Raw genomic sequence first — 230,686 nt, 5'->3', positions numbered from 1 at the left:
TAAATTTGATGTCGCAAGCACGATTTTCATCGCAAAACTCCTTGATTTTTGGGCGTATTTTACAAAAAAGTAGATTAAAATTTTTAAATTTAAATTAGTGTTAAAATGATAAACTTAGTCCTTTTAAAAACAAGGGAAAATTTATGTTAAAAAGCGTTTTGCCACTATCTTTTATCGTAGCTAGCAGATTTTTTGGGCTTTTCATAGTCCTGCCAGTTCTTAGCCTCTATGCGCTCAATTTAAGCGGCGCAAATGAGTTTTTAGTCGGGCTAATAGTAGGCGTCTATGCGATCTCACAGATGATATTTCAAGTGCCCTTCGGCGCTCTTTCAGACAAGATCGGCCGCAAAAAAGCCCTAACCATCGGCCTTTTGATCTTTGTGGCTGGCTCTATCGTCTGCGCGCTGGCAAGTGAAATTTACACGATGCTTTTTGGTAGATTTTTACAAGGCGTGGGAGCTGTGGGAGCTGTGGCAACAGCGATGATAAGCGACTTTGTGGCTGAAGAAAACCGCTCAAAAGCCATGGCGATAATGGGCGCTTTTATAGGGCTTAGCTTCACGCTTTCGATGGTGCTTGGACCGCTTCTTGCCAAGGACTACGGGCTTTCAAGCCTATTTTATCTAAGTGCCGCTCTTAGCTTGCTTTGCGTCGTGCTACTCTACACCGTCGTGCCAAAAGAGATAAAAGTGAGCGCAAAGGCCCAAAAGGTGCCATTTGGCAAGCTCTTTTTACAAAAAGACTACATGATCATAAATTTCACCTCTTTCATGCAAAAGATGCTCACAAGCATCGCATTTTTGGTGATCCCTATCGTTTTAGTAAAAGAGTATGGCTATGAGAGCAGCGAGCTTTACAAGGTCTATACGCTTGGCGCCGTGCTTGGCTTTTTGGCTATGGGGCTAGCTGGCGCGCTGGGCGATGGCAAGGGGCTTAGCAAGGTCATCTTGATAGCTGGCACATTGCTTTTTGCTCTAACCTACGCCATTTTTGCCTTTAGCTTTACGAAATTTATATTTGTGTTTGGCATCGCGATATTTTTTATAGGTTTCAACCTTCACGAGCCAATCATGCAATCAACCGCGACAAAATTTGTAAAGTCCTCACAAAAAGGCACCGCTCTTGGTATCTTTAACTCATTTGGCTACTTTGGAAGCTTCGTTGGGGGCGCGTTTGGCGGATACATCATGCACGCTTTTAGTTTTAAAGTGCTTGCCATCATCTGCGTGGTGCTTTGCGTGATCTGGCTTGTTTTGCTATTTAGCCTAAGCGATCCAAGAATTTTTAAAAATATCTACCTAAGCCCAGAAGCGAGCTTAAATTTAGAGCTTCTAAACAGCCAAAAAGGCGTGGTGGATTATTACAAAAATGAGAAAAATCAAGTGATCAAATTCGACTCTCGCCTAACAAGCGAGGCGGCCTTAAAAGAGAGCTTGAAGTTTTGATCTACGACGTCATCATCGTTGGTGCTGGCGCTAGCGGGCTCTTTTTAGGGGCAAATTTAAGGGGCAAAAAGGTTGCCATTTTAGAGAAAAACAGCAGCGCTGGCAAAAAGATCTTAGCAAGCGGTGGCGGCAGGTGCAACATCACAAACCGCTTTGTAAGCGCCAAAAACTACCTTGGCGAGCAAAAATTTATAGAGCAAATTTTAAAAGTACTAAGCCCTGATCAGGTTTTGAAATTTTTTAGTGAGCTTAAATTTAGTGAGCAAAAACAAAATCAATTTTTCTGCGATAGCGGTGCAAAGAGCGTTTTGAGCCTGCTTTTAAAAAGGCAAAATGCTGATATTTTTTATAACAAAGAGGTTCTTGGCACCAAAAAAATAGATGAAATTTTTGAAATTTCAACGAGAGATGAGAAATTTAGAGCTAGAAATTTGGTCATCGCAAGTGGCGGACTAAGCTACAAAGCCCTTGGCGCAAGCGATATTGGCTACAAGATAGCTAGCGAATTTGGCCTTGAGCTCTCAATGCCTGCCCCTGCTCTTGTTGGCTTTAGCGTGCAAAAAGATGAGTTTTGGTTTAAAGAGCTTAGCGGCGTTAGTCTAAGTGCGGATGTAGTGATAAATACCAAAATCGAGAGCCATAAATTTAGTGGCGATCTGCTTTTTACACATAGAGGAATAAGTGGTCCAGCGATACTAAACGCCTCACTTTTTTGGCAAAAGGGTCGAATTTGCATAAATTTTTTGCCTAAATTTAGTGAGAAAAATTTAATAAATGGCAAAAAGCAGCTTAGTTCAGTTTTGCCATTGCCAAAGAGATTTGTGCTGGAGTTTTTAAGAAATTTTGGTTTAAAAGATAGAGCTTATTATGAATTTAATGATGATGAAAAGAGTATCATAAAAAGGCTTTTTACTTATGAGTTTGCTCCAGCTGGGACATTTGGCTTTGAAAGGGCTGAAGTTACAAAAGGTGGTGTAAAAACAGAGTTTTTAGATGAAAATTTAGAGTGTAAAAGCGTAAAAGGGCTTTACTTTATAGGAGAGGTTTTAGATATCACTGGTATGCTTGGTGGATACAACTTGCATTTTGCCTTTGCAAGTGCTTTAAAGGTAGCTAGCGCTTTAAAAAATAGCTAATCAAATAGAAAAGTGAAATTTAGCTAGTGGCAGCCAAAACTGCCACTAAATTTACTATCTCTCGCTTAGATACTCTTGCAAGCTTTTTACTTCGAGTGCTTTGCCAGTTTGAACTGTGCTTAGCGACTTGGCAGCTGCGAGTGCTGCACGGATCGTTGTAAAATATGGAATTTTAAATCTAAGTACATTTTGGCGGATCTTTTTGCCATCATCCACGCTTGATTTTGTATCGCTTGTATTTATAACAAGTGCGATGTCGCCGTTTTTAAGCCTATCTTCGACGTTTGGTCTGCCCTCGCTTATCTTATATACAAACTCAGCCTCCACGCCAGCTTCGCTTAAAAGTGCAATATTTATAAATTCTGGCTCCTTTTCGAGACCAACAAAGTCTCTACCTAACGAATTCTAATACAAGCATATTAGTTGGCATATTTTGCTAGCAAATTTATCTAGAACAACAAATCGAATGCAGAATTTATTAAAGGTAAGGATTTGTTTAGATCAATAATCATATCAAAATAGTAGCAGACATTTTTGATATGAAACTAAAAATTCTTTTTAGTCCATCAAAACGTTTTGTAATAAGTTAAAACAAAAATTTATGAATAAATTTACGTTTAAAAGGTATCAGATTCAGGGGCTTTAATAAACTTTCACTATTGTGCTTCTTTGATAAAGCTGACAGCCTCATGTGGATTTGCAAATATATGCTCGCTAAATTGCCTTAAATCAGACTCTATACCATATCCGCATGTAAGGCCAACGCCCGTTATAAGAGCAGCTTTAGCAGCCTTTAGATCCATTATGGTATCGCCAACCATAAAGGCATTATCTTTTTCTTTGTCTAGTCTCTTTAAAGCTAAAATTATAGGTTCTGGATCTGGTTTTGGATTTACTACATCATCTCGTCCAACAACCGTTTTTATAAATTTCATAACGCCCAAATGCTCAAGTAAAATGATAGAAAATTTTGATGTCTTTGTCGTAACAACACCAACATCAGCAAGCGTGCTAGCTTCTTTTAAAGCATCCATAGCATGCGGTAAAAGCACAGTCTCATCTAAATAGATCTTCTCATAGCAAGCTTTATACTCTTTTACATATTCACCTATTAAATTCTTCTTCGCACCGAGTTTTTCAAACATTATTTCAAGCGGATATCCTACTAGAGATTTTAGTGCATCATGATCAGGCTCTTTCTTGTCGTGGGCTAAAAACGCCGCATCAAAACCTTTTAAAATAGCAGAAGTAGAGTCTATAAGTGTGCCATCTAAGTCAAAAAGTATAGTTTTTTTCATGATAATCTCCGCAGAAATAAAAAAGGGCTCAGCCGAAGCCAAGCCCTAAGGAAGTAATTTTAAATAATAAAATTATTTATTGAAAGTAGCTTCAACACGTCTGTTTTGAGCGCGACCTTCTTTAGTTTTATTTGTAGCGATTGGTTTAAGTTCGCCGTAACCAACTGTAGAAATTTTAGCTTTTTCTACGCCGTAACCAGCAAGAACCTCAGCCACTGCTTTTGCTCTTTTCTCAGATAGTTTTTGGTTGTAAGCTTCTGCACCTACGCTATCAGTGTGACCAGCAAGTACAACTTTATAATCTGGGTGTTCGCCCATAAAGTCAGCTACTTTTTTGATCTCAGCTGCATATTTTGGTCCAACTTTGTAGCTATCAAATGCGAAGTTAACATCTAGGTCTCTAAGAACGATAACTTTCTCGCATCCTCTTTCGTCAACAACTACACCAGCTGGAGTGTTAGGGCATTGATCGATATCATTTGGCACGCCGTCATTGTCATCATCAAGAACTGGGGCTGGAGCTGCTGCTGGAGCTGCTGCTGGAGCTGCTGCTACAACTGGAGCTGCTTTTGAATCAAGACCGATGCCAAAGCCTAGTGAATAGAATAGGTTGTGATCAGCGTGCTCAAATTTGATAGCATCTCTTGCCTCTGCTTTAAGAGCAAATCTATCAGTTACTTGGTATCTTAAACCAAGACCGTATTGACCAAAACCGCCATCTTCGTTTTTAACAAAAATAGCTGGAACATCTTCATAACCAGCACCGATTAAACCATATAGGCTAACTGGTCCAAAGTCAACGATATTTTTTACAAGGTTAGCGTGGTATCTAAGAGCTCTACCCTCTCTTACAACGTCACCTGTTCTCTCTTTTAGTTTTTGAGAGTAATCAACACCAAGCTCAACTTGATCAAAGAAGAAATCTTCAAGGTTTCTAGCCGCTCTAATACCAACAAAATTGTGGTCTTTTACACGTAGATTTCCTTCTGGATGAACACCACCGATAGTTGGAGTGATCTCATAGTTGTATGCTGCGTTAGACGCAAAAACCGCTGTTGCGGCAACCATAGCTAAAGCAATCTTTTTCATAATAGAATTCCTTTCAAATAGGGATTTTTAATGTTGACTATAATTTTACCTAAATAAAAATAAATCAACTTTAAATTATAACCAAATTCTTAATGTAAATCTGACAATTTACATAACCTAAATTTTGCAAAATACAAAAGCACTTGCAAAAAACCATTAACGTTTAGAGAATTGTGGGCTTCTTCTAGCCTTTCTTCTACCAAATTTCTTACGTTCAACAACACGAGAATCTCTAGTTAGCAAGCCTTTTGGTTTAAGCGCCGCTCTAAAATCAGCATCCATATCAGCTAAAGCACGTGAAATGCCGTGCCTTAAAGCTTCAGCCTGTGCTGAATAACCGCCACCTAAAGTTGTAGCTACTACGTCTATTAAACTCTCTTGTTTTGTTACTAAAAGTGGTTGAATAACTTTAAGCTTGATAGCCTCGTGACCGCCAAGCCAAGTGTTAAGATCCATACCATTTACTACGATTTTACCGCTTCCAGCTTTTATCCAAACCTTTGCTACGGCAGTTTTTCTTTTACCAGTTGCATAAACTTTTGCCATAATTATTTTCCTTCTTTTTTAGCTATTTGTGCCGTATGAGGATGCTCACTGCCAGCATAAACTTTTAGTTTTTTTATCATCTCTCTTCCAAGTTTTGTCTTTGGAAGCATACCACGAACAGCTAATTTAAATAGTTTTTCTGGCTTATTTGCTATCAAATCGCCAAATTTCTCGCTCTTTACGCTGCCAAAATATCCTGAGTGTCTGTGATAAAGTTTATCTTCAGCTTTGTTATTACCAGTAAATTCTACTTTAGAAGCATTTATGATGATAACATAGTCGCCACAATCTACGTTTGGCGTGAAGCATGGTTTGTTTTTGCCACGAAGTATAGTTGCTACCTCTGTTAGCAATCTACCAAAGCGCTTACCAGCTGCATCAACTACGATCCAGTCTCGCTTAACTTCGTTTGGCTTTGTTATTTTTGTCATTTTCTTACCTTTGCCAAGTTAATTTTTGAGTTGTGATTGTATTTAAACAATGCTTTGACAAATCTTAAATTAAGTAGCATTTAAACTTCAATATATGAAATTTTGCCTTCAAGTGCATAAAAAATGACGGCGATTATACTATGTTTTTCATAAAATTTAGCGAGCGCATCTTTATACTCTTTTACCTGCTTTTTGTTCTCTTCTATATTTTTGTCTGTCGTTTTATAATCAATCACGCAAATTTCACGCTCATTAAAGCAAAAAAGATCCATCTGTTTTAGCTCATTTTTCACTTTAAATGGCTGCTCTTTGTAAATTTCTTTACCCTTTATGCACTCTATAAATTTTGGCTCATTTATAAGCATTTTTGCCCTTTTATAGGCATCTTCAAGGACTTCAAGCGGCAAAAATTTATGAAATTTATTTAGCATCAAATTTTTAGCTTTTTCTAGTGAAATTTCATCAAATTTCTCGCTCATCTCAAGCAGATAGTGAAACGCCAGACCAAAATATATCGCACTTAAATTTTTACCACTCGTCTTTTGCTCTTTCGCCTCTACCTCTTGCCTCTCTATCCTTAAAATTTCAGGCAATTTCTCATCTTTTTTCGTCTCTTTTTGCTCGCTCTTGCTAGGCAAAATTTTGCCAAAGCTAAACTCTTTTAGATCAAGATAGTCGTTTGCTTCACTCTTGTCGCTTCTTGTGTAAAACGAGAAAAAGCTTGGGCTATTTCCGCTTGGGACGGCTTGTTTGATGATGATGAGCGACTTTGTTGCCCTTGTGAAAGCGACGTAAATTTTATTGATATTTTCTTGCTTTTCAAGCTCCTTCATCTGCTCCAAAACGCTTGCATAGTCGCTATCAAAATTTTCTCTACCTGAAATTTTACTCTTTACGATCCACTCGCCCTTTTCGCTGTATTCGGTTATGAAATTTGAGTCATCTCCCCTGCCCTTGCCCATCATGTCGCAAACTATGACGTGAGCGAACTCAAGCCCCTTTGACTTATGCACGGTCATCACTCTCACGCCGTCGCTACTTTTTGGGCTGATTTTAGAGCTAAAGTTTTCAAGGTTAAATATAAAATCACTTAAATTTTTATACCCCGCGCTTAGCTCAAAAAGCCTTAAAATATCAACATCAGCCATGCTTATGCCTAAATTTTTAGCTAGGTAAAATAGGCTATTTGTAGCACTCACTTCTGGCTTTATGCTTAGTTTTTTGACATTTGCATTTACTAGCGCTTTTACATTTTTTTCATAAATTTCTTCTTTAAATAGGCAAAATTTCGCATACTCGATGATAGCAGCGACAAGCGGCGTTCTTTTTAGCTCCAAAGTGCCTTCATTGACGCTTTTTATCCCTGCACTACTAAGCACTTCTGAGATGAGGCTAATGTCGCTATTTTTCCAGCAAAGCACAGTTATATCGCTTGCATTTACGCCAGCTTTTAAAAGCTCACTTGCTTGCGAAACGACCGCACCTGCGATATCTTCATCGCTTAGCACACGCAAGTAGCCGTAGTCATCTTTTTCTACTTCAAAATACGCACACTCGCCACTTACCTCATAGCTTAGCGTCTCATCTTTTTTAGCTGGCTCTTGTGGCTCAAAACTAAGCCCATATCTATGATAAATTTCTTCAAAAACGGCGTTATTAAATTTCACCAGAGCCTTTAAACTGCGGTAGTTGCTTGGTAAATTTTCTATATCTATCTGACTAAAATCATCTCCAAGCTTGTCAAAAAGCTCCTTTTTGCCACCCCTAAATTTATAGATACTCTGCTTCGTATCACCCACGTAAAAGAAGCTTCCAAGGCCGTTTTGTCCGTATCCAGAGACGATTTCAGCGATGAGCGGTAAGATGATCTCATACTGGATCACGTTTGTATCTTGAAACTCATCGACTAAGAGGTGATTTATCCTGCCATCAAGCCTAAAATAAAGCGCCTCTTTGTCTAAGCTTTGCACCAAAAGCTTAAAAACCAGCTTGTTTATATCAGCAAAGCTTAACGCATTTATCTCCTTGTTTAGCTCTAAATTTGACGTCTTATAAAGCTTTAATAGCTTGCTAAAGCCACTTAGCCTATACTTTTCGACCTCTAAAATGTAGTTTTTTGCTGCCTCTTTTAGCTCAAAAAAGAGCCTATCAAGCTCACTTGTGTAAATTTTGCTAAAAGAGCGGTAGTCTAGGCTTTCTCTAGCAAAAACCTTACTCTTAAATAGCTCAAATAAATTCTGCTCGCTAAATGTCTTTTTAGCTACATCGCTAGCGCCATTTTGCAAGGCTATATGCTCATTTATCGCCTTTTGCGCCGCCCTTACCTTGCTATCATCTGGATAGCTTGCGCCACTATCTTTTAGCTCGCCGCCAAAGCTCTCATAAAATTTCGCCAAAGTCTGCGAAAAGCTAGCCTCTTTTTGACTTGAAATGATCATCATTAAGGCTAGCTCGCTAAGAAGTTTTTTATCCTTGCTCGCCTCTTTTACAAATTTTTTCCACGCCAGATCTTGCAAGCTATCTTGCACGCTGTAATCAGGGCTAATGCCTAAATTTTGGCTAAATTTCTTCAAAATCCCAGAGAAAAACGCATCAAATGTATAAATTTTTAGCTCACTTTGCAAAAAGACGCCAAGGCGCTCATCTCGCCTTTTTATCGCCTCATCTTGGCTTAGTCCAAGCTCCTTGCAGACCTTGTCAAGCTCGCCCTTTTTCTCTTTTGTATGTAAATTTAAAAAAGTGGAGATTATCCTCTCTTTCATCTCGTTGGCCGCTTTTTTGGTGAAAGTTAGAGCGATTATCTCGTTTATATTTTCGCCGCGCAGCACCAAAGCGATGTAGCGAACGCTTAGAGCAAAGGTCTTGCCGCTTCCTGCACTAGCTTTTAACGCTAAATAATCCTTCATAACTCTCTCCTGCAAAGCAGCGCATAGTCGCAAAATTTGCAAGCACCGCTCTTTCTTTCAAAATTTATCTCGCTACCATTTATCTCTTTTAGCTTCTCTATCTCAGCCTCCAGATCGCTCACGCTTTTTTTAGATGAGAGTAGCTCAGGCTCGTTTTTTAGGGCATAGTAAGCACTTCGCACCTCTCCGCCGTAAAGTGCTTCATAAAAGGCAAGCTGGAGCGAATTTACATTTGCCTCGCCCGTTTTATAATCAAGTATAAGCATGTCGCCGTTTGCGCCAACGTCGATCCTATCGATAAATCCCTTTATCTGCACGCCACAAAACTCGCTTTGCACCTCTTTTTCGCACTCAAGCACCCTAAAACCAGCCCTTAAACGCTCGTTTTCATAAATTTCATACTCTTTAAATTTATGCGTCCAAATTTCAAACTCAAGTGGCGTAAGATTTTGCCTTGCTAGCATCTCTTTAAAAATGGCTAGATCAAAGGTGTTATTTTGCTTATAAAACTCACTCGTATAGTATTCAAAAAGTGCGCTATGAACGCTATTTCCTTGCTTTGTGCCAAGCTCACCAGCTATAGCTTTTGGCGCATCTATGTGAGCTATCTTTGTGTAGTAGTATTTTCTTGGGCAAGTTATATATAAATTTAGCGTTGAAAACGAGAGCGGTTTTGTGAAAAAATCATGCCTTAAAATGATCTCATCATCGCTTAAATTTAAGCTCGCCTCTCCTTTTAAAAATAGCTTTAAATAGGCCTCATCGCTAAATTTCTCATCCTTTATTGTTTTGAAATTTTTAAGAAATCTCGACTCAATATTTTCTTCATTTACAGTGCATGAGATCGCCACTTTTTTGGCGTTATTTATGAGGCTTTCGTAGTAAAATCTCTGCAAATTCTCACGCTCCACATAGCTTATAAGTCCAGCTTTTTGCCTCACTTTTGAGTTTAAAAACATCTCATTTGCGCTTCTAGCTGGGATAAAACTATCGTTAAAATCAACTATAATAACGCCATCAAATTTCATCCCACGGCTCTCTAGCATGCCCATGACGCTGATCTTTCCACCACCCACGTCGTCAATGCTTAGGCGCGCGATATTTAACAAGAAAATTTCACTTAGCTGCTTTAGGCTAAAGCTAAAATACCTGCATAAATTCTCCATCCTAAATAGCTCAAGTGCGAGCTTCTCTTCGCATCTTGGCTCATTTTCAAGCACCAAAAGCTCATCTATTAGCTCTTTAAATTTGCCAAATTCACACGCCTCAAAGTAGCCAGCCTTAAATTTCTCAAAAAGCTGCTCGCTAACGCCAAATTCGCTTAAAATAAATCCAAGCTCCTCGTAGCTCTCGCACTTACTTTGATCAAAAACTGGGCTTGCCTCTTCGTTGATCGCTCTTGTGATGTAGTAAAGCGCCTCATAAAATTTTGTATTCTTAAAGCTCTCGCCCATGGCGTAGTTGAAAATTTTAGCGCTATCATGAAGCCTTAAAATCTCGCTAAAGCCCTCATCTGGCAATATGACAGCGATATTTTCAGGCTTTATGCCCTCACGCACAAACTCGCTCACCTTTGCCATGACGTATGCGCACTGCAAGCTTCTTGTGGCGAAATTTCTCACTAAAACTGGCTCAAATTTTGTGATATTTTCTAAGCAAGTTAGCTCGTTTGTGTTTAAATTTAGCTCATATTTTTTATAGTTTTCAAAATCACTAATGGCTGAAATTTGCCTTATCTTATCTATTAGTTTTTTATTAAAAACGCTAGTTTGAAAGATAATTTTTAGCGTTGTTAGTTTTGAAATTTTCTCTAAAATTTCCCACTCAAACTCGCTTAAAATGCCATCAATGTGCAGTGAAATTTCACTAAAACTTTTTATGTAAGCTTCATTTATCGAGTAAATTTTTGGCAGGGTTATATCATCATAAAGATCCTCTTTATCAAGCAAGCTCTCATACTCTTTTAAAACCGCTTCAAGTATGCTTAAATGCTCCTCAAAATCAGCGTAAATGTCGTTAAATTTGATCTCAGCAATGCTCTTTTTGCTAATGGCTAGCTCTTTAAAAAACGAAAAAAGATAGTCGTTGTTTTTCAAAAACTCAAAAAACTCAGTTGGGATTTTAAGCACCGAGTTTGCCTCTTTGACGCTGGCACAGGCTCTGTTCATAAGCACCAAAGCGTAGGTGCTATCGCACTCAAAGCGGCCATTTACAAAAACGGCCTTTTTATAAAACTCTGCGATGCTTAGACTTTTTGGGATTAGCTCGTCACTAAAACCAGCGTTAAATTCCCTGATCTTACGCGAGTTTGTAAAGACGAAAAGTTGATTTAGATTGCGCATTTTTCTCTCTTAAATTTTTAAAAAATGATAGCCAAAAGCTGATAAAAGAGCGCTTTTTCTCACTTAAGCTAAGCTTTGAAAATTTTTCTAAATTCATTAAAAATTTAAGCCTTAAAGTGCTAGGGGATACAATTTCAAAAAGGAGCAAAAATGCATAAAGAGTTAAACAGATCTGGCTTTTACTACGGCTTTCCAATTTTGCTTGCCACCACAAAAGATCAAAAAGGGCGAGATGATACCGAGCACCCCCAGCGGCACGCGAATGCGGCTGATTTGCATGCCGTTTAGATGGCTCCAGCCGCCTAAATTTTCGCCTACGACCTCGGCAAAGCCCGCCACCTCGCGCACGCCCTTCGCCATAGCCTCGATGCGGGCATCCGTTAGTCGCAAACGATCAAGCAACACCAAGCTAAGGCCCGATTTCTCGCCGTTTGCAAGGTCTTTGGCGTTTGCCACTTTTATAGCCTATTTTTGCGCTAGCAGCTCGTCCGCCACGGCGTTTAAAATTTCAAATTTAGCCCTGCTATCAAGTCTCAAAAGCTCGCCGCAAACAGCCTTTGCACGCTTACATATATCTAAAATTTCATTCATTTTCGCTCCTTAATCTATAAAAACCGTGCGCAAGCGTCCCGCTCCCGCAAGCGCGGCACGGCAAATTTTAGAGATGCGTCTACTAAATTTACCTTTAAATTTGACTTGATTATAGCCAAATTCGCCCGAATTTTATGCGAGCGTAAAAATACGCTATAATCGCCAAAATTACGAAAAGGAAGCAAAATGGGCGGAATAAAAGAGTTTTTAAAACACGAAGCCAGCGGCGGGATTTTGCTGATGGTCGCTACGATCGCGGCGCTACTGTGTCAAAACACGTTTTTGAGCGATTTTTACAACGAATTTTTAAAGACCAAATTTACCGTAAGCTTCGGCGAATACGGACTAAGCAAACCCCTGATCTTGTGGGTGAACGACGGGTTGATGGCGGTATTTTTCTTTCTCATCGGACTCGAGCTAAAGCGCGAGGTGCTGGAGGGCGAGCTAAAAAATCCGTCGCAAATCGCGCTGCCAGCGATCGGCGCGGCAGGCGGCCTGATAGTGCCTGCGGTTATCTTCTATCTTTTTACGAAACACGACTCCTTCGCGCTTGGCGGCTGGGCGATACCGACGGCGACGGATATCGCGTTTGCTCTGGGGGTTTTGAGCCTACTCGGGCCTCGCGTACCGACTAGTTTAAAAATTTTCCTCATGACGCTAGCGATCGTCGACGACCTTTGTGCGATCGTGATTATCGCGCTATTTTACACGAGCGAGCTTAACGCCCAAATGCTTGCGGTCGCGAGCGTTTGTCTAGCCGCGCTTTTCGCACTAAACAGACTCGGCGTAAAGAGCAAGGCGGCCTATCTAATCGTAGGCGCGGTGATGTGGGTAGCAGTGCTAAAATCAGGCGTTCACGCCACGCTTGCGGGCGTCGTGGCGGCCTTTTTCATACCGCTTAGCTTTAAAGACGAGCCTGGCAAATCTATGCTAAAAAGTATCGAGCACGACCTGCACGGCTGGGTGGCGTTTGGCGTGCTGCCGATATTTGCCTTCGTAAACGCAGGCATCTCGTTGCGAGGCGTCGGACTGGACGAGATTTTGTCTCCGGTCGCGCTAGGCACGGCGCTGGGGCTTTTCATCGGCAAGCAAGTCGGGGTATTTTCTTTTAGCTTTTTAGCGATCAAATTTAAGCTATCCAAGCTGCCAGAAGGGTCAAATTTCATCCAGCTTTACGGCATCGCCGTGCTTTGCGGCGTAGGATTTACGATGAGCCTTTTCGTTAACGGCCTAGCCTACAACGACACGGACGCCTTTGCCTACACCGACAAGCTTGCTATCTTGCTAGGTTCGGTAGTTTCAGGCGCCGCGGGGTTTATATTGCTTAAATTTAGCGCCAAAAACTAAAGCGTGCGCATAAAAGAGTGCAAGATACAGATAGAAACGATCGTAGAAAAGTGCGAGATAAAAGAGTGATTTTGCATCGTTACTTGCAGGATAGTTGGCATCTTTGTGGATGAAAATTTGTTAAAAGATGAAAAGCTAGATACTAAAAAATACTCGCCTCTAATCTATAAATTTAAAGAGTATGTTACAACTGGCAAGCGTTTGGGCTTAAATTTTGGCTTTAAAGAGGTTTGAGTAAGCGTTTTGACTGGCTAGAAAGTAAAATTTTCAGGTAAATTTATTTGGTTTTGGCTAAAAGAGATTTTAGACGTAAATTTAACTTACTTTGTAGCGTTAAAATTAAATTTATAATATCTCGTATCTTGCTTGTCGCTTAGCCTTAAAAGTAGCTGCCACCTGCCCTCTTTTAGACCAACACTCTCGCTTACAAGCTCATTTTCTTGCCATGAGGCACTTAATGTTTTGTTATCTTTGTTTGTTTGTGGGCGGGTTAGTAAAATTTCATAGCTAAGGCTTGAAATTTCGCTATTTTTTGGCGTTAGAAGAAATTTAAATTTGCCCTGCAAGCCTTTAACATCTGGCTCAAATTTAAGGCCAAATTTCTCATCAAACCTAGCCTCGCTCTCTTTTATAAATGTGATGTTTTCATCGACGCTTTGATGACTTTGCATATAAGCGCTATCCATCTCGACTGGGTTGTTGATCGCAACAACGATGGTTGCGGCGCAAGCTAAAATGATAGCAACCATGCTAAGCACGATGCCATAAGGCCAAAAGCTCTTTTTAGCCATTTTTTACCTTTTTATAAAAGATGATGAGCACGAAAAATGCTATCAAGCCGTAGATGAAAATTCGTAAGAAATTTAAGGTCGTCTTGTTTGAGCTACCGATGCCGCTTTCTAGCTTTAAATTTAAGCTCTCAGCGATCTGCTCGGCGATATCAGCGTAGCCGTTTAAGATAGCGGCGTTATATACATCTTTGCCGTTTTTTGAAACCAAAATGGGGATAATGGTGCCTGATTCTGGATTTACACTTAGAATTTGCTCCTTGTTAAAGAGCTTTGAAGTGTTTGTATCGCTAAAAATTTCAACCTTTTGTTTATCTTTTATGAGCACTAAAAATACAAAAGGCGAGCTTAAATTTTGCTCTTTAAAAAGCGCGTCTAGCTCGCCATCTTTATATACGCCAACTACTAAATTTATGCCACTTTTTTGATAAAGCTCACTACCGATCTCGTTTAGTTTTTGGCTCACTTTTTGGCTTAAAATTCCATCATCATTGATAACAAAATTTGCACCCCAAGCCAAATTTTGCCACAGCAAAATGATAAAAATGAGTGCAAATTTCTTCAAGCTCAGCCTACAAATAGGTGATTTGGCGTAAGTACTGACCAGGCACAAATGGCGCCTGCGACGACTATTAGCAGGATAATGGCTTTTTCTATTATGCCTAGCATCGCTACTCCTTTACAATGACGTGTTTAGCGTTATCTACGCTCTTCATCTCGATGCTAGCTGCATCTTTTAGTGAGTAAGGTTTGGTTGCGACCTCTTTTTGCAAGCCGATGCCAACGTATGTAAGCACCGCTAGGATAGAGAGCAAAAGCACCACCGCTATTAAAAATCCGCTAATGCCGTTTAAGGCAAAGACATTTCTATTGTTATTTTCCATTATTCGCCCTTTGATAGCGATATGACGTACTCGCCAACTGCGCTTTGCTGGATCTCGTTTAGCCTGCCATCATTAAATTTAGGCATAGTGCCGATCGCTCCTTTTTTGCCACGATTTAGCACATCAGCCACAAAGCTAGCCGAGCCATATTTGCTAAGATCAACCGACATACCATCCATGCCCTTGCCATCTTCGCCGTGACACGCCGCACATGCAGCGTAAAGCTCTTTGCCAGTGGCTACTAAATTTTCATTTTTAGTGCTTTTTATCGCGCTTATCTCTTTAGCCACGTATGCTGCGATCGCCTTAGCGCCATCAGCGTCAGCTAAGCCTGCTGGCATCTCACCCATAGGGTAATCAAGCCCTTTTGAGCCATTTAGTATAGTCTCGACTATACCTTTTTCGCTGCCCCAAATTTGTAAATTTGCAGCCTTGCCGCCTATGCCATCGCCTGTGATGCCGTGACATGCCGAGCACTGCACAAGATATATGCTCTCGCCCATAGCGTGAAGCGTCTCTTTGCTTGGGTTTGCATACTCTTTTTCAAATTTGGCGTTTGCCTCTTTAACCTCTTTGTTATACTCGCCGATTTGTGAGTAAGAATTTAGTGGGTAGCCCAGCAAATAGTACCAGATCGCCCAAACTAGCGCTAGTAAAAAGACGACCGCCCAGCCAAGTGGGACAGGGTTTTTGTATTCTCCTATGCCGTCCCAGTTGTGCTCGCTAAGCTCAACGCTCTCATCTTTTTTAACCTTCATCTGCCCCACGTACCTACCAGCTACAACGATGGTAAGCACGATGATTAGAGCCGCTCCTATAAGAGCTAGTAAATTTACATTATCTTCTAAATTTAGCCATTGCATACGCTCTCCTTTGTAGCCTTACGCTCTAAAATTTCGCCACCGATCTCATCGTTAAGCGCTAGTTTTGAGTACTTTTCGTAGTTTCTTCTGCCAGTTTTTTCGCTCTTATAAAGATGAAAAAAATAAGCATACAAAGTGATCGCCAAAAATGCTGTCAAGAAAAAATAGCCATAAGCTTGAAACTCTCTAATGTTCTCCATCTCTCGCTCCTACTTTAGGCTATTTAGATAAGCAATCAGTGCTACGATCTGGCGAATTTCACCTTTTGCAAAAGCACTTTTTACCTGCTCATCTTTCATATTTTCAACGATAGCTGCAGCCTCAGCCTTGACATTAGCATTTGTCTGCTCTAGCGTGCCAAGAGCTGGCATATCTTTTTCATCATAAGGCGTGTTAAAGACCTTTTTAACCGTTAGCGCTTCAGCGTAAGCAGTCTCTATGTCAGCATTTTTCTTAAATAAAAATGGATATGCTGGCATGATCGAGCCTGGCACTACTGAGGCTGGATTTAGCATGTGATTTTCATGCCAGTCAGTCGTTCTATAGTTGCCCACACGCATAAGATCAGGTCCCGTTCTTTTTGAGCCCCAAAGGTGCGGACGATCATAAGCAAATTCGCCACTTAGTGAATACATGCCGTATCTATCAGTCTCGGCCTTAAACGGACGGATCATTTGTGAGTGGCAAGTGTTGCAGCCATTTTGCATATAGATGTTTTTGCCAGCTAGCTCTAAAACGGTGTAAGGCTTTGTGCCCTCAAGCGGCCTAGCTCTGTTTGCAAAGTCTGGCAAAATTTCAACTATACCAGCGTAAGCGATGACTATAAAGACGCAAACTGCAAAAAAGAATGGATTTTTTTCTAACCAAGCAAACATCACATCACCTCCGCGCTAGCTTTTGCCCCGCCGCCCATTGGCGAAGCGCTTTTTGGCTCTGCTAAGATAGCTTTAGCAGAAGTTGATTTGTAGATATTATAAGCAAACATCAAGAAGCCAACTAGATAAAGAAGTCCGCCAATAGCCCTTATATAGTAGTATGGGATAAGCACAACTACCGTATCTATAAACGAGTAGAGTAAATTTCCATAGCTATCAGTCGCTCTCCACATCATACCTTGTGTGATACCAGCGATCCACATAGATGCAAAGTATAAAACGATACCTGTTGTTTGTATCCAAAACTGAGCTTCCATTAGCGACTTTGAGTAAATTTCACGCTTAAACACGCGCGGTGTCATGTGATAAAGTGCTGCCATGATCATAAAGCCAACCCATCCAAGAGCGCCGTCGTGAACGTGTCCTGGTACCCAGTCAGTAAAGTGCGCTAGGGCATTTACAGACTTTATAGAAAGTATCGGGCCTTCAAGTGTCGAGAACATATAAAATGTCGAAGCTAGAACCATAAATTTAATAAGCGGACTCTCTCTAAGCTGCGCCCACTCGCCCTTCATCGTAAGAAGGATGTTTATCGCTGAACCCCATGAAGGCAGGATTAAAACGATAGAAAAGACCGAACCCATAGTCTGCATCCAATCAGGCGTAGCAGAGTATATGAGGTGGTGTCCGCCAGCCCAAAGGTAGATGAACATCAGACCCCAAAATGAAAATAGCGATAGTTTATATGAAAATATCGGCTGACCGCTCTCTTTTGGTAAGAAATAATAAATTTGAGCGATGATCGCCACTGTAAAAACGAATGCAACCGCGTTGTGGCCGTACCACCACTGAACCAAAGCATCGTTTGAACCAGCGTACATAGATACAGAGTGCAGCCATGAGCCATATCCGCTAACAAGTCTTGTTGGAACTTCCATGTTGTTAAATAGATATAGCATCGCAACGCCAAGAAATGTAGCGATGTAGTACCAAACTGAGATGTAAAGTGTCTTTTCGCGGCGGATACCGATGAGGCCAAATATACTAACGCCCCAAAGTACCCAAACAACAACCACTGCGATATCTAGTGGCCACTCAAGCTCAGCGTACTCCTTAGCTGTGCTCTCGCCCATAAAAAGCGTAACAACAGCCAAAATCATAACAAGCATATATAGCCAAAAGTGAAGCTTGCCGATAAACATCAAAAATGGCGACTCGCTCATCGAGACCTTTAAAACACGCTGTCCGATGTAGTACCAAGTGGCAAAGATGCCTGAGAGCATGAAGCCAAAAATGATGCCATTAGTATGAAGAGGACGCAACCTCCCAAACGCCGAATATTCGCCAGCTATGTAGTTAAGCTCTGGACAGGCCATTTGAAAAGCTATAACTACGCCAACAACCATACCTATGATACCAAAGAGTATCGTGGCAAACATGAATAGCTTTGCTACACTATAATCATAGTGCAGTAGCTGAGATGGTCGCATAAAATATCCTCCTAGTTAAATTTATATTAATGATTCGTTATTTTAGAGTATAAGGACTATAAAAAAACTTAATTAACATAAATTCTCATTAACTAAGAAAGTCTTCTATCTATTTTGTAACCAAGTCCTGGGACATTTTTTATAAAATTGTTGCCAACTTTATCTCTAACGCGCTTAACAAAGGTTCTAATAGCTGCTTCTGTAACGCTCTCGCCAACCCAAACGACGCTTTTGATCTCATCATGAAGCACGAGCGTACCAAGTCTTTTTATCAAAAGTGAGATAAATGCGAGCTCTTTTTTAGTAAGTGAAATTTCAACACCGTCTCTGATAAGTACGCGCTTAATTTTGTTAAAGCTATATCCGTTTGCAACTTGGATGATGTTTGCAGTTTCTATCTTGCTTTTTGCGACATTTTCTATCGTTTTTAAAAGATCATCTGCCATGATAGGTTTTATAAGATACTTATCAACGCCAACATCGATAGCCTTTAATAAAGTCTCTTTTTCGCTATGCGCACTTAGGACGATGACAGGTGTGTCTTTAGAAATTTCTTTGATATATCTTGTCATATCAAGTCCATCACTAATTGGCATAAATACATCTGTAATTACCATATTCGGGTTGTATTTTTTAAATTTTTTCAAACCTTCATCACCATTTTGAGCAGTAAAAACTTTTTCAAAATTGTCACTTAGCACATCGTGCATGATCTTTTTGCTGTCGCTATCGTCTTCGACAAGCAAAACCGTTAGGTTCTTTAAAATTTTATTCATCTATCTCTCCTTTGTGTGGTAACTTTATTAAAAAACAGGCTCCATTATCGCTGTTGCCCGCTGTTATTTCTGCATTAAATTGATCGATTATTTGCTTTGACATATAAAGTCCTAAGCCAGTGCCTTTGGCATCTTCTTTGGTAGTAAAATATGGCTTAAATATCTCATCTATCACATTTTTATCTATGCCACCACCGTTATCTTCTACGCTTAGGTAAGCAAATTTTTCATCGCTATCAATCTTTATTTTTATATTTTTATCTTCTATCTTTTGTAAATTTAGTGCGTCTTTTGCGTTATTTAGTAAATTTATGATGACTTGCATGAGCCTGTTTTTATGACCATAAATTTTTGAGTCCTCTAGCACCTCAAGCTCTATATGAATGCCCTCTTTTTTCATCACGCCTTTTACGATCTGTATCGATGCTCTAGCTGCGTCTGCTAGGCTAAATTCTTGAGAAAGAGTGTTTGGATTTAAAAACGAGCTAAACTCATCAGTAGTTTCTGACATATACTTTATGATCTGCATAGCCCTCTCATAAGAGCCGATAAATTCGTCATCTTCGCTGCGTGCTAGCTTTTTCATCTTATATAAAACTAAGCTTAGCTCATTTAGCGGCTGCTTCCACTGATGAGTTATATTTGCCATCATCTCGCCCATCATCGCAAGCTTAGCAATCCTCATGCCATCGCTACTTGATAGAAAATTTTCATCCAAATTTAAACTAGGCATTTGCTCTATATCCTAAAAATGATAGATAAAGTCCGTTTAAGATCATTATGCAAGCTGAGAGCTTAAACATGATCTCTTTAAATTTCTCTCTTAGTAAGCCAAAAACAAAGCTAGCTAGCAACATCGCTGGTAAGGTGCAAAGCCCGAAGATAAGCATTATCAGGGATGCGTCAGCCATATTTGCGCTTAAAACTCCAAGCGCTAAGAAATAATAGACCACGCCGCAAGGCAAAAGCCCATTTAAAAAGCCAAGTAGCAAGAAATTTGCCAAATTTCTCTTTTGCACGCTTGTTTTTGCCATTTTTACTATAAATTTAAGTGCTTTTTCGCTCTCTACAAATTTTAAAAGCTCGCCCCTAAAAAGCAGTGCGATGCCAATAAATGCGATCACTAGGCCAACTATGAAAAATATCACGCCTCTTGCTTGCACACCAAAACTAATGGCTGCTCCAAAAGCACCAAACAAAGCTCCCAAAGCCACATAAGCAAAAATTCTAGCTAGGTTATAAAGCGCGCTTAGCATTAAAATTTCACTCTTGCTTTTACCTTTAAAAAATAGAGCTTGCAGGCTCAAAAACCCGCTACACATGCCAATGCAATGACTAAAGCTGCTCAAAAGCGCAACTGAGATAATCATGTAAAGGCTTATGTTTTGCATATTATAAAATTTCTAAAAACTGCTTAAATATATATTTGCTCTCGTTAGGGCCGCTGCTTGCTTCTGGGTGATGTTGCACCGAGAAGATCGGATAGTCCTTGTATCTTACACCCTCGATCGTGTTGTCAAACAAATTTCTATGTGTCACAACCGCTACTTCAGCGATGCTCTCTGGTACGTTGTAGTTGTGATTTTGCGTTGTTATCTCGATAGCTTTTGTCTCTAAATTTAAGACTGGATGGTTTGCTCCATGCTGACCAAATTTAAGTTTATATGTCTCGTATCCAAAGGCATTTGAAAGCAGCTGATGTCCAAGGCAGATGCCAAATATAGGGATCCTAGCCTCTATCATCTTTTTGATCTCAGCGATTTCAGCCTTTAAATTCTTTGGCTCGCCTGGACCATTTGATAAAAATACCCCGTTTATCTCGCCATTTTTAAATTTATCTATCAAAACCTCAGCCTTCGTATCGTGTGGTACGACGATGACCTCAAGGCCAGTTTCGCATAGCTCATTTAGGATATTTCTCTTTACGCCAAAGTCAAAAACAGCTATCTTTTTGCCGATACTATTTAGCGGCTTATATGACTTTAAATTTCTATCCCAAGCGCCTTTTTTGTGCTCATATTCATCCATAGCGCTGACTGTTTTTACGTAGTTTATGTTTTCTATGCGTCCGCTGCTTTCAAGCCTGCGTTTTAGCTCGTCTTTGTCACTTATCTGCGTTGAGATATAGGCCATTAAAGCGCCTTCATCACGTAGCATCTTTGTTAAATATCTAGTATCAACGTCGTAAACGCCAAATTTGCCCTGCTCTTCGAAAAATTTACCCAAAGATTTTTGCGAGCGGTAGTTTGACGGGGTTTCGTTGTAGCTTCTCATTATGACGCCACTTGCGTGAATTCTAAGGCTCTCCATATCATCTTCATTTATGCCAACGATGCCGATCTCTGGCATAGTAAAGACGATAAACTGACCAGCATAGCTTGGATCGCTCATGATCTCTTCATAGCCAGTCATAGAGGTATTAAAAACGAGCTCGCCTGCGCACTCGCCGTGAGCACCAAAGGCTTTTGCCTCTAAAAAAACGCCGTTTTCAATGTAAATATAAGCTTTCATTAAAGCATTCCTCTTTTTTTAAGCTCATCTTGATACAAACGCTCGAAAATCAGGTCGTATTCATCAGTTCCAGGGATAAGTTTGCGTTTGTAGTTTTGCATCATCTCATAGACGCTATCTTCTATCTTCTCATAGCTTTTTAGATACTCATCTATCGAGCTATAAATGACATTTTTCACGCGGTTTTCTGATACGTTATACTCGACCAAATCGCTCTTCCAGATAGCTTCAAGTATCTTGTGAGCGACATTGCTAAATCTATCTTCATGAGTTAAAATGACGTCAAATTCGCCAGCAAGTTTCTTTTTAACGAGCCAAAACATATTTTTGCGGTCGATTTGCATAGTTTGCATCTCGTCCTCGTTTTTCTCTAAAAGCTCATTTACTCGCTCATCTAGCGCTCTTTCTTTTTGAACATCAGTAGTTAAAATTTCACTTGCTTTTGCTACGATGGGCTCGATACCTTTATTTAGCTTTACAAAACCACAGTTTAAAAGATCTATTGCTATTTTATGTGAGACATAAGGTACGTGTGGAAGTTTTATACGCATTTTAAACCTTTAAATTTTTATGCCATTGTAACTAAATAAAGGTAAAACTTTACTTTGAAATTTTAACGACTTTATCATTGTCACTTCTTAGAAAATAAATTTCTCTTCGTCCGTCATAAAGGACTTTGCCACTTGTTTTTTGATCACTTTGTAAATTTGAAGATAGATCCATCTCAAGTGGCTTACTCATGAAATAAGCCTCGCCCAAGCTTCGTCCAAAATCAGGATACCAACTGAGTGCGCAAAGCACGAGCAAAAGCAGATAAAAGGCTCTAAAAATTTTCCTAAATGGCGCGTAAAAGAAACAATATCCAAATATAAAAAACACAGGTAAAAGCCACAAAAAAGGCACATTATCCACAAAAATCACATTAAAATACTCGTTTATGCCATAAAATGAAAAGTAGTTATTGTAAATTCCAACAAATAGCGTAAAAATAGGAGCGAGAACAAATATAATGCCAGTAAAAAATGCATTGAAAATTTTCATAAGCTCTCCTTTTTCGTGGGATTATATTAAATTTTAGCTTTATTATTGCTCTAAATTTATTAACTAAGATATTTTAAACTCTAAAATGTCACATTTTTTCAAATAAAATAGAGTTAAAACGATAAATTTTAAATTAGTGTGACATTTTTTAGATAAAAAATAAGAGATTTTTTTGAAACTTTTAAGGTAAAAAAGAGAAATTTAAAATTTAGCCTTTGCCATAAAAGCAAAGACTAAAAGGGAGTTTTTAAGCTTTTTTCTTCATATCAAATTTATTAGCCATGAAGCCAACAAGACCAACAAAGAAAAGACCACCGCAGATGTTACCAAGTGTAACTGGAAGCAAGTTTTTGCTTAAGAAATTTGTCCAGTTGATGACATCTAGTTTATCAGCTGTAGTGTGAAGTAAAGCTGCTGCAGCGTTGATATCGCCACCGCTTGCTGCTATATAGTGGGCTTTAGAGATGATAGCTTCAGTGATGATGAACATATTTGCAACGCAGTGCTCCATTGAGCAAGCAACGAATGCGCCGATCATCCACATAATGGCAAAGAATTTACCAGATAGGTTGCTCTCGCTTGTCGCAGTCCAGATAGACATACAAACAAAGACGTTACAAAAGATACCACGAAGAAATAGCTCATGAAATGGTGCTGTGATCTTGCCAATAGCTGCTGGCACGAAGTGTTGCAAGATGTAGCCGTCATACTTTAGTGGCAAGCCAGAGTAGTAGTACATATAAGCGATCAATGCACCGCCAACGAAGTTAAATATCCAAACGATTACCCAGTAGCCTATGGTTTTGCCAAATGGTAATTTGCCATCATACGCACTAACACCACTTAAAATAGAGCTAGTAAATAGGTGACCGCCATAAAATACAACCATCATGAGGCCGCAGCTAAATGTGATACCACCGATGAAGTTTGAAAGACCGATAGACTGTTTTTCAGCCATACCAACTGTTGAGTGAGCCCAGAAAATATCACCCATTGCAATAGCAGCTCCAGCCATGATAGCAAGGAATATAATGCTTACAAGTGGCGTATGAGCTTTGTGCTCCATAGAACTTGAGACCGCTTGAGCGGTTTCTGCCGGATTTAACATCACGTCTCCTTTTTATTTGACCTTCTTTGATCTATAAGAAATAAAAGCAAAGAAGTAGTGCCAAAGATAGATATTTTAGCGTCAAAATTTAATGTTTAAAAATTAGTTTTACACTAAATTTCAAATCCAAAATGATCAATTTTATCTTTAGCAAACCCCAGATTAAATTTAGCTCTTACTAAATTTAACCAACTAAATTTTTATCAATCTCTACAATTCTTAAAAAGGCTTTTCTCGCACTTTTTTTAGCCTGCTCGCTTAGACCCTCTTCAAAATCAAGGACATTTTCAAGCAAGACACTAATGCCAAGAAAAAGCGTCTTTGGGCAAATTTTTCGCAAATAGCTTAAAAGCACTGGCGTTGGGAGGTTATGGGTTGAGTAGATGTAGTCTCTATCGTCACTTAGGTCAAAAAACTCTATCTTATCCTCATCAAAACCACTCATCGCATCGACTACTATCAAGATATCAGGTGCAAATTCTCTAATAGCTGAAAATTCATTCTCGGGCACATCTTGCCCAAAAAAGACCTTCCACTCTTTTAGCTCCTGCTCTACGATGCGGCCGACTTCATTGCCCACATCATCATCGCCACGCATAGGATTACCGATGCAAAGGATGGCCTTTTTCATCAAAAGTCCTTCCTAAGCACGATATAACCCTCTTTTAAATTTGCCAAAATTTCTTTAAGCTTACACTCACAAAGCTGTGGCAAGAGTCTAGCAATATGCTCAGCAAAAATTTCAACTTCAAAATACTTGCTTAAATTTCCGATCTTAAATTTCACATATTCGCCTGAGTTTTTGATCATCTCGTCAAATTCCTCATCGCTTAGCTCTAAGATCTTCTCGCTAAAATCAATCGTACCAACACCGTGTCCCACGCAAGTGGAGAAAATTTTTATCTCCTTTAGCTCGCGTGGAAGCTTCTCGTTGTCGTCCATATGCCTTTTTGTAAGCTTATAAACTTGAATCATCTTTTACTCCAAACCTCGCTATCAACATCGATCGCAAAATTTTTACCAGCTTTTGCGTATTTTAGATAGATGTCGTTATGCAAAAGTGCCATACACTCAGCATATCTAGGGTCATCTTCTTTTTTGATAGCTGCTACAACCGCTTCACGTGCAAGCTCTGGGTTGTGGATATCGCTTGAGGCTTTGATAGCGTCCATATATTTTTCAAATAGTGTTCTACCAAAGATATAGCTCATCAGCCTTTTACTTTCAGCTTGTAAGTCGCGTTCAAACAAGATATCACCCATTACTGACTTCTCAACTGGTGGAGGCGTAGTGCTGTCATTTTCATAGCTTTTTTTGTGCAATTTTTGATCGATGATACCAAGAGCCATACCAAGACCATAGATAACACTTGCTGGGTGTGGAGGACATCCTGGGATATAGACATCAACTGGGATTATCTTATCTATACCGCCCCAAACGCTGTAAGCATCGTGGAAAATTCCACCTGTGCTACCACAAGCGCCAAAAGCAACTACAATCTTAGGATCTGGAGCTGCCTCATAAGCACGAAGAAGTGGATAATACATCTGTCTTGTGACTGGTCCTGAGCAAAGCAAGATATCAGCATGTCTTGGGTTTGCTACAAGTTTAAAGCCAAAGCGCTCTGGATCCCACATCGGAGTGATAGCAGCGAAAATTTCGATCTCACAACCGTTGCAGCTTCCGCAGTCGATCCTATAAACGCTAAAGCTTCTTTTGATATTTTTTAAATGCTCTAGCTTTGCAGTTAGGTCATTTGCTGTTTTTATGTCCTCTGGGACTTGATATAGACTCATTTTATAGCCTCCTCAACGCCTTTTGTTAGCCTCTCAGCAGATTGGTTTTTCTTGCACTCTGGGCAGATAAAAAGGTACTCTTTTGCCTCTTCAAGTCTGCCTGGGAGTAAATTTGCTGTGCCAAGCTTTTCAAGAGTGAAATTTATAAGCCTTTTTGGTGTAAATGGCTTGCCGCAGCATTTGCAAGTTTGCATCTCAAGCTCGCCTCTTTGTATAAGAGCGCTCTTGTCAAATTTAACCGCAAGCTCAAAGCTATCGCTAAGTCTTACAGCTCCAGTTGGGCAAACCTCATCGCAGCGTCCGCAGAATATGCAGCGACCACAGTCAAACTGCCAAACAAGTCTTGTTTGCTCATCGTTCATCTTAAGCTCTATTGCGTTACTAGGGCAAGCGATACCGCAAGCTGCACAACCTATACAAAGATCGTATGTATAGTCTGGCTGACCGCGGAAATTCTCAGGCACAATATATGGCTCAAATGGATAGGCGTATGTCGCCTTTCCATATTTTTCTGTGATGTCAAATAACTTCATCATCTTAAATCCTTCTTACTAACCCCGCCATCTTGACAGAATTTTTTAAGGTCTTTTTCTGTTAAAATTTTACTTTTTTTAGTCCTTACATCAACCAAAGTAACACGCTCGGTGCATGAGTAGCAAGGGTCAAGTGAGCAAACGATAAGTGCAGCGTCACTTATGTTGTTTCCTCTAAATTGATACCTTAGGCTTGGCCAGTTGTTATATGTCGCAGCCCTACATCTCCAGCGATATACTTTTTGAGCGCTACCTTGCATGATCCAGTGGACGTTCTCACCACGTGGTGCTTCATCGTGACCAAGTGCGAAATTCTCAGGTTTGATCATAGTCACAGGATCGATCATGATCGGAGTTTGAGGCATCATCTCAAAGCATTGGCGGATGATGTGGATAGAGCTTTTTAGCTCTTTATATCTAACCATCTCACGAGCAAAAACGTCGCAACCATGTTCAACTGCTACTTCAAATTCTATCTGTTTGAAGAAGTCGTATGGGTGATCGTAGCGGTTATCACGTTTGAAGCCAGAGCCTCTCATATTTGGACCAACTGGGCTAAAGTCACGTGCTATTTGACGATCCAATATACCTACACCTTTCCAGCGTCCGATTTGGCGTTTATCTTCCAAAACTGCATCCCAAATTTCTGAAATTTGAATGTCAAGTTTGTTGATGATCTCTAAGCCTTTTTTGATCTCATGGTTTGTCATATCACGTCTTAAGCCGCCCATAACGACGTTGCCGTATGTTTTACGTCCGCCAGTTACAAGTTGAGCTAGCTCCATAGAGTACTCACGAACCCTAAAGATATGCATGAAAGCGTTGTAGTTACCAGTAACCTCACAAGCTAGACCTATATTTAAAAGGTGGCTGTGAAGACGCTCGATCTCAAGACAGATGACGCGTATAGCTTGAGCTCTTAGTGGGATTTCAAGCTTGATAGCTTTTTCTGCTGCTTCTATACACGCAATAGCGTGAGCATAACCACAAATTCCGCAAACACGCTCTGCAAGATAGCCCATTTGATCATAGTTCATTCTGTTTTCAGCTAGCTTCTCCATACCGCGGTGTTGATAGAACAAGCGATAATCAGCGTCGATTATCTCGTCGCCGTCACAGAAAAGTCTAAAGTGACCTGGCTCATCAGATGTAACGTGTAGTGGTCCAAGTGGCACATCAACTACTGCGTCGCCTGTTGGGAACAAAAACTCCGCATCAGGCTCATCTCTATGATCTACTGGATCAGGGCGGTAGCGGTAGTCCATAGCATCTTTTCTAAGTGGGTGAAGTCCGTCTGGCCAGTCATCACTTAAAACTAGACGTCTTTTATCAGGCAGACCCTCAGCTACTAGGCCAAACATATCATAAGCTTCTCTCTCATACCAAACACAAGCTGGCACAAGCGGAGTAACTGATGGGAATGTCGGATCGCTTCCTGGGATAAGAGTTTTAACTGTGATAAAGCACTTATCTTCAGCTGCAAAGTCATCCGCCTCAGTCATCTTGCTACCTTCCATTGAGATAGCATAGTAAAGCGCATAGCAGCCATTTATCTGACGCTCGTCGTTTGGTATCATAGTGCTTATAAAGCCACCGATATCATAATAAAGTGTCTTAACAGCTAGTGGAAGATCGTTTCTATCAACTAAAACTGTGATCTGATCGTCTGCTTGACGAGTTACTTCTAAAATTTTTACCTTTGTTTTTAGGATTTCAACAAATTTATCGCCTCTCATTTTAAAGCTCCCATCATTATATTAACACCGTTATTTACTAGCGTATAAAAGCTATCTACGTGCCATACGCCAAAGATTATGATAAGGGCACAGAGTGCTATAAGAGGCAAATTTTCAAACAAACTCATCTCTTTATTATGAACAACCACACCTTTTGGCTCGCCAAAGCTTGCCATGTTAAAGTGCGCAAAGTCAGCTATGAAAATAACTGCAAGTGCAATAGCAAATAGCGCAACTGCGATGTATTGACCACTTGTGATAGCTCCAACAAAGACGTTATATTCGCTAACAAATATAGCAAATGCTGGAACACCAACTAGTGAGCATACAGCTGCACCAAACATAATAGTTGTAATAGGTGCGATCTTAACCATGCCGCCCATCTTACTCATATCTTTGTGGCCGTAAATTCTTGCTATGTTACCTGTTGAGCAGAAAGCCAAAGCTTTTGTAAAGCTGTGAGCTAAGCAGTGGAATATCGCTGCAAATAGACCAAATTTACCGCCAACACCAAGTGCAAATGCGATAACACCCATGTGAACGATTGAGTGGTATGCAAACATTCTTTTTACGTTGTGTTGTCTTATTAGGAAAAATCCTGCTACAAAAAGTGTGATAGTTCCTGATACGATCATTACGCCTTCAACAAAGCTAAATCCAACTGCTTGAGCTGCGATAGCGTAGTATCTTAAAAGTGCAAGCATCGCACATTTTAAAAGTACACCTGATAGCAATGCTGAGATAGGTGCTGGACCTTCAGCGTGAACGTCTGGCAACCAAGTGTGAGTTGGAGCAAGACCAGCTTTTGTACCAAAACCAATTAGCGCAAACACAAAGATAAGTTTTGCTGCATCTGGATTTAGATTTTTAGCATTTTCCATTATGCTTGAAAACTGCATAGAAGCCTCGCCGTCTCCTAGTGTGCTATATGTAGCTGAGTATAGAAGAACGGTTGCATAAAGAGCAAATGCTAGACCGATTGAACAAAGAACGATGTATTTGTAACCACTCTCAGTTGATTTTTGATCTTTGTGGATAGCAACCAAAAACACAGAAGCTAGTGTTGTAGCCTCGATAGCTGCCCACATAAACGCAACGTTGTTGCAGATAACGCTTAAAGTCATTGTAAAGATAAATACATGGCTTAGTGCGTAGTATTTTTTAAGATCACTTAAGTGGATGTGTCCATCTTCAAGTTCCCATCTCATGTAATGGATAGAGTAGAAATTTACTATAAGTCCAGTTACGGCGATAAGCACCAAGAAAACACAGCCTAAGCTATCTAAGAATAAAAATTTATCAAAACTATAAAAAGTTCCGCCACTTAAAACTTTAAGAACATTGTTAAGTAAAGCCACTGATGTCGCAGCAGAAAACAAGACATGAAGTCCGCTAAGTACTGCATAGTTTTTAGGACTTAAAAACAAGATCAAAGCACCAAGGAGCGGTAAGATAAGTATTAAAGCTAAACTATCCATCTCTAACCCCTTAAATTTGAAGCTTTAGAAGTATCTAAGCTATCATAAGCTTTATAAAATCTAATCGCTAGAACGCTCATGATAATAACAGCAAATATCGCATCTGTTAAAATTCCAAGCTCAACTAGCTCATGTGAGTTGTAAGCCATTAGAGCAAGGCTTAGGTGGATACCGTTTTCAAACAAGCAGTAAGCTAGAATTTGTTTTATAAATGAGTTTCTTAGCATGAAGCCAAAAATTCCCATCATAAAGACTGTTCCAGCAGCGATTAACATAATCTCTTCTTTGATAAGAGAGAATTTTAAAAATATAGGGTGGATACTCATTGAAAGAGCTAGAGAAAATCCCATAGCAATAACAGGACTTACAAAAAATCCACCAACTGGCTCATCTTCGCTAACTACGCCAAGTTTTTTGATAAGCCAGAACAAAATTCCTGGCACGAAAAGAACTTTGGTAAAAAACGCAACGATCGCCCAAGTTTTTAGCTGCTCAGCGTTAAATTTCTCAGATAGCAAGAAAAATATACTAACTAAAAGTAGTGTCTCTATCGCATAAGCGATGATTGAGAGTTTTAAGCTTCTAAGACCAAAAACCGCAAGCGAAGTTACGATCATGCAAATGGCTAATATATCTAGTGTTTGCATCTCACGCTCCTACTACATAAAGTGTTAGTGCAACAAACGAGATAGCAAGTGCACCAAGAGCATTTTTGCGTAAAGATGAAGTCATTTTAAAGCGTGGTCCAAAGTTGTCTATAAATACAGCTGCGACGTAAAATACTCCAGTTTTTATCACAAAAACGATAATAGCTAAGAAAGGATTGCTAAAATTCCATGGCTCAAATATGCTTAGGAAAAGTCCGATCATAGCAAACTGTTTTAATATAAGTGATGCTTGAACTAAGCCAAGGTCGCTACCAGCATACTCACCAAGAACACCCTCTTGAAGCTCTTGTTCTGCTTCAGCTAAGTCAAATGGCTTTCTACCAGTCTCAACATACATACACCACAAAAATGCGATAGAAGCAACGGCAAAACTTGGAATTTGATATCCGATAACGCCAGTTCTTACCATCTCTTGGATCTCAACTAAATTTGATGTTTTAGCTGCAAGCATAACTACGATTAAGCACATAATCATAACTGGCTCAACATAAACACCAAGCATTTGCTCCCTGCCACCACCTGTTGCTGCAAATGGGTTGCCGCTATCCATTGAAGCTGCACCAAATACAAATCTAAGTAGCGCACCAAGATAGAGGATAACAAATATATCTGAGTAAGCTCCAAATACAGTGTCTTTGCTATAAGTGATAGGTATAGCAGCTAGCACTGCAGCTGAAGTTGCAAAAAGGAAAAATGGAGCCCATCTAAATACCCAGTGAGAGCACTCAGGGACGGTTCTTCCTCTTCTAAAAAGCTTTATAATGTCGCGATATGTTTGAAAGAAATCGCTACCTTGTTTTGATTGAAGTTTAGCTCTAAGTTTTCTTGCCATACCATCAAACAAAGGAGCTACCAAAACGATAACGACTACTTGAAATATCATTAAAAGTATAGTTTGCATTTTCGTCTCCTAAACTAAAAAGTAGCCCACAGCAAGTATGACACAAAGATATAGCAAGATATAAAGTGCATATACATTTGTATAACCACTTTGAACGATACCTAGCTTATCAGCAAATTTCACACACCATTTAATGACTGGCTCATAAAACATTCCCCACCAAATATCTTTTGGATGGTTGTGATACTCAACCGCGTCAAAATAATTTCTAGTAACTACTTTTTTATCAGCTCTAAATAGCCATTGCATAATTTTTCTAAGGTCGCCAGTGAATGGACCACCTGTCATTTGCATACGTGAGCTATATTTAAAGCCACAAGCCCAAGGATCAGTTTCGCGTGGTTTATCTCTGTTTGCTTTCATAACAGCAAGGATGATAAATGGCAAAATCATAGTTGCACATAGGACTAAAGCGATAAGTGGAGTTGAGATCATGCTGCCCATAGGTGAAGTTACATTTATAGCACCAAGGCTAGCTTTATAGTCGCTTATAGTGATAGAATTTACAGCTTGCATGATGTAATCAACTATGTAGTTTGCGCCAAGACCAAAGCCAACGCAGCCTATCATTAAGATGATCATACCAAGAACCATACCTATCGGACTCTCTTTAGCATTTTCCCAAATTTTTTGATCTCTTGGAGTACCTGCAAAGATAACAGCGTAAAGTTTAAGGTGCATACCAACCAAAACGCCTGTTAGCGCAAGAGCTACGACGCCAAGTGTAAATGCATATCTAACCAATGTTCCTTCTCCCATCGCACCTTGAAGCATACCTTGATATGTAAACCACTCTGAAACAAAGCCATTTACTGGAGGTAAAGCTGCGATACCCATGATACCTATAAACATACCAAGGCTTGTCCATGGCATTTTTTTAGCAAGACCACCAAGGATGTCCATATTTTGTGTATGAGTAGCGTGGATAACTGAACCAGCGCAAAGGAAAAGCAGACCTTTAAATATAGCGTGATTGACTACGTGGTAGCAACCTGCTAGAAAACCTACTGCTGCAAGTGTTAAATTTCCAGCTGCAACGCCGTAGATACCAGTACCAAGACCTAGCAAGATGATGCCTATGTTCTCAACTGAGTGGTAAGCAAGCAAAGCCTTAAAGTCGTGTTGGCAAAGAGCGTATAAAACACCAAATAGTGAGCTAGCTGCACCAAGAGCGAGTATTGTAAGACCAAAGTATGTGCTAAGTGGTAGATAAAGTGTAAATTTAACTAGAGTAAATAGAGCAACTTTAATCATAACGCCTGACATAAGGGCTGAAACATTTGATGGTGCTGCTGGGTGAGCTTGTGGAAGCCAAACGTGGAATGGCCACATACCAGCTTTACTACCAAAGCCGACCAAGAATAGTATAAATACAGCAGCAGAAGCGCCAAATGGCATCTTAACACCCATAAATGCGCTAAATTCAAAGCTTCCTGCATAGTAAGCTGTGATAAGCAATCCACAGGTTATACAAAATGCACCAATTTGTGCGATACCAAGATATACCATAACCGCTTTAAGTGTATTTTTACCGTCATTGACGATGATAAGAAATGATGATACAAGAGTCATAAGCTCCCATAAAACAACAAAGCAAAATACATTATCAGCGCTGATTACTAGAAGCATTGAAAGGATAAATGTGTTAAACAAACATGCAAACACACCAACATTTGCTTTTTTTATGTACTCTTCTGCATAGCTCATACCATAAACACTACTTGCAAATCCGATGAAAACAACGACAAAGCTGAAGAAATTTCCAAGTGGATTTAGCGCAAATTTTGGCGAATACAAAAAGCCATCCATAAGAGCAAAGCTATCACTTACTCCCATATTTGCAACGAAGTGACACATCGCATAAAAGCAGCTTATAGCACTTAGTCCAAAACCAACTTTAACAGCGGCTTTTGGAGCGCAGTAGAGCAAGATACTAACGACGGCACTTACAAGAAATAGCATATAAACCGTAGTCATCTTATGCTCCTTGTCCGTTTAAAATTTTAGTAGCAAATTTATTCGCTGCATCGTAGTCTATCCTCTTGCCAAGCTTATGTTTGCCCTCTTCTGGATCAACCATTATAAGAGCGCTTGTTGGGCATACATCAACGCAAGCTGGTCCATTTTCACGGCCAAAGCACATATCACATTTTACTGCGATGTTTTTTGCGCCTGATTGTGACTCTACTTCAAGATAGTATTTTGGCTCGACAGCGTAATTTACTGAAGGCATAAGCTCTGCACTTGAGCTTATCGCACCATAAGGGCAAGCGATCGTGCACATCTTGCAACCTATACAAATTTCCTCGTGAAGTTCGATGCAATTATCGTTAAATCGCAACGCTCCAGTTGGGCATACATTTGCGCAAGGGCCATCGTCGCATTGTCTGCACTGAGTCGGCATAACACCGCTAGCTTCTCTTAAGACGCTTAGCCTTGCACGTGATAGTTTGCCGCGTTCATAAGCACTTTTAAAACATGCAGCCATACAGGTCGCACATCCTATGCAGCGTTTAGAATCGGCAATCACAAATTTATGTTTTTTCATAAATTCCTCCTAAAAAACAAGGCAAGACCGCCCTGCTCACTAATAGAGTGATTGTTAATCACATGAATAGAGATAGTTAAATTTTTATTTAACATCTCAAACGCTCCTTCCTGAAATTTTTGAAACAATTCTATAACTTCTGGCGATTAAATTCCGTCAGCTATCTGACAAATTTTGTATTTTTGAAATTAAATTTTTATTTTATATTAGTTTAAGATATGCTATTAAACGGCGTTATTATCGTGTGATTAATCAAAAAAGATTAATATTTCATAACAGATAATTAGTAAAAAGAGTAAAATTATCTTAATTAAGTTTAAATTTAAAAATTAGTTTTTTAAGCTTGGGTTAATTAAATGAAACTGAAATTTAAAAATCTAAAATATAATCCAACTTTTAAATTTAAAAAGGTCATTGATGGAAATTTTTATAGTCATAGTTTTGTTTATCGCTTCAGTTTTTGCTTTTATGAAATTTGCCCCTGTTTTTGGTGGCACACCAGACGCCAAGAGCCAAAAGCTGATAGAGGCTTCGCCAAATTTTAATGGCAAAGTTTTTATAAATTTAGAGCCGACGATTGATATGGTAAAGAAAAATCCGCAAGCGTCTATGCTAAATTACGTCCCTCAAGCACTCTTTCCACCAAAAGACAAGCTACCAAAGCGCCCTTTGCCAAATTTAAAATTTGACGCAAACGCCCTCAAAAATGGCGAGTTTATCTGGCTTGGGCACGTTAGCCTCATCTGCAAGCTTGATGATAAGATCATCATCACAGACCCAGTTTTACACCGAGCATTCCCTCTCCCACTTGGCGGCAAGCCCTTTGCCTACGAGCACGCCATCACCGCTGGCGACTACCCAGAGGTGATCGACATCGCCCTCATCTCGCACGACCACTACGACCATCTTGACTATAAAACAATCCTTGAGCTAAAGGATAGGATAGCTAAATTTCTAGTGCCACTTGGCGTCAAGGCTCACCTTGTAAAATGGGGCGTGGATGAAGGCAAAATTTACGAGTTTGACTGGTTTAATGATCTAAAAATAGAAAATTTAAACTTCACTTTTTGCCCCTCAAGGCACTTTAGCGGGCGCACATTTAAAAGAAATACCACGCTTTGGGGTGGCTGGGCGGTTAAAGAGGACGGCTTTAGCTTTTATTTTAGCGGAGACGGCGGATATGGCAAGCATTTTAAGATGATAAATGAGAAATTTGGCGGCTTTGATCTAGTTTTTATAGAAAATGGCGCTTACAGCGATGGCTGGCCCTACGTGCATATGAAGCCAGAGGAGTCGGCGCAAGCGCTAAAAGATATTGGTGCAAGGCTTGGCGTGCCGGTACACTGGGGCAAGTTTGATCTTTCTTATCACGCCTGGAATGAGCCGATCAAGCGTTTTGAAAAGGCGGCGACAAAACTTGAGCTAAACTACGCAACGCCGATGATTGGAGAGGTTTTCAGCGTGCAAAATCCACCTAGAAAAAAGTGGTGGGATGAAATTTAGGAATAAAATTTGCTCTAAATTTTAAAATCCAAAAGGAAGTGCAGATGAAAATTTCTGAAAATTTATCAAATTTAAAAAATGCCATCGACAAGGCAGCAAAAAACGACCTTGATGCAAGCGCTACTGGAAGCTTTTTGCAAAATTTAGAAAAAGCCAACAAAGAGACGGAGAAGATCTACGAAAAGCTTGAAAAAGAGCTAAAGAGCGATGCGCAGATGTTTAAGCAGTTTGACTTCATGCAGATGATGACAAAGCTTCAATACGGCAACCTAAAATCAAGCGAGCGTGAAGAGCTGATAAACAAAATGAGCAAGATCGCCAAGGAAATTTAGCCATTTAGTGTGGCTTTACGGCGAGCTAAATTGGCTGTTTTGCGTAAATTTATGTGGTTTTTTGCTGAGTAAATTTGCCAAAAAATGTAAATTTACTCGCTTAGTGGCTGTTAATATCCTTGCGATTGTCACATCTTTTGCCAAATACCTGTTGCACACTGGGCGAGATAGCACATCGACATATCACATGCGCAAAATTCCAGCAAATTTTTCAAATGCTTTTAACCTCTAAATTTAAGCTAGTCAATCAATAAAAACAAATTTTAAAATTTCATGAACGAGCAATTTCGGCTCTAAAATTTGAGCTAAGCTGTAAGCGAAGCCAAATTTTAGTAGTCAACTCTTGCGAGTGAGTGGAATTTTAAAATTTGCAAAGATAGTTTGATTAAATTTGTAAAAGAATAAATTTAAAGATATACCTATTTATATATGTAAATTTACTTGAGAGAATTTAAGAGCCAAAAAGGCTCTTAAATTTTAGTGGAGTTCGCTCCAAACTTTGCGTTTCCAAAGCCAAGCAAAGATTCCTAAGATAAAGAAGTAGATCATCACGTAAATACCAGTGCTCTCACGCTCAGCCTTTTTGCTGTCACCTACTTTTTGGATGTAAGATACTATGTCGTCTTCAGCGGCTTTGTTTAAGCCAACTCTAGGCATCGCAGTGCCCGGAAGCATCTTTTGAGTATCGTTTATAAATTTATGCAAGTAGTCTGCACCTTTTGAGCGGATCATCATAGATAGATCAGGTGGGTTTGAGCCCATATAAGCTGCGAGGCTTACTTTATTGCCAAGAGTATATTTTTTAGCATACTTCATATCGTGGCATCTTTGACATGCGTCAGCAAAGACCTTTTCCTCAGTGATTTTGCTCTTTGCATCTGCGTCAGCTGATACTTTTTTAAGGTAAGCAACTATGTCAGCGATCTCAGCATTGATATCACCGCCAGCGCCCATAAATGCAGTCATAGGATATGGCTTCTCGTCGTTAAATTTATGAGATAGTTTTACGGCCATAGTTGGATTTTTGATAAGTGCAGCTAAAAATCTCTCGTCATAAATTTTACCAGCTGTGCTAATATCTGGTGGTACTACACCAAAGCTTTGGCTAGCTGTCTCAGCGTCCATACTAGCTGGCATGCCGGCTGCTTCTATGCCGTGACATCCTGTACATCCAGCTGCGCCAAATGTCTCAGCGCCTTTTGTAGCATCACCATTTGCAAGGTCGATCGAGTTTATATCAGCCCAAAAAGCTGTATAGTCATCAAGAATTTTTTGTGCTGTCTCGACATCTTTTGTAGCCGCTTCTATACTAGCTTTGTTACCACTAGCTTTAGCAACCTCAAGCGCCTCTTTTTTCTGCTCTAAAAAGTGCTTTGCGTAGTCAGTATCTTCTTTTGAGAAGTTGTACTCAGCATTTGCAGTGTGCGGATGAAGCTTTGTGTGAGCGTAAGGCTCGATGCCCCAGTATAAAATACCTGAAAGGATAACAACGATGGCAAAAATTTTAAGCTCTTTCATGATTAGCCCCTTTTTCTTTCAAGTATTGTAATAACTGGAAGTGCGATTATAAATAGCACTAAAAATAATAGTGACGCGTAAAATCCTATCCAGTCGTTGATGCCGCCTGTTGGGAGCTTGCCATATATAGATAATACGATAAGGTCTGCAACTAGCACCCAAAACCATACGAAAAATAGTGGTCTTTTGTGAGCTGGAGCTACAAGATCGCTTCTATCAAAAAGCGGTATAAGCATAAACGCAACGCCTGCAAAGGCAAATGCGATAAGTCCGATGTTATAAGCTGAAATTCCAGCTATATCAAAGAAGAAGCCACGTAAAATTTCATATTGCCACAAGAAGTACCACTCTGGGTAGATGTGTGGTGGAGTTTTTAGCGGATTTGCTGGCTCAAAATTGATAGGATCCATCGCAAAGTTGAAGTGATAGCAAACAAGATAGATGACAAAGATCATGAAAAATGATACATACATGAAGTCTTTTGCCAAAAATCCTGGCCAAAATGGTATAACTTTAGCTTTTGCTCTGTCACCGTGTAGATACTCTTGCGCCTCTACTTCAAAGTCGATATCTTCGCTTGTTAGGTTATTTACGTGAGGAACTCTTAATGAGTAGAAGTGGATAACCAAAACAACGATAGTTACAAGTGGTAGCAAGCAGACGTGAAGCATGAAAAATCTAGTAAGTGTTGAGTCGCCAACTGCGTAGTCACCCCTGATCCACTCAACCAAAGCATCGCCGATAACTGGCACACCACCAAAAAGCTGAGTGATAACAGTCGCCGCCCAGTAGCTCATCTGACCCCATGGGAGCATATAGCCACTAAATGCCTCTGCTGAAAAGCAGATAAATAGCACCATGCCGCTTACCCAAATAACCTCTCTGCCTCTTTTGTATGAGCCGTAGTAAAGTCCAGTAAGCAAGTGGATATACATGATAAGAAATATCGTAGAAGCTGAAACTGCGTGGATATGACGCCAAAGCCAGCCATACTCGACCTCTTGCATGATAGTGTAATTTACGCTGTCAAAGGCCAAATTTACATCTGGCTTGTAATACATCATAAGCAAATAGCCAGTGATGATCAAAAGCAAAAAAAGCGTCGTTAGGATAACGCCCATCGCCCAAAGGAAATTTATATTTTTTGGGATCCAGTATTCGCTAACTAGAACCTTCATAAGCTTTGTAAAAGCTAGGCGTTGGTCAAGCCAGTCAATAACGCCAGTTGATTTATGAGATAAAGACATCGCTAACCTCCTAAGCTTTAGCTACTAATTTTTCGTATTCTGGGCTTGTTTCGCCTAGAACTAGCTTGGTACCATCGATCTTAAACGGTGGGATGTCAAGCGGTCTTGGTGGAGGTCCGTATGTTTGCACGCCATCAACGTTAAATTCGCCGCCATGACAGGCACAGACAAACATTTGCTTGCTAGACTTGTACTCAGGGATACATCCTAGGTGTGTGCAAAGTCCGATAACTACGATATATCTCGCATCTCCAACGACTACATCTCTCTTGTCGTTTTTAGCCATATCTGGGCTTTTTTTGAGGATGAAAATAGGCTTTTTACGCCACTCAACCTGTCTCATCTCGCCATCTTTGATCGGGCTTAGATCAACAGTTGTAAAACCAGCAGCTTTTACGCTAGGGAGCGGATCCCAGGTCTTTTTCATGGCAACTAGTGACATCGCGCCACCAACAGCTGCCACGGCACCAAATGCAAGGCCGATAAAGCTTCGTCTTTCTTGCTTTACTGACATTAATTTCCTTTCTATAAATAAAATTTAAACGATTATACTCTCAAAAAATTAAAAAACTATAATCTCACAATATAGTTTGTAAAAATAAAGTGAATTTAAGCTTTTTTTATACTAAAATTTGAAATAAATTTATCTAAAAATGCCTGTATATCATGACTTTAAGCTTTTTATAAAAGAGAAATTTGATCTAATGTCTAAACGTTAAGATAAAAAAATTTTCTATTTTAGCATTTGTAAAATAGAAAATTTTAATAATAAAATTTATTAAACTTAAAAAATTATAAATAGCAACTATTAAAAATGAGAAGCTTTGTTTTCAATTTTAAATGCTAGTTAAACTTTAAAACCATAAAAGGCTTAAATTTAAGCCTTTTTCTCGCTCATCTTTATGTAGATATGCAAGATATCGATCGCTGCTGGCGTGATACCTGAAATTTCACTCGCCGCAAAGAGCGTTGGCGGGGCAAATTTCTCAAGCTTTTCAACCACTTCATTGCTAAGTCCGCTTATGCTTCTAAAGTCGAAATTTTCGGGGATTTTCACATCCATCATATCTTTCATTTTTTCTATCTGATTTTTTTGTTCGCTGATGTAGTGCTGATACTTGCACTCGGTTAAAATTTGATCCATACTCGCATCATCAAGTGTGGCAAATCTCTCATCAAGCTTTCTTAGTTTCTCAGCCGTGAAGCTCTTTCTAGCGACTATCTTTTGAAGGCTCACGTTTTGGCTGATCGGCTCTTCATCAAGACTTGCTAAAAGCTCTAAATTTGCCTTGCTTGGCGTGATCTGAGTCTCGTTTAAAAACTCTAACCCCTCTTTTAAATTTCTTCTTATATTTTCTATCTCATTAAAAGTCTCATCATCAATCAGCCCAAGCTCATGGCCATATCTGCCAAGCCTTAAAATGGCATTTTCCTCACGCAAAAGCAAGCGATACTCCGCCCTACTCGTAAACATCCTATATGGCTCTTTTGTCCCTTTTGTGACAAGATCATCTATTAAAACGCCGATATACGCCTCATCACGGCGCAAGATGAGCGGCTCTTTGTTATCCAGCGAAAGAGCTGCATTTATACCAGCCATTAGCCCCTGAGCGCCTGCCTCCTCGTATCCTGTCGTGCCATTTATCTGCCCAGCCAAGTATAGCCCTTTTACTTTTTTGGTCTCTAGGCTATGTTTTAGCTGCGTTGGCTCGACGTAGTCGTACTCGATGGCGTATCCATGCCTTACTATTTTGGCATTTTCAAAGCCCTTTACAGAGCGTAGCATCTGCACTTGCACCTCATAAGGTAGGCTCGTTGAAAAGCCGTTTATGTAGTACTCTGTCGCTTCAAGGGTCTGAGGCTCGATGAAAAGGTGGTGTCTGTCGCGGTCGCCAAAGCGGTTTATCTTATCCTCGATACTAGGACAATATCTTGGTCCTATGCCCTCGATCTGGCCTGTAAAAAGCGGTGCTTTGTCAAAATTTGAGCGTATTATCTCATGGGTGGTTTCGTTTGTATAGGCGATGTAGCATGGTAGCTGCGTTGGAGAGAAATTTTTAGTTCTAAAGCTAAATGCAACTGGTTTTGCATCGCCATCTTGCTTTTCTAAAATTTCAAAATTTATAGTTTTTGCGTCGATCCTTGGGCATGTTCCAGTCTTTAGCCTGCCTAAATTTAGCCCAAGCTCTCTTAGGCTAGAGCTTAGATCCTTTGCGCTTAGCTCGCCCACACGACCAGCTTCAAGTTTGTTAAATCCAACGTGGATTAGCCCGTTTAAAAATGTGCCAGTTGTAATTATCACTTTTTTTGCGTTATAGGTGTTATTTAGGTGGGTTTTAACGCCAGTTACTTCGCCATTTTCACTTAAAATTTCAGTGGCGATCTCTTGAGAAATTTCTAAATTTGGAGTGTTTAAAAGCAAATTTCTCATATAAACGCGGTATCTATCCATATCGATTTGAGCGCGGCTACCACGTACTGCTGAGCCTTTGCTCTCATTTAGCACGCGAAACTGGATACCAACAGCATCAGTCGTGAGCCCCATTTGACCGCCAAGTGCGTCTATCTCTTTTACAAGATGTCCCTTTGCAAGGCCGCCGATGGCTGGATTACAGCTTGCAGCGCCTATTTGCTCGGCTAAGATAGTGATCAGTAAAGTTTGTTTGCCCATTCTAGCAGCCGCAAGACTTGCCTCAATGCCAGCATGTCCGCCGCCAACGACGATGATTTCATAGTCCATGATAAATTTTTCCTTATTTTTGATAGGCGGATTTTATCAAAAAGCATATAAAATTTAAATTTTTTCAAAGAAATTTCACCACAAAATTTATGGCTAGAGTTTTTTATTAATGATATTTTAAATATTTTGCTGTTAGATTTACAAAATTTTAAATCCAAAAAGGCTTTATTCATGAGGAATTTACTAAAAGTCACTGGCTTTTTGCCATACCTTGCGATCGCATTTTTAAACGCAAGTGTCGATCTAGCGCACAAAATAACCATCCAAAACGTCCTTTTAAAGACCTACTCAGGCGATACGCTTTTTATCCTAACAGCCGTTATAAATGCGATGATCTTGCTTCCATTTATATTTTTATTTTCGCCTTCAAGCTTTATAAATGATAAATTTGCAAAGACAAAGGTTATTAGAATTTGCGCCGTCTTTGGCGTTGTTATCAGCGTTGCGGTGCTTATTAGCTACCTTTTGGGTGCCTTTGGCGTGGCATTTGCGCTCACGCTCATTTTGGCTGCTCAAAGTGCGATCTACTCGCCTGCAAAATACGGCATCATCAAAGCACTTGTCGGCACTGAGCGACTTGGCACAGCAAACGGCGTCATCCAAGCGCTTACCATCGTCGCAATACTCGCTAGCTCATTTTTGTTTTCATTTATATTTGAAAATTTATACATCCAAGGTGAAAACTCAGAAGAAATTTTAAAAAGCGTCTATCCTATCGGCATCTTTTTAGTCGTATTTAGCACACTTGAAGCATTTTTTGCCTACAAGCTGCCTTACATCAGCGACACAAACGAACAAAGCGGAGAATTTGAGCTTAAAAGATACATCAGCCTTAGCTACTTAAGAGAAAATTTAAAAGAGGTAAGATCAGATAAAAATATCTGGCTAAGCATCGCTGGTCTTAGCATATTTTGGGGCATCTCTCAGATCATCATCGCAGCCTTCCCAGCTCACTACAAAGCAGTTTTTAATGACGATAGCTCTCTAGCAGTGCAAGCCATCCTTGCAGTAAGCGCCATAGGCATAGCATTTGGCTCATACGTAGCTGGCTCTATGTCAAAGCTTCACATCGAGCTTGGCATCGTGCCGATGGGCGCTATTGGTATATTTTTCTCACTTTTATTTTTCGCATTTGGCTCAAGCATCGGCGTAGTGAGCCTTAGCTCATTTGCATTTGGCTTTTTTGGAGGCATATTTATAGTGCCGCTAAATGCGATGATCCAGTACTTTGCCCCGCAAAAGAGCACCGGCAAGATAATGGCGGCAAACAACTTCTTGCAAAACGTCTCAATGCTACTATTTCTAGCCATTGGCATAGGCTTAGTATATTTTGAAATTTCAACCACTGGGCTCTTTGTCTTTACAGCGCTTGTTTGCTTGCTCGGCAGTTTTTACGCCATTTTACAGCTTCCACATCTTTTCACAAGGCTACTTTTACTGCCATTTTTAAAGACAAAGTACCGCTTTTTCGTTGAAGGACTTCAAAATTTACCACAAAGTGGCGGCGCACTACTTCTTGGCAATCACATCAGCTGGATCGACTGGCTCGTGCTGCAAGCTGCAAGCCCAAGGGGCATAAGATTTGTCATGTATAGAACGATCTATAACAAATGGTATCTAAAGCAAATTTTTAAATTTTTTAAAGTGATCCCGATAGGCGCAGGAGCAAGCAAAGAGTCGATCGAGCTAGTTAGGGAGTGCCTAAAAAATGGCGAAGTGGTCGCACTTTTCCCAGAAGGGCACATCAGCTACAACGGCCAGATAAATGAGTTTCAAAAGGGTTTTGAGCTTATCATCAGAGATCTGGAAGAAATTTGCATCGTGCCGTTTTATCTTCGTGGCCTTTGGGGTTCGAGCTTTTCAAGAGCTAGTAAATTTTACAAAGACCTCACTTCTAAAAACGGCAGACGCGACATCATCGTCGCCTTTGGCAAACCGGTAACTACATTTATAAACGCTGCAAAGATGAAACAAAAGGTGCTTGAGCTTAGCTTTTCATCGTGGGAGAGCTTTATCTCAAGGCAAAAACCGCTAACAAGCGAGTGGCTAAACAACGCAAAAGAGAGTAAATTTAAAGAGTGCGTGAGCGACAGCACTGGGCTAAATTTAAGCAACTTGAAATTTATAACAGCTGTTTTAGTATTTATCAAAATTTTCAAGCGCGAGCTAAAAGATGAGAAAAATATAGGCATCTTATTGCCTAGCTCAAGCATCGCAGCCATCGTAAATATGGCGCTTCTTGCGATGGGCAAAGTGAGCGTAAATTTAAACTACACGCTAAATGAGACCTCGCTAAATCACGCTCTAAGAAAGGCAAATATAAACACGGTGATCACATCTAGCAAATTTCTTGAAAAGCTAGCACTTAAGGGCTTTGATCTAAAAGATGCGATGAGTGGCAGGGCAAAATTTGCAGAAGATCTCTCAGCTAGCGTCTCAAAGAAAGAGAAATTTTTAGCGCTTTTAACGGCATTTTTTGCTCCAACTTGGCTCATCAAACTTTGCTATTTTAAGCGTGTAAGCTTAGAAGATACGGCTACCATTTTATTTAGTAGCGGCAGCGAAGGCGAGCCAAAAGGCATCGAGCTAAGCCATAAAAATTTACTTGCAAACATCAAGCAAATAAGCGAACTTCTAAATTTCAAAAAAGATGACGTGATCTTAAACTCACTCCCAGTATTTCACTCATTTGGCCTAACAGTCACCACACTTATGCCACTTTGCGAGGGCATAAAAATGGTAAGCGTGCCTGACCCAACAGACGGAGCTACTATCGGCAAAATGGCTGCAAGACACAGCGCTAGCATCATCTTTGGCACCTCAACGTTTTTTAGGCTTTACACTAGAAACAAAAAGCTTCATCCGCTGATGTTTCAAAGTGCCAGAATGGTCGTAGCTGGGGCTGAAAAGCTAAAACCTGAGATAAAAGACGAGTTTAGGCTCAAATTTGGCATAGAAATTTATGAAGGATATGGCGCGACCGAAACGGCGCCAGTAGCTGCTGTAAATATGCCAAATATCCTAGAAAAAGAGAGCCTAAAAGAGCTTACATTTAATAGACCTGGCAGCGTTGGCATGCCTCTGCCTGGCACTATCATCAAGATAATCGACCCAGAGACGCTTGAAGAGCTAGAAACTGGCACCGACGGACTCATCGTTATCGGCGGCTCGCAGGTGATGAAGGGCTATCTAAATGACGAAGCCAAAACAAGCGACGTCATCACGCACATTGATGGCGTCAGATACTATAAAACCGGCGATAAAGGCCACATAGACGAAAACGGCTTTGTCTTTATCGTCGATAGATACTCAAGATTTGCTAAAATTGGCGGCGAGATGATAAGCCTTGGAAGCGTCGAAGAAGAGCTTGCAAAAGTGCTTGGGGGCGACGTTGTCTTTAGCAGCGCAAACGTGCCAGATAGCAAAAAGGGCGAAGCGATCGCACTTTTAGTAAAAAGCGGCACAGAGCCTGAAAATATCGAGCAAATTTTAAAAGAGAGCAACCTAGCTCCTATAATGATGCCAAGCTATATATTCATCGTTGATGATATACCAACGCTTGCAAGTGGCAAGGTTGATTTTAAGGGCGTTAAAGCTCTAGCAGTCTCACTTTTAGCGGAGTGAGGCGCCGCCCTTTTATTTTTGTGATAAAATAGCGCCAAAATATTACCTAGGTCGCAGTTGCGACTGACATTTGCATAAATCTTAAATTTATCTTTTTTTGCAAATTCCGTTATTGATTTTATTTTTTTCTATAAGGAGTTTTGTATGAAATTTTCTAGTGCTTTTAAATTTGGTGCGCTCTGCGTAGTTGGCTGTTTGCTCTCTTTAAATTCTGCCTCGGCAAATTCTTACGAGCAGATCAAAAAAGATGGCGTCATAAGGATAGCAACGGAAGGCGTTTATTCGCCATTTTCATTTCACAATGAAAAAGATGAGCTAATGGGCTATGACGTTGAGATAGCAAGAGCTGTGGCTAAAAAACTAGGCGTAAAGCCAAAATTTATCGAAGCTTCATGGGACGCGATGCTAGCAGCATTTGACGCTGGCAAGGCTGACGTGGTGTTTAATCAAGTAAGCATAACCGATGAGCGAAAGAAAAAGTATGACTACAGCGTGCCATATATGCTCTCTTACTCAGCCATCGTCGTGCATAAAGACAATAACGACATCAAAAGCTTTGCTGATCTAAAAGGAAAAAGAAGCGTGCATTCAGTAAATAGCATGTGGATACCAACCGTTGAAAAGTATGGCGCCAAGCTAGTTGTGGCCGATAGTTTGAGCGATCAGATAAATTTGATCATCACAAAAAGAGCAGATGATACGATAGATGATGCGGTGATGTTTTATGACTACATCAAACAACATCCAAATGCCCCTATAAAGATCATCGAAGCTGGTGATGAGCCTATGTATACGGCTGCGATTGTTAAAAAAGGTAACAAAGAGCTACTAAATAAGATAAATAATGCCCTAAATGAGCTTAGCAAAGAAGGAGTTTTAAGCGAAATTTCGCTTAAATACTTCGGCAAAGACATTTCTAAATAAGGAGAATCAATGAATTTTAAGCCCATTTTTGGCTTTATCGCAGGTGCTTTTTTAGCTTTAAATTTAAATGCTTCAACTATCAAAAAAGGCGAGCTTATAGTTGCAACTGAAGGTACTTACTCACCTTACTCATTTTATGACGAAAAGGGCGAGCTAGTAGGTTATGACGTAGATATCGCAAAAGCTGTAGCAAAGAAGCTAAATTTAAAGATAGAGTTCCTAACAGCCCCTTGGGATGCGATGCTTGCAGCATTTGACGCTGGCAAAGCGGACGTGGTGTTTAATCAAGTTAGCATAAACGAAGATAGAAAGAAAAAGTATGACATGAGCGTGCCTTATACCATGCCATATCCAGTAATAGTCGTGCATAAAGACAATAACGATATCAAAAGTTTTGCTGATCTAAAGGGCAAAAAAAGCGTGCACTCTGCAACTAGTAACTGGGCAGCGATAGCTGAGAAAAACGGCGCAACAGTGGTCGTGGCTGATGGCTTTAGCAAAGGCGTGGAGCTTATCATCTCAAAAAGAGCTGATGATACGATAAATGACAACGTCACATTTTTTGACTACATCAAACAACGCCCAAATGCACCGCTAAAGATCGCATACACTAGCAATGAGCCGATGCCAACAGCCGCACTTCTTAAAAAAGGTAACACCGAGCTACTAGAAGCGATAAACAAAGCGCTTAATGAGCTAAAAGCCGAGGGCAAGATAAGCGAAATTTCAATGAAATATTTTGGAAAAGATATTTCAAAATAAAGGATCAAAATGAAATTTACAAATTTATTAAAAGTAGTAGCAGTGCTTGCAATGGCTCTAAATTTGCAAGCAAAAACTATAAAAGATGGCGTGCTAACAGTAGCAACAGAAGGCACTTACGCTCCTTTTACATTTTATAATGACAAAAATGAGTTAGTGGGATACGACGTAGATATCGCAAGAGCAGTAGCGCAAAAGCTAAATTTAAAAGTTGAGTTTCTAACAGCTCCATGGGACGCGATGCTTGCAGCATTTGACGCTGGCAAAGCAGACGTGGTATTTAACCAAGTTAGTATAACTGATGAGAGAAAGAAAAAATATGCTTTTTCAGTGCCTTATACTGTGACATTTGGCGCTATCATCACTAGAAAAGATAATAACGATATAAAAAGTTTTGCTGATCTAAAAGGTAAAAAAGATGCCGACTCAGCGACTAGTAACTGGGCGAAAGTCGCTGTAAAATACGGTGCTGAACACGTCGTAACAGATAGTTTTGCTAAAAGCATGGAGCTTCTTATATCAAGACGTGTAGATGCTGTTGTAAGAGATAACATCGTGTTTTACGACTTTATAAAAGAGCGTCCAGACGCACCTGTGAAGATAGCTGCCTCACTTGACGAGAAAGACTACACAGCAGCAGCTGTCAAAAAAGACAACGCCGAACTTGCAGAGCAAATTTCAAATTCACTAAATGAACTTTCAAAAGAAGGAAAACTAGAAGCCATCTCAAAAAGCTACTTTGGCAAAGACGTCTCAAAATAAATTTATAAACCAACAAGGCAAAAATGGAAAATTTAGATAGAGTGATCGAGCTTGTTTCAAACTCGACGCTACCGATGATCATCGCACTTTTAAAAGTGACGATCCCACTTACTTTGCTCTCGTTTTCGCTAGGGCTTGTTATAGCCATTGTCACAGCAGTAGCAAGGCTTTCAAATATAAAAATTTTAAAATTTATATTTGCCACCTATGTTTGGATATTTCGTGGCACGCCGCTTCTTGTGCAGCTTTTTATTGTATTTTACGGACTTCCTAGCATCGGCGTCACGCTTGATACTTGGAGTGCGGCGACTATCGCATTTAGCCTAAACGTGGGCGCTTATGCGTCTGAGTCTGTAAGGGCTGCCATACTTTCTGTGCCAAAAGGTCAGTGGGAGGCAGCCACATCGCTTGGCATGACGCACTATCAAATTTTAAAGCGTATCATCGCGCCTCAAGCAGTGAGGATCTCACTCCCTCCGCTTTCAAACACATTTATAGGCCTTGTTAAAGACACTTCACTAGCAGCTTCTATAACGATGGTAGATATGTTTATGGTCGCTCAAAGGATCGCAGCAAGAACCTTTGAGCCACTCATCCTCTACATCCTAGCAGCACTCATCTATCTAGTGGTTTGCACACTTTTAACCTATCTTCAATCAAGGCTTGAAAAAGCTGTCTCAAGGTATGTCTAATGGCTATAAATTTTAAAAATATAAGCAAATCTTACGGCGATCATTTGGTACTAGATAACATAAACACAAGCTTTAAAGAGGGGCAAACGACCGTGATAGTTGGCTCATCTGGTTGTGGCAAATCAACGCTTCTTAGATGCATAAATTTACTTGAGATCCCACAAAGTGGCACTTTAGAGGTAGATGATAGGAGTGTAAATTTTAAAGAGAAGCTTAGCTCAAAAGAGCTTTTAGAAATTCGCAAAAAAACAGGCATGGTCTTTCAAAGCTTCAACCTCTTCCCGCACCTAACAGCGCTTCAAAATGTCACAGAAGCTCCGATCTACGTTCAAAAAAAGGATAAAAACGAGGCGATAAAAGAGGCAAAAGAGCTTTTAGCTAAGGTGGGGCTTAGCCACAAAGAAGATACCTATCCAAACAGGCTCTCAGGCGGACAAGCACAACGTGTAGCCATCGCTAGAGCACTAGCTGTAAATCCGTACTTTTTACTACTTGATGAGCCTACAAGTGCGCTAGATCCAGAGCTAGAGGCTGAAGTTTTAAAGGTCATCTTATCTCTTGCAAAAGAGAAAAAGTCTATGATCATCGTCACTCATAATATGAATTTTGCTAGAAAGATAGCTGATAGAATTTTGTTTTTGGATAAAGGAGTGATTGCGTTTGATGGCTTGGTAGATGAGTTTTTTAACAGCCAAAATGAGAGGATAAAAAGCTTCATCTCGGCTATGGATATATAAATTTAGCTAGAAGATCTAGCTAAATTAATTACGCAAAATATGGTTTTATCTGCTCGATCCAAGCTGAAATTCTACCCTCTGTCTTGTCACTTTGGTTATCAGCATCAAGCGCTAGACCTACAAATTTACCATTTCTTACGGCATCAGAGCCATCAAATGTATATCCATCAGTGCTAACCTCGCCCACTATCTTTGCGCCAGCTTTTACGACCTCGTCATAGAGCTTTGCCATGCCGTTACAGTACTCATCTGAGTAGCTCTCGCTATCGCCCATGCCAAAAACAGCGACCGTTTTACCGCTTAAATTTAACGCTTTAAAGTCAAACGCGTCCCAGTCATCTTGAAGATCACCGCTACCCCAAGTCGATGTGCCAAGGATGAGCTTATCAAAGCTATTTATCTTCGCTGCGTCCACGTCAGAGACGTTTAAAAGCTCGTTTTCAAGCCCCAAACCCTCGCTTATAAGTTTTGCTGCATCTTCGGTATTTCCCATGCTGCTTCCATAAACTATACCTATCATTTTTATCCTTTTTAAAAAATTTTACTAATAATCGTATAAGGCACGAGTTTTATGCACCCTCTTGCAAAGCAGTGTCTAACCTCAACGTGCCGCCTAAATTCCTCATTTCTAGGGCAGACGATATAGACCATCTCGCACTCGTGACCAAGCGCGCAAACGGCTGCATCGATGTCGTCGTTTAAATTTCTCATATCATCAAAGCTCACTTTTTTAAAGCTTGGCATGACGCTGAGTAAATTTTTGCCATCTTTTTTGACTGAGATCACACCGCCATTTAGCACGACCTCTTTGTCCTGATGGCGGAGGCGTATTTTATCATAAACAAACTGGCAAAACATCTGCGCTGCGTCAATGAAAAACTCAAATTCTCCGCTTCTATAAAGCATCTTTATCATCTTTGCAGCTGCCATCTTTGGCTCTTTTGCTAAAAATTTCAACACCTTAAAATCATTTTGCAAGTAAGCATTTATAACGACGTTTGAAGGTATGCAAAAGCTGTCAACTGGTTTGAAATTTAAAAATTTATCACGCAGTAAGAAATTTATCCTAGCCTCAAAAATGTCTTTGAAATTTAGAAATTTAGCGTAAGAAAGCGGGATCTTTAGCTCGCTTTCTACGCCAACATTATAAAGTGCGATGAAAATTTTCGCACGCGAAAGCTTGTCAAGCTTTGCAAAAATACTTGGAGTTATTTCGCCAATATCTGATAAAAACCCGAACTTCATCGATTATTCTTTGCATCCAAATTCCTTATCTAGGCCAAAGACCTTACAATACTCGCAAAATACGCAACTAACGCTTCTTTTTGCACAAACGATAGGGATATTTCTCTTTTTCGCTTGAGTTTTAATAGTCTTCATCGTGTTGTGGTTTAAAAAGCTAGTTAGCATCACCACGCACTCAGTATCTTGCGGGATCGGCTTGCGATTTACGCGGTTTTCATTTCTAGCATCCCAGTGCTCTATCTTCTCAGCTCCCAAATCATGCAAAACAGCCTTAATAGGCGTTATCTCATCTGCTCCGATAACTAAAACTGACATAACAAGCTCCTAAAATTTATTCGTTTTCTGATAACGATTATAAAAAAGCTTAGCTAAAATTATTCTTAGTTATGATATTTATTATCACTTATTTGTAGAAATTTGTAACGTTTTTGGTTTTTTAAAAAGGCTAAATTTAATTAGCCTTTTTAAATTTAACCGCTGCAACGAGAAAGATGACAAGTCCAGCCGTTGCAAAAAGGCTGCCAACATTGCCGATATTTTGCTCACCAAGATGAACTATCGTTTGATGTCCTATTAGCGCGCCAGCTCCTATGCCGATGTTATAAATGGCTGAATATATCGCCATCGCAGCGTCTGTGGCATTTGAGGCTAAATTTAGCACCTTGATCTGAAAGCTCATATTTATCCCAGCTATGCCAAGTCCCCAGATGAAGGCAAGCACAAGCATTAAGCTCTCATTTGTAGCGATGAAATTTAGCACAAGCAGGCAAGCTAAAATGATAGCTATTGAGGTAGCTGTAAAAGCATTTGGTATGAGCTTATAAAATTTAGAGAAAAGCACGCTTGCTACAATGCCAGCGACGCCAAACAAAAGCAAAAATATGGTGATAAATTTACCATCAAAGCCGCTTATATCTTTAGCAAACGGCTCGATGTAGCTATAGGTGCTAAAGTGCGCGCTGATAACGATAGCAGTTAGCAAAAATATCACCATCAAAAAGCCATTTCTTGCAAGCTCTGGCAAACTCTTTAGCGAGCCTGAGTTTTTGCTAGGCAAAAGTGGCAAAATTTTATATAGCCAAGCGCCAACGCCCACAGCAAAAATTCCTATGAGCCCAAATGTGACACGCCAGCCCAAGCTATCGCCTAAAATCCTACCAAGTGGCAAGCCAAGTATCATCGCCATCGATGTGCCAAGTGCTAGCAGTCCTAGAGCTTGCGAGCTTTTATTGATAGGTGCCACCCTAACAGCAAGCGAAGCGGTGATCGACCAAAATATGGCGTGTGCGATGGCTATTAGCACGCGAGCTATGACTAAAACAGTAAAATTCCAAGCAACAGCGCAAAGTGCGTGAGAAGCGACAAAGATGATAAAAACCTTTAAAAGTAGCGACCTTCGCTCTAAATTTGCAGTTAGCAGCATAAAAGGTAGCGAGAGTATCGTCACGCTCCACGCATATATCGTGATGATGAGCCCAGTATCAGCCGTGCTCATGCCAAAATCCTTTGCTATGTCGCTTAAAAGCGGCACCGGCACGAACTCGGTTGTATTAAATATAAAAGCTGCAAAAGCTAGCGCGATAACCCTTAGATAGGCTATTTTATGAATATTTATCAAAATTTCATCCTTTTTACTTTGCCCCTACAATATTAAAATTTGACTTACATCTTAGTTATTTATAAATTTTAATTTTTTAATGATAGAGATTAATGACAAATTTTGGATTATTTCCTTATAATAAAGCCATTTTTAAGATAATTTTAAGGCGGAAATATGTCAAAAATAATGAAAACTATGGACGGAAACGAGGCCGCAGCTTACGCGTCATACGCATTTACCGAAGTAGCTGGAATTTACCCTATCACTCCTAGCTCACCTATGGCTGACTACACTGACCTTTGGGCAGCGCAGGGCAAGAAAAATTTATTTGGTATGCCAGTGAAAGTAGTCGAGATGCAAAGCGAGGGCGGCGCAGCTGGCACGGTGCATGGCTCGCTACAAGTTGGCGCCCTAACTACGACTTACACAGCTTCTCAAGGCCTACTTTTAAAAATTCCAAATATGTATAAGATCGCAGGCCAGCTCCTCCCTGGCGTCATCCACGTCTCAGCTCGCTCTCTGGCAGCGCAGGCTCTTTCAATATTTGGCGACCACCAAGACATCTATGCCTGTCGCCAAACCGGCTTTGCTATGCTAGCAAGCGGCTCAGTGCAAGAGGTGATGGATATAGCAGGAGTTGCGCATTTAGCGGCGATAAAAGGCAGAGTGCCGTTTTTACACTTCTTTGACGGCTTTAGAACGAGCCATGAAATTCAAAAGGTCGAGGTGCTTGACTACGCGCACTTTGACAGACTTCTTGACCGCGAGGCTCTGCAAAAATTTAGAGATAATGCACTAAATCCAGAGAGCCCAAAAACTCGTGGCACAGCACAAAACGATGATATCTACTTTCAAACAAGAGAGCTAAGCAACCGCTTTTATGACGCAGTGCCAGATATCGTGGCAAACTACCTAGCTGAAATTTCAAAGATCACTGGCAGAGACTACAAGCCATTTAACTACTACGGCGACCCTGAGGCTACGCGCATCATCGTAGCTATGGGCTCAGTGACGCAAACTCTTGAAGAGGTCGTTGATTATCTAAACACAAAAGGCGAAAAGGTGGGCATCATCAAGGTGCATTTGTACCGCCCATTTAGCACGAAGTATCTCTTTGACGTGATGCCAAAGAGCGTGAAAAAAATAGCCGTTCTTGACCGCACAAAAGAGCCTGGCAGCCTTGGCGAGCCGCTATATCTTGACATAAAAGCTGCATTTTACGGCCAAAAAGACGCTCCAGTTATCGTTGGCGGTAGATACGGCCTAAGCTCAAAGGACGTCGATCCTGCGCAAATGCTAGCTGTATTTGAAAATTTAAACCAAAGTGAGCCAAAAGATGGCTTTACGGTGGGTATCGTTGATGACGTGACTTTTACGTCGCTACCAACTGGAGAGAAAATTTCACTAAGCGATGAGAGCGTTAAAGAGTGCTTATTTTACGGCCTTGGAGCTGACGGCACCGTGGGCGCAAACAAAAACTCGATAAAGATCATCGGCGATAAAACCGACCTTTACGCGCAGGCATATTTTGCCTACGATAGTAAAAAATCAGGCGGCTACACGCGCTCGCACCTTCGCTTTGGCAAAAAGCCGATCCGCTCGACCTATCTCGTCTCAAACCCGCACTTTGTGGCTTGCTCGGTCGCGGCATATCTTGAAATTTATGATGTAATTGACGGCATCAGAGAAAACGGCACATTTTTATTAAACTCTATCTGGGACGCAGAGCAGACGATCGCCAAACTGCCAAATAAAGTTAAGAAAATTTTAGCTAGCAAAAATATAAATTTCTACATCATAAACGCAACAAAGCTAGCACACGATATCGGCCTTAAAAACCGCACAAATACCATAATGCAGTCGGCATTTTTCAAGCTTGCCGACATCATACCATTTGAAGATGCGCAAAAACATATGAAAGAGTACGCGCACAAAGCCTACACTAAAAAAGGCGAGGCGATCGTGCAGATGAACTACAACGCTATCGACGTTGGCGCAAATGGACTCATAAAAGTGCCAGTCGATCCTGCATGGGCAAATTTAGCAGACGATGAACAAAAAGATGAAAAATATATCGGCAACAGCTTCATCGAAAACGTCGTAAAACCGATAAATGCGGCTCGCGGTGACAGCCTACCAGTCTCAGCCTTCATAGGCTACGAAGACGGCCACTTTGAAGCTGGCACGACGGCTTACGAGAAACGCGGCGTTGGCGTAATGGTGCCAAAATGGATCGAGCAAAACTGCATCCAGTGCAACCAGTGTGCATTTGTCTGCCCACACGCTGTAATCAGGCCATTTTTGATAGACGAAAACGAGCTTAGCACGGCACCACAAGGCGTAAAAGAGCATAATCTAGAGGCAAAAGGCAAAGAGGTCAAGGGGTTAAAATATAAAATCCAAGTAAGCCCGCTAGACTGCACCGGCTGCGAGCTATGCGCTCAAAACTGCCCAAGCAAGGAAAAATCGCTCGTCATGGTGCCGCTTGAAGAAGAGCTAGGCAAAAACGAGCAAGAAAACGCTGATTATCTATTTAAAAAGGTCGCTTACAAAGACGATCTCATGAACAAAGAGAGCGTTAAGGGCGTTGGCTTTGCTAAGCCGCTCTTTGAATTCCACGGCGCTTGCCCGGGATGTGGCGAAACTCCGTATATCACGCTTATTACAAGGCTCTTTGGCGAGCGTATGATCGTTGCAAACGCGACTGGTTGTAGCTCGATATATGGCGGCTCAGCTCCATCTACTCCATATACTACAAATGACGAAGGCAAGGGCGTTGCATGGGCAAACTCGCTATTTGAAGATAACGCCGAGTTTGGCATGGGTATGAACGTAGCGATGGAGACCATGCGCCACCGCATCGAAGATATAATGAGAAACAACATAGATAGCGTACCAAATGCACTTTCAGCTCTTTACAACGACTGGATAAATTTCAAAAATGACGGCGAAAAAACGCAAGAGATCACAAAAAATTTATTGCCTATCTTAGAGCAAAATTTAAGCGCACCAGGCGTTAAAGAAATTTTAGAGCTTAAGAAATTCCTCGTCAAAAAGTCGCAATGGATCATCGGCGGCGACGGCTGGGCGTATGACATCGGTTTTGGCGGACTTGACCACGTGCTAGCAAGCGGCGAAAACGTAAATGTGCTAGTGCTTGACACCGAAGTCTACTCAAACACTGGCGGCCAAAGCTCTAAATCAAGCCGCGCAGGCTCGATAGCGCAGTTTACGGCTAGCGGCAAGCCAGCTCAGAAAAAGGACCTTGGCTACATCGCGATGACTTACGGCAACATTTTTGTAGCCCAAATCAACTCAAACGCAAGCCAAGCAAATGTGATAAAAGCGATCACAGCAGCCGAAGCGTATGATGGCCCAAGTCTCATCATCGCCTACTCTCCGTGCATCGCTCACGGCATCAAAGGCGGCTTATCGCAGTCAGGCGGCCAGGGCGAGCTCGCTACAAAATGCGGATACTGGCCGACATACCTATACGATCCGCGCCTTTTAAAAGAGGGACAAAATCCGCTCAAAATCACCTCAAAAGAGCCAGACTGGTCGCTTTATGAAGAGTTTCTGCTAAACGAAGTTCGCTACAACTCGCTTAAAAAGACCAACCCTGAGCACGCAGACGAGCTACTAGCTAAAAACAAAGCTGATGCGCAAAGACGCTACCGCCAGCTAAAACGCCTAAGCCTAGCAGACTTTAGCGATGAAATCAATTAAATTTTAGGTGCAAAAGCACCTAAAATTTACTCTAACAACTAGAATACATATTGCTTGAAATCTTTTTAAATTTAATACCACATATCTCGTCAAAGGAAAAATGACGCTCCTTAAGATCACCCATGATATATGAAAAATAAAATTTCTTCTCCGCAAAAGCCACTTCACTGGCTATGATCTCGCCAAGAGCACTATCATCTATATGAAAATTTTTAAAAATGACGCTTAGCTCGAAGTAGCCATTTTGCAAGTCTCCAATGTAAAATTTAACCCTAGCGCCACTTTTCATAAAGGCAAAAGATACTATCTTTGCATCACTAAAATTTATATCTACAAAAATTCTCTCAAGTGTCTTTAGCTCGCCATAAAAAGACCTTATATACGAGCCATAATCCTCTATCCTCTTTTCAAACTCATCATCGTCCAGATCGCCGCTTATCCAGCTCTTATCGAAAAACCTCATCTTGCGCCAAGGCACTGTAGCTCCTTAAATTTAACTTCTAAAGCAAATTTTATATATCATTATCTAAAATTATTCATAAATTTAAAAGGCAAAAACATGAGCCAAACGCACTCTTTTAAGCCAATCTTTGATAAAAACTCTAAAATTTTGATCCTAGGCTCTTTCCCCTCTGTCATCTCTCGTAAATTTGGCTTTTACTATACAAATCCGCAAAACCGCTTTTGGCGGGTGTTGGCTGGGATATTAAACGCTCCGCTGCCTGCGAGCACGGATGAAAAGATAGAATTTCTACTCTCTCATCATATCGCGATATATGACGCGGCGATATCATGCGAGATAGAGGGCTCAAGCGACGCCAAGATGAGCAAGATCGTGCCTGTAAATTTAAAGCCTTTATTTAAAGAGGCAAATATCAAGCAAGTCTATGCAAACGGCGGCAAGGCTTATAAAATTTGCAAAAAATATTTAGAAGATGAGATCATAAAAGCGACAAAAAATGAAGTTATAAAGCTACCATCAACCAGCCCTGCGAATGCTAAATTTAGCCTTGAAAAGCTTACAAGCGAGTGGTCGGTGATAGCTAGAGCGCTAGAATAACAAAAATCAAAATGACTTTACCTTTGAATTATTTTTGCCTTGCGCCCTTTTGCATTACAAAATTTATAAATTTACCTCTTTAACTTTCGCTTTTTATTTCTAGGCTTTGATCTAAACAGCGGCTCGGTCTTTGGTTTTGGCCTTGTTTCATAGTGTGTGTTATAACATTTTAGTAGCTCTTGTCCGCACTTTTCACATGTAGTTTCACCTATATTATAAAATTTCATGCAGTCAGGACACCACATGCCCTCTAGCCTTTGCACGACTGGTGGCTCTTTTCTAAAAGTCATCCAAAAACCATAGATGCTTAGCACCAAAAATCCAAATGCTGGTAGCAAGTATAAATAACCAGTATCATCGAATTTAAAAAACTTCTCACCTACTTTTACATTTTTGTTAGCTAGCATAGAGATACAGTAAAGTAAGCACATAAATCCTATAAAAAAGCCACCAATGCGGTTAAATATCTATTTATCCTGTTCTAATTGTATATAGTTTATAAAATCTCCAATCCTAGATTTTAATGCAAAATAACTATCTTTTATCTGTTCACTAGGGTCACTTATAGCCCAACCTATACCACCAGCAATCGTAGTTTCAGGCAATCCAGAAGGAGCATAGCTATTTATAAAATCGCTAAATTTTCTTTCTCCAATAGATATTATTTCTTCTGGATTCTTTACATAATAAAATTTAGGACTTTCATTCACTCTGATATTGCTTTTATTTAAAGAGTTTTTACCTATTAACGTTAAACCATTATTCCCTAACTCGTATCTATTGCCAAATGTTACAAAGTCATTTTTAGCAAAATCATTACCCACTTTTCGCACCTGTCTTACAATAGGGTTGCCAGTAACATTATTAACACCAATTTTTATAAACTCTTTACCAGAAATATTAATAGTATCTACCACTGTATATGGAGATAGTCTTGTTGCTATCCCTAGTATAGCCTCATTACCTGCATCTTTTACCATTTTAGCCATCTTGCCTGTCTTTGAAGCTATAGCTGCCCCACCAAACAGTGTACCTAATGCTCCAGTATCTCTTGCAGTTACACTCTCATAGTCACCTAATACTATATCTAGTTCACCCTTATCTAAGCCATTTTTAATTGCACTTGGTAGAGCAGATATTATATCTGGAGTATTACGCAATATAGTGTCACCTGTTTTTACAGGGTTGCTTACTAGATAATAAACTCCCGTTATTGTATCTTTTACAAGATTTATTCCACCTTTTGCAAACCCTGTTGTAAAGTTTGCTATATCATTACTAAGCTTTGTATCTACTTTTAAATTTTTGTCATAAAATTCTCTATTGTTAGTAAAACTATCTAGATAGATATACCTATCCTCATATTGCTTCTTATCTGGATTAAAAGCATTTGTATTATCTAGAGTTGTATTGTAAAAGCTACTTTGCTTTATGAAATTTGTTGCTAGTTCTATATTGTAAAGATCATTTGAGCTTAGGCTTTGTCTATAAGTTTCATTAAATGATTTATCTGTTAAAGACACTGCTGCTTTTGCTAAGATAGATTTTGCTTCATCATCGCTATAAATTTTATTTGTTGTGGTTTGTAGCTTTGATTTAAAGCTTTCTATATTGTTTTTATTGTTTATAAAGTCTATCTCTCTTTGATGAAGCTGCCTATTATAAGTATCTGCACTTGTGGTTATTTTATAGCCTGTGTTTGCTCCTTTATCGCCATTAGCTATACCTCCAGCTATTATTCCTATTAGCTGGGATGCTAATAGGCGTTTGTTGTTATAGGCTTCTATCTCTGCTATTTGTTAAATAATTTCTAGAGTTATATATTTTTAAATCAAGGGCTTATGAGTTAAGGCTATGCAACAACATCTGCTATAAGATTATTAACTGTGATAGTCATTTTTTATTCGATTTCCTAAAAAGACAAAGCCCAAGCTCGTCTTTCTTTGCAAAATTCTTTTCCCGACAATATAACCCAGCCTAAAACCCTCTCTGGTTTGTCATCTTTGTTGGTTAGATAGCCGTAACGGCATCCTTTTGGTCTTTCAAATTCGTATATATACCTATCTTCGCTATAAACCCTTTTATTGTTTTGTGCAAGTAAAATATTTGGATTTCCAATATTAGCCTTCAATGTTTCTTTAAACACCTCATAGCTTGGCTCACCTATATAGCAACCACTACATCCAATCAGAGTGATTATAAATAATATAAAATTTCTAAATTTCATCTGTTCTCTTTCGCTTTGTTTAAAACTTCTCTTCTGGCATCTTTGCTTACTTTTTTTACATCTTTATAAATTTGTATATCTGACAAATGTCCTTGGATAAATGGTGCTGCTGCAAATGGTGCGGCAGGAACTAAAAGCAAACCACTTGCTATATTTACCAAGCTTCCATTATCTTTTAGATATGTGATTCCATTTATATTTTCATAGTTCCAGCTAGACATAAAGTCATGTGGTCCTGCAAAGTGTTCTATAGCATGGTCTGCCAAAGAACCTTTTTCATAGCTTTTTCCAAACAACATCCTAGCTCCTGTTTGTGAACCACCAGTAGGTGCAACTATTGGTTTCTTTTCGAGTATTCCATTATTATAAATTTTTTCAAAGTGACTACCTCCTATTTTAACACCATCTCCTCTTACACCAACACTTTGTGTATCATCTGGCACTATTTCTCCATTTTTACCAGCATAATTATAATTTTCCTTTACATGCTTTCTCATCTGAAGGGAAGCATCGCTCATAATAGATAGCGCAACACCCGTTAAAAAGCCCTTTTTAAACTCTCCTCCATTTATATCAGAGCTTATGCCCTGAAGCGTTCCGTTTATAGTAGCATTTTTTACATAATCTGAAAAATCCATATTCTGTGTTAGGGCATTTGTTCCCAAGGCGGCACCAGCATAAGATAGCACCCCTGCACTAATGGCTGATTTAGCTAGGGATGATGCATCAAATTTAACCTTACCATGAGATAAGAGGTTGTTTGTTAGTTGGACTGTTGAGTTTGCTATGACAGCTGTTGTCATAGCTGATATGGCTAAACCTGCGGTTGAGCTAGCTGCTGCTGCACTACCTAGAACACCTGCTGCTACCGCACCACCAGCTCCTGCTGTTAGAAATGTAACGATGGCTGTTATTATTAGCGCTCCCATTCCACTAAGAGTAGTTGTCTTATCTTCCCACTCTTTAGAATCTAAAACTGCTTTTACTTGATTTATCGTCTCTTCGTCTATTGGAGTATCTGAGTTTGATCTTAACTCTCTTATAACTCCCTCTTTAAATTCCTCTGAGTTTAAAGAGTCATTTATCGCTTTAAATGTTGTAGCATCTAGCTTATTAGTTATATCCTTGCCATTTAGTGTAAATTTATCTTTTACCTTGATGATAGCTGGTATCTCTACCTCTTCTATCTTGCCTTTATTTTTTACAGTAGCTGTTAAAACTCCTGCGTTGTTACTTAGGCTTGTATTTACAGATGTGCTCTTTGCTGAGACTAAATTTAAAAGCTTTGTATTTACATCTACATTAGTAGCTTCTATGATAGAAGCTAGGGCGTTTATGGTATTTGAGTTTAGACTTATATCTTTTGCTGATAGTGTGCTTATGGCAAGATTATAGTTTGAGCTGCTCTCTTCGCCATTTGACTTCATTAGATCGCCAAAGCCTGAGTCTTTAAATTTAGATGAGCTCTCTAAGCTATATGATGCTGGTAGTAAATTTATACTATCAGCTTTTATATCTAAGCTCTCATCTGCGATGATATTTGAGCCTGAAAGCGTAGTATCTTGGTTTGAAGCTATGTTTATGTTTTTGGCGTTTAAATTTGAGCTAACAACCTCTTCATTTGTTGAGCTTGCTGACGCGCTTTGCTTGCCAAGGATCTTTCTTGTTATAGATTCTGATTTGGCATTAGAGATGCTATTTGTCGATGAAATTTCTACCGCTTCATTAGCTTTTAAACTTAAGTTCTCTTTAGCATCTACATTTGAAGCAACTATGTTTATATCTTTATTGGCATTGATATTTATATTTTTGCCAGCTTTTATATTAGAACTCTTGGCTTCTTGGCTATTGCTTTCAAATTTGGCAGATGTTTTTCCTATTACAAATGTAGGTGTGCTAAGTGAGCTAAATTTATCTTTTGCTTCTTTTAGAGGGTTTAGCTTTCTTTTTAGATCTACAACGATATCTTTTAGCACTTCATTAGGCTTTAAGATACCTACTCTGCTACTCTTATGCTCCTCTTTATGGTAGCTTTCATCATTTGTGTTTGATATAGCTATAAGCTCTGCGTTTAAATTTATATCTTTTTGAGAGTTTAGGTTTGCACCTTTTAGGCTAAGAGCACTTTTGGCATTTAAATTTATATCACTTCCTGAGTCTATAGTGCTATAAACTGCCTTTTTATTGCCATTTGCCACAAGGTCAAAGCTACTCTTATAAAAGGCATTTGGATTTAAAGATATTTTGCTCTTTTTAGAAGAGTGTGAGCTAGCCTCTACGTTGTGGCCGTTTTCAAAGAGGATATTGTTGTTTGAGTTTAAATTTATATCTTTGTCTGATTTTAGTTTAGATGATACTAGATAGATATCGTTAGCTGAGTTTAAATTTATATTATTGCCTGATTTTAGGCTAGTGCTTACTACCTCTGAGCTTATGGCGCTATCTATGGTTTGCTTTTTAGAAAGGAGCGATTTAGAGCTATTTATAGCGGTTGCCTCGCTAGTGTTTGACTGTGCTGCTAGTATGATGTCACTAGCATTTAAATTTATATCTTTTAGTGCGTTTAGATGAGACGATGAGACTAAAAGAGCATTTTTAGCATTTAAATTTATATCGCTATTAGCGTTTAAATTTGCAGCGCTTACTCTTTTTACACTCTCATCAAATTTCATCCCTTTAGAGCTTACGTGATGAGTGTAGCTAAACTCATCTGCTTTTATCTCTATATCATTGCCTGAGTTTAAATTTATATCTCCACTCGCATCTAAATTTGAGCCAGAGACTTTTATATCATTGCCAGCTTGTAAATTTATATCGTTTGTAGCCTCTAGGTTAGAGACTTTGCTAAACTGAGATTTGCTTTGATCTAAATTTATATTATTCTTTGCATTTAAGCTTAGATTTTTAGATTTTAGATCAGAGCTATCTATCTCTATATCATTAGCCGCAATGTTAGCATCGCCGCTAGTTGATAGCTCAGCGCCTTTTAGCTTTATCTTTTTATCCGCATTTAAATTTAGACTATCAGCCACTACGCTGCCAGCTAGGCTTATGTTGCCTTTGGCGTCTAGGTCTATGTTGTTAGCCATTACTAGAGCTGAGGCTTTTACGTTTTTATCTTTGGCCTCTTTTTTAAATTTACTTATGCTCTCATTTCTTGCTTCATATAAGCCATCAAGAATATTTGCTATATAAGCAGAGTTTATGCTATCAAGGCTGTAGTAGTATCCTTGGTTTTTCACCCTTCTATTTAGGTTTTTGATGATTGGGCTATTAAATATTGGCTCAGAGAATTTATCCAGATCAACATTTACTAGCTTTATATCATCATTTAGTGCGTAGCTTGAAAAGTCTTGTGTGCTTCCTACTATGTTATTGCCCGCTGCAAATACCGCTGGCAAGCCAACATCTGTGTATGAGAAACTGAAAACTTTTCCTGTTCCGCCCTTAGTTTTCCATCCTCCACCTCTATACCATTTCTTTTTCTCTTTCCATTTATAAACGCTATAGCTATTTACATTGTTATTTAGCATTAGAGCTATGTTTTCTACATTATCGCTATTTAGCTTTAGATCTCCTCCAGCATATATAACACTCTTATCGTTTAAGACATCATTTACATTTAAATTTATATCATTGTTAGCTATTATGCTACCTGGGATAAAATTTGCCTTATCATCTTCATTTAGCACATCTTTAACTATGCTATATGTGATAGTTCTTTTTTGTTCATTATTCTTTGCTCTACTAGTATCTACTAATGCTTCATTTGTATCATAGTCTAGTCTTAGGTTGTGAAATATCTTTTGGCTAGTGCCAACTAGATGCGAGTCTTTGTGTAAATTTAGTGCATATAGAGCGCTATCTTTATTTATAGCCTCTTTTAACACTAGCTCATTTACCTCGTTTTCATCTAGCTCACTTATATCTTTGCCTAGCTTCTTAGCTAGTTTCGCACTTATTTTTTCTTTTAGTTCTTTTAAATTTACACCAAGCTTATATCTATTTACACCCTCTTTTTTTAGGTGCATAGTGCCTTGTTTGTGCACTGTATCCACCCTAGCTTGCGAGCTTGAGTTATTTACCAGCTTTTTAGCCTCTACATTTATATCTTTAGCATAAATTTGGCTTGAAGTATTTACCAAAGTGTCTGCTTTTATATTAAGGCTCTCTTTGGCTGCTATTAGCGCTTCATCTTTGTTTGTTATAGTCTTTGCCTCTATCTTAGCATCTTTGTTAGAAGCGATCGCGCCAGCATTAACTATATCACCATCAAGGCTTATCTCTATGTTGTTATTTGCTATAACTAGGCCGTTATTATTTACGCCTACGCCATTACTTGTGCCGACTAGTTTGATTTTATTAGCATACATACCGCCAAGTGCGCTACTATCTAGGCTAAAGCTGTTTTCTTGGTTTTTAGTTTTTACGTCGTTATATAGCTTGCCGCTACTTGAGCCAACCGCCTTTTCACCGATGATATTTAGCTCATTTGCGTGGATATTTGAGTTTAAATTTACAGCATTTGAGATGACGTTTGTGTAGTCGCTACTCTTATCGTTTAGGCCGTCCCCTACGATATCGATAGAGTTATTAGATATTAGCTCTATCTCTTTAGGGCTTAGTTTATTGATACTACCTGTTGTTAGTGTGAGTGAGCGAGAGTTGATCATATTTAGACCATCTACGCTTATGCCATTTGGGTTTGCTATGACCACATCAGCCCTGCTTCCAGCAACCTCTAAATTTCCTTTTAGAGATGATTTTTCAGCTGAATTTACTTTGTTGATAATAAGGCTTGCCTCTTTATTTAGCCTATAGTTTGCATCTATCTGGCCAGCTATCTTTGTATCTATGTTTTTATTAGAGTTATTAAGGATAGTGCCAGTGGTTGGCGTATTAAACCTGCTATATTCATTTATAGAGACGCCCTTGCTATCAGGGTTTGTGATGTTTATTATTAGCGTCTCATTAGGAGCTTTTAGTATATCAGGGCGGTTACTAGCGCCTGGGTCAGCTATGATACTTGGCTCATTTGCTAATGCTGGTGAAGTGGCAAGTAGCAAAGAGAGACTTACGTAGAAATTTAAGCCTATGGTTAAAAGGCTAGGCTTTTGTGCATTTGAAATTTGGTTGTTCTTTAGCATATTTTATCCTTAAAATTCGTAGCTTATGATGAAATTTACATTTGTTGATTTAGTTTCAAAGCTCTTTGGTTTATAAAGAGGTTTAGAGACAGATATGTCGTAGCTTAGGTTGTTGTAGGCTTTTATGCTGCCTCTTAGACCTATGGCGTATCCTGCAAGAGTGTTTTTATCCTTTATGCCGCTACTTGGGGCTCTTACCACGCCAGCGTCAAGCCCTGCATAGATAGAGTTGCTCTTATAGTAGTTATATGAGAGGGTATTTCTTACGCTTACTCCGTGGTTTCCAACAAGTGAGCTCTCCCCGTCAAATCCTCTAACACTGTAGTATCCACCGATACTAAATTTATCCTGCAAGCTTAGTTTATTTAGTCCATATCTTGCGTTGATATTTAGATCATAGCTTAGTGGGAGTTCAAATTTATATTTGTAGTTTAGGTTTAAATTTATTAGAGCAAACCTAGATGTAGCCTCTCCGCTATCTTCTAGTGGATCAGGCTGTGAGTTAAATATACCAGTGCCCTTTTTGTAAGCTAGCTTGGCGCTAAAAGCTTGATTATATGAGTTGTAGCTTGTTTTTACGCCTACCTCATATCCAGCATTTCTTCTAGCTTGGTTATCTAGCTCGTAGTCCTCTAGATAGTTTTTATTTTTTCTCTTAAATAGCTTTACATAGGCGCTATTTTTGAAATTTGAGTCCCTATAAAATGTATAAGCAAGGCTTAGTGAATCACTCTCGCTTCTACCTTTATATGTGTAGAGGTTGTAGGCTGCATTTATGATCTGGGCGTAGTCATATTTGCTCTTTTCATACTCAAGCATGAAATAGCCAAATGGGATACTAAAGCCGTAATAGTAGTTATTTGAAGCTCCGTGATCACTTGCACCATTAAATTTATTTGTAACTTTATATTTTTTAAGTACATCCTTGCCTCGTGAGAAGCTAAAAATTTCGTTAAATCCAAGTAAATTTAGGGTGCTTAAATTTACCATTGCTTGATATTTACCGCTTTGTTTTGAGCCAAGGTTATCAAGGCTGATGGCAGCTTTTAGTGGGAAGCTATCAACCCTAGTGATCACTATGTTTGAAAAGCTGGCTCTATTTGAAGGTAAGAATTTAATACTAACATCATTTTTCGAGACGTTTTGCAGTGACTCAAGAGCCTGCTCGATATCTCTTATATTTGCTACTTTATTTTTATGAGAGTACTCACCAAATGCGCTAAATAGGCTCGCTCTATTTCTTTGGCTATCAAGCTCGTTTATGCTTATATCATCTATTAAGCCAAGATTTATGACAAACTCTAACTTTGCATCTTTTAGACTCTTTGTAACTAAGCTAGCACTTGAAGTGATATAGCCACTTTTTATTATCTCGTTGTTAAAAGAGTTTATGATCAGATTGATAGAGTTTTTGCCAAGACAGCTGCCTGATTTAAAATCAAGCTTGTTTAAGCTAGCCTCTAAAATAGAGTTAAATTTAGAGTAGTTTGTATTATAAGCTTTTCTTATTATAGCCTCATCAGCACCACTACTAGCATTAAAGCTAGCTACTTCGTTCTCACTAAGAAGTGAAATTTTATCTATTTTAAAGCATGGGGTTTCGTTTAAATTTAGCTTACCTTCTGAAGCTATTTTTTCGTTAAGCAAATTTATGTTGGAGCTTTCGTTAAAAGAGCTTGCCATATTCGCCCTAATCTCTTCGTTGTTTAACTCATTTTTTAGATTAGTCTCATTAGCAAGTAGCGCAGCACACACTATGCCTAAAGATAAGAGAGTTCTCATCTCAACCTTCCTTGGAAATAACTATAAAGTTATATTTTTTAAAATAATTTAGTGACATTATAAAGGATATAATCTTAATATAATATTAAAATATAATTAGAAAAAAGAATTTTTATACAAAATATTTCATAAATGAAACTTTTTAGATATATAAATGGCAAAGGTAAATTTATTTTGATTTATTATCTTGTATGTAAAAATTTAATTTTATATTGACAATGATTATTATTTTGATATAATTGCGCAACTGATTTTATTTCGTAATTTCAGTGACTAAACTATTTTTATAGTAAAGCTATTTTTATAAATTTAATAAAATAAATTTGGTTTTGATTACTAAATTTTTTTAAAAATTAGCAAAATTTAGATATATAAAAATTTAACAATATTTTTGTGACATATATTAGAAATAGAAAAATAGACATTTTAATCTGAAAGGATAGGTAATGAATAAGCATTTATTTGCACTTTTGGCTTTGGCGGCATTTAGCAGTCACTCTTTGGCTCACGAATTTTGGCTTTTTGGAAGCAGCAAGGACGTAACTAGCGTTGATATCGGCTACGCAGATGACTTCCCAACTGTTGAAAAGATACCAGATAATAGGATCGCCCTATTTGAAGCCCCATACATTATAAACAAAAATGGCGAGAAACTTAGCCTAAAACAAAGCGGCGAAAACTACCACTATGAAAGGGCCAAACTAGAAGACGGCTCATACCTTATAGCTGGCGAGTATAAGCCTACGTTTTGGACAAAAGCAAGCGATGATACATGGCACATGGGCAAAACCAAAGAGGACATCAAGGATGCCAAATACTGCAAAAAAGCGAGCATGAGCGCAAAAGGCATCATAAATAAAAACGCAAAAGATGGCTCAGTCACAAAGCCTTCACAGCAGCGCTTAGAGATAGTCCCACTTGACAATCCAGCAAATTTCAAAGTTGGCGTGCCGTTTAAAGTTAAAATTCTATTTGAGGGCAAACCTTTAGAAAATGCTACGCTTGATGGAACATTTGACGGATTTTTAAAAGAAAAAAGCGCATTTCACGGCCAAACTGAGCCAGACGGCACGATAGAGGTGCTTGCACTTAAACCTGGAAAATGGCTGCTACAAACAGTGCATAAAATGCCGTTTGCTGACTCAAAAATTTGCGATGACGAGACGATTGCTGCAACACTTGCATTTGAGCTAAAATAGATCAAATTTAAGATCAAGCAAGTTTTCATCTTAAATTTATAAAAGGGCGTAGTCAAATGCGCCCTACTCTTTTACCTTATAAGTCAAATTTATCAAGATAAAAATCAGCAAATTTATCAAATTTATGTTGCGGCTAAATTTTAAAATTTATGTATTTCTAAAAGATTTAATAACTCAGCAGTCATGATTTCATCATTATTTGTAATCTCTAAAATTTTATAAATTGTTGATCCGTTTTTGCCTAAAACCTTTTACAAAACTCAAGCAACTCGTTATTAAAACAAGTTTTTAAAGCTTTGGCAAAGAATTTTGAGATTTTGGATACAGTATTTCAATATAATTTCTGCTACCTAAATATCAAAATTACTTCACATATTAGCAAGCAATCAAGAAAATATCATAATCCATAGATGTAAAAATTTAATGATAACAATACACAATTCATTTTACTGTGAAAAACGAGTGCCCCATTGCTTTCTATATGTGCAACTCTGGTAGTTTTTAACACAAATTCACCTTTCATAAAATAGAAAGACATTTTAAACATTTTTTAGTCAAATTTATTGCACTAGCAGTAAATTTTTCAAAATTTGAGTTAAATTTAGAAGAAAAATGGTGACCCATACGAGACTCGAACTCGTGTTACCAACGTGAGAGGCTGGTGTCCTAACCGCTAGACGAATGGGCCAAAAGATGGTGCCCCGTGTAGGTCTCGAACCTACGACCCCATCATTAAGAGTGATATGCTCTACCAACTGAGCTAACGAGGCAAGATTAAATATCAATAACAAAGTGTTATCTTAGAACTTATAATCTTAAAATTTAATTTGATCACTCAAAAAAAACAAGAAAAAATAGAATCAAGAACCTTAACCTAAGGTTTAGTAGATGGCGCAGCGGACGGGGCTCGAACCCGCGACCTCCGCCGTGACAGGGCGGCATTCTAACCAACTGAACTACCGCTGCACCTAAAAGTAATGGTGGTCGCTATAAGACTCGAACTTATGACATCCACCTTGTAAGGGTGGCGCTCTACCAACTGAGCTAAGCGACCTAAAATTTAAAATATCTGGCGACCCTTAGAGGATTTGAACCTCTGTTCCTACACAGAGAAAGTAGAGTCCTGAGCCACTAGACGAAAGGGTCATAAACCCAAAAAATGGTGTCCTGCGTTGGATTCGAACCAACGGCCCCCTCATTAAAAGTGAGATGCTCTACCGACTGAGCTAGCAAGACATGATTATTTAAAAAAGAATTGAGATTATACAAAAAACATTATTATATGTCAAGAAAAAATTAAATTTTAAATCAAATTAAAGCTATTTTGTCCGCTATTTCTAAGCGAAAAATATAAAATTTTATTTTTAAATATTCTAAATTTAAAGCTAAAATTTCTTATAAATTTAAACCATTTTTACTTTATAATCCAATAAGCAAAACACAACCAAGCACACAATCCGCTTAGTGGCAAATTTAATTCTTGCCTAAAAATCTTACCGCCATTTTTCTTGCTTTTTCTATCTTTTCAGAGTCTTGATTTTGTACTGCGCTAGAAGATATCCACTTTTTACCAAATAAATTTTGAGCCGCTTCTATCATAACTGCGCAGGTGTATAGCTCTTTTTCGATAGAAATGCCTTGCAAAAATGCGGCTTTTGTTTTAGCGCGCAAGACCTCTTGGCTAACTCTGTGAAACGACATCTGCATAAGGCTAGCTGCCGCCCATGCTCTGCAAAGGCTATCTTTGCTACCAAGCATCTCGCTTATTAAAATTTCTATTTGCTCTAACGTGCCAACCCAGCCAAGCGCTATTATAAGCTTGCGGCGTAAGGCATCATTTACCTCCAAAAAAGAGGTGATTTGAGGAACGAGGCGGTCACAAAACGCGGTGTAAAAATCTCTATGCTTAGATTTAGTGAGAATTTGCGCTATAAGACAGATGGTTTCTATTTTTAGTTTTTGATCGCTCTTTTTGGCTAAGCGCTCAAATAAAAACTCCAGCCCAGCGCCTCCATGCCTATCAAAGCTGCTTTCTAAATTTAGCTGCCCGCCCTCTTGCCACTCTTTGCAAATGAGCTCATAGTGATATGCTATCTCGTCACTTGCGCCTAAATTTGCTATAAATTTGATCCTTTTGCCATCAGGAAAATTTTCTTTTTCTAACTCCAGATACTCTTTTTCAAGATCATTTAAACTTAGCACTAAATTTTACTTTATCATCTCAAGTTTGGCTTTGCAGGCATCTTTGTAAGCACTTGTGAAATTTGAGCCAACGCATTCGTTTAGATAGGGCTTAGCTAGCTTATACTGCTTTTGTCTGATGTAAATTTCACTTGCTAAATTTAGAGCATGCAAGCGGTCTTCTGGCTCAAGCTTCATATTTAGTATAAATTTTGCCTCATCAAGCGCCTCATCAAGATTATCTGTCTTTAGCGAAGCCTCCGAATAGTCAAAATTTAGCTTTGGTGAAAAGGTATTTATCTTGGCTCTAGTTTGCAGCTCAAGCGCCTTTTTAGCGTAGGTTGCAGCGATAGCATAGTCGTTGCTCTTCATCGCATAGTCACTTATAGCCGCATACGCCTCGATGATCTTAAAGTCCTGCCCCCTTAGCTGCTCGATCGCACTGATCGTTGAGACCGCCTCGGTAAAGCGCTTTAGCGCAAGCAGCGAGTAAAATCTATCAAAAAGCGATGGCGTAGGATCCGAGTACTCGACCGCTGAGCCAAGCGAGAGCGCGTCATTTGCCGCAGTGATCGCATGCTCGTAGTCTTTATTTTTATATAAAATTTTGCTCAAATTTACCAGCCACTCGACTCTATCTTCTAAATTTTCATCCTTTACATGCGCCTTTGCAAGCTCTAGCGCATCGTTGTAACGCGCCGTTCTAAAGTAGCAGTTAAATAGCTTAAACTGCGGCAAAGAGACCTTGCTCACATCGTAGTTTTCTAGTAAATTTACAACCGCCGTGCAGTCATCTTTGATGAAAAACTCTTTTGTAAGCTCAAGCGCAGCCTCATTTACTAGCTCCATTGCCCGGCTTAAATTTTCATCTTTTGCGAGGTTGTTGTAAGCCAGCGCATCGGCAAATTTACGCTCTTTTAGATCAAGCTCAAGCTCGCTAATTAGTGCCTTTTGGCTGATATTTGTGCCGGCATATTTTTCGATAAGATCTTTATATCTTGCGTGAAGTGCAGTGGCATTTTTGTCGTCCTCTTCAAAAAATAGCCCATCCTTTGCCTTAGCGACCTCATCGATATAATCGCCATATTTAAACTCTTTTTCGTATCTGTTTAGATACTCATACGCCCTTTTTTCATCTTTGGTTTTGGCTAAATTTAACGCTAAATTTTTTAATGCTGCCTCGTAAAAATCCTTTGTCCTATCGCTATTATTTACCAAAATTTCATAAATTTTAGCAGCCACATCTGGCATATCTTTGCTGGCAAATGTATAGGCTAAATTCATCGATTTTGTCGGATCGTTCATGAAAAATTTTTCATTTGCATTTGCGATCTTTAGTACAAATTTCTTCGCCTCGTCAAATTTCTCTTTATCGATATTTGCGTCTGCTAGACTTAGCGCAGCTCTACTTGCAAGGTCGATGTCGTTTGTGGAGTAGAGCACCTTTTCATAGTCGCTTAGCGCCTCTTTTTGCCTGCCTATTTTATATAGGTAGTCAGCATAATCAAGCGTGGCAAGCTTTGTAAATTTAGACTCTGCGTGCTCTTCGCTTAGTATGTCAAGCATATATTTTGCATCACTTGCGATGCTATCTTTGAGGTAAGCTCTGGCGATGAGATATAGCACCTCAGAGTAGTTCTCATCAGAAGGGAATTTTCTTATCCATGCTCTGCCCTCGCTTACGATATCCTTTGGCTCAAGCCCCTCAAACTCGCTCTTTGTCTCAAAAATTTTATCAAGCGCTCTTAGTCTAAAAAGTAAAAACTCACTTGAGAAAAGACTAGCTGGGTGCCTTTTCATCGCTGTTTGCGTATCTTTTACCACGCTTTCATAAGCGCCCTTTTCGTAAGCTCTTTTTATATTTATGTAGATGTCTATATCGTTGCTATCAAGCCCAGCGATAGGCGCTTTGTTAAGATCAAGCGCTCCGATGCTTGGACTTAGCATATCTCTAAAATCAGGCGAAAAATTTAGCCCAGATACTCTTTTGTTGTTTTCGCTAAGTGAAGTGTCGATGATAATGCTAAAGTGCTTTGAGATGGTCGTCTTTGGCGTATCTTGCACGCTTGGACTGCTGTAAAGCTCAGTTTGAACATTTAGAAGTTTTGAAGGCGCCTTTGGCATAATGACGATGAAGAGCTTGCCGTCTTGCTTTTTATATTTTATGTCCATTAAAGGCAGTGTCGTATCTTCAATCTTTGGCAAGATCCCATCATCGAGCATACAAACGTAGCGCTTCGTGTCATAGGCTAAAATTTGCTCCACGCATTCAAATTCTTTCTCGTCGCTTAGCTGAAGGACGCTATAAGGCTTATTTGCGTTTGCGCCGCTGTTTAGGCTAAGGCTAAAGGCGGATAGATAAAGCGGTAAAAATAAGATGGTTAAGAGCTTTTTCATGCCGCCATTATAGTTAAATTTTCTAAAATCCTGAAGCAAAGACAAAATGCTCGATAAATTCCAAAATCGCCCCAGAAAACAAAAAGGCAAAGACCGTGCCAGCAACGGCAACTCCAACGATCACTTTTAGCGCCATCGAGACATTTGAGATGTAGATATTTTTATCTTTTACGATAGGCTCTTTTAAAAACATAAAAACGATGAGCTTTAGGTAGTAATAAATAGCAATCGCTGAGTTTATCATGATGATGAGGCTAAGCACGACGTAATCAGACTTTATGAGCGATGAGATAAGCACCATCTTGCCCCAAAATACGCTAAAAGGCGGTATGCCAGCAAGGGCGATCATGAAAATTCCCATTATCACGGCGTAACTTGGCAAAATTTTAATAAGCCCTGAAAATTTCTCATACGGATGTTTAAAGCGCTTGTCCCAGCAGACGACGTCATCGCACCTTGCCACCCAAAGCATAGAAAATGCGCCCAAATTTGCAAACAAAAACATGATCCAGTAGAAAAACAAGGCGACATTTGCCTCGTGAGAATTTGCCACAAGCGCGCAAAGCACGACACCAGCGTGAGCTATCGAGCTAAAAGCTAGCATCCTTTTGACGTCTTTTTGCACTAGCGCCATGATGTTTGCAAGGCTCATCGTAAGCACGGCGATGATGTAGAGCATATCTTTTATCCATGAAATTCCAGAGCCCTCAAGCATCGCAAAAATTCTTAATGCGACTATAAATCCAGCAACCTTTGGCACGATCGACATATAGCCTGCAAGCGGGGCATTTGAGCCCTCATAAACGTCTGGTATCCATGTGTGAAATGGTATGAGCGAGAGCTTAAATCCAATGGCTGAAGCTATGAAAACGCAGCCAAGAAGGATTATTAAATTTTGATTTAGGCTAAGATCTTTTATGACAACACCTATACGAGCGATGTCTATTGAGTTTGTTGCTAGATAAAACATCGCTATCGCCATCGCAAAAAAGCCAGCCGAGAGCGAACCCATTGCGAAGTATTTGATAGCGGCCTCGACGCTTTTTGCCTTGTTGTGAAGGGCGATTAGGGTGTAGAGGCAAAGCGAGCTGATCTCAAGACCTAAAAAGATGATGAGTAGGTTGTTTGAGCTCACCATAAATAAAAATCCAGCGATCATAAACAAAAATAGCGCGTAGTACTCGTAAATTTTATACTCAAAATACTCTTTTGTGCTAAGTGCAAGAGGGATGAAAAGGGCTGAGGCGATTAGGATAATGATCTGCGAGATGATAGAAATTCCATCGACTAGGAGCATATCCCAAAAGCTTAGGCTAAGCCCGTTAAAATCAAGCGTAATGCCTAAATTTACAAATATAGCGATGATGCAAAATACGCAGTAGAAATTCCTCGAAAGATCCTTTTTTATCGCTCCAACTATGAGGATAAAAAGTGCAAAAACCATCATGCTAAGCATCGGCGAGAGTGATTGCAAAGAGATCTCATTTAGGTCTAAAAAGGCTATTTCGTTCATAGTTTGCTCCCACCATTTAAAGATGAAATTTTATCCTTTGTGCCGCTATTTACAGCTCTAGTTTGCATTTTGCTTATGACATTTTGCACGCTTGGCTCAAGCGGCTTTAGTATCAGATTTGGTGCGATACCAAGGGCAATTATTAGCAAGCAAAGTGGCACAAGAGCGGCTAACTCTTTAAAATTTAGATCTTTTAGACTTAAATTTTTCTCCTTGCACTCGCCAAAAAAGACCCTTTTATAAAGTACTAGCATATAAACAGCGCCCACGATGATGCTAAAGCCACCAAGTAGCGCAAAGAGCTTGTTTAGCTTAAATACGCCAAGCAAGCTTAAAAACTCGCCCACAAAGCCAATGGTTAGTGGCAGACCGATACTTGCAAGCGTTGCTATAAAAAATATGAGTGCATACTTTGGCATCACCTTGGCAAGGCCGCCAAATTCGCAAATTTCTTTTGTGTGAGCTCTCTCGTAGATGACGCCAACTAACAAAAATAGCGCGCCACTAACGATGCCGTGGCTTATCATTAAAAATATCGAGCCACCAAGGCCTATTAAATTTAGTGAAAAGATGCCAAGCATGATGACGCCCATGTGTGAAATGGAGCTATAAGCGATCACTTGCTTCATATCGCTTTGTGCGTAGGCAACGAGGGCTGCGTAGATGATCATGATGATAGCTATGACACAGACAAAGCCACTTAAAAGTAGGCTCGCGTCTGGAAAAAGTGGGAGTGAAAATCTTACAAAGCCGTAAGTGCCCATCTTTAAAAGCACGCTAGCAAGCAAAACTGAGCCGATAGTCGGGGCCTGTCCGTGTGCATAAGGTAGCCACGTGTGAAATGGAAATAGCGGAGTTTTCACGCCAAAAGCAAAGAAAAATGCTAAAAATAGCCAAATTTGAGCATTTTCTCCTATGCCAAGCTTGTACCAATCAAGCAAGTTAAAGCTAAATACGCCGCTTTTTTGATAGCACAGATAGCCGATAAAGATGATCGCTACTAGCATAAAGACAGAGCCTAAAAATGTGTAGATGAAAAATTTAATCGCAGCGTAAATTCTATTTTTACTGCCAAATGCGCCGATAATATAAAGTAGCGGTATGAGGCTAAGCTCCCAAAAGCTGTAAAACAAGATCATATCAAGCGCGCTAAAGACGCCCATCATCGTGCTCTCTAAAAATAGCACGCTAATAACAAGGTGCTTTAAATTTCCATCATCGCTAAGGGCTGCGATAGAGATGAAGCTCATAAATGCGCTAAGGACTATAAGCACAAGCGAGATGGTATCGATGCCCACAAAATAGCTGATATTTAGGCTTGGTATGAGCGAGACTTGATGCGTTAAAACAAAGTCATAACCCTGAAAATCGACATTTACGCAGATAAAAATGGCTAGTAAAAGCTCGATTAGAGCGATGCTTGCTCCATAAAATTTGATGCTTTTATTTTCTATCAAAAAGCCAAGTATTGCGCTTATTGCTGGGAAAAATATGATGACACTTAGCATTATTTGGCTCCGTTTAATAAAAATATAAAGCTTAAAAGCAAGGCAAATCCTGCGACCATAAACCTAAGCATGATGCTTAGATCTCCGCTTTGCATTTTGTTTGCAAGATATGCAAATTTAGTAACCACAAATGCGACAAAATCGACACTTCGATCAACTATCATCTCATCAAATTTTTTACAAATTTTAGAGATAAAAGCGTAGCCATTTATAAAAAATTTCTCATAAAATTTTGGTATAAAGTAGGCATTTTGCAAAATTTTATAAACTCTACTTTCGCAAATGCTCTCTTTAAAAATTTCTTTTTTATAGGCAAAGACTGCAAAGCCAGCGCTTGCAAGCACTAAAGTAAGCGTTAAAACGAGTAAGAAAATTTCACTGCTGTGAGATAAATTTAGCTTAAAATCCCCAAGGCTGTTACTTAAAAACTCGCTAAAGTTGCTCCAAAAAAAGCCGCTGATGACTGAGAGAACGCCAAGCACGCTCATGCCAACAAGCATGTAGTTTTTGGCTTCATGTGCGTGCTCATCGCTCTTTGGCCTTGCAAAAAATACTAGCATGACAAGCCTAAAGCTATAAAATGCCGTAAGCACCGCGCAAAAGAGCAAGACGGCCCACAAAATTTGATCTTTGCTAAAGGCGACTTCTAAAATTTTATCTTTTGAAAAAAAGCCAGCAAATGGATAAAATCCAGCCAGTGCGCAGCTTGCGATGATAGAAAGTAACGCAGTTGGCTTCATAAATTTATAAAGCCCACCCATTTTTTTGATATTTAGCTCATCATTCATCGCGTGCATAACGTTGCCAGCGCACAAAAAGAGCAGCGACTTAAAAAATGCGTGCGTGACAAGGTGAAAAAGTGCGATCTTGTAAGCCCCTAGACCAGCAGCTACAAACATATATCCAAGCTGCGAAAGCGTCGAGTAGGCGACTATCTTTTTAAGGTCGTTATGCACTAGCGCGATGCTTGCGGCAAATATCGCTACAAATGCACCAAGGCAGGCGATAAAGTGCGATACTTCAGGCACATTTGCAAAGATGAAATTTGCGCGTATGACTAGATAGACGCCAGCTGTTACCATGGTCGCAGCGTGGATGAGCGCAGAAACCGGCGTTGGCCCCTCCATGGCGTTTGCAAGCCATGTGTGAAATGGGAACTGCGCACTTTTACCCATGGCACCTATGAAAAGAAGTGTGGCGATGATGCCTAAATTTAGCCCAGAAAGGTCGCTTCTAGCGTTAAAAACCTCGCTAAATTTAAGCGAGCCAAAGCTATAAAATATATAAAAGATACCAACAAGCATGGCAAGATCAGCCACTCTGTTCATCACAAAAGCTTCGTTTGCAGCGACGTTTGCGCTAGGCCTTTTATACCAAAAGCCTATGAGCAGCCAAGAGCAAAGCCCAACGCCTTCCCAGCCGATAAAGAGCCCTATGAAGTTATCACTTGTTACAAGGACGTTCATACAAAAGACAAAGAGCCCAAGGTAGCTAAAAAAGCGGTTAAAGCTCGCGTCATCTCTCATGTAGCCAATGGAGTAGATATGCACGATGCTAGCGACCACGCCCACGGTGCTAAGCATCACAAGGCTGATCGCGTCAAGGTAGAAGCTAAAGCTAAGATCAAGCGAGCCTAAGTTTATAAACTCTTTTAGGGTTAAATTTAGTGGCTCATCTACGCTAAGACTAGCCGTTAGCATGAGTGAAGCTGTGGCGCTAACGATCATGAGAAGCGAGCAAAAAAGACCGATAAATAAATTCTTACTGCTATGCGAAAAGATGCCAGCTATGATGAAGCTAAGAAGCGGGAAAAATAGCGAAATACAAAATAAAATCATCTCTTAGCCTTTCATATTTGTCATCGACTCTAGGCTTATGCTACCAGTCTTTTTATACCAAAGCACGAGCAGACCTAGTCCCACGGCGACCTCGCTAGCGGCGATGGCTACTATAAAAAATGCGATGATCTGCCCAGTTAGGTCAAAGTAGTATTTCGAGATAGCAGCAAGTGCGATGTTTGCTGAGTTTAGTAAAATTTCACTTGAGAAAAATAGCATTATCAAATTTCTTCTTCTCATTATGCCAACTAGCCCTATGACAAAGACCAGACTTGCTAGGATGAGGTAGTGAGTAAGGCCTATCATAGCATCTCCTCAAATTTGCTTTGCGCGTCTAGGTCTTTATGTATCAAAATGATGCCAGCCACCATCGCCACAAGTAGCATGATAGCGCACATCTCAAAGGCTAGCAGATACTTGCTAAAGAGCAAAATTCCAACCGCTTCGATGTTGCCAAGATTAGCGAGGGTAGAATTTACCACCTCTTGCTTAGCGCTATAGATCGGCGCTAAAAAGATAAATATCAAAAGAAGCGCTATGAAGCTGCTTAGAAGATAGACGATGATCTTTGCTTTTTTGCCACTTTTTGGCTCGCACTCCTTGCTGGTGTCAAAAAACATCATCGCAAATGCGTATAAAACGACTACCGCGCCTGTATAGACGACGATTTGCACCACGCCTAAAAACTCAGCCCCAAGCAAGAAAAATATAGCTGAGATAAAAACCATGCCAGCAGCTAGCGCAGAGACCGCGTTTAGGGCGTTCTTGCAAAGCACGCTAAAAGAAAAACTAACTAATATAAGGGCGCTAAAAAGATAAAATGCAAAGCTCTCATACATCACTTGACCCTTTTAAATTTATATCCATCACTTCTACCTTATCTTCATTTGTAAGCGCATTTGGCGTCTTTTTTACTAGACTATTGGCATTTTTAGGTAGCGCGCCATAGCCCTCAAACTCAGCTTGTTCTTTTAAAAATTTATCATCTGTTAAAAACTCAGTCTTTGTGCCAAAGAGGATTTTGTTTTCACTTGCGACCTCGTACTCTTGCCCGCAAACTATGGCAAGCTCAGGGCAGACATCAGCGCAAAATCCGCAATAGACACACCTGCTTAAATTTATCGTGTAGCTTGCGACCTTTTTGCGGCCATCTTCACCAAGCGAAGTCTTCATCGAGATGCAGTTGCTAACGCAAATTTTCTCGCATAATCCACAGCCTATGCAGCGCTCATTTTCACTTTCAACAAATTTTAAAAGCCTATGAATCCCCCTATATCTGGCGTTTAGCTCCATCTTTTGCATAGGGTATTTTAGAGTGTGCGACTTGCTAAAGAGCATCTGCTTTAGCGTGATCTTTAGCCCCACTAAAAGATCGAGCTTAAAAGTAGCGGCGATGAAGTGCTTAAATTTATCAAATGCCCCTTTTGGCTCTATCTTTTCGTCTATCAAAATATATCTTTTCTCGCTCATTTTACGCCTTAGATAAGTAGTGCAAAGCCGGTGATTACGACATTTAAGATGCCAAGCGGAAGTAAAATTCTCCAGCAAAGCATGCTAAGCTGATCGACCCTTAGATGCGGCCACGACGCCCTCGTCCAAAGAAAAAAGAAAAAGACTAGGCTTGATTTTAAGATGATCATCAAAGCACCTGGGATAAATAAAAACTCATTAAAACCACCCAAAAACAAAAGCGTGATGATGATGCTTGCTGCGATCATGTTGGTGTATTCGCCGATAAAAAACATCGCCCATCTCATGCCACTATACTCAGTGCCGTAGCCTGCTACGATCTCGGTCTCGTTTTCTGTTAGGCAAAATGGCGTTCTGTTGCACTCCACAAAGCTTGCCATCACGAAAAGCACGAAAGCAAGGGGCTGCTTAAATATAAGCCAGTTAAATATGCCTTTTTGGTAGTTGTTTATATCAACTAGCGAGAGCGAGCTAGTCACCATGACAACGCTTAAAAGTGCCATGCCAGCGACTACTTCGAAGCTAAGAAGCGATACGACTGCGCGAGCAGCACTGATTAGTGCAAATTTATTGTAGCTTGCAAGACCTGCTGCAAGTGGCGAAAAGACGCAAACTGCTGCCACGCCAGCGATATACAAAACGCCCACGTTTATATCTGCAAGTATCGGTCTAATCGTATGCCCAAAAACCTCAAACTCAGGCAAAAATGGCACAGGCGCAAGCGCTGCAAATGCCGCGATAGCAGAGATTAGAGGGGCTATTAGAAAGATAAATTTATTTGCATTTGCAGGCACGATGTCCTCTTTTGTAAAGAGCTTTATCATGTCAGCCACGATCTGCAGTACACCAGCAGGCCCCACCATATCAGGTCCCACGCGGCGCTGCATGTAGGCTAGCACCTTTCTTTCGGCGTAGGTTGCAAGCCCTGCGAGGCTAGCCATGACGGCTAAGATGACGACTGCTTTAACAATAGTTGTTATCACAAAAAATAGCATTTCACTCATTCTCTGCCTTTATTATTTTTACGCTAGCAAAACTCTTGCCCTCAAAAATGGTGCTTACATCAAGCTTATCATCATAGTCGCCAAGATAGGCCGCCACGCCTCCTAGCTCGCTATCAAGCTCCACGCAAATGGCAAGCTTTTGCCCATTTTTTTCTAAAATGACCGCTTCATTTTGTGAAATTTCAAATTTAGCCATAAACTCGCCACTTGCGTAAAGTTTCGCGCGTTTAGCAGTTTGTGTAGCGTAGTTTGCAAAAAACGATGGCAAATTTATAGGATTTGTAAGGCTTATTAGCGCTTCGTCCTCTTTTAAATTTAGCCCACTTTGCTCTTTAAAAAGTGGCTCTATGTCCTCTTTTGGCGTGAAATTTAAAATTTCAAGTTTGTAGCCTCTATGGCTTGTGCCATCATTTGCGTAAAAATTTTCTAAATCATCAAATTTAACGCCCCTGTAACCCTTCTCTTTTGGTAGCTGCGCTGTGTAATCAATCGTATTTTTAGCCGCTATGTTAAGTGCATTTGCGATCTCGTTTAAGAAGTAGCCGTTATGTGCCAAAGCCGCATTTGTCGGCACTACTTCGTTATTTATGCTTGTAAATGTGCCCTCTTGCTGATTTAGCGCACCAGCGTCAAGGTCGCCCTCAAAGATGCTAAATTTAAACTCACCCATTTCATTGTATCCTAGCGTCTTGCCGGGCTTTTTCTCGTGTGAAAGCGTGCAAATTTTAGCCACGCCAAGCGAGTTTGTGCGAGGTGGTATCAGCATCACACGAAACGGCGTAGCTCTTGCGATCACTCCAGCAAGGGCTGCAAGTAAATTTGCATTTTCATGAGCGTAAAAATCGCTACCTAAAATGAGCGTAAATTTAGCCTTGCCTTCGCTAAGAGCTGCTACTTCTAAGTCAAAGCTCTCTTCAAATTTTTCAAGTCTAGCCTGAAGTGCTGCTGGTAAATTCTCACCCCAGTTTTTAAGCACAAAGAGTAAAATTTGCTCCAAATCCCCAGCCTCATAGCTCACACAGGTGAAATTCTTTGAAAATTTCTTCACCACCTCATCAGCGATGTGATGAAAGTAAATTCCAGCCGCTTTATTCATCTTAAGGGCGTTATTTAGCTTGTAGCTTGTAGCTGGGCTCTCATGGCGCAAGAAGCTACCAGCAGAGATGATAAAGTCGCTATTTTTTAGACTCTCATAGTCTGCGTTATATGAGCTAAAGCCGCTAAATTCGCTAAAAATATTTAAGAAATTTTGAAATTTAAAAGCCTCATCGTTTAATAAATTTAGATCAAATTTCTCTCTCAAGCGCTCTAAAATAAGCGCCTCTTCGTTTGTTATGAAGCTATTAAATTTTATATTTTTTATGTTGCCGTTTTTAAAATTTAAGACTAGCTCGTTAAATTTCACCTCATTTTTACGGGCATTTTCGTTGTGAAAGTCGTAGCCAAACCTTGCCGCACCGCTTATCTCGCCAAAGTGAAAGTCGTTGCTAACGCGGTAAATTTGCTTGCTTCTATCGCTAGTGCTTTTTTCTTTTATGTCATAAAAAATGAGTTCGCAGTCGCTTTGGTGCGGATTTGCCGCTGGGACACGGTTTAGCTCCCAGACATTTGAGTTATACTGAAAATTTGAGCTAACAAGCGCTCCAACAGGGCAGACGCTGATGCACTCACCGCAAAACGAGCAGTCCAAATTTTCGCCAGCGCTTGGGGCAATTAGGCTCTTTTGCATCTTGCTAAAGACGGCATAGGCATCTTTTGGCATGCTCTCTTTTAGCTCTTTTGGCACCTCAACGCCCCTTGGCACCGTTTTTATCGCGCTCTCGCCGATCTTATCTTTACAAACCGTCACGCATCTCTCACAGACCACGCAAAGGGCTGGATCGTAGTTTATAAGTCCCCATTTTTTGTGCGGTTTGTGCGTGTCTGTAATGGCAAAGCTTTGCTCATTTACATTTAAATGCGCCGTTAAATTTTGCAATTCACACTCGCCGCTTTTGTCGCAAACACCGCATTGAAGGGGGTGATTGACGCAGTAGGTCTGCATGATCGCATTTCGCTCAGCAGCGATCTCTGGCGTATTTGTGTAAATTTGCATATCCTCTTTGGCTTTGGCGTTGCAGCTATAGACCACTTTGCTGTTTGCCTCGACCATGCAAAGCCTGCAAGCAAGCGTTGGCGAACAGCCGCTAAGGTAGCAAAGCGCAGGGATGTAGATGCCATTTGCTCTTGCGATGTTTAGGATGCTTTCGCCCTCGTTTGCCTCTAAAATTTGATCGTTTATGGTGATTTTCATTTGCTAACTACTACTTGTTTAAATGCATATCCATCAAACTCTTTTGCGCCAAGCACGGCAACCGTGCCTTTTAGCGCTGGATCAAGCCTAAATTTAGCACTCACGCTAAAGTCTTTTGCCTTTAAATTTAAGGTTTCGCCATCCTTTGCCTTTGCCACGATGCCAAACTGCACGCCGCCAACGATCTCATCGCTTGCGTTTTTGTTTAGATAAACGACCGCTCCGTCAAAATTTTCAAGCTCTCTTAGCTCATCTACTTCTTTGACGCTTGTAAATTCTTTGACCTCGCTGCCTGCTAAGACGACATTTTTACCTAAAATTTCAAGTAGCCAAAAGATCGCCTCTTTGTCTGGATGAGTAAAGAACGAGTCATCTATGATCACGTTTTTAACGTCCTTTATCCACTCGCCAAGCTCCTCAAACTCCTCTTCTCCCACGTTGCACTCGCCACTTATGAGCCCATCATCAAGCTCGTCAAAAAACTCATTTTGCACCAAATTTGCATACTTACAAAGAAGCGCTAAGACATAGCTTATTGATCCTATCTCACAGCGGATCAAATTTTTGCCACCAAGCTCGTTATCTTCAAAGCATGAGATGTATTTAAACTCGTGCTCTTTTATCTTTTTTGCTAAATTTTTGTCGCTCAAACTTAGTAAATTTGCGATACTTAGGCTCTTGCCTGCTATTAGATCATTAAATTTCATATCTTGCCCTTTTTTATCGTTAATGCCCAATCAACTTGGTTAAATTTAAGCGAGTTCATCACCTCGCAGTTTAGGTTATAAGCCAAATTTACAGCCTTTGTGACACCGCTAAAGTCACCTATCTCAAACAAAAATATCACCACCTCGCCTGGCTCACTAGCCTTTATCTGCTGGCCAAGAGCGCTCAAAAACTCGCCCTTTAGATGCCTAAGATCGACCCTTTTCATCTATCAACCTCGCCTAAGATGATATTTGTACTGCCTATTATCGCAGCCACATCTGCCACATACTGCCCAACTAGCAGATCTTCGTAGATAGCGCAGTGCCAAAAGCTTGGCGTGCGAATTTTTAGGCGGTACGGGCTTGCGCTGCCATCTGAGTTTATATAAATTCCAAGCTCTCCCTTTGGCGACTCGCTAGCAAAGTAAATTTCGCCCTTTGGTGGCTTTAGCCCCTGAGTTATCAGCACAAAATGCTGCATCAAAGAGTAGTTTTGGCTCATGATCTGCTCTTTTGAAGCGCTCACATACTCTGGCGCGTCGGCGATGATGGCAGGGTTACTTGTCTGATACTTGCTAACACACTGCTTTAAAATTTTCACGCACTCGCGCATCTCTTTCATATAAAGCAGATATCTCGCGTAGCAGTCGCCTTTGGTGGCGTAAGGCACATCAAATTCTAGCTCATCGTAGATGAGATATGGCTCTTCTTTTCTAATGTCACGTGCGACCCCACTTGCTCTTAGCATGACGCCAGAGCAGCCGCTACTAAGGGCTAGCTCTTTGCTAATTACACCCACATCCACGAGCCTTGCTTGCCAAATTCTATTTTCACTTAGCAGGTCTTCATAAAGCGTCACATCTTTTGGAAATTTCTCGCAAAATTTAAGTAGCTCCTCGCACCAGCCATCAGGCAGATCAAGCGGCACACCACCGATCCTTATCGAGCTGTGAGTTAGTCTTGCGCCGCAGTATTTTTCTATGAGATCAAGGACGTATTCGCGCTCTCTAAATGCGTATAAAAATACGCTCATAGCGCCCACGTCAAGGGCGTGCGTAGCTAAAAACAAAAGGTGCGAGCTTATGCGGTTTAGCTCCAAAAGCATCACTCTAATGATCTGCGCACGGCGAGGCACTTCTATGCCGCAAAGCTTCTCCACAGCCGCACAAAATGCGTAGTTATTAGCGCTCGATGCTATGTAGTCCACCCTGTCAGTCACTGGGATAAACTCCTGATAGGTCATATTTTCAGCCATCTTTTCAACGCCTCGGTGCATAAAGCCAACCTCTGGCATAGCGCGCACGACCTTTTCTCCGTCAAGCTCAAGCACAAGCTTTAGCTGGCCGTGTGCGCTTGGGTGCTGTGGGCCAAAATTTAGTATCATCTTGCCGTCATTTTGCTCAAATTCTAAATTTTCAAAAAATGGTTTTAAGCGGTTTGGTGCTTGGCTCAAGGTCTTTCCTTTACTATCTGACTATCTTTAAATTTAGCCTTTTTGACAAATTTCACGCCGCCTTCTTCTTGATACTCATAGTCTTCATTTTCATCAAAAACACGTGAAAAACCAAAGGTATCTTTCTCATCCACAAAGGCTGGATCACGGTTCTCTTCGCCGATCTGCTCTCTAAACTCAGCGCCAAAAATTTTATCCACCTCGTACCATTTAGCAGCCTCGTCACCAACAAGCGGATAGCTCTTTAGTAACGGGTGCGAGTGCCAGTCATCAGGCATTATAAGACGCTTTAAATTTGGATGATCTTTGATTAAAACGCCACTTAGGTCATACATCTCACGCTCCGCCCAGTTTGCGCTTTTGTAAAGCTCGCAGACGCTTTTTAGCATCTCATCTTTTTTTACAAAGCACTTTACACGTGTGCGCCTATTTTTGCTAATGCTAAGAAGCTGATAAAATACCTCATATCCGCCTTTTTCACTTAAATAATCAACCGCAGCAAGCTCGCAAAGCTGCTCGTAGCCAAAGCCTTTTAGCGCCTCAAGAGTTTTAAAATTTTCACTAGAATTTACATATAAAACAAGCTGATCAAACTCCACGTAGCTAGATAAAATTTGCACTCCGCTTTGCTCTAAAATGGCTAACTCTTCGTCAAATTTAGAGCCTTTTGCAGCCTCTTTTGGCGTCTCTTTAGCTATATAAAATTTCTCGCTGTAGTACTGCTTTTTTTGCAGGTCGTTTTTTGGCTTATACTCTCTCATATCTCAAGCTTTCTTGGCTTTTGCGCCCTAAATGCACTTTGTTTTCTTATCTTTTTTTGAAGCATCATAAGTGCGTATTGAAGCGTCTCTGGGCGCGGGGCACAGCCTGGGATGTAGATATCAACAGGTATTATTCTATCCACACCTTGAACGGTCGAGTAGGTATTAAACATGCCTCCAGTGTTTGCGCAGCTACCCATCGAGATGACCCACTTTGGCTCAGGCATCTGGTCGTAAAGGCGCCTTGTAAATTCAGCGTGCTTTTTAGTTAGCGTGCCAGCTATGATCATCACCTCTGAGTGCCTTGGGCTCGCACGAAATATGGTGCCAAATCTGTCAAAGTCATATCTGCTAGCCCCACTTGCCATCATCTCGATCGCACAGCAAGCAAGCCCGTAGCTAAGCGCCCAAAGCGAGTTGCTCCTGCCCCACTGCACGAGCTTATCAACGGTTGTCAAAACTACCGGCAGACCGCCATTTGCAGCGTAGTTTATCTGATGCTTTGCCATTTAAAGACTCCTTTTTGCCAAGCGTAGGCAAAGCCGATGAGTAAGATCACTACAAAAAGTAGCATCTCGATGAGCCCAAATAGCCCAAGCAGCCTAAAATCCACCGCCCACGGATACATAAAGATGACCTCAACGTCAAATAAAATAAATAAAATTCCATAAAAAAAGTAGTGGATATTTATCTTATTTGGTTGTTTTACAGTTGTCGGTCCGCATTCGTAAAAGCCTACTTTTAGGCGCTCAGTGTTGCGGTTGGCTAGCTTTTTGCTTATCTTTGAGGATAAAAATGTTATCAAGCTAAACGAACAAGTAGCTAACAAAAGTATGATAAAAGCGCCAAGATAGGTGCTGTCAAGCTCTGAGTGTGACATACTTCGCCTTTTTTAATTTTTCAAAATTCTACTAAATTTAAATTTATTTGATCTTGAAATAGCTCAAGAGTAGCGCACTCAAATCCCTTTTTGTGTAAAAAATACTCTTATTTTATCTTTTCCACGGCGTCTTTTGCGGCACTTATGCGCTCAACCTCATCAAGCTCGCGCACAAAACCATCTTTTACTAAAATGATCCTAGTTGCCACGTCAAAGTAGCTATCATCGTGGCTTACGGCGATGACGCTTATGCCTTTGCTTTGCAAAAACGGCAAAATTTCTTTATAAAATTTACGCTTAAATAATGGGTCTTGATCGGCCGCCCACTCATCGAGGATAAGGATAGAGCGGTGCTCTAAGATGGCTATTAGCAAGCTTAGGCGCTTTCGCTGACCTGTTGAGAGCTGCGTGGTGCTAAGTTTATTATCCACCACACTTACCTTTTTATCTATCTCAAGCATGGCCAAGAGCCCCTCTATATCGCTTTGGCTAGCAAAGCCATCATGCGAGAGTGTCTGTGAAAATAGATAAAAATCAGCAAAAATAGCGCTTATCTTGGCTTGATAGCTTTGCAAATTTGCCTCATCTATCTTTGTGCTATCAAGGTAAATTTCGCCGCTGCTTGGGCGGATAAGTCCGCAAAGAATGTTTATAAGCGTGCTTTTGCCACTGCCATTTTTACCGATGATAAATGTTATCTCGCCGCGTTTGATCTCTAAATTTACGTCATTTAGGCTAAATTTGCCGTGGTCGTAGTTGAAATTTATATCCTTTAGCTTGATGCTTTGCCATTCATCGCTTAGGCTATCATCAAATTTAAAGCCTTCTTTAAATTCATTTAAATTTAAACTCATGATCTTCTCTAAACTCACTTTTGCGCTAAGTGCGGCTGGTATGGAGCCCACCATACTCATAAATGAGCCTCTTAAAAATAGTATCGTTAGGCTTATGCTAAGTGCTGTTTGCAGGCTCGCCCAGCCAAATGCCACGCATAAAAATACACAAAGTCCGACTGAGCCAAGTAGTATTACGTTTGTGAAATTATCACTTAGCGCGTGAAATACGTCAGCCTTTACCATGCTTTGGCGCTTTTTGTCGCCTGTCAAATTTAGCTCATCAAAGCAAATTTGCGCTCTTGCCCTGTTTAGACTAAGCTCTCTGTGCCCTTCAACAATGTCATCGTAGTGTCTTTGCAGCGCGTCATCTTGCGTCCTTGAGTCTTTAAAGTAAAAGTGGATCTTTTTCATCAAAAGCGTGTTTATAAAAAGTGTCGCACCGATCCAAACGGCTAGAAATATAAAAACCTTTGGCGCGATGTAGGCTAGATAAAAGCTGGCACAAATGATGAAAACTAGGCTTTGTATAAAGCCAGTAGCGCTCATAAAGGCAAATGTGATCGTCTTTATGTCGTTGTTTAGACTGGCTATGATCTTTGCCTTGCCGATCTCGTTTATCACGCTATTTGGCGTGTCTAAAATTTGCTTTACGCTTTGATATCTAAGCTCGTAGATAAATTTATGTCCAAAATTTGTAAGCGAGATGTTTGCAGCGATGGCGCTTATGAAAAATAAGACCAAGATAGCTATAAATTTAACCGCCACAAAGGCGTCAAATTCTTTTAAATTTACAAGTTCATTGTTGATAAAAGAGAGCGTCCAGACGCCAAGGCCGCTAAAGGCAAGCGTCAGGATCACTATTTTGACTATTGAAAAAAGATTGCTTTTTATTAAATTCGCAAGCATTACATCGCAGCGCGTGGCTGAATGATGTTTTGGTCAAATTTTTGCTCGGTATCTTCACTCATGATGTGAAGCACCTTACTACGTTTGATCTTTGCGTCATCCTTAAATATCGCGCGCACCTTGTCCATGCCAGCGTAGAAGTCGCGCATGAGCACGACGCAGATGTATTTGCCAAAAAATGTTGGCTTGATAACGCCATTTTCTTCGTAGATCGCATTTACAAGTTTTAGCAAGCTAAGCTCGACAAATAGGTCTTTGTTGATGTTTGCGTTGTTTTGCTCGTTGTAGGTTTTAATATCCACGGCGCCGTCAAAAAGCCTTGTTAAAAATGTATATTTTAGTCTCTCTTTTTTGCTAAATGCGCATTTTGCGATGACTGGGCTTTGTCTTTCTTTGACCTTTCTGCCGTAGTCAAGTAGGTTAAAGGCATTTATCACAAGCTCACCGTTTAAGAAGCTAAATGCCCCGCTACCAACGCCCACGTACTCTAAATTTGAGCCTACATATTCGTCGCGAAGGTCAGCGCTTTTTTCATTTGAAAATGCCCAAGCGTTGCTTTGCCTATATCCGCCTTTAGCAAATTCGCTCACGATGATCTCATAAAATTCGCGCTCATTATCAACGTTTGAGACGCCAAGTGCGCGAGCGATGTTCTCTCTTGTTAGCTCTGATTTCATGAGCGGATAAAATGTTATTTGCTGCGGAGATATTGATTTTGCGACATTTACGTCGTTTATGATCTGCTCTTTTGTTTGATTTGGCAGGTTAAAGATGAGATCAAGGCTGATAACTGGGATCTTGCCAAGAGCCTGCTCTATCTTTCTTTTTGTCTCCTCGGCCGAGCCAAATTTATCATATCTGCCAACCCTTTTTAAAGTCTCATCATCAAAGCTTTGCACGCCTACGCTTAAGCGGTCGATGAGGCCGTCAAAGCGGCTGAGGCTCTCTGGCGAGATGTGATTTGGGTCGCTCTCGGCTGATACGTCTTCGATGCTAAAGAGATCTTTTGCGAGTTTTAGCGTTTTTTCAAGCTCTGGCTCGTTTATAAGCGTCGTGCCACCGCCCACATAAAGTGATGTAAAGTCAAAGCCAGCCTCCTTTGTCTGCCTCATCTCCTCGCGTAAATTTTCAAAGTAAATTTTCGCAAGCTCCTGCTCGTAGTGGTACTTGTGAAACGAGCAATACGGGCAAAATGTGTGACAAAACGGCACGTGAGCGTATAGCATGTACTTTTTGTCTTTTTTTGGAGTTTTGGTGTAAGTCGTGTTTAAAATGTCTATGTTAAATTCGTTATATAGCGATTTTTGTATAGAATTATGAGCGTAATTTACAGCAAAACTCTCAACAATATTTTTAAAAATCATAATTAATCGCCTTAAATAAGTTAGTTTTAATTTAGTCCATTAGGATAGCCAAATTTTAATAAATTTAGCCTTGTAGTAACGTAAATTTTGAGTAAAAAATGCAATCATTTTTAAATTTTTCATTTTTGCAAACCTGCGATTTTTACATATCTGGCTCGCTTTTGCTCTATAAATTTATGCTTAGCCTACTTTTCTTTAACCCTTGATATGACCTTGCTTGAGTCAAGCTCAAATTTCACTCCATCTTTTGTCTGCAGATAGTAAAATTTACCGATATTGCAAAGCGACTTCACATCATAAATTTTAACCGCTTTTTCATCTATCTCACAAGGCGTTTGCTCTTTGTCTTTTGCATCACAAAGTGAGCTTGGTAGCGCCTTTAACGCACTTTTATCCACAAGTAAAAATTTATAATCCACGTCGCCTATGTTAAAGGTTTTTGCTGTGTATTTTATAAACAAAAGCGAGTTTGAAACGATCATAAGCGAAAGTGCAGTGTAGAAAACAAATGAAAAATCCCTTGTCTCTTTGATGCTAGAAGCACCCAGTATAAAAGAGAGCATGAACGAGCAAAAGAGTATCCAAAGTGCCAAAAGTCCGCCATTTTTTAAGATAATAACTGAAATTATAAAGAGTAAAATCATGAGAAATGACAGAAGATAGATGATAAATTTTGATCTATCTTTAAAGAAAACTGCCAAATTTACTCCAACGTAGGAAAGTAAAAACATCGACAAGATAGTGCTACAGCCGTAGTTTAGCTTGTAGCCTGCAAAGGCCAAAATGGCAAAAGAGATGAGCGTTAAAATGTAGATGAAATTTGAGTTATAAAAAAATAGAAATTTTGGCTTTTTAAATTTATGCTTTTTATCGTCGTTTTGGTACAAAAATGAGACAAAAACGAGGACCAATATCTCAAAAACAGTGATAAATGCGGTTGCGCAAAATAGCAAGATGCCTGTAAATATCATCTCCGAGCTATCTAAACTCGGAAAATATCCGACCTCAAAACCAAAATATAAAAAGTAGCAAAGCACGCTGATGATAGGCACTATGAAATTTGAGTGTTTGAAGAAATTTGCGACGCACTCTTTTATAAAATTTGCCTTTAAATTTGCCGAGTGCTCGCTCAAATGGCTCTCGAAAAACGAGTTTAAAAGTAGTTCATTTTTGACCTTTTCAAGCTCCTCTGGCTCTTTTGAGAGCGCCCTTTTGTAAATTTCATAGTTTTGCTCGTCAAAGTCCTTTATGATCTCATCTTTGATATCTAAAATAACAAGAGTGATCTGCTCTTTTATCTCGCCGAGCCTTTTTGAAACTTCAGCAAAATTTGTCCTATTTAGCCTGTCAAAAAGATCATTTTCTTCGTTTAAAAGAGCGATCAAACGCGCTTGTTTGCTGCTTCTTATCTCGCAGTTTGAAAAATTTGCCTTTATAAAATTTACAAATTTCTTAGCGCTTTTAACGCTCTCATCTTTTTCATCTAAAATGTCTTGATAGCTCAAATTTTGCCTCTTTCTACTAAATTTACAAATTTAACTAGCTAAGCACCTTTGCGATTTCGCTCCAGCCTATTTGCCCAGCAAGTTCAGCTGCGGTTTTGCCGCTTTTTGTGCGGGCGTTTTTGCTAGCGCCGTTTTCTAGCAAGAGATTTACGATCGTTAAATTTCCAGCAAGTGCCTCGTGATGAAGCTGCGTAAAACCAAGTTCGTCGGTGTCTGTGACCATACTTGGATGCGCTTTTATATACTGCTCCACCTGGCCACGCATATTTTTGCTCATCGGATGCTCGATCAAATTTTCTGGGTGCTCTTTTTGCTCGAAAACTACCAAAATGTCGTTGTAATCGCCAAAGTCAAGCCCCCAAGCCGCGTCATGCTCGGCTAGCTCATCTTTTTGCATGCGTGAGCGCATCGCCTGCACGCTAAATCCGCCATAAGCACGTCCATCTATCGCAAAGAGCCAGTCGCTCATATCGGTAAATTTTGCACTTATTTGATCGCCGACTTTCACGTTTTGCACGGCGTCAGGCTCATTTACGAGCGTGCCATATATCGTTTCGCCGTCAAATTCAACGTCATTTATCCACATGTGCTCGCCCACCTCTTCGCCGTTTACCACGTCTAAGAAGCAAATTTTTACCATCGCATAATCAAGCATAGGCGCGATCCTGCGGCGCTCCCAGTAAAGCTCACGCCAAAAATACCTAAAACTTTCTCTAGCCTGCTCAAATGCGTGCTGCATATAGTCTTCGTCACTACTTACAAAATAGATCGGCATCTGCTCGCCAAGGTCTATTTGCTTACCAAGGATTTTCTCAAAAAAGCCCATTTTTCATCCTTTTTTTGAATTTTTATAGATCAAATTTAAATAAAACGATAAGGCGAAATTTCATTCACGAATACGCCAAATTTTAGATATAAAATCATGCCAAATTTCACAAATTTAGCCCAAAATCCTGCGAAATTTTAAATAAAAAATTCGCACAATTATTTCGCAAAATTAGGCTAGGCGATTTGAATTTTTGTGACGGGAGTTACCGAGCTGGTAATGACCGAGCAAAAATTTAAATCAACGACGCATAATAAAGCGAAAATATGCGATATAGCCTGCGCAGCGAGAATTTTTCTAGCTCCTTTAAAAGCACTCACGAGAAGCCATTATTTTAGGTTTTTAAAGCTTATCGGAAGCTCTAGGTTCAACCCCCTAACCAGCTTTATACACTCCTGCAGATCGTCTATGCTTTTGCTTGTCACTCTGATCTCTTCGCCCCTGATCTGCGCGCTTACTTTGATCTTTGAGTCTTTGATAGCCTTGGTGATCTTTTTTGAGTTTTCGCCATCAAGCGTATCGTTTAGCTTTAGCGTCGCCTTTAAATTCCCGCCACTTGCTGGCTCTCTTTTTGTCTCTGTGATCGCCACTGGTGGGATGTTACGCTTGATGAGCTTTGAGATCACGATATCTTTTAGCGCGTCGATCTTGTTATCACTTGAGCTAAGAAGCGTGATAAATTTCTCCTTTTCATTTAGCTCTACCTCAGCCGCAAGCCCCTTAAAGTCATACCTTGCTGCGATCTCTTTTTTTGCCGTCTCAAGAGCGTTTTTAACCTCCATCATATCGACCTCGGCACTTATATCAAAGCTATGTTCGGTTGCCATTTTTATCCTTTCAAATTTATTTAAATAGCCCTTTTATCTTCTCAAAAATCGACTTTTTGCCAGTCTCTTCTTGCTCTACTGTCTCGCTAATCTGCTGCATCGCAGTTTGTGTGTAGATGATAGCTCCATTTGGATCGCAGTTAAAGAGATTTGAATATGAGCTTGATTTGTTTAGATCAAGTGGATTTGGCTCCACGACCTCAGTGGCCTCGAGCAGGCCTATTTCTAGCTCGCATGCATAGTTTAGCGCATCTAAAAATGCAGGTAAATTTTGAGCGTAAAAGCCATCAATCGCCTCTTTTATCTCGCCATCTGCTTCATAGTCAGCCTTTAGTTTAGCTACGTTTTTAGCGTTTACATAAGCGCCACAACAGTAGTTTTCGGTGATCTCATTATAAATTTCGCCACTAAATTTATCCAAAAACTCACTTGGTAAAATTTCTCGCCAGTTGCTGATGTAGTTTTTAAATTTCTCATTTTGGCGTGCCAAGGAACTTAACGCTGTGCCCCGAGTGTAGAAATACTTTCTAAAAAATCCTTGCGTGACGGCGATACAAAAGCCGTGAGTTTTGTTAAAAATTTCATCGTCTTTATATTGCAGTGCAGCGTTTAGTGTATCTTTGTACTTTTGGGCGTAAAATTCCTCTACGCCAGCCTTGCTAGCAAGTGCTAAAACCTCGTCAAATTTACCAGCCTTTGTAAGCTCAAGTGCCTCAAAATACCACTTTGAAATTTCATCTTCGCTAATGGCGTGATAGCTTATATCATAGCCCATTATCTGTTCTCATTTATGAAATTTTCGATGTTTGCGACGATCTTTGCGATGAGAGTTTTTCTAGCCTCTAAGCTGCCCCATGCTACGTGCGGGGTGATTAGTAGATTTTCTTTGTTTTTTACATTTAAAAATGGGTTATTTTCGCTCATTGGCTCACTTTCTAAAACGTCGGTGCCAAAACGCAGGTTTCTCTCATCTATCGCCCTTGCCATCGCCGCTTCATCCACTATGCCACCACGTCCTAAATTTAGCACTATCGCATCATCTTTTAGCAAATTTATCTCGTTTATACCTAGTAAATTTCTAGTCTTTTCATTTAGCGGTGCGTGGATGCTGATGATGTCGCTGCTTCTTAGTAGCTCGTCTAAGCTTTTTTGCGCAAATTCGCTATTCTTATTTGCTCCGCTTGTCGAGTAGTAGCTCACGTTTGCGCCAAATGCACGTGCCGCTGCCGCCACGCCGCGTCCTATCTCGCCAAGTCCGATGATGCCAAACTCTTTGCCAGCGATCTCGCTGATATCTGCGCCAAGATAGGTGAAAATTTCGCTTTTCACCCACTCGCCACTTTTTACGTAGTGATCGTAAAATTCGATACGATTTGTTAGCTCAAAAAGCAAGGCAAACGTATGCTGCACGACGCTTGCGGTTGAGTAGCCAGCGACGTTTTTAACGGCTATATTTTTAGCTTTTGCATGCTCTAGATCGACATTATTCATACCAGTTGCGCTTATGCAGATGAGCTTTAAATTTAGCGCATCCATCACGGCTTTGTCGATGATGACCTTGTTTGTGATGACGATATCAACGCCCTTTAGACGAGGCACGACCTCTTCGCTTTTTGTTTTTTGGTAGCTGATAAACTCGCCAAATTTCTTAAAAACACTAAGATCTACGTTTTCTCCAAGCGTTGCCGCATCTAAACAAACGATCTTCATCTTTAATCCTTAATGAAATGTCCTACAAATTTAGAGTAGTTATCTAAAATTTTGCCGCCCTTTCTATATCCAAGCGCGCACGCCTCATAAGCGTAAAATACCCCTGCTTGGTAGCTCTCGCCCCTCTCATCTTGGTTAAACTCGTAAAATTCCTGATAGATGGCTTTGTTTGAGTCGTATTCGCCATCACTGCTTGCTATTTGTGCGCCGTTTTCATCGTATATAGAGACGTTTGCACCTTCTCTGCCAAATACCGGCTTTTTCACATATTTTTTGCCTTTTAGCGGCTCATTTGAGGTCTCAAGCAAGAGCGGGTGATTAGGATAAAGATCCCAAAGGATTTTTAAAATCCCCTTACTTTGGAAAAGCAGCGTATAGGCTGGATTTATGATGATAGCTTTTTGATTTTTGACAATGTTTGAAAGTATGAGAGCCAGTTCGCCCTCATCGATCGCTATGCTCTCCCAAGGGACCAGCTTGAACCAATACTCGAAATTTTCATCGCCTTTAAAAATGCCCTCATTATCGTCAAAAACGACCTCATCAACGTAGGCAAAGTCTGTTACAAAACCAGCCTCTTTTGCGATGTATTGCAGTAGTTTTACGGTCTGCTCGTCCTCGATACTGCCAGCGATACTGCTAAAGAGTATCCCCCAGCCCTCGTAGAGCTCGTCAAAGTCCGCATCCTCGTCGCCAAGCGTGATAAGGCGTTTGAAATTTTGCTTTAGCGACTCGTAAAGGTCGTTAAACTGGGCTGCTTCGTCCATGTGATTTAGCTTTAGCATCGCCCACTGGATGATCGCCGTCTCAAAAACTGCCGTTGGCGTGTCGGCGTTAAACTCAATGAGCTTTATAGGCTTACCATCAAGCCCTCCAGCTAGGTCAAACCTGCCGTAAAGGTGCCAATGAACGTCATTTTCCCAGCTATTTTTTATGATATCAACAAGGTTAAATGGTATGCCTATCTCGTGAAAAAGGTTGTTGTCGATCACGTGCTGAGCGGCATTTACATACATATCATATAGCTCGTTTGCCGCCTCGTAGTAGGCATTTGCCTCTTTTTCGCTTACTTGCACGATCTCATCAGCGATATACGAGCTGTTGTCGTTATCTGTATGCCATGCAAAGCCAATTTTCTCCATAAATTCGTTGTTTAACGGTTCTATCTTTTTTAAATTTATCATTTTCAGCCTCCAAAACTTGATGAGCTAGAGCCTGACTTCGAGCCACCACCGAAAAATCCGCTCTTACCACCACTGCTTCTTGCAGCAGAATTTGCCGCTTTTTGCTTGTTAAAGCTATCCACACTTCTTGTATAGGCACTTGGATTTTTATATGTGCTTTGGCGATTTGCTTGGAAATTTTGGTTGCCAAAGAGCTTACTGCCTATCCAGCTACCAAGTATCGCGCCAGCTGCTGAGGCAAGGATCGTCTCGCCAAGGCTTAGCCCGCCGCTACTTAGCTGTGCATCGCTAGTTCTTGTCAAATTTGAAGTGTTGTTGTCGATCTTTGCGTTTGCTTGCGCTAGAAGCTTATCGATCTCGTCTTTGCTTAGCACGCGCTCAGTGCCGTTCATATCTTTTAGCACTACCCTAGTTTCGGTGCTTGGATACTCTTCTAAGATTTTATAAACGCCAGGCGCGCTCTCTTCGATGATGACAAAGGCCCCGTTTTTTTGCGCAACTTCGTTTAGTGCGTTTTCATTGCCGCCATCGTCGCTTCCGCAACCAGCAAGTCCAGCCATGATAATGGCACCAAATCCTCCAACCGCAGCATAAGTAGCTATTTTTTTAATGTGTTTCATATCTCTCCTATCAACTCTTTTAAATTTTTATGTCTTCTAACTAGTATCACGCCGCGTTTAAATTTGATAAATTTGGAGTGATGTATCGCTTTTATTATCTTTTCACTGATCTTTTTTGTCGCTTTTGGCTTTAAATTTAACTCCTTTAGATATTCGCTTAAATTTATCCATTTTGACTCGTCCTCTATCTGCGCATCTATCGCCACTTCGCTTGCGGCACTTTCGTTTTTAGGCGCTAAAAGTGGTCTTTGCATAGCATTTAGAAACTGCATGAGCTTCTCGTCTCTGTCCTTGTAAATTTGCAAAATTTCATTTTTGCGCTCGATGAGCATCTGCTCTTTTTCTTTAAAAAGCCTATCTTTATCGGCTTGTAAGTTTAAATTTAAGCTCTTTAGTTCATTTAGCTCACTTAACAAATAGCTTACAAACTCGTCGTTTTGGGGTTTAGTTTTTGTGCTTTTTGAAGCGGTTTTTGCGGGTTTTTCGCTACTTGGCTCCTCGTCAAGGATGACAAATTTAGTGCCATTTTCAATGACCGTTTTTAACGAGCCTCGTCGGATTCTATTATAGACTGCTTCTTTTGTTATGCCTAAAATTTCTGCAGCTTCATTTACAGCTAGCTTTTGCATCGGATTTCCGTTTAAAATAAAATAAAAAAATTGCTTTGATTATAAAAAAATAAGGCTAAAAGAAGAGTTAAACAAAGAGAGCAAAGCCCTCTTTGTCTTGGTTTTAGAGTCTTGACTCGTAGCGTCTAAGCATATAAAGACGTTTAAGCATTTTCTTGCGAGCTGCAATTTTTTGTTTCTTGCGGATCTCAGTTTTAGGCTCAAAGAAGCGTCTAGCTCTTGCTTCAGTTACGACTAAATTACGGTCAGTTTGTTTTTTAAACTTTCTGTAACCCTCGTCAAATGACTCGTTAGGATGTACCTTAATACCAGGCAACGTCCTCACCACCTTTCAGATTAAAATAAGCCGTGAGTATAGTTTAACTTTCATAAATTTAAGCTTTTAGGCAAATTTAAAATATTTAATACTTTTTTAATAACCCAAAATTTATAATCTTAAAATTTCAAAAAAAGGCTAACCATGTCAAAGGATATTCATCTTAGCTACGCCAAGAGGCGTTACATTTTTTTTGCCTGTATCACGCTATTTGTATTTATTTTGCCATTTATCAGGATAAATGACGCGCAGCTATTTTTGCTAAGTTTTGATAAGAGTAGAGTTGATCTATTTTTTACAAAATTTGATATGCAAGAGCTATATTTGCTGCCATTTTTGTTTATCACTTTGTTTTTAAGCATATTTTTCTTAACGACGCTTGCAGGGCGCGTCTGGTGTGGTTGGAGCTGTCCGCAGACCATTTTTAGAACGCTCTTTCGTGACCTTTTGCAAACTAAAATTTTAAAGATCAGAAAAAATATCCAAAACAAACAAAATGAGCCACAAGGTCAAATTTTTAAACGTGCATTAGCAGTTGGAATTTGGTGCGTTTTAGCACTTATCATAGCTGCAAATTTCTTGTGGTTTTTTGTGCCACCGCTTGATTTTTTTGCTTATCTAAATGATGCAAGCGAACATAAAATTTTACTTGCATTTTGGCTTAGCATCGCTGCTTGGCTAGTCTATGACGTGGTCATTTTAAAAGAAAATTTCTGCGTCTATGTCTGCCCGTATGCGAGGGTGCAGTCAGTTATGTTTGACAGCGACACGATACAAGTTATCTACAATCAAAAACGAGGCGGCGTCATATATGAGGGCCGGGAGAAATTTAAAAAGCCAAAAGAAGAAGGCGCGCTTTGTACTGGGTGCGAGGCGTGCGTGAGGATATGCCCAACGCATATAGATATAAGAAAAGGCATGCAGCTTGAATGTATAAACTGCCTTGAGTGTAGCGACGCGTGCACTAAAGTGATGGGGCATTTTAACGAAACCTCGCTCATCGAGTGGAGAAGCATAAATTCTCAAAATGAAAATAAAAAGGTGAAAATTTTTAGGTTTAGAACGGTTGCTTATCTTGTCATTTTGTGCGTAGTTTTGGTAGCTGCAGCGCTGATGAGCGGTAAAAAAGAGAGCATGCTTTTAAATATAAATAGAACTAGCGAGCTTTACAAGGTTTTAGAGCAAGGTGAGGTTGAAAATTCTTACGTTTTCTTGGTGCAAAATACCCAAAGCAAGGATCATAAATTTTACTTTGAGATAGATGATAAAAGCATAGAAATTTCTCGTCCAAATAAGCCTTTTACACTAAAAGCTGGCGCAAAACAAAAGGTCATCGTCACGCTAAAATCAAAAAATGAAAACACAAGCGAAAAAGATCTTTTAAAACATATAAATATAAAAGCTTACGCCACTGACGAGCCAACTATCAGCGTGCAAAGGGCTAGCACCTTTATCTATCCTAAAAGATGATAAAATGGCGAAAATTTAGCGGGAAGTGAAATGGCGATATCAGAAAAAGGCAAAAAACGATACGAGCTCATCGTAAAAACAGCGCTTGAGCTATTTTTAAAAAATGGCTACGAAAAGACTAGCCTTAGCGATATCGTGGCGATAAGTGGCGGCTCACTTGCTAGCATTTACACATTTTTTGAGAGCAAAGAGGGGCTTTTTCAAGCGATCATCGAGCAAGAGATAGATGCGCTTATAAAAGAGGTCGATGAGAGGATAGATCTTAAAATTTCTCACAGCTTGGAGGAGTTTTTAACCAAATTTGCAACCATTATTTTTTCTATCATCTGCACCAAGAAAAATATCTCACTTGGCAGGATAATGATGAGTGAGGGCCCTAAAAATGGCGGTAGGCTTGGCAGGGTATTTTTAGATCAAATTTTAAACAAGATCGACCTTGTGCTTATAAATTTCTTTGAAAGAGATGAGATAAAATCACAGCTAAATCCAAAATTCCCAGCCAAATTTATCACGAAGTGTTTTAAACAATGTGTTATCGGGCTTTGCTACTATGATTCGCTTATGTTAAACGAGGAGCCAAAACTAAGCAAAAAGGAGCGTGAAGAACACGTTGCTTTGTGTGTTGAGCTATTTTTAAATGGCATCATTGAAAAGTAGAATTGACTTTTAATTTATATTTAGTTATAGTCAGTGACTTTTATAATTTGTAATGAAAATTACAAAACTAAAATTGGGATTAAAATTTAAAGTTAAGAGAGGTTTTTATGTTGAAATTTAAGAGTTTTCTTGTGCTTTCAGTTGCCGTTTTTTTGCTTTCTGGCTGCTTTGAAAGTGGCGACAAAAAGGCTGTTGCAGGCCGCCAGATGCCAACATCTCATGTTGATATATTTGTTGCACAAAAAACAGATGTGCCTATTAGCTTTGACTACACAGCCACAGTTACAAGTAACCAAGATGTCATCATCTATCCAAAGGTTGGCGGCACGATCATAAAGCAGTTTTTTAAGCCTGGCGATAAGGTCAAGGCTGGAGAGAAGCTATTTCTCATAGATCCAGAGAAATATCAAGCTAGCTACGACTCACTTGATGCAGCCGTTGGCGTTGCAAATGCAAATTTAAAAAATGCCGAAACTGAGTTTAAAAGAATTTCTGCCCTTTATAAGAAAAATGCAGTCTCTCAAAAAGACTACGACGCAGCCGTTGCAGCTTACGATATCGCAAATGCAAATTTAGTAAGCGCAAAAGCAAATTTAAAAAGCGCAAAAATAGATCTAGGCTACACAAGTATAGTAGCTCCATTTGACGGCGTAGTGGGCGATAATAAAGTAGATGTTGGCTCACTTGTAGTAGCAAGCCAAACTCAGCTTGTAAGGCTAACTAAGATAAATCCGATCGAGGCTGACTTTTACATCGCAGACGTGGATAATCTAAGCAGAAAAGCAAATTTAGATAGTGGCGCTTGGCAGCAACTAAATAGCGAGGCTGTCTTAAATTTAAACAATGAAAATTTCACTGGCAAAGTGACATTTATAGATAATGTCGTAAATACTGCAACTGGCAGCGTTTTAGCAAAGGCTAGCTTTGATAACAGCGAGGGTAAAATTTTACCAGGTGCGTTTGGTCATATAAAGATGAGCGGTTTTGTTCAAAAAAATGCCTTTAACATCCCACAAGTTGCCCTTCAACAAAGCGCTACAAACACTTATGTCTTGGTCGTAAAAGATGGCAAAGTAGGCCAAAAAAATGTAAAAACAGGATATCAAACAAAAGATATGGTCGTAGTGACTGAGGGTCTTGAAGAGGGCGATAAGATAATAGTTAATAACTTCCTTAAAATCGGAGTTGGCGCACCAGTTGAAACTGACAAAGACCTAAGCGCAAATTTCTTAAACAAAGACGCAAACGCTACAAGTAGCAAGTAAAGGCAGATAGATGTTTTCAAGATTTTTCATAAACCGCCCGATATTTGCAACTGTTATATCTATCATCATAGTTATAGCAGGTTTTATGGGTATCAAGGGGCTTCCGATAGAGGAGTATCCAAGTCTTACTCCGCCTACTGTCTCTGTAACTGCGACATATAGTGGTGCTGATGCGCAGACTATCGCTGACTCAGTCGCAAGTGCCATTGAAGATCAGATAAATGGTGTTGAAAATATGCTCTATATGCAAAGTACATCAAGCTCAGCTGGTACTATGAATATAAGCGTATATTTTAAGATCGGATCATCAGCAAAACAAGCTACGATCGATGTAAATAACCGCGTGCAAGCTGCCCTTTCAAGATTGCCTCAAGAGGTGCAAAATATGGGCGTAACGGTGCGTGAAAGAAGTGGCTCGATCCTTCAAGTAGTTGGCTTTACAAATCCAAATATGAACCAAGTTGAGCTATATAACTATGTAAATTTAAACATCGCTGATGCGATCAAAAGGGTAAATGGCATCGGTGATACAGTGCTAATTGGCAACAAAGAGTACTCGATGAGAATTTGGCTAAAGCCAGACAAACTCGCTCAGTTTAAACTAACTCCAAGCGACGTCATCTCTCAAGTAAAAATTCAAAACTCACAATACGCCGCTGGCAAGATCGGCGAGCAGCCATCAAAGGGCGAAAATCCTTATGTTTATTCGGTAGTTTCTGAAGGACGTTTTAAAGATCCAAAACAGTTTGGCGAAATTTTGATAAAGAGTGAAAACGGTACTGTCGTTAAACTAAAAGAGGTCGCCACAGTAGAGCTTGGAGCTGCTAGCTACGCATCTGAAGCTATGCTAAATGGCAAGCCAGCAGTGCCACTTTTGCTATTTTTGCAAAACGACGCAAACGCACTTGCAACTGCTGAAGCGGTCAAAGCAAAGCTTGAAGAGCTAAAGAAAACCTACCCAGTTGGCCTAGAGCACACGATAGCTTACAATCCAACTGAATTTATCACCGTCTCAATAGACGAAGTTATAAAAACTTTCATAGAAGCGATGGTGCTAGTTCTTATCGTAATGTACTTCTTCTTAAAGAGCTTTAGAGCTACCATCATACCAATGCTCGCCGTGCCAGTCTCTATCATAGGCACATTTGGCGGGCTTTATGTGATGGGCTTTAGTATAAATTTGATCACACTTTTTGCCCTGATCCTAGCCATCGGTATCGTCGTGGATGACGCGATCATCGTTATAGAAAACGTTGAGAGAATTTTGCACGAAGATAAAGAGATAAGCGTAAAAGACGCGACATTTAAGGCGATGGAGGAGGTGCAAACTCCGGTTATCTCTATCGTGCTCGTGCTTTGCGCGGTTTTCGTGCCAGTTTCATTTATGGAGGGCTTTGTCGGCGTTATACAAAAGCAGTTTGCGCTAACACTTGTCGTTGCTGTTTGTATCTCAGGCTTTGTCGCTCTTACTCTTACGCCAGCACTTTGTGCGGTTATGCTTAAAAAGCAAGAGAACAAACCATTTTGGATAGTTCAGAAATTTAATGACTTCTTTGACTTTAGCACTAGGCTCTTTACAGCAGGCGTGGCAAAAATTTTAAAACACGTCATCATTAGCTTTATAGTCATTGGCATAATGGGATTTGCGACGTATGGCCTTTTTCAAAAGGTGCCAAAAGGGCTTGTGCCTTCAGAAGATAAGGGCGCTTTGTTGGTTATCACCTCGCTTCCACCTTCAACAAATATGCTAAAGACCAAAGAAGAGGTAAAATCTATTAGTAACGCCATTTTGAGCAACCCAAATGTCGAATTTACCATGGGATTTGCAGGCTATGATATGCTAGCTAGCTCACTTAGAGAAAACTCAGCCATCAGCTTTGTCAAGCTAAAAGACTGGAGCGAAAGAAAAGGCGCAACGGACGGTGCAGATGCCTTAGTAGGTCAGTTTAATGGCATGCTTTGGGGTTCAAAAAACTCAATGACCTTTGTCGTAAATGTGCCACCTATCATGGGTCTATCAATGACTGGCGGCTTTGAGATGTATCTACAAAATAAGAGCGGCAAGAGCTACAACGAGATAGAAGCGGACGCTAGAAAGGTAACTGCAGCTGCAAACGCAAGGCCTGAACTAACTGGTGTAAGAACTACGCTTGAGACAAACTACCGCCAGTTTAAGATAACAGTTGATAAAGAAAAGGCAAGGCTATTTGGCGTAAGCGAGAGCGAAATTTTTAGCACGATAGCGGCTAGCTTTGGCTCTTACTACATAAACGACTTCAACCTTGCGGGTAAATCATACCGCGTATATGCAAGGGCAAGCGATAACTTTAGAAACAACCCAGAGGATCTAAGAAAAATTTTCGTCCGCTCAAAAGATGGCGGCATGGTGCCACTAAATTCAGTAGCGACGCTCACAAGATCGATCGGACCTGATATCGTTGATAGATTTAACCTCTTTCCAGCGGCTAAGATCATGGGCGATCCAAAACCTGGCTACACATCAGGTGATGCGATAAGAGCGATCCAAGAGGTCGTAAATGACACGCTAAGTAGCGACGACTACGCCATAAGCTGGGCTGGAACTGCGTATCAAGAGGTAAATTCTCAAGGAACAGGCACGGTCGCCTTTATCTTTGGTATGGTATTTGTCTTTTTGATCCTTGCTGCTCAGTACGAAAGATGGCTCATCCCACTTGCGGTTATCACAGCCGTGCCATTTGCGGTATTTGGCTCGTTGCTAGCTGTTTGGATAAGAGGGCTAACAAACGATATCTACTTTGAGATCGGTCTTTTGCTACTCATCGGTCTGGCGGCTAAAAACGCCATCTTGATCGTAGAATTTGCTATGCAAGAGCGCGAGAGCGGAAAGAGCATATTTGAATCAGCTGTAAATGCGGCAAAACTTCGCTTTAGACCTATCGTAATGACCTCAATCGCATTTACACTAGGTGTTTTCCCAATGGTTATAAGCACAGGCGCTGGCGCTGCATCTCGCCACTCACTAGGAACTGGCGTGGTTGGCGGCATGATCGCTTCTACTACGATAGCGATATTTTTTGTGCCAATGTTTTACTATTTGCTTGAAAATTTAAATGAAAAATACTGGAAAAAGGGAGCAAAAAAAGATGAGAAATAAGGCGTTTATACTTATAACGGCGGCGTTTTTGGCTGGTTGCTCGTTTCGCCCAGATATGCCAAATGTGGATACAAATTTTACCTCGACATATACTTTCGAGACAAGCGATATAAGAGATCTTTGGTGGAAAGAATTTCATGATGAAAATTTAAATTCTCTAGTCGAAAGCGCGCTTGAGAAAAATACAAATTTACGCATTGCATATTTAAATTTACAAAAAGCAAAGGCAAGCCTTGGCGTTGCTGAAGCTGACTTGCTACCGGGGGTAAATTTAAATGTAAGTTATACCAAGGCAAAGACCAGTGGTGAAACTTACACTAGGCAGCCTCAAACACGCTATAGAAGTTCGAGCATAAATTTAGGACTAAACTACGAGATAGATCTCTGGGGCAGAGTAAGAAATAGTGTGCTTGCAGCTAATGAAAATTTAAATTCGAGCAAATTTGACTATGATAGTGCAAGGCTTAGCCTTAGCTCAAGTGTGGCAAAAAGCTACTTTGCTCTAGTGTCACTAAACATGCAAGAAGCAGTGCTAAAAGAGACACTAAAGACCTACGAAGATACGTTAGCACTCCGCAAGACGCAGCTTGATCTTGGTGGCATAAATGAGATGACCTATCTGCAAAGCAAGGCTGAAGTAGAAAGGGCAAAAACTAGCCTAACTTCAGTGCTAAACTCAAAGTCACAAGCGCTTACTTCGCTAGCCATCCTAACTGGCAAAAGCAATGATGAAATTTTAAAAGGAGCTGTTGCTAGTGCGCAAAATTTACCAAGCTCGCCTGAGATAAAGGCTGGCATCAGCTCAGATGTTTTGCTTAGAAGAAGTGACGTGGCAAAGGCGCTAGCAGATCTAAAAGCTACAAATGCCCTTGTGGGTGTGGCGCGCGCTCAATATTTCCCAACACTATCTCTTACAGGTCTTTTTGGCTTTGCAAGTGATGAGTTTGATAGAATCTTTATGGGCAGCGCAAGCGTTTGGAGCTTGGGAGCAAATTTAACACAGAAAATTTTTGATTTTGGCAGGACAAAAAACAATGTCCGTGTTGCTGAGACAAACGAGCAAATCGCAGCTATCACTTACGAAGCGACTGTTAGATCGGCACTTGGCGAGGTTAGAGATGCCCTTATATCAAGGCAAAACGCGAAGCTCTCTTTGGATCAGGTAAAAAATTTGCTACAATCGCAGCAAAAAATTTATTCGCTTGCTAAAGATCAATATAACGCTGGCTATATCGGCCACTTAGAGCTTCTCGATGCGGAGAGAAATTTGCTTCAAGCAAAGCTTCAAGATGTCTCTGCAAAGCTTGATGAGGTAGATAGCGCGGTTGAAGTTTATAGAGCACTTGGCGGCGGATTTAAGGTAGATAAATAAACTCAAAAAGGAGAAAAGTTGATGACTAAGATTTTAAATTTCTTATTTTCTTGGGGATTTTTTGTTTTTGCTATCGCTCTTGGCGTAGCATTATGGTTTGCGATAAATTACGTGGATACGATTAGACTTGAGTCTAGTTTTTATGATATCGGCGAGATATTTATGATGGCAGCTGTCTTTGGTATCGTTTTTTACCTAGTTGCAGCGATATTTATCATACCTATTAGGGCGATGCTCAAAAAAGCCTAAAACCTCTTTTCATCTAAGAATTAAATTTCTTAGATGATCCCTCAAATTACTTATTTAAATTTGTAAGAGTAGAAAGGGCGAAGATCGCCCCTTGAAGTATAAATTTAATTATTTTGCGCTTTTGCAGCCGCATGTGCAGCCTAAAATCCTATAAATGATAGCTCCGATGATCGCTCCAACGATAGGCGCAACCCAGAAAAGCCAAAGCTGCTCTAGTGCCCAAGTGCCTTGAAATATCGCAACGCCAGTTGAACGAGCTGGATTAACTGATGTGTTTGTGATAGGTATCGAGATAAGGTGGATCAGCGTCAAACCAAGGCCAATAGCGATCGGTGCAAAGCCTTTTGGAGCACGCTCATCAGTAGCACCTAGGATGATAATGATGAAAAATGCAGTTAGAACTATCTCTGCAACAAGTGCTGAGACTAGACTGTAACCATTTGGTGAGTGCTCGCCGTATCCGTTGCTAGCAAAACCGCTTGCAGTAGCGTCAAATCCAGCCTTGCCTGAAGCGATAAGATATAGCACAGCAGCAGCTGCGATCGCTCCGATAACTTGTGCGATGACGTAAGGCACTAGATCTTTTTTGTCAAATCTTCCGCCAACTAATAGGCCAACTGATACAGCAGGGTTGAAGTGTCCGCCGCTGATGTGACCAACTGCGTAAGCCATCGTAAGAACTGTAAGACCAAAAGCAAACGCAACACCTACAAAGCCGATACCAAGCTCTGGAAAAGCTGCTGCAAATATCGCACTACCGCAACCTCCAAAAACTAACCAAAATGTGCCAAAAAACTCAGCTAAATATCTCTTCATTTTCTCCCTTTTAGGTAAATTAAAAGGGGCGATTTTAGCAAAAACGTGTGACATTACAAAATATTGTAAAGATAAAGTTTTATGTAAATTTGATTGTAGTTTTGGGTTAAAATTTTAGTGTTTATAACAATCATAAATACTATTAAAATTTTGATAGTTTTTATATAAGCTCTATGTAAAAGCTAAATCGTTTTTAATAAATTTGTAAAAACCCGCCGATTACTGACGGGTTTTTATGCATTTTATAACGCCTTGATATCTCCGCCGATGACTCTTAGTCCCATACTGTCAAATATCGCTTTTATGCCGCCAACTTCTATCACGACACTTGCGCCATTTATGGTTACTTTGGTGCTGCCTACTTGGTGGATGATCTCATTTTTAGCATTTACCTCATATGTCGTCTCGATCTCGCTAAACTTTGAGTCTGCCATCTCGGTGTGCTGCGCGGCTGTTTTTGTTGTGAAATTTGACTTAGCATTTATGTCGATGTAGTTATTTGCCTGAAGCACGATGTGCTCGTTACTAAACTCATTTATGCCCTTTTGAGAATTTAACTTGTAACTACCATCTATGTTTTGCTCTTTGGTACCTTTTATCTCTTTAGTCTCATCGTTGTGTATGGTTGTGTTGAGGTTTGATTTTATCTCGACAAATTTGTCATTGCCGACAAACTCATGTCTATCTTGACCGACTCTAGTTGTATCATCAACAGCTACATTTAACGTATTTGAGACGCCTACTACCGTATCTTTTGAAAGTCCAACCGTCGTTAGATATTCGCCGCCGACATTTACGTTTTTAGCAAGATCTATCGTTTGGATGTGCGCTTTTTTGACCCTTTCGGTGTAGCTACCATGCACTTGAGAGCTTTTGTCGTTTAGTATCGTTTGAGAAAAATCGTTATTTACTAGCTCGTCGTAGTCTTTCTCAGCTTTTACATAAATTTGCTCTTTGTTTTTTAAGTTTGACAAAGTGATCTCGTTTATGCCAGTCTCGTTTGCACCGATCGTTTTTGAGCTAAGCGATGTTTGATGGTAGTTGTTATCTACATTTACTAGTGGCATGTTTGAGGCATTATAGAGGCTACCGCTTACCACTGGGTTGTCTATGTCGTTTTGCAAAAATGAGATGATCACCTCATCGCCGACCCTAGGTATCGCAAAGAAGCCAGAGCTGTTGCTTGCTATAGGCGTGATCACTCTTAGATAGGCACTTTTATGATAGCTTGCGTTTATAGTGTCATCTTTATCTATCTGCTCTTGCGTGCTAAAGGCGTTTAGTCTTACCTTTACTCTGCCGTAACTATCCGTATGGATGGTATTTGTTTGGCTGTTTAGTCCATCTTGTCCTACGACAAGGCCTAGAGTGATGTCAGGCGCTTTTGGCTTTTGTTTATAGCTTGGTACAAATTTCACGCTGCTTGGGATGATGCTTAGTTCATTTGTATATGAGCTTATAAACTTCTTATCCTTTAAAGGGACATTGTCACCTAAATTTAGAGTATTTTCTAAAACGCTTTCGTCTATATAAGTGTGTTTTATAGCTATTATTTTAAACTCATACTCACCGCTACTTTGATCTATAGCGACTGAGATATTATCGTTTAAATTTAGAGCAAAGACATTTGAGCTAGCGACAAATTCTTTCAAAAGCATATCGCTTCTTAGCTTTTTAAGATAGGTGCTGACCTCAAGCAACCTCGTATCACTAAACGAATACTCATCTAAATTTATATGCTTATCATAGATATTTACCTGCTCGTCAAATATCTTCTCATTTTTGCTCTCTAGCACGTTTGGATAGGCTGTGTTTTGAAATGAGTGGGTGAAGCTGTTTGCTTTTAGAGTTTCGCTCTTTGTGATTTTATTTATGTGCTCGCTTGCAAGATTGTTGTTTAAATTTATATTAAAGCTTACTTTTCTAGCCTCTTTACCTTTGCTCGGTTCGCTTTGCGTTAGGCCTTCAGCTTGGTTGCTATAAGCTAGTATAAAGGTATCATGAAAGTAAATTTTCTCATTATCTTCATAAAAATATATACCGCTATCATGGCAAAGTCTTGTTATAAAGGCTAGGTCGCTTTCGTTGTACTGCGCTATAAATTCTTTTTTATTGTAGCTATTTTTGATATTTGAGAAGTCTAGCTCTTTGGTTAGCCTTTGCTTGTTAAAAGACAAAATTTCTTTTACTACTTCAAGCACGCTTTGATCTGTGTAAATTCTATTTGCTCTATTTATACTTAGTCTATATAGCGAAGATGTGAGTTTAAATTTGAAGAAGTATTTTTTGTCTATATTTGTGCTGCTGTCATCATCAACGCCTAGATACTCGACATCGCTTACTATGCCGCTAAAGTAGATATAGTCACTGCCATTATTGCTAGGGATGATACTCTTGTTTGTAGAAGATGGTCTTTTTATGCTTAGCTTCATGCCTTTATCAAGGTATCTATATATGCCAGTTTGAGCGTTATCATTATATATACTCTCTAAATTTTCATAAAGCGGGTTTTTGACTAAATTTATATAGGCAAAGCACTCTATGCTAAATATATCTTCTAAACTCTCATTTATATCAGCCCTTGTGACTATAAATTTATCGTTTGCTATCTGAAGAGTAGAAAAGGCATCGTTAGATACGCCATAATCTACAAAGCCGTCTGTCGCCACTGAGTTGCCAGATGCTAGCATGACTGGCTTAGTTAGTGATGATGTTGGTGATGTTATGTTTTTGTCCATTTGTTGCTCTTTCAATCTTTTTTCGTTTTCTTCTTCTTGTAATCTTTTTTCAAACATTTCAATATCAGCGTCTGTGAGGTTACGCATAGTTTTTACGCTTTCTTCTATTCCGCCTCTTTTTGCTTCTTTGTATTCATTATAAAATTTTTCTTTTTGATCATCTATTCCAGTCTTTACTACTTCAGTAGAAAGCTCACATGTTTTGCAACCCAAAGCGCCAAATACCTTACCAGTATTGTCAATTACTTCGTTAAATTTTGTAAATGTATCTTGTTTTTCATAATTTTTTATTTCCAAATTATCGTTTGCTATATCTAATTTTTTTTTATTAATATTAAAGAAATCCATTATTTATTTCCACCATTCAATAATTTTTCTAAATCTTTTTCATCATTTATAATTTTCAGAATAATCTTTAAAACTTTATAGTCTTTTGGATCTTGTCCATGTTCTAGAAGTTTTTTGATTAGCTTAAATTTTTTTTCTTTAAATTCTTTATATTTTTGAGTTTTTATAAATTCAAGTAGCTCAGGGCTTGCCTTTTTATTGTCTATGCCAACACCATTTTCTCTAAAGAAAAATGCAAAGCTCATACCTATAGACGTTGCTAAACTAGCATTAGCCGCTGTGCCTTTTTCCAAAAGAGTATTAAAAGTTTTTGTTTTATTTGCATCATAAGCATACTCTAATAAATTTGGTCTTATTGAAAGATCTGGAATTTCAATAGTCATGTTAGCATCACAACCAATCTTATCTATGTAATATTCTATGTCTTTAGCAGTATTTTCATCGGTTGTATTTTTGTCAAATACCACAGCAAACATATTTAAACAATTTGCTTCATGTGAATATAAAGATGTTATGAGAAATATGATTATTGCTAATTGTTTCATTGTGCTAATTCCTTTTTATTTCCATTATTTAATAAATTCTCTAAATCTTTTTCGTCATTTATGAGTGTCAAAATATATTTTAAATATTCGTAGTCTTTTGGATCTTGTCCATATTGTAATTGCCTTTTAATTAATTTAAATTTCTCTCTTTTAAATTCTTTATATTTTGAGGTTTTTATAAAATCAAGCAGCTCTTTACTAGGAATTTTACTTTCAAAACCGACTTCATTATCTTGAAAAAAGAATAAGAATTCTGACCCCATAGAAAAAGCCAATCTACCATTTGGTTTTGTGCCTTTATCCAAAAGATCATTAAAGGTTTTAAATTTCTTCATCATAAAGGCAATTTCTAATAAATTTGGTTCATATCTAAGTCTTGCAGACTTTAAGGTAATATTTGCATTGCAACCAAATTTATCTATATAGGCATTCATATATTTTGCTGTATTTTCATCACTTATGTTTTTGTTGGCTAATATATTAAACATATTTGCACAATCTAGATAATGTAGATTATATATTGCAAGTGGTATAATAAATGAAATCAATATACTCATTTATTATCCTTTTTATATTGCTCTAGCAACCTATCTAAATCTTTTTCATCTCCTATTATCTTTAATATAACCCTCAAATAGCCATAATGATAAGGGTTTTGCCCATGGTCTAAGAGTTTTTTGATTAATTTAAATTTTTCTTCTTTAAATTCTTTATATTTTTGAGTTTTTATAAATTCTAGTAGCTCAGGGCTTGCTTTTTTATCTTTTATGCCATCGCTATTTTCTCTAAAAAAGACTAGGAATTCTGTTGCGATGTCTCTTGTTAGCCACTTACTAGGGAAGGTACCTTTTTGTAAAAGTAAATCAAGTGTTTTAGGCTTATTCATTGCATAAGTACTGTCAAGTAGATTTGGTTCATAATGCAATTTATCATTTTCTAAAGTAATGTTAGCATCACAACCAATCTTATCTATGTAATATTCTATATCTTTAGCAGTATTTTCATCGGTTGTATTTTTGTCAAATACCACAGCAAACATATTTAAACAATTTGCTTCGTGTGAATATAAAGATGTTATGAGAAATATGATCATAGCTAGGTGTTTCATATCGCATTTCACATATCATGGTGTTTTAAAAGATAATGATAAAAAGGGCTCATTTGTGTCCTTCCAACGAGAAGATTGATATCCCTAGGGAGGATCCCTAGGTTATTTTTTAAGCTTTTTTAGTAGCTTCTCTCCAGTCATCGCTTCCGCTTGTACCTGCAGCTACGTGCTCCCAAACTATCTTTCTATAGTTCATTGAAACTTTAAAAAGCTCAGTTTTGTCGCTATTTAGCTTGTCTTGAGCATTTGGACTTACTAGAGTGATATCTGTTATAGTTGCATCTTCTAGTTTTGTAGTAAAGAAGTGCTCAGCGCCACCGCTAGTTGATGTTCTATACCAGTGGATCTCAACCTCTGGAAGTCTCTCGCCTTGAGTTAATGCGTTGTAAAGAAGTGGAACAGCTTTGTTTAAAGATGTTGTAAAGCTAAATGGCTTATGTACTCTTTGTCCTGATGGTTGGCCACTTTGTGGATCTACTGGAACAGTTACAATGTGAGAAACCTCTTGTGCCATGATCTCATCTTCGTGACCTGACTGATAGCGATTACCGATACTAGCTTCTGTTGAAGCACCACTTGAGATAAGTCCTTGAGTAGAACCTTTCACCTTAATATACACTGGTTGTGACATATTTACTCCTATTAAAAAATTTGGTTATTTTAACTTTTATTAACTTTCTATTTTATTAAAAACATTACTTTTTTAACATATAGCTTTCAAGTGCTTTATGTAATAAATAATTAAACGCCTCTTTATCTTCTCTGGTGCTTTTTGTTACAGCACCAGAGAGATATTTGAAAAATGAATTATTCTCGACTATATCATACATTTGGCTATATAGCTCCTTGCATATTAGTTTAAGCAAAACAGCATTAACAAGCGTCGTGTTGTCGCTTAGAGGCAGCGTTTTTATAATAGTTTCCATATCTTTTGTATTTAACGTCCTGCTTTGCTCACTTATAGGGCTCATGTTTGGCTGCACTTTTATGCTCTCAACTAAATTCATCAAAAGCTCATCCATGCTCTTTGCTGTTAGCATCCTTTGACTATTTATATCTTCTTCATCAAAATTTTGAGCGCTCTCATTTAAATTTAAAGGCACATCATTAACATTTTCGTTTAAAGTGATATCTTTTTCTTCATCTATGAGAGAATTTATCTTTGGCTCTTCTTTAAAATCAACATTTGATATTTTCCCAACTGGCTCAAATTCTTTATTATCAAGCTCATCAAAGTTTTTGGTATTTTCTATGATCTTGTGAGCTTTGCCGACATATTCGTCTATCCTAGAAGGATCTATAAATATAAATTTAAGCTCTCCTATCCTAAAAATATCTCCTGGATTTATCACGCTTTCATAATCATCAGGCAACTTCGAATAAGAATCGCTATAAAATATCTCGCATCCTTCATAGCCACAAATAGTAAAAACTCCCTCTTCAAAACCTATATGAGCGTGTTTTGAAGCTATGGAGCCACTTGTATCGCTGCACGGAAATTTAACCGTATCTAGCGAGCCTATGTCTCCGCCGTTTTCATCAAAAATGACATACTGCGCCAAAAAGCTTGAAGCTTTATCAAAATTTTGTATAACCGCTGCTATTTCTTGCATATTTTTTCCTTAATAAAGCATCTTTCTTGGTAAATCAATAGTTGGTATGATATTCATAAGCTCTAAAAGCTCTCCACCATTTGGAGTAACTTCAAAGCCAAAATATGACTCTTTTTTACCATCAAAGTTAAGCGTACTAACGCCAATGCTACTGAAATTTGAAGCCTTTAAGAGCTTGTACCAGCCCCACTCGCCATCAAAGCTGATCTCTTTTTTGTCGCTACCCGCATTTGAAACTGCATTAAATTTAAACTGTGTTGAGATATCAAAGCTTTTACTTGAGACAAGTAAATTTGATGGGATCGTGTGATCATACGCCAAAGAGTTATTTGCGTAGCCTATATTTATGTGGCTGAAATTTGCCGATAAATCAACCGCTTTTAAGTTATAGTTTAGTTTTAGCTCGTCATTTGAATCAAGCATCAAATTTGAAATTCTATCTATATAAGCGATATTTTCAAGGAAACTTTTATTAAATCTTAGCTCTTTTGCATATTTTGGTCTTACCTTATAACCACTGCCTGTTTTGCTTAAAATTTGTTTTAGATATTTATCATAAAAGCTATTCCAAGTTCCATCTTTGCCAAAAAATCTCTTAAATTCTTCGATGCTAACAGCCTTTGCTGAGTTTTCATTAAATGGATAATAAGGCTTTATAAGACTTTCAAAGTCATCAAGAACATCATCTTTATAAGCTGTTGCTAAAAGCGATGAAGCTCCGTTTTCTACCTGTTTCCAAGCAAGTTTTGATAGCTTTTGATAGTACTCATTTAGCTCATCTGGAAGCTTTTTAGCGTCATTGTTTAGCACGATAAATGGATCGTTTTCATTTTTTATGCCATTTATCGCATAAACGATCTTATCGTCACTGCTTTGAAGCATCTCAAAGTTATAGTCGCTAACTTTTTTATATACATTTGTGACGTCATTGCTGATAAGATCTAGCGACCCGTCAGAATTTAGCGCATGATAGTTTGTAAATTTAGTGCTAAAGTCTGTAAATACACGTTTTATCTCGCTTGAAGCAAAGCCTAGAGAGTAGATGTATTTTAGTAAATTTTCATCATTTAAATTTGTATTTTGATTGGTTAGTTTTATAAGAGAATTTAGTGGGTTTTCTCTTTTTGACAAAATTTCAAGCTCATCTATGACCTCTTTTTTAGTAGCAAATTCATTTGGCTCGATCGCTCTTAAAATTTGGTTCCATTTATCAGCATAGTTTTGCAAGTAAAGCTCTACAACTGCGATGCTTAGCTCTTTTTTCTCATTTGAGCTGATATCTTTTAAAGATGAGTTGGTATCCATCAGCCATGACTCGATGCCTGCAGTCTCATCGATGTTTGAGCTAAGTTTTGCCAAGAAATCTCTTAAATTTTCCTTTGTATAAATTTTATTAAATGGATTAAATGCCTCTTTTTCTTGAACTACTTGGTTTAAATTTTCAACCTCTTTTTTGATGTCGTAGAATGATTTTTCATCTTTAAATGAGATAAACTCAAGTATCGAGTAGAGCCTTTTTGCTCTTTGAACAGGTGTTAGTTTAGTATTTGCAGCACTTTGAGCACTCTGATCTGCTGAAATGCTTAAATTTTTAGCATTTAAAATGGCTTCGATGTGCGCTAAAAACTCATTTTTAGCAACACCATATTTTTCAAATTTATCCCAGTTTGCAGCTATCCAAATTTTAAATAGATCTACATTTGTATAGTTTTTATCAAAAAGCGAATCATACATATAAAAAGCTTTTATAAGCTTATCTGGGTCACTCTCTGTTTTTAGGATATTTTCCATCTCAGTTAAAACTGTATTTTTGAAAAAGTCAGCACTAAGATCGTAATAAAGCGCTTTAACAGGCGCAAAACCTTTATAAGAGGTATCAAGAGTGATGTACTCAAATTTAGTATCACCGCTAAAGATCCTTGGATAGTCGTTTAGACTTTGTTTTAGCAGATTTAAAAGCTCGATCTTTTGTGTAGCGGTAAGATCTTTATACTTTTTGCTATCAAGATAGTTAGAAATTTTATCTACGTTGTTAGCCGCAATTTGCTCTTTTGTATTTTTGATATTTAAAATATAACTAGAGCCAAAATAAACTCCCACACAAAGTGCAGCCACTAGGGCGAAATTTATAAATTTAATAAATCTATTTTGTGCGCCAAATTTAGTTACATTTGCTTTAAAAGCGATCTCTTTTAAAAATGATTTTACAAAGTAGCTTTGTTTGCTGTAATTATTTACCGCTCTAAGAAGTGGTTTTTTGATGCTGTATTTATCACAAATTGTATTTGTAAGGTAGTTTATAGGGATGTTTTCTTGATATGCACTTACAAAATAAACTCCATTTATAACAGATGTGTTTTTAAGAGCATTTTGAGAGCTTAGCTTTGTAACAAAGTCTTTTACCAGCACGAAGAAATTTTCAAGCTGTTTTAAGAACAAATATGAGCGTTTTTTATCTTCTAGCATGTGCGAGATCGAGTTTTTGCTCATTAGGTGTTTAAATAGTGAGTCGCTTAAGCCCTTAAGCTCTGTCTCAAGTGTTTGGGCGGTGAAATTTGAGTCTAAATTTATACCAAGAGCTTTATTTGCCACGTCTTCATTAAATAATTTAAAATAATCGCCCATACCATCTATAAGATCAAGCTTGCTAAAGACTACGTAAATAGGAAATTTAATGCCAAGGTGCTTCTCACAGTCATTTATCCTCTTTACCATATATCTTATAAGCTCGTCAAAATACTCTTGAGTGCCTTCTAGGAATTTTTTAGTATCGATGATAAGCACGGCGCCGCTTAGTCTTGAGTTAAAGTCATTTCTCTTTAAAAAGTGTAAAAACTCGTTCCAAACGCCTTTTTTAAGTAGATAGTCTCTATTTTTCTCTACATCATCTTCAGGAAGCTCCTCTGTTGCAGTTGGCTGATAGAGGCTCTCTTGTGCAAAGTGAATGCCCTCAGTATCCAAAAGTGCTCCAAATTTTGATACATAAAGGTTAAAATTTGTCGTACTTTGGTGTATCTTTTTATAAGTATCTAGGCTATCAGATAGAGGAAATTCGATATTTGAATAGTTTATAAAAGCACTTTTGCCAGCACCCTCGTTGCCTATTATCATTATTAATGGCAATTTTTTGAAATTTATATCTTTTTTCCAAGTCGTTTTGGCGTCTTTTAGCGAAAGTAAGAAATTTCTCTTTGCCTTGCCAAAACTATCCATTGACTCTTTTTTTATCTCTTTTAGTTTGTCATTTTTCTCATCTTTGCGTGATGCAAAATAGTTCATCAGCGGTCTAAGCAAGACAAAAAACAATATAACTGCCCAAAAAGCAACTAGCACGCTAACTCGTGAGCTTACACTAGCGAAGCTATATATATCGTTAAATGCTACAAGCGGGGCATAGAGCCAAAACAAAACACTAAGAGCGATAGAGGTTACTAAAACAACACTGTGTTTAAACCTAAAAAATGTGAAAAATCTGCGTAAGTAGTCGATAAATGCCATAGCTGCAAATCCTTTTACAAATAAATATATTTCTTTTATGTAATTATATCAAATTTTTTTGATTTTGGAGTTAAATTTTATGAACAAAGTCTAAATTTTATAAAATTTGACATTTTTTTATCATTTTTAAGCCTTGGACCAAAGCCAATTTGACTACTTGTATATTTTGACCCAAGCTTAAACTGCATCTTGTGAGAGTAATTTATCTTCAAATATAAATCAGACACAAATTCATCATTAGTAAAATAAGAAAGAGTCTCTTGAAGCTCTTTAAATTTATCTTTTTTGGGGAAGAAATTCACAGCCTCTTCGTACTCTATGCCGTTTATAAAGACTGCGATCTTGGTTTGTTTTTCAAAAAGCTTTTTACCAAGGATGAAATTTTTACCAAGTGTCCTATTTTTATGGCCTAAAGAGTTTAAATTTGACGGTGCTATGAAAATTTGATTTGGTAAATTTTCAAGTATAAAAAGCTTATCTTTTAGCCCAAAGTGGCTCTGAAGCGCAAATTCAACCTCTTTTTTTGGCCTTCTTTGGCTAACTGCAAGTGGCGAAAATGGTAGAAATTTCTTTGCTAGCTGCTTTTCTTTTATATTGAGCATATCAAGTAAGATCTTTGAAATTTTATCATCTAGCTCATCTTCAAAAGATCTTGCGTAGTTTTTTAGACTAATGCTGTCAAAAAATAGCCAAAGCAAGTAGTTGTCAAAAAAATCAAAAAATAACTCATAGCTATTGTCATTAGTCTTTGAAATTTTCTCTAAAATGTAGCTTGTTAGGTGCGAGCCGCTTCCTAAAAGACCCATAAAATTTACAATTATCTTTGTAAGCTCCTGCTCATCTAAGCTCTCGAGCTCTTTGATCGGGTAGGCAAAACTCGAGCTATTTTTTAAAAATATCTCGCTCCTATCCCTATTTTTTAGGATATTCTTTATCAGTTTAAAAAAAGAAGCTTGGCTTATCTCTTCGCTCATACTGGCTCTTTCGTGCCGCTTAAAAACCCATAATCAAATAAAATTTTACTCTTTACGCACTTTATCTTAAGCTCGCAAAATGAGTTAATAGAAGCAAATTTTGATAAAAACTTAGCCAAATTTATACCTAAAACATAGACATTTCCAAGGCTTTCAAACTCGCTTTCATCTATATAAAATATACAAAGCACTCCTCTTTTTGCAAAGCCGCCATCGACCCTGTGGATCTGTTTTGTCTTTATCTCATGAAGTGAGCTAGAAAATTTCTTCAAAAACTCATCATCAGGTAGCATAAAGGCATTAAGCAGTGCTAGAAAAGAGCCCTTGTTTAGTATGCTTTGATAGCTAAATGACAAGATACTAACTAGCCTCCAGAGTAAATTTCCATCTACATTTACACGTTTTACGCTAGTTGGGATGGTTAAATTTTTGGTTACTACGCCTTGGTGATTTTGGATTTTATTTATCTCGCCTAGTTTTAGATTGGTTGGCAGGTCGCCGTTACAGCAAAGCGCCTCGATGCTCACGGTCTGCTCTTTAGCGTCATTTTTAAAAAATGAAATTTCTTTGTAAGAGTTTAGCTTCATATCTATTTTATTGCTTACAAAGTAATAATCCTTTGATCTTTGGCTATTTAAAAACTCAAATCTCTCAAAGCTTTTGTAGTTTTTAAGTATCCTTTTTTCATTATTGCTACTGTGAGCGACAACCTTTGTGATAGAGACTATCTCGTAAGCGTTTATGTTTGAGCGGTCGATGAAAATTCTATACTCGCTGCGTTTGTTGTTATTTTGTATAGGCTCAGCGCCTTTTGCAAACAAATTTATCGCTGGCGTGGCAAAAAGAGAGAAATACTCTAGCCTTGGCACATAGCCATTTGGCATATCTTTTGAAAAGACAAATTTGATGTTAAAGCTTTTTGCGTCAAATCTTTTTAAAAAACCAAGTCCATTTATACGGATAAAATTTAGTTTAGATGAAAAATATGAAAGCTCTTTTATAAGCTCAAATGCCTCAAAACCAAACTCATCGCTCTTTATCAAAGCTTCATCAAATTCATCCAAGCTAAGCTTATCAGCTCCAAGTTTTATCTCCTCATCGCTATCTTCAAAGCTTATGACTATAAATTTCAAGTAGTTTTTTAGCCACATCAAAAGAGTTGAAGAGAAGTATATGTTATCACCAAGGTATAAATTTAAAAAGCTGGTATCAAGCTCTTTGGTACTAAGTTCATCCTTGGTGATAGATATGTTTAAATTTAAAAGATAGTCGCTTTTGTTGTTTGACATGAAAGCTTTTGATATCTTTAAAGGAAGCAAATTTACGTCATATATCGTCTGGAATTTACAAGCCACGCCGTTTATTGGCTTTGACTCTATGATACTGCCCTTTGGTATAAATTCCTTTTTTTCTGAAAAGTCATCTCTTAGAGCAAATTCTTGCATGCAAACTGAGGGAAAAGGATTTGTATAGCTTGGCATTAAGATATTTATCAAAGACTCAGCTATTAAAGGTATATTTTCATCTAGCTCTTGTCTAATCCTTGATGTCAAAATAGCCATATTTTCTATGATACTCTCAACATCAGGATCTTTGCTCTTAGTATCTAAAAATGGCGCGACTTTTGGGAAATTCTTTATAAAAAGTGCTCTTGTTTCATCAAGATACGCCATCTCTTTTTGAAAATAAGCTAAATTATTTTCATTATAATCCATTATAAAATCTCACAATATCTATTGTTTTTAAAAATAACCTTTAGCAAATACTCTTTGAAATTGTCGTTTTTATGCTTATAGTTTATGTTAAAGATGATGCGCCAAGGCTTTAGCGAGTCATCATAGCCGATAGAAGTTATCTCTATTCTATTTTCGTTTGAGGTGATTAGCTCATATATCGCCATACCAAGTCTATGGCCAAGCTCGTTTATCTCGACCCCAACCGACCAAAGATCGATGATACTATCATTTAAACGGCCGTAGTTTCCAAGTCTTGAGTTTAAGATAGTATCAATATGATCTTTGATGTCGCTGTCTAGATCTTTAAAATATGGACGAAATTTTGACTCATCACTAAATTCATATAAAATTTTATCTATCAGCGACATGCTTAAATTTACTCTTTATCCAGCTTACCAACCAAAGAAAGCTCGAAATTTGCCCCCATAAATTTAAAGTGAGGTCTAGCTAGAAGCTCTATCTTATACCAGCCTGGCTCGCCAGCTATATCGCTAACGATAACTTTTGCACTTCTAAATGGTCTTCTACTTCTTACATCAGCTGGTGGATTTTCCTGATCTGAGATGTACTGTCTTAGCCACTCATTTAAGCCACGCTCAACGTCACTGCGCTCTTTCCAAGTACCGATCTCTTCTCTTTGAAGTACTTTTAGATAGTGAGCCAAACGAGAGATCAAAAATACATATGGAAGCTGTGTGCCAAGTCTGAAATTTGTCTCAGCAGCTTTACCTTCTGGAGTATTTGGGAAAACTTTAGGTTTTAGCACAGAGTTTGCAGAGAAAAATGCTGCGTTGTTGCTATCACGTCTTAATGTAAGCGTGATAAAGCCATTTTCTGCAAGCTCAAATTCTCTTCTATCTGTGATCAAAACTTCGGTTGGAATTTTTGTCTGAACGCTTCCGTAGTTTTCATAAGTGTAAGTTGGTAGGTCTTTTACAGCGCCGCCACCTTTTGGTCCGATGATGTTTCCGCACCATCTATAGTCCGCAAAACTCTCTGTAAGTCTTGTAGCAAACGCATAAGCGCCATTGCCCCAAAGCATATCATCGTGCTTATCAACGCTTTCGCGGTAGTTAAAGCTTTTTATAGGGTTATCTTCTGGGATATATGGAGATCTGGTAAGAAATCTATTTACCATACAACCTGTATATTTTGCATCTTCGTTCTCTCTAAAAGTTCTCCATCTTGTGTATTGAGGACCTTCAAGTAGACTCTTTAGATCTTTTATGTTTTCAAGTTCGCCAAAGTTATCAAGTCCAAAGAATTTAGAAGATAGCGAAGTTAGAAGCGGAGAGTGACTCATCGCAGCGATTGATGACATTTTGTTTAAGAAAGTCATGTCTTGATTTGACTTATCTAGCTCATAGTCAGCAACTATCGCACCAACTGGCTCACCACCGAATTGACCATATTCAGCTGAGTAAATTTGCTTATAAAGTGTGCTTTGAGTTATATCTAGATTGTTTTCAAAGTCATCTAAAATTTCTTCTTTTGTTGCGTCTAAAAGGTCGATCTTTACGTTTTCGTTGAAATTTGTTCTCTCAACTAAAAATCTAATGCCACGCCAAGTAGATTCTAGCTCTTGAAAAGATTTATTGTGTAAAATTTCATCCATCTGAGCTGATAAAAGCGTGTCTATATGAGCTATCATCTCATCAAGTGCAAGCTTATTTATCTTCTCTTCAGCGTTGTTTGTTGTGATGATATTTGAGATAAACTCAGCAACTCCTTGCTTTACTACGCTATAACTTTCATCCTCTTTTGTATATTTGCTCCTTTGCATTATGCTTTCAATGATAGGAGTTTTTACTTTAGTTTCAGACATCTTTATTCCTTATCTTTTTCGTCTTTAAGCTCTAAAAGAAGCTGTTTTCTACTATCTTCATCCTTAATAGCCTCTAAAACTGCTTTTCTAAAATCAGGCATATTGCCCATAGGTCCTTTTAACGCAACTAAAGCTTTTCTAAGCTGCAATAGCTTTTTTAGCTCAGGGACTTGATTGATGATATTGTCTGGATTGAAGTCTTGAATGCTTTCGAAATTAAGATCGATATTTAGATCTTCGCTACCAGAATTTAGTCTATTTTTCACTGAAAATTCAGTATGAATGTCTAAACTTTTCATAACTTGATCGAAATTTATCTTATTTATAGAGACAACTTCGCGATCTTCAAGTGGAGTTTGATTTTCACCAGTTAAATTTGAAACTACCATCAGCTTTAATGGAAGCTCGACATCTGCTTCTTGGTTGTTTGTTTTGGTTCTATAAACAATGTTTATACGTTCTTTTGGTGGGATTGAATTCTCTGCCATAATAACATCCTTTTTTTGAGTAAATGATTTAAGAATTATAATTAAATAAAATTAAAGAAGTTTTAAAAAAACATATTTTATCACAAAAATGTTTTTGCCTTTATATAAATATCTGACAAATAATCCTTTAGCTCAGTGTTTTCTATAAATTTAACTATTTGCGAATATACAACTTTTGCGTTGTTATCCATGCCTTGGCTTGTAAAAATTTTGGAAAGCTCCAACAAAAAGCTAAGCTCACTTTGTGAATTTGTTGTATATTTGCTTCTATCAAGGGCTTTTATCAGCTCTTCAAAACTCATATCCTTTTTCATATCATCACTAGAGATAAAATTTGTGCTCTCTTTTTTACTAAAAAATTTAGCGCTCTCTTCGCTGAAAAATGCCTCTTCACTTTGAAATTTAAGTTTTTTTATATCTGAAAATTTTTCTATGAAATTTAAAGTCATATTAGAAACTAGTTCGCTTTGCTCGCTTAGTCCAGATGATCTTAAAAACTCACAAAATATCCTAACGCCATCTATCCAAAATGGATTAAGAGCTAAATTTCTTATAAATTTCTCTAAATTACCAAGGTTTACTTCTTTCATATTTTTAAAAAGTAAGATCAAATTTTCATCAGGATAACGTATCTGCGTCACTTGCTCGCTGCTAACTGGCAAAGCCTTGATCCTGCCCCACATCGCCTCAAAAACAAGTGAGTAAGCGGTCAAATTTTTTATATCATTTTTTAAAAGCGAGATGGATAAATTTACAAAATACTCCCTAAACTCCCTATCACTAAATGTACTAATGTCGCTACTGCCAAAAGAGACACTTTGTGAGTAACTTGGTTCTGCCTTTTGCGGCTGCTGTTTTGGCTCCTCTACTTTTTGAGTTTGCTCATTTTTCTCTTCTATATAAAGCGTATCAAAGTGCGTGCTAAGCTCGCGTGAGAGCTCAGGTACAAGCTCATTAAACGCCTTTGCGTCCGCTTCGTCTAAATTTATACCATCTCTGTGAGCTTGCGTAAAAAGCTCTATCGTTTGAGCAAATATCTTTTTTTTAGTAGGCACTTGCTTTTCATTTTTGGCTAATAAACTTGGCTCTTGTTTTAGGGTAGTTAGGAAAAATGAAAAAGCACTGATTAAACTTCTAAAAGCATCTTTGTCGTTTAAATTTATAGCAGAGATCGCTAAGAAATTTAAAAGCTTTACATCGAGGCTAAATTCGCTTAATGCCTTTAAAGACGAGCTATAAACAAAGTCCCATTTTATCGTATCGTGAGTCAAAGTCTTATACTTTGACATCTCGTCTATAAGGCTGATGTAGAGTTCGTTTTCTGAAAAGTTTTCGCTAAATTTGTTGAAAAACTTATCTTGCACTTACTTTTTGTCCATAAAATTTTCTATTTTATTGTTTAGAACGCTGTCGTTTTTTACGTTGTTTTGATCCATCGAGTAGGTGCTATATAAAAACGCAGCCGCGATAGCTGCAAGCGCTATAAGGATAAAATAAAATTTCAAATGTCTTAGTGAAAATATCTCAAAAAAGCTTCTCTTTTTAGTTTTTAAATAACTCTTTTCAAATACATTTTCATCTGCCTTGATAAGTGGCGAAACGGCTGAGGCTATATTTTCACAAAGGTATGAAATTTTCTCGTTGCAATCTTCCTGCGCTTCGTATTTGCCCTTGTATCCAAGCACCAAACAAGCGTAGATAAACTCTAAAAAATCCTTGTTTTTGCCAACGTTTTCAAACCATTTATCCATGATGCCAAAGAATTTGTTACCACCTAAATTTTCGTTGAAAAATCTCGTTGTTAAAGTGTTATTTGCCCAAAAACTATTCATAAAAATTTCATTTTTAAGCAAGCTCTCATCGATGAAAACGCAAAGGCAATATCTAAGCCTAATGATGTCATCCTCTTCATAAATGCCCAAATTTGAGATCTTTGAAGTGGTGCTTAATATATCATTTATCAGCTTTTCACGTAAATTTTGCATCTCACTTTGTGAAAAATTTTGTAGTTTTGATACTCTGTTTGCCAAAAGAAGCAGTGGTAGCACGTGATCTAGGGCAGGATTTGCGCCAAGTCCTAGAAGCTTTGTCTGGCTTAAAACTGAAATGTCATTTTGATTTTCACTCATTTTTTGTCCTTATAATAAAGCCCACATCTTAATGTCAGCGTTTGATAAATTTGCTGTTATATAGACGCTAATAACGCTTTGATTTGCGAAGCTTTTGAAAATTTCATCTTTTTTATCGATCTTGTAGTAGATATAGTCATTTAGCTTTGGCAATGTACTAGGTATAGCTGAAATTTGCTCTACATTTATGCCGCGAAGCTGTGATGAGACGATACTTTTGATGTTTGATTGGGTGTGGATTTTGCACTGCTCTTTGAAATTTTTAAGCAGGTACTCATTTTTTGTATCGCTATGGATAGCAAAGTAAATTTCTGAGTTTTCTATGATGCTTGGGTTATCAAAGACGCAGTCAAAAAAGCCGTGATTGTTTTTAACAATCTGTGCCATGACGTATTTTGGCGACAAGATATGCGAGAACAAAAGCCTAAGATTGTTTATTAACGGTACGAAAGTTTGACTTAAGTTGTTGTGATCATAAGCTATAAATTCGCTAAAACTATCATCGTGACTTAGAGCTAGCAGATCAGCTTGAAAATCAACTAGCTTTTCATATAGATACTCTGGATGAATTTTATCTCTTTTGAAAAGATATGAGAATATCAAGTGCCATTTTTTCAGCATATTTAGCGTCAAATATGTTGAAATATCAAGCCTATTTTTCGCCTGATCTATGCCACCTAAAAGCCCAGTATAGCTCTCTTGGTGCTGCTTTGTAGCAAAGCTAAACTCATCTATAAAGCTAGTGATGAAAGAATTTTTACTGATATCGATGCAAGTTGGGATAAATTTCTCATCAAGCGTTATTTGTTTGTTTAGGTCTATGTTTTTTATCCTGCAAATAGGCACGCTAAGATCATAAGGCGTCTTTGAGCCAAGCACTCCTAGAGCCGATCTTTGGCTTGCTAGGATCAAATTTTCTTTATCCTGCGTGAAAGCAGATGAAAGCTCAAAGTCGTCTTTATCATCTAGCTCGTTCAAGATATCATTACTAGCTTCATCATGCACTCTTGAGCTAATGAGCGCTTGTTTAGCTGTAAATTTTAGGTTTGGCAGGTTGTTTTGCAAGCTAACATCAACAAGTCCTGAGCTAACTGGCAGCTTTAGCACTATGACAGCAGAATTTAGCTCGCTAGGACTTATCTCAAAAGGCTCTGGTAGGTCGTCTTGATCTGGGGCGTTAAATATCGTACCATCTTGTGAGATGCAAGAAATTTTATTTAGCCCTATCTTGCCTTGAAGCAAAAGCTCGCTTGAGATATCAAGCTCCAAAACTCCATATAAATTTGATAAAGACGAGACGGTTTTTAGGTTTAAATTTCTCTCAAAATACCTCTCTTGCTGCTCGAAATGAACCTTATCAACGTTCATCCCGTTGTACCAGACAACTTTTAGTTTATCAGACATTTTATTTGCTTGCTTGAATATTAGAGCTGCTAGCGTCTATCGTATTTACGCCATTTTTAGTTATCTCAAAAACTATATTTTTCTCTTTTGCTTCTTTTGTTGATTTATAAGCTTTGATATTTGTCTTGCTTTGATCAGCATAAAGCACCAAAATACCTACGTATGGCACTTCGTCTGGATCGACATTTGTAAAAGCATATCTGTTTGTATTTGGCTGAATTTGCGTTTTTATCGAGTCTATCTTGTCTTGACCAAGTATGTCGCCATTTTTCTCGGCTAGATCAACTATACTAGCTTGCTGAAATTTTGCCACATCTTTCAGCTTGTAAGCGATGATAGTCACTGGTACGTTGTCACCGTGGTAGTTTAAGTTTGAATTTGGGGTGTTGCTTATGATAAGATCTTTTGCACATCCTGCGATAAATAGCATAAAAATTAAAGAACAAAGAAATTTAAACGTTTTCTTCATGGTTTCCTTTACCTCACGTTAATAATATTATTTTTATGTAATTCTATCTAAAGTTATTTTAGAAGAAACTTATTTTAAAATCAATGTTCTTAAATAAAACTTTAATGAGCGTTAATCAATCCTTTATATTATGCTCTTTGGCATAGCTTAGGATCTTTTGCCTAAGATCTTCTGGGAAGCTATCTCTATACATTACTGGTGTTAGAGGATTTAGCTTTTTATCTAATTTACCAGCCTCATATAGTCTTGTTAACTCTTCTGGTGTGTTGTAGTATGGTGCATTTGGGTAGCCCTCTGGTGGGGTTAGGGACATTATTTTAGCTTCTAGGAGAGCAGAATCGATATAAAGAGAAAGATCTTTTTCACTCCATCTATTAGGGAAAGCACCTTTGCCATATTCCTCTTGAAATTCACTCATGTGACTTTTAATATAATTTACAAATTCTTCCCTACTGGTCTCATTTGCATCTAGGTCTCTAGGGTCAAGAAGCTCGCCTTTATCTTCTACTAATTTTCTTAAGCGTTTATGAAGCGAGCCATCTGCATTATTAATGATGCCACCCCTATTAAAATCCATCACGAAATAGCTCCCTACTATCTCATCAAGATAAGGCATCATTCCATATTCATCTAGTGGAGGATTTTTAGCTATTTTCCTAAATTCTTCAGCCATTTGTAAATTTTTGTTTAGACCTATGTCATAAGTAGTGTATTCAAATAAATCACCTAGAAATTTTAAAGCCTTTGTTACTCCTAGCTGGGCTGCCAAGAAAATTCTTTGATAATCCCTTGCTTTAAAACCTGCTTCATTTCCATATGAGAACCCCATAGTATCTCCAAGTATCCCTGCACACATTCCCCACTCTGCAGAAAAGAGCATTGATTTTAATGTGCCTTTATGAGCATTTACTTCATCATAAATTTCAGCATACTCTGGTTTAGTTAGTTTGCCATTACTATCTACTCTTCCTATGGCATCATCTGGGATATCTATCATAGTACATTTTAGGTTACTTCTTTTTACTAGATAGATATATCTATCTCTCTTATCTTTTAAACTTTCATAGTAGGCTTTTTCTGATTTAGTCCAAGGTGATATTTTAGTAGAGCTTGGTTTATAGCTAATGTCTAGCCATGGTTTAAAAGATAGATAGTCTGTTTGACCTAGAGAATTTGGTTTAGGGTTATAGTATAGTGGTTTATAGTTTTTATATGGAGATGAGTCTAGGATGGAGCGGGCTTCAAGAACCATCCGAGATTTTTCTCCCAAGCGTGCCGTATTATTTTTTGCATTTTTAGAAGCTATTAAATTTGTTTTTTTGTCAAATTCTATCTTATCCCCATTTGGAGCTATAACCGTATATGTATTAGTGTTATCCATTAAATTTCCTTTATCTTGTAAATTTCCTTTGTTTATTATTAATAGTAATCCTACTGCTAAAAGAGCTATGATGATAAATGCAATCTTCTTCATATCTTATCCTATATATAGACCATCTTCCATTACTATGGTGGTGGCTAGACGACCAACTAAGCGAGGGGGGATTGTCTTTCCATTGAAATTTCCATCTTTAGAGTCATTTTCCTTACACCCCACATATATCCCTTTTATGTTATTGTTACCAATAGTATCAAGAGCCTCCACTAGATCTCTTGAGAGGTTAGAGTGAGAGTTATCGTTATCTTCTGTGTTAAATATACCTCTTTTAAGTTTATCTATTATTACTGCTGCTTTTTGATATGAGTCTATCGGATATTTTGGTTTGCCTGATGCTACGTTTGCTAATGAGCTTTGCTTATAAATTTCGTACACCTCTTTCTCCTCCTCAACATCTGTGTCTAGTAAGTTTATATCCACATCGGAGATAGCATATTTACTTCTAGCATATTTAAAATATCTTGCATCTATCTCATTACCAGCTCCTCTTAGCTCATCTAAGCATAGATAGGTACTAAGGTTATTTAGTGCTAGTTTAGAAGCTAGGTTAAAAGATAGTTTGTTTTTCTTGTGGTCTATGTCGTAGTACATAAAAGAGTTATAGTCTAGTCCTCCACTACTTATATTAGCTCCTAGAAATAGTCTATTTAAATTTAGGCTTATATAGTTTTGATAGATCATTACTGGATAGTAGCAATAGCTATTTGTACTATTTTTATCATAGGCTTCATATAGTGACATAGGTTTATAAGATATGTTATTTAGCGCAAAGGCTTCATTGAAATTATACTTATATCTTGTGTGCATTATCTCGTTGTAGTTCTCTTCTAGTTGATCATAAGATGTTTTCCAAAGTTCTACTATACCAGTAAATAAAGCTATTCCCATATCTTTTCCTAGTGACTTGCCATAATCTTTTAATATGTTTTGTAATGATTCGATATTTTTTCGACTAAAGCTAAAAGCACGCTTCATAGTTCCACTGCTAGTCATACGATCCCAGATTAAATTTAAATTGTAGTAGCCTATTAAGAGACGAATTTTGGCTCCAAGTGGAGCCATAGATATTAAATTTATTCTTTAATCCTTTATATTATGCTCTTTAGCATAGCTTAGGATCTTTTGCCTAATATCTTCTGGGAAGCTATCTCTATACATTACTGGTGTTAGAGGATTTAATTTTTTATCTAATTTACCAGCCTCATATAGTCTTGTTAGCTCTTCTGGTGTGTTGTAGTATGGTGCATTTGGATATCCCTCTGGTGGGGTTAGGGACATTATTTTGGCTTCTAGGAGGGTAGAGTCGATGTAGAGAGAAACGGCTCTATCGTCCCAAGTGCCAGGAAAACCACCATTAAAGTCTTGACCGCTTCCATCAATATTGTCTTTAACGTATTTTGTAAATTCTTCCCTTGTAGTCTCATTTGCGTCAAGGTCTCTAGGGTCTAGTAGTTTGCCTTCATCTTCTACTAATTTTCTTAGATGAGTGTGCATTGAACCATTTGGCTCAACTACGGTTAAATTTCTATTAAAATCCATCACGAAGTAGCTCCCTACTATCTCATCAAGATAAGGCATCATGCCACATTCATCTAGTGGGGGATTTTTAGCCAGTCTTCTAAACTCTTCAGCCATTTGTAAATTTTTATTTAGACCTACTAGATAGGTAGAGTATTGAAACATGTCAGCTAATGCCTCTAAGGCTCCGTCTTGACCAAGCTGCGCTGATAGAAACATTGATTGATATGCTCTTGCTTTAAACCCCGCATAACCTAATCCAACTCCTCCTGAAAATCCAACAGTGCTTCCTAATACTCCAGCACATATATTCCACTCTGCTGCAAATAGTTCTGATTTTAATGTGCCTTTATGAGCATTTACTTCATCATAAATTTCAGCATACTCTGGTTTAGTTAGTTTGCCATTACTATCTACTCTTCCTATGGCATCATCTGGGATATCTATCATAGTACATTTTAGGTTACTTCTTTTTACTAGATAGATATATCTATCTCTCTTATCTTTTAAACTTTCATAGTAGGCTTTTTCTGATTTAGTCCAAGGTGATATTTTAGTAGAGCTTGGTTTATAGCTAATGTCTAGCCATGGTTTAAAAGATAGATAGTCTGTTTGACCTAGAGAATTTGGTTTAGGGTTATAGTATAGTGGTTTATAGTTTTTATATGGAGATGAGTCTAGGATGGAGCGGGCTTCAAGAACCATCCGAGATTTTTCTCCCAAGCGTGCCGTATTATTTTTTGCATTTTTAGAAGCTATTAAATTTGTTTTTTTGTCAAATTCTATCTTATCCCCATTTGGAGCTATAACCGTATATGTATTAGTGTTATCCATTAAATTTCCTTTATCTTGTAAATTTCCTTTGTTTATTATTAATAGTAATCCTACTGCTAAAAGAGCTATGATGATAAATGCAATCTTCTTCATATCTTATCCTATATATAGACCATCTTCCATTACTATGGTGGTGGCTAGACGACCAACTAAGCGAGGGGGGATTGTCTTTCCATTGAAATTTCCATCTTTAGAGTCATTTTCCTTACACCCCACATATATCCCTTTTATGTTATTGTTACCAATAGTATCAAGAGCCTCCACTAGATCTCTTGAGAGGTTAGAGTGAGAGTTATCGTTATCTTCTGTGTTAAATATACCTCTTTTAAGTTTATCTATTATTACTGCTGCTTTTTGATATGAGTCTATCGGATATTTTGGTTTGCCTGATGCTACGTTTGCTAATGAGCTTTGCTTATAAATTTCGTACACCTCTTTCTCCTCCTCAACATCTGTGTCTAGTAAGTTTATATCCACATCGGAGATAGCATATTTACTTCTAGCATATTTAAAATATCTTGCATCTATCTCATTACCAGCTCCTCTTAGCTCATCTAAGCATAGATAGGTACTAAGGTTATTTAGTGCTAGTTTAGAAGCTAGGTTAAAAGATAGTTTGTTTTTCTTGTGGTCTATGTCGTAGTACATAAAAGAGTTATAGTCTAGTCCTCCACTACTTATATTAGCTCCTAGAAATAGTCTATTTAAATTTAGGCTTATATAGTTTTGATAGATCATTACTGGATAGTAGCAATAGCTATTTGTACTATTTTTATCATAGGCTTCATATAGTGACATAGGTTTATAAGATATGTTATTTAGCGCAAAGGCTTCATTGAAATTATACTTATATCTTGTGTGCATTATCTCGTTGTAGTTCTCTTCTAGTTGATCATAAGATGTTTTCCAAAGTTCTACTATACCAGTAAATAAAGCTATTCCCATATCTTTTCCTAGTGACTTGCCATAATCTTTTAATATGTTTTGTAATGATTCGATATTTTTTCGACTAAAGCTAAAAGCACGCTTCATAGTTCCACTGCTAGTCATACGATCCCAGATTAAATTTAAATTGTAGTAGCCTATTAAGAGACGAATTTTTGTTGAGTTTACGGCCATATTTATTAGGTTTTTCTTTGATTTTCTCAATGCTTTAACTCGGTCTTTTAAATTTGTTGCCTCTTTAAGAAATTTATCTACGTCTTTAGTACCTTTTACAGTAAACATCTGTCTTACTATATTAAGTATACCAATCTCATCAAGAAACTCTTTTTTAAATTCTTTTTTATTTGGGCTAAAGATGAAAGAACTAAGGCTTTCAAATACCTTAGTTACACCATCCTCGCTAACAAATTCTGCCAAAGGAAAGACACCTTCTATTGCAGTTTTTACTATAAGAGATGTTACTTCTTTGTCCAAATTTCTACTATCGTCATAGGTACGATTTTGCTCTTTTAACGCCTCTTTCAAGATAGCATTATCTTTAGCCCAGTTAGCCTTTATCTCTTTTTCTTGTTTATCAAGTAGCTCTTCTATAAATTTTATCTGTTCTGGATCTATCTTCTCATTTTTCTTAGCATTTTTATCGTTTGAAGTGCTCTCTTTTTTTGTCTCTACTTCTTCTTCGATACCATCATTTTCCGTCAAAAGCTCTTCTATACTAGTTATTTTGTCAACTTTTGCTTTATCCATATATTTTACGATATCTTCTATGCATAGATACTCGCCGCTTTTTAAGCCACTATTCTTTGCTGTCTCTTTATAGAAAAATAGCTTCAATGATTTATCACCTAGCTTTACTGAAGATCCCAAATGTAAAGCTCTTATATTTTCTTCTGATATCTCTATATACTCTCCATCATATTTGCTACTTTGCTTGACCAAATTTCCAGAGAAGCTCTTTGTTATTATGAAATAAGCCACAGCAAGAGAGAGTACTTCTATTAAAGAGTAGTTATAAGGGTGATCAAGAGCTGTTTTTTCTCTGATTTCTTCTTGTAAAGACGAGATGTTTTCATCGCTTATTTTAGCATTTGATATCTGGTGTTTTAGCTGATTAAGCTCTAATTCATCATTATATTTTTTTATAAATTTTCTTTGCTCAGAACCATGATTTACCTTATTAAAAACAACCCTAAAAGTAGCAATTGCCTTTTTCATATAGGTCTCTTCGTTCTTTTTGATCTTTTCCATATCATTTGGCTGTTTCGCATAAGCATTTATATGGGCGACATTTACTTCGAGAATTTCTTCATATTTAACATGATTGCTGAGATACTCAGTGTTTTTACTATCATCAAGTTCTTTATACTCCTCTACTTTTTCTTTGATATTGTCTATGTAGCTTTTGCTCACCCTAGCAAATGGGGATAAATTTAAAACTAGAGTTGATTTGTTGTTGCCTTTATTTATATCTATACTATATTTGCTATAGTCTTTAACGGGCTCTAGGGTTTTTATGTCGGTGAATTTTTGTTTTACTAGGTTGGATTTGTTTGATCTATTTAGCTCGTCTTTTATCTCTTGATCTAGGCTTTTGTTTATAACCTCTTCTCTTAGTCCCGCACTTGATCTAAAAGGAGAATTTGAAAGAACGATATAGTTTTTATTTAAATTAGAAAAGTCCTTGCTATTCATCTCATCATTTGTAGATTTGCCGTTTTTGTTAGACTTATCTGATATTAGATTGGCTAGTTTTACAGAGTTGAAATTTGTAGCACAGATGAAATTTAGATTTGCATTTAGTCCTTTTATCTCTTTTTTAAGCTTATCAAAAAGAGTATCATCGCCAGAGCCAAAGCCTAAATTTTTATTTACGACATTATAATTGATCTGTTCTTTAGTGTAGTCAAACACTCTTGCATCATCTAAATATCCATAGATACTGCAACCCTCATCTGTATTATAGTTCATTTCGTTTAGATTATTTGGGTTTGTAAAAAAACGATAACCAAAATCTAGATGAGTAATATCTATAAAATATCCAGCCCTATCATCTTTGTCCTTTTTAAATACTAGTACATTACAGCTAGAGTTTACATTTATAGTATTTATAATAGAAGCAAATCTAGATGCAAAAAAGTTAAGTATAGGCAAGGATACTCCATAAAGAGCTCTAGTAGTTTCGTATTCGTATAACTTAAGGTTTAATTTTATAAATTCATAAAGCCCTGAGCCAGCCGAAGCTAACATCTTGCCTATCCCTTTTTCGCCACTCAAATCAGCTAGGCTAAGTATAAAAAGCACTACTTGTTTTATAAGAAATTGACCACTGTCATTATTTAGCTTGCTTAAATTTTTGTCTAGCTCATCGAAACACTCTTCTATGCTTCTTTCAAATTTAGCCCCATCTAGTCCCTCGCTAGAGATCAAGGATCTAGCGTCACTTAGCAGGTCTTGCTTCAACGTATTTAAACAATCTCTTATAATATCCTTACAGTCATCATAATACGTAACCGCAAGATCAAACATATCATAAAAACTTAAAGGCGCTTTGCCTGTTATTTTTGTTGGCTCTTCGTTTTCGCCAAGCTTTCTTAATAGGTTTCTTTCTTTCTCGTCTTGAGCAGCTTCTATCACATATTCATCATTTTTTTTATTTCTTATAGGCTCTATCTTCTCTTTTAAATTTATAAAAAATTTATCGATCGCACTCTTTTTATGAACTACTTTTACAGGTATACCCCTATATTCAAATTCTCTTGCTCTGCCAAGATCACTATCAGTAAAGCTCTCTTTGTCTATATAAAAATCAGTTACTATTGATGCTTCTTTGCCGTCCTGCCTTGAAAAATCGGCTATCAAGTTAAGTATTATATTTACCATCATGGTATTTCTTGACGTAAAATAATTCAAACTAGACGTATAAAGCGTTACGCTCTTTGCATCAGCCATATACTCTTTTATCTTTTTTAACGTCTCTTCGCAAGAGTAAGTTATTTTTATTTCGTTGTTTTGCATATTAAGCCACCACTACTGTTTTTGTTGTATTTATATCATCATTATATTTGCTATCAAGTCCGCAAGCAAATTTTATATCCACCGTCTTAGCCTTACTTGGCGTGACATAGATAAGATTACTCTCATCGCTTATATCATCCACAAACTGAAAAAATCCTATACCACTTTTTGGAAGTGTTGTATTTTTATAAATAGATTCTATATATTTAGGTGTTATAAAGATAAAATTCTTATCCATGAGCGAGTATTTGAAGTTAAATGACGAGATACTAAATTTATCCTCTCTAAAGCGAGAGCTTAGATGTTCTTTTAGCTTCTTATCTTTCACATCGCTGCCCTCATCTAAATTTAGCTCCATCTCTTTAAATCCCTCTTGGTTTTTATGCTCCACATCATTTAGCTTATATATACAAACAGCAAGGTTATCTGCTTGATTAAGGGCTGATTTTACATGAAGTCTTATGTGAGCGCTATTTAAATTTGGATTTAGCACCGCTGCATTATCGTTTTCAGATGTTGGGCTACCTATGCTATGAGCTAGCTTTATCCTATTTTCTTTTTTTATGCACCTTAGCGGCGAGCTTGTGTTGCTTAGGCACGCTGGCACTAGGTCTTGCATGACAGCATAGTGGTTATTCATACTTTTTAGACTAAGAGCCGCTCTTGGCACGTATGCCACCTTTGTGCAAGGGTTTTTAGCTGAGCAACCAACTATCGGTGAGTTTATAAAATCAACATCAAGTATCACGCCTTGATCATCTGACCTTATGCTTTTGCCTGCTCTACTTTTTAAGATCACATGGCCACCATGTGGGCAAACTACCACGTCATCTTCTATTATTGGATTAGCAAAGGCAGTACCGCCAGCACTTACCGCGCTACTTTTCTTTTCTAAATTTAGTCTCTCATTTGCCCGCTCAAGCGACTCTTTGGTCTCTTTGTTTGTTGGTTTTAGATCTATATTTAGGCTCTTGTTTAGTAAAGAGTAGTTTAGCACACAAGCTCGTTGATTTTTATAATCGATAGTTAGTCTTCCCTTGTCTTTATCTTCATCTCTTGGCTGATGAGTGAAGCTTAGTAGGTTAGAATTTGACTCCTCCCCGTCCTCTTCTTTTTTAAAGTATAGTGGATAGTCTGATTGCTCTGTGGCGGTGTTTAGTGGCTTATCTATGATATAAACCTGTGTTTTTAACTTTGTAAAGTCTATATCCAGATCAGAGCTAACTTGATTGATATCAAATATACTCTTATCTCTTAAAAGTATATCCACCTTGCCCTCACTGATATGCATTAGCTCATTTGGCTCTAGCCTTATCACATTTAGGTACTCTTTTGCCACGTCATTTTTAGCGTCTTTTGCCACATTGTCTATTAGCTTAAAGTTATGCGTTAGCACTATGCCTCTTGTTATCTTCTTATCAGTATTTGTCTTAGCTATTACCACATAGTGTTTGTTATCGTCCGCATATTTAAAGCTCTCAAATTTTAGCTCATACGCACTTCTATAAATTTCTAGCCTTGTGTTTATATACTGCTCTAGCTCTTTTTCGTTTGAGTTAGAATTTGCATGTGAGCTTGCTATCTTAAAGAAGTCAGATATATAGCTCATGCGGTCTTTAAACGCCTTCAGATCAGCTTTTTTGCTTAGCATAAAGTATCTGACCGAGTAGATAGCAAAGAAAAGATTTAGATCGCCGCTTTTTACCTTGCTAGCTATATCTTTAGCATCTAGCGCCTTTATCTCCTCTCTATCTATCATATCTACAAATTTATCTTTCTCTTTGTAGTACAAGAGCGAGCTTACAGGGTCTTCTAAATTTGGCGCCTCTTTTTCATCCTCAAAACCAAGAGAATTTACATATAAAGCCACAGGATATATCACGCTCTCAAGTATGCTAAGCCTTTTTTTATCCTCGCTGCCTAGCTTTGGTAGATAGCCTAGAGAAATTTTATAAAAATAGACGTTAAAGCTTAGGCTTTGTATATAGTCATTTAGATAGTCTAGAGCGGCTGGCACATCTTTGTCTTTTATCTTTGCCTCATTTTTTTCATTACTTAGCAGATACTCCATCAAGTATAGGCTCTCCACGATCTGCTTCATAAAGTGTGAGGCGACTAATATATTTATAAGATGAAGCTTCTTTGTATTTTTATAGTCATATTCTGCCAAATGCCCATCTAAACTTTCAGCCCCTAGTCCATATCTAAACCCAAGGTCAGATATCACCGAAGTGCTTGGCTCATAGAGTTGGTTCCACTCCCTTTTAAGGCTATCTCCATCACTATCATCACTAGCATCAAATAGTCCCTCATCATTTTTATCATAAATTTTATGTCTGACGCTATCGCAGTGATGTATCTCTACTTCATGGCTTCCTTTGCTAGACTTGTTGATATTAGAATTTACATTTTTATCTCCTAGCTCCTTGCAAGCCTTTTCGTTATCTTTAGTTAAATTTACGCAGTCTTCTACTGTGCTCTTGTCGTCTTTGAAGCCAAACATATTTTTTATCTTGTTAAAGATAGAGCTAGCTATCTTTCCTACAAAGCCATTTGGATCAAGCACTCTTGCTATCCACCTTACGCCTTTCATTATTGCCTTAGCTATAAAACTGACAAATCTTAAAGATATAGTGACTAAACTAGCAAATGCACCACCAAAGCCAGGGGCGTTAAAAGTATATAGCTCTTTTACATCTTTAGTGTATAAAAAGGCAAAGGACTGAGCCAGGTGGCCGCCTAGTGAGTGACCTGATAAGACTAGGTTAGAAATTTCGCTTGTATCGTTTGAATTTGCCTTGTGCTCTTTTATAGCGTCATACATATCGCTCTTTAGTATAGCCATAGAGGCTATCTGGTTTAGTCCTGCTCCCAAAAGGGCTATCATACCATCGGTAAATACTAAGTCCTTAAACCCTAGCTCTGTTCCTCTAAAGCCTATGATGTAGTTATTAAATTTACTATCATAAAAGACAGTCGAGCTAAAACCGGTGATAGATGTATTTTTGATATGATGGACTAGCTCATAGCGATTGACAAAGGCTTTTGTGCGAAGGGAAATTTGGTGGTAGTTTTCCCTGTTGGCAAAAATTTCCAACTCATTATTTTCATTTGTGTAAACAAAACTTTGAATTTCATTATTTATAGGTTTTACTTCAGGTTTTTCACCTTCGCTAGATATAGGTTTAGTTATTACCATATCTTGATTAAAGCGTGCTTCTATGGTTAGGGCGTAAGCGGTAGGACTTCCAGCCTCTCTTACAAGATTTCCGTCCTTATCCTGAATATCCTCTTTTAAAACATCGCCCTTTCCAATATTATCTTTAAATTTCCATCTAGCAGGTTGCTTTTCTTTAAATTGATCAAACCAACTATTTTCTTCATCCTCGTTTACCCAGTGAAGCATTGCATAACTTGCGTCAGCAATATCAGCATAGTCTTTAAATTTGATTATCTGTTCTTTGGTTGAAATTTGACTCACAGCTTACTCTTTTCTATTTTTCTAAATCTTGCATATAAAATTTATTCTTAACTTTATAATATTCAAATTGATCCCTTGATAATGAAAATCCTCTACCCTCATCTCCAAATAATCCATATTTTTTATTTTTTTCAGAATATTGAATATACATTGTAATTGGCGTTATATTTCCATTATTATCTGTATAAAATATACCCAGTCCAATACCTGGTATTTTGTCTAGATTTTCTCTACCTATTACATTTTTAATTCTTTCTTTATAACTTTCAGGGGCCTTTGGTGCTTTTTTAAAATCTATTTCATATTGTCTCTTATTAACATAATATCGCTTTCCATTAGAGAGGATCTGAGGGATTTTTTCATCAACAATTTTTGTATTGACAGCATATAGACCGCCACCTAAATCTTTTCCCTTTGTATTCTTTCTTAGCTCTTTTCTTTCGGCTTCTCTTTTTTCTATCTCTTCGTAGAATTTTTTATCAAATATATAAATTCCACCATATTTGTCATTAAGAGTACTCAGATTTTCTTTTGCAGAGCAAGCTATTAAAAATATGCTTGTTAGTAGTAGAAGTATAATGCCTATAAATTTCATCCTATATCCTTTTTGTTTGGTTTATCATTTAGATCATCAAGTCCATTTTTCTCATTCTCACTTACCCAGTGAAGCATTGCCATAGCTTGCGTCAGCAATATCAGCATAGTCTTTAAATTTGATTATCTGTTCTTTGGTTGAAATTTGGCTCATTTTTATTTCTCTAAATAGAATTTATTATTATCTATGACATATCTAGTTTCAGTATCTTTTAGTCTAAAACCTCTACCCTCATCACCATATAATCCATAGTTGGTTACTTTATAGCTATAAGAAACTCCCATTGTTATAGGTATAGCTTCATCGTTATCGTTGATATAAAAATATTCGGTATTTATACTAGGTGGATATTTATTAAAATTCTCTTGTCCTATAAATTCTTTTACTCTATTGCTATAGCCTTGAGCTATCTTTGGCTGTTTTTTAAATTTTCTAGAATAGTCGCCCTTGTCTGTATAGTATGGCTTGCCGTTTGAAAGAATTTGTGGGAGTTTTTTATCCATAATAGCTAGATCATCTCTTTTAAAATTTCTTTTATTATTCTTAAAAAAATCCTTCATATACAAACTTCTTTCCTTTTCTCTTTTTTCTATTTCCTCATAGAATTTCTTATTAAATATATAAACCCCTCCATATTTTTTACCAAGCTCTTTTATTTCAGAGTTGTTTATATTATTGCTTGCTTGATTTGCAGAGCAAGCTATTAAAAATATACTTGTTAGTAGTAGAAGTATAATTGCAACAAATTTCATCCTATATCCTTTTAGAAAATTTATTTTGCTTATTTTATTGTCTTTGAAATTATAATATTATTAATTTATTATGTTTTATTTGTAGATTGTTAAATTTTTTATTAATTGAGGCTGTTTTTATCTACATTATTGTCTAGCTCGTTTTTTCATTCTCGCTTACCCAGTGAAGCATTGCATAGCTTGCATCGGCTATATCAGCGTAGTCTTTAAATTTAAGTATTTGTTCTTTTGTTGAAATTTGGCTCATGTTTTTGCTCTTTTTACTTTACTTTTTCAAATTTATTGTTATTAAGGATAAATTTATTTCCACCCTTTGCAGTATGTATTTCGCCTTTTGATAAAGAAAACCCTCTACCTTCATCACCAAATAAGCCATACTTTTTGACTTTGTAGTTATATGTTACTGTCATTTCAATGGGTACTATATTATTGTTATCATCTATATAAAAAGACCAAACATTAATATCTGGTGTAAATTTATGATAATTCTCTTGTCCTATATGGTTTATCACCTTGTCAATATATGTTTTTGATAAATTTACAGCTTTTTGGTAAGTGTTAATTGTATGGTATTGTTTGCCGTTTGAAAGAATTCGTGGGAGTTTCTCGTTAATGGGTTTTGGATCAATAGCATAAAGACCATCACCCAAATCTCTACCTTTCATTTTTTTACTTAGCTCTTTCCTCTCAGCTTCTCTTTTCTCTATCTCTTCAACAAATTTTTGATTAAACACATAAACCCCACCATATTTACTAGCTAAATTCTCTAGTTCAGAGTTGTTTATCTTATTGCTTGCTTGATTTGCAGAGCAAGCTATTAAAAATATGCTTGTTAGTAGTAGAAGTATAATTGCAACAAATTTCATCCTATATCCTTTTTGTTTTGTTTATCATTTAGATCGTCAAATCCATTTTTTTCATTCTCACTTATCCAGTGAAGCATTGCATAACTTGCGTCAGCTATATCAGCATAGTCTTTAAATTTAATTATCTGTTCTTTGGTTGAAATTTTATTGCTTCCCATTATTTTTCCCTAACAAAAGTATTTTTGTGACTATCGAAATAAAATCTGTTATTTCCACTTATATCTTTTATGTCTTTTCTAGATAGAGAAAATCCTCTACCCTCATCACCAAATAAGCCGTATTTTGTATAACCAACTGCATAGTAAACAGATACTGCTATGGCTACTACATTATTATTGTCATCTACATAAAAATAAGATGGAAGCATTGTAGGTTTAAATTTATTATAGTTTTCGGTACCTATGTAGTTTATTATTTTTTGTCTATCTTAATTTGATAATTTAGGCTGTTTCTCATAAGTTCTTATTGGTGTATAATATGGCTTGCCATTAGAGAGAATTCATGGAAGTTGTTTATTTATTAAAGTCATATCCACATCATATATAGTTATAAATTTATCCCCTTGTTTTATTTTTCTAGGATTTGACCTTATCTTATCACCAAGTGTTTTACTTAGTTCCTTTCTCTCAGCTTCTCTTTTCTCTATCTCTTCAACAAATTTTTGATTAAATATATATCCTCCACCATATTTACTAGCTAAATTCTCTAGTTCAGAGTTTTTTATCTTATTGCTTGCTTGATTTGCAGAGCAGGCTATTAAAAATATGCTTGTTAGTAGTAGAAGTATAATACCTATAAATTTCATCCTATATCCTTTTAGAAATTTTATTTTGCTTATTTTATTGTCGATATATTTACGTTACGATTAATTACCTCGCTTTTAAATTTTAATTCTTAAGAAAAAGAATTAATATTAAGAGTAAAATAGGCTTTTTTAGGTGAAATTTCGCAAATGGCGTATCTGACAAATATTGATAAAGAATTTCAATATATTTTACTATCAAAATGAGCCAAATATTGAAAAAACTAAAGCATTTTTTTAAACTTGCTTTTAACTTTTTTGTTATAATATCCCATCAAAAATAAAAGGGATATTTTTTATCCGAATTAAGGTTTTAAATTTGAGAGTATATTTAGACAATAACGCCACAACGATGGTTGATCCAGAAGCTTTTGAACTTATGAAGCCGTTTTTTTGCGAAAAATACGGCAATCCAAACTCACTTCACAAATTTGGCTCAGAAACCCACCCAGCGCTAAGAACAGCGCTAGATCAGCTCTACGCCGGACTAAATGCAAAAGATAGCGATGACATCGTCGTTACCTCATGCGCAACTGAGAGCAACAACTGGGTTGTAAAAGGCATCTACTTTGACAAAATAGCAACTGGTGAGAAAAAACGCATCGTCACCACCGCAGTCGAGCATCCAGCCATTTTGGCAACTTGTAAATTTCTAGAAAAATATGGCGTGGATCTTACAGTCTTAGACGTAAATAGCGACGGCATCGTCACTCCAGAGCAGCTAAGAGCTGTCATGGACGAAAATGTCGCACTTGTCGCCATAATGAGCGCAAACAACGAAACTGGCATGATCTTTCCTATAAAAGAGCTTGCCAAAGTTGCCCACGAATACGGCGCTTTATTTCACACTGACGCCGTGCAAGCAGTCGGCAAGATAAAGATAGATGTTCAAGACCTAGACGTTGATTTTTTAAGCTTTTCAGCGCATAAATTTCACGGACCAAAGGGCGTTGGAGCATTATTTATAAAAAATAGCATGCCACTAAGCAGCTTGCTTCACGGTGGCGAACACATGGGCGGACGCAGAAGCGGCACACTTGATGTACCAGGCATCGTTGGCATGGGCAAGGCGCTTGAGCTAGCAAATAAATTTATGGATTACGAGCATTCGCACGTTCGTCGTTTGCGTGACAAACTTGAAGACGCGCTACTACAAATTCCTGACGTTAGTATAGTTGGCAAAAAAGATCAGCGCGTGCCAAACACCATCCTAGCTTCTATCAAAGGTGTCGAGGGCGAGGCGATGCTTTGGGATCTAAATAGAGCTGGCATAGCAGCATCTACAGGCTCTGCCTGTGCGAGTGAGACGCTTGAGAGCAACCCTATCATGGAGGCGATCGGAGCTGACAAAGAGCTAGCTCACACCGCACTTAGACTATCTCTTTCAAGATTTAACACAGAAGAAGAGATCGACTACGCGATCGAGCAGATAACAAAGGCTATAAATAGACTAAGAGGCATATCAAGCACATTTGCATACGCCCCAGAGTGGCATAAGAGTGGATTATAAAATTTAAAGGAAAAACATGGCAAAAAATAACTTAATCGGCGGCTCTATCTGGGATGAATACTCAAAGGTAGTGCAAGACAGGATGAATAATCCTAAATTCATGGGCGAACTAACCGAAGAGGACGCCAAAAAAGCAAACGCAAAACTTATCGTCGCTGACTTTGGCGCAGAGAGCTGCGGCGATGCGGTCAGGCTCTACTGGCTCGTTGATGAGAAAACTGACAAGATAATAGACGCTAAATTTAAAAGCTTTGGCTGTGGCACGGCGATAGCTAGCTCTGATACGATGGCTGAGCTTTGCATCGGCAAAACAGTCGATGAGGCGGTCAAGATAACAAACCTCGATGTCGAAAGAGCTATGCGTGACAACCCAGACACACCGGCCGTCCCACCTCAAAAGATGCACTGCTCGGTTATGGCGTATGACGTTATCAAGGCAGCTGCTGCAAGCTACAAGGGCATAGACCCGGAGCACTTTGAAGATGAGATCATCGTTTGCGAATGCGCTAGAGTGAGCCTTGGCACGATCAAAGAGGTGATAAGATTAAACGACCTTCACACGGTTGAGGAGATCACGCAATACACCAAAGCAGGCGCATTTTGCAAATCATGCGTTAGACCTGGCGGACACGAGAAAAAAGACTACTATTTGGTTGATATCTTGCGCGATACTAGGGCTGAGATGGAGCAAGAGAGGCTTGAAGCTCAGGCCAACGCTCAAGCAAACAACACGCTAAGCGACGTTAGCTTTGAGAGCATGACGATGGTTGGCCAGCTAAAAGCGATCGAGTCGATCATCGATAAAGAGATCCGCCCGATGCTTATGATGGATGGCGGAAATTTAGAGATCATAGACATCAGAAACGATAACGGCGAAAATATCGACGTTTATATCCGCTATCTTGGCGCTTGCTCAGGCTGTTCAAGCGGCTCGACTGGCACGCTTTATGCGATAGAAAATGTCTTACAAGAGAGCCTAAGCCCAAAAATCAGGGTTATGCCTATATAAATTTATCGAACGGCTTCTTTTGGAGCTGTTCGCCCCTGCTAAATTAAATTTACCACCTAGATAATTTAAATTTAACCAAGCTCAAATTTAACCTTTTAAAAATTTCAAAATTTCACTTCTAGTCTGCGTCAAGTCGCCCACAAATTTCTTCTCAAACTGCGAGCGGTTAAAGGTTCGCTGGCGCTTAGCAAGCTGGGCTGTGTGCGTGGCGATAAGCGTTTCTAGCTCGCTTTTTGAAATTTCACCCTCCAAAAACTTCTTGCACTCTTTTAGACCTATTGATTTTAGTGGTTTTGGCTCGCTTTTATACTTGTCAAATAAAAACTTCGCCTCATCTATCAAGCCCTCATCTAGCATATTTTTCGTTCGCTTTGCGATACGAGCTCTAAGCTCATCTTTATCCCATAAAATTTCAAATATCGCAAGCTCTTTTATGACGCTCTCTTTGGTATTTTGCTTTAGCCAGATGCTTGGGATTTGGCCGCTAAATTTATAAATTTGATACCATTTTTCGAGGCGATAAGAATCGTTTTGGCTAAATTTACTTGCAAACTCAGGGTCGTTTTGTAAAGCTAGCTCGTAAATTTCTTCATTACTTAAATTTAGCTCGCATTTTGGCACGTCTGGCGCAAGTCCGCTAAGCATCGCCTTTAGATAAAAGCCACTGCCTCCCGTGATGATGAGTGGGCACTTTTGTGAGCGCGCAAATTCCTTTGCATTTTTATAAATTTCAAAAAACGCCCCAACGCTAAATTCCTCATCAGGGTAAATTTCATCCACTCCAAAGTGCCTCACAGCCCCCAGCTGCCAGGGCTTTGGCTTTGCGCTGGCGATATCTATCTCTTTATAAAGTGCTAGCGAGTCAAGGCTTAAGATGACACCACCAAATTCCTTTGCTAGCTCAAAGGCTAGATCGCTCTTACCGCTTGCTGTGGTGCCAATTAGTGCTAGCTCGCCAAACAAGCTTAGCCCTCGTAAAATGAGCTAAATAGCAAAATTTCATCACTTTGCTCGTTACTTTTGCCCTCTTTTATAAGATCAGCCAAAACGCCTGCAAAGTGCGGTGCAAAGCTTAGTTCGTTTAGCCCGTATGCTTGGTTATAGAGCAAATTTTGATATGTCTCGTCGCGTCCGATCGCTGGCTTGTCATTTGAGCTAAGAAGGACGAAATTTGCCCTAAAGTTAGGCTCTTTTAGCTCGCTTATGCCAAGGTGTCTTTTTAGCTCGTTTAAAAATGCGTTGATCTTTTCTGTTTTTACAAGCGTATCGATCGCGCCCACTTGTAAATTTGTGATGATCGTGACACCATTTTTCGTTGGATAAATTTTGGCAAACATATCATTTAAAATGATCAGTTTTTTAGGGATCTGACCCTCGCTTAGCACAAGATCGATCGTGTAAAATTTAGCCAAAATGGCACTTAAATTTGTCCCAAGCTTGCTTGAAAGCTCCAAATTTCTACTAGCCACGACAAAGCTATCAGCCTCGTATTCGCCAGCACTGCCAACAGCCTTTTGAACGGTTTGCCCCTGCGTTTTTAGCTCATAAATTTCATCGTTTATAAACTGTACTCCAAGCTTGTTTAGCTCACTAACAAGCGCTTTTTTTAGCTCTCCAGCGTCGATACTCGCGTTTTTAGCTAAATTTAGCGCCCCTTTTATGTTTTTGTTTATCAGACCAAAATTTGCTAGCTCACTATCCACGCTTAAAATTTCTTGCTCGCTATCAGCGACCCTTGTCTCATCAAGCCTCTTTTTAAAGCTCTCATCCTCGCTAAATATAAGATAAACGCCGCTCTCATCAAATTTTATCTGCGGATATTTTTCGCTTAGCTCTTTTAAAATTTCAAAGCTCTTTTGTCCAAATTTTTTAAACAAAACTCTCATCTTTTTATCATGAGCCTTTGTTGATTTAAGCGTGAAATTCGCCATCCAAGCTCTAAAGTTTTCATTTAAGCAAAGCGCTATATCAAGCTCGCTTTTTTTACTAACTAGTCCCAAAAATGAGCTAGATATCGCTCCATCTCTTGCAAGCGCTGGGGTGTTAAATGGGGTTAAAATTCCGCTTTCAAACTCATCTTTTTGGCTACTAATAACTAAAATTTCTTCATTCTTTTTAGCTAGCTCAAGCGCCGTAAATAACGCACTAAAACCATCTCCGATAATCGCTATTTTACTCATCATAACCCTTCATTTTAAATTACTCTCGCAATGATAATATAAATTTAGATTTAAAGCAAAATGATGTAAAATCAAACACTTTTTAAAAAACATGGAAATTTATATGATTAAAAAGCTAAAAGATATCGCAGAACTCATCGTTTTTAAGCACTCGGTTTTTGCCCTGCCATTTATCTTTGTGGCGATGATAGTTGCGAGCAAGATAGAAAATGGCTCAGCTTGGTTTGGCTTTAAACTGCTTATTTTAGGCACTATTTGCGCAGTTAGCGCTAGAAATTTCGCCATGGCGTTTAACAGATACCAAGACGAGGACATCGACAAGCTAAATCCACGCACCGCAAGCCGTCCAAGCGTCGATGGGCGCATCGGCAAGGGCAATATGCAGCTTTTCATCGCAGCAAACGCACTTATCTTTATCGCATGCGCTTATTTTGTAAATTCGCTCGCATTTTGGCTGAGTTTCCCCATACTTGCCGTGCTTGGCGGATACTCGCTATTTAAGCGATTTAGCGAGCTAGCGCACTTGGTGCTAGGCCTTAGTCTTGGACTTGCTCCTATCGCTGGCGTGGTCGCAGTAAGCGCTGCTATACCGCTTTGGAGCGTGCTACTTTGCTTTGGTGTGACATTTTGGGTGGCTGGCTTTGACCTGCTTTACTCGCTGCAGGATATGAAATTTGACCAAGAAAACAAGCTCTTTAGCATACCAGCGATCTACGGCGACAAGGCTACACTATTTTTATCAGCCATTTTTCACGCTCTAGCTTTTATACTCTGGCTGCTTTTTGCTTGGGCGGCTGGGCTTGGAGCGATGGCGTTTTTTGGCATTGTGGTAAGTGGTGTGATATTATTTTTCGAGCATAGGATCGTAAGGCGCGACTTTAGTAAGATAGATAGGGCGTTTTTCACGCTAAATGGCTACTTGGGAATTTTATTTTTCATCTTTGTTTGGATCAGTGTATTATGAGCGAAGTAAGGCTTTTTAAAGCGCCTCTTAGCATGGTTTATGAGTGTGACAGAAGTGGAGATGAGAAATTTTTAAGAGAATTTAACTCTATCTTGCCAGGCGACGAAGATGCGCTTGGAGCGTGGCTAAAGCGTGCAAAATCACGCGGCGAGACAAAAGAGAGCGACCAAGTCTTACTAACGCTTGTCATCGAGCTTCATAGAAAGATAGACGCGCTTAGTGATTATATAAAAAACGAGCACAAGCAATACTTGCCGCTAAAAGAGAGCGCAGATATCGATGAGATCGGCTTTACGCATATAAAAATAAGCGAAGATAAATTTAAAAAAGATGAAATTTACTACGCAAGGATTATGATGCCTATCTTTCCAAAGAGAAATTTGAGCCTTTATCTAAGGGCGGAGGATGAGAGGCTAGCAAAGATAGAGAACATGCACGAAGAGGACGAGGCCGACTGGAACGCTTACGTGACGGCTAGAGAGCGTGTGATGATAAGAGAGCTTAGAGCGAATTCGTAAAGGAAAAATATGGAAATTTACATTTTTTTAGGTTTTGGCATCGTTTTAGCGATAATAATAGCTTTGATATTTATAAAAGATAGCGAGACAAATAAGAAATTTACAAGATATGAGCGTGCCATAGAGAGCGCCATACAAGAAAACTATAATCTCAAAAAGCAGCTAGCCGCACTGGCGAGCTTTAAGCCTGATGACGACGAGCAGCTAAAAGATGTGAAAGATGAGCTAAAAGAGCAGATAAACGAGCAAATAAATGAAAAAATCGTGCCGATAATCCGCGCCATAAAGAGCATCGAGCGAGTGATAGATGACTTTGCAAACGAACAAAAAGATAGGATGTTTAACCTTGAGGAGCGAACAAGAGATATCAATAAAATCGCCCCAAGCGTCATCAACGAAGAAGAGCAGATCCTAAAGATGTTTAAAGATGGCAAAAGCGCAGCCATGATCGCTAAAGATCTTCATGTGGGTATGGGACGAGTTGAATTTGTGCTTAAATTTCATAAATTAGCCTAAATTTGGGCTAATTTTAAAAGACAAAACTACTCTTAAACTACAAAAATTAGCTTAAATTTTTATTTAAATTTAAATCTTTTAACATATAATTGAAAATTAAAAAAGCTCTAACCAAGCTTAAAAAAAGGTGCTTTATGCTAATAGATAAATATGGTCGGGTTGTTGATTATTTAAGAATTTCTGTGACGCAGCGTTGCAATTTTAGATGTAGATATTGCATGCCTACGACGCCATTTAGTTGGACACCAAAAGAGAATTTACTGACATTTGAAGAGCTATTTTTATTTGTCAAAGTAGCTATCGACGAGGGTGTGAAAAAGATCAGGATCACAGGTGGCGAACCGCTCGTGCGCAAGGATCTGGATGTCTTTATAAAGATGATAAGCGATTATAAGCCAGACATCGATCTAGCGCTTACGACAAATGGCTTTATGCTGCCGCACTTTGCCAAAAGGCTAAAAGACGCTGGTCTAAAGCGCATAAATATGTCGCTTGATACGCTAAATGAGCAAAAGGCTAAATTTATCGCTCAAAAGAGCGTCTTACACGATGTTTTAGCTGGCTTTGAAGCAGCACTTGACGCCGGGCTAAAGGTCAAGATAAACACAGTCGCTCTAAAAGGCTTTAACGACGATGAGCTAGTAAATTTGCTTGAGTTTGCTAAATTTAGAAATTCTCAGATCAGATTTATCGAATATATGGAAAACTCGCACGCCAAAGATGATCTAAAAGGGCTAAAAAGCGACGAAATTTTGAGTATCATCTCGCAAAAATATAATGTCACAAAAGATGAAAAATTGCCAAACGCACCCGCGTCTATTTATAGGCTTGATGACGGCTATAAATTTGGCATCATTGACCCCCACAAACACGACTTTTGCGAGAGTTGCAACCGCATTAGGCTAAGCGCTGAAGGACTTTTGATACCTTGCCTTTACTTTGAAGATGCACTAAGTATCAAAAAAGCAGTTGCAAATGGCGATATCGTCGCAGCAAGCGAGATCTTAAGACAAGTGCTTGCCAACAAGCCAAAAGAGAACAAATGGGCTCTAGGAGCTGAAAACGAAACCTCTTCAAGGGCATTTTACCAAACTGGTGGTTGATGAGCAAAGAGCTAGAATTAGTTGAGGCATTTTTAAGCATCCAAGGCGAGGGCGCTTATCAGGGTAGGCTCGCTGTGTTTTTACGCTTTTTGGGCTGCAACCTAAACTGCTCTGGCTTTGGCGTAAAGACAAGGTCTTTAAAAACAGGTGAAGAGCTTTTGGGATGCGATAGCATAAGAGCCGTTTTTAAGGGACATTTTCACCACAAAACATATAGCACAGATGAAATTTTAAGCCTAGTTGATGGGCTTTGTAAAGGCTTAGAGCAAAAGCCGATCATCGTTTTAACAGGCGGCGAGCCACTCATCTGGCATCAAAATGAAAATTTCATAAATTTGGTAAGAAATTTGCTTATAAACTACGAGGTGCATTTTGAGACAAATGGCACAATCTTGGTTGATTTTGATAAATTTGAAATTTATAAAAACTGCCATTTTGCACTTGGCGTAAAGCTAGCAAACAGCGGAGTTAGCGAGCAAAAACGCATAAATTTAGATGCTATTTTAGCTATCAAAAATAACGCAAAAAGTAGCTTTTTAAAATTTGTCCTATCGCGCTTTGACAAAAGTGAGCTGGAGGAAATTTTAGATATAAAAAATAGAGCAAATTTACCCGTCTGGTGCATGGCGATGGGCGCAAATAAAGAAGAGCTAAGCAAAAATGCTCTAAAAACAGCGGAATTTGCCATAAAGCATGGATTTAACTACTCAGAGCGTATCCACATCAGGCTTTGGGGCGACAAAGAGGGTGTTTGATGATTATTAGAAAACTTTTTAGATTTGAAAATGCGCATATCGTGAGATTTTGTAGCTCAAAGCGCTGCAGGACGAGCATCCACGGCCACAGCTATGTGGCAGAAATTTTACTTAGCTCAAATTTCTTAGACAACGCTGGCATGGTCTATGACTTTGGGCTGATGAAGCAAAACATAAAGACGATCATCGATAGCTTTGATCACGCTACGACCATATTTTCAGGCGATAGTGACGAATACAAAAACGACCTTAAAAAGCACTCTGCAAGGTGGATAGAGATCCCACTAAATCCCAGCGCAGAGCAGTTTTGCCGTATATTTTTTGTCATGATCGAGCGGATACTTGAGCTTAGCGTGATGAACAACGGCGAGCGCGAAGTGAAGCTTCATAGCGTCATCGTGCACGAGACCGACACTGGCTATGCGCAGTGCTTCAAAGAGGACGCGATAAACCCACAAATGGGCGAGATAAGGCTTAGTGATATCAAATTTTCAGAGGCGATTATGGACGAGTGGGAAGATAAAAATTTGCTTGAAAAGATGATAAATAAGATAAAAATAGAAAATCCAAAGGACGTTTAATGAAAAAATTTATAACCTCTTTTTTGCTTATAGCTGGCGTATTTTTGGGATGTGAAGATAAAGAAGAGGCCAAAAGCGACGTTAGCGAGCCAGTCCCTAGTGATGTTACGATAGCTCAGCCCGATGCAAATGTAACTATCGATGAGCAGCTGCCACCTGAGCCAGTCGTCGAAGAAAACGAGCCTCCTAAAGAGAAGAAATGAACGAACACTTAAGCTCGCTCTACGTTTATACTTTGCCATTTCACGTGACATTTTTTTATGCGCTACTTGCTTTAGCGGTGCTTTATCTAGCGCTTACTCAGTTTGGAGTGGGGAGTAAAAACTACGTGCTTCGCATAAGGTATTTCTTGCCTATTTATCATATGCTGCTTAGCTTTTTGGTGCTAACTGGGCTTATTTTGTGGGCATATTATAGTTACGAGCCAAAATTTAACGCCATAAAAATGCTTCTTGTCTTGATAGCCTTAATCGCACTTAGCGCAGTTGGGTATAAAAGGCTAAAAAAATTTGCGTTTGCTGACGAGCTAGAGAAATTTAAAAAATTTGCCCTTATTAAAGGCATTTGCGACATCATTTTGATCATCATAGCAGGGATTTAGATGAAATTTTTATATGATAAAAACGCTGGCAAAGAGCGCTTAAAAATAGTAAATGAGGCATTTTTGCACCTAAAAGCTAGAAGGGTTGAGGCTGGAGAGCGCATAAGTGTTAGAAATTTACGCGACGGCAAAGAGTACATCTACGAGATCGATGAGATAGAGCGCAGAAGTGCGAATTTAAGCCTTGTCTTTGCCAGCCTAAACTGCGAGCATAAATTTGACTTTACCATCGCTTGGGCAGTTGTTGATCCAAAGACGATCGAAAAGGCACTGCCATTTTTAAATGAGCTTGGCATTGGCAAGATCGCCTTTGTCTATACTAAATTTTCTCAAGCAAATTTCAAGATCGACCTTGAAAAACTAAACTACATAAACGCACTTTCATGCGAGCAGTGCGGGAGAACGTCGCTAATGGAGTTTGAAATTTACAAAAATTTAGACGAGCTAATGAGCGTTTATAAAAATGTCTCGGCGATAAATTTTGGCGGTAAAAATTTAAATGAAAAAAGAGATAATGAAATTTTAATAATTGGTCCAGAGGGCGGATTTAGCGAGGATGAGACGGCTAAATTTAAAAATATCTACGGCCTAAATACAAAGAATATCTTAAGATCACAGACCGCAGTCATATCTGTGGCGGCAAAATTTCTTGCTTGATTTATTTGATTTTTAGATTAGTTTTTATATAATCAGCAACTTTTAAGGTAACAAATAGCCAAAAATAATAAAGGAAAGATGATGAAAAAAGAGATCCATCCAGAGTATGTAGATTGCACCGTAACTTGCGCGTGTGGCAACACTTTTAAGACAAAGTCAAACAAAAGCGAAATCAGAATTGACATTTGTGACAAGTGCCACCCATTTTTCACAGGCAGCGAAAAGATAGTTGATAGCGCTGGCCGTGTTGAGAAATTTAAGAAAAAATACGCTCAAAAATAAGCCTTGCTCTACTTTATTCCTACTCCAATAGGAAATTTAGAAGATATCTCGCTTCGTGCGATCAAAATTTTGCGTGAATGCGAGATAGCTATCTGCGAAGATACAAGAGTTTGCAAAAGTCTTGTAAATCTGCTAAACGAACGCTTTGACGCAAATATAAATATCTCAAATTTTATCCCGCTTCACACCCACAACGAAGATGAATTTTTTGCAAATTTAAGTGATGAAATTTTAAGCAAAAACGTAGCTTATATGAGCGATGCTGGCATGCCAGGCATAAGCGATCCAGGCGTTAGCCTAGTAAGATACGCTCAAAAAAATGATATCAAATACGAAATTTTAAGCGGAGCAAACGCTGCACTTTTAAGCGTAGTCGCCAGCGGACTTTGCGATAAAGAGTTTGTTTTTTTAGGCTTTTTACCAAATACTGGCAGAGAGAGAGCCTTAGCTATACAAAATGCTCTAAGCTTAGCCTATCCAGCTGTGATCTATGAAAGCCCAAAACGCATATTAAGCTTAGTGCAAAGCGTTGCAAATTTAGAACCAGAAAGAGAAATTTTTGCCATAAAAGAGGCCACCAAAAAATTTGAGACCAAATTTAAAGGTAATGCTCAAAATTTGGCCCAAATTTTAGAAAAAGCAAATTTAAACGGCGAATGGGCAGTAGTCATCTCAAAAAGTGCTAACATAGTCACTCAAAATATCACAAAAGATGAGATCATCTCGCTTGACATCGCCCCAAAAGCAAAGGCAAAACTGCTTAGCAAAATAACTGGCGAAGAGGTCAAAAAGATATACGACGAGCTTATAAAAGCGTAAATTTAAAAGCTCAAATTCACTCAAAAAGTTTCAAAAATTCACTCAAATTTAGAAGCAAAATAAGTTAAATTTTACTTGATTTTAGCTACCATAAGCCACTATGATAATATACGGAAAACAGCTATTTTTACATATTTTGAACAAGCGCCCACAGATCCTAGAAGAGATCTATCTCTCAAAAGAGTGTGATAAAAAACTCTTTTCTAAAATTTGTGGCACTGGCAAGAAGATCATCCGCGTGGATAATCAAAAAGCTCAGTCGATGGCGCATGGCGGCAACCATCAAGGCTTCTTAGCAAGCGTTAGCGAGTTTGAGTTTTCAGACATTAGCGAGCTAAAAAAGCTAAATTTTATCGCCGTGCTTTATGGCATAAGTGACGTCGGAAATATCGGCGCCATCGCTAGAAGCGCCTATGCTCTAGGCTGCGAAGGACTTGTCATCGTTACAAAAAGTGTAAATATGCAAGGTGTTTTAAGGTCAAGTAGCGGTGCTGCTTACGAGATACCAATAGCGATCTTTGAAGACGGACTTAGCCTGCTAAACGAGATAAAACAGTGTGGTTTTAGGCTCTACGCGACGGCAAGCAACGGCAAAAATATAAAAGAGATGAAATTTGCTGGCAAAAGGGCTTTGGTGATGGGATCAGAGGGCGAAGGCATACCGCAAAAAGCTCTAGCAAAGTGCGATGAGTGCGTCGGTATCAAGCTAAAAGACGGCTGGGACTCCCTAAATGTAAGTGCAGCTTTTGCGATAATTTGTGATAGGATGATAGATGAATGAATTAGAAAATTTAAAAGAGATAGGTATAAAGGAAATTTCGCGTAAAACGCACATTGAACCCACATTTTTACAATACATTTTTGACAAAAATTTTGAAAAATTATCACGCTTAAACATGAGAGGCTATGCCAAAATTTTACAGCGTGAGTACGGCGTCGATCTTAGCGAACTTCTCGCAGAATACGACGCTTTCATGCAAGAAAATATACCTGATGAGAGCAAAAAAACAAAAGTCAGCCCAAAAATTTCTTCTTACACACCTGAAGATGTCTCGATCCAAAGGCAAAGTAGCGGTGGCGGGGCTGGATTTTTCTTCTGGATCATCATTTTAGCTATCATCGCTGGCGGTGCTTACTACTTTGACGCTTACAAATATGTCCAAAATTTCATCGCAAGCTTAAATGAAGACAACACGAGCGTGAGCTACTCGCAATCAAGCATTGTAAATGAAGTGAAGAAAAATATAATCGACACAAACGTAACGATCTCCCAAAACACTCCAAAGATCGATGCAAACGCTTCAAGCGTGAAAATTTCAGCTCCAGCTGAGCAAAACGTGACTGTAAGTCCTGCTAGTGTTGATCAAAATGCCCTAAAACCTAGCATGGCAGCCCAGCCAGCTCCAAAAGTAGAGCAAAACGTAACAAAGCCACTAAATGAGGCGATCATCACACCAAAACAACGCGTTTGGATAGGCATCATCAACCTTGAAAATGGTCAAAAAACATCAAGCGATACAAGCAAAAGTGTCAATATAAATTTAGACCAAAGGCAGCTAGTCGTTTGCGGAAATGGCAACATCGAGCTTAAGATCGGCGATAAAGTGACAAAGTATAACCCAAGCCGTCCAGCTAGATTTTTAGTAGAAAATGGCGATATGAAATTTTTAACTTATGACGAGTTTGTCGAGATGAATAAGGGCAAATCTTGGTAAAAAAACTAGCCATATTTCTTCTTTTTAGCGTTTTTTCATACGCTTTTGATCTAAATAGCAGTGCAAGCGCACTAAGCAGCGGAAAAGATCTGCAAATTTCTTTAGAAAATTTAGACACTAACGGCTCGCTAAACGTTGGCGAGCTGGTCTTAAGGCTAAAGCAAAGCTCGAACTACGATGCTCTCTCATTTAGCTCAAATAGCTTAAATTTAAAATTTATAAGCACGCAAAAAGTCCCCTCAGCACTATTTGTAAAATCGATAAATTTAGCTCTTGAAGATGCAAATATAAGCGTAGCAAGGGTAAATTCTCTAAAAAATGGCAATGAAATTTCTTATGGGATTTTAGCCCTAAAAAGTGGCGGCATAGATCCAAATTTGCTAAATTTCACGCTTAGTAAAAGCGGCTTTAAGATCATGGGGTTTGATAGGCTTGATGGAAATTTAGCGCTTTATTTGGATGCTAACAATATGAGCCTTGATGCGTCAAAAGTAAATTTTAACGAAGAGAGCCCACTTGTAAAGAGTGGTGGCGTCTATATCGTCGATGTAGCAGGCGCAAGTAGCCTAAATATCATCTCAAACGAGCCAAACAAATGGGTGCCACTTGTTAGAATTTATGATAAAAATTTAAACCAAATCGATCTAAAAAGAGAAAACGAGATAAAAACTAACTACACCATAAATTTAGCTAGTGACGCAAAATACGCGTTAATTAGCGACAATAACGACATAACTAACATTAAAAACGAGATAATTATCAAGCTTATAAAATAGGAGCAAACAGTGTTTGATGAGATAAGATTTAATACAATTGAGCGTTTGCCAAACTACGTTTTTGCCGAAGTAAATGCTATAAAAATGGCAGCACGCAGAGCTGGCGAGGATATCATCGACTTTTCTATGGGCAACCCAGAGGGCAGAACACCGCAGCACATCGTCGATAAACTATGCGAAAGCGCGCAAAAAGACAAGACCCACGGCTACTCAGCCAGTGCTGGAATTTATAAGCTCCGCCTTGCCATTTGCAACTGGTATAAGAGAAAATACGGCGTAAATTTAGACCCAGAAACCGAAGCAGTCGCCACCATGGGCAGCAAAGAGGGCTTTGTGCATCTTGCTCAAGCTGTGATAAACCCAGGCGACGTGGCTATCGTGCCTGATCCTGCATATCCGATACACACGCAGGCCTTTTTATTTGCTGGCGGAAGCGTCGCAAAGATGCCGCTTCACTACAATGATAAATTTGAGCTTGATGAGAATAAATTTTTTGAAAACTTAATCCAGACGATACACGCAAGCTCGCCAAAACCAAAATATGTAGTCGTAAATTTCCCTCACAATCCAACAACCGTGACCGTGCAAAAGAGCTTTTACGAGCGCCTTGTAAGCATCGCAAAGCAAGAGAGATTTTACGTCATATCTGATATCGCCTACGCCGATCTTACCTTTGATGGCTACAAAACGCCAAGTATCTTTGAAGTAGAAGGCGCAAAAGATGTCGCAGTCGAGTGCTACACTCTTTCAAAAAGCTACAACATGGCTGGCTGGAGAGTTGGCTTCATGTGTGGAAACAAAAGACTTTGTGCCGCACTTAAAAAGATAAAATCATGGGTTGATTACGGTATGTTTACGCCGATACAAGTCTCTGCCACGGTCGCACTTGACGGCGATCAAAGCTGCGTTGAAGAGATACGCCAAATTTATGAAAAAAGAAGAGATGTGATGATAGAGGCCTTTGCTCAGGCTGGTTGGGAGCTTAAAAAGCCAAATGCCAGCATGTTTATCTGGGCGAAACTTCCACCAAAGGTTAGCCACTTAGGCAGTCTTGAGTTTTCAAAGCAGCTTCTTACAAAGGCTTCAGTTGCAGTTAGCCCAGGCATTGGTTTTGGCGAGGGCGGAAACGACTATGTGCGCCTAGCTCTTATCGAAAATGAAAACAGGATAAGACAAGCAGCAAGAAATATAAAAAAATATTTGAAAGAATTTGAATGAATGTAGCGATATTAGGCGTTGGAACCGTTGGTGAATCGGTTGCAAAAATTTTACTAAAAAACAAAAAACTGATCGCAGCAAGATGTGGCGAAGAGATAGTGCCAGTCATCGGTGTGGTTAGAAATTTAAATAAAAAAAGAGACGCTGGCATCCCTTTGACTGACGATATAAATAGCGTCATAAACCGCGATGATATCGACGTTTTTGTCGAGCTTATGGGCGGTGTTGAAGAGCCTTTTAGAGTGGTAAGCGAAATTTTAAAACGCAAAAAAGCGGTCGTCACTGCAAACAAGGCGCTTCTTGCCTATCATAGATATGCTTTGCAAAATTTAGCCAAAAACACGCCATTTGGCTTTGAAGCAAGCGTGGCTGGCGGCATACCGATCATCAGAGCCTTAAGAGAGGGACTTAGCGCCAACCACATCTTAAGCATAAATGGCATACTAAATGGCACGAGCAACTACATCCTAACCTCGATGATGAATGAGGGATCAAATTTCAAAGACGCACTTAAAAAGGCGCAGGAGCTTGGATATGCCGAGGCTGACCCTACCTTTGACGTGGGTGGCTTTGACACGGCTCACAAGCTGCTCATCCTAGCAAGCATCGCATACGGCGTGCACGGCGATCCAGAAGATATCTTGATAGAAGGGATTCAAGGCATCACGCCAGAGGATATATTTTTCGCAAAAGACTTTGAATACTCGATCAGGCTTCTAGCCATCGCCAAAAAAAGCGAAGGCAAGGTCGAACTACGAGTGCATCCTGCGCTTGTGCCACAAAATAAAATGATAGCAAAGGCAAGTGGCGTGACAAATGCTATAAGCGTCGTTGGCGAGGTCGTTGGCGAAACGATGTATTACGGCCCGGGAGCTGGCGGAGATGCAACAGCAAGCGCAGTAATTAGCGATCTTATCGACATCGCAAGAGATAGCAAGTCGCCGATGCTTGGATACAAAGCGCCATTTGAGCTAAATACCTTAGAGCTTCTTGATCGCGACAGAATAAAGACAAAATACTACTTTAGACTAAAAGTCGAAGACAAGATGGGCGTGCTAGCAAAGATAACAAATTTAATGAGTGAAAACAACCTCTCGATAGATAGCTTGCTACAAAAGCCAAAAGATGAGAGCGAGTATGCCGTGCTATTTTTCACGACGCACACGAGCTTAGAGGCTGATGCGAAGCGAACGATAGAGCTTTTAAAAGAGCAAGAGTATATAAAAGAAGAGCCATTTATGATGAGGATCGAGGAGTAGTTTGGGGCTAAAAGAGTATCTCTTTGGCAAGAGCTCTGAAGACAGGGCTTGCGAGTTTTTGCGTGAGCTTGATTTTGTCATTTTAGAGAGAAATTTCCACTCTAAATTTGGTGAGATCGACATCATCGCTCTTAGTAGCGATAAAATTTTGCACTTTATAGAGGTAAAAGCAACTAGCGGAAAATACGAGGCCCAGTACCGTCTAAACAAGGCGAAATATATGAAAATTTTAAAAACGATAAATTTTTATATGATGAAAAATGAGCCAAACAGAGACTTTCAACTCGATCTGCTTGTTGTAAAAAATGAAAATTTCGAGTTGATAGAAAATATTAGTTTATAATAAAATTTATTATTTATCTAAAATTTAAATTTGATTTTGTATAATTGCCACATCTTAAAATAAGGAGAACAAATGGGAAAATACATCGAACTCACAAAAGAAAATTTTGATGTAACAAAAGAAGGCGTTGCTCTAGTAGATTTCTGGGCTCCATGGTGCGGACCTTGCCGTATGCTAGCTCCAGTGATCGAAGAGCTTGCTGAAGACTTCGAGGGCAGAGCGAAAATTTGCAAGGTAAATACTGATGAAGTGCAAGATCTTGCAGTTGAGTTTGGCATCAGATCGATCCCAACATTGCTATTTTTCAAAAATGGCGAGCTAGTTGAGCAAATGGTCGGTGCGCAGTCAAAACAAGCCCTAACTGACAAACTAAATTCGCTTCTTTAATGGGCGAAAAAAGAAGAGGAAGTCTGCTTCCTCTTACCTATATATTTGGTTCATTTTTTGGTGCAGCTATGATAGCGGCTGCATTTGCGTATAGCAACTATCGTTTTTCACAATATAAATTTGTTGATTTTGCGAAGCTAGTTTTTTACGAAAAAAGCGAAATTTTCACTCCAAAAGAGCCAAAATACACGCTTTTAATCTTCAGCTCAAATCAATCAAAATTAGACGAAATTTTACCAACCAAAAATGAAACAATTGTGGCGATCGATATCTTTCAAAAAAGATATGAGTCAAACTCAACACTAAAATACATAAGCTCAGATATAAATACGGTCCTAGAGCTTATGCGAAATTTAAGCATCACGAAGCTACCTAGCAGTGTTGAGATAGTTCATCAAAGGGGCGAAATTTACAAACAAAATTCGTCCATAAATGTTTTAGAATAAAGGAAATTTATGCTTGATTTAGCGATCATCGGAGGCGGCCCAGCAGGACTAAGCGCCGGACTTTACGCCACTAGAGGCGGATTAAAAAATGTTGTAATGTTTGAAAAAGGCGAGCCTGGTGGTCAGATCACCTCGAGCTCAGAGATAGAAAACTACCCAGGTCAAAAAGCCCCTGGCGAGAGCGGCTTTGATTTTATGAGCACTTGGTGGAAGCAGTGCAGTGCATTTGGGCTAGTTCATAAGTGGGCAAACGTCGTTGGCGTTAGAAAAAATAGTGACGGCAGCTTTGAAATTTTACTTGAAGGCGGCAAGAGCGAGCAGGCAAAGGCTGTCATCGTAGCGACTGGCTCAACTCCAAGACGTGCTGGCTTTAAAGGCGAGGACGAGTTCTTTGGCAAAGGCGTTAGCACATGCGCGACATGCGATGGCTTCTTTTACAAAAACAAAGAGGTAGCCGTCCTTGGTGGTGGCGACACAGCTGTTGAAGAGGCACTTTACCTAGCAAATATCTGCTCAAAAGTTTATCTTGTGCATAGACGTGACGAGTTTAGAGCAGCGCCAACAACCGTTGAAAAAGCTAGAAAAAATGAAAAGATCGAGTTTATAACAAGTGCGACTGTAAAAGAAGCGCTTGGCGATAAGATGGGCCTAACAAAGATCGTGCTTGATACTAAAAATGGCGAGCGTGTGCTTGATGTGCCGGGCATTTTCACCTTTGTCGGACTAAATGTAAATAACGAAATTTTAAAAGATGAAAACGGCAAATTTATCTGCGAAATGGCTGATGGCGGACAGGTCAAGACCGACCTTAAGATGCAAACTAGCCTAAAAGGGCTCTTTGTAGCAGGTGACATCAGAGAGGACGCTCCAAAACAAGTCATCGTAGCAGCAGGTGACGGCGCTGTGGCTGCACTTAGCGCTATGAGCTACATAGAAAGCTTACATTAATACTCAAATTTAGCCAAATTTTTTGGCTAAATTTCTCTTTCAAAATAAACATTTTTAGCAAAAATTTACATTTCAAAATTGCTTGGTTTTTAGGCTAATCAGAACATTTTTTCAAAATTTCATTAATAAAATAACTCTAAGGCATAGTGTAATAGCCTTTTTACACAAAATAGGTAAAAGTGGGTGCGTCTAATAATTACCAAAATGCTAATTTTTAATTAAATTCTAGCCTCAAATAGCTATCTTCAAAAGCCATTTCGTAATCTCTCTATAATAAATTTTATGTTAAATTTCAACCAAAAATCAAAGGATAAATTTTGGTAAAAATAGGACTTTACGGCGCTAGTGGCAAGATGGCTCAGAGTATCATCTCTTGTTTAAAAGATGAAAAAGACGCCACTTTAAGCGTCGCTTTTAGCCAAAAAAATGAAGTTGAAAATTTAAGTAGCGAGCTTTTGACAAACGACTTTGCTAAATTTTTTGAAGCGTGCGACGTTATCATCGACTTTAGCCAAAAAGAGGCGACCGTAGCACTACTAAACTACGCTAGAACCAACCCAAAACCACTAGTCATCGGCACAACAGGACTAAATGACGACGAGAAAAACTTACTTCACCTAGCATCAGGCACTATGCCAATACTCTACGCAACAAACATGAGTCTAGGCGTAGCAGTGTTAAACCGCATAGCAAGGATAGCTTCAAAAGTTTTAAGAGAATTTGATATAGAGATCGTCGAGCAGCACCACAGACACAAAAAGGACGCTCCAAGTGGCACTGCGATGACTTTGGCTGGCTGTGTGGCAGAGGCAAGGGATCTAAATTTAAAAGATGTCTTAGTAACTGGCAGAGCTGGCATGGTGGGTGCAAGAAGCAAAGACGAGATCGCAGTTATGGCACTTCGTGGAGGCGACGTGGTCGGTCGTCACACGGTTGGCTTTTATAATGACGGCGAATTTATCGAGCTTAACCACACCGCAACTAGTAGAGCGACTTTTTCAAAAGGTGCCATTAAGGCTGCCATCTGGCTAAAAAATCAGAGCAGCGGCCTATACTCGATAGATGATAGTTTGGGGCTTGATGATTAAATTTAAGCTTGATGATATAAAGAGCTACAAGCTAGAATTTGGCGATAAATTCTACCTGCCAGAGCGCAAAAAGCGTCAAAATTTAAGAGCTAATGAATTTGATTTGAGATGATGAAATTTAGTTTTAGCGCATGTGGATTGTTATAAATGGTGCAAATAGCGGCGAATGTGCCAGAATTTTGGATAATATGCTGCTTAGGCGTTGGCTATGAAATTTAACTGCAAAGATGAAATTTAAAAAGATGAAAAGAGGATAAAAGATGTGTGCGATAGTTGGTATCATAAATTCTAAGGATGCGGCAAAAACGGCGTATTATGCGCTATTTTCTATGCAACACCGCGGTCAAGAGGCAAGTGGCATCAGCGTCTGTAACGACGGCGAGATCTCCACTCACAAGGGCAACGGCCTAGTCACCGAGGTCTTTAACGAAGAGATCTTAAGCTCATTAAAAGGCGACATGGCGATCGGTCACAACCGCTACGCAACAGCTGGCAAAAACTCAGGCCGTGACGCCCAGCCAATAGCCGCCAACTATGCCCTAGGTCAAATCTCGATCGTTCACAACGGAAATTTGGTCAATAAAGACGAGGTTAGAAACGAGCTCATCAAAGATGGCGCGATATTTCAGACAAATATGGACACAGAAAACATCATCCACCTCATCGCAAGAAACCACGACGAACACCTACAAGATCGCATCATCGCAGCACTTGATAAGATAAAAGGCGCTTACTGCTTGCTCGTGCAGTCACGCCACAAAACCTTTGCCATAAGAGACCGCTGGGGTGTTAGGCCACTAAGCCTTGGTAGGCTAAAAGATGGCGGATACATCGTAGCTAGCGAGACTTGCGCATTTGACCTTGTGGGAGCAACATTTATAAGAGATGTTAGACCTGGCGAGATGATAGTTTTTGAGCATGGCAAGAGCGAGTTTCAAAGCTTGCAAATTTTCGAGCCAGAGCCTAGAATTTGCGCCTTTGAGTACATCTACTTTGCGCGCCCAGATAGCGTCATAGAGGGCAAAAGCGTCTATGAAGTGAGAAAAAAGATGGGCGAGGTGCTAGCTAGAAAGAGCAAGGTAAAGGCTGATTTTGTCGTGCCTGTGCCAGATAGTGGCGTGCCGGCGGCGCTTGGATACGCAAACGAGAGCAAAATTCCATTTGAGCTGGCCATCACCAGAAACCACTATGTGGGCAGGACATTTATCGAGCCAAGCCAAGAGATGAGAAATTTAAAGGTCAAACTAAAACTTAACCCAATGTCAAGCGTGCTAGCTGGTAAAAGCATCGTCGTGATCGATGATAGCATCGTTCGAGGCACCACTTCTAAAAAGGTGGTCGATCTCTTAAGACACGCAGGGGCGAAAGAAATTCACTTCAGAGTTGCGTGCCCTGAGCTAAAGTATCCTGAGCGATACGGCATCGACACACCAAGCTTTGAGGAGCTAATAAGCGCCAAAAAAAGCGTTGAAGAGGTCAGAGAGTACATCGGAGCTGACAGCTTGGAGTTTTTGAGTATCGATGAGCTTAAAGAGAGCATCGGTAACGAGAGAAAATACTCGCTTGTAAGCTTTGATGGTGATTACTTCATAAAATGAGAAATTTAGTAGTTTTGCTACTTGTAGCGCTCTTTTTTGCGGGCTGCTCGCAAAAGGCACCTAGCAAAAAGGATGAAATTTCCATCATGGTGAGCTACTTTGAGCTAAATGGCAAAAAGCAGCAGCTACTAATAAAAAGCATGCCAAATTTATCTGATAAAAATGCCAGCGTGCCATTTTTTGGCATGATAAATTTTCTTGATCAAAATAAAACTACAAGTGCTTACTCTCTAGTAAAAGGCGTTATAAACATCATTGAAGCAGATAGCGCCTCTATAAATTTAAACAAAGCTAGTGACGTTTTAGCTCTTAAAAAAGCTAGCGAGATAAGATTTTATGAGATAAGGCCTGATGTGGTTGAGAGTGTTAAATTTAGATCACCAAATGGCGTTTGCGCTGAGTTTTTAGCTCAAAAGCCAGTTTTTGTAAATGCGAGCACCAACTACTACTTAAGAGATGATAGCTTTTTTGCAAGTTTAATTGATGCAAAATTTGTTTATAAAAAGGGCGCAAAAATCCTAAAAAAGGAGTTTGCTTATAGCATTGCTGAGCCTAAAATCCTAGAAGAAGCTAAAGATTTTACACAAAAATCAAACCAGCTTTTCTTAAATGATATGCAAAAGCTTGGCAGACTACTTGACATACTCTGCACTTTTCAGCAGGCACTTACACAATAAATTTAGACTTTTTCATGGGCCTGCACCCTTTTAAAATTTATTTTAAGCACGGGGGGGGGTAGAATGCCTTTTTAACTAAAAAAAGGAGAGTATAAAGATGAAAAAGCAAATTTTAGCTTCAGTCTTAGCCAGTGTGTTAGCCATAAGTAGCGTATATGCTTGGGGCTTTGGAAGTAGTAGAGAAAAGCCTAACTATGATTATAGTGGGGAGAAAGAATTTATTCAGAAAAATACTAAAGAAATTGGCGGTGACAATGCTAAATACTGGTGCTTTGATAAAGGCAATGATCTAGGTTGTCTTTCGCTAGAAAAATTAGAAGCTTTAGAGAGTAAAGACCTTAAAAAGGTTATAAAATTCTACGAAAAAACCATTCCAGAATACTGCTACGATAAAAAATTTGCTCCAGCGTGCAATATACCAGCTATTGATTTAATTAAATATAAAATAGTTTATTTTTCAAAAAGAAGTGATGATTACACAAAAATAAAAAATCAAGAATTTGATTATGCAAAAGCCCTTTCTGAGTCAAAAGCAGATGTAAAAATGCTTGAATATGGCTGCAATGAACTAAAAAGTGCCTATATATGTAGAGATCTACGCGACATGTATAAGTATTTAGGCGATAGAAAAAAGACTAAAGAGTATAACGATAAGATGAAAAATGGTGATGAGAAGTGGAATTCGGTTCTTTATGATTATAAGCACATGCGATATATCCACGGTGGTTATTCAAGCTGGTTGCTTTTAGAAAAGATAAAGTAATTAAATAAAGTATTTTCATTAAATTTAGCTGACTTGTAAATTTCACTGCATTTCAAGTCAGCCACTTTAAATTTAAAGCTAAATTTAGCCCCCTGTTCTTTTAAATTTATCCTAAAGCATCTCTATAAATGCCTCGAGCCTTGTCTTGATCTGCCCAGCATCGCTTGTAGAAAAGTCCGTCTCAAGCGCCATATAAGGTGTATCTACGTCGTTGCACGCCCTTTTTATATTGGCAGTTTCTACATTGTAGGTGTGACAGGCTTGCAGCACAACGTCGATCACGCCGTCCGCCTTATACTCTTTTATCATCTCTTGCAGCACATTTTCTCTCTCTTTATTTGGCGACATGATCGAGCAAGGTATCGCCATGTAGCGTTTTGCTATGGCGCTAATTGGATCATCATTTTCATCGATTAGGTTGCTAAAATTTTTAGTCCCAGTGCAGTTTTCGTAAGCTACCACGACGCCGCCTGCCTCTTCTATGGCTGGCACGATCTTATCATAGACCCCGCCACTTGGACAGCCTGTGATGATGATGCGCTTGGCGTCCTTATGCACGGGTGAGATTTTATCTCTCACGCACTCTTTTAGCTTCTCAACGATGATCTCAAGGTCGCTTATCTGTTCCTCTTTATCAAATATAAAACCATTTCCATATAGCAGTGCGTGCAGCTCTTTGCCATTCATCGGTGGTGGCGTTAGCTTCATGAAATTTTGAATTTCTCCCATTAGCTCGCGCTCTTTGTTAAATAGCCTGATAGAGTTTCTAAGCTCCTCATCGCTCACGCTCACGCCAAATTTAGCCTCAAGACGCTCTTTTAGCTCCCTGACCTCATCTTGCCAAATCTCCAAGCTCTTTTGGCTCTTGAAATGTGGCAAATGCATGACATGCACATCTTTAAATTCGCCCATTAGCTCATACATCTTCTTCTTGCCGTCGCATGTCGTCTCGCCGATAACGATATCAGAGTTTCGCACAAATGGGCATTTGTTCGCTTTTGCAAAGCCGTAGCTTGCTTTTATGAGCGGACAGAAGTTTTTAGGCAGATACTTTTCGCCCTCAACAACCGCGTTATCGCCAGTTGCGCAGACACTCACGCTATAAGCGTTTGCCGCGTGGATGACCTCCCTTGGTGTGTAGGTGCAAAAGATAGCCGCGATCTTTTGGCCGCTATTTTTGACTGCTTCGACATTTTGGGCTAAATTTTTCTTAGCGCCATCATAAGTAGCGAAAATTTCGCTCAGACTCATACTCTCATTTATCGCCATTTTCTCTCCTTAAATTTCTTATCCCTGCAAGGCTAGCGCCTATCGCACCGCAGTAGATCGCATCTTCGTGCGTGCTTACTTTAGCTTGCAAGCACACTTCTAAATTTTCTCTCACATACTCGCTCTTACTAAAGCCACCGCTTAAGAAATAGCTCGTATTTGCCTGTTTTTTGACCAAATTTGAAATTTTATTTATAGCTGAGACGATCACCGCTTTTGCGATATTTTCTCGTGAGACGTTTTGAGCGATGAGGCTTATGATCTCAGACTCTGCAAAGACCGTGCACATCGAGCTTATGGATATATCTTTGTCGCTATTTTTAGCAAGGCGTGTAAGCTCATCAAACCTAACTCCAAGGCGGTTTGACATCACTTCAAGAAATTTACCAGTGCCGGCTGAACACTTGTCATTCATCGTAAAGTCCATCACCGAGCCATTTTCAAGCTTGATAGCCTTCGTATCTTGTCCGCCCACGTCTATAACCGTGCAGTCGCTTTTGCAAAAGTAGTGCGCCCCAAGCGCGTGACAGGTGATCTCTGTAAGGGTTTTGTCAGCGTATGGCACCGAAACTCTGCCGTAACCTGTCGCAGTAAAATAAAGCTCGCCAAGGTTTAAAGCTAAAACTCGCTCTTTTATAAGCATGGCAGTATCTGCGCTGCTCCAGCCAGTTGGGAGTAAAAATAGCTCCTTTATCTCGCCGCTACTTGCCTCTATGACGGCAACTTTTGCAGAAGTTGAGCCTATATCAATACCGATTGAGTGCATTTTGTATCCAAAAAAGGTCTTTCTAAAACTTAGAACTGGCGTGATTTTACTCACTTTAAGACAAATTTGTCAATAAATAAGACCCAGAATTTATAGCCTTTTCACCTTTTAAAATTTATAATTTACCCACACTTTACAAAGGGGATGAAATTTGAAAAATTTGACAAACGAGCAGAGATTTTTCTCAAATGCCGACCTTGCAAGGCTCTTTTTCCCTATCGCCGTAGAGCAGTTTTTAGAGTATAGCCTAGGCCTTGCAAACTCGCTAATGGCAGCAAGCGTTAGCGAAAGTGCAGTGAGTGCGGTAAGTCTTGTGGAGTTTGTCATGGCGCTATTTATTAGTATATTTACCGCCATAGCCACTGGTGGCTCGGTGGTCGCTAGCCAGTATCTAGGCAGCAAACAAAGTGGCAACGCCAGAAATACCGCCGATCAGCTAGTTTGGTTTAGCCTAATTTTTGCCATCTTTATAGCCCTTGCCATCATCATTTTAAAAGATCTCATCTTAGACAAAGTCTTTGGCGATATCGGCGAGCAAGTAAGGAGCGATGCTAGCCACTACCTCGTTTTCTCCGCCATTTCAGCGCCCTTTCTAGCCGTCTATGCAGCAGCTGCGGCGATCTTTCGCACGATGTCAAACGCAAAGCTACCTATGTATATCATGGCGGCTGCAAATTTACTAAATGTGCTGCTAACTGCCATTAGCATCTACACATTTCACACAGGGGTGCTTGGCATCGCCATTAGCACGCTCATAGCAAGAGCGATCGCCTGCTTTGTCATAGTCTATCTGCTACTTGATATAAAGCTAAAACTTCACATAAGAAAGAGCTTTATCTATAAATTTGACTACGAGATCATCAAGAAAATTTTAAATATCGGCGTGCCTTATGGCTTTGAAAATTCGATGTTTTACGTGGGTCGCATCATCGTTTTGAGCCTTGTTTCGCTCTTTGGCACGGCAAGCATCGCTGCAAATGCCGTGGGCGGGACTATCGTGATGTTTCAGGTGCTCCCTGGCATGGCGATAGGCACAGGCCTAAGCGTCGTCGTAGCTAGATGCATCGGCGCAAATGACTTCAATCAGGCTAAATTTTACGTAAGAAAATCGATGCTAAGCATCTACATCGTGCAGCTTTTTAGCACGGCTGCCGTGTTACTGCTTCTTGAGCCGCTACTTCGCGTTTATAATCTCTCTAGCGAGGCCATAAATTTAACAAGGCAGATCGTCTGGTATCACGGCATCGCGATGTGCCTCATCTGGCCGCTTGCCTACACCTATCCGACCGTTTTTCGAGCAGCTGGGGACGCAAAATACCCGATGATAGTAAATTTAGCCTGCATGTTTGCCTGCAGGATCGTGCTAGCTTATATCTTTGCGCTTACATTTAATCTTGGCATGATAGGCACTTGGTTTGCGATGTTTGCCGACTGGGCGGTAAAGGCAGTGCTCTTTGTGCGTAGATACGCAAATGGCACGTGGATGAAATTTCGAGCCATTTAAAAAAAAGTAGTAATATACACACGATTTTGTCACAAAGGATAAAGATGAAAAATGTTTTAAAATTTAGTGCAGCTCTAGTGATCGCAGCGCTTTTTGCAGGGTGTGCAAGCGAGAGCTCAAGAGTGGTCGAAACTCCAAAAGTAGCAAGCTACAGCTCAGTTTATAACGGCAAAAAAGTCTCAGTTTCTATTGGCCGCTTTAATAACCAATCAAACTACGGTAATGGCGTTTTTAGCGACGGCGAGGATAGACTTGGCAACCAAGCTCAAAGTATCCTAATTACAAATTTACAGCAAAGCGGTAGATTTTTGGTGCTTGAGAGATCAAATATGTCAGTCCTCAAACAAGAGAGCGAGCTAAGCAAAGAGGCTCAAAATTTAAAAGGCTCAAGATATGTGATAACTGGCGATGTGACTGAGTTTGGACGCAAGACAACAGGCGATCACCAGCTATTTGGCATACTTGGCAAAGGTAAAAAGCAAACCGCCTACTCAAAGGTAAATTTAAATGTTGTCGATACCAAAACGGCTGAGGTCGTCTACTCAGTTAGTGGCGCTGGCGAATACACCCTTTCAAACAGAGAGATCATCGGCTTTGGCGGCACCGCAGGATACGACTCTACGCTAAATGGCAAGGTGCTAAGCCTAGCGATAGTTGAAGCGGTAAATAACCTAGTAAATGGCATAGAAAGCGGAGCATGGCAAGTAAAATAAAGCTTGCCTGCCTTGGCGCTCTTGCCCTCGTGCTAGCAGGGTGCAGCAACGCAAGTGGCCCAAGGTCGCTTTACTACTGGGACGGCACATATAGCAGCTCGCTATATAGCTATCTAAACGAAGATGGCGACGCAACCGAGCAAATTTCACGCTTAGAAAATTTAGTGCAAACCTCAACCCAAAGGGGCTACAAGGTTGCGCCAGGACTATACGCGCACCTTGGACTTTTATACTTAAATAACGGGAATTTAGGCGCTGCAAATGCAAATTTTGACAAAGAGGTGCAAAATTTCCCAGAGTCAAGAGAATTTATAAATTTCATCAAGGGCTCTAAAAATTTAACCCCAAAAAAGCAGAGCAAAAAAGAGGGAGCGAAAGATGAAAAATAGCCTGAAATTTATAGCTGTGACACTTCTTGCGATATTTTTTACGGGTTGTTCTTTCAAAGAGCCTGAGCCATACGACTACTCAGCCTTTTTGCAAAAAAAGCCACGCTCCATCCTAGTGCTCATGCCAACAAACGATAGCACCGAGGTTGCTGGCTCAGCAGCGGTTCTGGCTAACTCAGTAGCCCCACTTAGCGAGGCTGGATACTATGTATTTCCAGTGGCTCTTGTAAATGATACATTTAAGCAAAATGGCATAACCGAGCCAAGCGAGATCGCAGCCGTGCCACTAAATAAACTTGATAAAATTTTTCACGCCGATAGCGTGCTTTACATAAACATAAAAGACTACGGCACAAGCTACGTCGTGGTCTCAAGCTCGACAAAGGTAGTGCTTGAAGCAAAGCTAGTCGATATAAAAAGTGGCGCGACGCTCTGGCAGGGTGAGGCAGCAGCTGCAGAGGATAGCGGTAATGGACAAAACAGCCTGCTTGGCATGCTAGTCTCAGCCGTCATCACGCAGGTAGCAAACACCATCTCAGATAGATCATACGACCTAGCAGTAAGAGCTGATGCCTACCTCTTTTCTAGAAACTGCCGCGACTGCATACTTTATGGGCCATACTCGCCTCACTACGGCAAAGACGCCCAGCTACATAAAGATAGATAAATTTAATGCCCAGCCATCAACTTGGAGTGCTTCTTACGCTAGTTGGTGGCGTGCTTTGGGGATTTAGTGGAGTTTGCGGGCAGTATCTCTTCTCGCAAGGCATTAGCGCTGATTTTTTAGTGCCTTATAGGCTCTTGCTAGCTGGCGCTTTTATCGTACTCTACTACGCTTTTAAGGCTAAAAAAGCCGTTTTTGCGCCACTTACTGACGTAAAACTGATGGCCGAGCTTTTTATATACGCTCTGCTTGGGTTAATGATGACGCAGTATGCTTACTTTTACTCGATCGAGCTCTCAAACGCCGCAGTTGCGACCGTCATTCAATACACCGCGCCAGTTCTCATCCTAGCCATCATCTGCCTAAAAGAGAAGCGAGCGCCAAGACCGCTTGAAATTTTAGCACTACTATGCGCGATGCTTGGCGTCTTTTTTCTTGCTACGCACGCGCAAATTTCAGCCCTTGTCATCTCACCAGAAGCGCTATTTTGGTGCTTAGTAAGCGCTGTTTGCGTCTGCGTTTATAACCTAGCTCCCGCAAGGCTAAATGCCAAATACTCAGTCACGCTCACGCTTGGCTGGGGCATGGTGATAGGTGGCGTGGTGCTTTGCCTTTATATGAGAGTGTGGGAGTTTGCGGGGCTTAGTGGCACGGCGCAGTGGCTAGCATTTCTCGCCGTCATCACGCTTGGCACGATATTTGCATTTAGCTTTTATATGACTGGAGTCAAGCTCATTGGCGCCTCAAAAGCCAGCATGATAGCCTGCATAGAGCCACTAAGCGCGGCATTTTTTGGCTACTTTTGGCTTGGGACAAAATTTGTCTTTTGGGACTTTTTAGGCTTTGCTCTCATCATATCATGCATATTTTTACTTTCAAAGAAGAGAGATGATATACCTAGCGCAAACTGACACAACGGCTGGCTTTTTAAGCAAAGACTACAAGGAGATAAACCACGCCAAAATGCGAAGTGAAGGCAAGCCTTGCCTCATCACGACAGCTAAATTTAGCGTTTTAAATGGGCTTGCTAGAGCGCCAAAAAAGTATAAAAATTTCATCCGTCGCTCAAGTAAGACGACATTTTTATATCCAAATTTAAAGGCGATCAGGGTCGTAAAAGAGTGCGAACATGAGAAATTCTTAAGCAAATTTGACTGGCTTTACTCAAGTAGTGCAAACAAAAATGGTATGAAATTTGATGAAGCTTGGGCTAGAGGCGTGGCTGATGAAGTTGTTGATGAACGTTTTTTTGAAGATACACCATCAAAAATTTATAAAATTTCAAAGTCAAAACTAAAAAAGATCCGTTAGTTAAATTTGCGCCCTGCACTTTTATAAATTTAGGCTGTTTTCTTGTAGCTTAAAGTGATAAAAATTTGCTAAATTTCACAGCTTGCAAGAGCGATTTTAAAAGCTAGTTTTTTAGACAAGGTCTAAATTTAATCTACTAATTAGATAAATTTACAAGTATCCAAACTAAATTTAGCCTATATATTACTATAAACCTCGCTCCAGACTATCTTTTTTGAAATTTAAAGTCACAAACTTTAGCTAAGCACCAGCCGATATAAATTTGCGCCAATATCTAAAGTTGCACACTAAGACCAAATTTAAGTCATTCAGGCTCCGCCAACTCGCATAAATTTACAAATTTAGAGTAAGAAAGGACTAAATTTCATTAAATTTAGCTCATTTTGTGCGGATAAAGTAGCTATTCTACGCAACGCCACCACAACCACGCAAGTAAAATCAGTCAAGCCACAAATTTAAAATTTTAGCCACTATCAAAATTTGGATACAGAGATAGCAAAGTGAGTAAATTTAACAGCCATTAAAACCAAAATTTAACCCTTTCGTAAATTCAAAAAAGCAAATTTAATCACCACAGCTAGTTGCGTTTTCACGGGCAAAATAGTCTTTGTAAAACGCAAACTACTCTATAAATTTCTTGTGGTGGCATCAGATCAGACAAATTTACTTATCAAGCATAAATTTATAAATTTGAAGCGCCAGAACCCAAAAAACAAAAAGTAGCTTTTATAAATTTACAGCAGCCAAAACCCAAATTTGACTAAATTTAGCCAGCTCCATTTGGCACAAGCAGATAAATTTACAAACTAGATTATTAAATTTGCTTTTGGGATTAAATTTCACTTGCTAGCCCCTTTGGCTGGTACCAAAGGGATTTTGCTAGCAAATTTGGATTATAGTTTTGCTTTTCTTTTGCGCTCTGTTGGGTCTAGATAGCGCTTACGAACGCGGATATTTATAGGCGTAACCTCGACTAGCTCGTCATCTTCTATCCACTCTAGCGCACGCTCTAAGCTTAGCTTTCTAGGTGGGACAAGCTTGATCGCATCGTCACTACCACTTGCACGCACGTTTGTTAGGTTTTTACCCTTGATAGGATTTACGTCAAGGTCGTTTGGACGGCTGTGCTCGCCGATGATCATGCCCACATAGACTTTTGCTTGCGGATCAAGAAATAGCACGCCACGATCTTGCAAGTTAAATAGCGAATAAGCAAGCGTTACGCCGTTTTCCATAGAAACTAGCGCGCCATTTGTTCTGTGCTCGACGGTGCCGCTTAGTGGTCTAAACTCCAAAAAGCTGTGGTTCATAACGCCCTCGCCTTTTGTATCAGTCAAAAACTGGCTTCTAAAGCCGATAAGTCCGCGCGCTGGGATCTCAAATTCGATCCTTGTTTGACCGTCGCCTGTTGGGTTCATAGAGACCATTTCAGCTTTTCTTTTGCCTAGTTTTTCTATGACAGTGCCTGTCGTATCATCAGGCGCGTCGATAACCAAAAGCTCGTATGGCTCGCATTTTACGCCGTTTATCTCTTTTACGATGACCTCAGGTCTGCCAAGTAAAAACTCATAGCCCTCGCGGCGCATATTTTCAGCCAAGATGGTGATCTGAAGCTCGCCACGGCCGCTTACTTTAAATTTGCCCTCGCCGATGTTTTCATACTTCATCGCGATATTTGTCTTCATCTCATTTGCAAGGCGCTCATCGATCTTGTTTGATGTGACGTGTTTGCCCTCAGTGCCTGCTAGTGGGCCATCATTTACAGAAAATACAACGCTAAGGGTTGGCTCTTCGATATGGAGCGGATCAAGTGGATGAGGGTTGTTTGGATCAACGACGCTATCGCCAACGTCAAGCGCGTCAAAGCCAGCGATCGCTACGATGTCGCCAGTGCCAGCCTCGTTTATATCGATCCTATCAAGTCCCATAAAGCCGATGAGTTTTGAAATTCTACCAGTTGTCTTTGTGCCATCAGCCTTTGCAAGCATGACGTTTTGGTTTTTAGCTATCTTGCCGTTAAAAATCCTCGCGATGCCGATCTTGCCGACGTAATTATCATAATCAAGCGTAAAAACTTGAAGCTGAAGCGGGTTCTCGTCGCTGCCGCTTGGGGCTGGTACGTGAGCTAGGATAGTCTCGAAAAGTGGCTGCATATCTTTGTTTTCATCGCTTAGTTTTAGCTTTGCGTAGCCATTTTTAGCAGCTGCATAAACGACTGGAAATTCTAACTGCTCGTCATTTGCATCAAGTGCGACAAAAAGGTCAAAAATTTCATTTATAACGCGGTCTGGATCGCCTGCAGGTTTGTCTATCTTATTTACGACGACGATTGGGCGAAGTCCAAGTGAGAGCGCCTTTTTGACGACAAATTTAGTTTGTGGCATAACGCCTTCTTGCGCATCAACAAGCAGCAAAACGCCATCAACCATCTTAAGAACACGCTCTACCTCGCCACCAAAGTCGGCGTGGCCTGGGGTGTCTATGATGTTGATCTTTGTATCTTTGTAGCGAATAGCGGTGTTTTTAGAAAGGATCGTGATGCCACGCTCTCTTTCGATGTCGTTGCTATCCATTACACGCTCGCCAAGGTTTTGATGCTCGTTAAATGTTCCTGACTGCTTCAAAAGCTCATCAACCATTGTTGTTTTACCGTGGTCGACGTGCGCGATAACGGCTATATTTCGTATCTTTTCCAAATGTTATCCTTGAATTTATTTAAAGGTATGGATTATAATTAAAAAGAGTTTATTGTTTTATAAAAGAAAAATTTTAGAATAAATAAAACACTCTCACTTCCAAACACCAATCAAGTAATAACTTATCTGATAAGATTCATTATCGTAACTTCTCTTTATATAGTTTATCTCTATTTTGTCAAAGATACCAAACAATCTTTTGACTACTTCCTCATCATAATAATAATTTTGAATACCGTTTTCTAAAAATCCTATCCTTCCCTCGATCTGGTTTGCTACAGCTATGTATTTGCTTTTTTTTATGGCTTGTTTGTATCTATCATCTTCTAAATTTCTTACTTGAAAAAACGCAGAACCTCCCTTTTTTAAAACCCTATAAACTTCGCTTAAAGCTTTTTTTGATTCTGCTTCATCTTTTGCATAAAAAAGAACTCCGAAATTAATCAAACCATCAAAATATTCATCATCATAAGGCAAATTTAACATATTGCCCTCTCTAACATCTGCTTTTAAACCAGCACTATTTAAAAGCTCTTTGGTATGTAAAACTCCTTGCGGTGAGTAATCGCAGCCAAAAGCATCAAAACCAAATTGAGCTAGAAATTTAACATGCCTGCCCATTCCGCATCCAAGATCAAGCACTCTTCCACCAGGTTTAAAATTTTTAAAAGCAAAATCGGTTACATAGCTTACTGGATACACTGGTGCTATATCTTGAGAATAGTTGCCATTCCAATATTCTTGTGCCAAATCTCTCCCATTAATAGTCTTATTTGTCATTTTTAATCCTTTTTGCACTTACTATATAAATATCATTAAGTTGTTTCATATTTTGAGTTGTAAAAGTTATAGTTTCAATATTTAAAATTTCAAAATCCCTTAATAAATCCCTAATATCTTCCTTAGAAAAAGACTTTAATCTATCCGCCCTAAAGTCATCTGATTTAATGAAACAAAATACACAAATAGCTCCATCTTTTAAACTTTTTTTTGCACTATCTAAAAGATTATTAACGCTTATGTCACAAAGACCAAGATAACTAAAAGCGCCATCTACTAATTTGCTATTAAAACTATTTTCACTCATTTTAATAACTTCGTATCCACTCTCTTTTAAAAAATTTATATATGTCTCATTATCTTCTAAAACTAATATCTTATCACCGCGCTTAAGATTTCTAAAAACAAAAGCTACAATATTATCATCAGCATACTGTTTCATATACGTTCTCCTTCTTCTTTTAAAAGTATATTTTCATCCATTTTTACTGTTTTTACAAAAATTTCAAAATACTGTCTTAAGTCAATAAGAGCCATATCACCACCTGCAAATTTTGCATAGTTGTAATTTTTATTTTTTTTAAGCATATCTATTTGCTTTTGCTTATCTAAAATACTATTCCTATCAAGATGACGAACATAATATTTTATGGTTTTTTCTTTTTCAACACCTTTTCTATCGATTATCTTTCCACTAAAATCTTTAAAAAATCTATAGCTAACTCCTGCCATCTCTTCGGCATATAGATAAAATGTCCAACCTTTACTTGCGTCTCCAAAAGCTAAAAATTTGCCATCTTTCTCGCGTAATACATCATACACACTACCTTTTCCAAAGCAACTATCGCAATCTTTTAAATAAATTTCTGGATTATTTGAGCGAATAGCAAAAGAAAATATAGGATCATCTGTCCTAATTACGCCACTCTTATGCCTAAAATATTCACCAAGTGCACCGACTGTGCTTTTTGAGTTGAGATTATCATAAACCAAATTCTTACAAAAGCTATATGTAAAGGTTGGCATTATAAGATCACCATCGCTACCTAGAATTTCATAAAATGTAGATATTATTTCATCTAAAAAAGTATTTTTATCTCCAATAATTTTACCTAGCTTAAAAAGTTCGCTTGAGACTACAAGCTTATCGCCTTTTTTTAGCCCCAAATTAATAAGTATATTTTTAAGATCTTCTTTGGTGTAGGTTTTATCATTAAATTCAATCATTTTTTGCCTTTATTCTATTAATAAGGCTATTGATAGCGCTAATGCTTTCAAAATCGCTGGAATTTATATCACTAGCATTTATTTCTCCAAATTTTTTTGATATAAGCTCAACCAACTCCATCACATCAAGGCTATCTATAATTCCACCTGTCAATAAGTTTTGTTCATTTTCACTAATATCGCCTTTTGAAATTTCAGTTAGTAATTTTTTTGCCTCGTTCATCTCATCTCCTTTGCAAGATCTTTTAACGCGTTTCGGTCAATCTTTGTATTAACATTTAATTTAAATTTATCAATTTTAACAAAATATTTCGGAATCATGTATCTTGGTAGTTTTTGCTTTAGAATACTTGCTATATCGATTTCACTATCGCTTTCATAAAAAGCAAAAATTTTGTTATCCAAAAAAACACAAGCTGTCCGCTTTACACCATCGATAGCACCTATAATGCTTTCTATTTCACCAAGCTCTATTCTATGTCCTGCTAGTTTTATTTGATTATCAGCTCTACCAACACAAACTAACTCACCTCGATCATTGTAATAAGCAACATCCCCTGTTTTATAAACATAGTCTCTAAATTTATTATTTATTGGATTTTGCATAAAAACACTTTTACTAAGCTCGACATCATTATAATAGCCCTGAGACACGCACCTGCCACGAACATAAACGATGCCTCTTTTTCCAACATCATTCTTATTAATAATATTTAAATTCTCATCTAGTAAAAAAATTTCAATATTCTCACAAGCTCTTCCTGCTGGTAAAATCTCATCATCTTTAAGCTCTCTATCGCACACAAAATAACTACAAACCCCTGTTACCTCACTTGCACCATATAAATTTATAAATTTTGCATGTGGGTACATTCTCACCCACTCTTTTAGCTGTTTTATAGGCGTTATCTCGCCTGATATAAAGACGCGTCTAAGACATGGCAGTGGTTTTAGCGCATTTGTATTGGCAAAATATGTGATAATTTGTGGAGTTATTCCTGTTTGTGTGATGTTATTAGCCTCAAAATAATCGATAATCTTGCTAGGAAAAGCATAATCACTATTTTGTAAAATATGCAATGTTGCGCCAGTAAAAATACAAGGATAAATATCAAGCACAGACTTATCAAAGTGAAAATAAGCTTGATTTGCAACTATATCACTCTCATTTATTCCCCATTTTTCCACAGCCCAAGTAATATAGTCAATTAAATTTAAATGATTAACTGCAAAGCCTTTTGGCTCTCCAGTAGATCCAGATGTAAATAAAATATAGGCAAGATCTGCATCCACAAACTCAATATTTGCATCTTCCAAAAGGGATTTATCAATATTAAAATTTTCAAAATCGTTAGTTAAAATGGTAGGTAAATTTAGATACGAAAAATCAAACTCACTACTTGTAATTAGAAGTTTTGGCTCTATTTTTTTTACAACACTTAAAATTCTGTCCTTTGGACTATCTTCTGCTATAGTGGCATAAAAATTGCCACTTCTTAAAACTCCTAAAAATGCCACAATGCATTCAATACTCTTTTTAAGCAGAATAAAAATAGGTTCTTTTTTAATGTTCTTTCTTAAAATTTCACTCGCAACTTTTTTACAAAGCCTATCAAGTTCAGTATAAGTAATACGACTTCCGTTTGAAACAATAGCTACTTTATCTGGAAATTTGGCTGCTGTCTTTGTTAAAAGATCACTCACATGCTTTATCATTTGACTTCCTCAATAAGATCAAATTTAATCAACTGATCAATTATTTCTTTTAACTTTCTTACTTCAATTCCTAAAATATCAGCTATTTCTAAAGCATCGGTTTCTCCATCACAATATGCTAAAAAATGTCTTATATTGAGCATCTGTTTTGGATATGCGCCTTTATTTATTGTTGATATTAAGCCTCTTGAGCCTAAATTTGGCTCACAAACTGTTTTTAGCTTAAATTTTGCATTTGTTTCAAGGTTTAAAACAATGTTTTTCGCATATTTTAACCCGCCAGTTAATCCCTTTTGTGTAACAAAATTTAAATCATCAAGACTATTGTGATACTCTTTAAATTCTCCAAATTTTGAACGACATATCGCAACCGCACCAAGGTTTAAAGATGGGGTATTAAACTGTCTTTCATCACTTCCTCTATGTAAAAAACTATAAATTTTAGGATTTTTTGTAAGGTGTTTTATAGCATGAAGTGCTGTTTTGTCACTTAAACTATTCTCTTTTTGACTTAAAACAACGCTATATGCCTTTTCATCCCCTAGACAAGACATAACAAAAGCGGCTTTAACATTTTGTTTAAGCTCATTAAAATGCCTACTTATATAAGTTATTGAACCTATTGTTTCTGGAATAATTAAAAACCTATAGTTATAGCGCCTATCTTGCAGTGATTTTACAAACTCTATAAGTTTTGCCATAACAACAGGGCCACTTAATTCATTATTTGCCATTTGTGGATGACAAAGATATGTTGAAAATAATACTTCATCTTTTGTTTGCGTCGTAGCAGGTATAAATAATTCACCATAATAAAGCGATCCATCATCTTTAAAATCAGTATCTATAAAAACCTCATAAACTCCGTCTTTTAGAGTATCTAACTCTTTTTTACTAATACAAAAGCCCCAACGTCTTTCATAATAACTAGTAACATAAGGAATAGCATTTGGCAAATGAGGCAAAGAATAAAGATGTGGTAAAAGCTCATTTAAATGCATTTTTTTATGAATTTTTTCAGAATAATTAACTAAATTAAGTGTATTTTTACTAAATTCGCAGATCTTTTTGCCATCAGGTGTGATTATATAAGCATCTCTCACAACCCACTCGGGAGGTATGGTCCAGTCAAAACACTTGGTGCCACTTTTTACAGAAGTTATATTTAGTTTAAAATTATCTCCATCTTTTTCAACTTCATCTTTTATAAATTGCAAGCTTTTTAAAAATCCTTCTCCAGTGATAGAACGAGGAATTGTAAAAAGTTTTGTAGCCATGTCGTGCATTTTCATTTAAACTCCTTTTTTAAAATGAAATATTACCATTTTTTTTAATCTTTTATAAATTTTAAGCTGATATCAAGAAATTAATTTTTGGAATAGATTTTGCATGTAAGCGTTAAGTTTTTAAATTTAAAGGGATTAAATGCAAGCTTACACAGCAAAAAACAACGTAGATTTGCTAGCTCCTGCGGCTACTAAAAAGCCTGCAGCTGCGAAGAAGTCTCAAAACAACGGCGAGTTTTTGTCTATGGTTTTGGATGCGGCTGCGAGCAAGGCAAATAGCGGTCAAAAGATCACCGAAAAGGATGTCAAAGAGATAGTAAAAACTGTTGATATCCAAAAAGAGACGATAGAAAAGGCGCAAAACGAAAGCGTGGCAAAAATTTCGGCCGCACTTGAAGAAAATTTGGACGAAGATACAAAAAATGAGCTCTATGAAAATGCAAATTTCATGCAGCTTTTGCAAGTTTTAGAGATACTAAACGGCAATGAAAAGGTAAGTAAATTTCCAAATTTCAGCGACAAAATAGCAAATTTCTTAAGTGTGCCCCAAAACGTCGAAGAGCTTAGCAACGTTAAAAGCGTTAGCGATCTTATCGACCTTGCTAAGAAATTTGACCTTGGCCTTGAAAATATAGAAATTTCAAACGAAGATGTGCCAAAACTAAACGAGATGTTTAAAAATTTGGGCAAGCAGGAATTTTTCACGCCGATAAAGACTGAGGACAAGCCTTTTTATCTAAAAGAGCTAAAAAACGAGGTCGAGCAAACTATCATCAAAAACGAGCCAAAAGAGGTCGTAAAGCTTGATACTTTGCTAAAAGAGGTGGTGGCAAATCCAGTCAGCGAAGTTAAAAATTTAGTCAAAGAAGAGCCTAAAAAGCTAGATGATAGTGAAGTAAAGCTTGATGATGAGATAGTGGACGTTGAGCCAGATGAGCAGCCAAAAGAGCCAAAAGTAAAGGTAAATTTACACGAGCAAAAGGCGCAAAAAGCCCCAACTCTTGAGTCGCTACTCTTTCCAGAAAGAGAGCAGATGAGAGAGGCTGAGCCAAGCGAGGAGACTTTTAGCAGCGACAATAAATCAGAGCTAAATCAAATGGTAAAAGATATCGCAAACAGCGCTAAACACCAGCTTCAAACAAAGGCAGAGATAAAAGAGACGCTTAGTAACTTCTCTTCTACACTAAAAGAGCAGGTGCAAAACTACAAAGCGCCGATCACTCGCTTTAACATCACGCTTAACCCGCTAAATTTAGGCGAGGTCGAGATCACGATGGTAAATCGCGGCAATAATTTGCATGTAAATTTTAGCTCAACAACAGCTACGATGAACCTCTTTTTACAAAACCAAGCTGAGTTTAAAAACAGCCTTGTAAATATGGGATTTACCGAGCTTGAGATGAATTTCTCAGACCAAAACCAAAGACAAGAAAAAAGAGAACAAGCAAAGAACAAATATAGCTCAAATCAAAGCGACGAGAGCGAAAACGCTCAAGCGGAACAAAGCTTGCTTGAGCTAGTAATACCAAGATATATTTAGGAGAGATTATGGCTTCAGTTTCAGATATAACTACACAAACAACGCAGCAAAAAAATGCCGAGAAAAAGGCAAAAGCAAGACAAGACGCTGCAGCTAGCACAGGAACTAATCCAAATGGACAGCTAGATAAAGATGCATTTATGAAGCTACTTTTAACCGAGCTTCAGCACCAAGACCCAACAAGTCCTATGGATACTGAAAAGATGCTAACGCAAACTAGCCAGCTAGCATCAGTCGAGATGCAAGAAAATACAAACAAAGCGATGAAAGAGCTAGTAAATCAGCTAAAATCAAACGCAAACGCCTACGCTATCTCAGCCCTTGGCAAGATGGTCTCAACTGGCTCAAATGCAGTCACACTAACAGATGAGAAAAAAGATGCAAAATTTGCGCTTTACTTTAAGACAGATCTTGCAAATGGCAAAATCGAGGTCAAAAATGCAAATGGTCAAGTCGTAAGAACAACTGATCTAAACGAGACAAATGCAGGCGTTCATAACCTAGCTTGGGACGGCAAAGACGCGTCTGGCAATCAAGTGCCAAACGGCTCATACACCATTTCAGCGACTTACACTGGCAAAGATGGCAAAGAGTATAAAACACAAGTAGGCAACTACCCAGTCGAGGCGGTGAAATTTGTAGATGGCAAGGCTATGATGAAGGTAGCTGGCGAATACGTTTCAATGGATAAAGTATCTGAATATTACGAGGGCTAAAAGCCATGATGAGAGGTTTTTACAACGGGGTTAGCGGCATCAAGACGCAAAGCTTTGGCATGGATGTTTGGTCAAACAACATCTCAAATATAAACAATGTCGGTTTCAAAGCTTCAATCCCTGAGTTTAAAAATTTAATAAACCAAAACCTAGTCTCAGCAGGAAGTGGCCCAACTAGCGATCAAGTGGGACTTGGAGCTACCAAGCAAACGACTGCACTTGATATGTCAAATGGTAGCTTTCAAAGCACTGATAACAACTTTGACCTTGCCATAGGCGGAGATGGCTTCTTTGGCGTTGTCGATAAAACAGGCAAAAACTACTACACAAGAACAGGCACTTTTGACATAGATGCGGCTGGAAATTTAGTAGATACTAGGGGAAATTTACTCCTTGGCACGCTTGCAAATTTCACTCCAACCACGCCAAGTGCGAGCGCTCTTAAAAAATATGGTCAAACATCAAGCGCCCCACAAGCTTACACAGTCTCGCAAGAAGAGCTAAATCTGGGCGATCCTGGCTCGCAAAAGGGCATAACACTGCCTCATTTTTTATTTATGCCAGCTGAGGCTACTACAAATATCAGCTTAAAAGGCAACCTAAACTCAAGCCGCATAACAGATAAAAAAACGACAGCCCTTGAGGCTAGCGAATACGCCTACACGCTTGATAATACAAACAAGACGATCTCACTAAACGGACAGATCCCGCTAAGCACCACATCACTCGGCGCAAAAGCTGGTGACAGCGTGGTCGTAAAAGTAAAAGACGGAGATGGTAAATTTAGCGAGTTTTCAACCACACTTGAGAGTGACGGCACTTGGCAGATAAACGACAAGAGCCTTAAATTTATGGATTTTGCAAATTTAGAGGTAAATGCTGAAGTCACCTCGCTCGTTGAAGTGCCAAACAAAGAAAAGCTAACCTCTGATATCTACAACGCAGACGGCACAAAGAGCCTAGTCACCATAAATTTAACCAAGCAGATCCCACAAACTGGCGACCAGACTATCTGGGACGCGGTGGCAACGATAACTGATGTTAGCGGAGCCGTGCAAAATACCGCGATGGGCTCGCTTACATTTAATGGCAGTGGCAGGCTTGTGGCAAATACACTAACAAGCGTTGGCGGCGTAAATTTAAACTTCGAAGGCGACGGCGATGCGGATGTTTATAACGGCATGACAAGCTCAGCAAACGCTAGAAAAGATTTCAACATAAAAAGAGATGGCTACGCTGAGGGGCTACTTTCAAAGTATAGCGTCGATGACCGCGGCAACATCATGGCAAATTTTGACAACACTCGAGCATTCCCCGTGGCAAAAGTGGCGCTTTATCACTTCATAAACGACCAAGGCGTGGCAAAGGTTGGCGACAATCTCTATGAAGCCACAGCCAACTCTGGCGAGCCATTTTTTTACAAAAACAAAGCTGGCGAGACCGTTTATGGGGCGCAAATTTTGGCAAACAAGCTTGAGATGAGTAATGTCGATCTTGGTCAAGCACTAAGCGAGGTGATCGTCACGCAAAAGGCCTACGAAGCGAGCGCAAAAAGCATCACGACAAGTGATGAGATGATACAAACTGCTATCCAGATGAAGAAATAATCCTTAAAGTAAATTTGGGCGAGCAATCGCCCTATTTTTATAACTTTAAATTTATTTTACCCCTTTAAAACCTCCTAAAATACTTACTTTTCTCTAAATATAGCAATATAATTTTAAGCGTGCTGGTTATAAAATTCATTTAATTTCTTTTTTTAAGGATTGTCAAATGAAAATGCTATTTTTAGCCCCAGTGCTAGCTTGTAGTCTTGCCTTTGGTGCTGATGTGATCGCAAAAGATGCAAACATAACACTTGATGGCAAGATGATCGGTAAGATCGAGGTTTTAACGCCAGTTGAAGTCTTAGAAAAAGGCGATAAAACGAGTAAGATCAAGGTTAGTGGTGTAGTGTCGGCAAACTACTTGGCCCAGCTTCAAAGAAGCGTAGAAGACCCTGAAGTTTTTGTAGCTTTTGATGACGAGAGCGAGGCAAATTTCAAAAAAGTAAAAGATATTGAAGATGACTATGGCGAGGTTTGGTACCAAGCTGATGGCGTTTATGAAGTGCCAAATGACGCGCTTGGTGGCAACCAAAAAGAGCTTTACGCAAAGGCAAAGAAAATTTACGAAGAGACCTGCTCGGCATGTCACAGGCTGCATGAGCCAAACAGCTTTACAGCTGCTCAGTGGCCAGCAAATTTATCTGGTATGGTCGATGCGAAATTTGTTGCACTTGATGAAACTGATCTAAATTTAGTGCTTAAATACCTACAACACAATGCCAAAAAAGTAAAATAAATTTTCATAAGGGAGAAAATATGAAAAGGCGAGATTTTATAAAATTTTCTGCACTTGCTGCCACAGCAGCGCAGGCAAGCAAGATAGAGGGTGTGACAAAGACCATTTTTGACCAAAACAAGACCTTTGGCGCAAATAGATTTGGGCTATTTTGGGCAAATACCAACTCAAACCAAATCGTCTCTGTTGATCCATTTGAGGGCGATAAATTCCCAAATACTATGAACAACAGCTTGCCAGACCTCATCCAAAACGAAAGCCGCGTGCTCTATCCATACGTGAGAAAGAGCTATCTAAAAGCAAAAGGCGCAGCAAAGAGCGAGCTTCGTGGCAAAGAGGAATTTGTGCGCGTTAGCTGGGAGACTGCCCTTGATCTAGCAGCAAAAGCTTTAAAAGAAAATTTTGATAAGTATGGCCCTGAGAGCATCTACGGCGAGTGTTACTGGTGGGGCGGTAGTGGCAAGATCAGCTGGGGCAGAACCGTTGGTCACAGGATGCTAAAAGTGCTTGGCGGATACGTAGAAGAGAGCGGCGACTACTCAACTGGTGCTGGCCTTGTCATCATGCCTCACGTTTTAGGCAACAGCGCCGTTTATGATGCTCCGACAAAGTGGGAGGCTATCGCTAAAAACGCTAAAAACGTTGTATTTTGGGGCACTGACCCGCTTGTAACTGGTCAAATTTCATGGCAACCACCAACACACGATGGCTATCTTGGCATCAAAAAGATAAAAGAAGCAGGCATAAAAACTTATAGCGTTTGCGTCTTTAAAAACGACACCACAAGATATCTTGGCTCTGAAGCTATCATAGTTCGTCCAAATACCGACGTAGCAATGATGCTTGGCATGTGCCACTATCTATATGAAAACAAGCTTTATGACGAGGAATTTATCAAAAAATACACAGTTGGCTTTAATAAATTTAAAGACTACCTACTTGGCACAACTGACAAAGTGGTAAAAGATATCAACTGGGCGAGCAAAATTTGTGGCGTAAAAGCTGAAGATATCGCTAAATTTGCAACAGCACTTGCAAAAGAGCCAAGCGTCATCATCGCAGGTAGATCACTTCAAAGACAAGATCACGGCGAGATGGGCTTTTGGGGCATCGTAACACTTAGTGCGATGCTAGGTCAGATAGGCAAAGAGGGGCTTGGATTTGAGTTTAGCCTAGGATACGACTCTGCGGGCGCTACGGATAAGATCGCTCCGGTGCTAAAAGGCATCAGCACTAGCATCAGCGAAAAATACGACAACGTAGATGGCGCTCCTTGGAAGAAATTTAAAAACGTCACCATCCCATCTTCAAGATCGATCGAGGCTTTGCAAAACCCCGGCAAAGAGATAGACTATGACGGCTCAAAGATCAAGCTACCACACATGAGAGTGGCTTACATGGCGTCTGGATCGATGTTTACAAGGCATCAGGATGTAAATAACGCCGTAAAAGCGTGGCGTAAATTTGACACCGTAATAACCGCTGAGCCATTTTGGACAAGCACAGCAAAACTAAGCGACATCGTCTTACCAGTAGCCCTTGAAGTCGAGAGAAACGACATCAACCAAAGCGTGCCTACAAACGAATACATCGTAGCTTACAAGCCTGTCGTAGAGCCTATGGGCGAGAGCAGGAGCGATTACTGGATCTGCTCACAAATCTGCAAACGCTGGGGCAGAGAAGAGGTCTTTACAGAGGGTAAAGATGAGCTTGGCTGGGCGAAAGAATTTTACGCAGACGCAGCCGAGCAAGCCAAGGGCATAAATGTCAAGATGCCAAGCTTTGATGAGTTTTGGAAAGAGGGATATGTTAGATTTGAGCAAGATGACGAAGCTAGCAGATACTACACAAGGCTTAGCGCTTTTAGAGAGAATCCTCACAAAAACCGCCTAGGCACGCCATCTGGCAAGATAGAGCTCTACTCTCCAACTATCGCTAAATTTGGCTACAAAGACTTTGCGCCACACGTTGCTTGGATCGAGCCGTTTGAGTGGCTTGGCAGCGAAAAAGCCAAAAAGTATCCATTTAGCGTCACGACTCCGCACTCAAGATACCGCCTCCACTCACAGCTAAATAACTCAATAATCAGAAACTACGCTGAAGTATGCGCACGCGAGCCAATGCTAATAAACGTAAATGACGCCAAGGCAAAGGGCATCGCAACTGGCGACGTGGTAAGAGTATTTAACGACAGGGGCGAAATTTTAGTTGGCGCGCTTGTCACTGACATCATCCCAGAGCACGTCATCGCCATCTGCGAGGGTGCATGGTACGATCCTGAAGTGCTAGGCGAGAAGAGCCTTTGCAAGCATGGCTGCGTCAATGTCCTAACTCGCGACAAAGGCACATCTAGCATCGCTCAAAGCAACTGCGGACACACGATCCTTGTAAATTTAGAAAAATATAAAGGCGAGATCAAACCGATCACTGCGTTTTCTAAACCAAAAATTTTACAATCTTTGTAGAATTTATATAAATTTAGCCCTCACTTGGGGGCTAAATTTGACGTATATGTGCTGCTTTAAATCTGCAAATAGCTAAAGTTTCAACCACAATAAATTTCTAGCTTCTAAAAACAAAAATATTTAAACAAGCTACTTGCTGAGCAAATTTCTCGGGCAGTTCAAATTTAGTTATCACTTTGGCTAATAAATTTGGTAGCAAGAATTTAAATCCAAGCCCGAAGCGACTTAAATTTGATCGTAAATTTCTAGATTATTTGATTTTGTAGTTAAATTTAGTGGGAAAATATCAGCACAACTACCACCACAAAAGAAATATACTTTTCTAATAGCTTAAATTTATTGCTTCTATTGCAAATTTCATCTCTTTTACTCTTTAAGTATCTCGGTTTTCTAAATTTAAGCCACAATTTTTTGTGTTTTGAAGCTCTAAAGTTAAATTTACCAACAGCGCCTCGCCTACAACCAATATCGCAGCGTTGCCAAATATACACGAGATTATTGCTTGCAAATGGTTCAAAATTTAATTGTTAATTTGAAATTTTGAGTCTATAAATTTGATACGGATCATTTAATAAATGGATATTTTTACCGAATTCACAAAATAAATTTGATAAATTCAAATGAAAATCGAGTTTCTGAAAGTTTTAAAGATGGAGTTTAAAAAAAGATGGTGCGGATGAGAGGACTTGAACCTCCACGCCGTGGGGCACCAGATCCTAAGTCTGGCGTGTCTGCCAATTTCACCACATCCGCACAACAATAATAAGTGGTACGCCCATCAGGATTCGAACCTGAGGCCTACGGCTTAGAAGGCCGTTGCTCTATCCAGCTGAGCTATGAGCGCATAAAGTCTTTCAAGTGGCGCGCCCGATAGGAGTCGAACCCATAACCTACAGATCCGAAGTCTGTCGCTCTATCCAATTGAGCTACGAGCGCCCAAAATGGGGTGAGTGATGGGAATCGAACCCACGACCCTCAGGACCACAATCTGATGCTCTAACCGACTGAGCTACACTCACCATTTAACATGGTCGGGGTGAAAGGATTCGAACCTTCGGCCCTCTGGTCCCAAACCAGATGCGCTAACCAGACTGCGCTACACCCCGCCTGAGTCGTGTTTGTAAGTTTATGCCACTACCTCATTAAAAAGTCGCATTGTATCTAAAAATGTTATTGTTGTCAAGAAAAAATTAGTTTTAGACTTTATTTTTATAAAATTTCAAGAATTAAGTGTAAATTTTAGACTTTAAAGCTTTTTGAAAAAACATCTAGCTAAAAAACGATGCGAACAGCGCTAAAGCTGATATGAGCTGGCAATGCTCCTTGTGCTGGCTTTATCATGGTCTGACTAAAGCGCTTAAATTCTGGAGCTTCCCAAAGTTTTTTACATAGGCCTTGCTCGCTAATATCTACTCCCAAGCAGCTTTGGTCTGCGGCAAAGAATTTTAATGAAATGCACTTTTCATTTTTAGCAAAAAAGCCAAGATCACCAGAGCTATCTACAACCCCAGCATTTGTCATCACTCTAAAATCAACTCTGTTATTTTTGGTGTCAATAGCCAGCTTGCCTTCTGATATGTAGTAGGTATTTATGTCTTGAATTGCAACTGCTATCTCTGACATAACTTTTGTAAGCTTGGCGTCCTCTCTTGTGGCGTTTATCTTAGAGATGATAACTGCGGTCAGTATTCCCATAATGACTATTACAAAAATTGGCTCAATCATTGTAAAGGCCTTTTTCATTACTTCATCCTTGAATTTGAAGTTGCGAGATTATAGCTAGAATTTTTATAAATGAAAGATAAATTTTGAAATTAAGTTAAAGAAGAGTGGCAAGGAATTTCCTTGCCAATAAGTAAAGGTTAAAAGTTATTCCCACTTAATGCCAGTACCACCAAATTTTAATTTACCATTAGCAGCTGCAACGTCAGCATTAGATGCAGTTGTGGTACCTGTTATTAGCGCCGCTATACTTCTCATAGAAGGTAAATTCCATACTGATTGACATAGTCCGCCAACTTTAATAGTAGCTCCAACAGTACCGTTTTTATTATTTACTGTACCTAAATTTAGACACTCTTCGTTCTTAGCTTTAACAGGATTTGGAACATTTGTCATTTGCGCAAAATCAGCTGTTACTTCGCCATCAGCAGCAGCCGTAGCACCACTTGCCTCTTTAAACTTACCTTGTGAAGTGTAGTAAGAGCCTAGGTCAGAAACAAGCGTTTGTATATTTGTAGCAACTTTAGCTATCTCTGCATCGTCCCTTGTTGCAGCTAGTCTTGGTATAGCGACTGCGGCTAATATGCCTAAAATGACGATCACGAAGATCAACTCGATCATTGTAAAACCTTTTTTCATGGTTCCTCCTTGAAATTTGTGTAATTTTTCGCGGATTATACAACATTTTTTTCAAAAGACAAATAAAAACTAAATTTTTTACAATTTAGCCGATTTGGTAGTTATGAAAAAGAATTCCGCTATAATGACGCTCAAGAATATGGAGATTTTATGAAAAAAGTTTTATTTTGGATGGTAGTATCTTTTTGTATTTTGAGCGCAAATTCATCATTTGAGCCAGTGCTTTCATCAAAATATGACGAAAAACAAGCCTACATCGGCAAAAAGCTCTTTTTTGACAAAAGGCTAAGCACCACCGAAAACTACTCATGCGAAACTTGCCACAACTTATACTGGAATTTAAGTGGTACAAACTCATCTTACACTAGCCAAAAGGGCGTCATAAACCCGCCTAGCGTGCTAAATTCGGCTTTAAATTTTCTATTTTTTACTGATGGCAGGGTAAGAAGCTTAAAAGATCAGGTAAAAGAGTCGATAAATTCTAGAAATGAGCTAAATTCAAACAAAGATGAGATAGTAAAAAAAGTAAAAAGCATAGGCGAGTATGCGATTTTATTTAATGACGCATATGGTGATGGCATAAACTACGAGAATATAGTAGATGCTTTGGTGGAATTTGAAAAGGCGGTTTTGAGCATTGATTCGCCATTTGATGAGTATCTAGCTGGCAATGATGACTCCATAAATGCTGAGGCGAAAAAGGGCTTTGAGCTCTTTAATAAAATAGGCTGTGTGGCATGCCACAATGGTAGAAATTTAGGCGGAAATTTGATGCAAAACGTAGGCTTAAAAGATGCAGGTGAGAGCAGACGCCTTATGCGTGTGCCTTCGCTTAGAAATGTAACAAGAACGGCTCCATATCTAAGCAGTGGCGAAATGAGCGATCTAAAAGAGGTCATAGGCTTTGTGAGCTATCATCAGCTGATCCACACACTAAGTAGCGAAGAGTTGGGGCAAATTTATAAATTTTTGCAAACGCTAAATGGACGCAGACCTAGGATACTAAATGAATAAAAGACAAGCAAATATCATCTTAATCGTCCTAGCGATCGTCTTTTTCTTTAGCTCAGCTTACATCTATATGGCAAATAGAGCTGTTACTGCTGTTAGTAAATTTAACGATACGATCTTAAGCCTTATCTTGCTAGATAACGAGCTAAGCTTTAGCTTAGAAAATAACGTACTTCGTCTAAACTACGACGATGTAAATAAAAATTTAAAAAGTTTTGATCAAAATTTAACCAGACTTGATGAGCTAAACGAGATCATACATGTCTTTTACCAAGAGAAAAATGCCAAAACTTTAAAGGTCATAAACGACGACTTTTTAAAAAAACAAAGGCTTGTAGATAGGTCAAACTACGCTAGCTCGTCAATGGCTGCTTATATCTTATCAGGTGAGTTTGAAATAGCATCAGAGAAGAAGCTAGATGCACTTAATGTGATATTTCACGCGATAAAAAGCTCAGCCATAATCAGCCCTGAGACGCTAAATCAAACAAAAGAGCAGATAGAAAAATATAAAGATATCTACAGATACGACACAAAAGCGATCTTGGTGCTAAATAAGGCAACTTACGCGCTTGAATTTGCAAAAAAACTAAGTGCCGTAGCTCAAGACTCTGTTGATCTAAAACTTGGAAAAACACTAAGAAAATTTAGAGATGACACCCTAGCCTCTTACAGCATAATGATACGAAATATAGTGATAATGCAAGTGCTTTGTTTTATAAGCTTCGTGCTATTTTGCGCACTGGCCTTTTACCAAGCAAGGGTGCTAACTAAACAGCTAAAGCAGATAAAACTACTAAAAACGACTGTGGATGCAGGACACAGCTCGATAGTCTTTTGCGACAATGACAATAAAATTTTATATGTAAATAAAACCTTTGAGTCAAAAACTGGCTATAAACTAAAAGATGTTGTCGGCAAAAGTCCTAAAATTTTAAAATCAAATATGCACCCAGAGAGCTTTTACGCTGAGATAAGAAATGCTATAAATAAGCACATCTCATGGGAGAGCGACGAGCTAATAAGCAGGACAAAAAGCGGCAAACTGCTCTATGAAAAGGTGCGTTTTGCGCCATTTTTCTTTGAGGGCAAGCTAGAAGGATACATGGCTATAAAGCTTGATAGGACAAAAGAGCTTAGCATGCTTAAAGAGCTAACTCAAAAAAATGAGCAGATAAAAATTCAATCATCAATCGACAAGCTAACTGGCTTTGGCAACTACTTTGCCCTAACTGAGATGGTAGAGGCGAAAAAAGATGGAATTTTGATCAGCATAAGCATCAAAAACTATAAGATGCTAAGATTTTTCTACCAAAACAAGGTCATCGAAGCCATGCTAAAAGCAGTGGCAAATACGCTAAAGCTCTGCGTTGATACCTACTCTATAAATGCTGAGCTATTTAGGTTTCAAGATGATGCGTTTTACATCTGGTATCAAGGCGATGACATCGTTAGAGATATCGGCTTTATAAAAGAGTATTTTAACTTTAGTAGGATGAATATCGAGATAGACGGTAAATTTGAAAACCTGCCTGGCATCAAGATAACTCTTGGCGTCTCTTTGTCAAATGACACACCGCAAACAAACCGCCTAATGCAGTCGATCCTAGCTAATCAACAAGCAAGCGATAGCGGCAACGAGATCTACTACTACCTAGAAAATGACGCGATCGAGATGAGATACTATAAAAACCAACTCATAACCGAACTCATCGAGTACGCTCTAGAAAACGACAAGGTGATAGTCGAGTGTCAGGGAATTTTTAACGTGCATGAAAATGAAACAGAGGCAAAATACTACGAAGTTTTGGTGCGCATAGTCGATCAAAATGGCAAGATCCGCTACCCAGGCGAGTTTTTAGAGATCGCGATGAAAACACAACTTTACCTTCAGATAACAAAAAAGGTGATCGCTCTAGCCTTTGATCTAGTGAAAAAATATCCAGACTATACATTTTCTATCAACCTCTCAAGCTCGGATCTAACCGATCCAGGTGTTAGAGAAATTTTAGATGAAAAGCTAGAGAGCTGTCCAGATCCTAGTAGAGTTTGCTTTGAGATGCTAGAGAGCGAAGAGCTTAGCGACTACGGCATGGCAAATGAATTTATAAAAAGAGCTAAAAAATATGGATGTAAAATCTCAATCGACGACTTTGGCTCTGGCTACTCTAACTACTACCGAATTTTAGAGCTTGATATAGATAACATCAAGATAGATGGCTCGATCATCAAAAAGCTACCAACCGATGAAAACGCAAGGGTTTTGGTTGAGACTATCGTGAGCTTTGCTAGAAGACAAGGCTATAAGATAGTGGCTGAGTTTGTGAGCAACGAAGAAATTTTAGAATATATAAAGAAATTTGGAATTTCATACGCGCAGGGATTTTTACTAGGCAAGCCACATCAGATGTAAATTTTGCAGTTAATTTAGAGCCTATAAAAAACTAAATTTAACTGCTTTTTGCTTTTATACTCGTGCGAAACCTCTTTTTTAAATTTTGCTAGACGTGAAATTTGATCTCTTTTTACAAAACGAAAATTTAGGAATTTGTTTTTAGAAATCTTGAAATTTGGATTAACTAGATTTTAAAGCTTATGTGGATAAGATTTTGTCTTTTAGAAGTGGTGACCCATACGAGACTCGAACTCGTGTTACCGCCGTGAAAGGGCGATGTCCTAACCGCTAGACGAATGGGCCACGGTCGGTTATGAAGTTGGGATTATATTACTTTTTAACTTAAATTTACATAAAAGGACAAATCGTTGAAGAAATTTTCACTTGTTTTATTATCTGCTCTCATTTTTTCAGGCTGTGTTGCGACTAAAACACCGCAAAGCTCGCAAGCTTTTCAGGTCACTTTATTTTCTCCGATGATAAAGATAAATGATGTTGGATTTTTTCACACATACAAAAATGATCTAAATTTGCAAATTTATAGCTCTGGCGTAAATACCGCAAATATCAACATAAAGGACAAAATTTGTGTAAATGGCGCTTGTTTTAAAAAGACTGAATTTAACGAGAAATTTTTTCTAGCGCCACATTATGAGAGCCTTTTTGAAGAGATTTTGCAAAGGCAAAAAATTTATGACGGCAAAGATCTGAGCACCACGGAGTGCGGCTTTAGACAAGATCTAAGTTCTTATTTTATAAAATACGAAGTTTGCGATAACTACGTCAAATTTATCGACAGCAAAAATAAAATAAAAGTGATAATAAAAGAGTTAAAATGAGATACATTGGGGCTCACGTAAGCGCGGCTGGAGGCGTATCTAACGCACCGATAAATGCTGCAAAAATAGGAGCAAATGCCTTTGCACTTTTTACAAAAAACCAGCGCCAATGGAGCGCAAAAGAGCTAAGCGAGGGCGAGATAGAGCAGTTTAAAGCAAATTTAAAAGCCTCTGGCATAAGCGCCGATCACGTCTTGCCACACGCAAGCTACCTCATAAATTTAGGCCATCCAGAAAAAGAGACAAGAGCTAAATCCCTTGAAGCCTTTATCGACGAGATAGAGCGGGCTAGCAAGCTTGGACTAAAGCTTTTAAATTTTCACCCAGGCTCACACCTAAAGCAAATAAGCCAAAATGAGTGCCTAGATAACATCGCAAGATGCATAAACGAAGCGCTAAAACGAACAAGCGGTGTAAAACTAGTCATCGAAAACACAGCCGCACAAGGCTCAAATTTAGGCTTTGATTTTGCACAGCTGGCGTATCTGATCGAGCGTGTGGATGATGAGAGCAGAGTTGGCGTTTGCATCGACACTTGCCACGCATTTGCCGCTGGGTACGATCTAAGAAGTAAAGAGGCTTACGCTAAGACGATGGGCGAATTTGATGCGATCATCGGCTATAAATTTCTATCTGGCATGCACCTAAATGACGCTAAATTTGGTCTTGGCTCAAAAAAAGATAGGCATGAGAGCCTTGGCAAGGGCGAGCTTGGACTTGGCGCTTTTGAAAATATAATAAATGATGATAAAATAGGCGAAATTCCCTTAATTTTAGAGACGATTGATGAGAGCATTTGGGAAGATGAGATCAAAATTTTAAGAAACCTAGAAAAGGAAAAGCTATGAAAAGAGTGCTTTTAAGCATTGTTGCGACTTGTTCATTATTAAATGCTGGGGGTTACAAGGTCCCTGAGCAAAGTGCTGACTCTTTAGGGCTTGCTGCTAGTAACGTAGCCTTTAGTTTTGGGGCTGATGCGGCTTATTTTAACCCTGCAAATATGATGTTTTTAGACGGGCTTCACCATTTTGAAAGCACGCTTGGTTGGTTTCATATAAATTCCATCGACTTTAAAAGCGATGGTGGCAAGAGCTACAGCTCAGAGAAATTTGACTCACTAGCTGGCACATTTAGCTTTGTAACGCCAGAAATTTATGAAAACTGGAGATTTGGACTAGCTCTTGCTGTGCCCGCTGCTGTTGGCATCTCGTGGGAGGATCCAGAGACTGCTTTTACTGGCAAGAGGTTCAAACTACAAGTTGTCGAGCTAAATCCAACCGTGGCTTACCGCATAAATGACAAACTTGCCATTGCTCTGGGCGCTAGAGGCGTTTATAGCAAGGGCAAGATAGCAAGTGATTTTGGACGTTTTGGCTACAGAGAGATACAAGGTGATGGCATAAACTACGGCTACAACGTCGCTCTTACATATAGACCTATCGAGGAGCTAAGCTTTGCAGTGACTTACCGCTCAAATGTTGATATGGAGCTAAAAGGCAATACCGATGCCGATTTTAACGGAGCACCTTTTAGCTATCATGGCAAAACTAGTGTCAAGATCCCCCTACCTGCACAGCTAGTGCTTGCGACTGGATATAAATTTAGTGATTTTACCCTTTTGCTTGCTTTCGAGAGGACTTACTGGTCTAAATTTAAAGATTATGACTTTGAATATAATGATAAGACGGCGGATCATTCACATCCTGCTTTCGTAAAACTAATGGACGATCCAGTCGTTAAAAATGCAAAAGATACAAACACATATAGGATAGGTCTTGCTTACGACGTAAATGAGAAGCTTAGGCTAATGGCTGGCTTTTCATACGATGAGGATATCACTAGCAGCGAGCATACTGGCTTAGAGCTTCCAAACACCACCTCTCAGGCATATTCGTTTGGGGCAAACTATAAATTTACGCCGAATTTAGAGCTAGGACTAGGCTATCTCTATCAGCACCGAGACAAAAAGCGTGCGACAGATATAAAAACTGGCGCTGGCTCAATGTCTGGCGAATTTGACGCAAGTAGCGTTCAGATAGCTGCAATGACATTTAAATACTCTTTCTAGGGCTAAAAATGCAATACTCTTATAATAATTTTTATGAAATTTTGACCAAAGTAGCAAAGCAGAGTCCAAACCAGATAGCGATCTTTGACGAAAAAGAGAAGCTAAAATACCACGAAATAAAGCAAAACGTCGATAAAGTGGCGGCTTACTTGCAGCTTTGCGGAGTAAATTTTGGCGACAAAGTGGCTATGGCGGTGGCAAATTCGAAAGAATTTATCATCTCATACCTTGCTATCACGGCTATCGGTGCGGTTGCGGTGCCGATGAATACCTTTTTAAAAACAAATGAGTTTGAGTATATCTTAAATGACTGCGGTGCAAGGGTGCTTTTCGCCTCTAGCTCACTTGCAAAGGAGCTAATCGCACTTAGCGAGCTTGAAATTTTAAGAAAGATCATCTGGATCGGTCAAACGCCAAAAAAACTTCAAAGCGCCTCAAAAGACGACTATGTAAGCGTTGATGAGGAGTATGGCGAGAGTGCGTATCTCTCTTCTACACCACAAATTTCAAAAGAGGATATGAGCAAGGGCTATGAAAATAACGGCTTTGTAAAAAATGTAAATTTCAGCGAAGCGCTAAATCACAAATACACTCTAAGCATCACGAAATACCCTAAAATAGACGATCTCATGCACATCATCTACACCTCAGGCACTACAGGCAAGCCAAAAGGTGCTATGATAAGCTATAAAAATATCTTCTCAAACGTCATCGGCGCTCATGAGCGTTTCAAGGTTAAAAAAAGCGATAGATTTATCGTATTTTTGCCGATGTTTCATAGCTTCACGCTCACAGCAATGGTGCTTTTACCGATATATGCAGGCGCTTCGATGGTGCTCGTAAGATCGGTCTTTCCATTTTCAAATGTGCTAAAACAGACGCTACTTAAAAGAGTTACTGTATTTTTGGGTATCCCAGCCATATATACAGCCATCGGCAAGGCAAAAATTCCTTGGTATTTTAGATGGTTTAACCGCATAAGGCTATTTGTAAGTGGCGCTGCTCCGCTTGCTAAGCAAACGATTGATGATTTTAGAGTGAAATTCCCGCGTGCAACGCTAGTTGAAGGATATGGCCTTAGCGAATGCTCGCCAGTCGTAGCGGCAAATTTATTTGACAAGCAAAAGCTTCTAAGCGTGGGCCCAGCGTTAAATGGCTATGAGGTCAAGATCGTAGATGATGAGATGATGGAGCTTCCAGTTGGCCAGATAGGCGAGATCATCGTAAAAGGTGACTGCGTCATGCAAGGCTACTACGGCATGCCGGGTGTGACTGATGAGACCATCATAAATGGCTGGCTAAAGACTGGAGACCTTGGCAAGATCGATGAAGAGGGCTTTATCTACATCGTTGATCGCAAAAAAGACCTCATCATATCAAAGGGCATAAACATCTATCCGCGCGAGATCGAAGAGGTGATCTATAAGCTTGAAGCAGTCGAAGCTGCAGCAGTCATCGGCGTAAAAGACGTGCATGCAGACGAAGAGGTCGTCGCTTTCATACAGGTAAAAGATGGCATGGATCTTGATGAAAAGACGGTTAGAGAGCATCTAAAGAAAAATTTAGCAAATTTCAAAATTCCAAAAAGTATTTATTTTGCCGAGGAGCTGCCTAGAAACGCTACTGGCAAGGTGCTAAAACGTGTGCTAAAAGAGCAGATAAAGGATAAAATTTAGTGAAATATTTGCTTGATTTTCTAAACCAAGATCTCAAAAAAAGTAAAATTTACGAGCTTATAAAGTGCGGCGATGAAGAGGGAGAAATTTTAAAATACCTAAGCAAAGCCTACGTGCAAGGCACGGCTAGCATGAGCGTTTTTGAGCTACTTGGAGCTGTTTTTGGCACGCAAAATGAAAAGCAGCTCTTATACCTTAAATTTATAAAAAATTTGCTGGATAGCGGCTGGATAGTGCAAAACTACAGCCTCTTTAAAATGCCAGAGAACTCGCAAAAAAGCTCAAGCCAAGGGCTACTCTCGCTACTTCACTCTGAAATTTCACTCTCAAGCACGTTTTTAAAGATACTTGAAGATGGCAACGCTGATATAAATTTACCAGAGCTTGCACCTTATGAAGATCATTTAGAGTATTTAAAAGATCAGTTTTTAAAGATAGAGCTTTACTCAAAGGCTGCGATATTTGAAGGTGGCTCAAATGACGCTAAAAAGCGCATAAATGAGCAAATTTCTGAGCTTACAAAGCGGATAAATGAGCGCGTAAAACTAAGCAAGATCAGCCTAAAAATAGAGCAAATTTTTAAAGAAAATTCTCTTGATGAAAAAGAGCAGATCATATTTTTAGCCCTTTTAAAAGAGGAGTATGCGGGCGACTTTGAAAATGGTCGCGACCTAAACACGCTAGTTGGGCTAATAAGCAAAGATGAGCTTGAACGCATCAAAAATCGCACTCTTTTAGAGGACGGCTCAAGGCTCATAGAAGGCGCACTAATCGACTACGACGAGGTTTTAAACGCTTATGGCAACGTTAGCAAGAGCTTTTTTATAAACGAAGAAATTTTGCAAAGCATAATGCACCCAAAAAATGACAAAAACAGCAAGAAAATCAAGATAGAAAGCCTAGTAAAAGAGCAAGAAATTTTTGAGCTCATTGAGCCTGTAACGAGCCTAGAAGACGTCGTGCTAAATGAGAAGACAAAGCAGCTTTTAAGCACGATACTAAAGCAAGTCGATAAAAAAGTACTCGCTAGACTTAGCAGCTGGGGCATAAAAACTAGAAAAAACATAGACGCCAAGATCATCTTTTACGGCGAGCCTGGCACTGGCAAGACCATGAGCGCAGTTGGGCTTGCAAAGAGCCTAAAGAAGCAAATTCTAAGCTTTGACTGCTCAAAAATTTTAAGCAAATATGTCGGCGAGAGCGAGCAAAATGTAAGGAAAATTTTTGATGCTTACAAAGAAATTTGCAAAAAAAGTGGCAGCGAGCCAGTGCTCTTACTAAATGAGGCTGATCAGTTTTTAAGCACGAGAGTGGAGAGCTCGAGCGGGGCTGAGAAGATGCACAATCAAATGCAAAATATCTTTTTAGAGCAGATCGAGCGTTTTGAGGGCGTGCTGATCGCAACGACAAATTTCTTGCAAAGCCTTGACGTGGCGTTTTCTAGAAGATTTGACTACAAGATCGAGTTTAAAAAGCCTGATTATAACGGCAGGCTCGCCATTTGGCGTAAAATTTTGCCTGAAAATGCAAGCTTTGAAGATGGCTTTAGCGTTGAAAGGCTGGCTGAGTTTAACCTAAGTGGCGCGCAGATCGTCCTTGCGTTAAAAAATACCGCTTTAAAAGTAGCTATAAAAGATGATGGGATTTTTACCTTTGAGGACTTCAAAACCACGATAGAGCGCGAGCTAAACTCAAGCTTTGGCGAGGATAAAAAGATGGGATTTGGCTCTTAGGCCTTATCTTATTTTATAAATTTGATTTTACGCTACAAAAATCACTGACCTTTATAAGAAATTTGCTTCACTCAATAAAATTTAGACGAGTTTCGCCGATAAAATCATGGAAAATACGAGTTAAATTTAGGCTTTGGCGAGAAAAAAGCTTTACTTTTGGCTTTTTAAAGTATCTTGCAGGCTTTACGTCATCACAAAGACAAAAGCGCGGATATCAAATTTGCTTTTATCTATTAAATTTACAAGAAGCCTACCACCAAAAATTTATAGAAAGTGCGAAACAAATTTGATATTTGGCGTAATTCTCTTATGCTTTTTTAAATATTGCTTTGCATCACGAGGTAAAGTCTAAAATATTGGTATTTTCCAAACTAAACGTGATTTTTTTGTTTTTACAATTAAATTTTCGCAAAACCAAGATAGGATAGACACTCGCCCATAGGCTTTTTGCATAAACTTAACTCGCTCGCTTGCCATAAATTTACTACTGCAACCTTTACAAACAAGCAGATGGTCTCAAATTTTGAAATTTTCTCCACTCTGCAACCGCCTACTTTTTCATCTATTGCGGACTTTTTACATTATCGACGATTGCTGATCTAAGTGTGAATTTTTGTTTTTTATATTAAATCTAAGCGAAAAACTACAGCATGGCAGACGCCAACTTATAGGCACTAGCATAAATTTACTGCCATAACCTTTGCAAAATCCAAAAACCGCAAAATTTTGAAATTTATCCACTCTACAACTCCCCCGTTTAGACAGATAAATTTTTATATAATCTGTTTTATCGCTTTGTCGCCTCTAGTTGCGTATGCTTTTGCATTAAATTTTTTATCTATGCAAATTTGCAAAAGCTACAAGTAAGATAAATGCCATTGCAAATTTAGCTCACCGCTTCAAATTTACTACCGCATTTTACGAACAAGCATTTTTAACAAAAAAGCCAAAAATTCTAAATTTTATCTGCCATTTGAAGCGTGGGCGTGACTGCTTTTTTATAACACTTTATCGTTTTTTACCTAACACAAAAAATCGCCCGCTCCGTGAAATTTAACCTAGCAAAACCCTATAAATTTCAAATTTACTTCTGCGATTTTTATAACAACACTTTCGCACCAAAAAAAGCAAAATTTACCGATCTTTTTAATAAAAGGCTATAAAATTTTAGTAGTCAAATTTATACAAAAATTTACTGATTGATCTTATCAAGCAGCTCTTCGACCTCTTCAAGCGCAAAGGCCTCTTCCGAGCTTTGTTTTAAAAAGCTCTCCATAAATTCTTTCTTCGAGATAGCAAGGTCAAGCTCCTTGTCGCTGCCCTTTTGATATGCGCCGATGCGAAGCAGAACCTCATTTTCTTTTAAAAGCGAGTAGAGGCGCTTAAATTTCATCGCATTTAGCTTGTGTTCTTTGCCGATCACGTCGCCCATGACACGCGAGGCCGAGTTTTGGATATTGATAGGTGGGTAGATGCCAAAGTCCGTTAGCTCGCGGCTTAGCACGATATGGCCGTCTAGGATAGAGCGGCTTTGGTCGGCTATCGGGTCACTCATATCATCGCCCTCGACTAGCACGGTGAAAAACGCCGTGATACTGCCCTTGCCCTCCTCTTTGCCGGCGCGCTCCATTAGCTGTGGCAAGAGTGTGAGCGAGCTTGGCGGATAGCCCTTTGAGGTCGGTGGCTCGCCAAGCGCAAGGCCGATCTCACGCTGCGCCATCGCAAAACGCGTCACGCTATCCATGATGAAAAGCACGTCGTTGCCCTGCTGTTTGAAGTACTCAGCCACGCTCATCGCACAAAATGCGCCATACTTTCGCATGAGCGAGCTATCATCACTGGTCGCCACGATGATGACCGTGCCCTCCAGGTCGCCACCTAGGTTTTTTTCGATAAATTCAGGCACCTCACGGCCACGCTCGCCTATTAGTGCGACCACTTTTATGGGCGCAAGAGTGTTTTTTACGATCATCCCCATAAGGGTTGATTTGCCTACGCCTGAGCCTGCAAAAATTCCCAGCTTTTGCCCTTTACCGCAAGTAAGTAGCCCATCTATCGTCTTTATCCCAACACTAAAAGGCTCGTTTATAAGCCCCCTTTTCATCGCATCTATCGGCGCTCTCATGATCGGCATATATTCAGTTGTATCGATCGCCCCTTTGCCGTCAATTGGCTTCATAAATGGATCGACCACACGACCAAGCAAATTTGACCCCACCGGTATGCTCATGCCTTGATCGCTCTCATAGACAAAGTCGCCTATCCTAAAGCCCTCGACAAAGCCAAATGGGCTGATATAAGCGCCATCTGTCTTTATCTGCGTGACCATGCCAAGGCCGTTTTTACTCTTGTCTTTTGCGACTATGCGCACGATGTCGCCGATACTTGGACGAAGTCCAGTGATCTCTATCGTAGTAGCCGTGATCTTTGTGATGACGCCAAAGGTATTTGAGAGCTTCACGCCCTCTTTAAGCCTTGAATTTATACGCTCTAAACTCAAAAATGCGTTTCCCTAGGCGAATTTATAAGCGAGAAAAACTCCCTTCTTGTGTCTGCGTTTTTTATAAAGCAGCCCCTAAGCGCAGAGGTCGTGGTAGTCGAGTTTATCTTCTCCACACCCCTCATCTCAACGCACATATGCCTAGCCTCGACGACTACTCCAACGCCTTTTGGAGCGATCACGTCCTCAAGCGCCTTTGCGATCTGCTCGGTCATCTGCTCTTGAATTTGCAAGCGTCTGGCGTAGATATTTACCATGCGTGGAATTTTACTAAGGCCAACAACCTTGCCATTTGGGATGTATGCCACATGCACACGGCCAATTATTGGCAACAAATGGTGCTCACAAAGGCTGTAAAACTCGATGTTTCGCATTAAAACCATTTCGTTATTTGAGCTAGTAAATAGCGCGTCACCAAGGACTTCTTTTGGGTCTTGATCGTATCCGCTAGTTAGAAATTTAAAAGCTTTATAAACGCGCTCAGGGGTTTTAACAAGCCCCTCTCTGTTTGGATCTTCGCCGATAATAGTTAGCATATTTTTAACTGAATTTTCAAAACTCTCTTGCATAAATTTTCTCCATAATTTTATCGCCAAATTCTACGTTAAAACGCCTTTTATATCTATAAAAATTTACAAATTTACAATGAAATAAGGAAAATTCTGCTATATTTTGGGCTAAAAATTTGTATTCATAAAGGAATTCGATGGAAATCAAAATCAAAGCTCTAGATAGCGTAAATACCCTAGCAAGCACGACTGTAAGTGCAGATGCTATAAAGTCTAGCGTAGAAAAACTAGCAAAAAAAGCAGCAAAAACTATGAAAGTAGACGGCTTTAGACAAGGCCATGTGCCAGTCGCTGTTGTGCTAAAACGCTACGAGAAAGAGCTAACAAACGACGCTGAGCAAGATGTCTTAAGAGATGTGGTCGAAGAGGCTATCAAAAAAGCAGGCAAGAAAAATGACGACCTTATCGGCGAGCCTATCGTTTCAAAATTTGACAAAAAAGATGACAAGATCGACGTTGAGCTAACAGTTTCATTTAAGCCAAGCGTCGATGTGAGTGGCTATGAGAGCTTGATACCTGAGTTTTCAAACCCACGCGTTTTGAAAAAAGATATCGATGAGAAGAAAACTGAACTTCTAAAAATGATAGCTCCACTTGAAAAAGTAGAGGGCAAAAGAGGCCTAAAAGTGGGCGATTTTGCTAAATTTGACTTTGAGGGCTTTGTTGATGGCGTTGCATTTGAAGGTGGCAAGGCTGAAAACTACGTGCTTGAGATCGGCTCAAATCAATTCATCCCAGGCTTTGAAGATGGCATGGTAGGCATAAAAGCTGGCGGCGAAAAAGATATCGAGGTTAAATTCCCAGAAAACTACGGCGCTGCACATTTAGCTGGCAAAGACGCTGTTTTTAAAGTCAAACTTCACGAAATTCAAGAGAGAAAGATCCCTGAGAAGCTAGACGAAGAGATGCTAAAAACTATCCTTCCAAACGAAGAAAAACCAACTGAAGAGCTACTTGAAGAGCGCATAAAAGAGCAAATTCGCCAAGAGAAAATTTATAAACTTATAAACGAAGAGCTAAAACCAAAATTTGCTGAAGCTGCGGTTGAGAAATTTAAATTTGATGTGCCAAAAAATATCGTCGAGCAAGAGATCGATATGCAGTTTAGAAACGCGTGGAGCACATTTACTCCAGACGATATGAAGAAATTTAGAGAAGACAAAGACGCTCTAGCTAAAAAACGTGACGAGTATAGAAAAGACGCTGAAAATAGCGTTCGCCTAACTTTCATCATCGATGAGCTAGCTCGCGTAAGAGGCGTAAAAGTGAGCGATCAAGAGGTCGTTCAAGCGATCTATTTTGAGGCATATAGAAGCGGTCAAGATCCAAAAGCACACCTTGAGATGTACCGTAACCAAGGCATGCTTCCAGCTATAAAGATGTCGATGATCGAAGAGAAGCTATTTAGCGAGCTTTTCAACAAAGAAAAAGACGAGAAAAAAGCAAGCAAAAAAGAGAAGGCTGAGTAATGAGCTATTACGTTCCTGTCGTAGTTGAAAGAACTAGCAGAGGTGAGCGAAGCTATGATATATACTCCCGTCTTTTAAAAGACAGGATCGTTATGCTAAGTGGTGAGATAGAGGACGGCATGGCTGCTTCTATCGTCGCTCAGCTGCTATTTTTAGAGGCTGAAGATCCAGATAAAGATATCTACCTTTACATAAACTCACCAGGCGGCGTGATAACAAGTGGCTTTAGCATATATGACACGATGAACTACATAAAGCCAGATGTTTGCACGATCTGCATCGGTCAGGCTGCAAGTATGGGTGCATTTTTGCTAAGCTGTGGCGCACCTGGAAAGAGATATGCACTACCAAATTCTCGTATCATGATACACCAACCACTTGGCGGTGCTAGAGGACAAGCGACTGATATCGAGATACAAGCACGTGAAATTTTACGTTTGAAAGAAATTTTAAATGGAATTTTGTCCAAAAACACGGGCCAAAAGCTAAGCAAGATCGTAAAAGATACTGAGCGCGACTTCTTTATGAGCTCAGCCGAAGCTAAAGAGTACGGACTTGTCGATAAAATTTTGGAGAAAAGTTTTAAATAAGGCCCAAAGTGATAAAGATAGATAACGCACCAGATCCAAAAAGAAAAGCAGCTGAAGCAAAGCCAGCTGTCAAAAAAGAAAAGGTAAATATCTATAAATTTTCAGAGGACGTTTTACACGAACTAAGTGACGACAACGTCCCATCTACGCCGACAAACTACTCTATCTACTTTGAAAAGATGCTTGATGGGCAGTCAGATGAGTTTAGAAAAGAGATCGGCGATATCATCGTGGCAAATTCTGAAAGCTCAGTGCCGACAAATGGCAACATCTCTATCGAAAAAGAGGTAAAACAAGGCTTTATCCAGATAAAGAGCATGCTTCAAGCAGTCGTGCTCATCTATAAAAATTTAGGCGTTATGAGAAGCCTAGTGCAAAAGCGCATGGATGGGCTTAAAAACAATACAAACGTCCTTGCGTTGCAAAATGTCTTAAGCGCCTTTAACCAAGACCTCATCAAACTAAACGATCTCATGGACAAGCACCTTGACGTCATCAAGATGAGCTACGAAGAGGTCGGCAAGATGTTTAAAGCGATCGAAGAGCAGTCGATCTACGACACAACATACGAGGTCTATAACAAGAAATTTCTAGTAGCGACCATAAGCAGCGAGATCGAGTCTGTTAGACGTTATGGCTACAATGCCTCATTTTTGCTAGTTAAGATAAAAGACAAATTTGCAAACCGTGTTAAAAATTTAAAAGAGCGAAATAATATGCTTAAAAGCATGTCGCAGCTTCTTTTAAGAACCTCACGTAGGAGCGATATAGTCGCACACTACGGCGATGGCTGCTTTGCTATGGTAATGAAATACACCGACGAAAACGGCACAAAGCAAGCTTGCGCGAGAATTTTAAACATGCTCTCATCTATGCCTTGGAAGATCGACAACGAAGAGTGCAAGCTCGAAGTGCAGATAGTCTCAAGCATGATCTCAAAGACAAAGAGCACCGAAGAGTTGCTATCTCACGCACTTGACAAGCTAGAGACCAACCAAGACCTAAATGAGCCACTATTTTTAGACGAGAAAGCGGAGAGCTAGTTTGATCCTAGAAGTTTTATCCTATCCAAATAAAAAACTTTATGAAATTTCAAAAGAGGTTGAGGTTTTCGATGAGAAGCTTCACAAACTTCTTGATGATATGTATGAGACGATGATCGCAAAAGAAGGCATCGGTCTTGCAGCCATACAAATAGGCGTTGCAAAGAGAATTTTCATCATAAATTTAGCCAACGAAGAGGGTGTACAAGATAAAGAAAATTTAATCGAGATCATAAACCCAAAATTTGAGCTACGTGAGGGCGAGTGCGTCTATCAAGAGGGCTGCCTTAGTGTGCCTGGCTACTACGAGGACGTTAAACGAAGTGAAGTAGTTGCTATCAAATTTCAAGACCGCTTTGGCAAAGAGCAGACCTTAAAAACTGATGGGCTACTAGCGATCGCTATCCAGCATGAAAATGACCACCTAGACGGACATCTTTTTATAGAAAAAATAGGCTTTAACAAACGCAAGAAATTCGACAAGGAATACAAAAAGCAGAAAAAAGAAAAGACATCATGAAGTCCCTAAAATGTGCTACTTACGGCGACGGACTAAAGATCATTGATGTTGAGTCTATCTTTTCTCGTGGGCTTCCTGGCTTTAGCATCGTGGGGCTTGCAAGCACCAGCATCAAAGAGAGCACAGAGCGTGTAAAAGCGGCACTTTTAGCGCTTGACTTTGCCTTTCCAGCGCAAAAAATAACCATAAATTTATCCCCATCAGACCTACCAAAAAGTGGCTCACACTTTGATCTAAGTATCGCCCTTTTAATCGCTCTTCAAAAGGCAAAAAGCTTGGAGAAAATTTTTGTTTTTGGAGAGCTTGGACTTGATGGCAGTGTAAAAAGCACGGCAAATTTGTTTTCGATCCTACTTTTTTTAAGCACGCAGGTGCAAAAGGCAAAAATTTTAGTGCCTAGTGAGATAGCTGCGAAAGCTTCGATGATCCCAAATTTAGAGGTTTATGGCGTTAGCACACTAGAGGAGGCGATCAAGTTTTTTAGCGACGCAGAATTTGCTAAAAGCATGCATTTTAGCGCTACACACGAGCTATTTTCAAATGTGATAGAAATTTCTGGCAAAAGATATGTTCCAAATTTAAATTTCGAGCTTGATTTTAAGGACGTCTTAGGTCAAGAAAGAGCCAAAAGAGCCTGCGTCATCGCAGCCGTTGGCATGCACAATATCTTATTTGAAGGTAGCCCAGGCAGCGGCAAGAGCATGTGCGCAAAACGCCTCGTCTACATCATGGCACCACAAAGCCTAGAAGAGGTGCTAAAGTCCGCAGCCTACCGCTCGCTAAATTTGCAAGATAGCGAATTTACAAGCACTAGAGCCTTTCGCTCGCCGCACCACACCTCGACTAAAAGCTCGATCTTTGGCGGAGGCTCGAACGTCGCAAAGATCGGTGAGATCGCACTTGCAAATGGCGGAGTGCTATTTTTTGACGAGTTCCCACACTTTGCTAAACAGGTGATAGAAAGCCTTAGGGAGCCGCTTGAGGACAATCAAATCCACATCGCAAGGGTAAATTCAAAAGTGACTTACGAGACTAAATTTATCTTCGTGGCCGCTCAAAATCCCTGCCCTTGCGGGAATTTATTCTCCCGCAACCTAAACTGCAAATGCAGCGAAAATGAGATAAAAAACTACAAAGCCAAAATTTCAGCCCCAGTGCTTGACCGCATAGACTTAAAAGTCGCAATGGACGAGAGCTCGCCAAGTGATAAGGCTAGTTTGAGCTCACAGCAGATGAGTGAGATGGTTTTAAAAGCCTTTATCTTTCAAAAAAGGCGTGATCAAGATGAGCTAAATGGCAAGCTAAATGACGCGCAGGTGGCTAAATTTTGCACATTAAACGCCGAGGCGAGTGAAATTTTACAAAAGGCCGCCACGAAGTACAACCTCTCTCAAAGGGGCATAAAAAGGACGCTTAGAGTAGCTAGAAGCATCGCTGATCTTGATGAGAGCGAGCAAATTTTAAAGCCCCACATCCTAGAGGCGCTTAGTTTTAGGGCATAGAATGAAAAATTTATATTTAGACACGAGAGTTTTAGACGAGCGAGCAGGCGAGAAATTTGGCCTTAGCGAAGAGCTTTTAATGGAAAATGCAGCCATAGCCATAGCAAATTTCATCCGTAAGAAATTTAAAAAAGGCGAGAGGGTGCTTGGCATTTGCGGTGGCGGAAACAACGGCGCTGACGTGCTTTGTGCTTTAAGGATGCTTGAGGGCGAGTATGAGTGTGAATTTATCCTAGCTAGTAAAAATTTAAAGCCGCTTGCCGCCAAACAGCTTGAAAGGGCTAAATTTGCTGGCGTGCGAGAGAGCAAAGATGTAGAAAATAGCTTAAATAGCGCAAAATGCCTCATAGACGGGCTTTTTGGCTCAGGGCTAAATAGAAATTTAGACGAAAAGCACATAGAATTAATCTCAAAAATAAACGCCAGCCCTGCCTACATCATCGCTTGCGACGTGCCAAGCGGGCTAAGTAGCGAGGGCAAGGTGCTTGGCGCTTGCGTAAAAGCAGACGCTACCATCACGATGGGAGCTAGAAAGCTAGGGCTTTATAGTGACGTGGCAAAAGACTACGTGGGCAAGATAAAGCTCGCTACTCTTGGCATAAGCGTGCAAAACTACGAGTGCGAGAGCGACTATCACCTGCTTGAAAAACGCGATCTCATGCTTCCAAATAGAAAAAATCAGTGCGTAAATAAGGGCGACTTTGGCCACGCATTTATCATATCTGGCGAGCACATAGGGGCTAGCAAGCTTTGTGCAAAGGCGGCATTTGCCTTTGGGGCTGGGCTAGTTAGCGTGATAGGCGAGCAAGGTTTAAATTTGCCAACACATATCATGCAAGCTAGCAAGATAAGCGAGAAAATGAACGCTGGAGCCCTTGGTATGGGGCTTGGCAAAAAGGGCGTAGAAGAGCTTGAGGTGCAAATTTTAAAAGGCAAAAAGCTCGTTCTTGACGCTGATATCTTTTACAGCCCAAAAGTGCTTGATCTGCTAAGCGAAAACTGTGTCTTGACACCTCATCCAAAGGAGTTTTGCTCGCTTTTAAAAATTTGCAAAATGGCCGATATAGATGTGCAAACTTTGCAAGAAAACAGACACGCTTACGCGAGGGCTTGGAGCGAGAAATTTAAGGCCGTTCTTGTGCTAAAAGGAGCAAACACCATAATCGCCAAAGATGGGCAAATTTACGTCATGCCTTATGGCAAAAGCACACTTGCAAAAGGCGGTAGCGGCGACGTGCTAAGCGGTCTTGTGCTAGCACTTTTGGCTCAAGGCTACGAGCCACTAAATGCTGCCATCTCAGCCACTTTAGCTCATGCGCTTAGCCTTAGAAATTTTGGCAAAAACAGCTACGCGCTGGAGCCAACAGACATCATCAAAGGAGTAAAATGCTTACGAAAAAGATAGCCGTGCTTTTTAGCGGCAGTGGCTCAAATTTAGAAGCGATACTTAAAAAAGTTCATAATCAAATTTTTAACGGCGTAAAGATCGAAGTTTGCCTTTGTATCTGCAACAAGCCTGGTGCATTTGGCATCGAGCGAGCTAAGAAATTTGGGCTTGAAACGCTCGTCATAGAGAGCGCTAAATTTAAAAACCGTGAGGAATTTGACGCTATTTTGGTGGAGCAAATTTTAAAAAGTGGGGCTGATCTAACGGTGCTTGCAGGCTTCATGAGGATACTAACGCCAGTTTTTACGGCGCAGATAAAAGCCATAAACCTTCACCCATCTATCCTGCCGCTTTTTAAGGGCGCGCATGCGATAAAGGAGAGCTTTGAGAGCGACATGATGATAGGCGGTGTGAGCGTGCATTATGTGAGTGAGGAGCTTGACGGGGGCAAACTGATCGCGCAAAGGGCGTTTGAGCGAGAGGACGGCATGAGTTTAGATGAGTGGGAGGCTAAAATTCACGCCATAGAGCATGAAATTTTGCCACAAAGCATAATAAAAATTTTAACAAAGGAAGTAAATGTTTGAATGGTTGAGTTCGCCAGAGGCGTGGATATCGCTACTTACACTAACTGGCTTGGAGATAGTTTTAGGCATAGATAACATCATATTTATAGCCATTTTAGTAGGCAAACTGCCGCCAGAGCAAAGGGGCAAGGGCCGCATCTTAGGGCTTGGCTTTGCGATGATCACCAGGATCATCCTGCTACTTTCACTATTTTGGATCATGAAGCTTACAAAGCCGCTCTTTAGCATAGGCGAGCTTAGCATCACTGGACGCGATCTAGTGCTCATAATAGGCGGTCTATTTTTGATAGTAAAATCATCAATGGAGATCCACGCAAACGTCACTGGCAAGCATGAAGAGGCTCACGAGAGCAAGTCTCATCCAGGATTTTTTGCGACTATCCTTGAGATAGGCATTTTAGACATAGTCTTTTCGCTTGATAGCGTTATCACCGCAGTTGGTATGGCTCAGCACATCGATATCATGATACTTGCCGTCATCATCGCAGTTGGCGTGATGATGTTTGCCTCAAAGGCGATCTCAGAATTTGTCGATAACAACCCAACGATAAAAATGCTCGCACTCGCATTTTTGGTGCTAGTTGGCTTTGCGCTCGTGCTTGATGGCTTTGGCGTGCATGTGCCAAAAGGCTACATCTACTTTGCGATGGGCTTCTCGCTAGCGGTTGAGTGCTTAAATATCTACGCTAGAAAAAGGGCATCAAGAGATCAAAAATAAAAACGTGAGCCAAAATGCAGATAAAAAATTTAGATCACATCGTGATAGTCGTAAGTGACGTTAAAGAGGCGCTTAAATTTTACTGCGACATTTTAGGCATGCGACCAGCCCAGAAAGACGGTCACATTAGCCTAAATTTTGGCTCACAAAAGATAAATTTACATAGGTTTGAGGGCGAGTTTTTACCTGCGGCAAAGCATCCAACAAAGGGTAGCGCTGATATATGCTTTTAGCTAAAAATGACACAGAGGACGTGCGCTTGGAGCTACTTTCAAAAGGTATAAAGCCCGAGCTTGGCGTCGCTAGGCGAAACGGAGCGCTTGGAGCAATGAGGAGTTTATATATTTATGGCAAAAATTTAATAGAGCTTAGCCCAGATAAAATTTAATAAGAAGACAGCTTGGACCTACTAAAAGACCCGCTAAACAAACTAATCATCTCGCTCTCGCTGCCAGCTGGCGTGGGCATGATGTTTAACACGCTTTACAACGTCACTGGCACATTTTTCGCCGCTAAAATTTCTACCCTTGCAGTTGCTGGCATGGCGATGAGCTTTTTACTCTATCTAAGTGTCGTTGGCATCGGTCTTGGCTTTGGCTCGGCACTCACCGCACTCATTGGCAACAGCCTAGGCGCAAACAAACCAAAAATGGCTAAACTTTACGCCTCAAATGGCATCATTTTTGTGCTTCTTTTTGCCCTATTTATGGGGCTTTGTGGCTACTTGCTAGCGCCAAATTTACTAGTCATTTTAGGTGCTGATCATCACTACATCAAAGAGGCACTTGACTACGCTGGCGTCATCTTTCTTGCAGCTCCATTTTTCCTACTTATAAAATCGCTTAATGGCATACTTGTCGCACTTGGCGATACTAAAAGCTACCGCAACTGGCTATTTTGTGGTCTTTTTATCAACGCATTTTTTTGCTATCTTTTTGCTTTTATCTTTGCTCTTGGCGTAAAAGGTCTTGCTCTAGCAACGGCTAGCGTGCAGTTTTTAGGCATGATATATCTCTTTTTTAAAGTTAGAAAAAGCAAGATGATAGAGCCTAGAAATTTAGGCTACTTCGTGCCAAATTTCGCCGTCTGGGCAAAGATACTAAAGCAAGCTTTGCCAGCTTGTCTAAACTACCTCTCAATGTCGCTTGGCTCGCTTGTGCTTTTAAAATTTGTAAGCTTTTACGGCGTCAATGCAGTCGCAGGTTATGGCATAGCCTTAAGGATCGAGCAAATTTTAGTGCTTCCAACCATCGGCATGGCAGCAGGGGTGCTTAGCATCATCTCAAGAAACTACGGCGCTAAGAGCTTTCAAAGAGCATTGCAGTGTTACAAACTATCGCTTCTTTTTTTGCTCATCTACTGCGTCTTTGCCTACATCTTCATCAGGCTTTTTGGCGAGAGTGCGATCAAGCTCTTTGACAGCACGCCAGCCGTGCTAGAAGTGGCAAAGCTCTACCTTGGCATCAACTCACTTGCCTACATGGCTTACGGCACGATAAACATCTCAGGCAGCACGCTACAAGCGATAAAACGCCCAGTGGCGATATTTTTGCTAAATGGTTTTAGACAGCTCGTGCTTCAATGCTCGCTCTTTTACGTGGTGGTCTTTTGGCTAGGACTTGAGATCAAATTTATGTGGCTAGCGCTCTTTTTTAGCGTCTATTTTACGGCGATTTGCTTTTTAGTTTGGACGCTTTTTAGGTTAAAAAGAGCTAAGAGCGCAAGCTTTTAAATTTAAAGCTAAACGCAAAAAAGCAAAGCGAAGCGACTAAGATGATGCTAGCTCCGCCTGTGAGGTTAAAATAAAAGCTGATTACAAGGCCGCTGAAGCAAAAAATGATAGAAAAAATAGTTGAGATTAGCATCATTAGCCCTAGCCTCTTGGCAAAAATTTGCGCTATATAAGGCGGTATGGTAAGTAGCGCGATGACAAGTATTAGCCCCACGACGCGGATCGTAGCCACCACGCAAAGCGCCATCATGCAAACTAGCAGATAGTGAAAAAATGTCGTATTTACCCCGCGAAGTTTTGCAAACTCCGCATCAAAGCTGATCGCCACAAACTGGCGGTAAAAAAGTGCGATAAGAGCCAAAAACAAGAGGTCTAAAACGCTCATGAACGCGATATCTGTGCCGCTAACTGCAAGTATCGAGCCAAAAAGATAGCTCATAAGATCGGCGTTATAGCCAGGTGTAAGATCGATGAAAATGATACCAATAGCCATGCCAATCGCCCAAATAGCGCCTATTACGGAGTCGATGTTCGTCTTATCTTTTAGCGTGATCGTGGCGATGATGAGCGCTAAAAATAGTGAAAATATGCTCGCTCCAAAAAGCGGCTCGAGCGAGAAGAAAAATGCAAGCCCTATGCCGCCATACGCGCCGTGTGCGATGCCTCCAGCGATGAAAGTCATCTTGTTTATCACCACAAGCGAGCCTATCATGCCGCATATTATGCTTACTAAAATGCCAGCAATAAAGGCATTTTGCATAAAATTTAACTCTAAAATTTCACTCATTTTCTCTCTTTAAAATTTAAAAACATTGCTCTTTGTTTTTTCGCAGCCGCACTCGCCAAGTGCGATCTCGACATCACAAAAATGGCTATGCGTTCTAGCTAGATGCTCGATAAATTCCCTCTTTGCAAGGTTTTCATGCGTTTTATGAATGTGTAAATTTTTACTCACGTAAGCGATCTTTGTAGCGTAATTTAGCACGATATTTAGGTCGTGACTGACTAAAACCACGCCCACGCCATTTGCGTTTATGCCCTTTAAAATTTCATAAATTTCAGCCTGCCCTTTTGTGTCGATGCTGGCTGTTGGCTCGTCTAAGATAAGCACTTTTGCATTTGCACAAAGCGCTCTAGCGATATAGACGCGCTGCCTTTGACCGCCGCTTAACTCGCCGATCCTCGCGTTTGCAAACTCCCTCATACAGACTTTTTCAAGGGCACTTAGCGCTAGGGCTTTTTCATCTTTTGAGTAAAAACCAAAGATTTTTTTATCGATTAGCCCCATTAAAACGACTTCTAAAACCATCATCGGAAAGCTTTGATTTGATAGGAAATTTTGTGGCACGTAGCCTATAAATTTACTAACCTCGCTTGGCTCTTTACCAAAGAGCTTTATCTCGCCACTTTGAGGCTTAAGCAGACCCAAAATGAGCTTTAAAAGCGTGCTTTTGCCCCCGCCATTTGGACCAATTATCGCTAAAAACTCGTCACTACTATAGTCTAAATTAATATCCTCTAAAACGACTTGTTTATCGTAGCTAAAGTTTAAATTTCTAATTTTTATAATATCTTTCAAAACAGACTCTTTTGCGTAAATGTCGTGACAAAAATGAAAAGTCCAAGCCAAAGCATGATGCCAAGGGCTGCAAATTCTGCGTAGATTTTAAACTTTTTTAACTTAATGTTCGTGCTGATCTTTGAGCCAAAAACTGCCGCTACAAATATCACCACACTCATGCCAAGCGCCATAAATACGCCACTTATCACGCCTGCAAAGTAGCTACCTATCTCATTTGCCAGCACAAAGACTAGTATCGTGCCTGGACAGGGCACAAGAGCCGCAGCGGCCGCTACTAGCCACTCCTCTTTGCTCTTTGGCTTTTTGGTTGAGCAAATTTGACAGCCACATTCACTTTTAAATTTTGTATTTTTACTCAAATTTTGACTTAGATTTGATCTAAAAATATAAAATTTAGTCTCATTTTTGCTTGAGAGATAAAATTTGATCTTTTTAACAAGCATAAAAATCGCCACAAAAAAGATCACAACTCCAGAAAACGCAGTCGTTATGCTAGCAGTGTCCTTTGTGAGGTCGCTGCTTACTTCACGAAGCAGTAAAAAGCTAGCAAAGACAAAGACAAATGCACCCACGACGTGCAAAAAGCCGATCTTTAAGGCAAACAAAAACGCCCTTTTATAGCTGCCTCCAGTTGCGGCAAAATATGAGCTTGTTAGCACCTTGCCATGGCCTGCTCCAGCAGCGTGCAAAAAGCCATATCCAAAGGAGATAAAAGCCAAAAACAGCAGCGCAAGCGGACTTTTGTAATCCACGCTTCTTAAAATTTGCTTTAGCCTATCAAGCAAGCTTAGGCTAGTTTTTGAGACGATGTCAAATTTCGCTTCATCGATCTTGTCTATCTGGCTTAAATTCTCATCGCTCGCGCCTGCTACTGGCTCTTTTAGCAGCTCTTTAAGCGCTGGCTTTTCGTTGTGAGCTTTGGCCGCTTCTTTACTTGAAAATGTAAAAAATATCAAATTTGAGTTTGAATTTGGTATCGCCCAAAAGCTTTTACCCACCAAAAATGCGTTATTTTGCGTAAATTTGAAGTTAAAATAGCCCTCTTTATCCTCCATATCAACTGATACCACAAGGCCCTCAGCTACCACTAAATTTGTCTTAAAACTCACGTCAAATTTAAGCCTGCCCTCGTCAAAATAGAGCTTGTAATTATTTAAATTTGGCTCTATTTTAGTGGCGTTTTCATCCTTGTAATAATACTCAATCTGCGTCAAATAGTGCCTTGGCACGAGGTAGTCTAGCAAATTTAAGCGGATCTTTCTAAGCTCTTTTTCATCTATCTTTTCATCTTGATTGAGGTCAAAATTTTGCTTCATAAGATCTGAGAAATTTTGCGAAAAGGTCCAAGTAAAGGCTATCTGCGTGATGTTATTTTCTTGCGCAACAAATTTTGCGCTAACGTGAGCTGTTGGGCTATAAAGCGAGCATAGAGCACACCCGAAAGCATTTATCGCTAGTAGGCAAATGACGATCAGGCGTGCTAACATTTTTATAGGCTTTTTGCGAAAATTTCAGCCGTTTTTTTCATCTCGGCTAGCCAGTTTTCAGGCAGTTGGTCTATCATGACGACCTTTGAGCCAGTCTCTTTTGCGATCAAATTTGCAGCCTTTGTTGGGAATTGTGGAGCCACGAAAATGACCTTTACACCGTGCTCTTTGGCTTCTTCTATAAGCTCTTTTAGCTCAGCTGGCTTTGGCTCTTTGCCCTCTATCTCGATGGCGATTTGCTCTAAGTTATAGCGCTTTGCAAAGTAGCCCCAAGATGGGTGATATACGATAAATTCGCGAGTTTTGACATCTTTTAGCTCGTTTTTGATAAAGCCGTCAAGCTCGTCGAGGCTAGCTTTAAATTTAGCCAAATTCTCCTCATAAAGCTTTGCATTTTGCGGGAATTTCTCTATTAGTGCCTTTGCGATGTTATCAGCTTGAGTTTTTACTAAGATAGGGTCAAGCCAGATGTGTGGGTCAAGGCCGCCATGGTGGTGATGATGGTGCTCGCCCTCGTGGTCATGATGCTCATGCTTATGCTCACCCTCGTGCTTGTGCTCGTGGTGCTCTTCATGTTCATGCTCCTCGCTCATAGCGATCTTTTCGATGCCCTCTTGCGTCTTTACGATGCGTAAATTTTTAAACGTCTTTGAGAAGCGATCCAGCCACGCATCCTCAAACTCGATGCCGATAGCAAAGTAAAGCTCGCTCTTTTCAAGCTCCTTCATCTGCTTTGGTTTTGGCTCATAGGTGTGCGGATCAGCGCCTTTGCCAACCATCGCATTTACATCTAGCGTATCTCCTGCGATCTGCTCGACAAAAAATTTCGTTGGCAGTATGCTAGTAGTCACAACCGGCTTTGCAAAAAGAGACAAAGCACAAACAGCTAAAAAAACGATAATTTTTCTCATTATCTCTCCTTTAAAAAATAATTGCGAAGTTTAGCAAAATGCAACTTGGTTGCAACTTAAAATGCAAAAGCCTAAATTTAGCCTTTTCTTTTAAATATAGTTTAAATCTTTTAGCGTTAATATACGCAAAATAAAGAGGGCAAAGATGAACGCGAGAAATTTCTTAGAAGAGCACAATATCAAGGCTACGACGCTTCGCATAAAGCTTGTTGAAATTTTACAAAACGCTAAAACACCGCTAAGCTACGATGAAATTTTAGAGAGCCTTGACGCAAACAAGACGACCTTTTATAGAAGTATGGAAATTTTTGAAAAAGAAAATCTCGTGATAAAAACCGAAAACAACCACAAGAGCTACTACGAGCTAGCAAATGAAGCCAAAGCCTACTTCATCTGCGACGTCTGCCACAAAGTAACAAACATCGACATGCCACACCTAAGCGTCGCTAAAAATATAAAAAGCGCCGTGATAAAGGGTGTTTGCGACGAGTGCGGTCACGAGTAAAGCGCGATGATCTCAGCCGGGATAGCTTTTGGGCGGTTTGTCTTTAGATCGATATAGACAAACTCTGTCTTGCCAGTTGCTATTAGTTCGCCATCTTTTTTAAACTCAAAATATCTGCAAGATGTCGCCTTGCCCTCAGTCTGCGTGTAGGTGTAAATTTCTATCTTGTCCATCAGCTTTGCGCTTTTTATATATTTTGCTTCATTTTTTCTAATGAGCCAAATTTCACCCCTTTTATACTGTGCCTCGACCGTGTCGCCAACAGCAGCAGAGTGGGCAAATGCGGCCTCTTGCATAAGCGTGAAATAATAGACATTATTCATGTGACCATGCATGTCGATGGCTTGTGGTGGGATGGTGACGTGATATATAAAATCTCTCATTTTTGACCTTTTTTGCTAAAATTATAACCAAAAATAAGGAGCTAAAATGCAAAATTTATGGGATAAAAAGGCGTCAAACTACCAAAGATTTGACGGCAAGATCAGCACTATCCAGCAGCAAATTTTTGGTAAAGCCTTAGCTTGGGGAGTTGATTTTAGTGGCAAAGATATCCTTGATATCGGCTGTGGCACGGGCGTTTGGAGCATATTTTTATCAAAAACGGCTAAGCATATAACTGGCATCGATAGCTCAGAAAAGATGATAGAAATTTTAAACGAGGACGCAAAGAGATTTGGCGTGACAAATTTAACCAGCGAGGTTTGCTCGTGGAGAGAATTTAAGCCAGCAAGGCTCTTTGATATCGCTATTTGCACGATGAGCCCAGCCATTGCAAGCGATGAAGATTTTGCGAAATTTCAAAACTGCGCCAAACAAAAGCTCTATCTTGGCTGGGACAAGCCTAGAAGCTCTGATCTACTTGAGCCATTTTTTGAAAAATTTGGCCGAGTGCTCTCTCAAAAAAATGTCGTAGATAGGCTTGAAGCGTGGCTAAATGAGCAGGGCATCGCTTTTAAGAGTCAAATTTTAAACGAAACTAGGATCGCTAGACGAAGCGTGCAAGAAGCAGCTGAAAATATCTGCTGGCACCTTGAGATAAATGGGGCTAAAAACTACGATGAAAAGACGGTTTTAGCGATGTTAAAAGAGAGATTTGAGGGCGAATTTATAGACGAGAAAATAGACTCACAAATGAAGCTTTTTGTCTTTTAGAGCTTAAATTTAGAGCAAATTTGCTTGCCAAATTCGCTAAAAATGACGCCAAAGATGATGAGCATGGCTCCAAAAATTTGCCAGATGCTAAGTAGCTCGCCTGCAAAAAAGTAGCCGATAAATCCAGCAGAGACTGGCTCTAGACAGAAAAACAAGGCCGCCTTGCTAGCGGTCGTGTATCTTTGAGCGATCGTTTGCACAAAGTAGCAAAATATAGTGCCAATCACAGTCGTGATAAATATCGCTATGAAAAATTCCCTATCAAAATTTGGCACGATACTGCCCTGAAAAAGTGCAAAAACAAGCGAAAGCAAAGAGACGGTGAGAAAGACCACAAAGACAAGCAAATAAAGCTCGCTCTTTCTTACAAAGTGGTCATTTAGCGTAGTATAAAGCGCATAAAATATCGCGCAAATAAGCGCTAGTGCCTCGCCGCTCCCAAGTTCGAGCGTGGCGCCACTTAAGAGCCAAAGCCCAAAAATAGCGATCATAGCGCCAAAAATAGCAAAAATGCTTATCTTATTTTTAAAAAAGATAGCCGCCATAAAAGGGACTATCACGCACTCAAGCCCCGTGATAAAGGCGACGCTCGAACTAAATGTGAGCTTTAGGGCGTAAGTTTGCGTGGCAAATGACAAAAAGAGCACCGCTCCAAGGATAACGCCGTAGATGACGCTTTTTTTGTCAAATTTCTTAGTAAATTTAAGCGCGACAAAGCCCATAAAGATAGCCGAGAGAAAAAACCGGCAAAAGAGCATGACAAAGACGCCATTTGTTTTTAGCGCGTTTGCCATGGGTAAAAACGTAGCGCCCCAAACGACAGCAACTACGATAAGAGCGATATCGGCTTTGTTTTGAGCGCTTAAATTTCTCATTTAAAGATCGAGTCTAGCACCTTTTTACCGCTATCTAGGCTAAAGCCACTTCTTAGCCCCTTTTCCTTCTCGCTCATCACGTTAAATAGCCCATCTAGCGTCTTTCTCGTGATATATGCGTTTAGGTCTTCGCCATCATCTGGCACATATTCGCTTGCGCCTAAATTTTTAGCTAAGCTCTTTACTGATTTTATCGTTTCGTTGTTTTTTGCTGAGTTGCCGATGAAAGAATTTAGCCCATTATAGGCGGTCGCAAAGCTATTATCACTCATCATTTTCTCAATTATCGGCATAAATGCTGCCTTTAGCTTTTGGCTAGAGCTTTTCTCTAAATACTTCGTAACGCTGTCGCTACCGCCGTTAAAGAGCTTTTTTACGTCTGCTTCGCTCATATTTTTTATGCTCTCACTAAAAATTTCAGCAGCCTTTGGCACGGCCGTGGTTGCGGCGTTGTTTATCGACTTGCTAAGGTCTTGCGCCCACTTCTCGCCACCCACTTTTTTGGCTAAATTTGATGCCATTTCAAGGCTTTTTGGCAGTGGGATTTTAGCTGTGGCGTTGTTTATAAAGCCCTCTTTTGAAAGCTCGCTCACAGCAGCATTTAGTGCCTCGCTAACCATGCTTTTGTAGTCGCTACTTGATGCGTGAGTGGCGATTTTCACGCCTTTATTTATCATATCATCCATGCTTGCAGCTTGTAAATTTAAAGCAAGCGCGCCACAAAGGATCACAAGTGATCTTTTCATATTCTCTCCTTTTTTAAATTTAAAGCAAAATCATACAAAAAATATCTAAACGCTTAAAATAAATTTAATATTTTTGCACTAAAATTTGCTCTTTTTTTAAAGGGAATTTATGCAGCTTTTACTTCTTAGCTTCGCTCTTAGCATGGATAGCGCAGCGCTAAATATGGCAAATGGCGCAAGGTATAAAAGCCTTGGCTTTGGCAAAATTTTATTTATAGCCTTTATGCTTGGATTTTTTCAGTTTCTCATGCCGCTTCTTGGCTATTTTCTAGGCATTAGCTTTGCTAAATTTATAAGCTCTATCGATCACTTCATCGCATGTTTTATACTTTGTTTTCTTGGCTTTAAAATGCTAAAAGAGGCCTGTAGTAGCGAGGCTGGCGAGTCCTTGAGCATGGATATTAAGACCATTTTTATAGGTGCATTTGCCACGAGCATCGACGCACTTGCCGTTGGCGTCACGCTTAGCTTTGAGGCGGTTAGCATATTTGAGAGTGCGCTCATCATCGGCGTAGTATGCTTTGTGCTAAGCCTAGCTGCCTTTTATATCGGTAAATTTATGGGTGAAATTTTAGAGAAAAAGGCGCTATTTTTAGGCGGAGCGATACTTATATTTCTAGGCTTTAAAATCCTAATCACCCACCTGCTAGAAGAGGGCGTGCTCTAAATTTCTATCTCTATGCCAACTGGGCAGTGGTCGCTACCTGCGATCTCTGGCAAGATAAAGGCGTCTTTTAGCCTATCTTTTAGCCCTTGTGAAATGAAGAAATAATCAATCCTCCAGCCGACGTTTTTTGCCCTTGCGTTAAAGCGGTAGCTCCACCACGAGTAAGCGTCCGTAACGTCGCCATTTACGGCTCTAAAGGTATCTATAAAGCCACTTTTTAAAACCTCATCTATCCACGCTCGCTCGATAGGCAAAAAGCCAGAAGTTTTGGCATTTGCCTTTGGATTTTTCAGGTCGATCTCGCGGTGAGCGGTATTTACGTCGCCACAAAATATCACCTCTTTGCCGCTTTTTACAAGCTCTTTGCAGTAAGTTAGAAATTTCTCGTAAAAATCCATCTTAAATGCCAAGCGCTCATCGTCCTTTTGGCCGTTTGGAAAGTAGATGTTAAAAAGCACGATATCATCAAATCTATGCTCCAAAACTCGCCCCTCCGTGTCGTCAAAAAAGGCCACTTTTTGCGTTTGCACGTCAAATTTAGCAAGGCTCATCACGCCAGAGTAGCCAGCCCTTGCTCCTGAATTTACACTGATATCTTTAAAGCCAAGGTTGTAAATTTCTTTTGGCACGTCATCTTCTTTGACCTTGATCTCTTGCAGTCCCAAAAAATCAGGCCTAACCTCATCAAGCCAGCCAAAGCCATCTTTTGCCACGACTGCGCGCAGCCCATTTACGTTCCAGCTAATAAGTTTCAAATTTCATCCTTTTTTTAATTATAATTATGCCAAAAATCACAAAAAGGAAAGTTATGAGAAACCAGCCAACGTATAAATTTTTTAAAAATTTTGGCTACGCAAGAGAGGGTTTGGCTGAAATTTTTAAAAACGAAAAGAGCTTTCGCATAGAAATTTGCATATTTTTGATAGCTACGATCTCGCTATTTTTTTGGAAATTTGACCTTATTTTTAATCTATTTTTGATCTTTAGCATGGCATTTGTGCTAGTTTGCGAGTGCTTAAACTCGGGCCTAGAGCGAGTGACTGATCTTGCAAGCCCTGACTATCACGCCCTAGCAAAGGCAGCAAAGGACGCTGGAAGTGCGGCCGTGATGATCGCAAATTTTTTATACGGCGCGCTTTGGTGCGTAGCGATAGGATATAAAATTTGGAGCTAGACAAAGAAATTTACAAGGCGCTTCTTGGAGAGAAAAAGGTAGAGATCATAAATTTGCTTTGCAAGCTAAGCGATGAAAATGGCTTTATCATGCTTAAAATTTCAGAAATTTGCGAGAAGCTAAATGTGAGCAAACCAACCGTGATAAGCACGTTTAAGCTACTTGAAGAGAAGAAAATTTTTGAACGAGTAAAAAACGGGGTTTATAGATTTAAAAATTTGTAGTGGCAAGCAAGTGCCTGCCACCTCTTTCTAGCCGATAGTCTCAGCAGCGATCATGCCAAATGTCAAGCAATCAGTTATAGCCACTGATCCTAGACGGCTGGCTCCGTGAACGCCACCTGTGATCTCGCCAGCTGCATATAAATTTGGTATAGGCATAGCTGTTTGAGAGTTCATAACTTGAGCTTTTGTGTTGATATTTAGGCCACCCATTGTGTGGTGAACTTTTGGCGTGCCACGCTCTGCGTAAAACGGCGGGACTGAGATATCAATGCCCTTTGTCGTAGTCTCAACAACTGGCTTGCCAAAGTCCTCATCGACGCCTTTTTTGACAAATTCGTTGTATCTTGCGACTGTTTTTTTGAGCTCATCAACCGGGATCTTATACTCAGCTGCCAAGGCATCAAGTGTGTCAAATTTCTTGCAAATTCCAGCTGCGATAGCCTTTTCATAGTGGGCTGGAAGCATGTGAGGAAGTGCTCTTGAGTCGCAGAAGTTGATAGGGAAGTTTTTATCGTCTTCGCCCTTTTCATGGATGACTTTAAACATAGCTTCAGTTCTTGTCCTGCGGTCAGCTAGCTCGTTCATGTAGCGTTTGCCGGTTCTTGGATTGACTGAAATTCCAAACGGAAAAGCGCCATTTACGTTAAACATCGATCCCACGCCAAAGCCTGTCTCATCAGCACATCCCCAAGGGCCGTATTGGATCCAGCTTGGCTGAACTGGATAAGCACCCGCTCTAAATGCCGCTAAAAGTGCGCCCGCTGTTGAGCCTGGTTGGTTTGTCGAGTCTGTCTCAGGTGTGATCCTTGGATCTTGAAGCCGCCTAAAAATTTTATCTCTACAAAAGCCACCAGCTGCTAGTACGACGCCTTTTTTGGCTTTTATATATTTTGTATCGCCGCCTTTGTTTTCGACATCGTCACTCATCAAATTGCCATCAAATTTGTAGTTTTCTCTGACGATGACGCCCACAACTGCGCCCTTGTCGTCAAAGACGAAATCATCAAATTTTGTCCTTTTTTTGATCGATGCGCCATCTAACTTTTCAAATGTCGCAGTCATAGGGAGTACGATGCCAGCGCCGCTGCCGACCTCTGTTTGAAGGCTTCTTGGCACTGAGTGACCGCCTGCGTGAGTGATCTGATCGATATATTTTGCACCACAATCAAGTGTGAGTTTGTAAGCATCTTGCGCTCTCTCGCCGATCTTTGCCAAAAGATCAACGTGGTTAATGCCTCGTCCTGCTTTCAAGCAGTCTTTGATAAATAGCTCGGTGCTATCTTTGATGCCAGCTTTCTTTTGCATGTCGCTATTTGGAACGGCAAAAATTCCGCCGTTGATGACAGAATTGCCTCCTGTACGGCCCATCTTTTCGATCAAGACGACTTTGTTGCCTTTTTTGGCTGATGTCACGCCAGCTGCAAGAGCTGCAAAGCCTGAGCCGATGATGACTACGTCATACTCCTCGTCCCATTTGACATCTTTTTCGTTCATTGGGCTGGCCATTAAATTTGTAGCGCCCATGCCAAGTGCTGTGGCTCCGATAGCGCTAAATTTGACAAAATCTCTTCTAGATAAACCTGATTTTTTCATGCTCTCTCCTTTGAAGTAAGATATTCACTAACTAGATTATACGATTTTTTTATTAAAATAGGATAATTAATTTTTTAAATTAAACTTTATTAAAGCTAAGTGCGATTAGAGCGTAGTTTGGTAATATTTATTGACACTATTTTTATTCAAATTTGACTTTATATTTACGCTATATAGACAATTAAAGTAAATTTAGTATAAAATTTGGAGATTTTATTTTTAAATTTACAAAAAATAAGTATTAATTAAATTTTGTATTTTGAAAAATTTATGAGAAATTTTAGGATTTGGTTTTGGATATTAGCTTAAATTTATAAATTAGTTTAAAAAGAGAGGATCGGAGCAAATTTGCCCCGAGAAATTATTTAACGCCAACTATGATTTGAGTTGCTTTGATGATAGCAGTTACTTTGTCGCCTGCTTTTAAAGCCAAATTTTGAACTGACTCTCTTGTGATAATAGCTGAAATTTTGCTGCCATTTGCGTCAATGATAACCTCAGCATTTACAGCACCGTCTTTTATCTCGCTAACAACGCCTTTGATTTGATTTGTTGCGCTAAGCTTGATGCTGTCGTCTTTTGAAACGATAACGCTTGAGGCCTTGAATAAAAATATAGCTTTTTTGCCAACTTTAAGATCAAGAGCTTTTTCGCTATCAACTGTAATAGTTGCTTTTAGCACCTCACCACCTGCTAGTTTGCCAGCTATTAGCGAATTTACCGCACCTGTTCTTACTTCTGATATCTCAACATTTAGTTGATTTCTTGCACTTAGTGACATATTTTCTCCTTGTTTTGATTTAATGTTTGGGTATTATAGAGTATTATTGTTAATGCAAACTTATGATCAATTAATAAAATTTTTTAATATCACAAGTAAAGATTTATAATTTACAAAAGCCCAAAATACCGCACTAAATGAACTAAAATCTAAAAATTTAATGTAAATTATTTTTGAAAAATATATTGAATAAATATTATTTTTTATTATAAAACAGACAAACTAAGATCGTTTCAAGATCAGATGACTTTAGATCTTAGTTTGTAGATTTTTGATTTTTGATTTTTAATGACTTGGTCAGAATTTATAAATTTTGCTCTTAAATGCCAGCTTCAAGCATAGCTTCTGCTTGATAGTGAGTGATAAGCGGCTCGATAATCTCGTCAAATAATCCTGCAGCCATGATCGCATCAAGGCGGTAAAGTGTTAAATTTATGCGGTGATCGCTTATGCGGTTTTGCGGATAGTTATAAGTTCTTATCCTGCCTGAGCGGTCTCCAGTACCGACCTGACTCTTGCGCTCGCTAGTCTCTTTAGCAAGCCTCTCTTGCTCTTGCATCTCGTAAAGTCTAGCTTTTAGCACCTTCATCGCAGCTTCTTTGTTTTTGTGCTGGCTCTTGCCATCTTGGTTTGTCACAACAAGTCCAGTTGGTATGTGCGTAATCCTAACAGCACTATCGGTTGTATTGACCGACTGACCGCCATGACCTGAACTTCTCATAACATCAACTCTTATATCATTTGGATTGATCTCGATCTCGCTGTCTTCGACCTCTGGCATGATAGCCACAGTCACAGCCGAGGTATGCACCCTGCCCTGGCTCTCAGTCTCTGGCACACGCTGAACCCTATGTGTGCCACCTTCAAATTTTAGCCTTGAGTAAGCACCTTTGCCTTTTATAAGCACGATGATCTCTTTAAAACCGCCAGTATTGCCCTCGCTTTGGCTAACGATTTCAAATTTATATCCACGAAGCTCTGCATATCTGATGTAAGCGTTAAAAAGATCCCCAACAAATAGTGCAGCCTCGTCACCACCAGTGCCTGCACGAATTTCTAAAAATATATTTTTATCATCGTTTGGATCTTTTGGAAGAAGCAAAATTTTGATCTCTTCTTCAAGCTTCTCTCTTGAAATTTCTAAATTTTTAAGCTCTTCTTTTGCAAGCTCGCCAAGCTCAGAATCCTCAAGTAGGGCTTTATTCTCTTCGATATCGTTTAGAATTTGTAGATATTTTTTTGCAGCAGTTGCGACTGGTTCGATAGATGATTGCTCTTTTGAGAGCTTTGTCATCTTTTCGATATCGTTTGCTATATTTGGATCGCTTAGAAGCGTAGAAATTTCATCATAGCGATCCAAAAATGGATGAAGTTTATCAGCAAACATTAAAATTTAATAGATTAAGCAGCTTTTAGAGTATTTACTAATTGAGCAAGGCGACTAACGCGACGAGCAGCAGTTTGTTTCTTCAAAAAGCCTCTACTTACGAAGCTGTGGATGCTTTTGTTAGCAACTTTTAAAGCTTCATTTGCAGCATTTAGATCTTTAGCTTCTACAGCTACACGCACTGCTTTTGTTATATTTTTAAGTCTAGTGCGGTAAAATCTGTTTCTTTCTGTTCTTTTTATAGTTTGTCTAGCTCTTTTTTCAGCAGATTTATGGTTTGCCATAATATACCTTTTTTGATAATTTTAGTCCGTGATTATATGAAAAATATATTTAATTGTAACTGAATTTAAGTCAGCTTTAAAACAAATAAAATTTTAGATTTTAAATTTGATAATTTCTGATAAAATAGCACCATTTTATAATAAAAAGGATAAATTTATGAAACTTTTTGGAACAGACGGAGTTCGTGGTAAGGCTGGCGAAAAGCTTTCAGCTCAAACATCTATGCGCCTTGCAATGGCTGCTGGAATTTACTTTAGAAAGACCTCAGCGACAAATGTGATCTTGGTTGGAAAAGATACTAGAAAAAGTGGCTATATGATAGAAACTGCCATCGTTGCAGGGCTAACTGCAGTTGGCTACAACGTCCTTCAAATAGGCCCTATGCCAACACCTGCGATCGCATTTTTAACAGAAAATATGCGCTGTGATGCTGGCATAATGATAAGCGCCTCACACAACCCATACTACGATAATGGCATCAAATTTTTTGATAGCTTTGGCAACAAGCTTGATGAGACGATAGAGGCTGAGATAGAAAAGATCTTTTATGACGATGAGCTCATCGCAAATGCCCAAAAAACGATGACAGAGATCGGCGCAAACAAGAGGATCGACGATGTTATCGGCAGATATATCGTGCAGATCAAAAATTCATTCCCAAAAGAGCTAAATTTAAAGAATTTACGAGTAGTTTTAGATGTGGCAAACGGAGCTGCTTACAAGGTTGCGCCAACTGTATTTAGCGAGCTTGGAGCCGACGTCATCGTCATAAACAACGAGCCAAATGGTAGCAACATTAACCAAAACTGCGGCGCGCTTCACCCAGAAGATCTAGCAAGTGAGGTAAAAAGGCTTCGTGCTGACATCGGCTTTGCATTTGACGGCGATGCTGATAGGCTTGTCGTTGTCGATGAAAACGGCGAAGTTGTGCATGGCGACGCGATACTTGGCTCACTAGCTGCATTTTTGCACGAGCAAAAGACTCTAAAAGGCGGTGCCATCGTGGCTACGGTGATGAGTAACGCCGCGCTTGATGACTATCTAAAAGCTCACAAGATCAAGCTACTTCGCTCAAACGTAGGCGATAAATACGTGCTTGAGATGATGAAAGAAAATGGCATAAATTTTGGCGGCGAGCAAAGCGGTCACGTCATATTTAATGACTATGCTAAGACTGGGGACGGCCTTGTTACTTCGATGCAAGTTGTTGCGATGATGCTTAAAAAAGGTAAAAAAGCTAGTGAAATTTTTGGCGAGCTAAAGCCGTATCCACAAATTTTACTAAATTTAAAGATCACAGAGAAAAAGCCGCTTGATAAGATAGAGGGGCTAAAAGAGCTTGAGGCTAGCCTTGCAAAAGAGGGCATAAGATCGCTCTTTAGATACTCTGGCACTGAAAATTTGATCAGACTTTTGCTTGAAGGTAAAAATCAAACTTTAGTTGAAAAACACATGGATGAAGTTGAGAAATTTTTTGTAAAAGCCCTAAATGCGTAAAAGCTTATTCAAATTTTTCATCGCGTTTTTTCTCATTTTTATCGTTGATCAAGCGATAAAGATGATATTTATAGATGGTTTTTTATGGGAGGGCGAGTTTTTCTCGCTAGTTCTTACATATAATAAGGGCGTTGCATTTTCGATGTTTGCCTTTTTAGATGAGTGGCTTAAATTTATCCAGATAGCTCTCATTTTAGGCGTTTTTGTCTATCTAGTCGTTGAAAAAAAACTGCTTTGCTCGCATGCCATTTGGCTTGGAGCTTTGCTAGGAGCTGGCAGCTCAAACATCACAGATAGATTTATCCATGGTGGCGTTGTGGATTACGTCTTTTGGCATAAGTGGTTTAACTTTGCGGTCTTTAACTTTGCTGATGTGATGATCGATCTTTGCGTTGTGATGATACTTTGGCAAAGTTTTAGAAAAAGGAGAGAGAGTGGGAAATAATATCTACGTCGCATACGCGCTTTGGCTGCTTACTGGCTGGCTTGGAGCGCATAGAATTTACCTTGGTAAATTTATCACTGGCTTTTTAATGATGGGACTATTTTTCGTTGGCTACTCTTTGCAAATCATCCTCATTGGCTACTTATTTTTGGCTATTTGGGGCATTTGGTGGCTTATCGACGTATTTTTGGTTGGTGCTTATGTCGAGAAAAATTTACAAAAGGCCGAGCTAAAAGAGAGAGTAAAACTAAAAGATAAAGAGAATGACTTAAAAAGGCTTTACGAGCTTTTTGAGAGTGGTGCGATCAGCAAGGCTGAATTTGAAGCTAGAAAAGAGATACTTTTTAGATAAGGAGACGTTATGGCAGAATATTATCTTTACTTAAAATACCTCCACTATTTGTTTTTCATCTCGTGGATGGCAGTGCTGTTTTATCAGCCAAGGCTCTACGTTTATCACGTAGAAAACATGGATAAACCAGACTTCGTAAAAGTAGTTGAGGTGATGGAGTACAAGATGTATCACTACATCGGCTGGGTAGCACTCATTGGCTCATTTGTCACTGGCATTTTGATACTTATCGCGATGCCTGATCTTATAAAAACTGGTCACATCCACGTCAAAATTTTAGTTGTCATCTTAATGGCCATCTATCACCTAGACCTTGGACGCTACATGAAGCAGCTCAAAGAGAAACGCTGTAACAAAAGTGGCATCTTCTTTAGAGCTTACAACGAAGTGCCAACTATCGCGATGCTCATCATCATCTGGGTCATGATAGTAAATCCATTTTAAAGGAATTTGATGAAGAAATTTTTAGCATTTATCGCTTTGCCAGCGCTCTTACTCGCGGCTACTCAGTATTTTGAGCCGATGCAGATAAAATTTGACAACAGACTCTACTCGCTAGCAAACTCAGCCAAGCCTGTGCCAAATTTATTCACGCAGGAGTACTTGCTCCCTGGTGAGAAACTAGATAGTTTTAGCTACATGCTCTCGCTAAATACCCTTAAATTTGACGCTACGCCAGAGCAAGCAGTCGAGCAAAAGATAAATGACCTAAAAGAGCTAAAGGCAAAAGGGCTAAAAGTAGCTTATAAAAAGGGCTCGCTCGCAAATGAAATTTATCTTGATATCACGATATTTTCAAATTTAAATGGCACTCCAACAGCCGAGCACTCGATATATCGCTACACCAAACAAGGCGGAAATTTAGTCCTTTTTACCATCCAAAGGCGTGCTTATAAAAAAGAGGGCATTCAAAGATTTGCTACAAATTTCACGATCGAGTCGCAAGATTTTAGCAAAAAAGCCCTAGCCACACCTTTCCCACAGATCGTTAGCAAATAAAAAAATTTGAGTGTAAATTTAGCCTTTGCACTCAAATTTTAAAACCAGACTTAACAAATTTATCTAAAAATAAAACGAATAGTTATATGATAAGAAAAACTCAAAAAGGATAGCCTATGATACATAAAATTCTTATCGCAAATCGTGGTGAGATCGCAGTTAGAATAGTCAGAGCTTGTAGGGATTTACACATCCAAAGCGTAGGAATTTACACAGCGCCAGACAGCGAGTGCTTGCATGTAAGGATAGCTGATGAGGCCTATCAAGTGGGCGAAGATCCGATCAAAGGCTATCTTGACGCCAAAGCGATCGTAAAGCTCGCTAAAGAGTGTGGGGCTGATGCGATACACCCAGGATACGGCTTTTTAAGCGAAAACTACGAATTTGCAAAGGCAGTTGAGGATGCTGGGCTCATTTTCATCGGTCCAAAGGCCGAAGTTATCAAGAAAATGGGCGATAAAAACATCGCTAGATATCTAATGAAGAAAAACGGCATACCAATAGTGCCAGGCACTGAAAAGCTAAATGATGAGAGTATGGACGCCATAAAAGAGCACGCAAGGCGCATCGGCTACCCAGTCATCCTAAAAGCAAGCGGTGGTGGTGGTGGCCGCGGCATCAGAGAGGTTTGGCAAGAAGAAGATATGCAAGATGCCTTTGAGTCGTGCACCAGAGAGGCCAAGGCATACTTTAACAACGACGAAGTTTTTATGGAGAAGCTTGTCGTCAATCCTCGCCACATCGAGTTTCAAATTTTAGGCGATAACTACGGCAACATCATCCACCTTTGCGAGCGTGACTGCTCTATCCAAAGGCGCCACCAAAAGATCATCGAGATCGCGCCTTGTCCTTCGATCAGTGAAAATTTAAGAAAGATCATGGGCGTGACTGCGGTCGCTGCTGCAAAGGCTGTGGGCTACTCAAACGTCGGAACGATCGAGTTTTTGCTAGATGACTACAACAACTTTTACTTCATGGAGATGAACACTCGTATCCAAGTGGAGCACGGCATCACCGAAGAGATAACAGGCCATGACCTAGTAGTTAGGCAGATAAGGATCGCAGCGGGCGAGATACTAGAGATCGAGCAAAGCGACATCAAGCCACGCGGCTATGCGATAGAGGCGAGGATCACGGCTGAGAATGTCTGGGAGAATTTCATCCCAGCACCAGGCACTATCGAGGGCTACTACCCAGCTCTTGGCCCATCTGTGCGTGTCGATAGCCACGTTTATAAAGACTATACCATACCGCCATTTTACGACTCACTTATCGCAAAGCTGATAGTAAAAGCGACCGACTACGACCTCGCGGTAAATAAGCTTGAAAGAGCACTTGAAGAATTTACCATCGAGGGCGTGCGAACGATCATCCCATTTTTGCTAACGATCAGCAAAAGTAAGGAGTTTAGAAGAGGATTTTTCGATACTAGCTACGTCGAGAAAAACTTAAAAACTATCCTTGAAAACACCTACGACGATATGAACAAAGAACCAAATGACGACCTAGAAGAGGTCATCGTAGAGGCGATAAAAAGATATAAAAAGAAGAGATAAATTTATCTCTGCTACGGCTTTGGCGATAAATTTCGCCAAGGCTAAATTTCCGCACAAACTGCGTAAATTTTAGCTCCGTCATTTGCCACAGCATAGAGCCTGCCACCGCTTACTAGCATGATCTGATCTGCGCCAAGTCTAAATTTCTCAAACTCTATCTCTTTTAATAGCAAGCCATCTTTGGCGCTTATCAAAACTGGCTTATTTTTGCGGTTTGCGAGCAAAATTTGACCATCGACCCAAACAAAATGCTCCGTGCCGCTGGTTTTAAACTTAAACACCACCTCGCCACTTTTTGCATCCACGGCGTATAGATCTCCGCCCTTGCCAGCGGTGCCAAAGTAAAGCACTCCATCACGCAGGCAAACTGGCGTGTAGAGATATGCGCCAAGCTTTAGCCGCCAGATGCTCTTGCCTATCCTTGCGCCCTGCTCTTTGGGCGGCAAATTAGCGTTTAAATTTTCATCTTTTGCTTCGCTTTTGAGCTCTGCGCCGCCCAAAATTTCTTTGCACTCCATCATAAATGGCGAGCTCATTCGCACGCAAAAGCCATCAAATTCATACGTTTTAGCGTCGTTATATATCTCTTTTACAGGCTCCTTAGCAACGCCGAGCTCGCTCATCTGCCCGTCACTTATCTTTATGAGCTTTGCAGGGGAGTTTATGTAGCCCTTGTAGTATCTAGTATTTAGCACGAAGTAGCCATTTTCTGGGTAACAACGCGCATTGCTAGCTATAAAAATTTCGCTTTGTTTGTAGGTAAGCGTTGATCTTTTGTGCTCGCTAAAGTCGCGCGAAAATGTATCTAGTAGCACGTAGTTTGGCGTTAGTTTTTGAACTATCTCTAGCTCGCTAGGCACGCCAAAAGCAAAATGCACAAATGCAATGCACTCGTCCATCTCGTAAATGCCAGTCACGCCGTGCCCGCGAAACTCCACGCCAGGCATATCAAGAGGATATGATCTAACCACGCTAGCTCCTTAAATTTATGGCGATTATAACCCAAATTTAAAAGCGCACTGGGCTAAATTTGATAAAATTTGCCAAAATTTAGCAAATTTAAGGAGCGATATGTTTTTAAAACTAGACGAGATCGCTAGAAAACTAGATCGAATTTTCTTGCCGCTAGAGCAAGATGGCATGACTGGCATGAGACTTTTGCCGCAAAAGGATGCTTCGGCGCTCGTGCAAGCACAAAATAGCCTTGGCGTAAATTTCCCAGCTAAATTTACAAAGCTAATGAGCAAATTTGAGCTTGGCAATTTTGAAATTTGCAATGTCAGCTTTGGCTCAAGAGGCGACTATGCAAGCGAGCTAGTGCGCCTAAACAGCGTAGATGAGTTTGGAGGCAAATGGTGGCAGGGTGAAGCTCGCCAAGCAAATTTGATAGTTTTTGCCGTGGGAGATCCTTGGATATTTTTGCTTGATTGCACGAGTGGTGCGGTCTATGCATGGCTACTTGAAGATGACGAGCTTTGCAGCAGGCGCGTTGCGAGCGACTTTGAAAAATTTTTCATAGCGCTTGCCAGCACCTATATAGCAAGACTAAATGACGAAACCCTGCCATCAGCCAAGCAAATCCTAAATTTTGTCCAAGCAGACGACGTGGCACTTTATTTTTGGCAAGAGATGACGCAAATTTAGTAAATTTTATAAATTTATCCTAGCAACCAAAGCAAAAACCACTTTTTATAAATTTAGTTTCGATATGTAACACTCATTGCCCAAAATAAAAATATTAAAATATCTTTAAATAAAAATTTTTTCTAGCCGAGCTAATATTTAACTACAAAAAAAGGAAAAAGGAGCAAAAATGAGCGAGTACATCGAACAAACGATGGAGTGGATAAAGAAGACCAACCCAGGTCAAGGCGTCTTTGTCCAAGCTGCGACTGAGGTTTTAAACAGCCTAGAGCCGCTTATCAAAAGAGAGAGCAAGTACCAAAAACACGCGATCCTAGAGCGCATCGTCATCCCTGAGCGCACAGTGATCTTTCGCGTGACATACACAGGCGACGATGGCAGACCAAAGGTAAATAACGGCTACCGCGTGCAGTTTAACTCAGCCGTTGGCCCATACAAAGGCGGTCTAAGGCTCCACCCAAGCGTCGATCTTGGCGTGCTAAAATTTCTTGGATTTGAGCAAATTTTCAAAAACTCGCTCACTGGCGTAAATATCGGCGGCGCAAAAGGCGGCAGCACCTTTGATCCAAAGGGCAAGAGTGAGGGCGAGATAATGCGCTTTTGCCAAGCATTTATGAGCGAGCTATATCGCCACATCGGCAACACCGTGGATGTGCCAGCAGGCGACATCGGCGTGGGCGCTAGAGAGATCGGCTATATGTTTGGCCAGTATAAAAAGCTAACTGGCAGATTTGATGGCATCCTAACTGGCAAGGGGCTAAACTGGGGCGGCAGTCTAGCGCGCACAGAGGCTACTGGTTACGGATTAGTATATTTCACTCAAAACATGTTAAAAAAAGCTGGACTTGATCTAGAGGGCAAAAAATGCAGCATCAGCGGTAGCGGAAATGTCGCCATCTACACGGTCGAAAAGCTCTATCAAGCAGGCGCACTGCCTATCACTGTCTCTGACTCAAACGGATACGTCTATGACGCTGAGGGCATCGATCTAGCGGTGCTTAAAGAGTTAAAAGAGGTCAAGCGCGCTCGCCTTAGCGAATACACCAAATTTAGACCAAACGCAAAATATGTAAGCGTGAGCGAGTATAAAGAGGGCAGAAACGGTGTCTGGGACGTGCCATGCGACGGAGCCTTCCCATGTGCGACACAAAACGAGCTTCACCTAGCTGACATAAAAGTGCTTTACGCAAATGGCTGCCGCTTCGTGGCTGAGGGCGCAAACATGCCAAGCACGCTTGATGCGATAAATTTCATGCTTGCGCAAAAAGACTTTCACTTTGCTCCAGCAAAAGCAGCAAACGCTGGCGGTGTGGGCACGAGCGGACTTGAGATGATGCAAAACGCTGGCATGACTTCGTGGAGCTTTGAGGAGGTCGATCGCAGACTTCATGGCATCATGAATCACATCTTTGAACTAAGCTACGAAACGAGTAAAGAGTTTGGCGATGAGGGCAACCTAGTGCTTGGCTCAAATATCGCTGGCTTTAGAAAAGTGGCTGATGCGATGATAGATCAAGGATATGTGTAGGCCATTTTGGCTCTGTAAATTTACGTCCAAGCTAAATTTGGACGTAAATCAATATAAGGCTGGCTAGGGTTTTAGCCAAAATAGAATTTGCCTTTTGCACGGCAAATTTTACTAGCAAGCTATCAAATTTATGCAAGCTTGAAGCATTTTATGCCGTGTTCGTTTTGACAAATTTTTGCTGGCGTGACAGATGTGAATTTGAAGCTTGGTTAAATTTCACTAGGGCAGCGAACAGATCACTATTTTTAGAGCTTTTAGTATAAATTTTGTCAAAACAGCCGATATGGTGGAGTGGCGAGGTTTGAGCAGTAAAATTTGTGGAGCATCCTGTGGATATTTTGCTTGATTGCACGAGTGGTGCGGTCTATGCGTGGCTACTTGGCGACAAGAAGCTTTGTAGCAAGTGTGCCGCAAACGAGAAATTTTTATAGCGCTTGCAACTTCGGCATAATAAGGCTAAATAGTGAAATCCTACCAGAGAATGAGCGAAACCTAAAATTTCACAAGCAGATAACAGATCACTTTTTTGACAAGAAATGGCTTATGAAATTTAGTAAATTTAGGCTCGTCCAGCCTAAATTCTCTTTTATAAATTTAAGCTACAAAAAACGAATTTTTTGCCAAATTTAGCCTAAAACACTCTACGCGCACCATAAATTTACAAACTCGTAAGAAATTATCAAATTTACTTTACTAGATGGCGTTTGCTTGGTCAAATTTCAGCAAATCACTCGTGTAAGAGGTTGGCAGAAAAAAAGATGGGATAAATTTTGGTAAGCGAAAATTGAAATTTACTGCATTTAACCCACAAAGAAGCAAATTTCTCATCAAATTTAGTCACCACATAAAAAGTATTATTAAAACAATATTTCTCTTGCCAAATTTAACCAGATATTGAGCAAATTTAGCCTCAAATACTCATACAAGCATATAAAAAACAAAATTTAAAACTCGCAAGAAGTTTTTAGCACAGCGCTTTTATGAGTGACAGCAAGATAATCAAATTCGGACAAGATAATTTAAATTTTGCTAAATTTAAGCTACAAATAATCAAGTTTCTTACCAAATTTATCCTGCAATTAGACAAAATTTGATTTAAAACACCCACGCAAACACTTAAATTTACAAACTCACAAGCCACATCAACCGCAAACGCCCTTGCGTAAATTTAGCAAATATAAAAATGATAGATTTTTTGAGAAATAGTTATTTGTGAGTTTTTGTATTAAAAATTTAATGAAAAAGAGCAAGCCCTAGCCTGCTCTTTGTAAGAATTTAACCCTTTTTTGGAGTTACAAGCATATTTACATAACGACCTTCTATTATAGGCTCTTTGTCGCGGTCAGCTTCATCTTTGATCATCTCCCAGACCTTCTCAAGCATGGCTACGCCAGCCTCTGGGGTGCTCATCTCGCGACCCTTTAAAAATACACGAAATTTAACGTGTTTGCCATCTTGCAAAAACTCGCTTGCGTGTTTAACCTTGTAGTTTATATCGTTTTGGGCGATCTTGACAGAGAGTTTTATCTCTTTTATCTCGATGGTTTTTTGCTTTTTCTTGGCCTCTTTTTGCTTTTTCTCTTGCTGATAGCGGAATTTACCATAGTCCATTATCTTGCAAACTGGCGGCTTCGCGTCTGGCGCTATAAGCACTAGATCAAGCCCAAGCTTATTTGAGATCTCTAAAGCCTCATCTCTTGAGATGACACCGTATGCCGTGCCATCATCCCCTACACATCTTACCTCTCTCGCCCTTATGTCCTCATTGAGCAATACTTCATTTTCCTTACTCAAAAATGTACCTCACTAAGTTTCTCCTTCGTTAAATTTATAAATTCCGCCAAGCTCATATCGCTCTGCGTCCTAGCCTGTCTGTCGCGCAACGCAACGCTCTTGTTCGCTACTTCGTTGTCTCCTAGCACGACTATCATAGGCACCCTTTGTTTTTCTGCCGTTCTTATTCTCTTATTTAAACTCTCATTTTTACTTGCGATCTCGCTATCGACGTTGATCTTTCTTAGCTCGCGTGAAATTTCTTTTGCATAGTCTAAATGCGCGTCGCTAATAGGCACGATGACGACTTGCGTTGGAGCTATGAAAAATGGTAGCTCGCCAGCAGTGTGCTCAAGTAAAATTCCTATAAATCTCTCAAAACTGCCAAGCAAGGCTCTGTGAAGCATTACAGGGCGCTGTCTTTCGTTATTTGCGTCGATGTAGCCTAGATCAAAGCGCTCTGGCAAGTTAAAATCCACTTGTATCGTGCCGCACTGCCACTTTCTCTTAAGCGCGTCAGTTATCTTGATGTCGATCTTTGGTCCATAAAATGCGCCGCCGCCCTCGTCGATGCCGTATTTAAAGCCATTTTCATCAAGAGCTTCTTTTAGCGCTTTTGTAGCTGTATCCCAAATTTCATCGCCACCGATCGCTTTGGCTGGCTTGGTCGATATCTCCATCTCATAGTGGAAGCCAAAATTTTCCATTATCGTGCCAGCAAATTTTAAAATTTCTAAGATATTTTCTTTTATCTGGCTTGGCATACAAAAGATATGCGAGTCGTCCTGGGCAAATTCACGCACCCTGAAAAGTCCGTGAAGCACGCCGCTTTTCTCATGGCGATGTACGACGCCGTATTCGAAAAACTTAAGCGGCAAATCGCGGTATGAGCGGATGTCTGACTGATAAACTTTGATGTGACCCACGCAGTTCATCGGCTTTATGCCGTACTCTGCGTCATCGATCGTTGTAAAGTACATATTTTCTTTATAGTTTGCGTAGTGGCCGCTTCTTCTCCACACATCAGCCTTTAAAAGCTCAGGACCTCGCACTGGCTCGTAGCCGCGATCTCTGTGAGCTTTGTATAATAGCTGCTCTAGTTTTGATCTTAAGCGTCCGCCATTTGGTAGCCAGATAGGCAAACCACCACCCACCTCTTCATCAAATGTAAATAGCTTCATCTCGACGCCAAGCTTTCTGTGATCGCGCTTTTTAGCCTCTTCGATGATGCGGATGTGCTCTTTTAGGCTCTCTTTGTCTGCGTAAGCTGTGCCGTAAATTCTAGTTAGCATCTCACGGCTCTCATCGCCGCCAAGATACGCGCCAGCCACGCGTGTAAGCTTGAAGAATTTTAAAAATTTAGTATTTGGCACATGTGGTCCGCGGCAAAGATCTTCAAAATCGCCTTGTGCGTAGCTGCTCACTTCGCCATCTGGAATTCTTTTTAAGACCTCTTGTTTTAGATCGTCGTTTTTAAATTTCTCACTCATATTAGCTTTGGTTGAGCAGGTTTTAACTATGTCAAATTTCTTCTCAGCAAGCTCTTTCATCTTATCTTCGATCGCTGCTAGATCGCTCTCGCCTAGCTTCGTGCCCTCATCATCAACTCTAAAATCATAATAAAATCCATCTTCTACGTTTGGTCCGACAAAGAATTTTGCCTTTGGATAGAGTGATTTGATAGCTTGTGCCATGAGGTGCGCACAGGAGTGTCTGATAACGTGTAGTGCCTCTTTTGAGTTGTCAAAATAGATAGGCTCAGCACTACTCTCACGCCCTGCGATACTTTGAGTATCGACTATTTCGCCATTTAGTTTGTATGCGATGATATCGCTCATTGTTTTTCCTTATATCAAATTGTCTTTTTTACGATAAAAGAACGATTAAGGATTTTATCGAAATGGGCTTTAAGCTAAACTTAATAATTGCTAAGCAAATTTTTATAAATTCTTTT

General features: G+C 39.5%; 220 protein-coding genes, 12 tRNA genes and 2 pseudogenes (1 of these 234 running past the window's edge). 90 read left to right on the top strand and 144 right to left on the bottom strand.

Annotation, left to right across the window (positions count from 1 at the left end; all coding sequences use genetic code 11):
- Positions 1-30, bottom strand: the start of a protein-coding gene (locus CCS77_RS01475) for a non-canonical purine NTP pyrophosphatase (RefSeq protein ID WP_107714305.1). The gene continues 612 nt to the left of window position 1, outside the view; only the first 30 of its 642 coding nucleotides appear in the window; its start codon is at positions 28-30; its stop codon lies beyond the left edge, outside the window.
- Positions 31-143: 113 nt separating this feature from the next.
- Between CCS77_RS01475 and CCS77_RS01470 the strand changes: the two genes are divergently transcribed.
- Positions 144-1,445 (top strand): MFS transporter, encoded by a 1,302-nt coding sequence (locus CCS77_RS01470; protein ID WP_107916349.1) that lies wholly within the window; start codon positions 144-146, stop codon positions 1,443-1,445.
- A complete protein-coding gene (locus tag CCS77_RS01465; protein ID WP_107916348.1) occupies positions 1,442-2,581 on the top strand; it encodes an NAD(P)/FAD-dependent oxidoreductase in 1,140 nt (379 codons plus the stop codon). The genes CCS77_RS01470 and CCS77_RS01465 overlap by 4 nt, the downstream gene beginning before the upstream one ends.
- Before the next feature lie 54 nt (positions 2,582-2,635).
- On the opposite strand, the pseudogene CCS77_RS01460 reads toward CCS77_RS01465, so the two are convergent.
- From CCS77_RS01460 to proA, 8 genes and pseudogenes are all read right to left on the bottom strand, one after another.
- Positions 2,636-2,926: pseudogene (locus CCS77_RS01460) on the bottom strand (hypothetical protein); the annotation flags it as partial.
- Positions 2,927-3,237: 311 nt separating this feature from the next.
- Complete coding sequence (locus CCS77_RS01455) at positions 3,238-3,879, bottom strand: HAD family hydrolase (RefSeq protein WP_107916347.1); 642 nt, start codon at positions 3,877-3,879, stop codon at positions 3,238-3,240.
- Positions 3,880-3,951: 72 nt separating this feature from the next.
- Positions 3,952-4,968 carry an OmpA family protein gene (locus CCS77_RS01450; protein ID WP_103569442.1) on the bottom strand — a complete coding sequence of 339 codons (1,017 nt, stop codon included), beginning with the start codon at positions 4,966-4,968 and terminating at the stop codon, positions 3,952-3,954.
- 156 nt (positions 4,969-5,124) lie between these two features.
- Entirely contained in the window at positions 5,125-5,514 is a 390-nt protein-coding gene (gene rpsI / locus CCS77_RS01445) for a 30S ribosomal protein S9 (RefSeq protein ID WP_021084780.1), read from the bottom strand.
- Positions 5,515-5,516: 2 nt separating this feature from the next.
- Positions 5,517-5,945 (bottom strand): 50S ribosomal protein L13, encoded by a 429-nt coding sequence (gene rplM, locus CCS77_RS01440; RefSeq protein WP_002939292.1) that lies wholly within the window; start codon positions 5,943-5,945, stop codon positions 5,517-5,519.
- An 80-nt stretch (positions 5,946-6,025) separates the two neighbouring features.
- Complete coding sequence (locus CCS77_RS01435) at positions 6,026-8,851, bottom strand: RecB-like helicase (protein ID WP_107916346.1); 2,826 nt, start codon at positions 8,849-8,851, stop codon at positions 6,026-6,028.
- Positions 8,848-11,193 (bottom strand): PD-(D/E)XK nuclease family protein, encoded by a 2,346-nt coding sequence (locus CCS77_RS01430; RefSeq protein ID WP_107916345.1) that lies wholly within the window; start codon positions 11,191-11,193, stop codon positions 8,848-8,850. The genes CCS77_RS01435 and CCS77_RS01430 overlap by 4 nt, the downstream gene beginning before the upstream one ends.
- A 231-nt stretch (positions 11,194-11,424) precedes the next feature.
- Positions 11,425-11,784 (bottom strand): annotated as a pseudogene (proA, locus tag CCS77_RS01425) (glutamate-5-semialdehyde dehydrogenase); the annotation flags it as partial.
- 186 nt (positions 11,785-11,970) lie between these two features.
- Between proA and nhaA the strand changes: the two are divergent.
- A complete protein-coding gene (nhaA, locus tag CCS77_RS01420; RefSeq protein ID WP_107916344.1) occupies positions 11,971-13,131 on the top strand; it encodes a Na+/H+ antiporter NhaA in 1,161 nt (386 codons plus the stop codon).
- 105 nt (positions 13,132-13,236) lie between these two features.
- Entirely contained in the window at positions 13,237-13,365 is a 129-nt protein-coding gene (locus CCS77_RS10720) for a hypothetical protein (protein ID WP_021084773.1), read from the top strand.
- Positions 13,366-13,451: 86 nt separating this feature from the next.
- On the opposite strand, the gene CCS77_RS01415 is transcribed toward CCS77_RS10720, so the two are convergent.
- From CCS77_RS01415 to CCS77_RS01300, 24 genes are all read right to left on the bottom strand, one after another.
- Entirely contained in the window at positions 13,452-13,922 is a 471-nt protein-coding gene (locus tag CCS77_RS01415; protein ID WP_107916343.1) for a FixH family protein, read from the bottom strand.
- Positions 13,915-14,484, bottom strand: a complete 570-nt coding sequence (locus tag CCS77_RS01410) for a hypothetical protein (RefSeq protein WP_103597982.1) — start codon at positions 14,482-14,484, stop codon at positions 13,915-13,917. Before CCS77_RS01410 ends, CCS77_RS01415 begins: the two co-directional genes overlap by 8 nt.
- 106 nt (positions 14,485-14,590) lie before the next feature.
- Positions 14,591-14,803: a DUF4006 family protein gene (locus tag CCS77_RS01405; protein ID WP_087581734.1), complete on the bottom strand. Its 213-nt coding sequence runs from the start codon at positions 14,801-14,803 to the stop codon at positions 14,591-14,593.
- Positions 14,803-15,666 (bottom strand): cbb3-type cytochrome c oxidase N-terminal domain-containing protein, encoded by an 864-nt coding sequence (locus CCS77_RS01400; protein ID WP_103573810.1) that lies wholly within the window; start codon positions 15,664-15,666, stop codon positions 14,803-14,805. The genes CCS77_RS01405 and CCS77_RS01400 overlap by 1 nt, the downstream gene beginning before the upstream one ends.
- Complete coding sequence (locus CCS77_RS01395; protein ID WP_002939259.1) at positions 15,654-15,866, bottom strand: cytochrome c oxidase, cbb3-type, CcoQ subunit; 213 nt, start codon at positions 15,864-15,866, stop codon at positions 15,654-15,656. The genes CCS77_RS01400 and CCS77_RS01395 overlap by 13 nt, the downstream gene beginning before the upstream one ends.
- A 9-nt stretch (positions 15,867-15,875) precedes the next feature.
- On the bottom strand, positions 15,876-16,541 hold the full coding sequence (gene ccoO / locus CCS77_RS01390) for a cytochrome-c oxidase, cbb3-type subunit II (protein ID WP_021086480.1): 666 nt from the start codon (positions 16,539-16,541) through the stop codon (positions 15,876-15,878).
- A complete protein-coding gene (gene ccoN, locus CCS77_RS01385) occupies positions 16,541-18,031 on the bottom strand; it encodes a cytochrome-c oxidase, cbb3-type subunit I (RefSeq protein WP_009294848.1) in 1,491 nt (496 codons plus the stop codon). Before ccoN ends, ccoO begins: the two co-directional genes overlap by 1 nt.
- A gap of 92 nt (positions 18,032-18,123) precedes the next feature.
- On the bottom strand, positions 18,124-18,807 hold the full coding sequence (locus CCS77_RS01380) for a response regulator transcription factor (RefSeq protein WP_012001191.1): 684 nt from the start codon (positions 18,805-18,807) through the stop codon (positions 18,124-18,126).
- Positions 18,800-19,540 (bottom strand): sensor histidine kinase, encoded by a 741-nt coding sequence (locus CCS77_RS01375; protein WP_107916342.1) that lies wholly within the window; start codon positions 19,538-19,540, stop codon positions 18,800-18,802. The genes CCS77_RS01380 and CCS77_RS01375 overlap by 8 nt, the downstream gene beginning before the upstream one ends.
- Entirely contained in the window at positions 19,533-20,177 is a 645-nt protein-coding gene (locus tag CCS77_RS01370) for a sulfite exporter TauE/SafE family protein (protein ID WP_107917279.1), read from the bottom strand. The genes CCS77_RS01375 and CCS77_RS01370 overlap by 8 nt, the downstream gene beginning before the upstream one ends.
- 22 nt (positions 20,178-20,199) lie before the next feature.
- Entirely contained in the window at positions 20,200-21,318 is a 1,119-nt protein-coding gene (gene carA / locus CCS77_RS01365) for a glutamine-hydrolyzing carbamoyl-phosphate synthase small subunit (RefSeq protein ID WP_107916341.1), read from the bottom strand.
- Complete coding sequence (locus tag CCS77_RS01360; RefSeq protein WP_002939254.1) at positions 21,318-21,869, bottom strand: DUF507 family protein; 552 nt, start codon at positions 21,867-21,869, stop codon at positions 21,318-21,320. The genes carA and CCS77_RS01360 overlap by 1 nt, the downstream gene beginning before the upstream one ends.
- A gap of 49 nt (positions 21,870-21,918) precedes the next feature.
- Positions 21,919-22,359 carry an isoleucyl-tRNA synthetase gene (locus CCS77_RS01355; RefSeq protein WP_087582963.1) on the bottom strand — a complete coding sequence of 147 codons (441 nt, stop codon included), beginning with the start codon at positions 22,357-22,359 and terminating at the stop codon, positions 21,919-21,921.
- 247 nt (positions 22,360-22,606) lie between these two features.
- A complete protein-coding gene (locus tag CCS77_RS01350) occupies positions 22,607-23,467 on the bottom strand; it encodes a formate/nitrite transporter family protein (RefSeq protein ID WP_002939234.1) in 861 nt (286 codons plus the stop codon).
- Positions 23,468-23,651: 184 nt separating this feature from the next.
- Positions 23,652-24,098, bottom strand: a complete 447-nt coding sequence (locus CCS77_RS01345; RefSeq protein WP_021085388.1) for a hydrogenase 3 maturation endopeptidase HyCI — start codon at positions 24,096-24,098, stop codon at positions 23,652-23,654.
- On the bottom strand, positions 24,098-24,442 hold the full coding sequence (locus tag CCS77_RS01340) for a formate hydrogenlyase maturation HycH family protein (RefSeq protein WP_002939326.1): 345 nt from the start codon (positions 24,440-24,442) through the stop codon (positions 24,098-24,100). The genes CCS77_RS01345 and CCS77_RS01340 overlap by 1 nt, the downstream gene beginning before the upstream one ends.
- Entirely contained in the window at positions 24,439-25,263 is an 825-nt protein-coding gene (locus tag CCS77_RS01335) for an NADH-quinone oxidoreductase subunit B family protein (RefSeq protein WP_021084771.1), read from the bottom strand. Before CCS77_RS01335 ends, CCS77_RS01340 begins: the two co-directional genes overlap by 4 nt.
- Positions 25,260-25,799 (bottom strand): formate hydrogenlyase complex iron-sulfur subunit, encoded by a 540-nt coding sequence (locus CCS77_RS01330; protein WP_002939210.1) that lies wholly within the window; start codon positions 25,797-25,799, stop codon positions 25,260-25,262. The genes CCS77_RS01335 and CCS77_RS01330 overlap by 4 nt, the downstream gene beginning before the upstream one ends.
- Entirely contained in the window at positions 25,796-27,532 is a 1,737-nt protein-coding gene (locus CCS77_RS01325) for an NADH-quinone oxidoreductase subunit C (protein WP_009294856.1), read from the bottom strand. The genes CCS77_RS01330 and CCS77_RS01325 overlap by 4 nt, the downstream gene beginning before the upstream one ends.
- Positions 27,529-29,010 carry a hydrogenase 4 subunit F gene (locus CCS77_RS01320; protein WP_107916340.1) on the bottom strand — a complete coding sequence of 494 codons (1,482 nt, stop codon included), beginning with the start codon at positions 29,008-29,010 and terminating at the stop codon, positions 27,529-27,531. The genes CCS77_RS01325 and CCS77_RS01320 overlap by 4 nt, the downstream gene beginning before the upstream one ends.
- A 2-nt stretch (positions 29,011-29,012) precedes the next feature.
- Positions 29,013-29,657, bottom strand: a complete 645-nt coding sequence (gene hyfE, locus CCS77_RS01315) for a hydrogenase 4 membrane subunit (RefSeq protein ID WP_012001181.1) — start codon at positions 29,655-29,657, stop codon at positions 29,013-29,015.
- Between the two features lies 1 nt (position 29,658).
- The gene (locus tag CCS77_RS01310; protein WP_002939300.1) at positions 29,659-30,579 is read right to left on the bottom strand and encodes a respiratory chain complex I subunit 1 family protein; all 921 of its coding nucleotides are present in this window, start codon (positions 30,577-30,579) and stop codon (positions 29,659-29,661) included.
- Between the two features lie 9 nt (positions 30,580-30,588).
- Positions 30,589-32,556 (bottom strand): proton-conducting transporter membrane subunit, encoded by a 1,968-nt coding sequence (locus CCS77_RS01305; protein ID WP_107916339.1) that lies wholly within the window; start codon positions 32,554-32,556, stop codon positions 30,589-30,591.
- Position 32,557: 1 nt separating this feature from the next.
- Entirely contained in the window at positions 32,558-33,127 is a 570-nt protein-coding gene (locus CCS77_RS01300) for a 4Fe-4S dicluster domain-containing protein (RefSeq protein ID WP_009294859.1), read from the bottom strand.
- A gap of 417 nt (positions 33,128-33,544) precedes the next feature.
- Here CCS77_RS01300 and CCS77_RS01295 point away from each other — a divergent pair, with 417 nt between their 5' ends.
- Together CCS77_RS01295 and CCS77_RS01290 are read left to right on the top strand one after the other, a co-directional pair.
- Positions 33,545-34,630: an MBL fold metallo-hydrolase gene (locus CCS77_RS01295; protein WP_107916338.1), complete on the top strand. Its 1,086-nt coding sequence runs from the start codon at positions 33,545-33,547 to the stop codon at positions 34,628-34,630.
- A gap of 44 nt (positions 34,631-34,674) precedes the next feature.
- On the top strand, positions 34,675-34,962 hold the full coding sequence (locus CCS77_RS01290; RefSeq protein ID WP_087581727.1) for a hypothetical protein: 288 nt from the start codon (positions 34,675-34,677) through the stop codon (positions 34,960-34,962).
- Between the two features lie 477 nt (positions 34,963-35,439).
- On the opposite strand, the gene CCS77_RS01285 is transcribed toward CCS77_RS01290, so the two are convergent.
- The 4 genes from CCS77_RS01285 to mnmG form a co-directional block, all read right to left on the bottom strand.
- Entirely contained in the window at positions 35,440-36,480 is a 1,041-nt protein-coding gene (locus tag CCS77_RS01285; protein WP_107916337.1) for a c-type cytochrome, read from the bottom strand.
- A 2-nt stretch (positions 36,481-36,482) separates the two neighbouring features.
- On the bottom strand, positions 36,483-37,727 hold the full coding sequence (locus CCS77_RS01280; RefSeq protein ID WP_002939231.1) for a cytochrome b: 1,245 nt from the start codon (positions 37,725-37,727) through the stop codon (positions 36,483-36,485).
- A 10-nt stretch (positions 37,728-37,737) separates the two neighbouring features.
- Positions 37,738-38,241: a ubiquinol-cytochrome c reductase iron-sulfur subunit gene (petA, locus tag CCS77_RS01275; RefSeq protein ID WP_107916336.1), complete on the bottom strand. Its 504-nt coding sequence runs from the start codon at positions 38,239-38,241 to the stop codon at positions 37,738-37,740.
- 363 nt (positions 38,242-38,604) lie between these two features.
- Positions 38,605-40,467, bottom strand: coding sequence for a tRNA uridine-5-carboxymethylaminomethyl(34) synthesis enzyme MnmG (gene mnmG / locus CCS77_RS01270; protein ID WP_107916335.1), 1,863 nt, complete (start codon positions 40,465-40,467; stop codon positions 38,605-38,607).
- A gap of 171 nt (positions 40,468-40,638) precedes the next feature.
- On the opposite strand from mnmG, the gene CCS77_RS01265 reads away from it, so the two are divergent.
- The 6 genes from CCS77_RS01265 to CCS77_RS01240 all read left to right on the top strand — a co-directional run bounded on the left by CCS77_RS01265 (position 40,639) and on the right by CCS77_RS01240 (position 47,968).
- Positions 40,639-44,091 carry an acyl-[ACP]--phospholipid O-acyltransferase gene (locus tag CCS77_RS01265; protein WP_107916334.1) on the top strand — a complete coding sequence of 1,151 codons (3,453 nt, stop codon included), beginning with the start codon at positions 40,639-40,641 and terminating at the stop codon, positions 44,089-44,091.
- A 144-nt stretch (positions 44,092-44,235) separates the two neighbouring features.
- Positions 44,236-45,015, top strand: coding sequence for an amino acid ABC transporter substrate-binding protein (locus CCS77_RS01260; protein WP_012001171.1), 780 nt, complete (start codon positions 44,236-44,238; stop codon positions 45,013-45,015).
- A 9-nt stretch (positions 45,016-45,024) separates the two neighbouring features.
- Entirely contained in the window at positions 45,025-45,777 is a 753-nt protein-coding gene (locus CCS77_RS01255) for an amino acid ABC transporter substrate-binding protein (RefSeq protein WP_012001170.1), read from the top strand.
- Positions 45,778-45,786: 9 nt separating this feature from the next.
- On the top strand, positions 45,787-46,539 hold the full coding sequence (locus CCS77_RS01250; protein WP_107916333.1) for an amino acid ABC transporter substrate-binding protein: 753 nt from the start codon (positions 45,787-45,789) through the stop codon (positions 46,537-46,539).
- Between the two features lie 23 nt (positions 46,540-46,562).
- Positions 46,563-47,231 (top strand): amino acid ABC transporter permease, encoded by a 669-nt coding sequence (locus CCS77_RS01245; protein ID WP_107916332.1) that lies wholly within the window; start codon positions 46,563-46,565, stop codon positions 47,229-47,231.
- A complete protein-coding gene (locus CCS77_RS01240; protein WP_021089416.1) occupies positions 47,231-47,968 on the top strand; it encodes an amino acid ABC transporter ATP-binding protein in 738 nt (245 codons plus the stop codon). The genes CCS77_RS01245 and CCS77_RS01240 overlap by 1 nt, the downstream gene beginning before the upstream one ends.
- 28 nt (positions 47,969-47,996) lie before the next feature.
- Here CCS77_RS01240 and fldA read toward each other — a convergent pair whose 3' ends face one another.
- The 4 genes from fldA to CCS77_RS01220 form a co-directional block, all read right to left on the bottom strand.
- Positions 47,997-48,488 (bottom strand): flavodoxin FldA, encoded by a 492-nt coding sequence (gene fldA / locus CCS77_RS01235; protein WP_107916331.1) that lies wholly within the window; start codon positions 48,486-48,488, stop codon positions 47,997-47,999.
- An 11-nt stretch (positions 48,489-48,499) separates the two neighbouring features.
- Complete coding sequence (locus tag CCS77_RS01230) at positions 48,500-49,213, bottom strand: UDP-N-acetylmuramate--alanine ligase (protein ID WP_107916330.1); 714 nt, start codon at positions 49,211-49,213, stop codon at positions 48,500-48,502.
- Positions 49,214-49,216: 3 nt separating this feature from the next.
- A complete protein-coding gene (locus CCS77_RS01225; protein WP_002939277.1) occupies positions 49,217-49,528 on the bottom strand; it encodes a DUF2325 domain-containing protein in 312 nt (103 codons plus the stop codon).
- 136 nt (positions 49,529-49,664) lie between these two features.
- Positions 49,665-50,831 carry a sugar transporter gene (locus tag CCS77_RS01220; RefSeq protein WP_107916329.1) on the bottom strand — a complete coding sequence of 389 codons (1,167 nt, stop codon included), beginning with the start codon at positions 50,829-50,831 and terminating at the stop codon, positions 49,665-49,667.
- A gap of 156 nt (positions 50,832-50,987) precedes the next feature.
- On the opposite strand from CCS77_RS01220, the gene nifJ reads away from it, so the two are divergent.
- The gene (gene nifJ, locus CCS77_RS01215) at positions 50,988-54,539 is read left to right on the top strand and encodes a pyruvate:ferredoxin (flavodoxin) oxidoreductase (protein WP_107916328.1); all 3,552 of its coding nucleotides are present in this window, start codon (positions 50,988-50,990) and stop codon (positions 54,537-54,539) included.
- 31 nt (positions 54,540-54,570) lie between these two features.
- Here nifJ and CCS77_RS01210 read toward each other — a convergent pair whose 3' ends face one another.
- A complete protein-coding gene (locus CCS77_RS01210; protein ID WP_180996424.1) occupies positions 54,571-55,002 on the bottom strand; it encodes a hypothetical protein in 432 nt (143 codons plus the stop codon).
- A gap of 96 nt (positions 55,003-55,098) precedes the next feature.
- Here CCS77_RS01210 and CCS77_RS01205 point away from each other — a divergent pair, with 96 nt between their 5' ends.
- A complete protein-coding gene (locus tag CCS77_RS01205) occupies positions 55,099-55,599 on the top strand; it encodes a DNA-deoxyinosine glycosylase (RefSeq protein ID WP_201741720.1) in 501 nt (166 codons plus the stop codon).
- A 71-nt stretch (positions 55,600-55,670) separates the two neighbouring features.
- Here CCS77_RS01205 and CCS77_RS01200 read toward each other — a convergent pair whose 3' ends face one another.
- The 5 genes from CCS77_RS01200 to CCS77_RS01180 all read right to left on the bottom strand — a co-directional run bounded on the left by CCS77_RS01200 (position 55,671) and on the right by CCS77_RS01180 (position 64,755).
- Positions 55,671-56,030: a hypothetical protein gene (locus tag CCS77_RS01200; RefSeq protein WP_107916326.1), complete on the bottom strand. Its 360-nt coding sequence runs from the start codon at positions 56,028-56,030 to the stop codon at positions 55,671-55,673.
- Between the two features lie 36 nt (positions 56,031-56,066).
- The gene (locus CCS77_RS10450; RefSeq protein WP_201741719.1) at positions 56,067-57,122 is read right to left on the bottom strand and encodes a hypothetical protein; all 1,056 of its coding nucleotides are present in this window, start codon (positions 57,120-57,122) and stop codon (positions 56,067-56,069) included.
- A 389-nt stretch (positions 57,123-57,511) separates the two neighbouring features.
- Positions 57,512-57,826, bottom strand: a complete 315-nt coding sequence (locus CCS77_RS01190; protein ID WP_012000876.1) for a hypothetical protein — start codon at positions 57,824-57,826, stop codon at positions 57,512-57,514.
- Positions 57,823-62,973, bottom strand: a complete 5,151-nt coding sequence (locus CCS77_RS01185; protein WP_107916325.1) for a hemagglutinin repeat-containing protein — start codon at positions 62,971-62,973, stop codon at positions 57,823-57,825. Before CCS77_RS01185 ends, CCS77_RS01190 begins: the two co-directional genes overlap by 4 nt.
- A gap of 9 nt (positions 62,974-62,982) precedes the next feature.
- Entirely contained in the window at positions 62,983-64,755 is a 1,773-nt protein-coding gene (locus tag CCS77_RS01180; protein WP_107916324.1) for a ShlB/FhaC/HecB family hemolysin secretion/activation protein, read from the bottom strand.
- Positions 64,756-65,201: 446 nt separating this feature from the next.
- On the opposite strand from CCS77_RS01180, the gene CCS77_RS01175 reads away from it, so the two are divergent.
- Positions 65,202-65,954 (top strand): DUF4198 domain-containing protein, encoded by a 753-nt coding sequence (locus CCS77_RS01175; protein ID WP_107916323.1) that lies wholly within the window; start codon positions 65,202-65,204, stop codon positions 65,952-65,954.
- 613 nt (positions 65,955-66,567) lie between these two features.
- Here the strand turns inward: CCS77_RS01175 and CCS77_RS01170 are convergent.
- From CCS77_RS01170 to rpsU, 33 genes are all read right to left on the bottom strand, one after another.
- Positions 66,568-66,642: transfer RNA gene (locus tag CCS77_RS01170), tRNA-Glu, on the bottom strand.
- Between the two features lie 6 nt (positions 66,643-66,648).
- Positions 66,649-66,724 (bottom strand) — tRNA-Lys (locus CCS77_RS01165).
- Positions 66,725-66,843: 119 nt separating this feature from the next.
- Positions 66,844-66,920, bottom strand: a tRNA-Asp gene (locus tag CCS77_RS01160).
- A gap of 12 nt (positions 66,921-66,932) precedes the next feature.
- A tRNA-Val gene (locus CCS77_RS01155) sits at positions 66,933-67,008 on the bottom strand.
- Between the two features lie 16 nt (positions 67,009-67,024).
- Positions 67,025-67,100 (bottom strand) — tRNA-Glu (locus tag CCS77_RS01150).
- Positions 67,101-67,114: 14 nt separating this feature from the next.
- Positions 67,115-67,190, bottom strand: a tRNA-Lys gene (locus tag CCS77_RS01145).
- A 237-nt stretch (positions 67,191-67,427) separates the two neighbouring features.
- The gene (locus CCS77_RS01140; RefSeq protein WP_107916322.1) at positions 67,428-68,156 is read right to left on the bottom strand and encodes a HEAT repeat domain-containing protein; all 729 of its coding nucleotides are present in this window, start codon (positions 68,154-68,156) and stop codon (positions 67,428-67,430) included.
- Between the two features lie 6 nt (positions 68,157-68,162).
- Positions 68,163-70,532 (bottom strand): tetratricopeptide repeat protein, encoded by a 2,370-nt coding sequence (locus tag CCS77_RS01135; RefSeq protein WP_035144825.1) that lies wholly within the window; start codon positions 70,530-70,532, stop codon positions 68,163-68,165.
- Positions 70,533-70,554: 22 nt separating this feature from the next.
- Positions 70,555-72,045, bottom strand: a complete 1,491-nt coding sequence (nuoN, locus tag CCS77_RS01130) for an NADH-quinone oxidoreductase subunit NuoN (protein WP_004317979.1) — start codon at positions 72,043-72,045, stop codon at positions 70,555-70,557.
- Positions 72,042-73,553: an NADH-quinone oxidoreductase subunit M gene (locus CCS77_RS01125; RefSeq protein WP_107916321.1), complete on the bottom strand. Its 1,512-nt coding sequence runs from the start codon at positions 73,551-73,553 to the stop codon at positions 72,042-72,044. Before CCS77_RS01125 ends, nuoN begins: the two co-directional genes overlap by 4 nt.
- On the bottom strand, positions 73,553-75,391 hold the full coding sequence (gene nuoL, locus CCS77_RS01120) for an NADH-quinone oxidoreductase subunit L (protein WP_107916320.1): 1,839 nt from the start codon (positions 75,389-75,391) through the stop codon (positions 73,553-73,555). Before nuoL ends, CCS77_RS01125 begins: the two co-directional genes overlap by 1 nt.
- 3 nt (positions 75,392-75,394) lie before the next feature.
- On the bottom strand, positions 75,395-75,697 hold the full coding sequence (gene nuoK / locus CCS77_RS01115) for an NADH-quinone oxidoreductase subunit NuoK (RefSeq protein ID WP_021092799.1): 303 nt from the start codon (positions 75,695-75,697) through the stop codon (positions 75,395-75,397).
- Complete coding sequence (locus tag CCS77_RS01110; RefSeq protein ID WP_054196019.1) at positions 75,694-76,230, bottom strand: NADH-quinone oxidoreductase subunit J; 537 nt, start codon at positions 76,228-76,230, stop codon at positions 75,694-75,696. The genes nuoK and CCS77_RS01110 overlap by 4 nt, the downstream gene beginning before the upstream one ends.
- On the bottom strand, positions 76,223-76,861 hold the full coding sequence (gene nuoI / locus CCS77_RS01105; RefSeq protein ID WP_107916319.1) for an NADH-quinone oxidoreductase subunit NuoI: 639 nt from the start codon (positions 76,859-76,861) through the stop codon (positions 76,223-76,225). The genes CCS77_RS01110 and nuoI overlap by 8 nt, the downstream gene beginning before the upstream one ends.
- An 8-nt stretch (positions 76,862-76,869) precedes the next feature.
- On the bottom strand, positions 76,870-77,865 hold the full coding sequence (gene nuoH, locus CCS77_RS01100) for an NADH-quinone oxidoreductase subunit NuoH (protein WP_107916318.1): 996 nt from the start codon (positions 77,863-77,865) through the stop codon (positions 76,870-76,872).
- Positions 77,858-80,158, bottom strand: coding sequence for an NADH-quinone oxidoreductase subunit G (locus CCS77_RS01095; protein ID WP_107916317.1), 2,301 nt, complete (start codon positions 80,156-80,158; stop codon positions 77,858-77,860). Before CCS77_RS01095 ends, nuoH begins: the two co-directional genes overlap by 8 nt.
- A complete protein-coding gene (locus CCS77_RS01090; RefSeq protein WP_107916316.1) occupies positions 80,155-80,865 on the bottom strand; it encodes a hypothetical protein in 711 nt (236 codons plus the stop codon). The genes CCS77_RS01095 and CCS77_RS01090 overlap by 4 nt, the downstream gene beginning before the upstream one ends.
- A complete protein-coding gene (locus tag CCS77_RS01085) occupies positions 80,862-81,092 on the bottom strand; it encodes an NADH-ubiquinone oxidoreductase subunit E family protein (protein WP_107916315.1) in 231 nt (76 codons plus the stop codon). The genes CCS77_RS01090 and CCS77_RS01085 overlap by 4 nt, the downstream gene beginning before the upstream one ends.
- The gene (gene nuoD, locus CCS77_RS01080) at positions 81,089-82,318 is read right to left on the bottom strand and encodes an NADH dehydrogenase (quinone) subunit D (RefSeq protein WP_107916314.1); all 1,230 of its coding nucleotides are present in this window, start codon (positions 82,316-82,318) and stop codon (positions 81,089-81,091) included. The genes CCS77_RS01085 and nuoD overlap by 4 nt, the downstream gene beginning before the upstream one ends.
- Positions 82,315-83,079, bottom strand: coding sequence for an NADH-quinone oxidoreductase subunit C (locus CCS77_RS01075; RefSeq protein ID WP_107916313.1), 765 nt, complete (start codon positions 83,077-83,079; stop codon positions 82,315-82,317). The genes nuoD and CCS77_RS01075 overlap by 4 nt, the downstream gene beginning before the upstream one ends.
- The gene (locus CCS77_RS01070; RefSeq protein ID WP_012001120.1) at positions 83,076-83,588 is read right to left on the bottom strand and encodes a NuoB/complex I 20 kDa subunit family protein; all 513 of its coding nucleotides are present in this window, start codon (positions 83,586-83,588) and stop codon (positions 83,076-83,078) included. The genes CCS77_RS01075 and CCS77_RS01070 overlap by 4 nt, the downstream gene beginning before the upstream one ends.
- On the bottom strand, positions 83,570-83,959 hold the full coding sequence (locus tag CCS77_RS01065) for an NAD(P)H-quinone oxidoreductase subunit 3 (protein ID WP_004318039.1): 390 nt from the start codon (positions 83,957-83,959) through the stop codon (positions 83,570-83,572). Before CCS77_RS01065 ends, CCS77_RS01070 begins: the two co-directional genes overlap by 19 nt.
- A 107-nt stretch (positions 83,960-84,066) precedes the next feature.
- Positions 84,067-85,701: a multidrug ABC transporter permease/ATP-binding protein gene (locus CCS77_RS01060; protein ID WP_107916312.1), complete on the bottom strand. Its 1,635-nt coding sequence runs from the start codon at positions 85,699-85,701 to the stop codon at positions 84,067-84,069.
- Positions 85,701-87,065 (bottom strand): coproporphyrinogen III oxidase family protein, encoded by a 1,365-nt coding sequence (locus CCS77_RS01055; protein ID WP_107916311.1) that lies wholly within the window; start codon positions 87,063-87,065, stop codon positions 85,701-85,703. The genes CCS77_RS01060 and CCS77_RS01055 overlap by 1 nt, the downstream gene beginning before the upstream one ends.
- Before the next feature lie 185 nt (positions 87,066-87,250).
- Positions 87,251-88,570 carry a YrzE family protein gene (locus CCS77_RS01050; protein WP_107916310.1) on the bottom strand — a complete coding sequence of 440 codons (1,320 nt, stop codon included), beginning with the start codon at positions 88,568-88,570 and terminating at the stop codon, positions 87,251-87,253.
- Positions 88,571-88,604: 34 nt separating this feature from the next.
- A complete protein-coding gene (locus CCS77_RS01045) occupies positions 88,605-89,396 on the bottom strand; it encodes a DUF2314 domain-containing protein (protein WP_107916309.1) in 792 nt (263 codons plus the stop codon).
- Positions 89,397-89,725: 329 nt separating this feature from the next.
- Positions 89,726-90,223 (bottom strand): YajQ family cyclic di-GMP-binding protein, encoded by a 498-nt coding sequence (locus tag CCS77_RS01040; RefSeq protein ID WP_021089472.1) that lies wholly within the window; start codon positions 90,221-90,223, stop codon positions 89,726-89,728.
- A 16-nt stretch (positions 90,224-90,239) separates the two neighbouring features.
- A complete protein-coding gene (locus CCS77_RS01035) occupies positions 90,240-90,998 on the bottom strand; it encodes a hypothetical protein (RefSeq protein ID WP_103571545.1) in 759 nt (252 codons plus the stop codon).
- The gene (locus tag CCS77_RS01030) at positions 90,998-91,933 is read right to left on the bottom strand and encodes a D-2-hydroxyacid dehydrogenase (RefSeq protein ID WP_107916308.1); all 936 of its coding nucleotides are present in this window, start codon (positions 91,931-91,933) and stop codon (positions 90,998-91,000) included. Before CCS77_RS01030 ends, CCS77_RS01035 begins: the two co-directional genes overlap by 1 nt.
- A 2-nt stretch (positions 91,934-91,935) precedes the next feature.
- Positions 91,936-93,117, bottom strand: a complete 1,182-nt coding sequence (locus tag CCS77_RS01025; protein WP_103586395.1) for a glutathionylspermidine synthase family protein — start codon at positions 93,115-93,117, stop codon at positions 91,936-91,938.
- A 2-nt stretch (positions 93,118-93,119) separates the two neighbouring features.
- Positions 93,120-93,737: a UPF0323 family lipoprotein gene (locus tag CCS77_RS01020; RefSeq protein WP_004318051.1), complete on the bottom strand. Its 618-nt coding sequence runs from the start codon at positions 93,735-93,737 to the stop codon at positions 93,120-93,122.
- Positions 93,734-94,366 carry a DNA-binding protein gene (locus CCS77_RS01015; protein WP_107916307.1) on the bottom strand — a complete coding sequence of 211 codons (633 nt, stop codon included), beginning with the start codon at positions 94,364-94,366 and terminating at the stop codon, positions 93,734-93,736. Before CCS77_RS01015 ends, CCS77_RS01020 begins: the two co-directional genes overlap by 4 nt.
- 103 nt (positions 94,367-94,469) lie before the next feature.
- Positions 94,470-94,682, bottom strand: coding sequence for a 30S ribosomal protein S21 (gene rpsU, locus CCS77_RS01010; RefSeq protein WP_009294994.1), 213 nt, complete (start codon positions 94,680-94,682; stop codon positions 94,470-94,472).
- Positions 94,683-94,826: 144 nt separating this feature from the next.
- Here rpsU and ccoG point away from each other — a divergent pair, with 144 nt between their 5' ends.
- The 6 genes from ccoG (at position 94,827) to CCS77_RS00980 (ending at position 102,831) form a co-directional block, all read left to right on the top strand.
- Positions 94,827-96,152 carry a cytochrome c oxidase accessory protein CcoG gene (gene ccoG / locus CCS77_RS01005; RefSeq protein WP_107916306.1) on the top strand — a complete coding sequence of 442 codons (1,326 nt, stop codon included), beginning with the start codon at positions 94,827-94,829 and terminating at the stop codon, positions 96,150-96,152.
- Positions 96,153-96,182: 30 nt separating this feature from the next.
- A complete protein-coding gene (locus CCS77_RS01000) occupies positions 96,183-96,809 on the top strand; it encodes a TetR/AcrR family transcriptional regulator (protein ID WP_107916305.1) in 627 nt (208 codons plus the stop codon).
- Between the two features lie 107 nt (positions 96,810-96,916).
- Positions 96,917-98,074: an efflux RND transporter periplasmic adaptor subunit gene (locus tag CCS77_RS00995; RefSeq protein WP_107916304.1), complete on the top strand. Its 1,158-nt coding sequence runs from the start codon at positions 96,917-96,919 to the stop codon at positions 98,072-98,074.
- Positions 98,075-98,084: 10 nt separating this feature from the next.
- Positions 98,085-101,210 carry an efflux RND transporter permease subunit gene (locus CCS77_RS00990; protein ID WP_107916303.1) on the top strand — a complete coding sequence of 1,042 codons (3,126 nt, stop codon included), beginning with the start codon at positions 98,085-98,087 and terminating at the stop codon, positions 101,208-101,210.
- The gene (locus tag CCS77_RS00985; RefSeq protein WP_107916302.1) at positions 101,200-102,582 is read left to right on the top strand and encodes an efflux transporter outer membrane subunit; all 1,383 of its coding nucleotides are present in this window, start codon (positions 101,200-101,202) and stop codon (positions 102,580-102,582) included. The genes CCS77_RS00990 and CCS77_RS00985 overlap by 11 nt, the downstream gene beginning before the upstream one ends.
- Positions 102,583-102,603: 21 nt before the next feature.
- The gene (locus CCS77_RS00980) at positions 102,604-102,831 is read left to right on the top strand and encodes an ATP-binding protein (RefSeq protein ID WP_103586565.1); all 228 of its coding nucleotides are present in this window, start codon (positions 102,604-102,606) and stop codon (positions 102,829-102,831) included.
- A gap of 108 nt (positions 102,832-102,939) precedes the next feature.
- Here CCS77_RS00980 and aqpZ read toward each other — a convergent pair whose 3' ends face one another.
- The 27 genes from aqpZ to CCS77_RS10565 all read right to left on the bottom strand — a co-directional run bounded on the left by aqpZ (position 102,940) and on the right by CCS77_RS10565 (position 136,771).
- A complete protein-coding gene (gene aqpZ, locus CCS77_RS00975) occupies positions 102,940-103,647 on the bottom strand; it encodes an aquaporin Z (protein WP_107916301.1) in 708 nt (235 codons plus the stop codon).
- 242 nt (positions 103,648-103,889) lie between these two features.
- Complete coding sequence (locus CCS77_RS00970; protein WP_201741718.1) at positions 103,890-106,682, bottom strand: type VI secretion system Vgr family protein; 2,793 nt, start codon at positions 106,680-106,682, stop codon at positions 103,890-103,892.
- Positions 106,683-106,732: 50 nt separating this feature from the next.
- Positions 106,733-107,278, bottom strand: coding sequence for a hypothetical protein (locus CCS77_RS00965; RefSeq protein WP_234399068.1), 546 nt, complete (start codon positions 107,276-107,278; stop codon positions 106,733-106,735).
- Complete coding sequence (locus tag CCS77_RS00960) at positions 107,275-107,835, bottom strand: hypothetical protein (RefSeq protein WP_234399070.1); 561 nt, start codon at positions 107,833-107,835, stop codon at positions 107,275-107,277. Before CCS77_RS00960 ends, CCS77_RS00965 begins: the two co-directional genes overlap by 4 nt.
- A complete protein-coding gene (locus CCS77_RS00955; RefSeq protein WP_103639787.1) occupies positions 107,832-108,317 on the bottom strand; it encodes a hypothetical protein in 486 nt (161 codons plus the stop codon). The genes CCS77_RS00960 and CCS77_RS00955 overlap by 4 nt, the downstream gene beginning before the upstream one ends.
- Positions 108,318-108,495: 178 nt before the next feature.
- A complete protein-coding gene (locus CCS77_RS00950) occupies positions 108,496-109,017 on the bottom strand; it encodes an Hcp family type VI secretion system effector (protein WP_012001093.1) in 522 nt (173 codons plus the stop codon).
- A 64-nt stretch (positions 109,018-109,081) separates the two neighbouring features.
- On the bottom strand, positions 109,082-109,999 hold the full coding sequence (locus CCS77_RS00945) for a hypothetical protein (RefSeq protein WP_103569546.1): 918 nt from the start codon (positions 109,997-109,999) through the stop codon (positions 109,082-109,084).
- 9 nt (positions 110,000-110,008) lie between these two features.
- Positions 110,009-113,497, bottom strand: coding sequence for a type VI secretion system membrane subunit TssM (tssM, locus tag CCS77_RS00940; RefSeq protein ID WP_107916300.1), 3,489 nt, complete (start codon positions 113,495-113,497; stop codon positions 110,009-110,011).
- A gap of 77 nt (positions 113,498-113,574) precedes the next feature.
- Positions 113,575-114,471 (bottom strand): type VI secretion system baseplate subunit TssG, encoded by an 897-nt coding sequence (locus CCS77_RS00935; RefSeq protein WP_107916299.1) that lies wholly within the window; start codon positions 114,469-114,471, stop codon positions 113,575-113,577.
- Entirely contained in the window at positions 114,468-116,186 is a 1,719-nt protein-coding gene (gene tssF / locus CCS77_RS00930; protein ID WP_107916298.1) for a type VI secretion system baseplate subunit TssF, read from the bottom strand. Before tssF ends, CCS77_RS00935 begins: the two co-directional genes overlap by 4 nt.
- On the bottom strand, positions 116,186-116,575 hold the full coding sequence (locus CCS77_RS00925; RefSeq protein WP_012001091.1) for a hypothetical protein: 390 nt from the start codon (positions 116,573-116,575) through the stop codon (positions 116,186-116,188). The genes tssF and CCS77_RS00925 overlap by 1 nt, the downstream gene beginning before the upstream one ends.
- 8 nt (positions 116,576-116,583) lie before the next feature.
- Complete coding sequence (gene tssC, locus CCS77_RS00920; RefSeq protein ID WP_103650061.1) at positions 116,584-118,032, bottom strand: type VI secretion system contractile sheath large subunit; 1,449 nt, start codon at positions 118,030-118,032, stop codon at positions 116,584-116,586.
- A gap of 2 nt (positions 118,033-118,034) precedes the next feature.
- On the bottom strand, positions 118,035-118,520 hold the full coding sequence (gene tssB / locus CCS77_RS00915) for a type VI secretion system contractile sheath small subunit (RefSeq protein WP_012001089.1): 486 nt from the start codon (positions 118,518-118,520) through the stop codon (positions 118,035-118,037).
- An 80-nt stretch (positions 118,521-118,600) separates the two neighbouring features.
- A complete protein-coding gene (locus CCS77_RS00910; protein WP_103613661.1) occupies positions 118,601-119,884 on the bottom strand; it encodes a type VI secretion system domain-containing protein in 1,284 nt (427 codons plus the stop codon).
- The gene (gene icmH / locus CCS77_RS00905; RefSeq protein WP_021086306.1) at positions 119,885-120,649 is read right to left on the bottom strand and encodes a type IVB secretion system protein IcmH/DotU; all 765 of its coding nucleotides are present in this window, start codon (positions 120,647-120,649) and stop codon (positions 119,885-119,887) included.
- Between the two features lie 9 nt (positions 120,650-120,658).
- Positions 120,659-122,053 (bottom strand): type VI secretion system baseplate subunit TssK, encoded by a 1,395-nt coding sequence (gene tssK, locus CCS77_RS00900; protein ID WP_103643447.1) that lies wholly within the window; start codon positions 122,051-122,053, stop codon positions 120,659-120,661.
- 1 nt (position 122,054) lies between these two features.
- A complete protein-coding gene (gene tssJ / locus CCS77_RS00895; protein ID WP_103643448.1) occupies positions 122,055-122,522 on the bottom strand; it encodes a type VI secretion system lipoprotein TssJ in 468 nt (155 codons plus the stop codon).
- A gap of 115 nt (positions 122,523-122,637) precedes the next feature.
- The gene (locus CCS77_RS00890; protein WP_107916297.1) at positions 122,638-123,996 is read right to left on the bottom strand and encodes a thioredoxin reductase; all 1,359 of its coding nucleotides are present in this window, start codon (positions 123,994-123,996) and stop codon (positions 122,638-122,640) included.
- A 3-nt stretch (positions 123,997-123,999) separates the two neighbouring features.
- The gene (locus tag CCS77_RS00885) at positions 124,000-124,848 is read right to left on the bottom strand and encodes a 3-deoxy-D-arabinoheptulosonate-7-phosphate synthase (protein WP_152025739.1); all 849 of its coding nucleotides are present in this window, start codon (positions 124,846-124,848) and stop codon (positions 124,000-124,002) included.
- 192 nt (positions 124,849-125,040) lie between these two features.
- The gene (locus tag CCS77_RS00880) at positions 125,041-126,405 is read right to left on the bottom strand and encodes a thioredoxin reductase (RefSeq protein ID WP_107916295.1); all 1,365 of its coding nucleotides are present in this window, start codon (positions 126,403-126,405) and stop codon (positions 125,041-125,043) included.
- A gap of 3 nt (positions 126,406-126,408) precedes the next feature.
- Positions 126,409-130,272: a hypothetical protein gene (locus tag CCS77_RS00875; RefSeq protein ID WP_107916294.1), complete on the bottom strand. Its 3,864-nt coding sequence runs from the start codon at positions 130,270-130,272 to the stop codon at positions 126,409-126,411.
- Position 130,273: 1 nt separating this feature from the next.
- On the bottom strand, positions 130,274-133,753 hold the full coding sequence (locus CCS77_RS10445; RefSeq protein ID WP_201741717.1) for a hypothetical protein: 3,480 nt from the start codon (positions 133,751-133,753) through the stop codon (positions 130,274-130,276).
- Positions 133,754-133,766: 13 nt separating this feature from the next.
- Positions 133,767-134,348 (bottom strand): tRNA 2-selenouridine synthase, encoded by a 582-nt coding sequence (locus CCS77_RS00865; RefSeq protein ID WP_107916293.1) that lies wholly within the window; start codon positions 134,346-134,348, stop codon positions 133,767-133,769.
- Between the two features lie 155 nt (positions 134,349-134,503).
- Positions 134,504-135,100: a tRNA 2-selenouridine synthase gene (locus CCS77_RS00855; RefSeq protein ID WP_107916292.1), complete on the bottom strand. Its 597-nt coding sequence runs from the start codon at positions 135,098-135,100 to the stop codon at positions 134,504-134,506.
- A 260-nt stretch (positions 135,101-135,360) separates the two neighbouring features.
- Positions 135,361-135,966, bottom strand: a complete 606-nt coding sequence (locus CCS77_RS00845; RefSeq protein ID WP_107916290.1) for a tRNA 2-selenouridine synthase — start codon at positions 135,964-135,966, stop codon at positions 135,361-135,363.
- Positions 135,963-136,124 (bottom strand): diadenosine tetraphosphate hydrolase, encoded by a 162-nt coding sequence (locus tag CCS77_RS00840; protein ID WP_107916289.1) that lies wholly within the window; start codon positions 136,122-136,124, stop codon positions 135,963-135,965. Before CCS77_RS00840 ends, CCS77_RS00845 begins: the two co-directional genes overlap by 4 nt.
- A 341-nt stretch (positions 136,125-136,465) precedes the next feature.
- Positions 136,466-136,771 (bottom strand): hypothetical protein, encoded by a 306-nt coding sequence (locus tag CCS77_RS10565; RefSeq protein ID WP_236635280.1) that lies wholly within the window; start codon positions 136,769-136,771, stop codon positions 136,466-136,468.
- Positions 136,772-137,087: 316 nt separating this feature from the next.
- Here CCS77_RS10565 and CCS77_RS00830 point away from each other — a divergent pair, with 316 nt between their 5' ends.
- The gene (locus CCS77_RS00830) at positions 137,088-138,278 is read left to right on the top strand and encodes a NifS family cysteine desulfurase (RefSeq protein WP_107916288.1); all 1,191 of its coding nucleotides are present in this window, start codon (positions 137,088-137,090) and stop codon (positions 138,276-138,278) included.
- Between the two features lie 16 nt (positions 138,279-138,294).
- Positions 138,295-139,287 (top strand): iron-sulfur cluster assembly scaffold protein, encoded by a 993-nt coding sequence (locus CCS77_RS00825; RefSeq protein ID WP_103570503.1) that lies wholly within the window; start codon positions 138,295-138,297, stop codon positions 139,285-139,287.
- A gap of 87 nt (positions 139,288-139,374) precedes the next feature.
- Here the strand turns inward: CCS77_RS00825 and miaA are convergent, their stop codons facing one another.
- Both miaA and CCS77_RS00815 read right to left on the bottom strand, forming a co-directional pair.
- Positions 139,375-140,250 carry a tRNA (adenosine(37)-N6)-dimethylallyltransferase MiaA gene (gene miaA / locus CCS77_RS00820; protein WP_107916287.1) on the bottom strand — a complete coding sequence of 292 codons (876 nt, stop codon included), beginning with the start codon at positions 140,248-140,250 and terminating at the stop codon, positions 139,375-139,377.
- Positions 140,251-140,252: 2 nt separating this feature from the next.
- Positions 140,253-141,467 (bottom strand): FAD-dependent oxidoreductase, encoded by a 1,215-nt coding sequence (locus CCS77_RS00815; protein ID WP_107916286.1) that lies wholly within the window; start codon positions 141,465-141,467, stop codon positions 140,253-140,255.
- A gap of 103 nt (positions 141,468-141,570) precedes the next feature.
- Between CCS77_RS00815 and mqnP the strand changes: the two genes are divergently transcribed.
- From mqnP to CCS77_RS00695, 24 genes are all read left to right on the top strand, one after another.
- Positions 141,571-142,431 (top strand): menaquinone biosynthesis prenyltransferase MqnP, encoded by an 861-nt coding sequence (mqnP, locus tag CCS77_RS00810; protein WP_430516330.1) that lies wholly within the window; start codon positions 141,571-141,573, stop codon positions 142,429-142,431.
- Positions 142,428-142,949, top strand: coding sequence for a hypothetical protein (locus CCS77_RS00805; RefSeq protein WP_021083969.1), 522 nt, complete (start codon positions 142,428-142,430; stop codon positions 142,947-142,949). The genes mqnP and CCS77_RS00805 overlap by 4 nt, the downstream gene beginning before the upstream one ends.
- Positions 142,950-142,958: 9 nt before the next feature.
- The gene (locus CCS77_RS00800) at positions 142,959-143,465 is read left to right on the top strand and encodes a DUF6115 domain-containing protein (RefSeq protein WP_004318037.1); all 507 of its coding nucleotides are present in this window, start codon (positions 142,959-142,961) and stop codon (positions 143,463-143,465) included.
- 134 nt (positions 143,466-143,599) lie between these two features.
- Positions 143,600-144,568: a GTP 3',8-cyclase MoaA gene (gene moaA, locus CCS77_RS00795; RefSeq protein WP_107916284.1), complete on the top strand. Its 969-nt coding sequence runs from the start codon at positions 143,600-143,602 to the stop codon at positions 144,566-144,568.
- The gene (locus CCS77_RS00790) at positions 144,568-145,323 is read left to right on the top strand and encodes a 7-carboxy-7-deazaguanine synthase QueE (RefSeq protein ID WP_107916283.1); all 756 of its coding nucleotides are present in this window, start codon (positions 144,568-144,570) and stop codon (positions 145,321-145,323) included. The genes moaA and CCS77_RS00790 overlap by 1 nt, the downstream gene beginning before the upstream one ends.
- On the top strand, positions 145,323-145,904 hold the full coding sequence (locus tag CCS77_RS00785; protein WP_107917277.1) for a 6-pyruvoyl trahydropterin synthase family protein: 582 nt from the start codon (positions 145,323-145,325) through the stop codon (positions 145,902-145,904). The genes CCS77_RS00790 and CCS77_RS00785 overlap by 1 nt, the downstream gene beginning before the upstream one ends.
- A complete protein-coding gene (locus CCS77_RS00780; RefSeq protein WP_103609317.1) occupies positions 145,904-146,107 on the top strand; it encodes a hypothetical protein in 204 nt (67 codons plus the stop codon). The genes CCS77_RS00785 and CCS77_RS00780 overlap by 1 nt, the downstream gene beginning before the upstream one ends.
- Positions 146,104-146,505 carry a hypothetical protein gene (locus CCS77_RS00775; RefSeq protein ID WP_107916282.1) on the top strand — a complete coding sequence of 134 codons (402 nt, stop codon included), beginning with the start codon at positions 146,104-146,106 and terminating at the stop codon, positions 146,503-146,505. The genes CCS77_RS00780 and CCS77_RS00775 overlap by 4 nt, the downstream gene beginning before the upstream one ends.
- The gene (locus CCS77_RS00770) at positions 146,506-147,162 is read left to right on the top strand and encodes a 16S rRNA (uracil(1498)-N(3))-methyltransferase (protein WP_107916281.1); all 657 of its coding nucleotides are present in this window, start codon (positions 146,506-146,508) and stop codon (positions 147,160-147,162) included.
- Between the two features lie 81 nt (positions 147,163-147,243).
- On the top strand, positions 147,244-147,444 hold the full coding sequence (gene rpmE / locus CCS77_RS00765) for a 50S ribosomal protein L31 (RefSeq protein ID WP_009295018.1): 201 nt from the start codon (positions 147,244-147,246) through the stop codon (positions 147,442-147,444).
- A 3-nt stretch (positions 147,445-147,447) separates the two neighbouring features.
- Positions 147,448-148,263, top strand: a complete 816-nt coding sequence (rsmI, locus tag CCS77_RS00760; protein ID WP_107916280.1) for a 16S rRNA (cytidine(1402)-2'-O)-methyltransferase — start codon at positions 147,448-147,450, stop codon at positions 148,261-148,263.
- Between the two features lie 100 nt (positions 148,264-148,363).
- Positions 148,364-149,044 (top strand): TrmH family RNA methyltransferase, encoded by a 681-nt coding sequence (locus tag CCS77_RS00755; protein ID WP_107916279.1) that lies wholly within the window; start codon positions 148,364-148,366, stop codon positions 149,042-149,044.
- Entirely contained in the window at positions 149,037-149,978 is a 942-nt protein-coding gene (locus CCS77_RS00750) for a phosphatidylglycerophosphate synthase (RefSeq protein ID WP_107916278.1), read from the top strand. Before CCS77_RS00755 ends, CCS77_RS00750 begins: the two co-directional genes overlap by 8 nt.
- Positions 149,972-150,754: a hypothetical protein gene (locus tag CCS77_RS00745; protein WP_107916277.1), complete on the top strand. Its 783-nt coding sequence runs from the start codon at positions 149,972-149,974 to the stop codon at positions 150,752-150,754. The genes CCS77_RS00750 and CCS77_RS00745 overlap by 7 nt, the downstream gene beginning before the upstream one ends.
- A 9-nt stretch (positions 150,755-150,763) precedes the next feature.
- Positions 150,764-151,972 (top strand): LL-diaminopimelate aminotransferase, encoded by a 1,209-nt coding sequence (locus CCS77_RS00740; RefSeq protein WP_009295028.1) that lies wholly within the window; start codon positions 150,764-150,766, stop codon positions 151,970-151,972.
- Positions 151,969-153,231, top strand: a complete 1,263-nt coding sequence (locus CCS77_RS00735) for a homoserine dehydrogenase (protein ID WP_107916276.1) — start codon at positions 151,969-151,971, stop codon at positions 153,229-153,231. Before CCS77_RS00740 ends, CCS77_RS00735 begins: the two co-directional genes overlap by 4 nt.
- A gap of 1 nt (position 153,232) precedes the next feature.
- Positions 153,233-153,574: a YraN family protein gene (locus tag CCS77_RS00730; protein WP_107916275.1), complete on the top strand. Its 342-nt coding sequence runs from the start codon at positions 153,233-153,235 to the stop codon at positions 153,572-153,574.
- 72 nt (positions 153,575-153,646) lie between these two features.
- Positions 153,647-153,961, top strand: a complete 315-nt coding sequence (gene trxA / locus CCS77_RS00725) for a thioredoxin (RefSeq protein WP_087586842.1) — start codon at positions 153,647-153,649, stop codon at positions 153,959-153,961.
- Positions 153,961-154,407, top strand: coding sequence for a hypothetical protein (locus CCS77_RS00720; protein WP_103570517.1), 447 nt, complete (start codon positions 153,961-153,963; stop codon positions 154,405-154,407). The genes trxA and CCS77_RS00720 overlap by 1 nt, the downstream gene beginning before the upstream one ends.
- 9 nt (positions 154,408-154,416) lie before the next feature.
- A complete protein-coding gene (locus CCS77_RS00715; RefSeq protein WP_087586840.1) occupies positions 154,417-155,355 on the top strand; it encodes an NAD(P)/FAD-dependent oxidoreductase in 939 nt (312 codons plus the stop codon).
- A 317-nt stretch (positions 155,356-155,672) separates the two neighbouring features.
- Entirely contained in the window at positions 155,673-156,443 is a 771-nt protein-coding gene (dapB, locus tag CCS77_RS00710; protein ID WP_103574145.1) for a 4-hydroxy-tetrahydrodipicolinate reductase, read from the top strand.
- Between the two features lie 260 nt (positions 156,444-156,703).
- Complete coding sequence (gene purF / locus CCS77_RS00705; protein WP_107916274.1) at positions 156,704-158,041, top strand: amidophosphoribosyltransferase; 1,338 nt, start codon at positions 156,704-156,706, stop codon at positions 158,039-158,041.
- On the top strand, positions 158,038-158,718 hold the full coding sequence (locus tag CCS77_RS00700) for a hypothetical protein (protein WP_107916273.1): 681 nt from the start codon (positions 158,038-158,040) through the stop codon (positions 158,716-158,718). Before purF ends, CCS77_RS00700 begins: the two co-directional genes overlap by 4 nt.
- Before the next feature lie 97 nt (positions 158,719-158,815).
- Positions 158,816-159,481, top strand: coding sequence for a hypothetical protein (locus tag CCS77_RS00695; RefSeq protein WP_107916272.1), 666 nt, complete (start codon positions 158,816-158,818; stop codon positions 159,479-159,481).
- 111 nt (positions 159,482-159,592) lie between these two features.
- Here the strand turns inward: CCS77_RS00695 and CCS77_RS00690 are convergent, their stop codons facing one another.
- Positions 159,593-160,750 (bottom strand): double-cubane-cluster-containing anaerobic reductase, encoded by a 1,158-nt coding sequence (locus tag CCS77_RS00690; protein WP_107916271.1) that lies wholly within the window; start codon positions 160,748-160,750, stop codon positions 159,593-159,595.
- The gene (locus CCS77_RS00685) at positions 160,737-161,516 is read right to left on the bottom strand and encodes an acyl-CoA dehydratase activase (RefSeq protein ID WP_107916270.1); all 780 of its coding nucleotides are present in this window, start codon (positions 161,514-161,516) and stop codon (positions 160,737-160,739) included. The genes CCS77_RS00690 and CCS77_RS00685 overlap by 14 nt, the downstream gene beginning before the upstream one ends.
- A gap of 151 nt (positions 161,517-161,667) precedes the next feature.
- Here CCS77_RS00685 and CCS77_RS00680 point away from each other — a divergent pair, with 151 nt between their 5' ends.
- Genes CCS77_RS00680 through CCS77_RS00655 form a run of 6 tightly spaced genes read left to right on the top strand, consistent with a single transcriptional unit; the run spans position 161,668 to position 166,097 of the window.
- Positions 161,668-163,020, top strand: coding sequence for an MATE family efflux transporter (locus CCS77_RS00680; RefSeq protein ID WP_107916269.1), 1,353 nt, complete (start codon positions 161,668-161,670; stop codon positions 163,018-163,020).
- A gap of 44 nt (positions 163,021-163,064) precedes the next feature.
- Positions 163,065-163,733 (top strand): CsgG/HfaB family protein, encoded by a 669-nt coding sequence (locus CCS77_RS00675; RefSeq protein ID WP_107916268.1) that lies wholly within the window; start codon positions 163,065-163,067, stop codon positions 163,731-163,733.
- On the top strand, positions 163,718-164,122 hold the full coding sequence (locus tag CCS77_RS00670) for a DUF4810 domain-containing protein (RefSeq protein WP_107916267.1): 405 nt from the start codon (positions 163,718-163,720) through the stop codon (positions 164,120-164,122). The genes CCS77_RS00675 and CCS77_RS00670 overlap by 16 nt, the downstream gene beginning before the upstream one ends.
- The gene (locus CCS77_RS00665; protein WP_107916266.1) at positions 164,112-164,789 is read left to right on the top strand and encodes a DUF799 domain-containing protein; all 678 of its coding nucleotides are present in this window, start codon (positions 164,112-164,114) and stop codon (positions 164,787-164,789) included. The genes CCS77_RS00670 and CCS77_RS00665 overlap by 11 nt, the downstream gene beginning before the upstream one ends.
- Positions 164,790-164,794: 5 nt before the next feature.
- Positions 164,795-165,697, top strand: a complete 903-nt coding sequence (locus CCS77_RS00660) for a DMT family transporter (protein WP_107916265.1) — start codon at positions 164,795-164,797, stop codon at positions 165,695-165,697.
- Complete coding sequence (locus CCS77_RS00655) at positions 165,675-166,097, top strand: Sua5 YciO YrdC YwlC family protein (RefSeq protein ID WP_107916264.1); 423 nt, start codon at positions 165,675-165,677, stop codon at positions 166,095-166,097. The genes CCS77_RS00660 and CCS77_RS00655 overlap by 23 nt, the downstream gene beginning before the upstream one ends.
- Positions 166,098-166,990: 893 nt before the next feature.
- On the opposite strand, the gene typA is transcribed toward CCS77_RS00655, so the two are convergent.
- From typA to CCS77_RS00620, 7 genes are all read right to left on the bottom strand, one after another.
- Complete coding sequence (gene typA, locus CCS77_RS00650) at positions 166,991-168,793, bottom strand: translational GTPase TypA (protein WP_004317297.1); 1,803 nt, start codon at positions 168,791-168,793, stop codon at positions 166,991-166,993.
- A 93-nt stretch (positions 168,794-168,886) separates the two neighbouring features.
- The gene (locus tag CCS77_RS00645; RefSeq protein ID WP_107916263.1) at positions 168,887-169,573 is read right to left on the bottom strand and encodes a class I SAM-dependent methyltransferase; all 687 of its coding nucleotides are present in this window, start codon (positions 169,571-169,573) and stop codon (positions 168,887-168,889) included.
- Entirely contained in the window at positions 169,563-170,015 is a 453-nt protein-coding gene (locus CCS77_RS00640) for a hypothetical protein (RefSeq protein ID WP_087581962.1), read from the bottom strand. The genes CCS77_RS00645 and CCS77_RS00640 overlap by 11 nt, the downstream gene beginning before the upstream one ends.
- Positions 170,012-170,800: an AAC(3) family N-acetyltransferase gene (locus CCS77_RS00635; RefSeq protein ID WP_107916262.1), complete on the bottom strand. Its 789-nt coding sequence runs from the start codon at positions 170,798-170,800 to the stop codon at positions 170,012-170,014. The genes CCS77_RS00640 and CCS77_RS00635 overlap by 4 nt, the downstream gene beginning before the upstream one ends.
- Entirely contained in the window at positions 170,793-171,023 is a 231-nt protein-coding gene (locus tag CCS77_RS00630) for a phosphopantetheine-binding protein (protein WP_107791211.1), read from the bottom strand. The genes CCS77_RS00635 and CCS77_RS00630 overlap by 8 nt, the downstream gene beginning before the upstream one ends.
- Positions 171,020-172,516, bottom strand: coding sequence for an amino acid adenylation domain-containing protein (locus tag CCS77_RS00625; protein WP_107916261.1), 1,497 nt, complete (start codon positions 172,514-172,516; stop codon positions 171,020-171,022). Before CCS77_RS00625 ends, CCS77_RS00630 begins: the two co-directional genes overlap by 4 nt.
- Positions 172,513-173,808, bottom strand: a complete 1,296-nt coding sequence (locus CCS77_RS00620) for a DUF4910 domain-containing protein (RefSeq protein ID WP_320205274.1) — start codon at positions 173,806-173,808, stop codon at positions 172,513-172,515. The genes CCS77_RS00625 and CCS77_RS00620 overlap by 4 nt, the downstream gene beginning before the upstream one ends.
- 133 nt (positions 173,809-173,941) lie before the next feature.
- Here CCS77_RS00620 and CCS77_RS00615 point away from each other — a divergent pair, with 133 nt between their 5' ends.
- The 5 genes from CCS77_RS00615 to CCS77_RS00595 all read left to right on the top strand — a co-directional run bounded on the left by CCS77_RS00615 (position 173,942) and on the right by CCS77_RS00595 (position 180,866).
- Positions 173,942-175,342: a flagellar hook-length control protein FliK gene (locus CCS77_RS00615; protein WP_103650031.1), complete on the top strand. Its 1,401-nt coding sequence runs from the start codon at positions 173,942-173,944 to the stop codon at positions 175,340-175,342.
- An 8-nt stretch (positions 175,343-175,350) separates the two neighbouring features.
- On the top strand, positions 175,351-176,058 hold the full coding sequence (locus tag CCS77_RS00610) for a flagellar basal body rod modification protein (protein ID WP_009295055.1): 708 nt from the start codon (positions 175,351-175,353) through the stop codon (positions 176,056-176,058).
- A gap of 5 nt (positions 176,059-176,063) precedes the next feature.
- Entirely contained in the window at positions 176,064-177,665 is a 1,602-nt protein-coding gene (locus CCS77_RS00605; protein ID WP_107916260.1) for a flagellar hook-basal body complex protein, read from the top strand.
- A gap of 166 nt (positions 177,666-177,831) precedes the next feature.
- Entirely contained in the window at positions 177,832-178,401 is a 570-nt protein-coding gene (locus CCS77_RS00600; protein WP_107916259.1) for a hypothetical protein, read from the top strand.
- A gap of 20 nt (positions 178,402-178,421) precedes the next feature.
- Positions 178,422-180,866, top strand: coding sequence for a molybdopterin-dependent oxidoreductase (locus CCS77_RS00595; RefSeq protein ID WP_107916258.1), 2,445 nt, complete (start codon positions 178,422-178,424; stop codon positions 180,864-180,866).
- A gap of 668 nt (positions 180,867-181,534) precedes the next feature.
- Here CCS77_RS00595 and CCS77_RS00590 read toward each other — a convergent pair.
- The 7 genes from CCS77_RS00590 to CCS77_RS00560 form a co-directional block, all read right to left on the bottom strand.
- Positions 181,535-181,619 (bottom strand) — tRNA-Leu (locus CCS77_RS00590).
- A gap of 14 nt (positions 181,620-181,633) precedes the next feature.
- Positions 181,634-181,710, bottom strand: a tRNA-Arg gene (locus CCS77_RS00585).
- 15 nt (positions 181,711-181,725) lie between these two features.
- Positions 181,726-181,802 (bottom strand) — tRNA-Arg (locus CCS77_RS00580).
- A gap of 6 nt (positions 181,803-181,808) precedes the next feature.
- A tRNA-His gene (locus tag CCS77_RS00575) sits at positions 181,809-181,885 on the bottom strand.
- A 9-nt stretch (positions 181,886-181,894) separates the two neighbouring features.
- A tRNA-Pro gene (locus CCS77_RS00570) sits at positions 181,895-181,972 on the bottom strand.
- Positions 181,973-182,138: 166 nt separating this feature from the next.
- A complete protein-coding gene (locus CCS77_RS00565) occupies positions 182,139-182,591 on the bottom strand; it encodes a type II secretion system protein (RefSeq protein WP_161545281.1) in 453 nt (150 codons plus the stop codon).
- A gap of 144 nt (positions 182,592-182,735) precedes the next feature.
- Complete coding sequence (locus CCS77_RS00560) at positions 182,736-183,227, bottom strand: type II secretion system protein (protein ID WP_107791205.1); 492 nt, start codon at positions 183,225-183,227, stop codon at positions 182,736-182,738.
- Between the two features lie 150 nt (positions 183,228-183,377).
- On the opposite strand from CCS77_RS00560, the gene CCS77_RS00555 reads away from it, so the two are divergent.
- On the top strand, positions 183,378-184,241 hold the full coding sequence (locus CCS77_RS00555) for a cytochrome-c peroxidase (RefSeq protein WP_107916256.1): 864 nt from the start codon (positions 183,378-183,380) through the stop codon (positions 184,239-184,241).
- On the top strand, positions 184,234-186,651 hold the full coding sequence (locus CCS77_RS00550; protein ID WP_107916255.1) for a bifunctional diguanylate cyclase/phosphodiesterase: 2,418 nt from the start codon (positions 184,234-184,236) through the stop codon (positions 186,649-186,651). The genes CCS77_RS00555 and CCS77_RS00550 overlap by 8 nt, the downstream gene beginning before the upstream one ends.
- Positions 186,652-186,861: 210 nt before the next feature.
- Here CCS77_RS00550 and CCS77_RS00545 read toward each other — a convergent pair.
- Positions 186,862-186,936 (bottom strand) — tRNA-Glu (locus tag CCS77_RS00545).
- A 65-nt stretch (positions 186,937-187,001) separates the two neighbouring features.
- Here CCS77_RS00545 and CCS77_RS00540 point away from each other — a divergent pair.
- From CCS77_RS00540 to CCS77_RS00520, 5 genes are read left to right on the top strand one after another with little or no spacing between them, the layout of a single operon-like run.
- Entirely contained in the window at positions 187,002-187,472 is a 471-nt protein-coding gene (locus CCS77_RS00540) for a hypothetical protein (RefSeq protein ID WP_107855959.1), read from the top strand.
- Positions 187,469-188,320, top strand: coding sequence for a deoxyribonuclease IV (gene nfo, locus CCS77_RS00535; RefSeq protein WP_107916254.1), 852 nt, complete (start codon positions 187,469-187,471; stop codon positions 188,318-188,320). The genes CCS77_RS00540 and nfo overlap by 4 nt, the downstream gene beginning before the upstream one ends.
- Positions 188,317-189,540: an OmpP1/FadL family transporter gene (locus CCS77_RS00530; protein ID WP_107916253.1), complete on the top strand. Its 1,224-nt coding sequence runs from the start codon at positions 188,317-188,319 to the stop codon at positions 189,538-189,540. Before nfo ends, CCS77_RS00530 begins: the two co-directional genes overlap by 4 nt.
- A gap of 8 nt (positions 189,541-189,548) precedes the next feature.
- Complete coding sequence (locus tag CCS77_RS00525) at positions 189,549-191,216, top strand: fatty acid--CoA ligase (RefSeq protein ID WP_107916252.1); 1,668 nt, start codon at positions 189,549-189,551, stop codon at positions 191,214-191,216.
- Positions 191,216-192,949, top strand: coding sequence for an ATP-binding protein (locus tag CCS77_RS00520; protein WP_107916251.1), 1,734 nt, complete (start codon positions 191,216-191,218; stop codon positions 192,947-192,949). Before CCS77_RS00525 ends, CCS77_RS00520 begins: the two co-directional genes overlap by 1 nt.
- A 398-nt stretch (positions 192,950-193,347) precedes the next feature.
- Here the strand turns inward: CCS77_RS00520 and CCS77_RS10400 are convergent, their stop codons facing one another.
- The 3 genes from CCS77_RS10400 to folE form a co-directional block, all read right to left on the bottom strand.
- Positions 193,348-193,488, bottom strand: coding sequence for a hypothetical protein (locus tag CCS77_RS10400; RefSeq protein ID WP_161545280.1), 141 nt, complete (start codon positions 193,486-193,488; stop codon positions 193,348-193,350).
- Between the two features lie 653 nt (positions 193,489-194,141).
- Entirely contained in the window at positions 194,142-195,449 is a 1,308-nt protein-coding gene (fliI, locus tag CCS77_RS00510) for a flagellar protein export ATPase FliI (protein ID WP_107916249.1), read from the bottom strand.
- Entirely contained in the window at positions 195,446-196,018 is a 573-nt protein-coding gene (folE, locus tag CCS77_RS00505) for a GTP cyclohydrolase I FolE (protein WP_021088841.1), read from the bottom strand. Before folE ends, fliI begins: the two co-directional genes overlap by 4 nt.
- 137 nt (positions 196,019-196,155) lie before the next feature.
- On the opposite strand from folE, the gene tig reads away from it, so the two are divergent.
- From tig to CCS77_RS00455, 11 genes are read left to right on the top strand one after another with little or no spacing between them, the layout of a single operon-like run.
- A complete protein-coding gene (gene tig, locus CCS77_RS00500) occupies positions 196,156-197,487 on the top strand; it encodes a trigger factor (RefSeq protein ID WP_107916248.1) in 1,332 nt (443 codons plus the stop codon).
- Positions 197,487-198,077 carry an ATP-dependent Clp endopeptidase proteolytic subunit ClpP gene (gene clpP / locus CCS77_RS00495; protein ID WP_107916247.1) on the top strand — a complete coding sequence of 197 codons (591 nt, stop codon included), beginning with the start codon at positions 197,487-197,489 and terminating at the stop codon, positions 198,075-198,077. Before tig ends, clpP begins: the two co-directional genes overlap by 1 nt.
- Positions 198,078-198,085: 8 nt before the next feature.
- The gene (locus tag CCS77_RS00490) at positions 198,086-199,120 is read left to right on the top strand and encodes a GGDEF domain-containing protein (protein ID WP_107916246.1); all 1,035 of its coding nucleotides are present in this window, start codon (positions 198,086-198,088) and stop codon (positions 199,118-199,120) included.
- Between the two features lies 1 nt (position 199,121).
- Positions 199,122-199,640, top strand: coding sequence for a peptide deformylase (def, locus tag CCS77_RS00485; protein WP_012001014.1), 519 nt, complete (start codon positions 199,122-199,124; stop codon positions 199,638-199,640).
- The gene (locus CCS77_RS00480) at positions 199,637-201,142 is read left to right on the top strand and encodes a YifB family Mg chelatase-like AAA ATPase (protein ID WP_107916245.1); all 1,506 of its coding nucleotides are present in this window, start codon (positions 199,637-199,639) and stop codon (positions 201,140-201,142) included. Before def ends, CCS77_RS00480 begins: the two co-directional genes overlap by 4 nt.
- 1 nt (position 201,143) lies before the next feature.
- Positions 201,144-202,547, top strand: a complete 1,404-nt coding sequence (locus tag CCS77_RS00475) for an NAD(P)H-hydrate dehydratase (RefSeq protein ID WP_107916244.1) — start codon at positions 201,144-201,146, stop codon at positions 202,545-202,547.
- On the top strand, positions 202,529-203,116 hold the full coding sequence (gene purN / locus CCS77_RS00470; protein ID WP_107916243.1) for a phosphoribosylglycinamide formyltransferase: 588 nt from the start codon (positions 202,529-202,531) through the stop codon (positions 203,114-203,116). Before CCS77_RS00475 ends, purN begins: the two co-directional genes overlap by 19 nt.
- Positions 203,109-203,834: a TerC family protein gene (locus CCS77_RS00465; protein ID WP_021092554.1), complete on the top strand. Its 726-nt coding sequence runs from the start codon at positions 203,109-203,111 to the stop codon at positions 203,832-203,834. Before purN ends, CCS77_RS00465 begins: the two co-directional genes overlap by 8 nt.
- A gap of 14 nt (positions 203,835-203,848) precedes the next feature.
- Positions 203,849-204,067 carry a VOC family protein gene (locus tag CCS77_RS10440; RefSeq protein WP_052292721.1) on the top strand — a complete coding sequence of 73 codons (219 nt, stop codon included), beginning with the start codon at positions 203,849-203,851 and terminating at the stop codon, positions 204,065-204,067.
- Complete coding sequence (locus tag CCS77_RS10435) at positions 204,058-204,222, top strand: hypothetical protein (RefSeq protein ID WP_201741716.1); 165 nt, start codon at positions 204,058-204,060, stop codon at positions 204,220-204,222. The genes CCS77_RS10440 and CCS77_RS10435 overlap by 10 nt, the downstream gene beginning before the upstream one ends.
- Positions 204,223-204,234: 12 nt before the next feature.
- Positions 204,235-205,566 (top strand): MATE family efflux transporter, encoded by a 1,332-nt coding sequence (locus CCS77_RS00455; protein ID WP_107916242.1) that lies wholly within the window; start codon positions 204,235-204,237, stop codon positions 205,564-205,566.
- Here the strand turns inward: CCS77_RS00455 and CCS77_RS00450 are convergent.
- Genes CCS77_RS00450 through CCS77_RS00435 form a run of 4 tightly spaced genes read right to left on the bottom strand, consistent with a single transcriptional unit; the run spans position 205,547 to position 209,546 of the window.
- Entirely contained in the window at positions 205,547-206,353 is an 807-nt protein-coding gene (locus CCS77_RS00450; RefSeq protein ID WP_103614080.1) for a metal ABC transporter permease, read from the bottom strand. The genes CCS77_RS00455 and CCS77_RS00450 overlap by 20 nt on opposite strands.
- A gap of 9 nt (positions 206,354-206,362) precedes the next feature.
- Complete coding sequence (locus CCS77_RS00445; protein ID WP_107916241.1) at positions 206,363-207,145, bottom strand: metal ABC transporter ATP-binding protein; 783 nt, start codon at positions 207,143-207,145, stop codon at positions 206,363-206,365.
- Entirely contained in the window at positions 207,142-208,635 is a 1,494-nt protein-coding gene (locus tag CCS77_RS00440; RefSeq protein ID WP_107916240.1) for a nickel/cobalt transporter, read from the bottom strand. The genes CCS77_RS00445 and CCS77_RS00440 overlap by 4 nt, the downstream gene beginning before the upstream one ends.
- Before the next feature lie 2 nt (positions 208,636-208,637).
- Positions 208,638-209,546: a metal ABC transporter solute-binding protein, Zn/Mn family gene (locus CCS77_RS00435; RefSeq protein WP_107916239.1), complete on the bottom strand. Its 909-nt coding sequence runs from the start codon at positions 209,544-209,546 to the stop codon at positions 208,638-208,640.
- 145 nt (positions 209,547-209,691) lie between these two features.
- On the opposite strand from CCS77_RS00435, the gene CCS77_RS00430 reads away from it, so the two are divergent.
- On the top strand, positions 209,692-210,051 hold the full coding sequence (locus CCS77_RS00430) for a Fur family transcriptional regulator (protein ID WP_004317429.1): 360 nt from the start codon (positions 209,692-209,694) through the stop codon (positions 210,049-210,051).
- Here CCS77_RS00430 and CCS77_RS00425 read toward each other — a convergent pair.
- A complete protein-coding gene (locus tag CCS77_RS00425) occupies positions 210,042-210,434 on the bottom strand; it encodes an acyl-CoA thioesterase (protein WP_103579171.1) in 393 nt (130 codons plus the stop codon). The genes CCS77_RS00430 and CCS77_RS00425 overlap by 10 nt on opposite strands.
- Before the next feature lie 46 nt (positions 210,435-210,480).
- Here CCS77_RS00425 and CCS77_RS00420 point away from each other — a divergent pair, with 46 nt between their 5' ends.
- On the top strand, positions 210,481-211,206 hold the full coding sequence (locus CCS77_RS00420) for a class I SAM-dependent methyltransferase (protein WP_107916238.1): 726 nt from the start codon (positions 210,481-210,483) through the stop codon (positions 211,204-211,206).
- On the opposite strand, the gene CCS77_RS00415 is transcribed toward CCS77_RS00420, so the two are convergent.
- Together CCS77_RS00415 and CCS77_RS00410 are read right to left on the bottom strand one after the other, a co-directional pair.
- Entirely contained in the window at positions 211,203-212,081 is an 879-nt protein-coding gene (locus CCS77_RS00415; protein WP_107916237.1) for a DMT family transporter, read from the bottom strand. The genes CCS77_RS00420 and CCS77_RS00415 overlap by 4 nt on opposite strands.
- The gene (locus CCS77_RS00410; protein ID WP_107916236.1) at positions 212,078-212,827 is read right to left on the bottom strand and encodes a DUF4197 domain-containing protein; all 750 of its coding nucleotides are present in this window, start codon (positions 212,825-212,827) and stop codon (positions 212,078-212,080) included. The genes CCS77_RS00415 and CCS77_RS00410 overlap by 4 nt, the downstream gene beginning before the upstream one ends.
- 109 nt (positions 212,828-212,936) lie before the next feature.
- Here CCS77_RS00410 and CCS77_RS00405 point away from each other — a divergent pair, with 109 nt between their 5' ends.
- Entirely contained in the window at positions 212,937-213,494 is a 558-nt protein-coding gene (locus CCS77_RS00405; RefSeq protein ID WP_107916235.1) for a manganese efflux pump MntP family protein, read from the top strand.
- Here the strand turns inward: CCS77_RS00405 and CCS77_RS00400 are convergent.
- Entirely contained in the window at positions 213,491-214,249 is a 759-nt protein-coding gene (locus CCS77_RS00400; RefSeq protein WP_107916234.1) for an exodeoxyribonuclease III, read from the bottom strand. The two genes, CCS77_RS00405 and CCS77_RS00400, sit on opposite strands and share 4 nt — an antisense overlap.
- 53 nt (positions 214,250-214,302) lie before the next feature.
- Here CCS77_RS00400 and CCS77_RS00395 point away from each other — a divergent pair, with 53 nt between their 5' ends.
- Together CCS77_RS00395 and CCS77_RS00390 are read left to right on the top strand one after the other, a co-directional pair.
- On the top strand, positions 214,303-214,668 hold the full coding sequence (locus CCS77_RS00395) for a diacylglycerol kinase (protein WP_107916233.1): 366 nt from the start codon (positions 214,303-214,305) through the stop codon (positions 214,666-214,668).
- Entirely contained in the window at positions 214,659-214,892 is a 234-nt protein-coding gene (locus CCS77_RS00390) for a replication/maintenance protein RepL (RefSeq protein ID WP_103568701.1), read from the top strand. The genes CCS77_RS00395 and CCS77_RS00390 overlap by 10 nt, the downstream gene beginning before the upstream one ends.
- Before the next feature lie 27 nt (positions 214,893-214,919).
- On the opposite strand, the gene CCS77_RS00385 is transcribed toward CCS77_RS00390, so the two are convergent.
- From CCS77_RS00385 to rpsT, 4 genes are all read right to left on the bottom strand, one after another.
- Positions 214,920-216,485: a flavocytochrome c gene (locus tag CCS77_RS00385; protein WP_107916232.1), complete on the bottom strand. Its 1,566-nt coding sequence runs from the start codon at positions 216,483-216,485 to the stop codon at positions 214,920-214,922.
- A 361-nt stretch (positions 216,486-216,846) separates the two neighbouring features.
- On the bottom strand, positions 216,847-217,266 hold the full coding sequence (locus CCS77_RS00380; protein WP_021086663.1) for a TOBE domain-containing protein: 420 nt from the start codon (positions 217,264-217,266) through the stop codon (positions 216,847-216,849).
- 319 nt (positions 217,267-217,585) lie between these two features.
- Positions 217,586-218,653 carry a peptide chain release factor 1 gene (prfA, locus tag CCS77_RS00375; protein ID WP_021087008.1) on the bottom strand — a complete coding sequence of 356 codons (1,068 nt, stop codon included), beginning with the start codon at positions 218,651-218,653 and terminating at the stop codon, positions 217,586-217,588.
- Between the two features lie 14 nt (positions 218,654-218,667).
- Complete coding sequence (gene rpsT, locus CCS77_RS00370) at positions 218,668-218,937, bottom strand: 30S ribosomal protein S20 (RefSeq protein ID WP_004317319.1); 270 nt, start codon at positions 218,935-218,937, stop codon at positions 218,668-218,670.
- A 157-nt stretch (positions 218,938-219,094) separates the two neighbouring features.
- Here rpsT and glmM point away from each other — a divergent pair, with 157 nt between their 5' ends.
- The 6 genes from glmM to CCS77_RS00340 all read left to right on the top strand — a co-directional run bounded on the left by glmM (position 219,095) and on the right by CCS77_RS00340 (position 223,787).
- On the top strand, positions 219,095-220,435 hold the full coding sequence (gene glmM / locus CCS77_RS00365; protein WP_107916231.1) for a phosphoglucosamine mutase: 1,341 nt from the start codon (positions 219,095-219,097) through the stop codon (positions 220,433-220,435).
- On the top strand, positions 220,428-220,880 hold the full coding sequence (gene lspA, locus CCS77_RS00360; protein ID WP_107916230.1) for a signal peptidase II: 453 nt from the start codon (positions 220,428-220,430) through the stop codon (positions 220,878-220,880). The genes glmM and lspA overlap by 8 nt, the downstream gene beginning before the upstream one ends.
- Entirely contained in the window at positions 220,870-221,232 is a 363-nt protein-coding gene (locus CCS77_RS00355; RefSeq protein ID WP_107916229.1) for an NINE protein, read from the top strand. Before lspA ends, CCS77_RS00355 begins: the two co-directional genes overlap by 11 nt.
- A 9-nt stretch (positions 221,233-221,241) precedes the next feature.
- Entirely contained in the window at positions 221,242-221,676 is a 435-nt protein-coding gene (locus CCS77_RS00350; protein ID WP_004317437.1) for a CopD family protein, read from the top strand.
- Between the two features lie 9 nt (positions 221,677-221,685).
- Positions 221,686-222,231 carry a hypothetical protein gene (locus CCS77_RS00345; protein WP_107916228.1) on the top strand — a complete coding sequence of 182 codons (546 nt, stop codon included), beginning with the start codon at positions 221,686-221,688 and terminating at the stop codon, positions 222,229-222,231.
- A gap of 116 nt (positions 222,232-222,347) precedes the next feature.
- Entirely contained in the window at positions 222,348-223,787 is a 1,440-nt protein-coding gene (locus tag CCS77_RS00340) for an acetyl-CoA carboxylase subunit A (RefSeq protein WP_004317286.1), read from the top strand.
- Between the two features lie 41 nt (positions 223,788-223,828).
- Here CCS77_RS00340 and CCS77_RS00335 read toward each other — a convergent pair whose 3' ends face one another.
- Entirely contained in the window at positions 223,829-224,758 is a 930-nt protein-coding gene (locus CCS77_RS00335; protein ID WP_107916227.1) for a PQQ-binding-like beta-propeller repeat protein, read from the bottom strand.
- Positions 224,759-224,858: 100 nt separating this feature from the next.
- Here CCS77_RS00335 and CCS77_RS00330 point away from each other — a divergent pair, with 100 nt between their 5' ends.
- From CCS77_RS00330 to CCS77_RS00320, 3 genes are all read left to right on the top strand, one after another.
- Complete coding sequence (locus CCS77_RS00330) at positions 224,859-225,431, top strand: SMI1/KNR4 family protein (protein ID WP_107916226.1); 573 nt, start codon at positions 224,859-224,861, stop codon at positions 225,429-225,431.
- 169 nt (positions 225,432-225,600) lie between these two features.
- A complete protein-coding gene (gene gdhA / locus CCS77_RS00325; protein WP_103595934.1) occupies positions 225,601-226,959 on the top strand; it encodes an NADP-specific glutamate dehydrogenase in 1,359 nt (452 codons plus the stop codon).
- Positions 226,960-227,325: 366 nt separating this feature from the next.
- Complete coding sequence (locus CCS77_RS00320) at positions 227,326-227,589, top strand: hypothetical protein (RefSeq protein WP_107916225.1); 264 nt, start codon at positions 227,326-227,328, stop codon at positions 227,587-227,589.
- Positions 227,590-228,234: 645 nt separating this feature from the next.
- Here the strand turns inward: CCS77_RS00320 and infC are convergent.
- Together infC and thrS are read right to left on the bottom strand one after the other, a co-directional pair.
- Entirely contained in the window at positions 228,235-228,753 is a 519-nt protein-coding gene (gene infC / locus CCS77_RS00315) for a translation initiation factor IF-3 (protein ID WP_009295104.1), read from the bottom strand.
- Positions 228,750-230,570 (bottom strand): threonine--tRNA ligase, encoded by a 1,821-nt coding sequence (thrS, locus tag CCS77_RS00310; protein ID WP_107916224.1) that lies wholly within the window; start codon positions 230,568-230,570, stop codon positions 228,750-228,752. The genes infC and thrS overlap by 4 nt, the downstream gene beginning before the upstream one ends.
- Positions 230,571-230,686: the final 116 nt, after the last annotated feature.

This window comes from Campylobacter concisus (assembly GCF_003048375.1).
GTDB lineage: Bacteria > Campylobacterota > Campylobacteria > Campylobacterales > Campylobacteraceae > Campylobacter_A > Campylobacter_A concisus_T.
This window is presented reverse-complemented; position numbering and strand designations above follow the sequence as displayed.

Coding starts and splice junctions, on each gene's coding strand:
- CCS77_RS01470 (WP_107916349.1), top strand. CDS start 144: ATGTTAAAAAGCGTTTTGCCACTATCTTTTATCGTAGCTAGCAGATTT.
- CCS77_RS01455 (WP_107916347.1), bottom strand. CDS start 3,879: ATGAAAAAAACTATACTTTTTGACTTAGATGGCACACTTATAGACTCT.
- CCS77_RS01450 (WP_103569442.1), bottom strand. CDS start 4,968: ATGAAAAAGATTGCTTTAGCTATGGTTGCCGCAACAGCGGTTTTTGCG.
- rpsI (WP_021084780.1), bottom strand. CDS start 5,514: ATGGCAAAAGTTTATGCAACTGGTAAAAGAAAAACTGCCGTAGCAAAG.
- rplM (WP_002939292.1), bottom strand. CDS start 5,945: ATGACAAAAATAACAAAGCCAAACGAAGTTAAGCGAGACTGGATCGTA.
- CCS77_RS01435 (WP_107916346.1), bottom strand. CDS start 8,851: ATGAAGGATTATTTAGCGTTAAAAGCTAGTGCAGGAAGCGGCAAGACC.
- CCS77_RS01430 (WP_107916345.1), bottom strand. CDS start 11,193: ATGCGCAATCTAAATCAACTTTTCGTCTTTACAAACTCGCGTAAGATC.
- nhaA (WP_107916344.1), top strand. CDS start 11,971: ATGGGCGGAATAAAAGAGTTTTTAAAACACGAAGCCAGCGGCGGGATT.
- CCS77_RS01415 (WP_107916343.1), bottom strand. CDS start 13,922: ATGGCTAAAAAGAGCTTTTGGCCTTATGGCATCGTGCTTAGCATGGTT.
- CCS77_RS01405 (WP_087581734.1), bottom strand. CDS start 14,803: ATGGAAAATAACAATAGAAATGTCTTTGCCTTAAACGGCATTAGCGGA.
- CCS77_RS01400 (WP_103573810.1), bottom strand. CDS start 15,666: ATGCAATGGCTAAATTTAGAAGATAATGTAAATTTACTAGCTCTTATA.
- CCS77_RS01395 (WP_002939259.1), bottom strand. CDS start 15,866: ATGGAGAACATTAGAGAGTTTCAAGCTTATGGCTATTTTTTCTTGACA.
- ccoO (WP_021086480.1), bottom strand. CDS start 16,541: ATGTTTGCTTGGTTAGAAAAAAATCCATTCTTTTTTGCAGTTTGCGTC.
- ccoN (WP_009294848.1), bottom strand. CDS start 18,031: ATGCGACCATCTCAGCTACTGCACTATGATTATAGTGTAGCAAAGCTA.
- CCS77_RS01380 (WP_012001191.1), bottom strand. CDS start 18,807: ATGAATAAAATTTTAAAGAACCTAACGGTTTTGCTTGTCGAAGACGAT.
- CCS77_RS01375 (WP_107916342.1), bottom strand. CDS start 19,540: ATGCCTAGTTTAAATTTGGATGAAAATTTTCTATCAAGTAGCGATGGC.
- CCS77_RS01370 (WP_107917279.1), bottom strand. CDS start 20,177: ATGATTATCTCAGTTGCGCTTTTGAGCAGCTTTAGTCATTGCATTGGC.
- carA (WP_107916341.1), bottom strand. CDS start 21,318: ATGAAAGCTTATATTTACATTGAAAACGGCGTTTTTTTAGAGGCAAAA.
- CCS77_RS01360 (WP_002939254.1), bottom strand. CDS start 21,869: ATGCGTATAAAACTTCCACACGTACCTTATGTCTCACATAAAATAGCA.
- CCS77_RS01355 (WP_087582963.1), bottom strand. CDS start 22,359: ATGAAAATTTTCAATGCATTTTTTACTGGCATTATATTTGTTCTCGCT.
- CCS77_RS01350 (WP_002939234.1), bottom strand. CDS start 23,467: ATGTTAAATCCGGCAGAAACCGCTCAAGCGGTCTCAAGTTCTATGGAG.
- CCS77_RS01345 (WP_021085388.1), bottom strand. CDS start 24,098: ATGAAAAAGGCCATCCTTTGCATCGGTAATCCTATGCGTGGCGATGAT.
- CCS77_RS01340 (WP_002939326.1), bottom strand. CDS start 24,442: ATGATTCAAGTTTATAAGCTTACAAAAAGGCATATGGACGACAACGAG.
- CCS77_RS01335 (WP_021084771.1), bottom strand. CDS start 25,263: ATGAGTCTATATCAAGTCCCAGAGGACATAAAAACAGCAAATGACCTA.
- CCS77_RS01330 (WP_002939210.1), bottom strand. CDS start 25,799: ATGATGAAGTTATTTGACATCACAGAAAAATATGGAAAGGCGACATAC.
- CCS77_RS01325 (WP_009294856.1), bottom strand. CDS start 27,532: ATGAGAGGCGATAAATTTGTTGAAATCCTAAAAACAAAGGTAAAAATT.
- CCS77_RS01320 (WP_107916340.1), bottom strand. CDS start 29,010: ATGGATAGTTTAGCTTTAATACTTATCTTACCGCTCCTTGGTGCTTTG.
- hyfE (WP_012001181.1), bottom strand. CDS start 29,657: ATGCAAACACTAGATATATTAGCCATTTGCATGATCGTAACTTCGCTT.
- CCS77_RS01310 (WP_002939300.1), bottom strand. CDS start 30,579: ATGCAAACTATACTTTTAATGATATTTCAAGTAGTCGTTATCGTTTTG.
- CCS77_RS01305 (WP_107916339.1), bottom strand. CDS start 32,556: ATGACTACGGTTTATATGCTATTTCTTGTAAGTGCCGTCGTTAGTATC.
- CCS77_RS01300 (WP_009294859.1), bottom strand. CDS start 33,127: ATGAAAAAACATAAATTTGTGATTGCCGATTCTAAACGCTGCATAGGA.
- CCS77_RS01295 (WP_107916338.1), top strand. CDS start 33,545: ATGGAAATTTTTATAGTCATAGTTTTGTTTATCGCTTCAGTTTTTGCT.
- CCS77_RS01290 (WP_087581727.1), top strand. CDS start 34,675: ATGAAAATTTCTGAAAATTTATCAAATTTAAAAAATGCCATCGACAAG.
- CCS77_RS01285 (WP_107916337.1), bottom strand. CDS start 36,480: ATGAAAGAGCTTAAAATTTTTGCCATCGTTGTTATCCTTTCAGGTATT.
- CCS77_RS01280 (WP_002939231.1), bottom strand. CDS start 37,727: ATGTCTTTATCTCATAAATCAACTGGCGTTATTGACTGGCTTGACCAA.
- petA (WP_107916336.1), bottom strand. CDS start 38,241: ATGTCAGTAAAGCAAGAAAGACGAAGCTTTATCGGCCTTGCATTTGGT.
- mnmG (WP_107916335.1), bottom strand. CDS start 40,467: ATGGACTATGAAATCATCGTCGTTGGCGGCGGACATGCTGGCATTGAG.
- CCS77_RS01265 (WP_107916334.1), top strand. CDS start 40,639: ATGAGGAATTTACTAAAAGTCACTGGCTTTTTGCCATACCTTGCGATC.
- CCS77_RS01260 (WP_012001171.1), top strand. CDS start 44,236: ATGAAATTTTCTAGTGCTTTTAAATTTGGTGCGCTCTGCGTAGTTGGC.
- CCS77_RS01255 (WP_012001170.1), top strand. CDS start 45,025: ATGAATTTTAAGCCCATTTTTGGCTTTATCGCAGGTGCTTTTTTAGCT.
- CCS77_RS01250 (WP_107916333.1), top strand. CDS start 45,787: ATGAAATTTACAAATTTATTAAAAGTAGTAGCAGTGCTTGCAATGGCT.
- CCS77_RS01245 (WP_107916332.1), top strand. CDS start 46,563: ATGGAAAATTTAGATAGAGTGATCGAGCTTGTTTCAAACTCGACGCTA.
- CCS77_RS01240 (WP_021089416.1), top strand. CDS start 47,231: ATGGCTATAAATTTTAAAAATATAAGCAAATCTTACGGCGATCATTTG.
- fldA (WP_107916331.1), bottom strand. CDS start 48,488: ATGATAGGTATAGTTTATGGAAGCAGCATGGGAAATACCGAAGATGCA.
- CCS77_RS01230 (WP_107916330.1), bottom strand. CDS start 49,213: ATGAAGTTCGGGTTTTTATCAGATATTGGCGAAATAACTCCAAGTATT.
- CCS77_RS01225 (WP_002939277.1), bottom strand. CDS start 49,528: ATGTCAGTTTTAGTTATCGGAGCAGATGAGATAACGCCTATTAAGGCT.
- nifJ (WP_107916328.1), top strand. CDS start 50,988: ATGTCAAAAATAATGAAAACTATGGACGGAAACGAGGCCGCAGCTTAC.
- CCS77_RS01210 (WP_180996424.1), bottom strand. CDS start 55,002: ATGAGGTTTTTCGATAAGAGCTGGATAAGCGGCGATCTGGACGATGAT.
- CCS77_RS01205 (WP_201741720.1), top strand. CDS start 55,099: ATGAGCCAAACGCACTCTTTTAAGCCAATCTTTGATAAAAACTCTAAA.
- CCS77_RS01200 (WP_107916326.1), bottom strand. CDS start 56,030: ATGTGCTTACTTTACTGTATCTCTATGCTAGCTAACAAAAATGTAAAA.
- CCS77_RS01190 (WP_012000876.1), bottom strand. CDS start 57,826: ATGAAATTTAGAAATTTTATATTATTTATAATCACTCTGATTGGATGT.
- CCS77_RS01185 (WP_107916325.1), bottom strand. CDS start 62,973: ATGCTAAAGAACAACCAAATTTCAAATGCACAAAAGCCTAGCCTTTTA.
- CCS77_RS01180 (WP_107916324.1), bottom strand. CDS start 64,755: ATGAGAACTCTCTTATCTTTAGGCATAGTGTGTGCTGCGCTACTTGCT.
- CCS77_RS01175 (WP_107916323.1), top strand. CDS start 65,202: ATGAATAAGCATTTATTTGCACTTTTGGCTTTGGCGGCATTTAGCAGT.
- CCS77_RS01135 (WP_035144825.1), bottom strand. CDS start 70,532: ATGAAAAAGCTCTTAACCATCTTATTTTTACCGCTTTATCTATCCGCC.
- nuoN (WP_004317979.1), bottom strand. CDS start 72,045: ATGAACGAAATAGCCTTTTTAGACCTAAATGAGATCTCTTTGCAATCA.
- CCS77_RS01125 (WP_107916321.1), bottom strand. CDS start 73,553: ATGCTAAGTGTCATCATATTTTTCCCAGCAATAAGCGCAATACTTGGC.
- nuoL (WP_107916320.1), bottom strand. CDS start 75,391: ATGATTTTATTTTGTATTTCGCTATTTTTCCCGCTTCTTAGCTTCATC.
- nuoK (WP_021092799.1), bottom strand. CDS start 75,697: ATGATAGGCCTTACTCACTACCTCATCCTAGCAAGTCTGGTCTTTGTC.
- CCS77_RS01110 (WP_054196019.1), bottom strand. CDS start 76,230: ATGTATGAGAGCTTTGCATTTTATCTTTTTAGCGCCCTTATATTAGTT.
- nuoI (WP_107916319.1), bottom strand. CDS start 76,861: ATGAGCGAGAAAAGATATATTTTGATAGACGAAAAGATAGAGCCAAAA.
- nuoH (WP_107916318.1), bottom strand. CDS start 77,865: ATGAGTGAAATGCTATTTTTTGTGATAACAACTATTGTTAAAGCAGTC.
- CCS77_RS01095 (WP_107916317.1), bottom strand. CDS start 80,158: ATGAAAATCACCATAAACGATCAAATTTTAGAGGCAAACGAGGGCGAA.
- CCS77_RS01090 (WP_107916316.1), bottom strand. CDS start 80,865: ATGAAATTTAATGATCTAATAGCAGGCAAGAGCCTAAGTATCGCAAAT.
- CCS77_RS01085 (WP_107916315.1), bottom strand. CDS start 81,092: ATGAAAAGGGTCGATCTTAGGCATCTAAAGGGCGAGTTTTTGAGCGCT.
- CCS77_RS01075 (WP_107916313.1), bottom strand. CDS start 83,079: ATGAGAGAGTATAAGCCAAAAAACGACCTGCAAAAAAAGCAGTACTAC.
- CCS77_RS01070 (WP_012001120.1), bottom strand. CDS start 83,588: ATGGCAAAGCATCAGATAAACTACGCTGCAAATGGCGGTCTGCCGGTA.
- CCS77_RS01065 (WP_004318039.1), bottom strand. CDS start 83,959: ATGTCACACTCAGAGCTTGACAGCACCTATCTTGGCGCTTTTATCATA.
- CCS77_RS01060 (WP_107916312.1), bottom strand. CDS start 85,701: ATGCTTGCGAATTTAATAAAAAGCAATCTTTTTTCAATAGTCAAAATA.
- CCS77_RS01055 (WP_107916311.1), bottom strand. CDS start 87,065: ATGATTTTTAAAAATATTGTTGAGAGTTTTGCTGTAAATTACGCTCAT.
- CCS77_RS01045 (WP_107916309.1), bottom strand. CDS start 89,396: ATGGGCTTTTTTGAGAAAATCCTTGGTAAGCAAATAGACCTTGGCGAG.
- CCS77_RS01040 (WP_021089472.1), bottom strand. CDS start 90,223: ATGGCAACCGAACATAGCTTTGATATAAGTGCCGAGGTCGATATGATG.
- CCS77_RS01035 (WP_103571545.1), bottom strand. CDS start 90,998: ATGGGCTATGATATAAGCTATCACGCCATTAGCGAAGATGAAATTTCA.
- CCS77_RS01030 (WP_107916308.1), bottom strand. CDS start 91,933: ATGAAGATCGTTTGTTTAGATGCGGCAACGCTTGGAGAAAACGTAGAT.
- CCS77_RS01025 (WP_103586395.1), bottom strand. CDS start 93,117: ATGATAAATTTAAAAAAGATAGAACCGTTAAACAACGAATTTATGGAG.
- CCS77_RS01020 (WP_004318051.1), bottom strand. CDS start 93,737: ATGAAACACATTAAAAAAATAGCTACTTATGCTGCGGTTGGAGGATTT.
- CCS77_RS01015 (WP_107916307.1), bottom strand. CDS start 94,366: ATGCAAAAGCTAGCTGTAAATGAAGCTGCAGAAATTTTAGGCATAACA.
- ccoG (WP_107916306.1), top strand. CDS start 94,827: ATGTCAAAGGATATTCATCTTAGCTACGCCAAGAGGCGTTACATTTTT.
- CCS77_RS01000 (WP_107916305.1), top strand. CDS start 96,183: ATGGCGATATCAGAAAAAGGCAAAAAACGATACGAGCTCATCGTAAAA.
- CCS77_RS00995 (WP_107916304.1), top strand. CDS start 96,917: ATGTTGAAATTTAAGAGTTTTCTTGTGCTTTCAGTTGCCGTTTTTTTG.
- CCS77_RS00990 (WP_107916303.1), top strand. CDS start 98,085: ATGTTTTCAAGATTTTTCATAAACCGCCCGATATTTGCAACTGTTATA.
- CCS77_RS00985 (WP_107916302.1), top strand. CDS start 101,200: ATGAGAAATAAGGCGTTTATACTTATAACGGCGGCGTTTTTGGCTGGT.
- CCS77_RS00980 (WP_103586565.1), top strand. CDS start 102,604: ATGACTAAGATTTTAAATTTCTTATTTTCTTGGGGATTTTTTGTTTTT.
- aqpZ (WP_107916301.1), bottom strand. CDS start 103,647: ATGAAGAGATATTTAGCTGAGTTTTTTGGCACATTTTGGTTAGTTTTT.
- CCS77_RS00965 (WP_234399068.1), bottom strand. CDS start 107,278: ATGAAACAATTAGCAATAATCATATTTCTCATAACATCTTTATATTCA.
- CCS77_RS00960 (WP_234399070.1), bottom strand. CDS start 107,835: ATGAGTATATTGATTTCATTTATTATACCACTTGCAATATATAATCTA.
- CCS77_RS00955 (WP_103639787.1), bottom strand. CDS start 108,317: ATGTTTGCTGTGGTATTTGACAAAAATACAACCGATGAAAATACTGCT.
- CCS77_RS00950 (WP_012001093.1), bottom strand. CDS start 109,017: ATGTCACAACCAGTGTATATTAAGGTGAAAGGTTCTACTCAAGGACTT.
- CCS77_RS00945 (WP_103569546.1), bottom strand. CDS start 109,999: ATGCAAGAAATAGCAGCGGTTATACAAAATTTTGATAAAGCTTCAAGC.
- tssM (WP_107916300.1), bottom strand. CDS start 113,497: ATGGCATTTATCGACTACTTACGCAGATTTTTCACATTTTTTAGGTTT.
- CCS77_RS00935 (WP_107916299.1), bottom strand. CDS start 114,471: ATGAGCGAAGAGATAAGCCAAGCTTCTTTTTTTAAACTGATAAAGAAT.
- tssF (WP_107916298.1), bottom strand. CDS start 116,186: ATGGATTATAATGAAAATAATTTAGCTTATTTTCAAAAAGAGATGGCG.
- CCS77_RS00925 (WP_012001091.1), bottom strand. CDS start 116,575: ATGTCGCTGATAGATAAAATTTTATATGAATTTAGTGATGAGTCAAAA.
- tssC (WP_103650061.1), bottom strand. CDS start 118,032: ATGTCTGAAACTAAAGTAAAAACTCCTATCATTGAAAGCATAATGCAA.
- tssB (WP_012001089.1), bottom strand. CDS start 118,520: ATGGCAGAGAATTCAATCCCACCAAAAGAACGTATAAACATTGTTTAT.
- icmH (WP_021086306.1), bottom strand. CDS start 120,649: ATGAGTGAAAATCAAAATGACATTTCAGTTTTAAGCCAGACAAAGCTT.
- tssK (WP_103643447.1), bottom strand. CDS start 122,053: ATGTCTGATAAACTAAAAGTTGTCTGGTACAACGGGATGAACGTTGAT.
- tssJ (WP_103643448.1), bottom strand. CDS start 122,522: ATGAAGAAAACGTTTAAATTTCTTTGTTCTTTAATTTTTATGCTATTT.
- CCS77_RS00890 (WP_107916297.1), bottom strand. CDS start 123,996: ATGAAGAAGATTGCATTTATCATCATAGCTCTTTTAGCAGTAGGATTA.
- CCS77_RS00885 (WP_152025739.1), bottom strand. CDS start 124,848: ATGGGAATAGCTTTATTTACTGGTATAGTAGAACTTTGGAAAACATCT.
- CCS77_RS00880 (WP_107916295.1), bottom strand. CDS start 126,405: ATGAAGAAGATTGCATTTATCATCATAGCTCTTTTAGCAGTAGGATTA.
- CCS77_RS00875 (WP_107916294.1), bottom strand. CDS start 130,272: ATGCAAAACAACGAAATAAAAATAACTTACTCTTGCGAAGAGACGTTA.
- CCS77_RS00865 (WP_107916293.1), bottom strand. CDS start 134,348: ATGAAATTTATAGGCATTATACTTCTACTACTAACAAGCATATTTTTA.
- CCS77_RS00855 (WP_107916292.1), bottom strand. CDS start 135,100: ATGAAATTTGTTGCAATTATACTTCTACTACTAACAAGTATATTTTTA.
- CCS77_RS00845 (WP_107916290.1), bottom strand. CDS start 135,966: ATGAAATTTGTTGCAATTATACTTCTACTACTAACAAGCATATTTTTA.
- CCS77_RS00840 (WP_107916289.1), bottom strand. CDS start 136,124: ATGGGAAGCAATAAAATTTCAACCAAAGAACAGATAATTAAATTTAAA.
- CCS77_RS10565 (WP_236635280.1), bottom strand. CDS start 136,771: ATGAAATTTATAGGTATTATACTTCTACTACTAACAAGCATATTTTTA.
- CCS77_RS00825 (WP_103570503.1), top strand. CDS start 138,295: ATGGCAAAAAATAACTTAATCGGCGGCTCTATCTGGGATGAATACTCA.
- CCS77_RS00815 (WP_107916286.1), bottom strand. CDS start 141,467: ATGAGTAAAATAGCGATTATCGGAGATGGTTTTAGTGCGTTATTTACG.
- mqnP (WP_430516330.1), top strand. CDS start 141,571: ATGATTAAAAAGCTAAAAGATATCGCAGAACTCATCGTTTTTAAGCAC.
- CCS77_RS00805 (WP_021083969.1), top strand. CDS start 142,428: ATGAGCGAAGTAAGGCTTTTTAAAGCGCCTCTTAGCATGGTTTATGAG.
- CCS77_RS00800 (WP_004318037.1), top strand. CDS start 142,959: ATGGAAATTTACATTTTTTTAGGTTTTGGCATCGTTTTAGCGATAATA.
- moaA (WP_107916284.1), top strand. CDS start 143,600: ATGCTAATAGATAAATATGGTCGGGTTGTTGATTATTTAAGAATTTCT.
- CCS77_RS00790 (WP_107916283.1), top strand. CDS start 144,568: ATGAGCAAAGAGCTAGAATTAGTTGAGGCATTTTTAAGCATCCAAGGC.
- CCS77_RS00785 (WP_107917277.1), top strand. CDS start 145,323: ATGATTATTAGAAAACTTTTTAGATTTGAAAATGCGCATATCGTGAGA.
- CCS77_RS00780 (WP_103609317.1), top strand. CDS start 145,904: ATGAAAAAATTTATAACCTCTTTTTTGCTTATAGCTGGCGTATTTTTG.
- CCS77_RS00775 (WP_107916282.1), top strand. CDS start 146,104: ATGAACGAACACTTAAGCTCGCTCTACGTTTATACTTTGCCATTTCAC.
- CCS77_RS00770 (WP_107916281.1), top strand. CDS start 146,506: ATGAAATTTTTATATGATAAAAACGCTGGCAAAGAGCGCTTAAAAATA.
- rpmE (WP_009295018.1), top strand. CDS start 147,244: ATGAAAAAAGAGATCCATCCAGAGTATGTAGATTGCACCGTAACTTGC.
- CCS77_RS00755 (WP_107916279.1), top strand. CDS start 148,364: ATGATAATATACGGAAAACAGCTATTTTTACATATTTTGAACAAGCGC.
- CCS77_RS00750 (WP_107916278.1), top strand. CDS start 149,037: ATGAATGAATTAGAAAATTTAAAAGAGATAGGTATAAAGGAAATTTCG.
- CCS77_RS00735 (WP_107916276.1), top strand. CDS start 151,969: ATGAATGTAGCGATATTAGGCGTTGGAACCGTTGGTGAATCGGTTGCA.
- trxA (WP_087586842.1), top strand. CDS start 153,647: ATGGGAAAATACATCGAACTCACAAAAGAAAATTTTGATGTAACAAAA.
- CCS77_RS00720 (WP_103570517.1), top strand. CDS start 153,961: ATGGGCGAAAAAAGAAGAGGAAGTCTGCTTCCTCTTACCTATATATTT.
- CCS77_RS00715 (WP_087586840.1), top strand. CDS start 154,417: ATGCTTGATTTAGCGATCATCGGAGGCGGCCCAGCAGGACTAAGCGCC.
- purF (WP_107916274.1), top strand. CDS start 156,704: ATGTGTGCGATAGTTGGTATCATAAATTCTAAGGATGCGGCAAAAACG.
- CCS77_RS00700 (WP_107916273.1), top strand. CDS start 158,038: ATGAGAAATTTAGTAGTTTTGCTACTTGTAGCGCTCTTTTTTGCGGGC.
- CCS77_RS00695 (WP_107916272.1), top strand. CDS start 158,816: ATGAAAAAGCAAATTTTAGCTTCAGTCTTAGCCAGTGTGTTAGCCATA.
- CCS77_RS00690 (WP_107916271.1), bottom strand. CDS start 160,750: ATGGCGATAAATGAGAGTATGAGTCTGAGCGAAATTTTCGCTACTTAT.
- CCS77_RS00685 (WP_107916270.1), bottom strand. CDS start 161,516: ATGCACTCAATCGGTATTGATATAGGCTCAACTTCTGCAAAAGTTGCC.
- CCS77_RS00675 (WP_107916268.1), top strand. CDS start 163,065: ATGAAAAATGTTTTAAAATTTAGTGCAGCTCTAGTGATCGCAGCGCTT.
- CCS77_RS00670 (WP_107916267.1), top strand. CDS start 163,718: ATGGCAAGTAAAATAAAGCTTGCCTGCCTTGGCGCTCTTGCCCTCGTG.
- CCS77_RS00665 (WP_107916266.1), top strand. CDS start 164,112: ATGAAAAATAGCCTGAAATTTATAGCTGTGACACTTCTTGCGATATTT.
- CCS77_RS00660 (WP_107916265.1), top strand. CDS start 164,795: ATGCCCAGCCATCAACTTGGAGTGCTTCTTACGCTAGTTGGTGGCGTG.
- CCS77_RS00655 (WP_107916264.1), top strand. CDS start 165,675: ATGATATACCTAGCGCAAACTGACACAACGGCTGGCTTTTTAAGCAAA.
- CCS77_RS00645 (WP_107916263.1), bottom strand. CDS start 169,573: ATGACAAATAAGACTATTAATGGGAGAGATTTGGCACAAGAATATTGG.
- CCS77_RS00640 (WP_087581962.1), bottom strand. CDS start 170,015: ATGAAACAGTATGCTGATGATAATATTGTAGCTTTTGTTTTTAGAAAT.
- CCS77_RS00635 (WP_107916262.1), bottom strand. CDS start 170,800: ATGATTGAATTTAATGATAAAACCTACACCAAAGAAGATCTTAAAAAT.
- CCS77_RS00630 (WP_107791211.1), bottom strand. CDS start 171,023: ATGAACGAGGCAAAAAAATTACTAACTGAAATTTCAAAAGGCGATATT.
- CCS77_RS00625 (WP_107916261.1), bottom strand. CDS start 172,516: ATGATAAAGCATGTGAGTGATCTTTTAACAAAGACAGCAGCCAAATTT.
- CCS77_RS00620 (WP_320205274.1), bottom strand. CDS start 173,808: ATGAAAATGCACGACATGGCTACAAAACTTTTTACAATTCCTCGTTCT.
- CCS77_RS00615 (WP_103650031.1), top strand. CDS start 173,942: ATGCAAGCTTACACAGCAAAAAACAACGTAGATTTGCTAGCTCCTGCG.
- CCS77_RS00610 (WP_009295055.1), top strand. CDS start 175,351: ATGGCTTCAGTTTCAGATATAACTACACAAACAACGCAGCAAAAAAAT.
- CCS77_RS00605 (WP_107916260.1), top strand. CDS start 176,064: ATGATGAGAGGTTTTTACAACGGGGTTAGCGGCATCAAGACGCAAAGC.
- CCS77_RS00600 (WP_107916259.1), top strand. CDS start 177,832: ATGAAAATGCTATTTTTAGCCCCAGTGCTAGCTTGTAGTCTTGCCTTT.
- CCS77_RS00595 (WP_107916258.1), top strand. CDS start 178,422: ATGAAAAGGCGAGATTTTATAAAATTTTCTGCACTTGCTGCCACAGCA.
- CCS77_RS00565 (WP_161545281.1), bottom strand. CDS start 182,591: ATGATTGAGCCAATTTTTGTAATAGTCATTATGGGAATACTGACCGCA.
- CCS77_RS00560 (WP_107791205.1), bottom strand. CDS start 183,227: ATGAAAAAAGGTTTTACAATGATCGAGTTGATCTTCGTGATCGTCATT.
- CCS77_RS00555 (WP_107916256.1), top strand. CDS start 183,378: ATGAAAAAAGTTTTATTTTGGATGGTAGTATCTTTTTGTATTTTGAGC.
- CCS77_RS00550 (WP_107916255.1), top strand. CDS start 184,234: ATGAATAAAAGACAAGCAAATATCATCTTAATCGTCCTAGCGATCGTC.
- nfo (WP_107916254.1), top strand. CDS start 187,469: ATGAGATACATTGGGGCTCACGTAAGCGCGGCTGGAGGCGTATCTAAC.
- CCS77_RS00530 (WP_107916253.1), top strand. CDS start 188,317: ATGAAAAGAGTGCTTTTAAGCATTGTTGCGACTTGTTCATTATTAAAT.
- CCS77_RS00525 (WP_107916252.1), top strand. CDS start 189,549: ATGCAATACTCTTATAATAATTTTTATGAAATTTTGACCAAAGTAGCA.
- folE (WP_021088841.1), bottom strand. CDS start 196,018: ATGCAAGAGAGTTTTGAAAATTCAGTTAAAAATATGCTAACTATTATC.
- tig (WP_107916248.1), top strand. CDS start 196,156: ATGGAAATCAAAATCAAAGCTCTAGATAGCGTAAATACCCTAGCAAGC.
- clpP (WP_107916247.1), top strand. CDS start 197,487: ATGAGCTATTACGTTCCTGTCGTAGTTGAAAGAACTAGCAGAGGTGAG.
- CCS77_RS00480 (WP_107916245.1), top strand. CDS start 199,637: ATGAAGTCCCTAAAATGTGCTACTTACGGCGACGGACTAAAGATCATT.
- CCS77_RS00475 (WP_107916244.1), top strand. CDS start 201,144: ATGAAAAATTTATATTTAGACACGAGAGTTTTAGACGAGCGAGCAGGC.
- purN (WP_107916243.1), top strand. CDS start 202,529: ATGCTTACGAAAAAGATAGCCGTGCTTTTTAGCGGCAGTGGCTCAAAT.
- CCS77_RS00465 (WP_021092554.1), top strand. CDS start 203,109: ATGTTTGAATGGTTGAGTTCGCCAGAGGCGTGGATATCGCTACTTACA.
- CCS77_RS10440 (WP_052292721.1), top strand. CDS start 203,849: ATGCAGATAAAAAATTTAGATCACATCGTGATAGTCGTAAGTGACGTT.
- CCS77_RS10435 (WP_201741716.1), top strand. CDS start 204,058: ATGCTTTTAGCTAAAAATGACACAGAGGACGTGCGCTTGGAGCTACTT.
- CCS77_RS00450 (WP_103614080.1), bottom strand. CDS start 206,353: ATGAGTGAAATTTTAGAGTTAAATTTTATGCAAAATGCCTTTATTGCT.
- CCS77_RS00440 (WP_107916240.1), bottom strand. CDS start 208,635: ATGTTAGCACGCCTGATCGTCATTTGCCTACTAGCGATAAATGCTTTC.
- CCS77_RS00435 (WP_107916239.1), bottom strand. CDS start 209,546: ATGAGAAAAATTATCGTTTTTTTAGCTGTTTGTGCTTTGTCTCTTTTT.
- CCS77_RS00430 (WP_004317429.1), top strand. CDS start 209,692: ATGAACGCGAGAAATTTCTTAGAAGAGCACAATATCAAGGCTACGACG.
- CCS77_RS00425 (WP_103579171.1), bottom strand. CDS start 210,434: ATGAGAGATTTTATATATCACGTCACCATCCCACCACAAGCCATCGAC.
- CCS77_RS00420 (WP_107916238.1), top strand. CDS start 210,481: ATGCAAAATTTATGGGATAAAAAGGCGTCAAACTACCAAAGATTTGAC.
- CCS77_RS00415 (WP_107916237.1), bottom strand. CDS start 212,081: ATGAGAAATTTAAGCGCTCAAAACAAAGCCGATATCGCTCTTATCGTA.
- CCS77_RS00410 (WP_107916236.1), bottom strand. CDS start 212,827: ATGAAAAGATCACTTGTGATCCTTTGTGGCGCGCTTGCTTTAAATTTA.
- CCS77_RS00405 (WP_107916235.1), top strand. CDS start 212,937: ATGCAGCTTTTACTTCTTAGCTTCGCTCTTAGCATGGATAGCGCAGCG.
- CCS77_RS00395 (WP_107916233.1), top strand. CDS start 214,303: ATGAGAAACCAGCCAACGTATAAATTTTTTAAAAATTTTGGCTACGCA.
- CCS77_RS00385 (WP_107916232.1), bottom strand. CDS start 216,485: ATGAAAAAATCAGGTTTATCTAGAAGAGATTTTGTCAAATTTAGCGCT.
- CCS77_RS00380 (WP_021086663.1), bottom strand. CDS start 217,266: ATGTCACTAAGTGCAAGAAATCAACTAAATGTTGAGATATCAGAAGTA.
- prfA (WP_021087008.1), bottom strand. CDS start 218,653: ATGTTTGCTGATAAACTTCATCCATTTTTGGATCGCTATGATGAAATT.
- rpsT (WP_004317319.1), bottom strand. CDS start 218,937: ATGGCAAACCATAAATCTGCTGAAAAAAGAGCTAGACAAACTATAAAA.
- glmM (WP_107916231.1), top strand. CDS start 219,095: ATGAAACTTTTTGGAACAGACGGAGTTCGTGGTAAGGCTGGCGAAAAG.
- lspA (WP_107916230.1), top strand. CDS start 220,428: ATGCGTAAAAGCTTATTCAAATTTTTCATCGCGTTTTTTCTCATTTTT.
- CCS77_RS00350 (WP_004317437.1), top strand. CDS start 221,242: ATGGCAGAATATTATCTTTACTTAAAATACCTCCACTATTTGTTTTTC.
- CCS77_RS00345 (WP_107916228.1), top strand. CDS start 221,686: ATGAAGAAATTTTTAGCATTTATCGCTTTGCCAGCGCTCTTACTCGCG.
- CCS77_RS00340 (WP_004317286.1), top strand. CDS start 222,348: ATGATACATAAAATTCTTATCGCAAATCGTGGTGAGATCGCAGTTAGA.
- CCS77_RS00330 (WP_107916226.1), top strand. CDS start 224,859: ATGTTTTTAAAACTAGACGAGATCGCTAGAAAACTAGATCGAATTTTC.
- gdhA (WP_103595934.1), top strand. CDS start 225,601: ATGAGCGAGTACATCGAACAAACGATGGAGTGGATAAAGAAGACCAAC.
- CCS77_RS00320 (WP_107916225.1), top strand. CDS start 227,326: ATGCGTGGCTACTTGGCGACAAGAAGCTTTGTAGCAAGTGTGCCGCAA.
- thrS (WP_107916224.1), bottom strand. CDS start 230,570: ATGAGCGATATCATCGCATACAAACTAAATGGCGAAATAGTCGATACT.